The sequence below is a fragment of the Pandoraea sp. SD6-2 genome, assembly GCF_000389825.1.
GTDB lineage: Bacteria > Pseudomonadota > Gammaproteobacteria > Burkholderiales > Burkholderiaceae > Pandoraea > Pandoraea communis.
The window spans coordinates 1-230686 of the sequence record NZ_KB944435.1; the positions used below are offsets into that span (position 1 = coordinate 1).

Consider the following 230686-nt stretch of genomic DNA (forward strand, 5'->3'; position numbering starts at 1 on the left):
GCACCCCCGGCGGCGCGGCCTCAGGCAACGCCGAAACGATGATCGCTATCGACGGTGTCTCGAAGCGCTATGGCGACTTCCAGGCGCTCGAGCGCGTGGATATGAACATTGCACGCGGTGAGTTCGTGGTGTTGCTCGGCGCGTCCGGTTGCGGCAAGTCGACGCTGCTCAACCTCATCACGGGCTTCGACGCGCCGACGACGGGGCAGATTCGTGTGAACGGTCGTCAGGTGAAGGGCATCGATCCGCACTGCGGCATGGTTTTTCAGCAGTACGCGCTGTTTCCGTGGCTGAATGTGCTCGATAACGTGGCCTTCGGCCTGAAGATGAAGGGCATCGACAAGGCCACGCGCTACGCCACCGCACGGCGCTACATCGAGATGGTTGGCCTCAGGGGCTTCGAGGATCGCTTTCCGAAGGCGCTCTCGGGGGGCATGCGCCAACGCGTGTCGATCGCCCGCGTGCTCGCCAACGATCCGGACGTGATTCTGCTCGACGAACCGTTCGCCGCGCTCGACGCGATGACGCGTCAGGTGTTGCAGGAAGAGCTGCTCCAGATCTATCAGAAGAGCGGCAAGACGATCGTCTTCATCACGCACTCCATCGACGAAGCGCTGATGCTCTCCACGCGCATGGTGATCATGAGTGCACGCCCGGGCCGGGTGGCCTGCGATCTGCCGAACGATCTGCCCATGCCGCGCGACGCTCAGGTGCAGCTCTCGCCGCGCTACAACGAACTCAAGTCGCAAATCTGGAACACCGTACAGACCGAGGTCATGCGCAGTCTGGAAAGCCAGGCCGCGTAACTTCCGGCAAGCCCCCGCATTTCTATCGTCATGCCCTCCAATCAAGTCACTCCCTCCCGCCTCGCGCGGGACGCCTTTCCCGCCTATCAGGCGGGATCTGGCTGGAACGCGCTGCTGCCGGCGCGCATGCCTCACACGCGAGCGCCGGTGGCCCGCAGTTTCGACGTCATCGTCATCGGCGCAGGCTTCACTGGCCTGGCCGCCGCGCGGCGCGTGGCCGAACTTCGCCCCAACGCCACGGTGCTGGTGATCGATGCCACCACCATCGGCGACAGTTCGGCCGGGCGCAACTCGGGCTTTCTCATCAACCTGCCGCACAACACCGGGATGGGCGGACATGGCAGTCCGCTGGAAGTCGCACGCAAGCAGATCCAGCTCTACGACACCGGCCTCAAATGGCTGCATGAACTCGTCACGACGCACGGCATCGACTGTGGCTGGAACCCTGTCGGCAAGTACCACGCGGCCGCAACACCAGACGGCGAGCAACGCTTGCGCGACACGCTCGCGCAATACCGCGAGTGGGGGGTGACGTACCGCGAACTGTCGCGCGACGCGCTGCAAAGCGAGATCGGCACCGGCTATTACCGCTACGGTTATCACTCCGACAGTAATGTTTTCGTGCAACCCGCAGCGTTCGTTCGCGGCCTGGCCGACAGCCTGCCCGACAACGTCCGGCTGTGGGAGAACGAACCCGTCGTGTCGCTTGACGGTAACGGCCCCTTCACAGTGACGACCGCGACGACGCAACTGAGCGCCGCGCAGGTGATCGTCGCGAACAACGGCTTCGCGCGCAAGCTGGGGCTCGCGCGCGATCGTGTCTTCACGATCTACACGTATGCCGCCATGACGCCGGCACTGCCCGCCGACGAACTCGCCAAGCTGGGTTCAGCCCCCGAATGGGGCGTGATTCCGGCGAACCGGCTAGGCACGACGCTGCGCAAGACGCTCGGCGGCCGCTTCGTTGTGCGCAGCGCCTATTCGTACGAGAAGGAACGTCCGATGGCCGAGGTCGGCGCCATGCTCACAGACGCGTATCGCCGTCGCTATCCCCAGATGGCCTCGCACAAGTTCGCGTACGTCTGGGGGGGCGTCACGGCCCTCACCCGCAATGGCGCGCTATATTTCGGCGAAGTGCGCAAAGGGCTGTTCGCCTCGATCGGATGCAATGGGGCGGGCGTGCTCAAGGGCAGCATGTTCGGCAAGCTGCTCGGCGAGATGGCCTGCGGCCAACAATCGCCCGAGCTATCCGATGCGCTGGGCTTCGAGCGGCCGACCTGGCTGCCGCCCGAGCCGATCCGCCGTGTGGCGATTGTCTCCGCAATCCAGTATCAGAAGCACCGGGCCGGTCTGGAACGATAGCCGCGCCGTCGCCGCTCACGCCCCGTCAGAGCGACCTCAGAAGTCGCCATGGCGCGGCGTGCGGGTGGCGGCCTGATGCACATGCCGTAGGACGAATTGCTACACTGCACCCCTGCGGCGAAGGCCGCGTTTTCGATAGGGTCTCGCTGATGTACATCGTCGAACTGACTTACCTGCAACCTACCAGCGCCATTGACGCGCAGCTCGAAGCCCACCGCCAGTTTCTCGCCACGCAGTACGAACGCGGTCTGTTCATTGCATCGGGGCCGAAACAGCCGCGCAATGGCGGCGTCATCATCGTGTCGGGCAAGGTCTCGCGCGACGAACTCGATGCGATCCTCGCACAAGACCCCTTCCACGTTCATGCGCTGGCCGACTATCGCATCGTCGCGTTCGACCCGGTCAAGTCTCATCCGCAAATCACCGATCTGCTCTGATCGCCCGGCACCTGCAGGTGCCGGAACCCGCCATTTTCATGACCGCTCGAGACTTATCGTGGCGCGCATAGCGCCGCGTCCCATGCCCTGAGCGAAAGACGCGCCTCCAGGCCACCGCCCTCACGATTGCGCAGCGTCAGTGTGGCGTCCATGGCCTGCGCAAGCTGACGAGCGATGGCGAGCCCCAGGCCGGTGCCACCGGTATGGCGATTGCGCGACGTTTCCAGACGCACGAACGGCGCGAAGACCGCATCGAGCATGTCGTCCGGAATGCCCGGTCCTCGATCGCACACCACCACGTCGATACCGTTCACGCTTCGTGTCACGGCCAACTGCGCTTCATTGCCGTACTTGAGCGCGTTGTCGAGGAGATTGCCGACAATGCGCCGCAATGCCTGAGGACGCGTCACGATCGGATGACCGACCAGCCCCTCGAGCGTGACGGGCGAGCCCGCGTCGGCGTAGTCGCACACCAGGCTGTCGAGCAACGCATCGAGATCGACCTTGCAAGGCGCTTCAGACGCGCCGTGCAGCGTGCGTGCATACGTCACCCCTTCCTTGACGAGGGACTCCATCTCGCGCAGATCCTGCTGCAGGCGCACCGCCGATGTCTCGTCGTCCATCGTATCGACCCGCAAGCGCATCCGCGTGATCGGCGTTTGCAGGTCGTGCGAAATCGCGGCAAGAATCTGCATGCGCTCGGTCATGTAACTGCCGATGCGGTCCTGCATGGCGTTGAACGCCCGCGCCGCGCGCGCAACTTCGGACGGGCCGTCTTCATTCAGACGCTCGGCGCGCAGATCCGGGCCAAGTGCGTCGGCCGCATTCGCCAGCGCGTTCAGCGGACGCGTCGCCACACGCACGGCCAGCCAGCAGCAACCGGCGATCATCACCAACTGCAATATCAGCACGGCCGGCAGCCAGCCGGAAAGCGGGAGTGTCGGTGTCGGAAACACGTCGATGGTGAGTGGCGAGCCGTCGGTAAGGCGCAGGTGCACCTGAAGCCGGTCAGGATCGTTGGGCACGCTGTTCACTGTCAACGGATACGACACGCCGATGGCGTCCCGAATCACACGGGCGACCTGTACGGCGAGTCCTGCGTCGGGTGTGCCGCCGCGCTCCCCGTCCCCCAGTTCGAAACGATAGCTGCGCCGCGCCAGACGCGGCAGCCATTGTGCCCGCTCGGCAGGGGGCAGATGGTCGAGCAACGCGACCGAGCTGGCGACCTCGCTCTCGATGTAGACGCTCATCATGTTCGACGTCACGCGGTTTCGCTCGGTCATCGTGAGCCAGAACGAAAGCGCCTGTACAAGCGCCAGACCAACAAACAGGATGAGGGCGAGCCGCGCGAAGAGCGAGCGCGGCCAGTGCAAGCGTGGCCGGCGAAGCGCCGGGGACGGCGTCGGAGACGGTGTCATTCGGGGGCGGCAACCACAGTGACCGCCGCGCAAAACACATAGCCTTCGTTGCGCAACGTCTTGATATAGCGGGGCTCACGCGCACCGTCGCGCAAACGCTGACGCAAGCGACTGATGAGCAGATCGATGGAGCGATCGAAAGCGTCGGCCTGCCGCCCCTGCGTGAGGTTGAGCAACTGGTCTCGCGTGAGCACCCGTTGCGGGTGATCGAGCAGCACACGCAGCAACCGATATTCCGCGCCGCTGAGCGCCACTTGTGTGCCTTCGGTATCGAGCAGATGTCGGGCCGTCGTATCGAGCTGCCATTCGCCAAAGCCCAGGATCTCGGCCGTCTCGGTAATCTGCATCCCCGGCGGAAGCATGCGGGTGCGGCGTAGCACGGACTTGATCCGGGCGAGCAATTCACGCACAGCAAACGGCTTGGCAAGGTAATCGTCTGCGCCCATCTCCAGCCCGACGATACGGTCGGTCTCTTCGCTGCGTGCGGTGAGCATCAGCACCGGCACCGCCTTGAACTTGCCCGCGCGCAGTTCGCGGCACAGCACGAGGCCGTCTTCGCCGGGCAGCATCAGGTCGAGCACGATCAGGTCCGGCGGGCCGTCGGCCAGCACCGCCCGCATCTCACGCCCGTTCGCGGCAACGCTCACGCGCATGCCGTTCTTTTCGAGATATTCGGCCAGCAGCTCCCGAATACCGCGATCGTCGTCGACGATCAATACATGATCGATCTTTTCCATGCGCGCGATTATAGCGATGACGGTTGAGTACGGCGGCCCTTGCCGCCGCCGGGCAAAGCCGGGCCGGTGCGACGCCGCAAACGCGCCGTTGCCGGCATCGTCCGGCGGCTGGCCGGCGCGAGATCGCATTGCAGCGGACGGATGACTTCGGTGCTGAAGCCGCCTGCCAGAAAGGCGATCAGACTGAGCAGGCGTCTCATGCGTGCGCCACCACGGAGAGCGTCCGGCCGTCGGCCACCGACGCGTCCAGCGCGTAGGGATCGACGCCTTCCAGACAGCCGATGTTCGCCCGCCACATGCCAGGTGCAGTGCGCGACGCGTGGAACGGGTAGATACCGCAATGCCTGCAAAAGTAATGACGGGCAACGCGGGTATTGAACTGGTAGCACGTCAGGTCTTCCGCCCCCGACAGGATATGCAGGTTGGCCTCGGGAAAGGCGGGTGTCATCAAAGCCCCCTTGCGCCGGCAGAGACTGCAATTGCAGCGGGCGGCCGGCTCGACCGGCGTCTGGACTTCGAATCGGACGGCCCCGCAGTGGCAGGACCCTTGCAACCATTCGGACGACATTTCGCGACTCTCCTGTGTGCCCGCGCCGGCGGCGCGATCGCTGAGTGCTTTATAGACCAATCGCCGCCGTCGTTTGTATCACTGTGTATCTGGCGGCGGTCCGGATACACGATATTGCCGAAATGGGCATCGGCGAACACATGGCAGATACGCCCCGGCAGTGAAATACGGTCACTGACTCATCCAAAACCGTTGCACCGCTCTCAGGAGAAACCGCCATGCTGACGCTGCTCAGAAGTGCCCTCGTCGCCCTCACCCTCACCGGCCTTGCCGCTTGTGCCCCGTCGCAGGCGCGCCCGATGACCGGAGGGGCGGCGCCGGAATTCACGGGCGTGGACAACTGGCTGAACAGCCAGCCGCTCACGCTCCAACAACTGCGCGGCAAGGTCGTGCTGGTCGATTTCTGGACGTACTCGTGCATCAACTGTATCCACACGCTGCCATATGTTCAGCAGTGGTACAAGAAGTACAAGGATCAGGGACTGGTGGTGGTCGGCGTGCACACGCCCGAGTATGCGTTCGAGCGCGATACGGGCAATGTCAGCGACGCCATCCGGCGCTTCGGCATCACCTACCCGGTCGCGCTGGACAACCGCTACGCCACGTGGAAAGCCTACGACAACCTGTACTGGCCCGCGTTCTATCTGGTCGATAAGTCAGGGAAGATTGTCTACACGCATTTCGGTGAAGGCGATTACGACAAGACCGAGGCCGCGATCAAGGCGCAGCTCTCGGCCGCGCAATGATCAGTGGCGCGACGATTCGTGCTGCCGGCAGAGCACATCGAAGTTCTGCGCAAGGTCGGCCAGCGAGATCGCGCCAAGCCGCGCGATGAGGATGGACTCCGCCTCGCGCAACGCACCATCGAGTGCCGCATTCACCGCGCGCTCGACGGCGCACTCCGGATTGTCGCTCTCTACCCCGATGGCGAAGATGTGCGGTCCGCCAACCGCGCGATGGATATCGAGCAGGGTTACGTCGTGCAAATCGCAGGCGATGGACCAGCCACCGCCGTGCCCTTTGTCGGAGCGCACATAGCCCGCCTCGCGCAGGCCCGCCATGGTGCGTCTGACCACTACGGGATTCGTGCGCAGCATCTGCGCCAGTTGCTCGGAGGTGAACGGCTCATCGTGCCGCGCCATGTGCAGCAGCACGTGCAACATGCGCGAAAGCCGGCTATCGCTCCTCATCGTCGCCTCAGCTATCGAGCGCCTGACGCGCAAACCAGGCGTGAATGAGGCCGCTCTGGAAAAACCGTACCGGCCCGTCGAAACCGCCCTCCCGGATGATGTCGCTCACCGCCTCGGGCGGTACCACCGCCACCTGAGAGCCGTAGATCGCCTTCGCACGCTCGCGTGCCTCGGGGCTCACCGACACCATCTCGAACCAGACGTCGAGCAACCGGCTTCCGGCTTCCGATGTCATCTCGCAAGCCAGATCGGCGCTCGCAAGATAGCCGCCCGGACGCAACCGCTGCGCTATGGCGCGGAAGAACCCCCGTCGTGCTACAGGATCGGTCACGAACTGGGAGACGAGAATCGCCGTCGCTGCGTCGAATGGCGCAGCCGCCGGCAGCGAATCCAGATACCCCTGATGAAAGACGCAACGCGACGCGATGCCCTCCGCCTCGGCCTTGCCGCGAAAGACGTCGAGCATCGGCCCGGACGGCTCCACTGCGGTAAAGCGCCAACCGGGATGGCGCTCGGCGAGCGACAGAATCTCCGCCCCGGTGCCCGCCCCGACGCACAAAACATTGGCCGCTTCCGGCAATGGCGCAAAGACGCTGCCGAGTACTAGTTGCAGCGCCTCGCGCAATGGCGCCAGCGCTTGCCACGTCTGATCGTACGTCGCCGCGTGCTGGTCGAACATCGCTATCGTGTCTTGCTGCATGGCTTGACTCCATTTTCACGTAACATTTGATGTTCCATCATGCCATGCGAAGGAGATGCCGCGCAAGCGCATCGGTTCCCTAAGGCCCACATGCGCAATGGCAGCGACTTCGCCTCGCGCGCGCGGCCGGCACCTCGATAACGGTGACGCAGCCTATGCCCGCGATGCACGCACGGGTTGTTTTTGGTTGTTGTGCTCCAATTCCCCGATTGGTGAACGTACGGCCGCAGCGCCAACATCAGTCGCGGTGCCGGTTTGCGCGCAGATGTCACTTATCTGGCACCTCCCTCGGGTGGTTGAACATCGGCGATCCCCTTTCTACGCTCCATCGGTGGAACGCGCTCCGGCGTTTCGCGCGCGGCTGACAAGCCGCTGCCTTCGAGGCCGTCGTCGCACGAGATCGACGGCATTCAACGCAGTCTTTCGTGGAGAAACACATGTCAGAAATTACCGATGTACTGGTGAGCATCGACACCAAAACGATTGTCGACCGGTACGGCAAGAACTCCAGCATGGCGAATCCACCGCTCATCGATTTCAAGCACGTCTTCATGATCGTGACGCAAAACAACGTGGTGAGCGGACAAGCGGGCGGCGAGCTGGATATTGCAGCCACTGTCGGGGACGTCATCCGGTGGCGCGAAAGCTCGCTCTCACTGGGCTTCGAGCAATCGTGCATCTTCTACAAGTTCGTCGGCAATCAAGGCAATGATCTGATCTCACCGCCCTCGCCGCGTGAGGCCGAAGTCACCTTGCCCGTGCCGAACCCGCCGGACCCGACCAAGCCGAAGAAGCAAAAGTGCTCGAACTACTTCTGGTCCTGCGAAACGCTCAAGACCGGGCGCGTGACCTATCACTTCCAGTTCATGATCCTCGACCGCAGCGGCAATCTGTGCGGCTGCTACCAGTGGGATCCGTTCATCACCATCCGCAACAACTGACCCAGGCCGGGCCGCGATCCGTTTCCTGCAGGTATACCGCAACGCAGGGTGCCGGATCGCGGCAACGCAACGACAGCTCACGGCAAGGAATTCCCATGTCCGATGCACGCACCTCCAGCGCCGGTAGTGAAACCCGCGCCTTCGCCGACGTTTTGCTTGTCATCGATGCGGTAATGCTGCTCGACCGGTACCCCGACGCGGCGCACAACCCCGTGGATATCGAAGGCGACGGTTGCTACGGACTCGCGCCCGACAGCGTTGCGCTTCATGGCATCTGCGCGGCTCCGTGGCCTATCGATGTCCGTGCCGGTGACTGCCTCCGGCTGCGCTGGACGTCACTTGCCATGCGTGGCGAACACGCCGTGCTGCTCCAGCTCTCCGTGGATGACGAGTCGACACTGGGTGGTCTGGAAATGCATGTCGATGAGCACGCTACGCGCTATGCGCCGCAGTCGGGCGCCCCGCAGGCGCCTGTCGCCCGCGAGGCACCGGATGCCTTCTGGCAGGCCGACGTCGTAGCAGGCGGCACGGCCGAACTGAACGTCGAGGCCATCGTCACGGACCGCGACGCCAACGTCCTCGCCCGGTTTCGCTGGCCGCTGCCGGTGGTCGTGCCATGACACACGCCAGTGCCCGCTCGTCGCGCCCCCAGGCGCAGGCGGGCCTGTATGTGCTGGAAGGAAAGGCCGTCTATCGTCTGAATCAGAACTGGGGGGAAGTGGAAGCCGGTGACTTCATGTGGTCGCGATGACAATCGCCGCGCTACCGTTCGGCGGTCATTACCTTGTCGACATTCTTGCCGGCATCGCACTGGCCGCCGCCGTGCTCTGGATGTCGCGGCGCGGTGGACTGCGCCGTGCCCGCTCACGTCAATCGCCGTAACCCCGGAAGCGTCCGCACAACTTGAATACGTCCTCCGTATAGGGCGTGTCCTTGACTTTGCAGTAGCGGCTCGCGAGCTTCATCAGTTCCTTGATGTCGCGTCCGCTCGCCTGTGGATAGCGACTGGCGAGCGCTTCGATCAACGCGTCGTCCAGATAAGCGCCCACCTGCTCGGCCTGCATTCGCCAGAGCCGCCGCGCATCCTCCCGGCACGGTAACTCGTAATGAATCGTCGCGATGCAGCGCGACAGGATGGCGTCGTCCACATCGCCGATCCGGTTGGTCGTCATGAACAACAATCCGTGGAAATACTCCAGCGAGCGCAGGAACTCGGCGACGATGGCGTTGTGCTCGAGATCGTTGTCGCGCCGGCGGATGTACACGTCGGCTTCATCGAGCAACAGAATCGCATTCCAGCACATCGCGCGACGCAGAATACTCATGAGTGAGGCGCCCACAGACGCCGCCGTCGTCCCCAATTGCCCCGAATGCACGCGGTACAGCGGCTTGCCGACAACCTCCGAGTAAATCTCCGCCGTGAGCGTTTTGCCCAGTCCGGGCGCCCCCTGACAGAGAATCGTCGCACCGCCCGATTTACCGGGGACGAAGTCCGGCATCATCACGTCCATGTTCGACGTCAGGATGTCGATCAGGTCGTGATGATGCACAGGCAACACCAGCTTGTCGCGCAAGCCGGGCTGGTACTCGTACTCTGTCATGTTCTGCACGTGCACCCAGAGATTGCGATGCCAGTCCAGATGGAATACGTGCACATAGCAATGCAGCGGAATTGTCTCGAAGGCGTGATCGATCTGTGCCTTGCGCCAGAATTCGGCGTCGCACGACATCTCGAAATTGCGTTCCAGACGTGCTTCGTCGTTCACACACTTCGCCGTCGTGCCCTCCACCACCCGAATCAACTCCGTCGCCCCCTTCGGATCGACCGAGAACGCCGCACGGCGAAGCACGAACTGTGTGCCGAACGCGCGCTGCACCCGTAGAAACCGCTGGGCATGCTGCTCGTACTCGTGTTTGAACTCGGCGCACTCTTTGTAGAAGCCGAACTCCGCAAGCAACTCCGGAATGGTGCGATTGGCGATGTCCTCGCGCGTGAAGACCAACGACGTGGTCATGCCCGAACGACGCAGACGATGCTCCGTCAGATTCGAATTGGCCGACTGCATGGTGTTCGCCAACATGTCCATGACGACGTAGGGCGAGCCCTGGTCGGGTTCCACGTAGCGCAGACGGCGCACCAGCCACGGCAGCAATGCGCCGTCGCGATGACGCTGGTACACCCAGCCGTCGATGACGTCGCGCGAAAGATATGCCACAAGCCCCGGCACCAGCTTGTCCAGATCCGGAATCACGCGCGCCTGCGGTGCGTTGTAGACATTGTCGAGCGCGAGCATCTGAAACATCAACGCACGTTCGTTCTGTGTCTTGCTCAGGACATAGAGCGTATTGAGCGACTTGGCATCGAACCATTGGCTCGACACCATCATGTTGCCGCGACACACGCCGTAGGCCGTCAACTGCTTGCCCAGCGGCGAATCGGCGCCGATCAGTTGCATTAGCGGATGAATCAGTGACTCCGGAATCTCGAAATCCATGAACGGCACTCCCCGTGTCGCGTTTGGTCCGTGCGCACATTGCCCTATGGCAGCGCGCCTCTCAGATGAGGAAGAAGTCGACGGCCTGCGCCACGACGCCCGGCTCGATAATGTGCAGTCCGTCGAACTCGACGTATTGCACGTCGTAGCCCGCTGCCTTGAGCTTGTTGGCGTTCTGCCGGCCGCTTGTCGCGATGGGCAATTGCTCGTCGCTCAGCCCGTGCGCGATGAATATCCGGGGTTGCCCCTCCTGCACGAAGACGGACATGAAGCCGCCCGAGAACGCGATGACATGGCTCGCGATGTCACCGTTCGTCACACCGATCGATAACGCGTAGCTCGCGCCATCCGAAAAGCCCGCGAACGCCACGCGGCCGGTGTCGATGCGATACCGGGCCGCCACGTGGCTCAACGCGAGTTGCAGGCGCTCCAGATCGGGGCCGTTGCCGCCGATCACGATGTCCCACGTCGGAAAGATCGAATGCGGCGCGAGCACGAGAAACTTGTGCTGCTCCGCATGAGGCTCGATGAACGGCAGCACCTTTTGCGGAAATCCCCCCGCGCCGTGGAACATCACGAACAGCGGGACGGGCTTGTCCGCCGGCAAGTCGGACGGCACATAGAGCACCGCGTCGCGGTGCTCGCTCAAACCCAGCGAATGACGGCCGGGAACCAGCAAGGATGGTGTGAGGGACGAGGCAGAAGCCAACGCGGACGCAATGACATCCGGCGGCATGCGGCCGAACAATGAAGGGTCGAACATGGCGCGGTGAGTGTCTCGTGATCGTTAAAATTATTGATATATTGTATATCAATAATTTTCATCGAAGCCACCCGCCATTTGTTTGCGTACAGGCTTATCCGGCCATGTAGGCGGACAATCCGGCCACTAGCGCGTCGAACACCGCCTTGCAACGTGCACTTTGACGCAGGTCTTCGTGCATCGTGACCCATGTCGGCAGCTTGAACCGGAAGGCATTCGGCAATACGCGCACGAGCCTGGCATCGCGCCTTGCCAGTGGTACCTGACACCCGCCGATGCCGTAGCCTGCCCGGATCATCGCCAGTTGCGCCAGATCGCTATCGGCACGAAACGCGAAGGCGTCGCGCGACCACAGGGGAACATTGCGTGTAGCTTCGCGAAGAAACGGTGTCATCTGGTCGAAACCGATCAGCGCGTGCCGGGCAAGCTCGGTCATCGACGACGGGGTGCCGTAGCGCGTCAGGTAGTCGTCGCGTGCGTGCAGGCCGATGTCGATGTTCCCCACGCGGCGCGCAATCAATGCATCCTGCTGCGGGGCCGCCATCCGCACGGCAATATCGACCTCGCGATGCAGCAGATCCTGGATGCGGTTCGTCGGAACCAGTTCAAGCGTCAGTTGCGGATGGGCGCGCCGTAACGCACTGAGGATCGGCGGCAACACTTCCACGCCGACAACCTCGCTCGCCGAGATGCGTACGACACCGTTCACCCCGTCGCCATCACTTGCCGCCGCTCGCTCGAAGGCCAGCGCCGTGTGCTGCATCGCCAGTGCGTGGGCACGCAGCGACTCTGCGGCGTCCGTTGGCAGCAAACCCGTTTGCGAACGCGTGAAGAGCGCCTGCCCCAGCGCCGCCTCCAGTGCCGCGATATGGCGGCCTACCGTGGGCTGCGTAATGCCCAGTGCCCGTGCGGCGCCCGACAGCGAGCCCTCGGTCAGCACGGAGAGAAACGTCCGGTATAGATCCCAGCTCAGATTTGTCGTCATACAAAAATGTATAGCCGATAGATGATTTCAGGCAATTTTATTTGAATTGCCTCGCGCGGAGAATGGCATCACCAACAACGATCAAGGAGCAACACCATGACCCACGAATCCCCCGGCAAGGTGTCTCGCGCGCTAGTCCTCGGCGCGACGGGCGGCATCGGCGGCGAAGTTGCGCTGCAACTGCTCGCGGCAGGATGGCGCGTGCACGCCCTGCGGCGCGGCGGCGCGCCGCGTACCGGCACCCCTCACGCCGGAATCGAGTGGGTCACCGGCGATGCGATGCACGCGGACGATGTGCTTGCCGCAGCGCGCGACTGCGATGTGATCGTGCATGCCGTCAATCCGCCCGGCTATCGCAATTGGGACACGCAAGTGCTGCCCATGCTCGACAACACGATCGCCGCCGCCACACGGCATGGCGCCACCGTCGTGCTGCCCGGCACGGTCTACAACTACGGCCCCGAGAGCTTTCCTGTCTTGCGGGAAGACGCGCCGCAACGGCCGCTCACACGCAAAGGGCGAATCCGCGCGACGATGGAAGACCGTCTGCGCGACGCAAGCCGCAATGGTGTACAGACGATCATCGTGCGGGCGGGCGACTTCTTCGGTCCGCGAACGCGCAATAGCTGGTTCGCCCAAGGACTCGTGAAGGCGGGCCGCACGACTCGCGCGGTCCAGGTACCGAATGCTCACGGCGTGGGGCACGAATGGTCGTATCTGCCCGACGTCGCCCAGACGATGGTCATGCTCATCGAGCGCCGTCACACGCTCGATGCCTTCTCCAACTTCCATATGGCAGGTCATTGGGATGCCGACGGTACGGAGATGGCTGCCGCGATCACGCGGGTGATGGCTCGCCACGGCATCGACGTCAAGACGCGCCGCTTCCCGTGGTGGCTCATGTGGGCGGCGTCGCCTTTTGTCACGACGCTGCGCGAACTGCGCGAGATGCGCTACCTGTGGCAACAGCCGATGCGCATGGACAATGCACGACTCGTCGACGCACTCGGTTCAGAGCCGCATACCCCGCTCGACGTCGCCGTGCACGCCACCCTCGAAGGTCTCGGATGCCTGCCTGGCAAACCCTCTGCCAAAGGCGTCGCGTACTCCTGACAGACTCCTGATCTGGATGTGAGTCTGCCCGCTTGTCGACGTGGCGTCAGGCGGCGCGGCCGCTGCCGAGCAGGCGGGAAATGCGCCGGGCGGCGTCGGTGAGTGCCGCGACCGTTTGCGGGTTCGGATGTGCCGGCAAGTAGTGAATCGAGCCGACGATGGCGAGCGTGCCGAACAGCGAACCGTCGTCCTGCACGATGGGTGCCGCGAGCGCGTTCACACCGAGGAACACTTCTTCGGGCGCATCGGCCCATCCCCGCTCGCGCACCAGCGCGAGTTCGTGCGACAGACGCATGGCATCGGTAATGGTGTGAGGGGTGCAGGCATCGAGTGGACCGGCGAGTACCGCCTCACGACGCTCGGGGGCACCAAACGCCAGCGCGATCTTGCCCTGCGCGACGCTGTGCAGCTTGAACTGCGTGCCCGGATGCAGCAGGATTTCCAGCGGACTGCGCCCGCGCATGACGTCGAGCACGACCACATCGGTCTCGGTAAACGAGCTGATGACGATGGTCTGGCCGACGGCGTCGCGCAGTTCCTCCATCACGGGGCGCGCGAGACTCACCACGTCGAACTGTTTGACCAGCTTCTGTCCAAGCAGGAAGAGTCGCCAGCCGATGCGATATCGGCTGGTGCGCGGGTTCTGCACAACGTAGCCTTCCTGACGCAGCGCCGTCAGATGCCGGTGCACACGCGCCTTGGGCACACCGAGCGCCTCTGCCAGATGCGTCACGCCGCACTCGGCATTGCGCTCGGCCAGCAATTCGAGAATGCGCAACGAAATGACCGAAGTCGACGACGTGTTGAGTTCATCGCCGCGTTGCGCGCCTGGCTCGCCAGCCGCGATGTGCGTGCTGCGGATGACGTCGTTCGGGGTGTCCTTCGATCGTTTCACTGAGCGTCCTTTGTCGCTGTCGCCGCGCCCTGACTATTGCACGTCGAGCGTGATGAAGCGCTCGCCGAACACGTGATAGCGCTGCGGCTTGTTCTTGTTCGCATCCTCGGGATGCACGTAACGAATCGAGCTGCGATTGCGACACGCCCGCGGCAGAATGAAACAGCGGATGAATGTCGTGTCGCGCGCCTCGGTCGTCGGTGCAAGCACCGGTGCGTAGCCGAGTTCGAGCCAGGCCTGTCCCGGCCCGTGAGTGTGCGACGCACCGAGCGTTTCGATCGTGATCTCGCCCTCGAGCGTGCATCGCACGCCGGGCCCTTGATGCACGTGCGTATGCGCCACGCCGCCGGGGGGGAATTGTACCTTGTCGCAACGCATGAGCCAGCGTTGGCGCGGGTCCAGCGAAATGGGCGCCGCGATCTTGAGCGTCGACGACGCCCCCGGTGCCGACGTAATCTCCCCCGCCGTCGGCGCATCGCCCGGCATCAACTCCCAACGCCACAGCGTTGCCCCTTCGCTGCCCGCGATCAACGCCACATCGTCCTCGCCCAGCCAGGCACTCTGCGCCGGGTGATGCTGTGCCCCCGTCTCGAACTCGATGGCCACGTCGCCGCGCACGACATAAATCGTCCGGCGTGCGGCAGGCAAATAGACAGGCGCATGGTTCGGCGCGATGACATCCTCGTACAAACGCAATTGGAACGGCTTCACTTCTCGATCTCCTATGACCAGTCGACTGCCCCGACCATCGAGACAATCTCGGCATCAAGTATCGATGATCGATACATAAAGCACCATTTATGGTTTACCACGACATATCACGCCGGAATGTGCTGTTACTATTCAAACGAAATCATTCCCATGTGTATCGATAGTCGATACATGAGGTATGACATTAGGACGAGTTCCATGAAGGAGACAAGAATGGACACTGGCACGACCGCCCTGAAGGCGGCGGGCACGGCACGTCGGCCGTGGTATCGCGGCGCGAGCCCTGCGCAATGGCGAGCATTTGGTTCGGCTTACATCGGCTGGATGCTCGACATCATGGATCTGATGCTGTTCGCAATGGTGATTCGCTACATCAGTGTCGATCTGCATTTCGACAAGGGCGTGGCGGGCATGATCGCCTCGCTCACGCTGCTGGCCACCGCCTTCGGGGGACTGTTCTTCGGCTTCCTCGCCGACCGTATCGGCCGCACCCGGTCGATGATCCTTTCGATCCTCTGCTACTCCATCGGCACAGCGCTTTGCGGCCTGGCCGATTCGGTAACGCAGCTTCTCGTCTTCCGCTTCCTGCTCGGGTTGGGCATTGGTGGCGAATGGTCCGCAGGCGCCGCACTCATCACCGAGACGTGGCCGGCCGAGCATCGCGCGAAAGTCATGGCCTGGGTGCAAAGCGCTTTTGCCGTCGGTTATGCGGTCGCGGCCATCGTGGCAGCCGTCATCCTGCCGTACTTCGGTTGGCGCTGGGTGTTCGCGTTCGGGCTTCTGCCGACGGTGCTCGCGTTCTGGGTACGCCGCCACGTCGAAGAACCGGCGATCTGGCGCGAGCAACGCGTGCGTCTCACGCTGGGCCAGACCCTGGGCATGCTCTTCGGCCCCTATGCACGCAGCACGACGATCGGGCTTGCCTTCACGGCGGCGGCGATGTGCGGCTATTGGGGACTGTTCACGTGGATTCCGGCGTATCTCGCAACGCCCGTCGACCAGGGCGGCCCAGGGTTCGATCTGCTGCGCTCCACGACGTGGATCGTCATCATGCAGATCGGCGCTGCCGCAGGCTTCGTTTGCTTCGGTTACATCGCCGACCGCATCGGCTGCCGCAAATCGTTCCTGCTCTTCTTCATCGTGTCGGCGGTGACGGTGCCGCTTTACGTGGCGATTCGCGAACCGATGCTGTTGCTGGTTTTCGGCCCAGTCGTGGCGTTCTTCGGTACGGGTTTCTATAGTGGCTTTGCGCCCACGTTCGCCGAGATGTTCCCCACGCAGGTGCGTGCCACCGCGCAGGGCTTCATCTACAACACGGGACGCGCCACGAGCGCGCTGGCACCGGCAGCCGTCGGCCTGCTGTCGCGTGGTGAGAATGTCAGCGCCGCGCTGGGGGCGACCGCCGGTTTCTTCCTGCTCGCCGCGATCATCGTCTACTTCTTCCTGCCGGAGAGCCACGGCGACGCGCTCGCCTGACCCTCATCTTCCGAACGGCTTCGCGCGCCAGCGGCTTTCAGGGCCACTGGCGCGCTGGCGCGTTGGCTTCTCTTAACCTCTCGATATCGGCGACCCCGCTTACGGCAACGGCAAGCGGATCACCGACGGGCAATCCGAGTAAAGCCGTGCGACGTCTTCGGCACGCAAGGTGAGCACGGCACGCTGATTGACGTAACCCTTGTCAGTGATCTCGCCCTGCTCGAGCGACGGCGGCGAGGCCAGAATGGCCGCGCGTCCCGCCCGTTGCGAGCTGCCTGCGTCCTGTGCAAGTTGCGCGAGCGCCTCGCCCACCAGCGCACGCACCTCCTCGTGCATTGCCATCGCTTTGCCCGCATGTGCGTCGTCGACTTGCCCCGCCTTGGCGCGCATGGCAGGGCCTGGAAAGATCAACAGCCCGATCTCGTCCCGGTCGTGCCCCGCGATCACGACATCCGACGCATATGGTGCAAGTGCGGTGACGGCACGCAGGCGCAGCGCACCGACCGACACCCACGTCCCGCTCGTGAGCTTGAAGTCTTCCGACACCCGGCCATCGAAGATCACGCCCGCACTTGGGTCGTCCGGATCGGACAAGCGCCCCGCATCGCCAGTGCGGTAGAAACCTTCTTCGTCGAACGCATTGGCGGTGGCCTCCGGATCGCCCGCATAGCGGTGAAACACCGACGGCCCTCGCACCCGCATCTCCAGCTTGTCGCCGTTGGGCACGAACTTGAGTTCGTTGCCCGGTGTCGGCACACCGATGTTGCCCGCACCCGGAATCGGGAAATGCACACTGGTGATGAGCGGCGACGTCTCCGTCGCGCCCCACGCGGAGGTAAAGAATGGCAGCGTGTCGCAGTGCCGGGACGCCAACCGCTCGAAGCGCTGCCACACCGCCGGCGGCAGGCTCGCCGCCGCGTAGAACAACACCTGCAACCGGCCGAAGAAGCGCGCGGCAAACGCGTCGTCGTCTTCCAGAAACGGTGCGAGCGCTTCGAATCCCTTGGGCACGTTGAAGTGCAACGTGGGCGAGACATCACGCAGATTCTCGATCGAACGGCCGATCAACTCGGGCACGGGACGGCCATCGTCCACATAGAACGCGCCGCCATTGCGCAACGCCATGTGGAAGTTGTGATTCGCCCCGAACGTATGACTCCACGGCAACCAATCCACGACGACGGGCGCCGCCTCGTCGATGAAGTGCCAGCATTGCGCGATCATCTGCTGGTTCGCCGCGAGCATCCGGTGCGTATTGACGACGATTTTCGGTTTCCCCGTCGAGCCGGATGTCAGCAGCAGCTTGGCTGTGTCTTCCGGGCGCACCTGCGCAAACGCCGCATCGAGTGCAGGCGATGCCGGCACGGCGGCGAGCGCGTCGAAGCGCAGCCAGTCCGGCCGGGCATTGCGGGTTGCGACAATCGGGCATCGGATCGGGGCACCGGTGAGCGCACGCGCATAGTCCTCGGCGTCTTCCACGTACACCAGCGCCGGATCGAGCCGCGAGAGAATGCCGTGCAGCTTGCCCATGTCCTTCGCCACACGCGAGTAAGCGGACGACACGATCGCCGTCTGACGCCCCGCCATCATCGCGCCAAGCACGAGCAACGCGTGGTTGACGCTGTTGTCCGAAAGGATCACCACGGGCCGGTCACGGGGCACGTCGAGGTCCAGTAACGCCTGACCGATGCTTCGCGCCATGCGCAGCGCATCGCGGTACGTCACGCGCCGCCAGAGGTCAGCGGCCGAAGCGCCCTCGCCCGGCCGCCACCGCTCGGCAACGAACACCGCGTCGGGCGTGCGCGTGGCCCATTGCACGAGCCAGTCGGCCGGACTGCGTGCGAATTCGCCCAGCGTGGCTCGCGAGCGAATCACGAAGCTGCCGTCGGCGCGAGTCTCGCGTTCGATGTCCGGTCTGGCCAGGCGGCGCGCGCCGGTCGCCATTGCGTTCAGTCGATCGTCCACTTGCCGCCCTTCACCGTGACGAGCACGCGACCGTCTTCGCCGTAAGCCGAATGGTCCTGTGCGTTGACATTGATCATGCCGTGCGTTGCCGCAAGGCCGCGTGTCTGTTCGATGGCGCTCACCAAGGCATCGCGGAACGCTTGCGTGCCCGGTTGTGCCTGCTTCGCCGCCACGGCGACGGCACGGTCGAGCACCAGATAGGCGTCGTACGCATACCCTGCGAACAGATTGCGCGACCCGGCCCCGTATTGCGCCTCGTAACGCTTCACAAAGTCGGTGGCGACCGCTTTGCCCGGATGATTCGCGCGCAGTTGCTCGGCCACGAGAATATTACCGACGGGCAGAATCGCCCCCTCGGCATTTTTGCCCGCCACACGCAGGAAGTCGTTGTTCGCCACACCGTGCGTCTGGTAGATGCGTCCCTTGTAGCCGCGCTCGCGCAACGTGCTCATCGGCAATGCCCCCGGCGTGCCGCTGGCCGCGATGATGACGGCGTCGACGTTGGCCGACATCATCTTGAGCGCCTGTGCCGTTACGGACTGGTCGTTGCGGGCATACCGCTCGACCGGCGCCACCTGAATCTGCCGGGCGGCCGCGCGCGCCTGAATGTCCTTGAGCCATGCCTCGCCGTACGAATCGGAGAACCCGATGAAGCCCAGCGTCTTCACCTTGTGGGCCTTCATGTCATCGAGTACGGCATCGGCCATGACGGCAACCGACTGCGGCAGCGAGAAGACGTAACGCATTTGCGCCGCACTCGGCACGAACGGGCACAGGCCCAGTTGCGGCGTGCGCGTATCGGCAGCAACCGCCGCGACCGCCAGGCACGCCGGCGTGGTCGACGACCCGATGATGGTGTCGACCTTGTCCTCCGTCGCCAGCCGGCGTGCGTTCTTGGTCGCCGTGGTCGGATCGGTGGCGTCGTCGAGCACGATGTAGCGGGCCGGCAATCCCCCGAGCGTGGGCGGGAGCATGCCGATGGCCTGTTTCTCCGGGATGCCGAGCGAGGCGCCGGGGCCGGTGGTCGAGAGTGTGACACCGACGGTAACGCCCGCCGGTTGCGCCCATGCCTGCGTGGCTGTGCACAACGCCGCCACGCATAGGGACAGCGCACGACGTGTCGCGCCAGAGAAAGCAAAACCGCGTGTGAACCTGTTTGCCGCCATGTGACATGTCTCCTTGTCTTTTCATTTTTTGGGGCCGGACAGCTTGCGACGCACTACCTCGGATCAACGCACGGCGAACTCCGGCAGCACTTCACGATTGCGAGGCAAACCCATGATTTCGCGAGCTTCGGCGGGCGTCGCCGGCTCATAGCCCATCTCGCGCACGAGGCGCACCACGCGCTCCGTCAGTTGCTGGTTCGTCGCCAGCACGCCTTGCTCGTAATACAGGTTGTCTTCGAGACCAACGCGCACGTGACCGCCCAGCAGCAGCGAGTTCATTGCCGACGGAAGCTGCGCCGGACCGATGCCGCTCACACAGAAGATGCTTCCCTTGGGCAGCAGATCGACCATCGATTGCAGAACGCGCGGTGTGTACGGCATGGCGTTCTGAAATCCGCGATGCACGCCGAGCACAAGGTTCACGAAGAACGGCTCGTCGTCGAAGCCGGCTGCGGTGAGCGTGGCGAGGTCCTGCACGATGTGTGTGGGACTGAAGACTTCCCACTCCGGCTTGATGCCTCGCTTCTTCATCTCGACGGCGAGATGCTTGGAGCGCTCCGGTGACGTGTGCATGAGGATTTCCTTGCCACCGAAGCTCGCGATGATCGTGGTGGCGTCCAGCGTGCACATCTCGGCGCCGGCATCCATCCCCTTCAGGCGCTCTTCCCAGAGGATTTCCCAATAGCCGTTGTCAGCCTGACCGATCATCTCGCCGTGTACGCCACCGCCCGTCGAGTTGTTGATAACGATGTCGCACTTGTCGCGAATGCGGCGGTTGATATCGCGATAGATCGCCGGATCGCACGTCGCGCCGTCGTCGCCAGGACGACGCGCATGGATGGCCACGACGCTCGCGCCCGCGTTGTAGCAGTCATAGACGTCGCGCGCGATCTCGTCGGGCTGGGTCGGCAGATGGGGGTTCTGCGACTTGAACGCCATGCCTCCCGTGGGCGCGATGGTCACGATGACTTTCGGTTTGCTCATGCCTGTCTCCTCCTTCGTTGAATTCGGGGCCCCACCGTCGATTCGACGGATTCGACGTGGCGGGGCATTGATGACAATGACGCCGGCTACGCCGGTTACCGCTTGCTCGCGAGAATGCCGAGGATGATGGCGTCTCGCTGCGCTTCGAGCCCCGCGTTGTCCCGTCCGGCAAGTTCGGCCTCGACGCCGGCCGTGATACGGGCTTTCAGGTCATCCGTCAGCACCGGCTCGCCGAGGTCTGCCCACCACGATTCGATGGGCGGGCCAAGATGCTCCAGCAGATGCGCAATGCCGCCGGCACCGCCCGACAGATGCAGATTGAGGAACGGCCCCAGCGCAGCCCAACGCAGACCCGGACCATACGCAATCGCGTCGTCGATATCGGTGACGGACGCCACACCGGTATCGACCAGATGGATCGCCTCGCGCCAAAGCGCGGCTTGCAACCGGTTCGCGATGTGGCCCTTGACCTCTTTCTTCACATGAATCGGACGCTTGCCGATGGCGCGGTAGAACTGCATCGCCGTGTCGATGGCTGCCTGCGACGACTGCTCGCCGCCAATGACCTCCACCAGCGGAATCAGATGCGGGGGATTGAACGGATGCCCGAGCACGACACGCTCGGGATGTGCGCAGACCGACTGCACGCGGCTCATCAGAAGGCCCGACGAACTCGAGGCAATCACCACGGACGATGGCAATGCCGCGTCCATCTTGCGGAAGAGATCCTGCTTCAGGTCTTCGCGCTCGGGACCGTTCTCCTGCACGAAATCGGCGCCGGCGAGCGCGCCGTCGAGCGTGTCGTGGAACGTCAATGCGTCGCGCGAGGCACCTGCCGACAGGCCAATGCGCGTCAGCGTGGGCCAGTCCGCGTCGACGGCTTCGCGCAAACGCTCGCGAGCGCCAGGCGCCGGATCCCACGCGCTCACGCGCAGACCGCGCGCCAGAAAATATGCCGCCCAACTCGCACCAATGACACCGGTGCCGATGACCGCCACCTGTTCAATGTTGTCGTATTTCACATTCGTCTCCGTGGGGGTGGGCCCGGCGGCTAACGTGCCGCGCGGCCCAGAAAGCGTTCCATGCGCTCGCGCGCCTCGGGTGAGGCCAACATCAATGCGCTCGTCACCGACTCGGTGAACAGGCCGTCGGCCATCGACATGTCGTGAATGCGCGACAGTGCGTGAATCGTCGCCCAATTCGACAAGGGACTATTCTGCGCCGTCTCGCGGGCTAGTTGTGTCGCCAGGGCGAGCCCCGCACCCGCGTCGGTCAAATAGTGGCCGAGGCCCAGGCGCTCACCGTCAACGGCGTCGTAGCGACGGCCGGTGAGCATCATCTCCGTCATGCGGTCCGGACCGAGAATGCGCGCCACGCGCACCGACGCGCCGCCGCCGACGAAGATGCCGCGCTTGCCTTCGGGCAACTGGAAGAATGCGCTGCGCTCGATGACACGCACATGCGCGGCCAGCGCCAGTTCGAGCCCGCCGCCGATCACTGCACCGTGCAACACGGCGACCACCGGACGGCCGCCGAACTGAATTTCGTGGAACACCTTGTGCCAGCGTTGCGAGACGCGCAGCACGTCGATGGGATCGCGGGTGCTGTTTTCGGACAAGTCCAGTCCGGCGCAGAAGTGCTCGCCGGCACCGTTCAGGACGACGGCGCGCACGCTGTCGTCGAAATCGCGAAACACCGCTTCGAGCGAATCGATGGCCGCGTCGCAAAGCGCGTTGCGCTTGTCTGCGCGCTCAAGGGTAACGAAGGCGATGGCGTCGTCGACGCGCACGCGCAAGTGGGGATAGGTCATTGTCTGCATTCGCTCCAAATCTTGGAAAGTATCTTATAAGATATTTTCCGTATTGCGCGATTTGTGCAATGCAGTTCAGGGTTAACAGGGATATTTAGCCAAACAAGGCAATTTAATGCATATTCAACAAAAATGACGGGTGAGATGGGGAATGCTCGGGTTGCACCACTGATATCTCATAGTATATTTATCGCAACATCTCTTCCCGCCTGTTGCCCCATGAGGAAACCGCTCGCCGACTCCGCGCCGCCTGATCTGGACGACGACACCGAAGCAGGCGTGTCGTCGCGGCTGGCCTCGTTGGCGCAACAGGTGCGCACACTACGAGCGCAACGCGGCATGACGCGCAAGCAGCTCGCTGCGCAGTCGGGTGTCTCGCTACCCTATCTCGCCCGCGTGGAGGCCGGCACCGGCAACGTCTCGCTGGCTGTCCTGCACAAACTCTCGGAAGCGTTGAACGTGGGCGTGGAAACGCTCGTGGCCGAGCGCACCGCGTATGACGGCGATTTGCTGATCCTCGTCGAATATCTGCGACAACAGCCGCCGGAAGTCCTCTCGCGGTTGCGCCGTCAGATCGTCGTGCCGGGGGTGACCGACGCACGCCGCACAGGACAGCGCATCGCCCTCATCGGTCTGCGCGGCGCGGGCAAGTCGACGCTCGGGCCACAGTTGGCGCAGGCCATCGGCGCGCCTTTCATCGAACTGGACAAGGAAGTCGAGCGTGAAGCCGGCATCGCCATCGGCGAAGTCATCACGCTGTATGGACAAGCGGCGATGCGCCGCATCGAGCGCCAATGCATCGAGCGGATCATTGCCGATCACGAGCATGTCGTGCTCGCGACAGGCGGCGGGATCGTCTCCGAAGCGCCGACCTACGAGCGCGTGCTCCGGGCATTTCGCACCGTCTGGCTGCGCGCCCGGCCCGAAGTCCACTTCCAGCGCGTGATGCAGCAAAACGACGCCCGCATCGCCACAGAAGCGCTACGCAACGAGGCGCTGGAACACATCCACCGCATGCTCGATGCCCGCGAGTCGCTTTACCGGCTGGCCGACATCACGCTCGATACCTCCGACCTCACGCCCCAAGCCGCACTCGCGGCACTCAAGAACGATCTGACCCCTGCACGAGCGGCTTGATTTCACGCCTATTGCGTGTCCCCTTACCCCTGTCGCACTCGCGAGCCGCATGAGGCGTTGAAACGGCGGGGTAAATGCGCCCGCACGACGCACGCGCTTGAGCTGTCACAGACGCCGTACTATAGTGGCCGACGCCATGCATCGCTTGCGGTGCCTTGGCGTGCTCACAAAATGTCATGGCGGCGTTGCACGCCAACTCGAGGATTTCGCCCACTATGGACACCACCGTCGTCGAAAGCTGGAAGGATTTCATGGAATTGTCCTCCCGCTTCGAAGGTTGGGCCTTTCGCGGGCAGCAGGATGCGCGCTGGCATCTGCAAAGCTCGCTCTCCCGGTATCTGCACGCCTATGTGTCGGACAAGGAGCAGTGGCGCAGTCGTGAGGCGCGCGCCATCCGCATCTTCCGGCGCAAGGCGCATAACCATGTGCCATGGCCCGAGCTGTTGCACGACGACCTGCGCTGCCTCGGGTTGATGCAGCACCATGGCGCGCCCACGCGTTTGCTGGACTTCACCAAATCGCCCTTTGTCGCGGCTTTCTTCGCGCTGGAGCGCGCGACGAGCGATTCGGCCATCTTCGCCCTCAACACCCCCGCCCTGTACGACGACCGCGCCCGCCCGCGTCATGCGCCATGGCTGACCCGCGATACGATCGATCCGCGCGTCAAGGGGAACATGGAAAAGTACTTTCTGGGCAACGACAACGACGTGGTCTGGTTCGGCGAGCCGGAAGAGATGGACGGCCGCCTGATCGCGCAATCGGGAACGTTGGTGGTGCCCGGCGTGATCGACCGGCCGCTGCATCGTATTCTCGACGGCTACGAGAGCGAAGAGCCGCTGCTGCGCAAAATCGTGATGCCCGCAGCGCTGCGTGCGGACGCAATGAAATGGCTTTACCGGATGAACGTGACGAACGCGTCGCTGTTTCCGGATCTCGACGGACTGGCGCGCTCGATTGCCGTCGAAATTGAGATGGTCTGGCCGACGCAGACACTCGGGTGAGCACGCGTCTGAGCGTGCTTCACGGTGTGCCTTACATCAGACGCGCCAGAAAGCTGGCCCCGCCCGACTTACGCTCGGACTTGTTCGCATACATGCGCTGATCGGCAACGCGAATCAGTTCGCTCATCGATTCGCCGTCGTCGGGGAAAACCGCGACACCGACACTCACGCGCACGGCCAGGCTCGCGTCGTTTACCGAGACGGCCTGCTCTATCTCCGAGCGCAGACGCGCCACCGCAAAGTCGATTCGCTCGACGATCTCGACGTCCTGAACAATGGCGACGAATTCGTCGCCGGAATGACGCGCCACAAAGCCGCCCTCCGTCACCCCCGCCTTCATGCGGCGCCCAATCTCCTTGAGCACCAGGTCGCCTGTTGCATGCCCGAGGCTGTCGTTCACCCCCTTGAATCCGTCGATGTCGGCGAAGAGCAGCGCCAGCTTCCCGTTGGTGCGTTGCGCGCGGCGCACGGCCTCACTGGCGAATTCACCGAATGTGCGGCGGTTCGGCAGGCCGGTCAGTTCGTCGAAACGTGCGGCTTTGTAGAGATCGTCGATGAGTTGCTTGCGCTCGATCGCCAACGCCGTCTGATCGCACACGAACGCGAGCAACCGTTGCGCCGCCTCCGCCTGCAACGCGCGAGGCGGACCGTAGATCATGAGCGTGCCCACCGCGCGCCGCGCCGTGTACATCGGCAACACCGCCAACGCATGTTTTCCGGGCGCCACGGCCTCGTCGGGCGAGAAAGGTTCGCCATACCACTGTGCAGGCGACGGGGTCTGCCCAACGCCGGGCGTGGCCTCGATCAATCGCCACTGCGCTTGCTGCGCATTCGTCGCCCGTGTAGAAAGCGCCGCAGTCTGCGACCAGTCAAGCACCGGTATGTCGGCATTCTCGCGGTACTGATACGCCTTCTCCCACGTCATCAGTTCGCCGTCGCACGTGGCAACGACGAGGGCGTGAATGGGAAACAGCGTGGAGAGCGTGTCGTGAACGGCCTTGCACAGCGAGCGGACATCCGCCGCGTCGTGGGCCGCTTCGGAAATCGAATAGGTCGCGCGTTGCAACGCTTCGGCGTGCTTCTTCGCCGACACGTCGCGCGCCACACCGATGCGCAGCCCATGCTCGCCGGACCAGCGGGCAGACCACATGATGTGGACGTAATGACCGTCCTTGTGAATATAGCGATTCTCGAAACCGATGCGCGGATGCCCCGACATCACAAGCTTCGACTCGTCAATCGTGCGCTCGCGGTCTTCCTTCGCCACGAAATCGATCATCGAGCGCCCCATCAATTCCTGCGGCGAGTAGCCGAGAATATGCTCACAGGCCGGGCTCACATACACCAGAGTGCCGGTCTGATTGACGAGAAACACTGCGTCCAGCAGCAACTCCATACAGCTTGCCAGGACGTCTTTTGTTACGAATTCCATTGATTTCGAACGTGCGTGAAGCGTCGGGCCAGCATAAGGGAATCTCAATATGTGAATATTTCATCACCGTGACTCGTACCGTCGGGCAAAGCACATCGAATTTCGTAGTAAATCACCCCGTCGCGCGAATACTTCACAACTTTGGCTGCCATCTTGTCCCAGTGCTTATCGGTTTTGCCCACCGCAGACTTCCCCGTTATTCTTTTTTGCGCTGCCCGGGGGATGACGCCGATTGTCACTTGACACATTCGAATTGGCAACCAAGGGAACACCCCCATGGCTCACGCGCTATCGGTCAACGTGCTTGACGTCACCCACGCATAGCGTTTAGAGTCGCCACATGACGAATTTCAGTGCCCGCCTCTCGCAAAGCTTGCGCGTTGTCCCGATGGGACAGCGGGGTGCGTTCGTCAAAAGCAAAAAACAGTCGCTCAACTGACCGGAGCGTGCTGTTCCGTCAGTTGAGCGACGGAACAGCCACGTGGACCCGGCAGTCCTGCCCCGTGCGTAGCGCCGCCTAGCATCACCCGGCCCGCCTGCCCCGAAGTTCCCACGCGCCTGACTCTGCGCATCGCCCTGCTGAACGGTTTCCGTACAGGTCACCACACGTTCGTTGCATTCGCACCGTCCAGGGAGACACTCATGCAAGTCGCGCAATCCCAAATCTCATCGATGGCCTCGTCCGGTTCGCCAGCATTTCGCGGCATCTGGCTACCGCTCGTCACACCGTTCCTGCGCAACGGCGCAGATACGCCCGTCGATCACGCCGCGTTACGCAGGCTCGTCGCGCATTACCGCCGCTCGGGCATTGCCGGCTTCGTGATTTGCGGCACGACAGGCGAGGCGGCGGCCCTCGATCACGCCGAACAGCTCGCCGTGTTCGACACCGTATTGACGCAGGCCGGTGATTTGCCCGTGATTGCAGGGCTCGCGGGTAATCATCTCGGCCACACGCTAGCGTGCATGGACGCCTTCAACACGCTGCCCCTCGCGGGCGTATTGACCCCCGCGCCGTATTACATCCGGCCATCCCAGGCAGGACTTATTGACTGGTTCCAGACGCTGGCCGACCGTTCGCGTGCGCCGCTCGTGCTGTACGACATTCCCTATCGCACCGGTGCAACGCTCACGCTCGAGACATTGCTCACGCTCGCGGGTCACGGCAACATTCGCGCGATCAAGGATTGCGGTGGCAACGCCTACACCACGCAGGCGCTCATCGCCGACGGCCGCTTGTCTGTCCTTGCGGGCGAGGATCATCAGTTGTTGTCCACGCTGGCGATGGGCGGACACGGTGCGATCATCGCGTCATCGCATTGCCGGCCAGCGCTTTTTTCGGCGTTGTATCGTGCGGTACAAGCGCAGCAGCTCGATGTAGCCCGCTCGCTCTTCCACGCGCTCATGCCGGTGGTGAAGTTGCTGTTCGCCGAAGCGAATCCGGGCCCGATCAAGGCGTGGCTCGCCCGCGAAGGTCTGCTGATGGACGTATTGCGAGCACCGATGACGAGCGCGCCGCCAGCGTTGGCGCAACAGTTGGTGGAGGCGATTGCCGCCATCGACACTGCGTTCGGCACCCAGGCGGCCAATGCCGCCTGAAGTGTGAGAGGCGGCGTTGGCCGCGAGACAAATCGCCAGACGTCAGGCCGCTGCGCGCTGCCCTCGCCGCTGTGCCGTCAGTGCATTGCCGGCATGCGACGGCGTACCGGCCGATGCCGCGAGCATCGGTGCTTGCTGCATCGCGTCGAGCGGCGGGCTGCCGTCGCCATCCACCCGGAACTTCGCGGTCTGCCCAACCAGATCGGCGGCCTGCTGACGCATGTGTTCCGCCGCAGCCGCCGCCTCTTCCACGAGCGCGGCGTTCTGCTGCGTCACCTGGTCCATCTGGGTGACAGCCTGATTGACCTGCTCGATGCCGCGCGCCTGTTCGTCGCTCGCCGCGGCGATCTCGGCGATCAACTCGTTCACGCGCCGCACCGACACCACGATCTGATCCATCGTGCGACCGGCGACCTCCACACGCGAGGTACCGTCCTCGACTTGCTGGATGGACGTCGCAATCAGTTCGCGAATGTCCTTGGCCGTGCCGGCGGAGCGTTGCGCGAGCGTGCGCACTTCACCGGCCACCACCGCGAACCCCCGGCCCTGCTCGCCCGCGCGCGCAGCTTCCACGGCCGCGTTGAGCGCCAGAATATTGGTCTGGAATGCAATACCCTCGATCGCCTTGATCATGTCGCTCATGCGGGCCGAGGCGCTGGCCATCGCTTGCATCGTCTCGACGACCGCACGCACGCTCTGCGCCCCGGCATCGGCGACGCCCGACGCTTCCTGCGACAAACGGCGCGCCTGCATCGCATGTTCCACGTTCTGACGCACGGTCGACGTGAGTTCTTCCATCGACGCGGCCGTCTCTTCCAGCGATGCGGCCTGCTCCTCCGTTCGCTGCGACAAATCGGTGTTGCCCTGCGCAATCTCGCGCGCGGCATGGTCAATGGCGCCCGACGCGCCCTGGATGTTGCGCACCAGATGCGCCAGTTGATCGACAGCCGTGTCGAGCGCGTTCGCCATCTGTCCGATCTCGTCGGCGTGCTCAGCGTTCACACGATGGGTCAGATCGCCATGGGCGAGCGCTGTCGCCCCTTGCGCCGCAGCACGCACCGGGCGCGTGACCGAGCGAACGATGGCCACACCCGACACCACGGAGATGATGACAGAGGCGACCAGTGCAACCAGCAGCCACAGCCGCGCAGAGGTGTAGGCGTCATTCGCATCGGCGGCCTCCTTGGCGCTCACGGCCTTGCCAACGCCCATGAGACCGTCTAGCGGCGAGAAGAAAGCCGACTGCGCCTTCTCCGCCGGCCCCAGCAGTTCGGTCTTCGCCTGTGCGTAGTTGCCACTGCGCACAAGACGCTTGATGTTGTCGACCTGTTTTCCGTATTCGGCGCTGGCTTCGGTCAGCGTGCGGTATAGCGCCTTGCCCTTCTCGGTGTAGAAGATCGTCGCCATGCCGGAGATGCTCTTGAGGTTGGCAGCGTTCAACTCGTCGATCCGGGCCAGACGTGCATCGAGCTGCGACGCGTCTTCCGACATCACGATATCGCGCAGAACCACCGCGATGCTCGCCGCCCGATCCTTCAGTCCGTGAAATTCGAGAATCTTGTTGTTCAGATCGGAAACGATGATTTGCGTGTTCGCGTCCATCGTCGCCATTTTCGTCACGGCAACCACGGCCACGATCGACAGCATGACCACATTGATGGTAAAGGCGGCGGCGAGCCGTTTGCTGATACTCAGGTTCTTGAACATGGCCTTGTGCGCATTGAGCGGGTCGTCTTGCAGATCGTAATTTTCGACCTGCTGCCGGCACGCGCAGCAGGCCACTGTCTCTCTCGGTACCTCTGACGAGACTTAACGAGTGCTTTTGACGAAACTTGAGCGTTCGCGCGACGAAATCGTCGATGCGCCCGCAAACGCCCGCCCAGCAAGGCCGTTCGCCGTCGAGCGCTTGCACCAAAACGACGCAAATTTCGTATATCAGGGCTCACAAACGGACACGAGGCGGCCGATCTGGAACACGGCAAGCCGTTGTTCTCCGTCGTGCCAGGCACGGCGACAGCAGCCCGATCAGAACATCGGGTTACCGCTGACGGTCTTGGCCGGCACCTGTTGCGACACATCCCAGTGCTCGACGATCTTGCCCTTGTCCAGACGGAAAATGTCGACGATGGCGATGGGCAGGTCCCCAGGACGGGGCACTTTGCGCACGTGCAGGATCACGTAATCGCCATCGGCGAAAGCCCGGACGACATCGCTACGCGAGTCCGGCTGATGCTTGCGCAGGAACTCAAGAAACTTGCCGAATCCCTCGACACCATCGGCCGCGTTCGGGTTGTGCTGAATGTACTGCGCGCCGAGATACTGTCGCGCCGCGTCGAAATCCTTCCGATTGAGGCCGGCGTCGTAGAACGCCAGCACGACCTGCTTGTTGGCCGCCATCTGCGACGCCGGCACGGCGGGCGCCGTGCCGGCCGAAGCACTCAATCCTTCTACGCCGGCGGCCGACAATGCGGCGCCGGGCACAGGCGGCATCCCATCGGCCGCGTGAGCAGAGAGGGGCATGATGGCCGAAACGGCGGTGACAGTGGCGGCGATGGCAAGCCACGAAGCGATGGGTGTTTTCATGGTGTTTGGGCGTGATGGCGTTAGCGTTGCGTTGGCGAACGATCAGCTTAGCAGTTCGTACGATCCACCGCCGTCAGTCGATCCTGCACATCCGCTCCGGCAGGAAATCCGCCCGCCAGTGTCGCCGCAATGCCGGATTTGAGGGTAATCTTGCCCATCGGCCTTACCGGGGTTCGCCCGCGGCCCCTCATCCAGCCTCGCTCATGGACAGAATCGACGCAATGAAGGTCTTCGTCGCCACCGTCGACGAAGGCAGCCTTGCCGGTGCCGCCCGGCGTCTCGGCCGTTCGGCCGCTGCCGTCAGCCGTGCCATCGCCTATCTCGAAGCCCACACCGGCACCGCCCTGCTCCACCGCACGACTCGTGCACTCAAGCTGAGTGCCGCTGGCGAGCGGTATGCCAGCGCGTGCCGCCGTATCCTGCTCGATCTGGACGAGGCCGACGTGATTGCGGCCGGCGAACGTTCGGCCCCGCGCGGCCTGCTCACCGTGTCGGTACCGCTCGCTGCAGGCGAGACGTTCATGCGCGAGATCGCCGACGCGTTCATCGAGCGTTACCCCGACGTCATCATCCGTCTGCAATTGAGCGACCTGCCCGTGAACCTGATCGACGAAGGTGTCGATGTCGCAGTACGGGTCGCGCACTTGCCCGACTCGTCGCTGATCGCCACGCCGGTGGGCGAAGTCCGGCGCGTCATCGCCGCTTCGCCGGACTATCTGGCCACCCACGCCCCTATCGAGACGCCCGCCGATCTCTCAAGACACCAGATCGTTACCATGACGTACTTCGGTATCGATTCGTGGCGCTTTCCGGCCACAGGACGTGGCTCGGTGCCGCAGGTCGTGCAATTCACGCCGCGCCTGATCGCCAACTCGATACGAACCGTGATTGCGTCGGCCGTCGCCGGACACGGTGTGGCACGCATGCTGACGTATCACATCGTCGAAGAACTGGAGCACGGCACGCTGCGCATCGTGCTGCAGAACTTCGAACATCCGCCCATGCCGGTGCACGTCATCACGCCGCAGGGACGGCTGGCCGTGCCCAAGGTACGAGCGTTTGTCGATTTCGCGGTGCCCCGCCTGCGCAAGCACTTTTCGCACGTGTACAAGCTGGCGAACGGGGGCTGAGCGACGCTTCGCGACGCGGGATTCCTGCATTGCGCAGCCGCCATTGTTACGCCGCACGGAAGAATGACTTCCAAAGCGTGTTCGTTCTCTGACGCACCGCACCCACCTACACTGACTCCATCGCTTTTTTGCACGCCGCACCGGACTGCGCCGGACGCGGCGCGGCATCCCCGGAGTCGTCATGTCCCATGCAGTCCTCGGCGGCAGCACGTCTGCCCCCTTCAACGCCTGGCGCGCCACCCTCTGCGCCGCATGCGCCAGCCTCATCGGCATCGGCTTTGCCCGCTTCGCGTACACGGCCCTGCTGCCGGCGATCATCGGCAACCACTGGTTCGCCCCGGCCACGGCCGCCTACCTCGGTGCCGCCAATCTCGGCGGCTATCTGGCCGGTGCGCTGGGCGCTCGCGTTCTCGTCCGTCATGCATCCAACGTCGCGATCCTGCGCACGATGATGCTGCTGACGGTCGTCGCCTTCTTCGCGTGCGCCTTCCCCATCTCATTCCTCTGGTTCTTCCTCTGGCGTTTCGCGTCGGGTTTCTCGGGCGGGGTGCTGATGGTCACCGCTGCGCCGTCGGTACTGGCACACGTTGCCCCGTCGCGGCGCGGTATCGTCAGTGGCGCGATCTTCGCGGGCCTCGGGCTGGGCATCGCCGCAACAGGCACGCTCGTGCCGCTGTTGCTGCGACAAGGCCTTGCCCAAACATGGATCGGCCTAGGCGTGCTTTCGCTCGCACTCACCGCTGTGGCATGGCGCGGGTGGCCTGACGGCGCCCCCGCCGCCGCGGCCGGTGCCACTGCGCAAGCGCGGCGCCGCCCGGCCAGCCCACTCGCATTGCGTTCGCTCTATATCGAATACGCACTGAATGCCGTTGCGCTGGTGCCGCACATGATTTTCCTCGTCGACTACGTTGCACGAGGTCTGGGCAAGGGGCTCGATGCCGGAGCCAACTATTGGGTGCTGTATGGATTGGGCGCGATCATCGGGCCGATCTTCGTCGGGCATCTTGCCGACCGCATTGGTTTTGCACGGGCGTTGCGCGTCGCTTATATCGCGCAGATCTGTGCCGTACTGCTGCCGGTACTCGGCCTCGGCATGCCTGCGCTGATCGTCTCCAGCATGGTGATGGGGGCGTTCACGCCGGGAATCGTGCCTCTGGTGCTCGGACGCGTGAATGAGCTGCTCGCTCATCATCCGGCTTCGCAGAAGGCAGCGTGGAGCACCGCGACGACCAGCTTCGCGACGCTTCAGGCGGGTGCTGCCTACGGATTGTCATTCCTGTTCGCTGCGACGTCGGGCAACTATTCGCTGCTGTTCATCGTTGGCGGCGTCGCCATGGTCATCGGGTTGGGGGTCAACCTGGTGGCCGCCCGGCGCGAGCGGGCATAACCCTCAACGCCATGCGGCGCTGAGCATCACGCCGCCGGAGACGACGAGCATCGTATCGAGCAAGCGCTGAAAGACGGCTGGGGTAAGGCCCAGCACGAAGCGCTTGCCGAGGACGGTGCCAAGCATCAACGTCATCCCGACGATCAGCCCATTGGCCCACGCCTCGGGCGGCAATGCGCCAAGGTCCGAGAACATCAGCACTTTGGCGACGTAGATAAGCACTGAACTGGCCGACTCCGAACCAAGGAAGGCCCCGCCGGACAAGCCATACGCGACGAAGGCCGGCACGCTGAGCGGCCCGGTGGAGAGCACGATCCCCGTGAGGAAACCGATGACGGCGCCAGCAGCCGCCAACTGCCAGAGAGCCAACCGCCGCTGGTTATGTTGCAGATAATGGCGTACCGGCACCATGGCGATGAAGAACAGACCCAGCGCAACGTCCACGACCGTTGCAGGCAGGCTCCACAAAGTGCGGGCGCCAAGCGCAGCGGCCGGTGCGCCGGGCAACGAGTACGCGAACACGGCGCGCCAGTCGATCTCGCGCCACCAGGCCAACACCTTCGAGATGTTCCCGACGATGGCGGCAACCGCCATGATCGGCACCGCCTGCTTCGGGCCGTACGTGTAGACCAGCACCGGCAGAAGCATCATCGACGATCCGGTGCCGACGACGCCGCTCACCACGCCCGCCGCCGTCCCGACGACGGCGATCAACATCATGCCCCACGCGTGTCCCGCGAATAAACCAGCCAACATGCCCGCCTCGTCGTTTGCCTTCTTCCTCACATGACGTCTGCGCCGCGTGAGCCACAGATACGACGATAAAGCATGACGACGGCTCACACCATCGACAAATTGATAAGACTTCTGTGATAAAAAGTCACAGTTCCCAAGTTATTTCGTCGATGAAGGGTCAGGATGACGCGCCGACAGCTACCACCGCTGCACGCTTTACGTGTCTTCGAGACTGCGGCTCGCGCAGAGAGTCTCAGCGCCGCCGCGCAAGAGTTGTCGATTACTCATGGGGCCGTGAGCCGTCAGATCGCGCTGCTGGAGGATTGGCTCGGGCAGACGTTATTCGTCCGGCAGGGACAACGCAACGTCGCGACGGACCACGCCCGGGCGTTCGCCGCCGAGGTCAGTGCGGCCTTCGACCGTATCGACGATGCCGCCGTGCGCTTTGGCAAGGCACCGCAAACACGGATTGTGCGCGTGAATGCCCAGACCACGCTCGCCATGCACTGGTTGATCGCGCGGCTGCCCGCGTTCCACGCGTCGCACCCCGACGTGCAGATCGTGGTGACCACATCGAGCAGTGCCGACCCCGCGTTTCGCGGCGGATTCGACGTCGCGATCCGGCGCGACCCACCGCCGCGTCCCGAGTGGCAGCCGTACGAAAAGGCCGTGCTGTTCACCGAGCAGTCAAGTGTTATCGCCGCGCCCGCGCTGCTGGATGCGAGGCCGCTGCGTCGCCTGAAGGATCTTGCGAAACACGCTTTCATCGCGACACAGACCCGTGTCGGCGCATGGGAGGACTGGCTGAGCGCCGCCGGAGTGCCCGCCTTGCGGCCGGTACGATTTCATCGCTTCGACCACTATCACGTGAGTTTGCAGGCGGTTATCGACGGACTGGGCCTGGGGATCGGCAGCAAGCCGATGCTCGATCGCGAGCTGGCCGCCGGCCGTCTGGTCATGCCCTTTCCAGCGATTCAGGTGACGGGGGCGACGTACGTCACACTGGTGCCCCGCGACGCCGACAAGTCGCGTCCGTTACGAGACTTCCTGACGTGGGTGCACGATGCGGCCAGCGCCATAACCGTTGACGTCATGCTCCCGGCCGCACACTCCACTTCCCGGGCGACACGCCGAACGCGCGCCGGAAGTAACGCGTGAAGTGCGAAAGGTCGTTAAACCCCTGCGCCACGGCGGCGTCGGTCGCCGACGCCCCTGCACGCAAGGCGGGCAACGCTCGCACCAGACGCAACTGATTGCGCCACGCATGCGGCGCGAGGCCCGTTTCGCGCGAGAACAATCGCGCCGCGTGAAACGGCGAGAGATCGACGGCTTCGGCCAGCGTCGTCAACGACAACGGCTCGGTGAGATCGGTCGAGAGTCGCGCCTTCATCGTCTCGACGCGTACGGCGTCGCGATGCACCGGCACCTCCGGCAAGCGTGCCTGCGCGTGGCGGATCAACATCATCGACACAGCCTCGATCAACACGCTCTCGGCCACCAACGCATCCGCACCGGCCTGCAGCAGACGGTGCGCCGTAATCAGCCGCTGCGCGGCCTGATCGTCGTCAATGACGCTCTCGCCAAACCACGGCAAGGCGTCGTCCGGTGACGCCAATCCCGGCAACGGGTGGGTCAACTGACGCTGCACCCCCTGCACGAAGCCGACCGGCAGATAGAACACCCGGTAGCGCCACCCGAAATCGGTTTCGCGCGCACCGGTATGCACTTCGCCGGGATGAATAATGGCGACCGACCCGGCCTCCGCCACATGCTCGCCACCCCGATAGGCGTAGCGCTCGGCACCCGCTACGATGCACGCGAACGCATACGCATCGTGCCAGTGCGGCGCGAAGGTGTGGTCGTTGTATTCGGCTGTCAACATGTCGCCGCCCGGCACGAGCGACGAGCGCCAGTACAGAGGGGCATTGCGAAACGGCTGAATGGGTGGGTACAGGGCATTCATGCCCGCTACTTTACACCGCCCCCTGCCTGCGCCTCTGACACGGCCCGCTGGCACGATTAGCGCGTGGCGACCACGAAGAGCCGCGGGAACGGCAACAACACCGTGCCGTCAGCCAGCGCAGGGTAGGCCTTCGCGATTTCGTCGGTGTAGCGCGTCAGGAAAGCCTCTCGCGACGCCGCGTCGAGCTTCGCGAGAAACGGCCGCAGCGCACTGCCCTTGAACCATTCCACGATAGCCGGCGCGCCCCCCGCCAGCGGGTGATAGTACGTGGTGCGCCAGATGTCGACGCGCGAGCACACCGCGCGCAGCAGCGGATAGTAGAATGTCGCGCCATGTCGCGCCGTGCGCTCCACGCCTTTGAGCGCAGCCGCCCAACGCGAATCGGTCGCGACTTCGCGCATCAGTCGATGCGCGGGCTCGTCGAGATTGTCGGGCGTCTGCACGGCGAGTGAGCCGCCGGGCGCCAGACAGCCGATCAGGCGCGGATACAGCGTTTCGTGATCGGGCAACCACTGCAACACCGCGTTGGCGAGAATCACGTCGAACGGGCCGTCCTTCCAGTTGGCGATGTCCGCCACGTCGAAGCGAAACTGCGGCAGGCGCAGGCGCGCCGCATCCACCATGTCCTGCGAGCTATCCAACCCAAGCACATCGGCCTGCGCGTAACGCGCGGCGAGCACTTCTGTGGAATTGCCCGGCCCGCAACCGATATCGACCACACGTGCGACATCACGATCCGCAAGGGTGGGAATGGCAGCGACGAGATCGCGCACGGGACGCGTGCGCTCGTCTTCGAACTTTACGTACTGCGCGGCTTGCCAGGCGGGATTCACCGGGGCATTCGGCGATAGGACTTGCGGCATGACGGCCTCCTGGGGGTATCGGGCGATAGCCGCAAGATATCAGGTCGCCGCCTGCACTGCCTCTACGAACACGCGCAGATGCGACGCTTCGGCGTCGGTGATCGCCCAGTACGTCATGCCGCCGCGCCGCCAGCGCGCTATCGCGTACCCATCGGCACCGGTGATCGTCGGCGCCGCCGCCCCCTTGTCGCGTGCCGGGAACACGTAGAGATCGATCGGATGCTTGTCCATGCGATAGACGAGAACGGCGACAGTGCGGCCTCCCACGTAGTCGAGTCGTCCCCCTTCGAGCGGGAAGCCCTTGGCTGACAGATCGATGACGGGCGGCGCGTAATCGATGCGCCCGTTGAACCACGGCTTGACGGTGTGCTGATCCGTCGAGATGACGTCGATAGGATGCTGGGACAGCAGCGCACGAACATGACTCGCCACGATCTCTTGCGGTTGCAGCCCGGTTGTCGCCTGCATCTCTTGCGCGTCTTGCGGCGGTGCGGGCGGGCGCGCCACCAGCAACGCCATCGCCACGGCCAAGCCGCCGAGAATCGCACCGCCCGCCCCGCCGAACAACCACGGCGCCAAGCTGAGCCCCCACGCCGCTTCCGGGGGTTTGGCGGGCGTGCCTGCCTTGGTTGACCTGACGTCGGGTTTCATTTCGGGCAGCGGCGATGCCGACGGCGACGCGATCGCGCCGGTGGCAGGACTCGCGTGACGTTCAGCATGCGCCAGTTCGTCACGCAAACGTTCGCGCAACGACTGAGGGGCATAGTGACGCAATGAGCCGTCGCGCAGCAGCTTGCCCAGTGTTGAGGCTTCGGCAGCCGTTGCGGCCAGCGCCGCGCTCACGCCCGGCGTCGTGTCACCGGTCTTGTCCTTCATGTCGCTCGCGGAGGTCGTATCGTTGGGTTCGTCGGGCTTATTCATCGCGTCCTCCCCGGGTGGTGCCGTCGAGCGGCTGGCGTGTGAGACGAGTGATTTGCGCCGACGGCGCGTTCGGCGTCGCGGCAGTGTTCTTGTGTGCGGCATCCTGCGCGGCGCGCACGGCGATCGCCAGCATCTGTCTGCCGCGTGCCAGACGCGACATGACCGTGCCCGCCGGCACGCCCAGAATCGTCTCGATTTCCCGGTAGCTCATGTCCTCCATCTCGCGTAACACCAGCACCTCACGGAAGACGACCGGCAACGCGGCCAGTGCGTCGCGCACCAACGCGCATTCGTCGCGGCGCACCGCCAGCATCTCCGGGTCACCGGGCGCCGTGTCGTCCCACCCCGGCAGCCACGCATCGCCGTGCAGGCCATGCGTGGCTTCATCGAACGGCGTCCCATCCGCCGCATCGGAGCGACGACGCCATTCCGTCAGCCACGTATTGCGCACGATCGCCAGCAGCCACGCACGCGCGCTCTCGCCGCGAAAGCCGTCGAAGAAGCGCAACGCGCGCAGGAAGGCTTCCTGCACGATGTCGTCGGCATCGCTCGCGCTGCCCGACAGCCATCGCGCAAGGTTGTACGCCGCATCGAGATGCGGCAGGGCCAGAGTTTCAAACCGTCCTGACGCTTGCGCGCCGGGTTTTTCAGCGTCGCTCACCGGGGTCTCCCGAGAACGGGCAACGCATTGCCCGAGTCAATCGGCCTGACGCCGCCGCTGCGACGTCACTGCGCTCATTGAATCACATCTACCCTGGCAGACGGCTATTTCACGACGATCACGCCGGTCATGTGCGGATGAATCGCGCAGTAGTAGGGATACGTCCCCGGTTTGTCGAAGGTGAAGGCAAAGGTGCCGTCGGTGTCCAGCGCCCCCGACGCAAACGCCCGCGGGTTGCCCGAGCTAGTCACGGTGTGGGGTTCGTCGTCGCGGTTAGTCCACGTTACACGCGTACCCGCGCGCACGGTGAGCGTCGCGGGAGAGAACGTGAAGTGCTCGATATGGACGGTATCCGCGTCGGCGGCGTTCGACAGCGCGGGCAAGGTCAGTGTGAGCATGCCTGCGGCCGCAATGGCGACGCGACTGAGCCATACGCGCCGCCGAGTGTTCAGGAGAATCGATTTCATGGGAGGGCTCCGGAAACGATGGGGGTCAGGACGCCAACGTGGTGTCGCCAAGCAACGGCGCGCCGTCGAGTGTCGTGAAGTCGACGCGACGAATGCCAAGGGTCTGCCGCAGTTGCGAGGGGTCGACTTTCAACGGTCCGGGGCCCGGACCGTCGCCGGGCGCGGGTTGTGGAAATGCGGTCGACATTGCCGTTTGCATGCGAACGTTGCCCTCCACTTTCTGCAGTACCTGATGGATATGCCCGTTGAGCACCGTGACCGATCCGAACGGCCGAAGCAAAGCCAGCGCGCGATCGCCGTCGTCGGTACCCCAGCCCCACGCTGGATAGACCGACCATAACGGCATGTGCGTGAACACGACGAGCGGGGTGCTATGGGAGCGCCCCTTGAGGTCGGCCGCGAGCCAGGCGAGTTGTGTGTCGCCGAGATAGCCCATCCCCCCGGCCTTCAGATTGAGTACGTTGACGAGCGCCACGAAGTGCACGCCCTGTTGATCGAAGCTGTACCAGCCAACCCCCTTGGTGTCGGGCGAGAAGCGCGCGAAGAATGTGCGGCCGTCGTCACCGATCACGTCGTGCTCGCCGGGCACGTAGCGAGTCTCAAGCCCCGCGCCGTTCACGATCTGCTGCGCGATGTCGAATTCCTCGGGGCGCGAGAGATGGCTGACGTCGCCCGTGTGGAGCATGAACGCAGGGCGTTCGGACGCACCCCGAATCCGCTCGATGGCGGATTGCAGCGTGGCTGCCGGATCGGGATTGGGCGCCTTATTGAATCCGATGTGGCTGTCGCTGATCTGCACGAAGGTCAACGCGTGGCGGGCTGGCATCTCCGCCGCGCCGGCAGATGCCGCAAGCGATATGCCGCGCGGCACCCCACCGTCGAGCGTCCACAAAATGCCTGCGCCGGCCCACGCGAGACAGGCCATCGCCCTGCGCCGTGACATCGCCGGCGATGACTCCCCCTGCGGGACCGGGTGGGCATCGTCAGACGTGACGTCCGGCTTGTCGTTCTCGTTGCGACTCATGACACACCTCCGCTCGATAGGTACGCTGCCCGGCCCGTCACCACGACGGGTTTCGGGAGCGCCGTTATACGTATTACCAGCGGGTATGTCGTTTTATTCCCGGAAGCCGGGCGTCGATGTTGGCGCTCAGAGCGGCGAATACTGCCAGCGGTCGGTTGCCCACGCCCGCCCCGGCGAATGGCACGCCACCAGATCGTCGAGCAGGTTATGGCAACCGTTATCGGTAACCGTATGCACCTCGCTCGCCCTTGCCGTACGGCGAAGCAGCGGACGCGGGTCAACCGGAACGCCCTGCCTGCGCTGTTCGAAATGCAGATGCGCCCCTGTCACCATGCCGGTCTTGCCGACCGCGCCGATCACGTCGCCCGCCCTGACCGTCTGACCGACACGCAATCCGCGCGCCGTGGCCGACAAGTGGGCGTAGATCGTCTCGTTGTCGTAGCGGTGATCGATCACGATATAACGGCCAAACCCGCGGCGCTCATAACCGATGGTCTTCACCACGCCCTGTGCAACCACACGCACCGGCGCGCCGTGAGGCGCGACAAGATCGATGCCCGTGTGCGAATGCTTGACACGTGTCACCGGGTGGTAACGCGTGCCGTAATCGGACGAGATACGAGAATAGGTTACCGGCATGACAAGGGACTTCGACGCTCGCGGCGCAGATGTCGGCGAGAAGGCATTCGGCCGCGCCATCAGCGCGACCGTGCGGCAGCGCACAGCACCGGGGGTTGCCGGCATCGGGTAAAGCGCCGTCACCTTGCCGCAGACCGAATAACGAGACGCCGCAGTCGGCGTGGGAACGGCGACGTGCGAGAACGCAAACGACGGCGTCGGGCGCGGGTGCAGACGCAATGCGTCACTCGTACTGCCCACGCCAGCCATCGCGGGGAGCGGCATGGCCATGCACAGCCAGACACACACGGCATGCCAGCGGGAGCGATGGCCTTCGCCCCGCCCCAGCAGGCTTGGTCCGCCGCCGTCCAACGCGGCGCACCTGCGCTTGGAGGAAGGAAAAGAGAAAGACATCGCTCGGAAAATAAATTCGGAAACGACGCAGTCTACGGGGCGAACGAGCGAAAATTTGCGGGGAAACGCCCAAAATTGGCATCAATGGCGACTAGAACGCCGCCATTTAGGAACGTGCCTAACGTAGCCGATACAACCGGGCGATTCAAACGCGCCGAATCAGCGGCGCTCGCTCGGACGAGTGCGCTTGATAGCGCGACAGACGCCGCGCCACCGGACCACTGACATAGCGATGCAGCACCCCGCCGAGAATCGTGCATACCACCAGCACCGGCAGGTAGACGAGGAATGTCCAGCGCATGTCGCCGCCGGCCATCGCGAGATAGGCCGGTGTCACGGCCAGCACGACAAACATGTGGCTCAGATAGATCTCGTAGCTCCATCGGCCCATTTGCGTGAGCCACCCTAACCCGCGCGGCACGGCACGTGTCGACCCATGTGCGGCAGCGAGCCAGAGCGCGGCGCTCACGCAAAGCAACAACATGATGAAATCGTGCAGCAGCCCTCCCAGCACGTCGCCGAAAAAAACCACGGCGATCAAACCCGCCACGCCTGCGGCGCCGGCAAACTTTGCCGCGCCGCGCGGAAGCGTCACCCGTTGCATGGCCAATGCCGTGAGCACACCCCATGCGATGGCCGCCATGCCGGGCAGGTACGCCTTCTCTTGCCAGATTTCGTTGCCCTGAAGTGCGGCACGCGTCCACGGTAGCGACATGGCCAACGCGACAAGCGCAAGCACGCGCCAGGGGCCTCGCAGCACCAGACAGAGCAGCGGAAAGGTCAGATAGAAGCACTCTTCGATGGACAGCGACCAGAGGACGTCCCACGCACCGGGCAGCCAGTTCGTGCGGCCCTCGTACCAGTTCAGCGTCATGGTCAGCGCGGCGCCCAGCGCACCGGCGAGCGATTGCCCGGGCTTGTTGATGACGAAGCCCGGTACAGCCATCCAGTGCATGACGGCAAGCACGGCCAGCAGCAACAGCAGGAGCGGAAAGATGCGCGCGGCACGCAAGGCGTAGAAGTGACGCCAGCGCAATGCGTCGAGCGAGCCGTAGCGTTCCAGCGAACGGCGCGTAATGACGAAGCCGGAGATCACAAAGAACACGAACACGGCCTCATAGCCGTTGAAGCTCAGGCCGTCGATTACGCGTTTGGGCAGTACATCGCCCAACAGACTCGGGCCGAGCGGCAAACGGAACCTGAGCGCGAGGTGATGCACGACCACGAAAAGAATGGACAAGCCGCGCAACAGATCGATACCGTCGTTGCGCGTGCGGGGCGGCGTCTCGTGCGCCGGGTGAAAAACCATGAAATCTCCTCAACCGATATGTCGGGGGGCCACATCCGCGGCCATCCTACTATGCCCTCGCCGCCGGGATCACCCGTCGAATCCAACGGGGGCTGACCTCAGGTCGCAATGCCCCGCGTGACGGGTCTCATCCGAACCGCCGGACCGCGCCGAACGATTCGCCGGAAAATGTGTCTGACCCTATCGGTCCGCGCCGTCCGGGGTCACGCTTTCTCCCAATTGCGGTGGCGCGCGTAAGATAGCGCTTTCGCCCGAGGCCCTCTGCCGTCGGGCCGTCTTTCGGAAGTCATGCTTAGCTCCTGGATCACCATTACCAATTTCGGCAGTGCCGCTGTGACGGTGCCCGCCGCTGCCGCCCTGACCCTCTGGTTGCTCTCAGCCCGTGCCTGGCGCATAGCCTTCACATGGGTGGCGCTGTTTGGGGCGGGAGCGCTCGTCGTCGCGGTCTCCAAGGTCATGTTCCTCGGCTGGGGACTCGGCGTACGCGAACTCGATTTCACCGGGGTCAGCGGCCATACGATGCTCGCCGCGACGGTCTACCCGGTTATCGCCTGGCTGCTTTTGCGCCGCTTCGCGTGGCCGTGGCGGGTGCTTGGCATGGCTGCCGCAATGGCGGGCAGCGTGGCTGTCGGCGTGTCGCGGGTGGCGCTCTCGGCGCACTCGATTTCCGAGTCGGCGGCGGGCTGTGCCGTCGGCTTCGCCGTCTGCGCGGCCTTTGCATGGTTCACACGCCGCGAGGAAGCGCCCGAACTCAAGACCCTGCCCATGGCGGCAAGTCTGTTCGTACTCGTGATGTGGCTGCATGGCGAGCAGGTGCCAACGCAGCGCTGGATTACCCACATCGCGCTGACGCTGTCCGGCCATGAACAGCCGTTCCGCCGGATCAGTTGGCTCGCCCGCAAGCCCTCCCCGCCGCCCACCGTCCCCACGCTCCCGCCTGTTAAGGGAATCCCCACGCCCTCGCGGTAACCCGTCTTCGCTGGCGAGGACGACGCCCGCACGCAACTTGTCGCAGATCACGATACTCTTGGGTGGCGTGCGTTATATTCTCCGGAACGCCCGAAATCGCATTGATGTCACGGCAAGGCGCGGACTGCCGCCCCTTGCCGCGCTTTCTCTTCCTGCTACGGCCGCACATGGCACGCGCTCTCATGCCGGCGGCAAGCCCGAACGGAGTCCGCCATGCCTGCTCCCAGTGCCAAGACGTCCCCGTCGAAGTCCGCCCAATCGCCGACCGCTTCGCGCGCACGGGGTGCGCCAAAGACAACCCGCCCGCCGACACGTCGTGCCAAACCGCACGGCCCGACGTCCGTCGCCGCGGCAAGTCCCGCAAAGCTAGAACCCCCGGCCCCGCCGGAAGCGGTATCTGCGCCCCCTCTGACATCGTTCACCGATCATCTGGACCGGGCGGCGATGGCCGCGACCGCTCGCTTCACGGGCAACGTGTCACCCGCCGCCGTGGCCCTCGCGTGGGCCGATTGGGCCATGCACGCTGCGACCGCCCCCGGCCATCGACTCAACGTCTTCAAGGCCTTTGCCGCCATCGACAAACCGGCTGCGAGTCAAGCGGCGAGCGCCGGCGGGCCACCCGACACGGACCGGCGTTTTCGCGATCCGCTGTGGGACAACCTGCCGTTCTCGTGGTGGCGGGAGCGTTTCCTGCGCACCCAGCATTTCGTCGACGAGATGACCGGAGAGATTCCCGGCGTCGATCCGCATCACCGGGATGTAGTGCGCTTCATGGCAAGACAGTGGCTCGACGTCTTCTCGCCGAGCAACCTCTGGTACCTGAATCCTGAAGTGCTCTCTGCCGTGCGTGAGACACACGGCCAGAACCTCGTCAAAGGAGCGCAGCGTTGGTGGTCCGATCTGCAAGACATAGCGGCAGGCCACGCACCGGGGGCGGGACCGCAGGCATGCCAGGCGTTCCGCGTCGGCCACGAGATCGCCGCGACACCCGGCAAAGTTGTCTATCGCAACGAGTATTTCGAATTGCTGCAATACGCGCCGGCGCAGCCGCAAACATCGCGCGAACCCGTGCTGATCGTGCCGTCATGGCTATTGAAGTACTACATCCTCGATCTGCAAGCCCAGCACTCCCTTGTGCGCTATCTGGTGGCGCAGGGTCATAGCGTCTTCATGGTCTCGTGGCATAACCCTGGACCGGAAGCCCGTAACCGGGGGCTGGAGGACTATCTCGATGACGGGCTACTCGCGGCGTTGCGAGAGGTGCGCCGCCTGACGGATAACGCGCCGGTACACGCCTGCGGCTATTGCCTTGGCGGCACGCTGCTCGCCATTGCGGCAGCAACGTTGGCGCGGGACAAGGGAAAGGGAGAAGGACACAACCCGCTGGCCAGCATCACATTGCTCGCCGCGCAGACCGACTTCAGCGAACCGGGCGAACTGGGACTATTCATCGACGCGAGTCAGGTCGCGTATCTCGAAGCGATGATGTGGCGGCAGGGATATATCGGCGGCGAGCAACTCGCAGGCACGTTCCAGTTGCTCAATTCGCGCGACCTGATCTGGTCGCGGCTCATGAGCGACTATCTGCTTGGAAAGCCCGCGCAGACGACCGACTTCACGGTGTGGAACGCCGATACCACGCGTATTCCCGCAAGGCTGCATAGCCAGTGTCTGCGCGAGTTGTATTTGAACAATGCACTGGCAACGGGAACGCTGAAGATCCGCGGGCAGCCGGTGGCGCTATCGGATATTCGTGCGCCGATGTTCGTCGTGGCGACCGAGCGCGACCACATCTCGCCATGGCGCTCCGTCTACAAGATGCATCTGCTGAACCACGGCGACCTCACCTTCGCCCTCGTCTCGGGCGGGCATAACGTCGGCGTGGTTTGCGAGCCGGGACATCCGCACAGTCATCATCGGGTGGCGACGCGGGCCGCAGGTGCAGCCTATCGAGCCCCGGAGGATTGGTTTGCGGCGACGCCCGCCATGCAAAGCTCATGGTGGCCTGCATGGCACGCCTGGCTTCTGGCACAGGGCAGCGGCAAATCCGTTGCCGCCCCCTGGCCACCCGCGCAAGCGCTAGGCGATGCGCCCGGTACTTACGTGCTCGAGCGATGAGCGTGGGCGCCGCCGCGCTTGGCCGGCGCACGACCGTTGAGCGGTGACTGCTGTGACGCCGCCGCCTCGGTCGCCTGCGCGGCTTCCGTGGACATGCGACGCCAGGCATCCATCGTCCCTTGCGTGGCGTCGTTGAACGCCTGGAACCACTTCTGCATCGGCGCTTCGGCCGCCTTCGCGGCTTCACCTGCGGACGTACCCGCACCGATCAGGTCGGGCAACGTCATTGCGCCAGCCATGCCGTGCTGGAGTTCTTCGCCGGTCTTGCGGCAATGCTCGGCCCACAGCAGTTGATTGTTCGCACACACGGCGAGCCACTCGCGCCAGAACTCGTTCTGTTGCGCGATCTGACCGTTAAGCAATTGCAGATGCGCGGTGAGTAGCGCATTGAAGTCTTTCGCGCCACCAAGCGACTTGGCCGCTTCCGAATGCGCCTTGAGCAATTCGGTGTCGCGCTCCGCCTGCAACTGATGCATACGTTGCGCCGCTTCCAGAAAAATCCCATATGCGCCCAGCGCGCTCGCGGTACCGAGTTTGACCAACGTCAGTGCCGGATTCGTTTCCTTTAACATCGTGACTCTCCTAAGTAAGAGGTTAGCTGCAGCTGCGCGTCACTCCATATGCATGCCACCGTTGATGGCAAGATTGCTGCCGGTGATGAAACCGGCGTCGTCCGACACAAGAAAAGCGATAAATGCGGCCACTTCTTCCGGGCGCCCTAACCGACCGATCGGAATCTGCGGAAGAATGCGCGATTCGAGCACGTCCTGGGGCACCACAGTGACCATCTTCGTTGCGAGGTATCCCGGCGAAATCGTGTTGACGGTGACGCCCGACTTGGCAACTTCCAGCGCCAACGCCTTGGTGAAGCCGTGTATGCCCGCTTTCGCAGCGGCATAGTTCGCCTGACCGAAGGCGCCACGGCTGCCATTGACCGATGAAATGTTGATGATGCGACCCCAGCCGCGCGCGACCATGCCGCCAAAGATCGGCCGGGTCATGTTGAACACGCTGTCCAGATCGGTGCGCAATACCGCTTGCCAATCCTCGGAAGTCATTTTGCGCATCGTGGCGTCGCGCGTGATTCCCGCATTGTTGATGAGAATATCCACCGGTCCAGTGTCGGATTCGATGGCTTTTGCACAAGCCTCGCAAGACGCGAAGTCGGCAACGTCGACGCGATATGCGGCAAAATCGCGGCCGGTGGCACGCATGCGCTCGACCCAGCCCTCGCAGTCGTGATTCCTGGGCGAACAGGTGACCGCGACGCGGTACCCGGCATCCGCAAGGCGCACGCTGATTGCCTCGCCCAAACCGCCCATACCTCCTGTAACCAATGCTATCCGTGTTGTCATGGCTTATCCGTCTCCGGTTAACGTCAATCGTTAAACTTCGGATACATCCAGCATAGCCGCGAACCTGCGACTTGCTGCTGCGTGAGCCCCCTTTGGCATGCCCATCACTTGACTTCGGTCAAGCTCTCGCGCCAATACCATACCGTCTGCACGAAATGCGCGCCGGCGGCGCCAGCTTACGATGCCGCTTGCGTCATGCAATGCCGGGGGTCTTCGCTGCGATGTCGCCAGTCGTTGCAACTGGCCCAAGTGCGACTCAATGCGCGCGACAACGTTCCTCGGATATAACGATTTGTCCCGGACAACAACACTCCCCGAACCCCCGGTGCCTCACCTTCGTCACATTGCCGATTGCCTGCAATGCCGAGAGGCCACGAGTGTACGTTCCATTGGGATCGTACTCCAAAATAATTCGACGGTTGGCCTTTCTCCGATCGCCAAAAACAATCTAATGACGCGCCCCTATCGATAGTCACAGGGGCATCGAAAAACCCCGCCATGCCCCGTTGCAGGGTGTCGGCAATCCATATATCATCGCCCGTAGATTTTTTCCGGATCGCGCCGTTTTGCCGGTCGTACAGCCCCGTGCCATTGCTCAGTGATGGCTCGTTTGTCTCCGCTTGCCCGGCGAACGTGTCGCGAACCCATTGTCCTGTCTCCCGGATGCCTCACTTTGAGAGCCACGAGCGCATGATGCCCCTTCTGCCCGACACTGCACTACGCCGCCGCCGGCTCGCGCTGGCCATCGCGACTACGGTCATCGCCGCTGCCTCCCTGGCTGCGTGCTCGCGCAAAGCCCCGCCGGAAGCCCCGCCGCGCCCGGTCGTGGCCGTCGCCGCCAAGCTCACGGCGCAGACACCCATTGCGTCGCTGCCCGCGCAGATCGAGGCACGCTATTCCACGCCGCTGTCGTTCCGCGTCGCGGGCAAAATCGTCGACCGGTCGGTGCGACTCGGCGATGCCGTCAAGGCCGGTCAGATCGTTGCACGCCTCGATCCGGCGGATCTCTCGAAGAACGCCGCGAGCGCCCGCGCACAACTCGACGCCGCACAGCATCAACTCGACTACGCGACGCAAACCGTCACGCGTGACCGCGCGCAGGCAAAGGAAAACCTGATCGCGCCGGCGCAGCTCGAGCAATCCGAGAACGCTTACGCGAGTGCGCTGGCACAGCGCAATCAGGCGAGTCAGCAAGCGGCATTGGCGGGCGATCAGTTGAGTTACGGCAATCTCAAGGCCGATCGCGATGGTGTCATCACCGCCGAGCAGGCCGATACCGGACAGAACGTGAGCGCCGGTCAAGCGGTGTATCAACTGGCGTGGACGGGCGACGTCGACGTGATTACCGATGTGCCCGAAGTCGCGCTTAGCGCGTTGCGCGTCGGCCAGACGGCAACCGTCTCGCTGTCCGCCGTGCCGGGCAAGACGTGGCAGGCACGCGTGCGTGAAGTCTCCCCTGCGGCCGATCCGATGAGCCGCACCTATCGCGCCAAGCTCTCGCTGCTTTCCCCCGGCCCCGATGTCAAACTCGGCATGACGGCCAACGTCGCCTTCGCGCAACCGTTGGCCTCGCCAGCGACGGCCACCACCGGCGCCCCTGCTGCGGCGTCCGGTGCGGCGGCCTCGACGACCGTCGCCGACGCTCAGCCCATCACGCTGCCGTCGACCGCACTCTTCCACGATGGCAATCAACCCGCCGTGTGGGTCGTCAAGCAAGACGACACGCTGGTCTTGCGCCGCGTGAAGGTCGCGCGTTACGGCGAGCGCACCGTAACCGTCGCAGGCGGCATTCAGCCCGGTGAGCGCATTGTCTGGCAAGGCGTTCACACGGTCACGGCCGGTGAAAAGGTCCGCGTGATCCCGCCACTGCACGCTGAGGACTTCGCGTCATGAGCACGCAGGACGGGAAGCCGCCCGTGCCCCAGAATTCCCCCGCCTCCCCCGACGCCGAACCGCAGAACTTCCGCCACGAAGAGGGCAGCTTCAACCTCTCGGCCTGGGCACTGCGCCATCGCTCGCTCGTGGTCTTCCTGATCGCGATGGCGACGATTTTCGGCATTCTCGCCTACTCGCGTCTCGCCCAATCGGAAGACCCGCCTTTCACGTTCCGCGTGATGGTGATCCGCACGTTCTGGCCGGGGGCGAGCGCCAAACAAGTGCAGGAACAGGTAACCGACCGGATCGCGCGCAAGCTCCAGGAGATGCCGGCTATCGACTTCCAGCGCAGCTATTCGCGCCCTGGCGAGTCGCTGCTGTTCTTCGCGATGAAGGATTCGGCACCGGCGAGCGAAGTGCCCGAGGAGTGGTACCAGGTACGCAAGAAAGTCGGCGATATCGCGTACACGTTGCCGCAAGGTGTACAAGGACCGTTTTTCAACGACGAGTTCGGCGACGTCTACACGCACATCTTCACGCTGCAAGGCGATGGCTTCGGCCCCGCCCAGTTGCGCGACTACGCCGACGCCCTGCGCACCGTGCTTCTGCGGGTGCCGGGCGTGGCGAAGGTCGACTACTTCGGCGATCAGGACCAGCGCATCTACGTCGAGATCAACAACACGCAGTTGACACGTCTCGGCATTTCGCCAAGCCAGATCGCACAGGCGGTGGACAGCCAGAACGCGGTCTCCCCGGCGGGCACCATCGACACGCCCAACGACCGTCTGGTCGTGCGACCTGGCGGCCAGTTCCGCAATGTCGACGAACTCGCCGACACGCTCATTCGCGTGAACAACCGCACCTTCCGCCTGGGCGACATTGCCACGATCAAACGTGGCTATGTCGACCCGCCCGTGTCTGAGATGCGTTTCGGCGGCAAGCCCGTCCTCGGCATCGGCATCACCATGCAGAAGGGGCATGACGTCGTTCACCTCGGGAAGGCACTGGCCGGCACGATGGGCGATCTGCGCGCCCAGTTGCCCGCCGGTCTCACGCTAACCGAAGTCGCGAGCATGTCGCAGTCCGTCTCGCATTCGGTCGACGACTTCCTGGAAGCCGTGGCCGAAGCGGTAGCCATCGTGCTGGTCGTGAGTCTCGTCTCGCTGGGATTTCGCACCGGCATGGTCGTGGCGATTTCGATTCCGGTCGTACTCGCCGTCACCTCGCTGTTCATGTTCATCTTCGACATCGGTTTGCACAAGGTGTCGCTCGGCACGCTGATCCTGGCGCTCGGCTTGCTGGTGGACGATGCGATCATCGCCGTCGAAATGATGGCGGTGAAGCTGGCGCAGGGCTGGAATCGCAAACGCGCTGCCGCCTTTGCCTATACCAGCACGGCGTTCCCGATGCTCACGGGCACCCTGGTGACCGTCTCGGGCTTCCTGCCCATCGCCCTCGCGAAGTCGAGCACGGGCGAATACACGCGCTCGATCTTCGAAGTGTCGGCCATTGCCCTGCTCGCGTCGTGGCTGGCCGCCGTCGTGCTCATTCCGTTGCTCGGCTACAAGCTGCTGCCCGAGCGCCCACGTGAGGCGCATCATGGCGACGACCACGAACACGAGGTCTACGACACGAAGTTCTACAACCGCCTGCGCGGCTGGCTGACATGGTGTATCGAGCGCAAGATCGTCGTCCTCGTCATTACCGTGGTGCTGTTCCTGATTTCCATGGCCGGCTTCTCGCTCGTGCCCCAACAGTTCTTCCCAAGCTCCGACCGGCCGGAACTGATGGTGGATCTTCGCTTGCAGGAAGGCGCCTCGTATCAGGCGACGCTTCGTGAGACGGAGCGTCTGGAAAAACTGCTTCAGGGCCGCAAGGAGATCGACCACACGGTGAGTTTCGTCGGCACAGGCGCCCCCCGCTTTTACCTGCCGCTCGACCAGCAATTGCCCACACCGAACTTCGCGCAACTGGTCATCACCGCCAAATCCGTGGAAGAACGCGAGGCGCTCGCGCAATGGCTCGAGCCGACGTTGCGCGACGCCATGCCCGGCGTGCGCACGCGTCTGTCGCGACTGGAAAATGGGCCGCCGGTCGGCTTTCCGGTGCAGTTCCGCGTGAGCGGCGACGACATCGGCACGGTGCGCAAGATTTCCGAGCAAGTCGCGGACGTCATGCGGGCGAACGGCGACACCGTGGACGTGCAATTCGACTGGGACGAGCCGTCGCAGCGCTCGGTACGCTTCGAAGTCGATCAGCAGAAGGCCCGCGCGCTGGGCGTGAGTTCGACGGACATCTCGAACTTCATCGCCATGACCCTCACGGGTTACGACATCAGCCAATACCGTGAGCGCGACAAGCTGATCTCGATCACGTTGCGCGCGCCGAAAGCCGAACGCGTCGACCCCGCGAAGCTCGCCACGCTTGCCATGCCCACGCCGAACGGTCCGGTACCGCTGGCCACACTTGGGTCTGTGGTCAACGATCTGGAATATGGCGTGATCTGGGAGCGCGACCGTCAACCGACCCTCACCGTGCGCTCGGACGTGCGTCCCGGCAAGCAAGGGATCGACGTGACCGAGGCCGTCTACAAGCAACTCGGTGACATTCGCCGCGCGCTGCCGGTAGGGTATCGCATCGAGATCGGCGGATCGGTCGAAGAGTCCGGCAAGGGGCAATCGTCGATCATGGCGCAAATGCCGATCATGATCATTGTGGTGCTCACGCTGCTGATGATCCAGCTCCAGAGCTTCGCGCGCACCATGCTCGTAGTGCTCACCGCGCCGCTCGGCATGATCGGCGTGGTGGCGACACTGCTGTTGTTCGGCAAGCCCTTCGGCTTCGTGGCAATGCTCGGCGTGATCGCCATGTTCGGGATCATCATGCGTAACTCGGTGATTCTGGTCGATCAGATCGAGCAGGACATCGCCGCCGGACACCCGCGCTTCGACGCGATCGTGAGCGCCACGGTGCGACGCTTCCGGCCGATCACGCTCACCGCTGCGGCGGCCGTGCTGGCCCTGATTCCCCTGCTGCGCAGCAACTTCTTCGGCCCGATGGCCACCGCGCTGATGGGAGGCATCACCAGCGCCACCATCCTGACCGTGTTTTTCCTGCCGGCGTTGTACGCTGCGGCGTTCCGCGTGCGCCACGACGAACGTGAGCCGCATGCCGCCAACGCGCCCTCCGGCAGCTTGCAAGGAGACCGCTCATGACCCCGCGCCGCGCCCTGCGCTGGTGCGCGCCGCTCGCGCCGATCCTGCCGCTCTGGCTCGGCGCCTGCGCGTTCACCCCCGGCGACAAACCGCCGGCCATGCCCTCGCCCGCCCACTATGGGGCAAGCGCCGTGCCGGCGCGCACGGTCACGGCACAAGGCGCATCGCAGCAGTTCGACGCCAGTGCCCAGCCCGTGCGCGCGTGGTGGCACGCCTACCGCTCGGACAAACTCGATGCGTTGGTCGATGAAGGGCTGCGCAACAGCCCCAGTCTATCGGCAGCCGACCACGCGTTGCAGGCTGCCCGCGAGCAGTTGAAGGCACAGATCGGCTCGTCGCTCTTCCCGTCGATCGATATCGGCGGCGAAGCCGCACGTGAGCGCAACCTGGGCATCCCGAATATCCGACCGCCCACCGCGCTGTACAACATGTTCGTGGGGCAAGTGCAGGCCCGCTACACGTTCGACTTCTTTGGCGCGTCGCGCTTTGCCAATGCGTCGCTGGCCGCTCAGGTCGATCAACAGGCGTTCCAGCTCGAATCGGCACGGCAGGCGCTCGCTGCGAACATCGTCTCCGGCGCCATTGGGGCTTCGGTGCTCGGGGCGCAGGTCAAGGCGACCGGGCGGCTCGTCGAACTCGCACAGGCCGATGCCACCGATATGGCGCGACGTGAAACGCTCGGCGCCGTCTCGCGTGCCGACGCGCTGGCCTCCGCGCAGAACGCCGAATCGCTCGCTGCATCGCTGCCGGGTCTGCGCGCCCAGCATCAATCCACCCGTCACGCGTTGGCCGTGTTGCTCGGCCGCACCCCAGATCAGGCGCCCGAGGATCTGCCGTTGGGGGAATTGAAGGTGCCGGATCGGGTGCCGGTCGTCGTGCCATCGACGCTGCTGCAATCGCGTCCTGATATTCAAGCGGCCGAGATGGCGCTCAAGGCGGCATCGGCCGAAGTGGGGGTGGCGACGGCACAGATGTTCCCGAGCCTGTCGCTCAGCGCGTCTCTCGGCAAAGGCGGCTTCAACTGGGCCACGGTGATGTCCAACGCCGGGTCGATATGGAGTGTGGCGGCATCGGTCACGCAACCGATCTTCCATGGCGGCGCATTGCTGGCGCAGCGTCGTGCGGCGCAGGCCACGTACGAGGCTGCCGTCGACCAGTACAAGCAGACGGTGCTCACTGCGTTCCGGAATGTCGCCGATACCCTGGCGTCGCTCGAAGCGGATAACACGTCGCTGCTGCATGCCGACAATTCGAGTGCGGCGGCCGAGCAAATCTATCGCGACACGGCGGCGCGCGTACGTCTGGGCGCCCTGCCCGTCTCGGCCGCGCGCGGGCGCGAGCAGCAGTACTGGAACGCCTATATGACGACAGTGCGTGCAACCGGTGCGCGTTTGTCGGATACTGCGCTCTTGTTTTACGCGATGGGGGTGCCGCCGGAACCGGCGGCGGATGCCGCCAAACCCGCGTCGCCGGCGCCGGCGACACTGGCGCAGGCGTCCGAAGCGGCTGCGCCGGCGGTACGCCCCGCGCAGGATGCAGCCCGAAGATGACAGCCACACCGATAACCCGGGGCCGACGCCCCAAACACCTGCCCGATGGCCGCGCCGCGTTGCTCAGCGCTGCCATCCACGCCTTCGCACAGTTCGGCTACGACGGCGCCAACCTGCGCGGCATCGCTCGCACAGCGAAGGTCGACGCCAGCCTCGTACGCGTGCATTTCGGCTCGAAAGAGCAGTTATGGCGGGCATGCGTCGACACCCTCGAAGCCGCACTTGTGGAACCCGGCGAACGCTTGCGTGCGCTCTCGCTCGACACGTCGCGACCCGTGACGGACCGCCTCAAGGAAGCGATTTCGATCGTCGCCGTGCATGCCATCGATCACCCGGAGCACAAGCAGTTCATCTCGCAACACGCGTCCGAGACCGGCGAGCGTGGGGCGGTCCTGCACCGGCATCTGGTCATGCCGGTGTACGAGTGCATGGAACCGCTGATCACTCAGGGCATGCAGGCAGGCGTTGTGCGCGCGGAGCATCCGGAGATGTATTTCTGTCTGCTCGTGCACGCGCTGCATCCGCCGCCCGGCTCGCCCGTACTGATGCAGTTGATCGCCCCGGAAGTGGGTGGTGAGGCGTTCGGCCCGGCGCTTCTCAAGCAGGTCGAGATGGTGTTTTTCGCGACGCCGGACGCGAAGCCCTGACGCGCCGGCGTGGGTACTCAGCGCGGCGTATTACCGCGCCGTCGTCAGGTACTGCGCGAGGCGACGCAGCATCGCATCGCAGCCCTCGAGTTGTTCGATGCTCACGAACTCATCGGGCTTGTGCCCCTGATCCATACTCCCAGGGCCGCAAACCACCGTCGGGATACCCACTTCGTTGAACAGGCCACCCTCGGTGCCGAAGGCGACCGTGCCGAACTCGTCCGATCCGCACAACATCGCCAGCAGACGTGCGGCGTCGCTATCGGGCGGCGTCGCCAGCCCCGGATAAGCCGAGAGCGGAAAGAGACGGATGCCGGTGTCCGGCTTCACCGCCTGCATCTTGGGCAGCAAGTCCTCATCGGCGTAGCGTTGCAAGGCCTCGGCAACGCGATTCGCATCGAAGCCCGGTAATGCGCGCACTTCGAAATCGAACTCGCATTCGGCGGGCACGATATTCAACGCCCGTCCGCCTTTGATAACGCCCGTTTGCACCGTGGAGTAAGGCGGATCGAAGCGCGTGTCGTGATACTCGGGATCGGCAAGTTCATCGCCAATGTCCTCGAGACAGTTGATGAGCCGCGCGGCGTACTGGATCGCGTTGACGCCATAAGGGGCATACGCGGAATGGCACGGCGCGCCCTTCACACAGCAGCGCATCGCCAGTTTGCCTTTGTGGCCCAGCACTGGCTTGAGCGCCGTGGGCTCCCCGATCAGACACAGCACCGGTTTGTGCGGGCGCTTCGCGATCTCGGCAAGCATGGGCCGCACACCGAGACACCCGATCTCCTCGTCGTATGAGAAAGCAAGATGCACGGGCATCTGCAATTCGCATTCGACAAAATTCGGTACCGCCGCGAGCACCGACGCCAGAAATCCTTTCATGTCCGCCGTGCCGCGGCCGTAAAGCCGTCCGTCTTTCTCGACGAGACGAAATGGGTCGACGCTCCACGCCTGACCGTCGACCGGCACAACGTCGGTGTGCCCCGAGAGCACAATCCCGCCGCGATCTCGCGGGCCGATGGTGGCGAACAGATTGGCCTTGGTACGCTCGTCGTTATAGAACAGCTCGCTTTGCACCCCGTGTTGCGCGAGGTAATCGCGAATGAACTCGATCAGCGCCAGATTGGAATCGCGGCTCACGGTCGCGAATCCGATCAACCGTTCGAGCAGCGCGCGGCTCGACAGGTCATTCATCGCCCGGCACTCCGTAACTAGGCGCGGCCGTGGGATTCAGGGCACGGGTGATGTAGTCCTGCATTTGTGGCCGATAGGCTTGCCAGAGGCCATCGAGCTTGCCGATAGGATCGTCGTCTGCCCAATCGACCCGCAGATCGACGATGGGCCACACCAGATCGCCCACGATCTTCAACGCTGCCGAGTGCACTGGCCCGGCCTCTCCACCGCTGGCGATAGCGGCATGCATCGCGGCCAGCAATCGATCGGCCAGCGCGCCGGGCGTATTCTCGAACGCCGGCACCATCGCTTCGATCACCTCGCTGCTCGTCAGCATGTTGCCCGCCGCGACGCATTGCGCCCCCGCTACGGCATGATAGGTGCCTAACGCCTGATCGCCGCTGAAAAACGCGGTGCGACCTTGCGCATCGATCACCGTGACCTGCCGATACTCGCTCCACTCGCTCTCGGCCAGGGTGCGGCTCAACGCCGTCGCCGGGTCGATATTGCCCTGTGCGAGGCAGTCGAGAATTTGCGGCCCCAGCGCGGGCAGCGTGACGTTTTGCGTGGCGACCGCACCGACGTTCGCACGCAGCCACGGACACCGCGCGCCCACGGCGATGCTCGACGAACTGATCGCGATGCCGAGCTGCCCGGTGCGCGCGCACCGTCCAACGATAGAGAAAGTCATATGCGCTCCTTATGCACCGGACGGCGCCCATCCCTCGGGAATCACCGCGATGACGTCGATTTCCATCAACCACTCGGGCTGTCCCAGCGCGACCACCGTGAGTCCGGTGGAGATCGGAAACACGCCCTTGAGCCACTTGCCCACTTCACGATAGACCGGCTCACGAAAGCGCACGTCGGTCAGGTAAGTCGTGGTCTTGACCACGTGCGACAGGTCGCTGCCCGCCTCTTCGAGCAACTGCTTGACGTTTTTCATTGCCTGCTCGGCCTGCGCGCGCGGATCGCCCAGCCCCACCAGATTGCCTTCGAAATCGGTACCGATCTGACCGCGCACGTAGACCGTGTTGCCTGCGCGCACGGCCTGACACAGGTCGTTATCGAGCGATTGATTCGGGTACGTATCCTTGGTGTTGAACATGCGGATACGGGTATGCGTAGGCTGGCTCATGGATGGGCTCCTTCGTTCGTTGGCGTGTCGTAGTAGGCGAGATACTTGCGTTGGGTGGCGATGTGGTCCGCAATATGTCTTGCGTCGTGCCACACCCCCCAGATGAAAGACGAGCCGCGGCGCGAAAGCCACGGCAACCCGAGGAAGTACACGCCCGGCTCTTTCGAGACACCGCGTTGATGTTTGGGCTTTCCGTTGTCGTCGAAGGCGTCGACCTGCAGCCAGCCGAAATCAACGGCGTAGCCGGTGGCCCAGATGATCGACGTCACGTTCGCCTTTTCCATATCGAGTTCGAGCAACGGGTGCGTGAGGCACGCCGGATCGGCGGGAATGACGCGTGCCTCCGGCTCTTCGGGCAGTTCGAGGCCGTTGCGCGCGACATAGGCGTCGGCCGCGTCGAGCAACGACAGATAGTTTTCGTCCCCACGGGCAATGTTGTCCGCGAGATCGGGCTGAAACCGGGCGACGCCGTTCTCAAACGATTGCGTCAGGCCCGTGAGCGTGACGCCCTCGTGCGCCAGACGCCGGAAATCCACCGTATGCCCCCCGCGCGCGCCGCTTACCGCGATGGTCACGTGTTCTTTGCCGGGGCGCATGACTTCGGCATCCCACTCGCCGAGCACCCCCAGCCACCAGCAGAAGTCGCGTCCGCGATAGCCGCGCGGCGGCCGGTCGTGCGGGCCGACCGACAGATAAACCTGCCGCCCGGCGCGGTTCAGTTCGTCGGCAATCTGCACGCCCGACGACCCGGCGCCCACCACGATCACGTGACCCGGCGGCAGTTGCTCCGGGTTGCGGTAGTCGGCCGAGTGGATCTGGGTGAGGCGCGCGTCCTTGGGCGCAATCGGCGGAATCACGGGACGCTGGAACGGCCCGGTCGCCACCACCACACGCTGCGCTTCGATCGTGCCATCCGAGGTCTCCACGGTGAATCCCGGCCGGCCCGTGTTGCGCACGACCTTGGTTACCTCGACACCCGTGCGGATAGGCGCCTCGATCTTTCGGGCGTAGTCGACGAAATAGTCCGCCACCTGCTCTTTCGGCGCGAAGCCATCGGGATCGACGCCCGTAAACGTCATGTTGGGGAACCGGTCGTGCCACGCCGGGCCATTGGCTACGAGCGAATCCCAACGTCCGGTGCGCCAGCGCTCCGCGATACGCGAGCGCTCCAGCACGAGATGGGGCACGGCGAGCTTGCTCAGATGCTCGCTCATCGCCACGCCGGCCTGCCCGGCGCCGACGACGAGCGTATCGATTGACGTTGTATGCACTGTCATGGCTTGCGTCCTTCCGAAGGCAGATTGATTCCAACGACCCGTAGGGGTGGGTCATTCGCGGCAATCTACGCGCCTCGACAGAATCCGAAAAATATATTTAAAAAATGCAGGGCATCGGATTTGACTATGCAGACTTTTTTTTCGGTTTCACAATGTCTTCGAACCATGCTGCCCAATGGAGCGATGCCGATGGACAATCAGCCCCTGCGCTACTCGCTGCGCCAACTGCGCTATTTCGTGGTCACAGCGGAAGTCCTGTCCTTCACTGCCGCAGCCCGGCGGCTGCATATTTCGCAGCCGTCCATTTCCACCGCGCTCGCGGATCTCGAGGTGTCGTTCGGCGTGCAGTTGTTCATCCGGCATCACGCGAGCGGCTTATCGCTCACGCAAGCGGGGCGCGATCTGCTGGGGCAGGCACGTAACCTGCTCAAGACCGCCGAAGAACTGCAAATGGCCGCCAAGGAGATGGACGGCGGCATGACCGGCTCCATTGCGCTGGGTTGTCTTGCCTCGCTCGCGCCGCCGCTGATGCCGGGTCTCATCAGCCGCTTTACGGAAGAGCACGCCGGCATCTCCTTTCGTACGGTGGAAGCACATCAAGACGGGCTGCTGCGCGGCCTGCACGACGGATCGCTCGATATCGTCCTCACGTACAGCCTCGATCTGAGCGAGGACATCGCCTTCACGCCGCTGCTCTCGCTGCCGCCCTACGCCATCCTGCCCCGCACGCACCGGCTCGCCCGCGCACGCAAGGTGTCGCTGGCCGACTTGTTGCCGGAGCCCTATGTCATGCTCGATCTGCCGCACAGCCGCGAGTATTTTGCCGCGCTCTTCGACGCTGTCGGCAACCGCCCCGTCCCCGCATTCCGATCCTCGCAACCGGAAGTGGTGCGCGGCATGGTGGCAAACGGACTGGGCTATAGCCTGCTGAATTTCCCGCTCAAATCGAATCGCACGGTGGACGGCGAGGAGTTCGTCATCAAGCGCTTCAAAGACAACGTCAACGCCACCATGCTGGGCATCGCGCAATCGCGCACGATGAAGCCGCGCCGGGTCGTGGAGCGCTTCGCGGCCTTTTGCGAGAACGACATCCGGCGCCTGCACCTGTCGTCGCAGTGACGCACAGGGCAACGGTGCAAAACAGACTGCATAGGGAAAACCTTTGCCCTGTATCCAAAAACAATATTTTGGCTGGCAATTTGGCTTGATAGATTGATGTTCATGTTGAATGCGGTGCGCCAGGGCTTGCGACGTTGCCTGAAGCGTTCCGGCGAATGAACGGAGGGCTTCATGGCTGACCAGACTGGGACGACCGCAGGGCAATCGCTCATCGACGCACTGCGTACCGGTGGCGAACGCCCATTCGACGACGCACGGGCCATGCCACCCGGTGTGTACACATCGCCCGAATTTCTCGCGAGGGAGCAGCGCGACATCTTTGCACACGAATGGCAATGCGTCGGCCGCGCAAGCGTCCTCGCCGCGCCCGGCGACTACCTGAGCGCGCAGATCGGCGATCAGCCCATCGTGGTGGTGCGCGACGAGCAGATGCAGCTAAGCGCCATGTCCAACGTCTGTCTGCACCGCATGTCAGTGCTGCTCGAAGGGCGCGGCAACGTCAGACGAATCGTGTGTCCTTATCACGCCTGGAATTATTCGCTCGACGGCAAGCTCAAGGGCGCGCCGATGATGGATCAGCAAGCCGGTTTCTGCAAAGAGCGCTATCAACTGCCCGCGATTCGCTGCGAGCAATGGCAAGGCTGGATCTACGTGACGCTCGATAACGATGCGCCACCCATCGGCACACAGCTCGCCGGGCTCACCGAGTTGATCGCGCCGTACGGCATGACCGACTACATCGAAACTTTCTATGAAGAACACGTCTGGGACACCAACTGGAAAATCCTTGCCGAAAACTTCATGGAGAGCTACCACCTGCCGATGCTGCACCGCGCCACGGTAGGCCCCCATTCGAAGCTCGAAGAAATGGAGTGCCCGCCGGGTCACCCGGCGTTCAACTACCACTGGATCACCAAGGAAGCGACGCTGCCCATCGGCAACGCGCATCCGGATAACACGCGGCTCGAAGGCCACTGGCGCAAGACGACGGCGCTGCTCGCCATCTACCCGACGCACCTCGTCACGCTCACCCCTGGGTACTTCTGGTATCTCGTGCTCCAGCCCCGAGGCGTTGACCGGGTGCATATCCGCTTCGGCGGCGGCCTCTCGCCCGAGTTCATTGCCGACGAAGCAGCCAACGCCCATATGGTCACGCTCAAAGCGCTGCTCGACGAAGTGAACGCCGAAGACCGGCGCGGTGTGGAGGCCGTGTTCCGAGGCGTGCATGCACCCCTCGCGAAGCCCGGCCATCTGAGCCGGCTGGAGCGCCCGAACTACGATTTCGCACGCTATCTGGCTGCCAAGCTGGCACAGCCCTAAGTTTCGAAGACAGGACGCAATCACGATGTCGAATCCATCCTTCATTTCGTTCTCGGGCGTGAGTAAGTCGTATGACGGCGTGCAATGCGTCGTCGACGACCTGAACCTCGATGTGCGCAAGGGAGAGTTCTTGTCGCTGCTCGGCCCTTCCGGTTCGGGCAAGACGACCACGCTCATGATGCTCGCGGGCTTCGAGTCGCCCACCCACGGCGAGATTCGCCTGGACGGCAAGCGTCTGGACGACAAGCCGCCGCATCGCCGCGATATCGGTATGGTGTTTCAGAACTACGCCCTGTTCCCGCATCTCACGATTGCGCAGAACGTCGCCTTTCCGCTCTCCGTCAGGCGCGTGAGCCGTGCCGAACAGGACGTCCGCGTCAAACGCGCCCTGGACATGATCGAGCTGTCGCACCTCGCCAACCGGCGCCCCGCGCAACTCTCCGGCGGGCAGCAACAGCGCGTGGCGCTCGCGCGTGCGCTGGTGTTCGAGCCGAGCGTCGTGCTGATGGACGAGCCGCTCGGCGCGCTCGACAAGCGCCTTCGCGAAACGATGCAATACGAAATCATGCGGCTGCATCGGGAACTGTCGCTCACCATCGTCTACGTGACCCACGATCAGGCCGAAGCGCTAACGATGTCGGATCGCGTGGCCGTGTTCTCCGACGGACGCATTCAGCAAGCGGCGCCGCCGAGCGAACTCTACGAGAACGCGCAGAACGCATTCGTCGCGAATTTCGTCGGCGAGAACAACGGATTGACCGGCCATGTCGTGAGCGTGCACGAAGGTTGGGCGACGCTTGCGCTGTCGGACGGCAGCATGATTCGCGGTCGCTGCGAGCAAGGGTTGAGCGCCGGTGACGATGCGATGCTCGCGCTGCGCCCCGAACGCGCCCACATCCCTGGGGCAGACGGCCTTCCGAACGGCGACCAACAGAACAACGTCGTGCGGGCACGTGTCGACGAGATCGTGTATTGCGGCGATCACCATCGCGTGCACCTCACACTCGGCTCGCACGACGCCATCGTCGTGAAAGTCCCCAACACGCAGCGTCATGCACTGCCCGGTGCCGGCGACACCATCGACGTCGCCTGGCGTCATGACGACTGCAAGATTCTCGCCGCCTGCGCGCCGCGCACGGCGCAAACGATCCACTCTCCCAACGCGCCTTCCCCGTCCCTCATCTTGACCGCACCTGCAGGAGCCAATTGACATGCGCACTCCCATCAAAACTCATTGCGCCGCCTTCGCCATACTCGCGTTCGCGGCCGTCACATCGCACGCTGCGGAAACGCTCAGTGTGGTGACTTTCGGCGGCGCCTTCGAAGCGGCAGCGAAGAAGGCCTGGTTCGAGCCGTTCACGCAAGCCACCGGCGTGACATTCGCGACGGAATCGTACGATGGCGGCCTGGCCAAGCTCTCGGCGATGGAGCAGGCGAAGAACACCACGTGGGATCTGATCGACCTCGAAACCAACGACGCGATCACGGCCTGCGACGAAGGGTTGCTCAAGAAATTCGACAAGAAGTCGCTCGGCAAGACCAGCGACTTCATCCCCGGCTCGATCAGCGAGTGTGCGGTCGCAAGTATGGTGTGGTCCACCATCTATGCGTACGACACAAGCAAGCTGAAAACCGCACCGAGCACCGTCAACGACTTCTTCGATTTGCAGAAATTCCCGGGCAAGCGCGGGCTGCGCAAGTCGCCCAAGGTCACGATGGAGTGGGCGTTGATCGCCGATGGTGTCGATCCGAAGGACGTGTACAAGGTACTTGCCACGCCCGCCGGTGTTGACCGCGCGTTCAAGAAGCTCGACACGATCAAGAAGAACATCGTGTGGTGGGAGTCCGGCGCGCAGGCGCCGCAATTGCTCGCCGACGGCGCGGTTGTGATGGTGCAGGCCTATAACGGCCGCATCGACGACGCCGCGAAGAAGGACAAGAAGCCCTTCAAGGCCGTGTGGGACGCGCAGGTCTACGACTTCGAATGGTGGGGCGTGCCGGCCGGCGCGAAACATGCCGACACCGCCGCGAAGTTCATCGTCTCGGCGTCACAACCGAAGGCGTCGGCGGATCTGTCGAAGTACATCGCCTATGCGCCGCCGCGCAAGGATGCCGTGGCGTTGGTCGACAAGCAGCGTCTGGCCGATATGCCGACCGCGCCGGAGAACTTCAAGCGCGCCGTGCAGATCAACGCCAACTTCTGGGCCGACAATGCCGACGCCATCAACAAGCGTTTCCAGGTCTGGCTGACGCAGTAACGGCTAACAGCACGAGATGACCGATATGCCCGCATCGATTCATGCCACGTCACACGCGCCGGCAAGCGCCGAAGGACTCGCCGCTTACCGGCGCGTGCAACGGCGCGCGTCGATGCGGGCGCTGATGCTCGCGTTGCCGTTGATCGTATTTCTGCTCTCGACGTTCATCGCGCCCATTGCGCTGCTGCTCGCCCGGAGTGTGCAGAATCAGGAAATCGCCGACGGGATGCCGCAGCTCGCCCGTGCGCTCGACGCGTGGGACGGCAGCGGCGTACCGGGCGAGGCGACGTTTGCCCAGCTCGCCGCAGGTCTGAAACAAGCGCACGAAAGCGGGCAGCTCGGCACCATTGCCCGACGCATGAACTTCGCGCAACCCGAGTTTCGCAGTCTGCTCATGCGCACCGCACGCGCCGTCGGCGGCGATGCGCCGCCGGCATGGAAGCCCGCGCTGATCGAGATCGACGAGCGCTGGGGCTCGCCCGAAACGTGGCGCTTGCTCAAGCGTGCCGCCGTCTCGCCCACGCCGGACTATCTGCTCGCCGGCATGGATGCGCAGGTCACACCGCAAGGGGTCATCGCCGCGTTGCCCGAGAACGCCTCGGTGTATCGCGCGGCGTTCGTGCGCACGATTTCCATCAGCGCTACCGTGACACTGCTGTGCCTCGTCTTCGGCTATCCGGTCGCGTGGCTGCTGGCGAATCTCCCCGAGAAGCAAAGCAATCGGCTGATGCTGTTCGTCATCGTTCCGTTCTGGACATCGCTGCTGGTTCGCACAACGGCGTGGTACGTCTTGCTGCAACCCGGCGGTGTCATCAACAGCCTGTTGTCGAGCCTGGGCATCACCACGCATCCCGTGCCGCTGATCTTCAACCGTACCGGCGTGCTGATCGGCATGACCCACGTGCTGCTGCCCTACATGATTCTCGCGATCTATTCGGTGATGAAGAGCGTGCCACCCGTTTATATGCGTGCGGCGAAATCGCTTGGTGCGCATCCGTTCACGGCGTTCGTGCGCGTGTACATTCCGCAGACCCTGCCGGGGGTAGGTGCCGGGTGCTTTCTCGTCTTCGTGCTTGCGCTGGGTTACTACATCACGCCCTCGCTGCTCGGTGGCGCGGGCGACGAGATGATCAGCCAGCTCATCGCCATGCAGACCAATACGCAACTGAACTGGGGACTCGCGGGCGCGCTCTCGGCGTATCTCGTGATCTTCACGGCGGTCTTCTACTTCATCTTCAACCGTATCGTCGGCATCGACCGGCTGCGCTTCGGTTGATTTGCTCGCGACATAGGAGACAAGCCATGCCGGACAAACGCAATACCGTACTGACGGAACGTGTGGCGGCGCGCTGGGTGCGCCTGCATACCGCGCTCACGCTGTTCTTCCTGATTGCGCCGATTCTCGCCATCGTGCCGCTCTCGTTCAACGCCGGTTCTTATTTCTCTTATCCGTTGACCGGCTTTTCGATGCGCTGGTACCAGCAGGCGCTGACCAGCCCCGACTGGCAGCGAGCCCTGCTCAACAGCCTCGGCATCGGCGCGGCGTCGACCTTGATTGCGACGTGTCTGGGCACGCTCGCGGCGCTTGGCCTGAGCCGTTCGCAGTTCCCGTTGCGCTCGGTCATCATGCCGATCATCATCTCGCCGATGATCGTGCCCATCGTGGTCGTGGCGGCGGGCTTCTATCTGATCTTCGCGCCGCTCGGACTCGTGAATTCGTACCCCGGCGTGATTCTTGCCCATGCGGCGTTGGGCACGCCATTCGTCGTCATCACCGTGACGGCCTCGCTGCTGTCGTTCGACCAGAGCCTTCTGCGCGCGGCCTCGGGCCTCGGCGCCACGCCATGGACCACGTTCCGGCGCGTGACGTTGCCGCTCATCACCCCCGCTGTCGCCACCGGCAGCGTGTTCGCATTCGCCACGTCGTTCGACGAGGTCATCGTGATCCTCTTCATCGGCGGGCCAGACCAGAAGACCGTGCCGCGCCAGATGTGGAGCGGTATCCGTGACGCCATCGATCCGTCGATCCTCGCCGTCGCCACCATGTTGATCGTGTTCGCGGTGCTGCTGTTCGCGAGCATCAACTGGCTGCGAGGACGGGCCACCGCAGCGAGTCATGCGATGAGCTGATGCGATGGCCTGGCCGATGTCAGCCACAGCGTGAGCGCCACACGTGCGCCGATGCATTACACTGACGGCCAAATTCTCTCGCTTTCATCCTCATGTCCGAAGCTACTTCCACCACTGTCATCCTTGGCGCAGGTCAGGCCGGCGGCGAAACCGCCCTCGCACTGCGTCAACTCGGTTACACCGGCCGCATCGTGCTCGCCGGCAGCGAAACGCATCTGCCCTATCGCCGCCCGCCGCTCTCGAAGGCGTTTCTGGCCGGTCAGGCCGATGAAGCCAGCCTGCTGATCCGTCCGGCCGATGCCTGGGAGAAGGCCGAAGTCGACGTGCGCCTCGGGGTGACGGCCACGGCCATCGATCGCGCGGCACGCACTGTCACGTTCGACGACGGCCAGACGCTGGGCTACGACCATCTGGTGCTGGCCCTCGGCGGCCGTGTGCGCCCGCTGCCCATCCCGGGCGGCGATGCACCGAACGTCTATTACCTGCGCAACATTGCCGACGCACAGCGCCTGCGCGAAGCCCTCACACCGGGGAAGCGTGTGGTCGTGGTCGGCGGCGGCTATATCGGTCTGGAAGTGGCGGCAAGCGCCGTCAAGGCGGGCACCAGCGTGACGGTGCTCGAAGCGGCGCCGCGCCTGCTGGCGCGCGTGGCGGAAGCCGATCTCGCCGGGTTCTTTGCGACGCTGCACCGCGAGAACGGTGTGGACGTGCAGGTCGGTGTCGGTGTGACAGCGCTGGAGCAGGACGCCACCGGTCAGGTTGTCGCCGTCGTGGCCGGTGACAAACGTCTGCCGGCAGACGTCGTGGTGGTCGGCATCGGTCTGATCCCGAACGCCGAACTTGCTCAGGCAGCCGGTCTGGCGGTCGAGAACGGCATCGTCGTGGACGAATTCGCACGCACGAGCGATCCGGCCATTCTGGCGGTGGGCGATTGCGCGCATCACGAACACCCCGCACTGGGCCGCCGTATCCGCCTGGAGTCGGTGCCGAGCGCCAGCGAAATGGCCAAGGTGGCCGCGAGCGTGGTGCATGGCGACACGCCGAAGGCGGTCGCGACCGCACCGTGGTTCTGGTCCGATCAGTTCAACGCGAAACTGCAGATGGTCGGCATGACCGAAGGCCACGACGCCGTGGTGGAGCGCCGGTTGCCCGACGCGCAAGGGGCGGCGGTTTTCATGCTGTTCTATCTGCGTGAAGGCGCCGTCGTGGCGGCTGCGAGCATCAACCGTGCGCAGGAGTTTCTTGCCGCGCGCGAACTCGTCGGCCGCCGCGCGGTGATCGATCCGGCCCGTCTGGCCGACGCCGCCACGCCACTCAAGACATTGCTCGCCGAACTCGGCCCGGCGGTCTGAGGGCACACACGCGCATCTGACATGGCGCACGGCGGGCGTGCTTGCCCAACGTGCGCCGCTGGCAGCCGCGCTCACTCCACCGGCGCATGCGCAGGCAGCAGCAATACCGGACGGCCTGCGTGACGCGCCGTATCTTCCGCCACGCTGCCCAGCGTGAAGCGGCGGAAGCCACGCCGCCCGTGTGTGCCGAGCACGATGACATCGACGTCGGCATCCTTACCGGCGGCGATGATCTGATCGGCAACGCCCTCGCCCACCGGTTGAATCTCCCGCATTTCGATCTCACCCGGCACCCCGGCCTCCTGCAATCGCTGCTTTGCCCAGCTTCGCACTTGTTCCCCCACAGCACGCACCGCATCGAGCAACGGCTTGGGGTCGAAGTCGGCGAGAAACGGCCCCGGCAGATCCAGGACATGCACAACGCGTAACGACGCCCCGTGCGTGCGGGCAAGCGACAGCGCATATTCGAACGCACGGTGCGACGTTTCACTATCGTCCAGCGCGACAAGTATCCGCTCGTAGTGCCCGCCCGAGCGCAAGGGCATATGCGGTCGCGCCTCACCTGCCACCAGCATCACCGGCACCTCTGCGCTGCGCAGAATCTGCTCGGCAATGCTGCCCAGCATGACGCGACGCACGCCGCTACGGCCATGCGTGCCAACGATGATGATGTCCGCCCCCCACTCGTTGGCCTCGCGCGTCATGGCCTCGGGAACCGTCTCCCCGGTGGTGCGCAAATCGAGCAGATGCGCCTGTGCGTCGAACCCCTCGTCACGCAGATACAGCACCGCCCTCGCGAGATCCTCCTCCCCCTCGCGCTGCATGTCGCGGCGCACTTGCTCCAGATCGATGAACTTGCCGAAGGCCGACGTCAACAGATTGACGGGATCTTCCACCGTATGAATAACGCGGATCGCGTCGCCGTTGCGTGCGAAGGCCGCGGTCTCTCGCAGCGCACGGCGCGAAGATTCGCTACCGTCGGTTGCCACCAGAATGCGTTTTGTCATGATCCGCCTCGTTTGATGAGTCGAAAGAACAACTGGGCGTGCGGCGCTTATCGGGCCGCGTCCCCCCAGCGATAGGCATGCGACGCTTCATCGAGCTTCGCCTTGAGGTCCGGATCGAGCGTGTAATCGATAGTCCCCAGCGTCTGCGTGAGTTGTTCGACGCGGCTCGCGCCGATGATGGCCGACGTCACGACGGGATTCGCGAGTACCCATGCGAGCGACAGGCGCGTCAACGACTCGCCGGCGTCCTTCGCAATGCCCTTGAGCGTCTCGATGGTCTCGAACTCGCGCTCGTGCCAATAGCGCTGTTGGTACATCGCCCCGGCTTTGCCGACCGTCGCGGTAGTGAAGCGTCCTTCGCTCGGTGCGGCGTCGTGCCGGTACTTGCCGGTCAGCAATCCGCCAGCGAGCGGGTTGTAGGGGATGACGGCCAGCCCTTCTTCGTTGGCGAGCGGCAACAGCTCGCGCTCGATCTGGCGGAACAGGAGGTTATAGCGCGGCTGCACCGACACGAAACGCGCCAGGCGCAGCACGTCGGCACGGCCCAGCGCCCGGGCGAGGCGGTACGCGAGGTAGTTCGACACACCGATATAGCGGGCCCTGCCCGACTTCACGATGGTATCGAGCGCTTCGAGTGTCTCGTCGATCGGCGTGTCGGTGTCGTCGGAATGCAGTTGATAGAGGTCGACGTAGTCAGTACCCAAGCGGCTCAGCGAGGCGTCGATAGCCGACAGCAGGTGTTTGCGCGACGCGCCCTTGTCCCACGGCGACGGCCCCATCTGGCCGCACGCTTTGGTGGCAACGATGAACTTGTCGCGACGCCCCTTGAGCCAGCGCCCAACGATCTCCTCGGTGCGCCCGGCGAGCGAGGTATCGGCACCGAGCGGATAGACGTCGGCAATATCGATGAAATTGACGCCCGCGTCCGACGTGCGGTCGAGAATCGCGTGGCTCGCGGCTTCTTCGGTCTGGAGACCGAATGTCATGGTACCCAGGCACAGGCGGGAAACGCTCAGGCCGGTGCGGCCGAATTTTGTGTATTGCACGGTAACTCCCGGAATGTTCGAATCAGGCAATATCAAACGGCGATACAAGACTGCGCTGCCCGCGTGCGCGGGCGAGACACACAGTATGCGCGATTCCGGAAAAAAACGTGAGCGTGCGTTACTCCATCGATCTGAGATCCAGCCAGACACCGTCCGCACCGCGAATGAGTACCTTGCCGTCGTACTTCATGACGGTTGTCTGCTCGTTCGCGGACACAAAGGCCGTTTGCGGCAGATCGTTTGCATACTGCGCCAGATCCGGTGTCCCCGCGAACGGGTTGTTCGCGACAAGATGCGAGACAAGCGTCATCAACGCCAGATAGCTCGTGGGCGTGGAAATCGTGACAGGCGTACTGCGAGCCGCCGTCGCATCGTTGCCGAAACCCACGAGCTTGACCGCGACCGGCACGTGCGTGATCCCGGGCAGTGGAATCTCACGCATACCGGAGACTTGCAGCTTGCTGCCACGCAGCGCGGCCCCATGTTCCGGTACGAACACCACGACGGCCTTGCGGCCCGACTTCGCAATGGTGTCGATGAACTGGTTGAAGTCGTCGAGCAACGCTTTGGCGCGTGTCGGATAGCTTTGCGCGCTGGTGAGCGTCGAGCCTTCGAGACGGTTGCCGTCGTGCAGCGAGATCGTGTTGTAGTAGAGCGCCACACGCTTGTCCGGCATGGTGGTGCGCTGCTTCCACCACGATTGCAGCACGTCGCCATCCGAGCGGACCGGGGTTTCGTCGAATGAGCGCATGACAACACGCGCTTGCGTATTGTCAAACGGCGTAATGCCCTGGACGTTGTAGTTTTGCTGCACTTCCCGCATGAAGTTGTCGAAATGCCCGTCGTGGTTCATTGCGAGCGCCGGCGTAAAGCCAAGCGTCTTCAGATTACTCATCACATAGCACTGCGAACCGGCGGGATCGTACAGCGCCTTGTGCGTTGGCTGACCACAGTCGGCGCGCAGCACGCGAATGGCTGCCGGGCCGCTGTAGCTCGCCGCCGAGTTGAAATTCTTGAAGACGAAGTCGAAGCGCGAGAGCAACGGCTGGTTGGCGAGATCGTCGACATCGAGGTCGTCCTGCGAGAGCGAGCAGATATGCAGGAAGATGATGTCGAAGTCAGGGCCAGCCCCGGCCTGTGCCGGTAGCGAGACGGAGCGCGTCAGTTCGCGCGCGTAGAAGCTGTTGAGTGCCGCATCCGGATTTGCGCCCAGCGGCACCTCTGCGTTACCCGCCACGAATTCGCCGGCACCCGCTGCCGCACTTCCCCCACCGGCGGCGCCCGATGCCGCACCCGCCGTGACGGCCGTCTTATCGCCCTGTGCAGCCACCACCGGCGAGACCGACACCCATGTCCCGACACGCAATACGCCCGGCACGATCAGGAGCGCGAGCAGCACGAAGGTCGTCACGCGCACCCAACGGTTCACGATCCAGTATGCGAGCACCATGATCGCCAGCAACAACCAGTCGCTCGCGGGGACAAAGCGTCCGAGCAGTTCGGTGATGTACGAGACGCGGAATTGCAGCAGCGCGGGCAACTGTTCAACGAAGCGGGCGAATGGCGGCAGGTTCGAATCGTAGTAAAGCAATGCCGCCCCCGCCGGGACGGCGATCACCTGCCGCGTGATGCGCGCCCAGCGTGGACGCAGCCGAATCGTGAGCAACAGCGCGAAAACGAAGTTCGGCAGCACGTGAAAGCCGATGATGCCTGCCCACAGCAGCAACAGCTTCAGAATGAAATAGAGGTTCCAGATACCCATCGTATGGTTCCTTGGCGCCGGTGTCGTCCGGCTCACGTTTCGTCCGTTTCCGAGTCACTACTTTCCTGCGTCGCCGCATGCCGTCCGGGCTGCCTTACGGCTGACGCACACCCCGCAAACGATTCTGCCAACGCGTCACGAGATTGTTCAGCAGGTAGTTCGCCAGCACCTGATAACCACGCACGCCCATCGCCAGCATTTCGAAGAGCGCCTTGATCGGCTCGTCCCGTGCGCGCTCGGCATCCCAGTCGCGCCACGCGTCGGCGCGGCCGAACGTGAATTGCACGAGATGTTTGTCCTGCTCTTCGGTGAGCGGCAGGAACGAGAGAAACAGGTCTTGTCCTCGCCCGCCGACCACGCTCACCGGAAAGCCGTATTCGTTCACGCCACGTGCCAGCGCCACCTGCGCTTCGGTGCCCACGGTCAGATCGATAGGCACGGGCATTCGCAGCGCCAGGCCGCCGCCCGAGAAGTCGCGCGTGTGGCACGCCATCGTGCGTCCGTCCGGCAGATATAGCGTGGCAGGCATGCGCATCAACACCCGGTGAGTGCGGCGCACCTGCTTCACCTCGGTCGCCACGGCCACGGCAGCTCCCAGAACCGCAAGGTTGAACGTCGTCCATCCCAAATTGAAGATCAACGCTCCCATCTCATGGACCGGGCCGTAGAAATAGCGCAATACGCCCGCCACGAACCCCAGAAAATTGACGCTGAGCAATACGAGATACGGCTTCGAAATGCTCCAGTCGAAGAAGCTCTGCTCGATCAGGCCGCCCTTGGTCGTCACATTGAACTTGCCGTAACGCGGGTTGATAAACGCCAGCGTCGTAGGTAGCGCCACATACCACGCGAGCACAGCCTCATACACATCCGACCAGAACGAATGCCGGTATTTCCCCTGGATGCGTGAGTTGGCGATGTTCGCGTGCGCGATATGCGGCAACACATAAGCGCAGATACTGAGTGCGGCCGCCTGCACGATGTGTAACCCGAAAAAGAGGTAGCACATCGGCGCGAGCAGGAAAATAATGCGCGGAATGCCGTAGAGAAAGTGAAGCATGGCACTGGCGTAGCAAATGCGCTGACCGAGGCTCAGACCTCGGCCAAAGATCGGGTTGTCGACACGGAATATCTGTGTCATACCGCGCGCCCAGCGAATGCGTTGCCCCACATGGCCGGAGAGCGACTCGGTGGCCAGACCGGCTGCCTGCACCACTTTCAGGTACACGCTGTTCCAACCCCGGCGGTGCATCTTCAGCGCGGTGTGCGCGTCTTCCGTCACCGTTTCGATTGCGACGCCACCGACTTCCTCGAGCGCCGTGCGACGCAGCACCGCACACGATCCGCAGAAAAATGCGGCGTTCCACAGGTCATTGCCGTCCTGCACGATTCCGTAGAACAGGCGCCCTTCATTAGGTACTGCCCCACGCGTGGCAAGGTTGCGCTCGAACGGATCGTCGGAAAAGAAGTGATGCGGCGTTTGCACGAGCGAGCAGCGCTCGTCCTTTAAGAATGCCCCCATCGTGGTTTGCAGAAACGAGCGCACGGGGATGTGGTCGCAGTCGAAAATGGCAATGAACTCGCCCTGCGTCTTGCCCAGCGCATGGTTGATGTTGCCCGCCTTGGCATGCCGGTTGTCGGGGCGGGTCATGTAGTGCACCCCCGCTAGCTCGGCAAATTCGCGCATGAAGTCGCGACGCCCGTCGTCGAGCAAGTAAATGTTGAGCTTGTCGGATGGCCAGTCGATTCCGCTAGCGGCGTAGACCGATGGCCGCACCACTTCGAGCGCCTCGTTGAATGTCGGAATATAGATATCGACGGTCGGCCATTGGCTCGTATCCGGCGGCAGCGGCGTGATGGGACGACGCAATGGCCAAACCGTCTGAACATACCCGAGCAGCAGAATCAGCCATGTGTAGACTTCGGCCGCGATAAGCGTATAACCGGCCGTCGCTTCGGCCATGGTGTCAAACCCCAGCGACTGAGTGAGACGCCACCACACATAACGGATCGTCGAAATCAGCGACAATCCGATCAGCACGAGCACGGAATATTGGCTGTCGAGGCGCCGGAACACCAGCGCCAGCGTGAGCGTGCAAATCGAGAACAGCAATTGCTCGAAGGGATCAAACGGTGTCGTCACGATCCAGAACACGCCGATCAGCCCGAGCAGCGCGACGATCGCCGATGTCACACGCCACTGCACCGCGCGCTCAAGGTGCATGTCGAATCGGTGGGCGAGCTGTACAGATGTGCCGGGCGGGATGCCAAAGAGTGTCAGCACCGTCCACGACCGCACACGGTCGTAGTACTTCCGAAACGCCAGCCATGCCGTGTAAGGCGGGAACGCGGGGCGACGGTCGGCCCGGCGCCACGCCAGCGCACTCACGATTTGCCCGAAACTCGCATCGGCCGGGGCGTCGATCCGATGCGTAGCGCGTTCGTTGATCCACGCCAGCGCACGTCCCGGATAGTCGGGCCGTCCCGGGCGTGCAGGTTGAAACACAAGGCGTAGCCACCAGTCGCGCCATTGGTCGAGTTGACGGACGTCGAGCCGCGCTGCCAAGAGCACTACAGCACGGTCGCCCATTCGCGAAATCCATAGTCGATGCTGCGGCGAACGCACCGTCGCGGCGAGCACCCACTGCAGCACGCCTGGGTAGCGCCCGCCCGGTCTAAGCGGCACTTCGAAACGCACGACCAGCATCTCGCGACCCAGCCGGTGAAGAGAGCGCAACGCGTCGCGGATCATTTTTCGCCCCTTCTTGACCGGTCCAACACCTCGTCCGGGGTGGTGGCGCGCACCAGCCACGCGGCCAAACGCGCAAAATCGAGCGCTGCCTGCGAGCCGAACCCGGCGTTTGCCAGTGTCTTCCCGTTCGCCGCCATCGTGCTGATCGCCTCATCGCGATGAATACGCAGCGGCACGACGGCCTCGCCCCCACGCGCCTGCATCAGATGCAGAAGATCATTGTTGAACGAGGAATTGGCAGCGGCCAGATTCGGCACCATCTGCACGCGGTCCGCACAAGCCGCCATCAGATCCGGTTGTGTGACATAGCCTGTGGTTGTCACAGGCACGATACCCAGTATCAGATCGGCAGCCGCCACCGCCGCTTGCGCCGCCATGTCGGGCAAGCGTTGCGTGTCGATGAGCACCCGTGTGCCCGGCGCCAACCCGAGCGCATCAAGCTGGCGACGCAAGCCTCCGGTGTCTTGCTGCAACCACTGGCCGAGCGCGGCGAGCGTTGTCGCGTCGGTGCGGCCTGCGGGCAGCAACGGCACACCGGCGGGCGTCTCGCACAACACGCTGTGCCAACCGTCCGGCGCAACGCTCGGTGACATCACACCTTTGCCACATGCCTCGCGCAGCCCGAGCACCGAGCCGATGCTGTTCTGGGCGTCGAGTTCGAGCACCACGACCGGATGCGAGGCGTGCGCAAGTTGCGCCGCCAGATGGGCCGTGACGGTGCTGCGGCCAGCACCACCGGCACTGGAGACAACGGCGATGAGCGTCAGCATGTGCCCTCCCAGGCAGCGTCCTGGGACACGCGTGAAACGGCGATGGTCAGAACGGAATCGAGGCGAGCGCTCATGGGTCAGTAGCTCCAGATCGGGCGTACCGGCGAAGGCGGCATCGGTACCTCACCGCGACGCGCGTCGAAGTGATAACGCATGTAGACGAGATAGCGATTCGGCGCGTAGTAGTCAGAGCGCTCGAACTGCACCTGCGCACCGATGACCCACTGGCGGTCGACCCAGTATTCCGCGCGTCCAACCACCGAGAAACCGACCCCGAAGCCGCCGCCCGAACCGTACGTCAGGTTTCCGCTGGCCGCTTGCAGCGCCCCGTCCGTCGGGAAGTACGGCATCGACTTCTCCTGACTCTGCGAGAACGACACGGAGCCGCGCAGATAGTACGACCAGCGTTGCAAGCGTCCGTACCATTCCAGTGGCAGCGTCAGCGAGACATAGGTCTGCGGGCTGTAGTACCCGCCGTGTCCGTACGTGTAAAAGCGCTCGTTCTGCGCAAAGCTGTCGAAGAACAGCGTGAGGCCCGTGTTCAGGCGCATGTCACGCTTGTAGATGAGCGGCAGATCGACACCGGCGCGCGCCGACACCTCGGAGTTGTTCAGGACATTCTCGCCCGTGAGCCGCGCCACACTGGCTTGTGCGAACACGCCCCACTTCGCAAAGTCGCGTGACGCGTGGAACGTAATGGCATCGCGCCGCACACCGCCCCATTTGCCGTCGCCGAATATCTCGGGTAACGGCAGATACGCCCCGGCGTAAGACACCATGCTGCCGATCATCGGCCGACGTGATGCGTCGACCCAGTAGTTGTAGCGTCCAAGGTTGCCGAACAGGCGCACGCCACCGGTCACGTAGGAGATGGGGAAGCCGATGGGCGTATGGCCGATATCCGCCCGAATCCAGTCGTTCTCATACCCGAGCATGAGCGCCTGTCCGTGCGCCTTCTGGCGCTTCGTGCCGTAGTCGCCCAATACACCGGGATTGGCCGTCCGGAACGCCGGCACATTGAGCAATGGCAGCGTGCCAAACTCCGACGTGCCGTTCAGCGGCAAGTCCCCGGAGTCGGCGTTGACATAATCCGTCTGCGCGAACACATGACCGTCGTAACCGATCGCGTATTGGCCGTATACGGGCACGGCGCGCGCGTTGAACATCGAGATGCCGCCGTCCCCCTTCTTCTGATCGATTTCGTATCCCGCCGCCACATAGCTGTTGCGACGCGACATCAAGGAGTCGATGGCCGACTCGGCCGACGTCATGCCGTCATAGCCCGGCAGTGCGCCTTGCACGATCTCTTCCTTGCGCGCCTGGTCGTACCATCCCTTCGCCTCGTTGTAGTGACGCTGGGACTGCGCAATGCGGCCGCGCTGCACCGTTACCGCCGGGGTATCGGGAAACTGGGCGCGCAGCTTGTCGTTCAGGGCGATGGCTTCGTCGAAGCGATCCATCGCGGTGAGCCGTCGCACGGCCGCAAGTTGCGTCCAGACGTCATCCGGCGCAGCCTCGGCCAACGCGCGATCGAGCTCGCGGTTGGCGGCCTCGTCGTCTTGCATCTCGTAGAGCACGCGCACGAGCGACAGGCGTGCATCCTGATCGTTCGGATCCTGACGGATTTGTGCTTCGGCGATCTTGCGCGCGTCGTCGTAACGGCGTTCGTCGAAATAAATATCGCCCAGCGTCGACAGCGCGCGCTTGTCAGGCGGTTGACGCGAGAGCAACGGATCAAGCTTGTCGCGTGCCGTCTTGAAGTCACCCAGCGCCCGCGCCCGGTCGGCTTGACGCAACGCCAGCCGATCTTGCAAATCCCGCCATTCGTCGCGCTGATCCGCGCCGAGCGTCGCCGGATCGATGCCCGCGAGGAACGTTCCGAGTTCGGCATCGCGCTCGGTCGTATTGAGCAGTTCCGCGTAGCGCAATTGCGCATCGGGCTGCGGCTTGTCTCGATGCGCGGCGAGCCAGTCGCGCATGAGCGCAAGCCCCTGCTCCGGCTGCCCCGCCGACACGCGCGCACGCGCCACCTCACCGATCAGTTCCGGATCGTCGCCCGCCATCGTCAACGCTTCACGATAGCGTTGTTCGCTCAGCGCGTCGTCACCCGCGGCATGCGCTTCACGCGCCAGACGGGCCGTGTCGCGAATCGCAAGCGTCGTTCGCATGCGCTGGATCGACGGTGTGACATTGGCCGCCGGAATCTGTGCGAGCGAAGCTCGCGCCCCGGCCTCATCGTCAATCACGTTCAGGTAAATGGCCTGGGCGTACAGCATCTGCGCGCGGTCGTCGGGCTCGAGTGGCTGGCGCAGGCCATCGGCCATCACGTCGCGGCCGATCTGCGGCAGTCGCAGCTTCCGGTAGAGACCCGCGAGCGAATAGCGTGTCCACGCATTACCCGGATCGAGCGCGACGGCACGCTCGAGCGCCGCGAGCGCCGGACCATTGTGGCCTTCGGCCATCTCGCGCTCGGCGTCGCCTGACAACGCGGCAGCCTCGGCCTTATCGAAGCGCGCCTTGTCTTGCGGGAAGCGCCGGCGCAGGTCGCCGAGCAAGCTCGCCAGCTCCGTGCGGCGCTGCTGGCGCGAGTACAGGGTCATCATGCCGCGCAGCGCCGTATCGTTATCCGGCTCGACCTTGAGCGCTTGCTGGAAGAGCCGCTCGGCGTCGCCGTCGCGCTTGTCGTCAAGCGCAATGGTGCCCAGCAGCGCCAGCCCGTCCGGATTGCGCGGATCGCTCGCCAGGGCGCTTCGCACGAGCCTGTCAGCCTCATCCAGACGGCCCGCGTCGCGGGCGGCGCGCGCCTCGGACATCGCGCCCCAGAACTGCGATGTCCGCAGCAGACTGCGCCACTTACCGGCGTTGCCCGGGTCTTTGCGCAAGGCCTGCGCGAACAGTTCCTGTGCGCCCTTGTGATCGCCTTGGCGCATCTTCACAAGTCCCAGCGAGCCCGCCAGTTCGCCGTCGTTAGGTCGCTTGGCGCGTGCTGCGTCGAGCGACTTCTCGGCATCGGTCAGCCGCCCCTTATCGAGCGCCCGAATACCGGCCTGTTTCGCCTGGTACGTGGGGTCGTCGAGCATGCGCGTATGGGCAGTTTGCTGTGCATTCAGCTTGTCATAGGCCGAGCGGATCTCGGCGTCGTTCGGCGCGAGCGCGAGGTAGCGTTGATACAGGGGTAACCACGCCAGATTGCCGTCCGCCTTGGACAGCCCCTTCTGCCACAGCGACAGCAACGCGTTCATGTCCGCATCAGGACGCGCCGCGAGTTCTGCCACCATGCGTGTGCCCGCAAGGCGGCTCGACGGCCGGTCGATCATCAGTTCGGCCAAGGATTGTGAAGCGCGAGTATTTTCCGGCGACGCCTTCGCCAGATTCGCCAGCCCTTGTTGCGCAGCCGGCCAGCCGTTGGTGGCATTCGCCTGCGCCCGGAAGTACTCGACGCCGAGATCGCCACTGGGCGGACCATCGGGAAACAGTGCCTTGTATTCGGCGAAGGCGGCATCGGCCTGCCCGCTGCGTTGAAGCAGACGAGCGCGCGCGATGCGGGACTTGTCGACGGTATTGATACGGATCACGTCGGCCAGCGCTCTCGTCGCCAGGGCGTTCGGATAGCGCGTGCGCAGCGTCTGCAATGCCTTGTTCGCCTGCTGCGGATGATTCTCCTCAATCTCGATCTGACCGAGCAGCGAGAGCGCGTCGGGCTGATCCGGCTGCACAAGCAACGCCTTTTCCAGCGCGGCGCGGGCGAGATCGTTGCGATAACGCGCATGCCAGAGGGTGGCGCTCGAGAGCAGATTGCGCACGTCTCGATTAGGCGCCACGGCGTCGGCCTTGTTGTCACCGGCGTTCGGCGCGGGGGCCGCACGCACATGTTCACCGCCTGCGGCCATGAGCAGGCAAGTCACACAGGCGGAGCGAATCAGCGTGTGGCGCAAGCCGCCTCCCATGGCACTTGTAACGTGCCGTCAGCGGCAAAACGGAAGTGCCCGTCCTGCCAGCCCAGACCGAATAGCGAGAGTACCGAGTTGTAGTAGACCGGCGCCGATTGCGCGTCGAGAGAACGGGCACGCGCGACTTGCGCTTGCGTCAGCGTCGTATCCCCCACGGCCTGAAGCAGCGGGACCAGCGCCGCTGAAAATCCCGAACCGCCGTCCTGCCTGGCAGTGCCGTCACGCGTATTGACCCGCTCAGGCGGCGCGCCGTGGGTCGCCACGTACTTCAACATGCCGTCGAAAGTGTGTCTGAGCGCGCGAAAGTCCTCGCTGCCGGGGGCGAGCATGCCCGCCCAGAGGTACACACGAATCGCGTTGTAACTGCCCTCACCCTGCGTCTCGGGATCGATCTCGAACCCACGGCCTGCGCGGTACATTGCCCACTCGGGGGCGAACCCAAGCGGCGGCGCCGTCAGCGTGATCTGCTTGAGCGACGACGCGATGAGTTGTCCCCAGCCGCTCTCCGGGAAGAGGCCCGCCAGGCGCCGCACCACTTGCATCGGCACGTAACTGGGGTTGAGCCGCCACAGATCCTTGGCCGGATGAAAACCGACCGGGGCCGGGAGTAACGTGCGGCCAAGTCCCGGGACAAAATCTGTCTCCTCCGACGCGATGCGTCGTGCAACGAGCGCGCCAAGCGCGGTGTAGCGCCGCTCCGTCCATAACCGTCCCGCCTCACCCAGCGCGTAAGCGATCCACATATCGGCGTCGCTTGCCGGGTTGCCGTCGAGTACGCCCCACTGTGCGTCGTCCTTCTTGCCCCAGAGCCATGCCGGGAGATGGGCGGTCAGATCGCCCTGCGCCAGATTACTGATCGTCCAGTCGAGCACTTTGTCGAACGTGGCCCGATCGTTGGCAATCAGTGCAAAGGTCAACGCGTAGGCCTGGCCTTCGGACACCGTGCGCTGATCGTTCGTGCTGTGATCGACCACGCGTCCGTCGTCACTCAGGAAACCCGCCTTGAAACGCGTCCAGTCGGGCCAGTCGACAGGCGCGCACGTACGACCGCCTGCTGCGCGAAGGGGCGCAGGCTTCACCGGTGCGCCATGCACCCGTTGCGTCACACTGACGAGCATCGGCATCGTGCTGCACGCGGCGAGCGCGCGCAACATGGCACGACGGCGCCGGCCATAAGCATCGGCGCGTTCCATTCACTGCTCCAGACGACGCGACGCGCGACGCTGCAACCAGCCAAAGCACTTGAGCGCAATCGCGAAGGCCGCGAGCAACGCAACCAGCCCGACCAGAATCGGGTGGCTCGAGAGGTGATAACGAATGCGGGTCCACCAGCTCACGTCGCCGACAAAGTACGTCCGCCCCAGCCGGTACGATTCGACTCGCTCGCCATTGACCACCGCCAGATCGCCGTGAATCGCTTCGCGCCGGGTGCTGTCGTCAATGGCATCGACCACGCTGAGCAGGGTATCGTCGCTCGACGCGTTGATCGCGACCACCGAGCGCGAGGGGCTTACGGGCGATTCGAAGCCGACGAGTGCCGCGAGCGGACCTTGCGACAGTACGTCCATGCGCGCCGGACCGACGCGGCTTGCCGTGAACGCCGAGCCCATCGCGCCATCCCCCCGATAGCCTTGCGGCTGCGTCGTCAGCACGCGGCGGGTCTTGTCGATGATCAGCGGCAGATTCTTGCCCCACTTGACCAGAAGGTCGGCGGCATCCTTCCCGCCGATCACCAGCAGGTCGCGGTCCTTGAAGCGGTCCGTTTGCGTCGTGTCGAGCACGTCGAAGCGGTCGGCATACGTGCCGGTAGAGCGGCCGAACTGGCCGAGCGCCGAAAACACCGTTTCGAGTTCCGCCGTGTCGGGTGTCTTAGACATGACAATCGCAGTCTGCGCAAGATCGGCGTACTTCGTGAACGGGAAGCCGCTGCCGGCGAAGAAGCTCAGATTCGGCATCTCGGCGTAGTGCGGCAAATCGCTGAAGTCGATGGTCGAGTCTGCGTCGATGGCCGAGTGTGCGGCGTTCGTGATCGTCTGGCTGCACATCCCTTCCTTGTGCGGCTCCATCGCGAACTGGAACGACAGCGCATTGCGCGCCGCCACCTGGAAGGCGGGGATGCGCACCTCCCTGCGGTCGGCCGTTGTGCCGTCGGCGAGCAACTCCACAAGCATGTGACTCTTGTCGGCACTCGCCCCTGCCGGGCGCAGACGATACGCACGCACGAACTGATCGTTGATCGCCACGCTCATCGACGAATCGTCAGTTTTGACCGGCGGCGTGTAGCGGTACTTCAGATCCATCGGCACGCCGGTGTTCTGCCACGTAAGCAAGTCCGCCGGCAAATTGAGCTGAATGCGAATCGGCCACGGCATATAGCCGTTCACCTGGAGATCGCTCGGATTGTCGACCAGTTCGCCGAACGTGACGGGCCGATCGGTGCGCACCCAGCGCGGCGCGTCGTACGCCGGGCGCGGGGGCAACGGCTCAAGCGCATCGATGCGTGTCGTTTCCCCCGATAGCGCAGCGCGGCCCGAGACAAGCGCCAGGACCGCCGTCTCCAGATCCTTGGCGTCGCGCCCCTGAACGACCAGCAGCTTGAGCGACGAATCGTTCGGGTTCGACATCATGCGCAGCGTCGGCGCGTCGACCTTCGCGAGATTGAGCCCCTGCGGCAACGTGTCGTTCGTGGCGAACACAATGGCGTGTTTCGACGGCAGCGTGTTTACGCTGACCGGGAAACGCGTACGGCGATAGTCGCCGATAGCCCCCGCCCACGTCGCCACCACCCCGGCCGCGTGCACCACCGCAGGCGACGGCGGCGCGCCGAAGACAAAGGGCACCGACTGATCGCGGTTATCGTGCCGATCGAAGAACGGTGTAGGCAGCGTGGCCAGATCGTTGCGCAGTGAGAGCTGCTGAGTACTCGTGACGATCTCGCTCTGCGGACTGACATCCATCCACAGGCTGGAGTGCATCGGGTCCTCGCACTCCATGGTGTAATGGCCGATGAATACGAGACGAACCCGGTTGAAGCCCGAGAGCAGGCGCGGATCGAGCGGAATCTCTTGCACCAGATTCTTGCCGCCGTCCTGCTTGCTGAACGGCAACGCAGCGATCAGTTCCTCGTTCAGATACACCTTGAGTTGCGAGAGATTGGGTATCAGAGCGGGCGAATAGGTGTAGCGCAGCCGCAGCAACGCCGAGGCGACGGTCTGATCGAGTCGGATTCCGAAATTGACATCGCCCGCCCCTTCCGTGCCACGCAGACGCAGGCCGTTCGTCTGCCCTAGTTGAGCAAACGTGACCGTACGCTGACTGGTGCCGGGCGGTGGTGACGTGAGCGCAACGGTATTGCCGCCCGTCTCTGGCGAGGCGGTGGCACCGGACGTCTTGTCCGGCACGGCAGCGGCGGCCGATGGCCCCGAAGCCTTGCCCGTTCTGCCTCCCGCTGGTGCCGCTCCCGCAAGCCTGACACCAGGGGCCATCGTTGCAATCACCAGCAGGCCGATAGCTGTGACTTTCGTGTAACGCGACCAAGACGCTTGAAGCTGCATATGCGATGCCTCATCTGTTCTTGTGCTGCATTATCACCATCTCCACACGAGCCTTGCCTGATCGGCCCGACGTTTCACCACGTCGTTATCACGCAATCCTAAGATCGCCAGGGTCCGGCAGCACAACTCAGCCCATAAAATCTCGAAATGGCACGTTCTGCCATGCTAGCTTGCTTGAGTACAAGTAATCAAGCAAGCATTAGCACCCATGTGTCGCAAGACAGGTACAGTGGCCGTCCGGTCAGCATGGCAATTGAATTGCGGTGGGCAAGCCGCACCGTATAGAATGCCCGGCATGAGCCTGAACGAACCTTCGTCCCCCAACACCGTGGCGACCAGCACGTCCGCGCCGGAAGCGGCTGACGCGATGATCGAGCATCGGTATCCATCGGACATCGACCGTTTGCGTGAAACCGTCGGCACCGGTGTGCTGCCGTTCTATCGCGACGAACAGGCGATTGTTGCCGGTCGGCAGGCGAGTGAACGCTGGCCGCATCTCGTGGCCGTCGCCGACTCGCGCAGCGCAACGCCGGCATCATCGCCCATGCCGGACAAGCGCTGACGCTGCATGCAAGACGCGTCCATCATCGCCGCCTTCGACTTCGACGGGACCATTTCCACCACCGACAGCCTGCGTGTGTTTGTGCGTGACACCGTCGGTACACCGCGTTTCGTGGCAGGCGCCGTGCTCGCGTCGCCATGGCTGATCGGCGCTGCATTGCGTCTCGTTGACCGAGGTACCGCCAAGGCGGCGTTCCTGCGGGCGTCGCTCGGTACGCGTACCCGGGCACAGCTCGAAGACGATGCCCAACGGTTCATCACTCAGCGTCTGCCCGATCTGCTGCGCCCCGAGATGCTTGCGCGCCTGCGGCAGCACCGGGCGATGGGGCACCGCGTCGTGCTGGTCAGTGCCTCGCCGGGCTTGTACCTTCGCCCCTGGGCCGCCTCCGTCGGGTTCGATGCCGTGCTAAGCACCGAACTCGCGTTCGACGATCAGGCGCGCTTCTCCGGGCAATTCGCGCAGCCGAACTGCTGGGGCCCCGAAAAATTGCGACGCCTCGAAGCGTGGTGGACGACTTATCCGCCGCGCGTGCTTTTCGCTTACGGCGACAGCCGGGGCGACAAAGAGATGGCCGAGCGCGCCGATCACGCCTGGATTCGCGGCCAAGGCAAGCTCATGCCGCTGATGGATACCGACACGCCAGAGCGCGCGTCCTGACGACGGAGCGGCAGCCCTCCCCATGCCCACAACGCCTGAACCCGGCCACCGCGTCGCGTGGATGTCGCGTCTGGCGCGGCTCGAACCCGTGGCGTTCTCGCGCTGGGACGCCGTCCATGCCGCCCTCTCCGTCGCGGTGCCTACGGCCATCGGCGCCGCCATCGGTCATGGCGCCGATGCTTCGCTCATCGCCCTCGGCGCGCTGCCGGCCATCACGGGCGACCGGACCGGCCCCTATCGCGCACGGGCACGCTCCATCCTGCTGACCATTGCCACCGGCGTCGTGGGTTTTTATGCCGGTATGCTGATCCACGATATCGACGCCTTCAACCCGTGGCTCGCGCATGTGCTGCTGCAAGTGGCCATTCTGCTGTTCAGCTTCGTCGGAACGTTCGGCAACGTGGCCTCAGCCGCGACGTTGCAGGGTGTCATCTACCTCATCGTCGGCTGGGGCCTTGCGCTGCCGCCGCCCGAATGGCGTGCGCCACTGCTGCTGGCGGCGGGGGGCGTTTTCAGCGTAATGCTCATGGCCGTGCATTGGCTACGGCATCCGGGCGCGGCCGAGCGTGACGCTGTCGCCGCCATCTATCAGCAGTTGGCCAACGTGCTCGAAGCGAGCGGCACACCGCGCGTAAGGCTCGCACGCCGATCGCTCGAAAATGCGATTGCTGCGGCTTACGACACATTGCTGACGGCACGCGCAAGCACGGTTAGCGGCTGGGATGTCCTCGAGCGCCGCGCCGCGCAGATATTGGCTGCCGAGCCCATCACGTCTGCGGTCATCGGTCTTGTGCAAGGAGGCAGGCCCTTACCTGCGCCGCTTGGGCGCGCCTTGTACGGCGTTGCCCGCAGCATTGCGAGAGATCGCCCGGTCGACGTTGATGCCGTCGTCGCCGTTGCGAAAGCCAATTGGTCGCCGACATTGGCGTCGGCGTTGCATCGAGCCGAGCCGTTGCTCACGGGTACCGTGCATGCTGCCGAGGCGCCATTGATTGCTTTGGCACGGCATCAGGCGCGGGCTACGGTGCATCCACGCTGGATGCCGAAGTGGCCTTGGCCGGATGTATGGCGGTATCTGGTGCGCATTGGCCTGTGCGTGCTCGTCGCGCAGATCTTCATAGCGATCACAGCGTTGCCGCGTTCGTATTGGGTACCGTTGATCGTCGTGGTGATTTTCAAGCCGAACTACGGCTCCGTATTTGCCCGTGCGTTACAGAGTGGCGTGGGCAGCATCGTCGGTGTGGCAGTCTCAGCGGCGGTAGTTGCGGTCGACCGTAACGGTCTGGTCAGTCTGGCGACGCTAATTCCGCTTGCTGCGTGTTTGCCTTGGGCGCTGCGGCGCAACTACGGATTATTCAGTGCGTTGTTGTTACCGATCCTGATGTTGGTGATGGGTGCGTTGCAGCCGGGCAGTCAGAACATTGCCGTCGCGCGTTTCATCGACGCAGTGGCGGCGTGTGCCATCGTGTTGTTGGTGGGGTATTTGCCGTGGGCGAAGTGGGAGCGGCGTCAGCTTGACGAGCGTGTTGCCGGAGTGCTTGACGCGCTGGGCCGCTATGCGGCGCTTGCCCACGCGGGCGACATCGATGCGGCTTTCGCGGCACGGCGCGCGGCGTACAAGGCGCTGGACGACACCCGTATTGCATTGCAGCGAGCGTTATCGGAGCCGCCACTGGTGAGTCGTCGGGCGGCGCGTTGGTGGCCTGCGTTGGTGGGGTTGGAGCGGGTGGCGAATACGATCACGGACACGGTTCCGCGTGGAGACGCTCACGGGGCGGCGTTACATCCTGGGGCGGCGATTCTCACGCATATGGCGGCGGCGTTGAGGCATGGCGGACCGGCACCTGAGATGCAGCCGGCGCCGATCCCGGGCATCGACCCGGCGTTGGATGGCGCGATAAGGGAGGCAATCGGCGTATTGTTCTCTGCCCCGGAAGGCACAACTTAAACGAACGAAAGCGCGAACGAAAGCGGTGAAAAACGGGCCATTTCCGGCGGGAGGGGTATTAACGCAGGCATAATGCGGGCTTCCGGCGCATCCAGAAGGAAGCGAAGAAGACGGACCGGGGGCCCCTTTCTGCAGCAAGTTGGGTTTATGTTTGAGAGGCGGAAAGGGGCCCCCGGTCCGTCTGGGGAAGGCATCCCGTCAGAGCTTCACAGCGCCGCCACGCCATTAAAAGACATAGCATGAACAATACCCCGACGCTCGACTGGACCGAAGACGGTCGCCCCGTCACTGCCCGTTGGCGTTCAGAAGCGGGCGTTACCCCACCGCGCCGCGTCGAAGTTGTCGACGATACGATCACGGCTGACGATGCGTACCATCTGGCGTGTGGTGGAACGGCGTTGCTATATCGCGGCGACTATCAGAATGCACGGCAATTGATGCAGGCGATGGCGCGTCGGGCTGACCGTCCGCCGCATCGTCCACGTCGCAAAGCGGCGGCGAAGGATACGCAGACCGGCGTCAATCCGGCTGAAGCCTTTCACAAGCACCGCATGGCGCAGGCCCAGCGGGCGAGAATCTTGGGGATGGTGCTCATTCCGCTGGATGCTGACTACGGCATTCCGTTGCGTCGAGCGCCGGACGTTCGAGAGGCGTGCACGGAAGTCTGGGGGGTACCGGACGGTGCACCGTCGGTGGCATCGTTGCGAGAGATTCTGGGATTGGTCGGTGCGCACGAATGGCGCAAGAAGGGGGTGACGATTCCGGCGTTGGGTGCATCGATTCACCCGTGGTATGGCGTATTTTCGCCGGTTCGCGGCGAGTATTTGCAGTTGATCGAGCAGGCGCCGTTGCCGTCCACGTCGTTGGCGTTTGACGTTGGCACGGGAACGGGTGTCATCGCGGCGTTGCTGGCACGTCGTGGGGTGCAGCAGGTTGTCGGGACGGATCGCGATCCGCGAGCATTGGCGTGTGCGCGCGAGAATATCTCGCGACTAGGCTACGAGCGTTCGGTGAAGATCGTGGATGCCGATTTGTTCCCTGAGGGCAAGGCGCCGTTGATCGTCTGCAACCCGCCGTGGTTGCCGGCCAAGGCGAATGCGCCCATCGAGCATGCCATTTACGATCCGGAGAGCCAGATGCTCAAGGGTTTCCTGAACGGCTTGGTGGCCCATCTGAGTCCGGGCGGCGAAGGCTGGCTGATTCTGTCGGATCTCGCGGAACATCTGGGTTTGCGCACCCGAGAGACGTTGTTGTCGTGGATCCACGGGGCGGGTCTGGTCGTGCTCGCGCGTCACGACGTGCGGCCGCATCATCCGAAGGCGGGCGATGCCGACGACCCGCTGCATGCTGCAAGACGTGCCGAAGTCACCTCGCTGTGGCGTCTGGGCGTTCGCCCGGCCTGACCCCGCTGACGCCGACACCAGACCGAGAAGACAAGCGATACCCGGCGGCGGCACAGCCGTCGGGGCGCGCCGTCAGCGCAGGGCCCGAAGGTAGGCTGCCGCGCCATCTCCCGCCACGCAGGCGCTGGCGAAGCATGCGGTAAGCAGATACCCGCCGGTTGGCGCCTCCCAATCCAGCATCTCTCCTGCGCAGAACACCCCCGGCAGTGCCTTCGCCATCAAATGCGCGTCCAGTGCGTCGAGCGCGACGCCGCCGGCGGAGCTGATAACCTCGGCAATCGGCCGTGTGCGTAGCAGCGTCAACGGCAACCGCTTGATCCCGGCCGCAAGCGCCGCCGGATCGTTGAACGTCTCGCGCGGCAGGCACTCGCGCAGTAGCGCTGCCTTAACCCCCGCGATTCCCAGACGGCTTTGCAGATGGCTCGCCATCGAGCGTGATCCGCGCGGGCGCGCTACCTCCTCGGCCACGCGCTGCTCACGCCAATCCGGCAAAAGATCCAGATAGATTTGCGTGCTGCCATTGGCGCGGATCGCATCGCGAATCGGTGCACACAGCGCGTACACCAGACTGCCCTCGATGCCATGCGTCGAAATCACGAACTCGCCTTGCCGCGTCGTGCCGTCAGGCAGCGTCATCGTCACGGACTTCACCGGGTGCCCCGCGAAACGCTCGCGCAGATGCGGCGTCCAGTCCGTCTCGAAGCCCGCGTTGGCAGGCAGAAGCGGCGCGACGCCGACCCCGTGATCCTGCAACCAGGGTACCCAGGCGGCGTCCGACCCCAACTGCGGCCAACTGGCACCGCCCAACGTGAGTACCACCGCCTTTGCCCGTACCCTGCACTCACCACCCGGCGTTGCGAACCGCAGGTCGTCCGGACCGGCCGCCGCCTGTGCCTCCCAGCCCAGCCAGCGATGACGGACATGCAGCCTGACACCGGCCGCACGTAACCGCGTGAGCCAGGCACGCAACAGTGGCGCCGCTTTCATGTCGACGGGGAAAACACGTCCTGATGTGCCAACGAACGTATCGATGCCCAGCCGATGCGCCCACGAGCGCACGTCGTCCGCGCTGAAACGGCGCAGCCATCGGGCGACGACGTCCGCTCGTTTGCCGTAGCGGGCCACGAATGGCGCTGCGGGCTCGCTGTGCGTGAGATTCATACCGCCCTTGCCCGCCATCAGAAACTTGCGACCGACCGACGGCATGGCATCGTACACATCGACACGCCATCCTGCCGCCGACAACACTTCTGCCGCCATCAGACCGGCGGGACCCGCTCCGATCACGGCGACATCGATGGTCTCGGCCGCACCAAAGGTCGAGGCGTCGGACGGTGAGGGAGAAAGACTGGATGGGGGCATGCTTGGGAATGTTGTTGCGCAATAACGGCTGTCGCACAACGCCCGTCATCGAAGGCAGACGCGGCGGCGAAGGCCGTTATTGTCCCACATCGGTGTCGCACGGACACTCGGAGGAGGCTCGATTCCGCCCCGACATCCCTGTAAATCGCAACAGGAGGTATGCGGGGCATGGCAGATATTTGCCGCTTTGGCGTTACAATCGCTCCCCGCATTTTTATTTCACCCCGCCGCCCGGTCACCTTTGCGCATTCGCGTCATCGTGCGCCGTACGGGGCCGTCACCCTGGAGCCGCGCATGCCGTCATCCGATCCAGCGTCGATAGGACGCACCGCTTACGCAAGTTTCGCCGAACGCTACGCCGAGATTGCCGTCACCAAGCCGCACAACGCCCTGTACGAACGCCCCGCCACGCGCGCCCTGCTTGGCGACACCGCCGGCCTGCAAGTCCTAGACGCCGGCTGCGGCCCCGGCATCAACAGCGCCTGGCTCGCCGGACAAGGGGCGACGGTGCACGGCATCGATGTCACCCCCGAAATGATCGTGCTGGCCCGCAAACGCTGCGACGGGCTAGCTGCGACGTTCGACGTGCAAGACCTCGGTGAAACCTTCGCGACACTGACCGACAATCGCTTCGACGCCATCGTCAGCGCCCTCGCGCTCGACTACGTTGAAGACCTTGGGCCGACATTTCTCGAATTCGCGCGGGTCGCCAAACCCGGCGCGACGCTGGTCTGGTCGATGGGGCATCCGATGCGCGACTGGATGGACGAGCGTACGCGGCGCAACAGCACCTACTTCGAGACCACGCGTTTCGGCATGTACTGGAGCGGCTTCGGGGAGCCGAAGCCGTATGTGGAGTCCTACCGGCGCCCGCTGGCGGGTATTCTGAATGCCGCCGCCGAGGCAGGCTGGCAGATCGAACGCATGGTCGAACCGCTGCCGTTGCCGGAGATGAAGGCCGTCGACCGCCGGCTGTACGACGAATTGTCGCAAGCGCCTGCCTTCATGTGCGTGCGGGCACGCCTCGCCCCACCGGCACGCTGAAGCGGCCGGCCGATGCCCTCATCGACACGCTTATCGACGTGTCACGACTTCTCACGCTCGCCCCACGGAATCAGCATGGTAGCCGTGCATGTCGCACCGATCAGCACGGCTGCCACGCCGTAGCGGGAGACCTCCGGCAGGTTGAACAGCAGACCGTGGACCGTGGCGAAAATGCCTCCCAGCGTCACGAACGCGGCGATGGAGGCAATGAAGACGCGGATATCGGAGCACATACGTCACCTCACAACGAGGTCACGCACGTTGCGAAGCGATTCAGGCAGGGAAATCGACGGGGCCGGCGGCTTTTCCAGCCGGGGCCGCGTGACTCTCGGGTGACTTCGGCGGCGTCCCTCAATTCTCAGTGTAGGACGCCGCACACCAAACGGTTGGCGCGACTCAGGACTTTGACTTGGTCTCGCCCTCTTCGTCTCGCGGCCACGGCGTGAGCATCACGACGATGAAGAGAATGCCAAACAGCACAGTAGCCACTCCCCAGTGCATGACGTAGGTCTTGTCATAAAGCAAGCCGTGGATGGTGGCAAACGCCCCGGCCAACGTCATGAAGGCCGCGATCGAGGCGATGACAACGCGAAATTCCGAGCCCATGGCGACTCCTTCTAGTTTTCGGCAATGGTGCCGCTGTTGTGTAACTTCTTTTGCGGCAACGCTAGTCTACGCCGATCCCTACGGCTCGCCTATTGAGTCGTATGCCTAAACAGTCCGAAATTTGACGCCCATCAAGTCCAGCACGCGAAAGTATTACCCCGATGAGAATGAGCGGACTAACGACGCGACGCCTGACGCCGGGTCTCCCGCACCCAGCGGAAGTGCCCGCTGCGCAGCAGGACGGGGCCCGCGAGCCCCATTGCCAGGTATTCACGCGTGAGCGCATGGATATGACTGCGCCCATGTTCGAAGGCGTGCAACAGATCGTCTGCGCGGGCAGAGTGGGCGCCGAAGTGATCCTCCAGCGCTTCAGCCGACACTGCGCAATCGAACGGCCGGCCATTGACGACAACCGCGAATTCGATCGTCAGATCTTCGTAGTTGAACACGGGACGGTGATCCGGAAACTCAATTTGCATGGCGACACCCCCGGGGTTACGAAAGGACGCGATCGACGTGTCGGCCGACACGTTCCATCCAGCATAGTGCATCGCAGGACAATTCGTGAATCGCGTCGCTTATCGGTTCGTCATTCGCGATTGGCGAAGGTTCAGCATCGCAAATCATCAAATAAATTACATCAACAAACAATCGTAATTTACTGATTAAAAAAGAATATTATCGGACATCACTTTTTCTTTCATTCAAAAACGTCACGAACCCGGCGACAAACGCGGCCAGTTGCTGGCGCACGGCGTCGTCCTGAAGATTACCGTCGGTATCGATGGCCTTATTCGCGTGCGACACCATCAGACGGCCTTGCCACCAAGGGGTGGTCTGTAGCGTGCGCAGTACGGGCAACCAGGCGTTCTGACTGAGAATCGTGCCGAAACCACCGGGCGACGCGCCCATGATGGCGACCGGCTTATTCTGGAACACTCGCGCACTATCGGCAGGCGGCCGCGATAGCCAATCGAGCGCGTTCTTGAACACGCCGGGCATGCCGTTGTTGTACTCGGGCGTTGCCAGCAACAAACCATCCGCGTTTGCGATGGCGTCTTTCAGGGCGGCGACCGCGTCCGGAATGCCCTCACTCGCTTCGACGTCGCCGTCGTAAAGCGGAATGCCATGCAATGTGCGCACGTCGAGCGTCACGCCTGCAGGCGCCACCGCCTTCGCTGCAACCAGCAATGCCGTGTTGTACGAGCCCTTGCGCAGGCTGCCGGACAAACCAATGATCGTCGTCATCGAATCGACTCCTTTCGTTACGGATAGAAAATGACCGCCACACAGCGCCGTTGCCCGGCGCCCGCTGGCGGGTTGCGCTCAAACGTCGCGCTGGAACGGGTAAAGGCTACCCAGGTCAAGTAACTGTGTGAGTTCGTCGAGGGCGGTGCGGCATTCGTCGAGCAATGCCGGATCGGCCAGATCGCTCACCGACAGCCGGTCACGATAATGGCGCGTCACCCAGCCGGTGAGCGCCGCATAACGCGCATCGTCGATCCACAGCCCGGTATGCGTGGCCTTGCGCTCCGCTTCGGTCAGCACCACCCGCAGCCGCAGACACGCGGGGCCGCCGCCATTGCGCATGCTCTCGCGCAGATCGAACACCTGTAGCTCACAAATCGGTCCGCCGTCAGCCACCAGCGATTCGAGGTAACGCCATACCGCAGGACGTTCGCGACACTCCTGCGGGACCACCAGACGCATTCCACCGCCCGACTCCGCGGTTCGGGCAAGCAACTGGCTATTGAAAAGGTAGCTGCCGACGGTGTCCTCGATCGAGACGTCCGCAGCAGACACCTCGATCACCTCCAGTTGAGTGCCTCTGGCGGCCAGACGATCGCGCAGCGTTGCCAGCACGGCCGCCTGATCGACAAACGCCAGTGCGTGGCAAAACAGCACGTTGCCATTGCCCACGGCGATCACGTCGTTATGGAAAACGCCTGCATCGATCGCGTCGGGATGCTGCTGGGCAAACACCACGTCATCGTCGGCCAGTCCGTGCAGACGGGCAATCGCCTGACTCGCCTGCAACGTCTGACGGGCAGGAAACCGGCGCGGCGCCACGCTGCTCGCAAGGTCGTCCCGTCCGTAGACGAAGAACTCGACGCCCCGCTCACCGTATGCGCCGCAAAACCGCGTGTGATTTGCCGCGCCCTCGTCCCCCAAGGACGGCCAGCCCGGCAACGCGTTGTGATGCGCGAACTGCGCCTCGTCGGGGAATACGGCACGCAGCACGCGCGACGTGGTGTCGTGCTCGATAGCGCGGTGCAACTTGCTGCACAGATTCGCTGCCGTGAAATGCACCCGGCCGTCAGCGGTATCTGCCGACGGGCTGACAGTGGCGGCGTTGGCCGTCCACATGCTCGCCGCCGAACAGGCCGCACCGAGCACTGCCGGCGCGGTGCGGGCCGCCTCGCGGATGACCGCGTGGTCGTTGCCGGAAAACCCAAGCGTGCGCAGCAACGCGACCGACGGACGCTCTTGCGGGGGCAAAACGCCCTGTGCGTAGCCGAGATCGGCCAGCGCCTTCATCTTCGCAAGGCCCTGGAGCGCAGCCTCGCGAGGGTTTGATACGCGATTGGCGTTGTTCGCCGAGGCAACGTTGCCGAACGACAAACCCGCATAGTTGTGAGTGGGGCCGACCAATCCGTCAAAGTTGGCTTCCAAGGCAAAACGCGTCATGTCAGTTCCTGAGAAAGCAGAATACAAATCCGGTCGATACCACCGTCAGGGCGCGCCAAAGTCCAGTCCGGGGCTGAGGTGTTCGGGCATTGCCACACGCTCGCTTTCCATCGACGCGATCGGGTACGCACAGTAATCCGCCGCATACCACGCGCTAGGCCGGTGATTGCCGGACTCACCGATACCGCCGAACGGCGCTGCGCCCGCGGCCCCCGTCGTCGGCCGGTTCCAATTAACGACGCCCGCACGGATCTGGGCAAGAAACTGCTCGTAGCGCGCCGGATCGTCGCAGAGCAACCCGGCGGCCAGTCCGTAGCGCGTACGATTGGCGAGCGCGATGGCCTCGTCGAAAGTGTCGTAGCGCAGCACTTGCAGCAACGGGCCGAAATACTCGTCGTCAGGCAGTGCGTCGCGCGCGGCAATCGCCGTCACGTCGAGCAGCCCTGGCGTCAGCAACGCGGACCGGCCGTCCGGTTGAGTAAGCGGCAGGATGACGCGGGCACCGAGCGCCATGAGATCGGCTTGCGCGGCGGTCATGCGGCGCGCCGCCTGCAACGACACGACCGCGCCCATGAACGGCTGCGGCTCGGCGTCGTAACGTCCCACGCTGATGCGTTGCGTCACGAACGTCAACCGGTCGATGAAGGCATCGCCTTGCGGCCCGCGCGGCACTAGCAAGCGCCGCGCACAGGTGCATCGCTGCCCCGCCGAAAGAAAGGCGGACTGGATCGTCACATGCACGGCGGCATCGATGTCGGCGGGAGCATCGACAATCAGCGGATTGTTGCCGCCCATCTCCAGCGCGAGGATCTTGCCCGGCCGCCCGGCGAACTGCTGATGCAGCACACGGCCAGTGGCGGAGCTGCCGGTAAAGCACAACCCGTCGATATCGTCGTGCGCTGCGAGCACCGCCCCGGTGTCGCGCCCGCCCTGCACGAGATTCAGCACGCCCGGCGGCAGGCCCGCTTCGATCCAGCATTGAAGGGTGTGCTCGGCTACCCCGGGCGCAAGTTCGCTCGGTTTGAAAACAACGGTATTGCCTGCGAGCAAAGCGGGAACGATATGCCCATTGGGCAAATGACCAGGGAAGTTGTAGGGCCCGAAGACAGCCATCACGCCGTGCGCCCGGTGGCGAACGACGTTTTGCCCGTCCGCCATCGCGTTGCGCCGCTCGCCGGTGCGCTCCAGATACGCTTTGGCTGAATTCGCGACCTTGGCGGACATCGTCGCCACTTCGGTACGCGCTTCCCACAAGGGCTTGCCGGTCTCCCTGCCAATAGCGTCGGCGAGCGTTTCGGTTTTCTCGGTCACGATGGCCGCGAACCGCTGCAACACTGCCAGACGCTCATCGACACTTCGCCGCGCCCAATCCCGCTGCGCGCGACGGGCAGCCTGTACTGCGGCGTCGACATCGGTCGCGTCAGCCGCGCCGCCCTTCCACACAATCTCGCCCGACATGGGATCGAGCGAGCGGAATTCTGCACCTTTAGCGGTGCGCCAGACACCTTCGATGTACAGATCGGTCATGAACGGCAATCCCGGAGGCCACGCCCGATGGAATGGCGTGCGATGCGGATCATGATGACACGGATTCGGCAGACGGAACAATGCGCTTGCGTCCAACGCCGCGGCAGACTCGCGTAAACAGGGCGTTGGCGAAGCCATGTGACGGTCACACGAACGACACGCATAAAATACGAATCTGCGTTTTTGGAGATCTCTCATCATGACCGACGCCAATCGTTCGGCCCTGCGCCACTGGCTAAGCGATGTGCGCGAATCGCGCGACACTCACCACGACGAAGGCATCGATCCGTGCGGTGTCCGCTGGCAACGGCACGCTGAAGGCGTGCTCGAACTCACGCCGGCCGACGCGAACGACACCACCGACAAGGCTGGGACGTCACAAGGCGGCCGCTTCGACGCCGTCCTGTCCTGTGGCATTCACGGCGACGAAACCGCCCCCATCGAAATCGTCGACGGCATTCTGCGTGACATCGCCGACGCTCGCCTGACGTTGCGCGAGCGGGTGCTCGTGATTCTCGGCAACCCGGACGCCGTGCGTGCCGGCAAGCGATACCTCGAATACGACCTGAATCGTCTGTTCCAGGGCGCCCACGCGAAACGTGCCGAGTCCCCCGCAGTGCAGCGCGCCCGCGAACTCGAAGTGATCGTGGCGCAGTTCTTCGCGGGGGTGGACGGCGTGCGCCGCAAGCGCCGGCATGTCGATATGCACACCGCGATTCGCGCATCGCTCTTTTCGCGCTTTGCCGTCGTACCCGGCACCCCGCAGCACCCACCGAGCGACGACTGGATCGATACGCTCGCCGCCGCCGACATCGAGGCAGTGATGCGCACCGAACAGCCGTCCGTCACGTTTTCGTATTACACATGTGCGCGATTTGGCGCCGAGAGCTGCACGCTCGAACTCGGCAAGGTGGCGCCGTTCGGGCAGAACCGTCTGGCGGACTTCGCGGGCATCGACGCCGCGCTGCGACGCTGGCTCTGCGGCGGCGAGATGGGGCTGCGCGAGGATGGCAAGGTCCTGCATGCGCAACGCTTTCGCGTGGCTGCCGAAATCGTGCGCCGCACGGACGCTTTCGTTCTCGACGTTCCTGCCGATACGCCAAATTTCACACCCTACGCCGCAGGCACCGTGTTGGCACGTGACGGTGAGAACACTTACACGGTGTCGCACCCCGAAGAGCGCATCGTGTTTCCCAACCCCAACGTCGAGAACGGCTTGCGTGCCGGGGTGATGGTGGTGCCCGACGCCTGATCGGTGACACACGATGCGCAATGCCCAACGTGCAGGACGTTGGGTATCCGCTGAATCGGTGGCGGCAGGCGCGGCGCCACTACGCAGCATCGCGAATTAACGACTTCAAACGGCTGTCCAAGCGTGGTCGCAGCGAACGGATGCGCGTAGCATCGCCCGCTTCATTTCGCCTTTTCACGACCGCGGCCCGGCACCTCGCTGTCGGCCGAGTCCCGCTATCGACGCCATGCCCTACGGATGCTTCCCTTGCTTGCCCTCCCATAACCCCACCAGCGTTACCCCTTCAGCACACGAATCGGAGCGACATGAACCCGTGACGCCACTTGCCGAGGACTTCGCCCGCGCTCAGCAAGCGGCGGCTCAGGCCAGTGTGACGGCTAACGCGTTGCCATGGCTATCGGCACAGGCGCAGGCTCGCGGCGGCGGTGCGCTCCGGGAGCCAGCGGCACTTGCGCCGGTATTCGCCGGTCGCCGATCATCCGCCCCCGCCGCTCCGTCTTCGCGGACCTCGACGGTCGAACCCCCTGTCTTCGCCATCGATATGTTCACGGGCTACGGCGCCGATCGCGCGCGGCGCATTTTCGATGCGCTTTGGCAGGACGTCGCCGTACCGGCGCTGCGTGCCATGGGAACGGCACCCGCATCGGACCGATGGCAAGACGCCCTTGAACAGCTCAGACAGGGATGGACTGACGACACCCTGCAAGCCCCCGTCAATTCAGCGGCGCACTCGTGGCATGACACATTGCACACACACCTGCACAGACATGCCCGGATGCTGGCGCATCACGGATTCGACGTGGCGGACGTGACCGATCGCCTCGAGGCGCTGTTGCGCGAACAACGGCCCGGCTTCTCGTGGCGCTCGTTCCATATCGGCACGCTGCGCGATGCCATGCCCTTCGCCGTCGGCTCCACCCTCGTCTCGCTTCTCGCGGAATCGACGGACCCCACCCGCTCGCAGGCGTGGCTATGGCCGCCATTGGCCGCGCTGGGCGTCGTTCTGATCAACTTGCTGGGCATGGCCGGCTTCAACGCCACTCAAGTGCGGCACCAGAACCAGATCGTACGCACGACGCCGGCGCCGGGACTGGAAGGCTTGAGCGCGATCCTCGCCACGCCCTACCGCGCGGCTTTTGCGCAGGTGCTCGGTTTTGTCTTGTGCTACGGGGTTCTGCGCAATGGGGCCCGCTACGGCATCGAACGTGTCGTGTCCCGCTTCGCACCGGGCATTTTCACGCGGCGCTTCGGCGACACGCTGCACGCGGCCCTTGAGGTTCCGCTGGCACCGATTCCGGGCCTCCTGCTGCTCCCCGTCATCCATCAGTTGGGGATGACGCGGCACAGTGCGGGCCTGCAAGTCCTCACGCAAAACAACTTCGCGGAACTGATCGAAGCCGTGGGACGCGAGCCTGCTCCCGTCGGTCGGCGAGCGAGCGTCAGCGCGTTCTTTTGCGATTTCTCCGCCATGCTTCAATCCACCCCGCCCAGACTCATCTGGTTTGCGCTGACGCTTACGTTCTACTATCTCGCGTGGATGGGCGATTATGCGGCTCACGCCCACGGCAACGCCGACGACGCGCCGTTTGCCGACGACTACGACGCTCGCAATGTGACGCTACCCACATCCGCCCCTCACTCCCCGACGGCGGCAGAGGAAGCCCATGTTTTCGCGGTCCTTGACGTCCTGTACGGTGTCATCGGCCTCATATTCTCGATAAGCCAGACTGCCGCACAACGCGAAGACATTCGCACTGCGCACGAACGGCGCGCACCGCAACAGAAGATCAGTACCAGCACGGTCATCACCGTTGCCGACTCGGGCGTATCGTCGGGAAATTCGTCCCCATCGCACCTCGACAGTCCAGGCAGCCCGGGCACTGACGAGGTGAACAACAACACGACGATGGGAACGTCGTTCACCTTTCCCGAAACGCGTTCGGCAGGCGCCGCCGCGCTGGCGGCCTCCGGTCGCCGTGCCGACGATGCGCCGCGCTCCCCCTCCCGGCCGACCGGTGCCCGGCGGCACGGCACGACGACGGTACCCGATGCGCTTTGCCGGCCGAGGGACCTCCCATGGTGGCGTAGCCTCCCGCCGGATCGGGCCGACGACGACACAGAGCAATCGACGCCGCTGTAAGGTACCGGCGGCGCGACGCACTTGCCGTGCCCGCCACGGCATGGCATCGTGTTTCCCTCGCACACCCACCGTGTGCGGACATGTACTGCCGGACGCGTGGCGACACGCGTCTGCCCCCTCTGTCTGCCGGAGCACCCATGCTTTCCACGACCCCGAGCGAACTCGCCCGTAACCTGCTGATCATCCTCGTCCTCAGTGCGCTGATGATCGGTACGCTATGGGTGCTGCTCCCCTTTCTGCCGGCATTTATCTGGGCAGTCACGATCGTCGCCTCCACCTGGCCGTTGCTTGTCGGCCTGCAACGGCGTCTGTGGGGCAAACGATGGCTTGCCACCACGGTCATGATCCTCGGCATGCTGGTGATCGTTGTCGCCCCGTTGTCTGCCGCCATCGGCACGCTGATCGGACACGCATCCGACATTAGCAATCAGGTGCATTCGTTCGGGCAACGCGGCCTGCCGATGCCGCCCGACTGGCTCTCCCGCATCCCGGTGATCGGTCAACGCGCCAGCGACGAGTGGCAGGCACTGGCGGCCGCCGGTCCCGGCGGTCTCGTCGCCAAGATTCAGCCCTATGCCGTCAAGGCCGCTTCCTGGGGATTCTCGAAGCTGGGCTCCGTCGGTCTGCTCGTGGTTCACCTCGCGCTCACGCTGATCATCTCCGGCATTCTCTTCATGCAAGGCGAGCGCGCGGCGCGGGCGCTGATTCGCATAGCAAGACGCCTCGGCGGCGATCGCGGAGAGGAATCGGTACGGCTTGCGGGCATGTCGATTCGTGCGGTGGCGCTCGGCATTGTGGTCACGGCGGTGACGCAGTCGCTGCTCGGCGGCCTGGGACTCTGGCTGACGGGCGTGCCGTTATCGGGCTTCCTGACGGCCCTGATGCTGGTGCTGTGTATTGCGCAGATCGGCCCGTTCCCCGTGCTGCTCTCGAGCGTTGCATGGCTTTACTGGCAGGACAGCCCGACACTCGCCACGCTGCTGCTGGTGCTGTCGGTATTCATAGGCATGCTGGATAACGTGATGCGTCCGATACTCATCCGCCGTGGCGCTGATTTGCCGATGACGTTGATTCTCGCGGGTGTGCTCGGCGGGATGCTGACGTTCGGCATCGTCGGCCTGTTTGTCGGCCCTGTGATTCTTGCCGTGACCTACACGTTGCTGAGCGCATGGATCAACGAAGGGCTGAGTCGTCCCCCGATGGCACCCAACGGCGCCCCACCGGCAGCGCCCGCCGCGCCGGATGCGCCACCGCCCGTCGATTCCCCGGTGAAGGTATCGGCAACGCCTGAGGACAAACGGGCTTGATCCCCACGTTGCGTGACACGGCGCTGTCACGCAAACCGGACACATTTTTCGGACGGCTTCACCTGTCGCTCGCCGCCGCCGCATGGCTAAATATCTCCCGTAACCACGCGATTCCGGGAGATATCAAATGCCACACGCCGCATCCGCCCATCCGCCCCTGGCCCCCGCACGGCGCTCGCTGCGCGTGCCGCGCCGCGCCCGTCTTGGCGATCCGCCCCTGTTACGCCGGGTCGGCAATGAACTCGCCTACACCCCCACGCGCTGCCGCGTTACCGCCAGCCTGATGGTCAGCCGCACCGATCCCTGGTGGCAGCGCTTTCCGTCATCGTGCCCGAGCGACCATGGCAAGCACGAGACAATGCCAGACCCGCAAATGACAAACGCGCCGGCCGGGGAACCGACACGACGCGTTGTGCGCGCTTGAGACGGTACTTCCCAGCGTAAGCCGGGACACCGCGCCGACCGGCGCTTATCGCGCCTTCGCCGGCAGAATCTTGCCCGAGACTTCACCGAAACCGACACGGTAGCCGTCGCCCTGACACCAGCCCGCCATCGAGACGGTGTCGCCATCCTCGATGAACGTACGTTTCGCCCCGCTGGAGAGCGTGATCGGGTTCTTGCCGTTCCAGGTCAGCTCAAGCAGGCTGCCAAACGAGTCCGGCGTCGGGCCGCTGATCGTGCCGGAGCCCATCAGGTCGCCAACGCGCACATTGCAGCCCGAGACCGTATGGTGAGCGAGTTGCTGGGCCATGCTCCAGTACATGTGGCGGAAATTGGTACGGCAGATGGACGTCGGCTGCGCGTCGCCATCGGCTTGCAGAAAGACTTCCAGTTGGATGTCGAAGGCGTGCTTGCCTTGCTGTTGCAGGTACGACAGCGGTTGCGGGTCTTGCTCCGGACCGGCAACGCGGAACGGCTCGAGGGCTTCCATCGTCACGATCCACGGTGAGATGGACGTGCCGAACGTCTTCGCGTTGAACGGACCGAGCGGCACGTATTCCCACTGCTGCAGATCGCGTGCCGACCAGTCGTTGAGCACCACCATCCCGAAGATGGCCGCTTCGGCGGCATCCACGCTCAGGGACTCGCCCAGCGATGTGTCGCGACCGACGATGAAGCCGGTTTCGAGTTCGAAGTCGAGCTTGCGGCAGCCGTCGAAAATCGGACGCGGCTGGTCGGGCAACTTGATCTGTCCGTTAGGACGATGAATCGGCGTGCCGCTCACCACCACCGAGCTGGCGCGGCCGTTATAGCCGATGGGGATTTCCAGCCAGTTCGGCAGAAGCGCGTTGGCCGGATCACGAAACATCGAGCCCACGTTGGTCGCGTGTTCTTTCGACGAATAGAAATCGGTGTAACCCGGCACCTGCACGGGCAAGTGCAGCGTGGCATCCGCCAGCGGCACGAGCGCTTGAGCACGCAGCGAAGCGTTATCGCGCAGTGCGCCGTCGCCATCCGCCGCAAGAAGTGACGTCAGTCGAGCACGCGTGGCACGCCAGGCAGCACTCCCCAGCGACACGAACGCGTTGATGGAGGGCTGAGCAAAGACAGGCGTCTCGGCGGCCTTGAGCACACCGGCGGCTTCGAGCGCCGCCAGATCGAGCACCTGGTCGCCAATGGCGACACCAACGCGCGGTGCAGGTTTCGACGCGGTGCTGAACACGCCATATGGCAGGTTTTGCAACGGGAAGTCCGTCACACCGGTGTTGGCGGACGCGACCCAGCTTTGCGGGAGTGCAGACATGTGGAATTCCTTGTTCGAGGTAACGCGTCGGCCGGCCCTGCGCATCGGGTGCGCGGGGCCGGCCGTTTCGGAAATCAGTGAAATCGTGGCGCGATGGCCGCTTACTTCCGGTTCGGATTGAAGTGCTTCTTCAGACCTTGCCAGCAAGTGTAGTAGTTGTCCTGCAATTGCTTGGTCTCCAGCGCGAAGCGCGTCGGACGAATGACCGCAGGCGTCTCGAACATGAAGGCCATCGTCGCGTCGACCTTATGCGGCTTGCTCGTGTCGGCCGCAGAGGCTTTCTCGAACGTGTCCGCATCGGGACCATGCCCCGACATGCAGTTGTGCAGACTCGCGCCGCCCGGCACGAAACCCTCGGCCTTGGCGTCGTACACGCCGTGAATGAGGCCCATGAACTCACTGGCGATATTGCGGTGGAACCATGGCGGACGGAACGAATTTTCCATCGCCAGCCAACGCGGCGGGAAGATCACGAAGTCAATGTCGTCCACGCCCGGCGCATTGCTCTGCGATTGCAACACCAGGAAGATCGACGGATCCGGATGGTCGTAACTGATCGATCCGATCGTGTTGAAGCGGCGCAGATCGTACTTGTACGGCGCGTAGTTGCCGTGCCACGCCACGATGTCCAGAGGCGAGTGACCGATATCGGCGCGCCACAACGCACCAGCGAATTTCGCCACCAGTTCAAAATCGCCTTCGACATCCTCATAGGCCGCAACCGGTGTGAGGAAGTCGCGCGGATTCGCAAGGCCGTTCGAGCCAATAGGGCCCAGATCCGGCAGACGGAACAACGCGCCATAGTTCTCGCAGACGTAGCCACGCGCGCAACCATCGAGCAGCGTGACACGGAAGCGCACGCCACGCGGCAGCACGACGATTTCATAGGGCTCAACGTCAAGCACGCCGAATTCCGTCGCGATGCGCAAACGCCCTTCCTGAGGCACGATCAGCAGTTCGCCGTCGGCGTCGTAGAAAAAGCGGCCTTCCATCGACTTGTTGGCTGCGTACAGATGAATGCCGCAACCATGCGCGGCGTCCGGGCTGCCGTTGCCCGCCATCGTGACCATCCCGTCGACGAAATCCGTTGGCACATCCGGCATCGGCAGCGGGTCCCAACGCATCTGGTTCGGCGGCGTGGGCACGTCGTCGAAACGGCTCAGCCAACGCGACTGCTCGACGGCGGTAAACGGCTTGTGCATGGCGGCGGGACGAATGCGATACACCCACGAGCGGCGGTTATGCCCGCGCGGTGCCGTGAACGCCGTACCCGAGAGTTGTTCCGCATAGAGGCCGTACGGCGCACGTTGCGGCGAGTTCTGCCCGATAGGCAGCGCGCCGGGCAACGCCTCGGTCGCGAACTCGTTGGCAAAACCGGACAGATAGCCCAATTCCCCCTGAATTTGGTCTGCTTGGCGCATGAATGGCCTCGTCTCCTGATTTCGAATGGAATCATTGTCCGACAAGCGACCACATTTTGCGATATAAATAGACAAATCTACTATATTCACAATACAAATAATACCGCCGCCTCATGATTTCCTTACGCGACGTCGATTTGAACCTGCTGGTCGTCTTTCATGCTGTGCTCACGCATCGGAGCATTTCTCAAGCGGCGCGGGAGTTGGGCTTGTCCCAACCTGCTGTGAGTAACGGATTGGCCCGCCTGCGGCAAACGTTCGAAGACGAACTATTCACGCGCACCGGCACGGGGATGCAACCTACACCCTTTGCCGAGGCGCTTGCAGAGCCGGTGTCTGCTGCCCTTGCCGGCATTTCCCGGGCAATCAATCACCGCGAGGCGTTCGATCCTGCAAGCAGTCAGCGCGAATTTACGTTGGCCATGACGGATGTCGGGGAGGTGTACTTCATGCCCGTGCTCGTCGATCTTTGCACGCGGCTGGCCCCCGGTGTACGTCTCAACACGGTGCGCGCAACGCTACCCGACCTGAAGGAGGCGATGGCAGCGGGACGCATTGACCTTGCGGTGGGGGCTTTCGACGATCTCACTGGGCCATTCTTTCAGCGCCGGCTGTTCAATCAGCAATATGTGAGCATGTTCCGCATCGGACATGCGCTCGACATGCCCCATGCCGGACTGGCCGAGTTTCAGGCGGCACGCCACCTGTTTGTTGCCACCGGCGACAACCCATATGCGCGCGTCAATCAACTGCTCGCGCAGGCGGGCTTCGGCGCTGACGCGAACTTCTGGGTCCCCCACTTCATCGCTGTGCCGTATATCGTGAGCGCCAATGATCTGGTGGTCACCGTGCCGCAGAAGTTTGCCGAACGCGCGGCCGCACCGTTCGGGCTGCGGTTCGTCACCCCGCCGCTTCGCCTCCCCGCGCTGCAAACGAATGTGTTCTGGCACCGGCGCTATCACCAGGACGCCGGGAACCAATGGCTGCGCCAGTTGATATCGGAACATTTCGTCGAGTAGCGAGGGGAAGCGGCTGCCCCCGCGATCAGGCGTCGCTAACGATGGCCTGCCCTTGGGAGCGCAGCCAGTCATTCCACGCAGCGTCGAGCGCGTCGAACGCGGCTTCCATCTGTCCCGCAGATGCCTGGGGCGCCAGATGCTCCACCTGCGCCGCGAGCGATGCCAGCGGACTCAGGCCGAATGCCATGAACCCGCCGCGCAATCGATGCGCCGAGTGACGCAACGTCTCGCGCGACTGTTCGGCAAGCGCAGCCCGGCAATTCGCGATGTCCTGATCTGCAATCTTGACGAACGTATCGAACATCTCCGGAAGCGGTAAATGCCAGTCCTTCGTCGACGCCGTTTCGGGCAATGCCTTGGACGCGCCTTCAATCAGATGCGATGACGCAGGTAGCGGCGCGATTTCGATGCAAAGCGACGGATATCGGGTTCGGACCAGTTCAATGACACGCAACAGCGAACGCGCATCGACAGGCTTGTAGACGACGGCATCGAACGGGGAATTCGCCTCGCGGTCGTGACGCAACGTGACATCGGCCGTCGCCACTACCACCGGCACATGAGGGGCATGTGCCTTGATTTCCGTCGCCAGCGCATGCCCGGAGAGATGCGGCATGTTGGCGTCGGTGATTACCAGCATGTGCGATTCCGCGTCGAACGCCTCCAACGCCTCACGCGGATCGTGGTAACAATCGACCATCGCCCCGAGCCCTTCCAACTGGCGCGACAGCAACATACCGCTGATCGGATGATCGTCCGCCACGAGCACGTACCAACCCGCCAGCGGTTTGACACGCGTACGCGCACTCGCCGTTGCCGGAAGTTCGCTCTCACCATGCCCCGCCGACGGCACTGTACCAAGGGCGTCCCAAAGTTCCGCCTGCTGGAACAATGCAATGTCGCGGGGCCAGGCGGACGTGCTGCCGGCCAAGCGATCGACGGGGGTCGCACGCAGCAGATAGACCTCTGCCCCCGCCATGCCGCGTACCGGCCACTCATCGGCGAACATGAGCAAGCCAGCATCCTGCACGCGACCGCTACCGGAGGACCATGCCACGGCGTCGTCATACCTGACAGGCTCGTAGCCGGCCCGGCGGATCAGCGCGTCGAGGTACCAATGACGGCGAGCCAGCGCGCTGACATAGGCGAACGTCTCTCCCGTCGGGAAAGCCAACGTTGACTCGCTTTCCGGTGTCCAGGGCAGATGAAGCGAGAAGCGCATCGTGGTGCCCGCCCCCGCCTGACTCTCGACCTGCAATACCCCGCCGAGCATACCGACGAACTGGTGCGAAATCGCCAGTCCCAGCCCGGTGCCATGCTGCATGCCTGTCTCATTGGTGCTCTTGCCGAATGGCCGGAACAAGTCGGCCAGGTCGGCCGCCGCAATCCCCACACCGCTATCGCTCACCGTAAAGACCACGTCGCAGCCCTGCGTGTCAACGTGCGTGACCATCGCACTGAAGGCAACGTGGCCTTTCTCAGTGAACTTGATGGCGTTGCCGACGAGATTCGTCACGACTTGCCCCAGTCGCAGGGCGTCGGTATGCACTGCACGAGCGAGTTGCGGGTCGATCATCCAGTCGAGCGTGAGTCCCTGCAATCGCGCACGCCCCGTGAACGACAGGCCAACCGCTTCAAGTTCCTTGAGGAGTGAGCAATCGCGGGAATTCAACTCGAAACGCCCCACCTGAATCCGCGAATAGTCGAGCAGATCGTTGATGAGATCGAGCAGATTACGCGTCGAGCTTTCCATCACATCAACGTAATAGCGATGTTCGTCGCCCAGATTCTGGGCGCTCAACAGTTCGATCGACGCCAGAGTTCCATACAGCGGCGTACGCATTTCGTGGCTTACCGTCGTCAGGAAGACATCCTTGGCACGGTTGGCATTCTCGGCAGCAAGGCGCGCCTTGCGTTGCTCAAGCTCAAAGCGCCGTTGCTCGGTGACATCGGACAGCGTGCAGATCAGCACCGGCTGCTCGCGAAAGACCGTATCAACGAGGCTCACCGCATAGTGGCGCTCGCCGGCGTCATCGAGCGCACTCAGCAAGCGCCGCACCGGACGCACAACCACGCCGCTGTGCAATTGCCGGTACATACGTGCCAACTCGCCGTCGCCCAATTGCCGTAGCAGATCGACAGTGCCGGCGTACGCCGGATTGCTCATGACCACGGCCGGCTCGAACGGATCGATGATCGCCATGCCGACGGGCGCCGTCTCGATCAGCGTTTGCGTGAAGGCGTCCCGCTCGAGAATTGCCGTCGTACGCCGACTTGCAGGTTCGATAATGCGCTGACGCATGTAGCGCATTCCCGCGAAGATCCCGGCCGCATAGAGAAGCAGCAGCAACGTGGCGCCGATCAATAGCGAGGCACTTTGCTGCAGCAGGTCGATCGGCCGTACGGCATAGCGCACGTACCACGGGGACGAAGCGAGATGGCGCTCGAAGACCACGCGCTCGCCGTCGTAGCGCAAGACCATTTGCGCATCGCCAAACATCGGCAATGTCACGAGGGTACGCAGATGCCCCAATGGTGAGAGCGGCGCACCGGCACTCGCCACGACGAAACCGTCGGGCGACACCAGTTGGAGTGCTTCGCCCGTGTGCTCCAACGTTCGCAGGCGAGGGGGGATGATCCTGTCGGGCGCCATGCTGGTGCCGACATAGAGCATGAGATGTCCATCGAGATCGCGGATCGGCACGAAGCTCGAAACGACTGTCGAGTGCGTGATGAGATTTTCGTAGTTGTAGGTCCAGAACGGCCCCTCATTGCCGGCGTGCACGCGCGCCGCGTAACGCTCGACCTTGTTGATCTCGGAGAGCATCGTCTGCGCGTCTTGCGCGAGACCTTCAGCGCTGATGGACGGCATGTCGGTGGCCGTCCGATACGCGGCAAAAGCGCCGTCCGCAGAGAGGATGAAGGTTTCGTCCTGGCCGCCGAGTGCGCTCCAGAAATTGGCGTCGAGATTCATGAGCCGGAGCGAGAGTCGCGCCAATACCTCGGCACGCTCGGGTGGGATATTCGCCAATTTGACGATCTGGAATTCGTCGTCCCATCCTGCGCCGGAAACACGCTTTGCGGTGCCGACAGGCATCGCGAGGAGCGGCTTCAGAATTCGATCGGTGAGCGATTCCGTAACGCCACCGGGGCGAACCGAACTCGCCAGCGTGGCTTGCGCCATGGTGCTGGCCTGCTCGTTGAAAATCTCGACGTCGCGAACCTCATGGCCAACGGTCGAAAAAAAGGCCGACGTCTTCTGGGCACCTTGCCAGACCATGCCGAACAACCCATAGGAAACTGCCGCAGCCCAGACAGACAAGCCGAAAAGCAATGCCAACAGGCCGCCGCTACGGAGCAGGCGGCCGGCAATCGCGATGTCACGCGTCATCGTTCTGTCGGTCATAGGCTCCGGCGTCCGGTATCGAGATGAATTCAGGCAGCACTCGGCGCTTCGACTTCGCCGTCGCGCGAAAACTGTACGGGGCTCGATACGTGGAGTTTGAACAACTCCATGTCGGTGCGGCAACCGAGCTTGCTCATCGCCATCCGCTTCTGATTATTGATGGTCTTGGCGGAACGCTTGAGTGCGTCGGCAATCTGCGACACGTTCAGGCCGTCCAGATACATACGCAATACTTCCATTTCCTTCGGAGACAGCGGACGGCGCGCCGTCGGTTTGCGGCGCATCTGCTCTTCGAGAATCTGTTCGGCCCGCCCGCCGCGATAGCTCATGCCGCGTCGGCAACGCTCCACGCACACGGTGATTTCGCGCAGATCGTCGGACTTGGTCATCACCCCCAGCACGCCACAACTGTCGAGCGCGTGGATGATGGCCGGCTGTTCGATCGACGTGAACACGATGATCTTTACGTCCGGATATTTGCGGCGCACGCGGTTGATCATGACCAGACCGTCACCGAAGGTGCCGCCAGGCATGCAGTAGTCGGTAATCAGCACATCGACCGAATTGGTCTCCAGTGCCTTGAAGAGTTCCGTCGAGTTGGTAACGGGGGGCAGCACGTGAAAGCCGGGGTCCGGCGAGAGCATTTCACGCAGCGTGGAGGCGATGATCGGGTGATCATCCGCGATAAGAATTTTTACCATCATTTTGCAGAATCCTTTTAAAAGAAGTCAGCCGTGGGCGCGCGCGATCCTTCGCCGTGTCTACGCGTCATGGCTTCCCAAAAGAGGAATGTGCGTCGAGTCGACACACGCGTTGGTCAAGAAAGCGTGACCTCGTTTGTTACTGTGCGACCTTTGCGGGACCTGACGGTCCGACACATCGCCGTCTGCACCACGCGCTCCGGGTCGATCCACCGGCGCCGATCGTTACCCCGCGACCTCAGCCGCTCTTGGGTTGTCTACCGTCGTCCACGCAGAGCACGTCTTATGTCCCGTGAGTCGCGAGGTTCCCTCGCCGATGACCGGTTTGACGCAGTAACGAATACGCACACCGCGCAACCCTGCCGACGGCATCATTTCGCGGGCTCGTCCAACAACACGAATGCGTGTCGGCCCGGACGCCGCTTCCCAAAGATGCACCGTACCGGTCTCGGGCCAATCCGCCATCCATCGATACGTCCCACTGACTACGCGGCCGACTTGCGGCGTGCCGCTCATCGCGACCGCCGCCGCCACCGGCCGCATACGCACTTCGACTTCACGCGGCGGCGTCACCGTTTGTACAGCCTCGGCGAGCGACGCACCGGTATTTTCCGACGCGTTCGCCACACCCGATGCCGCCACCGTCGCCTTGTACTCGCTACACCCCGTGAGCAAGGCGATTGCAACAGCACCGCTCAGGTTTGCCAGAGTGGCGCCGGCACGCCGCCCCGTGACTTGCCCGACGCTCAGGCAACGGCATAAGAAAGACGGAAGAGAGTCAACGTGTGTCGTGATCATCAATGCAAAGTCACTCGCCTCGCTGCGTGACACATCCCCGTCACGCGTCGTTTTGCGACCAGCAGGAATATAGGATAAATCTACAAAATCCAGCCGTTTTGGATCTGCTTATAGGAAATATCCTAGATCAAATTAGGCGGATTACCTGGTGCATCTCACATGACACCCGCAAGATGCGGCGGTTTTATGCGGGAACAACCCGAATTACGTACTGCTCACGCATATGCCACGTTTAAATGGACAGACGAATGACCAAAAGATTCATTCAATACGCCGCGCGCGTGTCAACCGCCATCAATACACGAGAAGGCGCGTAAATTCACGGGATGCAGATCGTCACTCGGATGACGTGGAGATTCTTGAGAGCGCTGTAAGTGCCCCAGGGACGGTCCCGGTGCTATCGCAAGACTTCAGGCGCCAAAGGCTTTTGCAAACATGCCGAGCGCGACGGCAGCCATGAGCATTGAGAAAAGCTGCTGCAGTTTCGATGCAGCAAGACGCGGTGCGAGAGCACGTCCGAGCAGCATGCCGACGATGGCGCCTGCCACGAACATCCATCCCTGGGCACCTGGGTGCATGCCGTTCCACCACGCGTTGGCGACGGTTCCCGCAGAAATCAGTGCGATGACGAAAAGCGATGTCGCCACGACGCCGTGCACCGTGATATCGGTGAAGCGCCGCAACGCGGGGACGATCACGAATCCGCCGCCCACCCCCAACAGCCCGGACGCGAACCCCGACACCGCACCGATCGTGCCAAGCGTGCCTGCGACTCGCCGCGTCCAGTGCAACCTCCCCGTCGCGGGATTCAGGCGACACGGCGGCAACGGCGGACAGTTGCCCGATTCTCCGTTGCCGGCAGCCCTACCTGCCCCCCCACCGCGCGACGCACGATACATACGTGCGGCAACGATGAGCATGGCGACAGCGAAGAGCCCCACAAGCCAACGCTCGGGCAACCGGTGCGCCATCCATGTGCCGAGCGGTGCAACACATACGCCGACGCCGGCCATCAGCATCGCGGCACGGTAGCGCACGAGTCCGGCACGCAAGCCATGAGCACTGCCGACGGCAGCGCTTGCGCCTACAGCGAGCAAGGCGACCGGTCCAGCTTGCGGCACCCCCCATCCAAGGCCGAAGACGAGTGCGGGCACAGCGAAAATCCCGCCACCCGCGCCTGTCAATCCCAATACGAGACCGACCGCTGCGCCCAGCAAAGCGGCCATCGGCGAAGCACTCGAGAGTTCGGCAAACATGGGCAGGAATCCGGCAGAAAGTGACCTGTCATCCAAATCACTATTAGTCATATGCTTATGACGTTGAATTATATAGAAATTACAAATAACAGAGAAGCCCCGCCCGGCGGGGCCATCGGGCGCAAAGGCGAGCGTTGGGCAGCGCGACAAAGCAACGAGGCCGGCACCAGAGTGCCGGGCAACAGGGAGCGACGCCAGAACAATGCCGCCGCCAATGAAATTATCGGGGAACGGGGGGAATCAGCGACTTTTCGCCGGCTTCGCACCCGGAACGTCTGGTGCGCCGCCAGCATAGAGTTCGGCAAGAATATCGCCCGTATGCGCCCCCGGCGCTGGCGGGTCCACGTGCGTGACCGGACTTTGGCCATTGAGCCGGACGGGAGAGACAATCGTGTGTGTCGCCAGACCGCCAGGCAGCACCATTGGCCGCACCCAGCCCATATGGGCCACCTGCGGGTCGGCAAGCACACGGGAATAGGTGCTGATCGCCGTACACGGCACGCCGACGGCGACTAGCCGGGCAAGCCAGACCCCGCGATCTTCGAGCACGAACACCGCCTCAAGCACATCGCGCAGCGCAGCCTGATGCCGGGCTCGCTCGCGAGCGTTAGTAAATCTCGGATCGTCGAGCAAATCGACGCGATGCACCAGCGCACAGATGGCACGCCAATGGGCCTGCCCGTCCAGATCCATGCCGAAATAGCTGTCTCTGGCCCGGAACGTCGGCCACGGTGCTACGGATCCGCCGAAGCGCGCCCCATCGTCGCCTGACGCAAGTGGCGACACCATGCCATGCCCTGCGGCCTGCGCCGGACCGTGCCGGGAAAGTCCGTCCGTCAGCCTCGGCTCCGTATCTGGCTCCGTATCCATCGCCAAACCCGCCGCAGGCACCAAACCGGCCCGGTGCGCAGCCTGAGCGCCTTCGTCTCCCGCACGCAGTGCGGCAATGGCGAGTGTTGCGCCGAGCATCGGCACGTCGATATGCACCCCGCGGCCCTGCCGCTTGGCAGCGACCAGCGCTGCCGACACGGAAAACGCCGCGTAGAGCCCCGCAGCCAGATCGGCCACAGGCAAGTCGCGTGGCGGCTCGAGACCACTCGGCGCAACGCCCAGCATGCCCCGCAAGGCTTCAAGTGCCGGCACACCAGGCTGCGCCGAAGCGCGCGGCCCGTCCTGACCGAATGCAGAGATCGATACGTAGACCAGATGGGGCTGCACGTCCGCCAACGCGTCGTATCCCAGCCCCGCGCGCGCGAGCGTGTCCGATGGCAGACATTCGATGACGACGTCCGCCCCGCGCACCAGCGTATGGGCGAGGCTACGGCCTTCAAGGGTGAGTAAATCGAGTGCAACGGAGCGCTTGTTGCGCCGCAAGCCCAACTGCGCCGGCTCTCCCGGCGTGCTGGCGCTATCGTTGACGATGTCGTCGACAGGGTCGTCGACCAGAATGACGTCCGCGCCCATGTCAGCCAGCAACAAGCCGCAATAGGCACCTGCCGCGCCACGACAGAATTCAATGACGCGGATCCCCGAGAGTGGTGCGTTCAATATCTGACCCCTAATGTGCCTGGCATTTGTTGTAATTCTTCAAGCTTTGGCAACCGTCTGGCGCGGTATTGGGGCATTCTAGAGCAATCATTCGACGCCGGTCACTGCGAAAAATGGCAGTTCGGCCCGCCCCCCCGTTGCCACCGGACAACAGGCCTTCGGACGGCGCCCTCAGGACATGCACCCGATAGAGAAACTGGGCTTCAGCGCGATGAAACGTCTTCCCACAGACCTTACATCGCGCTGTACGTCATAACCAGCCGGCCTTGCGGAATTTCAGGAACAGCAGCGAATCGATGAGGATCATCACCGCAACGCACACCGGGTAGCCATATTGGAATTTCAGCTCGGGGATATCGGCAAAGTTCATGCCGTAGATCCCGGCGATCATCGTTGGCACGGCGAAGAGTGCGGCGAACGACCCGAGCCGCTTGGTCGTCTCGTTCTCCGAGAGCGAGATCATCCCCAGATTGACCGACAGCGCGGTCGTGACCATTTCGCGCAACAAATCGATGTTCTTCGTAATGCGCTGAAGGTGGTCGAACACATCGCGGAAGTACTCCTGCATGCCACCGCACAGCTTGGGGGCCATCGCACCGAACAGCTTGCTCACGGCCTCCATCAGCGGCACGCAAGCGTGCTGTAGTGTGATGAGCCGGCGCTTGAGCTGATAGAGATCCTCGATGATCGCCCGTCCCTTCGAGGGTTCATTCGGCTTGAAGATTTGCGCTTCGATCGATTCGAGTTGTGCTTCGAGGTCGTCGAGCACAGGGAAGTAGCTGTCGACGATGGCGTCCATGAGCGCATAGAGCACGAAGATCGGGCCCTGACGCAACAGCAGCGGCTCCCTTTCTGCACGCGCCCGCACGATGCCAAGCCCTTGCGTGGCGTTCGAGCGCACCGACAGCACGTAATTGTGCCCTGCGAAAATCGCCACTTCGCCGATCGAGAAATCGCCTTCGGCGTCCTTGTTCAGCACATGCAACACGGCGAAAAGCGAGTCGCCGTACTGCTCGATTTTCGGACGCTGGTGGCCGTGCTGCGCATCTTCGACGGCGAGATCGTGCAGGCCGAATTCATGCTGCATCTGCGCGAGTTCGCCTGGACCGGGGTCCTTGAGCGCCACCCAGACGAAGCAACGGGGGCGTTCGAGATAATCCGAGATTTCATCGGGGTTCAGGTCGGCAATCTTGCGGCCATCCTCATAGGCCACGCAATTCACTAGCATTCGTCTTCCTGTTCGAGGCGGCCGCCCTGCCCTCGGGCGCGAGCACGAGGGTCGGGACGTGCCGGCCAAGTACCGTCACCCCCTGCGCGCCTCCTGCGCCTGCGCCGTCTGTTGCAGCGGCAGCCGGATATGAAGAACGCCCGCCTCCATTTCCTTGTCTTCGACAAATCCGAGATGACGAGCGAGTGTCAGCATACGCGCATTTGCCGTGAGCACATAGCCGATGAGTTCCCCGGTTCCGCGCTTGCGGCTGTAGTCGATGATGTGTTCCATGAGCGCCCGTCCGAGACCGCGCCCCTGCGCTGCCGGGCTGACCGTCACCGAAAATTCGGCCAGCGTATTGTCGGGATCTGCCAGCGCCTGCACCACGCCGAGCAGGCGCGTATTGCCCGCTTCGTCCTTTTCCGTGGCGACGAACGTCATCGCGCGGTCATAGTCGATCTGCGTGACGCGCGCCATCTGCGAATGTGACAGGTCCTTGATCAGACCGAAATAGCGGAACTGCACGTCCTGCGGCGTGAGGGTGTGGAAGAACACGTTGTACGCAGGTTCGTCCTCCGGCCGGATCGGACGCACGCGTACCGGCTTGCCCCCGGCATCGACCGTACTTTCGAGTTCCTGCGGATACGGGCGGATCGCCAGACGCCCATGCCCCGGCAATGCGGGTGCCCGCGCCACGATGCGGGCGTCGAGCGCGAGTACCCCTTGGGCGTCGGCGAACAATGGATTGATGTCCAGTTCGGCGATCTCGGGCACGTCGCACACGAGTTGCGAGAGTTTGACGAGCGTGAGGTAGATCGCCTCATGATCGGCAGCCGGCCGGTTGCGATAGCCCGCGAGCAACTTCGACACGCGCGCACGCGCCACCATATCGCGCGCAAGGTTCAGGTTTAGCGGCGGCAGACCGATGGTGCGATCGGCGATGACTTCGACGGCCGTCCCGCCCTGACCGAACAACAGTATCGGGCCGAACACGCTATCGGTCGCCACACCCACGATCAACTCGAACGCCTCGGCCCCATTGGCCATGCGCTGCACCGAATAACCGGTCACGCGCGCATCCGGTCTCGCTGCCAGTGCGCGTTTGTGAATCTGGCACGCCGCCTCGCGCGCCTGCTCGGCCGTTTCAATATTGAGCACCACGCCGCCGACGTCCGACTTATGCGTGATGTCCGGTGAAATCAGTTTGACGGCGACCGGGAAGCCTATGCCTTGCGCCAACTCCCCCGCCTGCTCCGGCGTTTGCGCGACGAGCGTCTCGACCACCGGAATGCCATACGCCGCCAGCACGCCCTTTGCCTCGGGCTCGGAGAGCAACGCCCTCCCCTCGCGCATCGCACTCTCGATGATGGCGCGCACACGCGCCACGTCAGGCGCAAAACCCGGCGGAATCGACGGCGGCGTTTCCATCAGCAGCGACTGGTTGCGACGATAGTTGACGGCCTCGAGAAACGCCCGCGCGGCATTCTCCGGCGTGTCGTACGTCGGTAGCCCAGCCTCCCGGCAGATGCGGCGTGCACGCTCGGCCGTCTCGCCGCCCAGCCAGCAGGTGAATACGTTCTTCGACGGCTTGGGCAGCGCGGCAAGGGCGTTCGCCACGTCCAGGCTCGGCATGACCGCCGTGGGAGCCTGAATGAACAACACGGCCGCCGTCTCAGGGTCTTCGCACAACGCCGCCAGCGTGGCCGTGTAACGTTCGAGATCCGCATCGCCACCGATGTCCACCGGGTTGACGCGGCCGAGCGTCTTGGGCAACACGGCATCGAGGGCGTCTCGCGTGTGCTCGCTCAGATGGGCGAGCTTGCCGCCATCGAGCACGAGCGCGTCGGTCGCCATCACCCCGGCACCGCCGCCGTTGGTCATGATCGACAGCTTGTCGCCGAAGAAAGGGCGTAGCCGTGCGAGCGTCTCGACTGCGGCAAACAACTCATCCGTCGTATCCACGCGCAACATGCCAGCACGACGAATTGCGGCGTCATAGACGTCATCCGAACCGGCCAGCGCCCCCGTGTGCGAGGCCGCCGCCTGCGCCCCCTCAGGCACACGCCCGGACTTGATGACGACCACGGGCTTGTTGCGCGCCGCCGAGCGTGCGGCGGACATGAATTTACGCGCGTCGCGAATCGATTCCATGTACATCAGGATGGCGTCCGTGCCGGGATCGCTCGCCAGATAGTCGAGCATGTCGCCGAAGTCCACGTCCGCACTGTCGCCCAGAGAAACGAAATGCGAGAAGCCGATCTCACGGGCGTCGGCCCAGTCGAGCACGGCCGTGGTGAGTGCGCCCGATTGTGATACGAACGCGAGCTTGCCCGCGCGCGCGCCCATGTGCGCGAAGCTGGCATTCAATCCGATACAGGGACTCAGCAGTCCGATACAATTCGGGCCGAGAATCCGAAGCACGTAAGGCTTGGCATTCTTGAGCATGCGCTCCTGCAACGTCACGCCCTGACGATCGCGCTCACGCGCGAGCCCGGAGGTCAGCACCACCACGGCGCGCGTGCCACGCTTGCCGAGTTCGCTGATGAGATCGGGCACCGTCGCCGGTGGCGTGCAGATCACGGCAAGATCGGGGGCTTGCGGTAGCGAGGCGATGTCGCGATAGCAGCGGAGATTCGCGAGCGTCGAGTATTTCGGATTGACCGGATAAATATCGCCCTTGAAGCCCCCGTCGATGACGTTTTGCAGCACAGTCGTACCCACGCGTCGCTCTCGATTGGACGCGCCGATCACGGCGACCGATTTCGGCAGAAACATCTGGCTCAGATTACGGGTGGTCATGGCGACTCCGGCAGGGGCGAGAGGAAGGCGCGCAAACGCGCGCACCGGACATGGCAGGCGCGCGCGTTCATTGTCGCCAGGTGGATCGTACTAGCGGCAAGGCGAGCGGGCACCCGGACGGGCGCCCGCAGATATCTCGATCATTCGCCTCGCAGGTGGGCTTCGACCTTCCAAAGATACAGGTCGACGCCGCGCGAGATTTCCGTGAAGAGATCCGACGTGGTCGGGTCCTCGACCTTGGCCGATGCGTCGATCAGGCCACGAATGATTTCGCCGTACGCCGCGAGTGCCGAGGCGAGTGCGGCGACGTGGTCGAGACCGCGTTTGAACTCATTCTCATAGGGGGCCAGCTCGGTCTTCTTGGCCACGGTCTGCACGCGACCGTCGGCCACACCACCCAGCGCCACGAGACGTTCTGCACAAAGATCGGTCCACTCGATGGCGGCGTCGTAGACCTCGTCGAACAACAGGTGCAGCGCGATGAAGCTCGGGCCATGGACGTTCCAGTGCGCCTGCTTGGCCTGACGTTGAACGTCGATGCCGTTGACCAATCCGCGATTGAGCAGGTTGACCGATTCGATGCGGATCTTCTCACCGAGGGTGTTACGCGTATGGTTCAGAGCCATTTGATACTCCTGACGTCTGGCAACCCGCAGGCTGCCGGGGAAAAGCCGTCGGCACCGGGCGTGACACACGCCCGCGCGGACGAAGGGAAACGAGCAAGACTCGGCACCGCGGCCAGACTACGACCGCAGATGTCCCGAGGGTGCCTGCGATGCGCCGTGCGTGACGCCCCGCAACTTGAAACCTGCCACCACAAGTAAGACGCCCCAGATGATGGCCCACGACCCGATGGCCCAGATGAGCGCGAGCGCCCCCGCGCCCGGTTGCCACATGATGAAGATGGCAAACAGGATGCTGAACACACCGGAGAGAATGACCCACAGTTCGCCCTCAACCTCGCGACGCAACGCGATGCCGGCGGCCACCTGCAACACGCCGGTAACAAAACTCCAGGCCACGATATAGATAAGCAACGCAACGGCGGTCAACGCCGGGTTGAGATAAGTGAGGACACCGATGACGATGCCCGCAATGCCTTGCAACAGCGGGAGCCACCAGTCGGCATGCTCCTTGCGCGCACTCCATGCGCCACCGAGCGAGAAGATACCGTCGACGAATGAAAACGCACCGAAACACAGCACTAGCACCGCAATCGTCACGCCGGGCAGCGCAAACGCCGCGATGCCGAAAATCACGGCCAGCACGCCGCGCAACACCAGCAACCACCAGTATTTCGACAGAAGTCTGAGCATGACATCCCTCTCGTGAAATATCCGCAGGTAGCGAACACGCGCGACGACCGTCCTATCACACGAATGGCGTGACTGGCGCTCGGTGCGCTTCTGGAAGCCATTCTAGAGACTGCATTGTTGCGAGATCAAGTGAAATATGTGCGATTGCTTGTGCCATCGACACGCACTTTGATTGACATCACACCGCTTCGCGTTTCTCCTGCCGTTCTCATCGAAATCTGCGCCAGGTTGACCGTCCGGGACTACACCACTCGGTCGCATGCGACGTGCGATGTCCGGCATTACCGCCGCCAATTCACGTCATCGTGCGCACTGCGTGATCACAAAGCATGCGCTTTGCGCGTATGTCAGCGACACTCGACGGGCGGCACCCCGGCAAATCAATAGGAAGATTCCGAAAGCCATGCACCCTCAGGCATTTCGGCCAAACGCCTTCATAAACTACGTAAAAAGCGTCTTCAGATGGCGCGTGCATCGCCGTCGTTTACGTAGTTCTCGCATCGTACCACCCTAACCTCAAGTAGGACTCCAAAGGAGAACGACAATGAACCGTTCGCTGCGCCTTCTGGCCTTTTCCTGGATTGTCTACGGACTCAGTCAAACCGCACCGGCGCACGCCGCCGTCTATTCGAATGGGTCGGCAACGGCGCAAATGCGGGTGCAGTTGACGATCCTTCCCGGCTGCACCATTGCCACCACGCCCATGACCTTCAACGCGGTGCAAGGGTCGGCGACCGGCCCGGTGGCGAGCACGTCGTCGCTCACGGTGATTTGCACGGCGTCGACGGGCTACAACATCGGCCTGAACGCCGGCACGGTACCCAGTTCGACGGAGACGAACCGCCTGCTCGCCGGCACGCTCACCGGCAATACCACCACGATTCCGTTTGGCCTCTTTCAAGACTCCGGCTACGGCACGCCGTGGGGCAACACGCAGGGCGCGAATACCCTGAACGACTCGGGCACGGGGACGCTGAAGACGTATACCGTCTACGGACAGGCCACGCTGTCGGCCACCATGCCCGCGCCGGACGTCTATTCGTCGACGGTCACGGCGACCGTGTACTTCTAAGACGCGGGATCGAACATGAACCCTTCGAGACCTGTCGTACGCCGTCCCACGGCCTACGCCTGCGGCGGCGCATTCGTCGCCCTGCTCGCCTTCTGCGCGACCGACGGTAACGGTGCGACGCTGCAAGTCTCGCCGGTCATCGTCAATATCCTGCCCACGCAGTCGGCCACCACACTCACACTGGGCAACTCCGGCGATCTGCCGATTCACGGCCAGTTGCGCCTGTACGCGTGGACGCAACGCAATGGCGATAACGTCCTGACGCCCACCGAGGCGCTGATTGCCAGCCCGCCGATCGTGCGCATCGAGCCCGGTGAGCGGCAGATCGTCCGGCTCGTGCATGTGGCGCATAAACCCGAACATCACGAGCAGAGCTACCGGCTGCTGGTTGACGAACTGCCGTCAGCCGACGCTGCCGTTACCGATGGCGTCTCGATTCGTCTGCGGTATTCGCTGCCGGTCTTCGTGCAGGCCCGCGATGCGCAGGCACCCTCGTTGCATTTCGACGTGCGCATGGCACAGGGCGAGGTGGAGGTGCGCAACGACGGCGAGCGCCATGCGCAGCTCGGCGCGACGCGTGTGCTGGATACCTCCGGGCGTAGCGTCGAATTGGCCCGAGGCTTGCTTGGCTATGTCCTCGCCGGGCAAACGCGGCGCTTCCCCCTGCGCTGGCCCGCCGGCACCCGGCCCATCGCCCCCTTTACGGTGGAGTCGCGCGTCGACGCGGTACCGATGCGCTTTGCCGCTGGCCCGGCGTCGGATGACGAGCGCTAGCCGTGCCCGCGTACGCCGTGCTCCCGATGTCGCCCCCGCTCGCCGCGCCCGGCCCTCTGCGCTGCCGGGGCAGGCAAAGGCAGCGTCGATTACCGTGGCCACGGCGATCGCTACCATGATGACATGCGCCGTCGCTTCGCTGGGCAAGACAGGCGACGTGCACGCAGCGTCTCCCGCCGTGACCTCAGGCGACGGCCGCTCTCTGAGGCAAGACGTCGCAGGCACCGCACTGTTCGACGACGCCATGCGCTCGGCCGCCGCCACGCTCACGTCGCCCCGCCCCGGCGGCGTCTCCCGGCTCGACGGGCGCTATGTCCTTGAAGTGATTGTGAACGGCGAGTCGACGGACCAACTGGTGCCCGTCGAGCGCAGACAGGGTCGATGGTTCGTGCGCGCAGGCGATCTGCGTGCGCTCGGGTTGATACCCGGCCGCCTGCCGAAGACCGGCGGCACGGAAGTCGCCCTCGATGCGCTCGACGGCATCGACACAGCCTACGACGCCACGCATCAGACGCTCTCGCTGCAAGTGAGCGATGCGTGGCTCGCACCGTATCGACTCGGCAGTCCGCCTCCCGCCATCTTGAGCGCGACGTCCGGTACAGGTGTGCTCATCAACTACGACGGCTATGTGCAGCGCGACCGGTTCACGCGGGCGTCTGTCTGGAGCGAAGTCCGTGGCTTCTGGCCAGGGGGCACGGTGCGCCAGACAGGCCTCGTCGAGCATGCCCCGTGGCGGCGCGGATACCGTCGCTATGACACCTGGTGGCAACACGACGATCCGGCCCGTCTGACAAGCTGGACGGCGGGCGACCTGATCACCGGCTCCCTTTCCTGGACACGCTCCCTGCGCATCGCTGGTCTGCAATGGCGGCGTAATTTCAGCCTGCGTCCCGATCTCGTCACGTTTCCCGTTCCCGCGCTGCACGGCAGCGCCGTTGTCCCGTCGTCGGTCGATCTGTACCTCGACGGCGTGCGACGCATGGGTGGCCGCGTGCCACCGGGGCCGTTCGTGATTCAGGAGACGCCGGGGCTCACCGGCGACTTGCAGGCGAGCGTTGTGACACGCGATGCGCTCGGGCGCGAGCAGGTCACCACCGTTCCCCTCTACATCGACCCCCGGCTGCTCGCACGCGGACTGTCGAGTTTCTCCGTGGAAGCCGGCTTTCCGCGCGACGATTACGGCGTGCGCTCGTTCTCCTATCGCCGCGACCCCGTCGCGTCGATTGCCGCACGCTACGGCGCGACCGATACCTTGACAGTGGAAGCGCAGGCGCAGGCCGGACGGCGGCTCGCCCTGGGCGGTGCCGGCGTCCTGATGGCGCTCGGCCGCGCAGGTGTCGTCAGCGCGTCGGCGGCCGTGTCGGGTGGCCGAGGCACAGGCAGTCAGTGGAGTGCCGGCTATCAATACCTGTCACGACGCCTCGGTATCGACGCCCAAATCATCCGGACGGCAGGACGTTACCGGGATATCGCATCGCTCGACGGCGCCCCCACCCCTCATGCCAGCGATCGTGTAAGCGTTTCCGTACCGTTCGCGCGCAGCAGCACCGCCTCGCTCGCCTGGTTCGCCCAACGCACGCCTCGCCAGCCGGCGACCCGCGTATTGTCGGCGAGTCTGTCATTGCCTGCTGGCACACGCGGCATGCTCTCCATCGGCGGCTTTCGCGACTTCGCCCGCCGCCGCGCTCATGGCGTATTTGCCATGCTCAGCGTCTTGCTTGGCGGCGGCACGCTAGGGAACACATCGTTCAATCAGCAGGACGGACAGACCCAAGCGTGGGTGGGGGCCACCCGTACCCCGGACTACAGCGGCGGCTGGGGCTGGCAAGTTCTCGGGGGGCATGCCTTCTCGCAGCGCACCGTGCAAGGCGAATTACAGTATCTCGGGCGCCACGGTCAGATCTCGGCGCTCGCTCAACAAGTCGGACACCAGACAGGCGCCTCGCTCGGCATGACCGGCGCGGTCGTCGTCATGGACAACAGCGTGCATGCCGTGCGGCGCACTTACGACGCCTTCGCCCTGGTGAGTGCCGATGGCCAGGCCGACGTGCCGGTACTCCGCGAATCGGTGCCCATCGGCCTCACGGATTCGCGCGGCTACTTCCTTGTGCCGGATCTGAATGGCTTCGAAACGACGCGGATCGACATCGACCCCATGCATCTGCCGGCCGATCTGGAAGTCGCTACGACCGAGCGGCGCATCGCGCCCCAAGCCGGCAGCGGCGTACTCGTGCATTTCCCCGTGCGGCGCTACCAGGCGGCACTGGTCACGCTCGTGGATACCGCAGGCAGGCCGTTGCGTCCGGGCACTTCGGTGCAGCACATGCAAAGCGGTGTCGTGACTGTGGTTGGCTACGACGGGGAAGTCTTTATCGACGCCCTCGGACCGCGCAATACCCTCGAATCTCGTGACGCACACCAGCGGTGCCGGGTTTCGTTCGACTGGACCGCGCCACCCGAGGGCCGGATTGGCCGCGTGGGGCCGCTGGAGTGCGTAGCTTTCGGGACGCTCGCCGACGAGCGTCCCGCGCAGACCTCACCGGATGAGCCCGCTTCACCCACGCCTTCGGCACAGGAGGATCACTCATGACATGGGCGACGTGGATTTTACGGATCTCGCAGCGCTGCGCAGCGGCTACCGGCCTCGTGCTCCTGAGTGCGGGTGCGCAAGCGCAGACCTGTACGCTCGGCACGCCGACGCTCGCGTTCGCGGCGTTCAGTCCGATCTCCGGTGCCGCCGTTTCGGCAACCGGCACGGTCCCCGTCTCATGTACGTGGCCGGTGCTTGGCGGCGATCCCAACGTCAAACTCTGTCTCGCGCTCAATGCGAGTCAGCCGCTCACGCTCACCAACGCAGGCAATGCTATCAATTTCGGACTTTTCACCGATCCATCGTTCTCGAACACGTGGGGAAGCGCCACCGGCAACGCCATCTCCCTGACCATGGCTCGCCCGCTCCTCGGCGGCACGTTGACGCAGAACGTCAATGTCTACGGAAGGATTGCAGCGGCACAAACGACCGTGCCGACGTCCGGCAGCAGCAACACTGTCTATACGCACGCTTTCGCACCGGGGGACATGAGTCTGCAATATGCGTCGTACGCCGCCCTCTCGCCCGCCCCCGCTTGCGGCAGTGCCATGACTGCGGTGCCGGGCACGCCGTTCAACGCGAACGTGACGGTCATCAACAATTGCACCATCGCCGCCGCCAACATCACCTTCGCGACGCAATCGGCGCTGACCAGCCCCGTCACCGGCGCCGGCCAGCTCACGGTGCAATGCACGAACAACGACGCGTATCGCGTCAGCCTGTCCGGCGGGCTGCTGGGCACCGTCACGTCACGCAGCATGACCGGCCCGACGGGCGGCAGTGTCAGCTACCAGCTCTATCTGGACGGCGGCTACGCCACCATCTGGGGGGACGGCACCTCGGGCACATCACAACTGACCGGCGTGGGCAATGGGCTGGTGCAGTTCATCCCGATTTACGCGCGCGTGCCGTCGCAATCGACACCGGCTGCCGGCGTCTACACAGACACCGTGACGGCAACGCTTCAGTTCTGACGACGCGGCAAGCGTCGGAGGGGTGCCGGAGAGGCTCACACCGCTTCGGCACGCGGCGGCCTGAGCGGCAACACCTGGATGCGATCGCCCTGCTTGACGCCAAGCGCTTGCGCCGCGAGCGGGCTGAGGGTGAACGCGCGCCGCTCGGGACGCCCCGTGACCAGCGTGGCGCGGAACCCGTCCAGGGCGAGGCGGGCAACGAGATACGGCTCTGCGTTCAGTACCGCCGGCGCAGGACTGCTTTCTTCGCCGTGGTTCGGCGCGATGTTCACGCTGAGATACCGGCTGTCGCGTGCAGCGCGCAAGTCGGCGACACGCGCTTCGAGCACGGGGCCGCTATCGAAAATATCGACGTGGGCGCCGGAACGCATGCCCTCCTGTTCCAGCAAACGGCGCGCCGGGAGCGTATCGCGATGTGTCACGCCGATGGCGGCTTGCGCCTGCGCAGAAAGAAAATCGACGTAGATCGGATACTTCGGCATCAGTTCGGCGACGAACGACTTCTTGCCGATGGACGTGAGGTAGTCCGCCTGATCGAAATCGATCTTGAAGAAACGATGGCCCAGCGACTGCCAGAACGGGCTCTGCCCTTCGTCGTCGAAATAGCCGCGCAACTCGGCGCATACGTGCGGGCCGAAGCGCTCCGGGAACTGCGCCATGAAAAGGAAACGCGCTTTCGACAGCAGCGCGCCGTTGCCAGACCCGCGCCAGGACGGATCGAGCAACAGCGAGCACAGTTCGCTGTAGCCGGTGAGGTCGTTCGAGAGCGATAGCGTCAACATCCGCGACCAGACGTTCAGTTCGCGGCTCGCATGCACGATCGTATCCTTGCGATACGTATAAAACGGTTGCTCCAGCCCGACCGCGGCTTCCAGTCCGCACACCCCCGCAATCTCGCCGGTCTGCACATCTTCCATCACGAACAGATAGCCTTGCTCGCCCGTGGGCGCATGCCCTTGCACCGTAGCGGCAACGCGGGCCAGACGCGCTTCGAGCGCCGCCTGATCGGGTTTGAACGACGTCATGCCCGGCCCGGCCAGTGCGGCCAGCTTCAGCAAGGCGGGGAGATCGCCGGGCTGCGCCAGACGAACCACGCGCAACGACGTCGCCGTGCCGTCGTCCGGCAAGTCCGTCGGGGCCGGAGCGTGGGGGGCAGTCGCCATTTTCGATTGACGGGTCATGGGCACATCCGGCGAAGTAGGTAAAACAAGGGCCGGAGCGACGTCATCCGCCGGTCCGGCCCGAGGTTCTGCGCGCTATGGCTCAGTTTCGAGGTGAGTCAGGTGCCGTCAGGCCGCCTTCGCCGTCGCAGCGACCGTTGCCACCGCCTTTTCCAGCGACGCGAGGCCGGCGTCGACGTCGGCGAACGGGATGTTCAGCGACGGGGCGAAACGCACCACGTCCCCCCCGGCCACCAGCAGCATCAGACCGTTCTTCTCGGCTTCCACCACGATGTCCTTCGCGCGGCCCGCGTAGGTCGGCTTGAGCACCGCACCGATCAGCAGCCCCATGCCACGCACTTGTTCGAACACGCCATGACGCGCGTTGATGGCCTCGATGCCCTTGATGAAATAGTCGTGACGCGCCTTCACGCCGTTCAGGGTCTCGGCCGTGTTGATCAGTTCGAGCACGCGCCCGGCGATGGCCGTGGCAAGCGGGTTGCCGCCGTACGTGCAGCCATGCGTGCCCGGCGAGAAGCTCGCTGCGATCTTGCTCGTGGTGAGCATGCCGCCAATCGGATAGCCGTTGCCCAGCGCCTTGGCGGTGGTCAGAATGTCCGGCGTCACGCCATATTGTTCGTATGCGTACAGGGTGCCGGTACGGCCAACGCCCGTTTGCACCTCGTCGAAAATCAGCAGCGCGCCGTGCTCGTCGCACAGGGCACGCAGTCCCCTCAGGAATGCGGGATCGGCCGGCAGCACACCGCCCTCACCTTGCACCGGCTCGACGATGACGGCGGCCGTCGCGTCGGAAATCGTCGCCTCCACGGTCTCCAGATCGTTGTACGGCAAATGCATGATGCCGGCGGGAACCGGGCCGAAACCTTCGGTGTACTTTGCCTGACCGCCCACGCTGACCGTAAAGAGCGAACGGCCGTGGAACGAGTTGTAGAACGAGATGATCTCGCTCTTTTCCTTGCCGCCGCGCTCGGCGGCGTGATCGTAGGCATAGCGTCGCGCCAGCTTGAGCGCAGCTTCGTTGGCTTCGAGGCCCGAATTGCAGAAGAACGCCTTATCGGCAAACGTCGCTTCGGTGAGCGCCTTGGCCAGACGCAACACGGGTTCGTTGGTATAACCGTTGCCGATGTGCCAGACCTTGCGTGCCTGCGCTTCGATGACCTTCACCAGTTCCGGATTGGCATGGCCGAGCGCGTTGACCGCGATCCCGCCGGTGAAATCGACATACTCACGACCCTGCTGGTCCCACATGCGCGAGCCTTCGCCGCGCACGGGCACCATCTGGGCAGGAGCGTAATTGGGCACCATCACGTCGTCGAACGTCTGGCGGGTCACAGCGATTGGCTGGCTCATGACTACCTCGTGAAATCTTCGATTGCGGGGCAGGCCCGGACAAAGGTCACTGCCCTGTGAAAAAACCTGGCTGGGGGCTCAGGGTGCCTGCGGCGCGCCGCCTGCGAACAGGTTTCACAACAGCACTCGGCGCGCGTACCCCCGCATTGTAATCAGATGCGACGCGCGGATATACCTCTGCGCGCGTCGCAATCGTGAAAATTACAGGACTTTGCGCAAGAATTCGCGCGTACGCTCGTGCTTCGGGGCCGAGAAGATCTGTTCCGGCTTGCCTTCTTCCATGATCACGCCCTGATCGATGAAGAGAACACGGTCGGAGACTTCGCGCGCGAAACCCATCTCATGGGTCACCACCACCATCGTCATGCCTTCATCGGCAAGCGACTTCATGACTTCGAGCACTTCCCCCACGAGTTCCGGGTCGAGTGCCGACGTCGGCTCGTCGAAGAGCATGACCTTGGGCTGCATGGCGAGCGCACGCGCAATGGCCACACGCTGTTGCTGACCGCCGGAGAGCTGGTTCGGGAACGCGTCGATCTTGTCAATCAGGCCCACCTTGCGCAGCAGTTGCTCGGCAATGGTCACGGCCTCGGCGCGCTTGATGCCGTTCACCTGCATCGGCGCGAGAATCAGATTCTCGAGCACCGACATATGGGGGAACAGATTGAAGCGCTGAAACACCATGCCTACACTGGCGCGCATGGCATTCATGTTCGTCTTCGGATCTTCCACATGAAAGCCGTTGACGAGCACTTCGCCGCCGCTCACGTCTTCCAGACCGTTCAGGCAGCGCAGGAACGTGCTCTTGCCCGAACCCGACGGCCCGATCACACAAACGACTTCGCTTTCTTGGATGCGGCATGAAATGCCGCGCAGCACGTGCGCATCGCCGTACTGCTTCTGCAGGTTATTGACGACGATCACCTTTGCCGTACCTCACTTCCAGATGTTGAACAAATGCCGACAGCACCAGCGTGATCACCCAGTAGATGAGCGAAATCGTCAGATACGGCTCCCAGTAGCGGGCGTACGCACCGGACACGGTGCGTGCCGCGTAGGCCAGCTCTGCCAGACCGATGGCCGATGCCAGCGACGAGTCCTTCACGATCGCGATGGCGTTGTTGCCCAGCGGCGGCAGCATGCGGCGGAAGGCTTGCGGCAGCACGACGCGGCGCAGCGTCTGCATGTAGGTCATGCCCAGCGAGCGGGCAGCTTCGGCCTGCCCGCGATCGATCGACTGAATGCCCGCGCGGAAAATTTCGGAAACGTATGCCCCGGCATTCAGCGAAATGGCCAGCACCGCCGACATGAACGCGCCATATTGCGAACGGATTTCACGCGCCAGGTCGCCACTCACGAGCACACCGCCCGACGGATTGATCAGCAGCGGCATAAGTGCGAAGTGGATCAGCAGGATCTGCACGAACAGCGGCGTGCCCCGGAAGAAGCTGACGTAGAAGCGAACCGGATATTGCACCGCGTAGCGCAGGAAATACTTGTAGAAGCCGTGACGCGCTTCGGCCAGACGGCCAACGCCAAGCACGAGCCCAAGTAACGTGCCGGCGATCACACAGATCACCGTGCACTTGAGCGTCATCAGCGTGCCCTCGACGAACAGGGGCATGTATTCGCTGATGATGTTCCACTGGAACCCACCCATGAAGCACCTTTCTCACAAAATGAAACGAGCCGGCTACCCGGCAGAAAAACGCTCGCGGCCCGGGGGTTGACGTCGGGAGTCGACGATCAGCTCACGGGCCGCGAGTGGCCAGATGTCTGGCGCGCGTGGCGCGAATCTTACACGCGCTGCTTATTGTTGCGGCAGCGCCGGCACGTCGGCGTCGAACCACTGCTTGTAGATCTTGGCGTAGGTGCCATCAGCCACGATCTTCTTCAGACCGGTGTTGATCTTGTCGAGCGCCACCTTGTTGCCCTTCTTCACGGCAATGCCGAAGTACTGGCGCTTGAACTTGCTGTCGTAGACCAGCTTGAACGGCTTTTCCGGGTGACTCTTGATGTAGAACTTGATCACGCCGACGTCGCCCACTGCGGCGTCCACGCCGCCGCGATACAGCTCTTCGAGCATCAGCGGGGTGTTGTCGAAGCGGCGGATTGCCGTGCTGGCCTTGCCCAGCTCCTCCGAGACGGAGATATCGCCCGTGCTCGAATTGACCACGCCCACTTGCAGCTTCTTCAGATCGGCCAGACCGGCGACCTTGGCGTTCGGCGAGGTGATGATGACCTGATCGGCAGGGAAGTACGGGGCCGAGAAGTCAACCATTTCACGACGCTTGTCGGTAATGGTGATGCCGGAAACGATGATGTCGCGATCGCCCTGATCCAGCGTGGCGAAGATGCCTTCCCACGGCGTGCTGACCAGCTTCACGTTGAATCCGCCTGCCTTGCCGATCGCCTTGATGATGTCGATGTCGAAGCCGACCAGTTCCTTTTGCGGCGTTTCGAACTCGAACGGGCGATACGTGCCGCCGGCACCCACGGTGTACGTGGGATCGGCGGCCTGCGCTGCCGGCACCGCGGCGAATGTCGTCAGAAAACAGGCGGCAGCCAGCACGAGGCGCTTCGTCAACATGTTGATTTCCTTAGCGAGAATTCTTGAAAGAGCGCAATGATACTCCTCGACGCTCTCGAAGCGAAAAAAACCCGCCGAAGCGGGTGGTGTCGTTGCGATCTCGCGACGCGTCGCGCAATTCTCATGCGGCGAGAATGAAACCAGTCCGGAGCAACGCCGTATTTCTACCGTTGTCCGGCCCCGTTGACGGGGGTGTCAGAACGCCCCTGCCGCGATGGGTCCGGCGGCTTGTCCGGGACCGAAAACCACGTCGCGATAGGTTTTGCCTGCAGGAATCATCGGGTAGACGTCGTCTTCGCGAGCGACGAGGACATCCAGCAGGTAGGGCTCGCTCGGGTCTTCCAGCATACGCACGAGCGCGGCGCGCAATTCCTCCGCGCGGGTGACGCGCGCCCCCGCCACGCCGTAACCGGCGGCGATGGTGACGAAGTCCGGATACGGCCGTCCGTCGTTAGCCCCCTCAGGCGCGTTCGGGTCAACCAGCGACGACGCCACACGATTGCGCGCGTAGATCATGTCCTGCCATTGCCGGACCATGCCCAGCCACTGGTTATTGATGACCAGCACCTTGACGCCCAACCCGTACCGGCGGCATGTCGACAACTCGTTCACCGACATATTGAGGCTGCCGTCACCGTCAATGTCGACCACCGGCACGTCAGGCAACGCCACCTTCGCACCGATGGCTGCCGGCAGACCGAAGCCCATCGTGCCAAAGCCCGCGCTCGACAGGAAGGTGCGCGGCTGACGAAGCCGCAGGTGTTGCATTGCCCACATCTGATGCTGCCCAACCCCTGTGGTCACGACCGCCTCCGGCGGTAGCAGCGCCGCCAGCGCCGTGATGACGTCAACGCCAGTCAGGACACTCGCCTCGCCGGCCGCGGCCGGCTGGGCCGTGCGTAGCGGATGCGCCTCGCGGCGCTCGCGCAGGTAGGCGTGCCAGTCCGGCACGCCGAGACGCTTCGCATGGGCCAGCAGGCCGGTAAATGCGTCGCGCAGATCCGCATGCACGCCAAGCGTGACGGGCTTGTTCTTGCCGATTTCGGCGGCGTCGACATCGACATGGACGATCTTTGCGTGGCGGGCGAACGACGATGGATCGCCGATCACGCGATCGTCAAAGCGCACACCGAGCGCCAGCACGAGATCTGCTTCGTTCACCGCAACGTTGGCCGCGTAGGCCCCATGCATGCCCAGCGGACCGAGCAGCAGCGGGTGGTCGTCCGGCATGGCGCCGAGGCCCATCATGGTGAGGGCCACCGGGCAATCGAGCGCTTCGGCCAACGCGACAAGCCGCGCCCCGGTGCCCGAGGCGATCACACCGCCTCCGGCATAGATCACCGGGCGCTCGCTTTTCGCCAGCAAGGCGGCGATCCGTTGAGCGGTCTCTTCGCTCATTCCGGCCGGCACCGGCGCCGTGAAACGCTTATCGGTCGGCTGGTCGGGCCGCGCCTGTTGAATGTCTTTCGGGAAATCGAGCAGAACGGGGCCGGGACGGCCTGCCAGCGCGCACGCCGCCGCTTCACGTAGCGCGGCGGGGATGTCGCGCGGCTCGCGCACCTGCCGGGCGAGCTTGGTCACGGGCTTGGTGATGGCGACAATGTCCACTTCCTGAAACGCATTCTTGCCGAGCCAGTGCGTGGCGACATTCCCGGTGATGGCGAGGACCGGCACGGAATCGCTTGCGGCATCGGCAATCCCGGTCACCAGATTCGTGGCGCCGGGCCCCGAGGTCGCCAGACAAACACCCAGCTTGCCGGTGGCGCGCGCATAGCCTTGCGCACCGAAGACCGAGCCCTGTTCGTGCTCGGTGCGTACCAGGGCGATCGCCACGCGCGAAAGCGCGTCGAGCATCTCGAGGTTGGCTCCGCCCGGATAGCAGAACACCGTGTCGACGCCAATCTCGACCAGCGTGCGCGCAATGAGGTCTGCGCCTTTGGCAGACAACGGGGCAACGGGCTGGGCGACAGCACCGGTCGCAGTTTCGGCAGCGGGCAGCGTCAGATCGAGTTTCATGGGTACGTGATTTCCTGCGGATTCCGTCGAACGAGGGCGGATTGTTGCGGCAAATGTGCCTAATAAGCCTCAAGCATACGGCGATCAGCCGGTAAATGCTTCGCGTATCGTTGACAAAATCCCGTTGTTTTCACATGATTCATTCATATAAAAAACGATTTAGGAATCAATCATGCAACTTGACGAATTCGACGAGAAAATTCTCGCAATCCTTCAGGTGGACGCATCGCTCTCGGCCGCCCAAATCGGTGAGCGCATCGGCCTGTCTCAATCCCAGTGTTGGCGCCGCATCGATCGGCTTGATGCCGAGGGTGTCATCGAGCGGCGTGTCGCGCTGGTCGACCGCAAGAAGGTCGGGCTGAACGTGATGCTCTTCGCGCATGTGAAGCTCGCGGGCCACAACCGCAATGCGCTGCCGGAGTTCTCGAAGGCGATCCAGGAATTCCCCGAAGTTCTCGAATGCCATGTGCTGATGGGCAACGTCGACTTTCTGCTGCGTATCGTCACGCGCGATGTCGAGGCTTACGAGCGATTCTTCTTCGAGCGGCTTTCACAATTGCCGATGGTCCAGGAGGTCAACTCGATGATCGCGCTCTCACAGATCAAGTCGACGACCGTCCTGCCGATCGGTGACACCCCTGCGCATATTGGCGGGATTGCCGGCGCATCCTCCGGCACTCCATAACGTCAGACTGACAACGGCATGTCACGAAGCAGTCAGTAGACTGACGGCCGCTCGACGGACAGGGACGCCGCACTACCGGCATTGTGGGAAACGACGATGCACGTTGGACAGCGCCCTCGCAAGCCTCTATCCTTAAACATCCACTTCGGGAGCCTTGCATGAAACGTTGGTTCGGATTCACTGCCGCAGCCGCCATTATCGGTGTGACGGCCTGGTGCTTCATCCCCGCGCATGCCGCTCTGAAAAACGGCGCCCAAGCGCCGGATTTCTCCGCTCAGGCGTCGCTCGGCGGCAAGGTATTCACCTTCTCGCTGGCCGACACGCTCAAGAACGGCCCCGTCGTGCTGTACTTCTATCCTGCGGCGTTCACCCAAGGTTGCACGATCGAAGCCCACGACTTTGCCGAGGCGACCGACAAGTTCAAGGCGATGGGCGCGACGGTCATCGGCGTCTCGCACGACAACATCGACACACTCAACAAGTTCTCCGTGTCCGAGTGCCGCAGCAAATTTGCCGTGGCGGCCGATACCGACCAGCACATCATGCGCGCCTATGACGCAGTGCTTTCGCTCAAACCCGATTACGCCAATCGCGTCTCGTATGTCATTGCCCCCGACGGCAAGGTGATCTACAGCTACGTGAGCCTCGATCCGGACAAGCACGTCGCCAACACGATGGAAGCCGTCCGCAAGTGGCGTGCCGCGCACCCTGCATGATCGCAGTCGAATCACAGGATGACGCAGCATGAAAGCCCTGACACGAGCACAAACCCGAAGTGAAGAACTCGCCAATAGCGCCAGTCACGGCGTTGCGTGCCTGGCGGCTCTCGCAGCGATTCCTTTCCTCTTCACGGCAGTCCGCCCCCCCATGTCAAGCACGGTGCAGCAGATCGGCATTGGCGTGTTCGCAGTCACGATGGTGGTCGTCTATCTGGCCTCCGCGCTGTATCACGGGCTGCCCGACGGTCGCGCGAAGCAGTTGTTCATGCGGGTCGATCATTGCGCCATCTTTCTTTTCATTGCCGGGACGTACACCCCCTTCACGATCAAGATCCTCCACGACCCGTGGGGCTGGCCACTGCTGACCGGCGTATGGGTAATGGCCATTGCCGGACTGATCGCAAAGACGCTCGGCCTGCTCGATCGGCCGCTCGTCTCCACCTTGATCTACATCAGTCTTGGCTGGATGGCCGTGCTGGTCGCCGGCCCGGTGCTCGCCGCCATTCCTGGCCCCGGTGCGGGATGGCTCTACGCAGGCGGTGTTGCCTACACCGTCGGCGCCATCTTCTATTCACTCGACGGTCACATCAAGTTCGGGCACCTCGTCTGGCATCTGTTCGCCGTTGGCGGCACTGCCTGCCACTATCTCGCCGTCTGCCGCTATCTGTGATCGCCGGGCGCGATCCGGCAATCCGCCAGCTTCTCGGATAGCTGGTCGCATCGCGCCGTCAACGCCGGATCCCCGAACATCCGGCACGCCCCGCGCATGCGATGCAGCAACGCTTGTGCCGCATCGAGATCGGCGGGGCGACGCGTGGCGATCAACCGGCGAAAGCGCGCAAGATCCTTGGCCATTTCCTCGCGCATCATGCGTCGCGCGTAGGGGTCGTCCACCAACGACGGCCGTGTCGCTTTCGGGGGCTCAGCCGTACCGCCCGGCGCAGTCGCCTCCACGCCCTCCACGTCTTCCTTCCCGCCAATACCGGGGCATGGCCACCGCGCCGCCAGCGTCCGAGAGAGCCGCTGCCGCGACACCGGCTTCGTCAGAACATCGTCGATGCCGGCCTCTCGGGCGGCACGTGCCCCAACCACCGACCCGGTCACCGCAAATACTACGGGGGCCCGGCGGCGAAGCACCGGAGCCAGTGCCCGGAGCGTTTTCGCCAGTGTCAGACCGCACGCGCCGCCGAGTTGCACGTCGGTGAGCACCACGTCGATATCATGTGAAATCCATTGCAGCAGCGCCTCGGTGATATCTTCCGCGCGCTCGACGATGCACCCGAGCGACATCAATTGATCCGCGAGGATGGCGCGATTCATGACGTGATCGTCGACCACCAGCGCGCGCAGTCCAGCGCGCACGTCCACATGGGCGACAAGCACGTCTCGAATCGATGGCGGCGCAGATGGCGATGGCGCGACAGCATCGTCCGCGTCAACTACGGGCATCGAGCACGGCTTCGCCAATGGCACGGTCAGCCGAAACCGCGCCCCCGATGTCGACGGTTCAACGCACAACGAGCCCCCCATGCGCTGCGCCCATTGTTGTGCGATCCACAGCCCCAACCCCGTCCCCGGCACCGAGCGATCCGCGCGCGCAAACGCCGCGAAAACCGCATTTTCCTTGCCAGCAGGAATACCGGGCCCCGAGTCGTTGACGACAATCGTCAATTGCCCCGAACGCTCGCCTCCGCGCTGCCCGATCTCGGCAGAATCGCGCCGAATTGCCGCATGCGCCGGCGCGGCATCCCACGAGACGCTGACCGCAACCCCACCGCAAACGGTGTATTTCAGCGCATTGTCGAGCAGCGTTCGCAACATCTGGCGCAGACGAGCGGCATCGCCCCACATCATGACGGGCACGTCGTCGGCGATGTGGCACCCCAGCACGAGCCCTTTGGCATGCGCGGCGCCCGCAAACGCATCGACCTCCTCGTCGAGGCTCGCGCGCACTTCGAAAACGCGCTCATGCAGCGGCAGATGCGTGGCCTCGCCCTGCCCCAGTTGCAACACATCGTCCACGGCGCCCGCCACCACGCCGAGCATGCTGCGCATGGCGCCAAGCCGTTCGCTGGGGGCGATCGCCCCGGCTTTGGCCTCCATGCCGCCATCGACACCGCAAAGCGCGTCCAGATGCCCCTGCAACACTTGTAGCGGGGCCCGCAACTCATGCACCAGCGCCATTCGAAAAATGCTGACGTCCTGTCGGTCGTCTCTTACATAGCCGTGCACCCCATCGGGTTCATACCGTCCGGGATCGGCGCTACTGCATCGGGAATCGAATTTATCGAAATTCATCGCGTCGTTGACGCCTCGTCACGAATCACGCGCTTCGGCGTACTGAAGAACTGCAGGAGTCGTTAAGTCTGGCCTTTTGCAAGGCGCTTGCGACTGCGCAAATTCCGATCTTCTTTTGCGGACGCCACACATTCGGAATCGCCCGAGCCGAATAACTCAAGTTCCGACTCTCATCTGCCGATAATGCCTATGACCCGTCTTGCACTTTCCGACTGGCGGGGAGGCCGCACGCTCTCACATCGCGCCCAGGGCATTCAATCCATCAATCCATATGTATAAGAACATTACGATTCGGACCAGCCTGACACTGGTCCTAGGTTTGCTTGGTGCACTACTCGTCCTCGTCAGCGTTCTGGGCCTTCAGGCACTCAGTTCCAGCAACGAATCCCTGAGCAAGATGGCCACGGAAGATACCCCCGCCCTGGCCGAACTCAAGGGCACTGGCGAGCAAATTCTGCGGACCCGTCTGTCGATGGCGACCTACGCTTCGTATGTCAGCCTCGGAGCAAATCAGGAAGAGTCGGAAAAAGTGCTTAACCGGGGCACTCAGTACATCGCCGCTTCGCACGCGCTCTGGAACGATTATCTGAAACGTCCCAAAGAAGATGCGCACGAAGCGGAGTTGGCCAAGACGGCCGACGACAAGCGCCGAACCTTTTTCGATAAAGTCGTGACACCGGCGCTCAACGCGCTAAAGCAAGGTGACGTGGCCGGGTTCCACCAGATTCAGGCGCGCATTGCGCCGTCGGCGTACGCCGCCCTGGATTCGGCCCTGCGTGAGCTGCAAGACATTCAGGTCGCCCGCCAGAAGGCCCGATTCGACGCGGCTCAGCAGCGCTACAACGTCATGCGCATTGCGATGGGGGCCACGCTGGTCATTGCCCTGCTCCTCGCACTGTGGGGCCGGGCGATGCTCGCGCACGCCGTGCTGCGGCCGATCCGCGAAGTCATCTCCCATTTCGAGCGCATCGCCGCAGGCGATCTGAGTCAGCGAGTCGAACAGCACACGCGTAACGAGATGGGCCAACTCTTCGGCGCCCTCGGCCGGATGCGCGATGGGCTCGCGAGCACGGTCGGCACCGTGCGCGAAAGCACGGAAGCCATTCACACCAGCGCACGCGAGATTGCCGACGGTAACGCCAACCTCTCGCAACGTACCGAATCGCAGGCGTCGTCGCTGGAGCAAACGGCGGCGAGCATGGAAGAACTGACGGCCGTCGTCAAACAAAACGCCGAAAATGCCCGTGCCGCTAGCCAGTTGGCCGTCACGGCGTCGGATACTGCCGCACGCGGTGGTGACGTCGTACAGGAAGTCGTGACGACGATGCGCGATATCGCACAAGCCTCGCAGAAGGTCACCGATATCCTGACGGTCATCGACGGCATCGCTTTCCAGACGAACATTCTGGCGCTCAATGCCGCCGTCGAAGCCGCACGCGCTGGCGAACAGGGCCGCGGCTTCGCCGTGGTCGCGGGCGAAGTGCGCACGTTGGCACAGCGCAGCGCATCGGCCGCCAAGGAAATCAAGGGATTGATCGAGGCTTCGGGCAACCGCGTCGAGACCGGCACCCGTCTGGTCGAGCGCGCTGGCGCCACAATGGTGGAAGTCGTGCAGTCGGTCAAACGCGTCACCGACATCATGGGAGAGATCTCGGCTGCCAGCGTGGAGCAGTCGAGCGGCATCGAGCAGGTCAACCGGGCCGTGACGCAAATGGATGAGATGACGCAGCAGAATGCCGCGCTCGTGGAAGAAGCGTCTGCCGCAGCGGCAGCACTCGAGACGCAGGCTGCCCGCCTGCGCGAGTCGGTGGCCCTGTTCCGTCTGTCGGCTCACGAAGCCGCTCATTCCCACGCAGGCAGTACCGCAAACGCGACGCTCAACCCAGCACCGGGCACGTTGGCACTGGCCGCCTGATCGCGAAGCCGCCATCGCCGGCCGACCGGGGGGCGGGACTTCGCGGTTGCGGCCTCAGGCATCCTCCGACGCCGCCCCGTCGACACGACGGGCGTCCCGTGTGCCGGAAGCCCTCCCGGCATGCGGTGCAACGCCAGCACCGCCGCGTTGCTTCAAATGCTCGCGCGTTGCTCGAAGTCCTTGAGCGGCAACTCCGCCACCCACGCCTTATCAATGTCGCAGGACGACACCTGCGCCCCCGGCGGCCCCTGGCGCATCCACTCGCACAACGCCAGCAACTGAGCGGCTTCGCCATGTGCGATGGCCTCGACCGAGCCATCGCGACGGTTGCGCACCCACCCGCTGAGTCCGATCCTGCGCGCCTCGGCCACGCACGCCGCGCGATAGCCGATTCCCTGCACCCGCCCGTGCACTACGACCTGCCACGTTGCCGTCATTGCCCCCTCCCGCTGCGATCGATGGATGTGCGAGACCATGAAAGAGGGCTCGATCGACATCGAGCCCTGTCATTACGTTAGCACACCACCGAGTCACGTCTAGTAGATGTCGCGGCGATACCGCCCCTGCGCCGACAAGTCGAGCAGGACGTCTGCGCCAATCGCGTCGGCCAGCGCGGCATCCACCGCGGGGGCCATGCCGGCGAGGCTGCCGCACACGTAGATCGATGCGCCGTCTGCCACCCAGGCCGCGATGTCTTGCGCCGCCTCGCGAACCCGGTCCTGCACATAAATGCGCTGCGCCTGATCCCGCGAATACACCTGGTCGAGGCGTGCAATGCCGCCCTGCGCATGCCATTCGCGCAAGGTCGTCTCGTGGAAACCGTCATGTGCCGCCTGACGCTCACCGAAGATAAGCCAGTTGCGCACGTGCCCTTGGGCGATTCGCTCGGCAAGGTGCGCGCGCAGTCCCGCCAGCCCCGTGCCATTGCCGATCAGGATCATGCCGCGCGCGTCTGCCGGGCCATGAAAACCGGGGTTCGAGCGCACGCGCATCGTCACGCTTTCGCCCAACGCCACGCCATCGGTGAGCCAGCCGGAGCCCAGCCCCAGCGCCCCGTCGGAGTGACGCGTCTGGCGCACGAGCAACATCAGCCGGCCTTCGTCCGGTGTCGACGCAATCGAGTATTCACGCTCAGGCAGCGGCGCCAGACGATCCAGCCAGTCCTGCAGATCGATCCCCGCCGGCGGGACGGCATCGGGGATCACGCGCTCGCGCAGCGCTTCGCCCAGTGTTGCGTCGCGGCCGGCGGCACGGACCCGTACGTCGGACGTCCAGACGCTGCCAGCAAGAAAATGCTCGATGCGCGCGGCGGTATGACGCGGCAGTACCTCGACCAGATCGCCCGCCACCCATTTGGCATCCGGCGGCGGCGTGAAGGCCAGATGATAGGCCGGCAAACCGGCGCTGCCCGGATTGAGCAGTTCGCGCTCGGCCAGCGGCCACGACGCAAAGCGCGGCCCATCGCCGGTCATCGACGACACCAGCGGACGGCCCAGCCATTCGCCAAGCCGTTCCTGCCAGCGTGCCCATGCCCCCGGATCGCCCCGGTCGACTTCGATGGGCTCGAATGCCGCCACCCCGCCCTGTGCCCGCAACCAGCCATCGAGCTTGCGACCGAATCCGCAGAATCGGTCGTAATGGCTGTCACCCAGCGAGAGCATTGCGAAACGCAACGTCGGCAGCGTCATCGCCTGATTCATCAGTTGCTGCGCAAACCGGCGCGCGCTGTCGGGCGGCTCGCCGTCGCCAAACGTGCTGACGATGAACAACGCCCGCTTGGCCGTGCCCAGTTGTGCCTGACCGATACGGGCGAGCGGCTGAATCTGCGCCGGCACGCCTGCCCCCTGCAACATGCCTGCCGTCTGCCAGGCGAGGCCCTCGGCCACGCCGCTTTGGCTTGCGTAGCCGATCAGCACCCCCTCTTCGGCAAGCGACGCGCCCACCGTTGCCCGCGGGCCGTGTTTCACCTCGACCGGGCGCGACGCCGCCAATGCACGCTTCTTCTTGCGGCGGTCGAGATAGAGCATCCAGCCGGTGACAAAGAACACCGGCATCATCAGGCTCGAAAACATCATCACGATGATGCCGGCCTGCCCGAAGAAGCTGCCGCGATGCAACGCGTAGATGCTTGTCATCAACTGGCCGCCCGTCGTTTTGTCCTCGTAGCGGTCTTCGTTGCGAATCTCGCCGGACGCCGCGTCCACATCCATGCGGCTGAACGCCCGCTCATGCGGCACCGACTTGTCCAGCCACGTCACCTGAAACGATCCGCCGGGCTTTTGCGCCGGGCGCAGATAAACCTTCGTAAAGTCCGGCACGCGGGCGGTAAAACTGCGCCACACCGTGTCTATGCCGTCTGCCGACGTCGAAGCCAGATCAGGCAACGCCGCCTTCGTACCCTCGCCCTTCCTGGCCATCTTCGGCTGGGCAGCCGGCTTGTTGCGTACGGGCTGCGGCACGCCGGCTATCGAGAACAGCATGCCGCGCCACCAGTCGTACGACCAGTAGAGGCCGGTCGTGGCCGACAGCAGATACGGCACCAGCACCACCGTGCCGATCACCGCGTGCAGATTCCAGAGAAACGGCCGCCCGCGCTTCTTGAAGTCGATATGGAGCCAGGCGCGCCAGTTGCCGACCCGGCGCGGCCAGCGCAGATACAACCCGCTCAGGGCCAACAGGAACAGCAGCAGCGTGGCCGCTGCCGTGATCTGCTTGCCGATTCCGTCCACGGTCAGGAAGCGGTGAACATCCATGATGAAGCGGAAGACGATATCGGCCCGCGAGCGGCCAAGCATCTGCCCGGTATAAGGGTCGACGAAGTACGTCTCGCCGCGTGTCCCGTCGCCAATCGACAGCCGTACGCCAACAGCGTCTTCCGGCGCGCGCGTCACTGTCACGAGCAGAATGCGACGGTCGGGCGCCGCAGCGCGCACCCGCGAGATCAGCTCGGGAATGGGCAGCGGTGGCGTGTCGCGCACCGCCACGGTCATCACCCCCGGACTGAAAGCCCGGGTAAGCTCTTCATAATAAGAAAGCAGCGCGCCGGTGAAACCGACCACTGCGAGCACCAGTCCGGCGGTAATGCCGAAGCACCAGTGCAACTGAAACCACAGTCTTTTCGTCATTGTTGTCGTCCAACGCACGTCCGTGCGCCGGCGGTGGCGCGTGCGTGGCAGGTGTGCCGTGCCGCAATCCCCGATGGACCACTTTGCGGCAATTACGGAATGTTATTGCAAACGATTCTCATACTCAATACCTACTTATCCTTCTCTCCCTTGTAGGCCCCATCCGACAGGAATTTCATAGAAAGGACGACCCCCCGTCGCTTTTTGAACGATTAGGATGAATTTATCGGCGCGGATGTCCGCGCTCCCGCCCACCGAACCGCCGCAAGTCACATCTCGTCCACCTTCCCCCTGCGCCCGCCGCACGGCCCCGGATACGACTTCCCGACCTGCGGCACGACAGCGACGGAGTGCCATGCAACCCTTAGCGTCTTCGCTTTACGCCTCGCCGACGACGACACCGGCCGACACGTGCGATGCCGACGTTGCTGCGGTGGCATTCTTCTTCGATCTCGACGGCACGCTAGCGCCGCTAGCCCCCCGTCCCGACGCGGTCCGGCTGCCGCGCGACACCGCCAGCGTGCTGGCCCGCCTGCTCGAGCGTACGAACGGCGCCATCGCGGTCGTCTCGGGGCGTGCCATCGACGAGATCGACGGCCTGCTCGCCCCGCTGCGCGTGGCCGCTGCCGGTCTGCACGGTGCCGAAATCCGTCATGCCGACGGGGAACTGATCCGGGCCGAGGGTCACGCTATCGACACGGTCCTGATCGCGGCGATGGTCTCGCCGCTGCATGCGCTCGTCGCCCTGCATCCCGGCCTGCTGCTGGAAAACAAGGGCAGCGCGCTCGCGCTGCATTACCGCAGTGCGCCCGAGTTGGCGGGCTTGGCACACGACGCGATGCGCGCGCTGGCCAATCTGCATGCCGAGCGCTTCGTGCTGCAACCCGGCAAGTTTGTCTTCGAATTGCGGCCGCGCCACGTCAGCAAGGGCCGCGCTATCACCACGCTACTGAAGGAGGTTCCATTCGCCGGGCGAACGCCACTGTTCGCCGGCGACGATCTGACCGACGAGGCCGGATTTGCAGACGTGAATGCGCTGGGTGGCATCACGATCAAGATCGGTCAGGGAGAGACTTGCGCCCATCACCGGTTACCGTCGCCGGAAGCGCTTACGGCTTGGCTGCTGACATTGCGCCATACCTCCCCGCCCCAACCCTCACAGGAGAATGGAGTATGAGTCGCTTAGTCATCGTGTCGAACCGGGTTGCCCCGATCACCGAAGGCAAACCTACCGCCGGCGGTCTTGCCATCGGCGTGTTCGACGCACTCAAGGACACCGGAGGCATGTGGTTCGGCTGGAACGGAGAAATCAACGCCGAACCGGCGAGCGCGCCCGAGATCGCCCGTCGCAACAACGTCACCTTCGCTACCGTGCCGCTCACGCGCCGCGACTACAACACGTACTACCGCGGCTTTTCGAACGCTACCCTGTGGCCGACGTTTCACTATCGCGACGACCTCGCGCGCTATCAGCGTGACGACTACAACGGCTACCGCCATGTCAACGCACGTTTCGCCGGGTTGCTCGCACCACTGCTCAAGCATGACGATCTGATCTGGGTTCACGATTACCATTTGCTACCGTTCGCGCAAGTCTGCCGTCACATCGGGCTAAAGCAGCGGCTCGGCTTCTTCCTGCATATCCCGTTCCCGTCGCCGCAAGTGCTCATGACCGTGCCGCCGCACGACGCCCTGGTACGCGCGATGTGCGAATACGATCTCGTCGGCTTCCAGACCGAAACCGACCGCACGGCCTTTACCGACTACCTGGTTCGGCATGCCGGGGGCACGCTGCACGACGGTGGCACGGTCACCGTCTACGACCGGACCCTGCTCACGGGCGTCTATCCGATCGGCGTGTATCCCGACGAGATTCAACAGCAGGCGACCGCCCGCGCCACGGTCAAACACATCCTCGATCTGAAGCAAGGGTTGCAGGAACGCAAGCTCATCATGAGTGTGGATCGTCTGGACTACTCGAAGGGGATGCTGGAACGATTCCGTGCCTTCGAGCGCTTGCTGGAACTGTGGCCTAACCAGCAAGGGACGGTGAGCTTCGTACAGGTCGCGCCGCCGAGCCGCTCGGACGTGGCGGGATATGGCGAGATCCGGCGTCAGTTGGAAACCGAGGCGGGCCATATCAACGGCCGCTTCTCCGATCTGGCCTGGACACCGCTTCGCTACATCAACAAACGTTACGATCACGAGGTGTTGATGTCGTTTTTCCGCGCCTCGCAAGTGGGCTACGTCACGCCGCTGCGCGACGGCATGAATCTCGTGGCGAAGGAGTACGTTGCCTCGCAAGACCCTGCGGACCCCGGCGTGCTGGTGCTGTCGTGCTTCGCGGGCGCTGCACAGGAACTGGACGGTGCATTGATCGTGAATCCGTACGATATCGACGGAATGGCCGAAGCGCTGCGCACGGCGCTGAACATGTCGCTGTCTGAGCGGCAAGCGCGCCACGCCACCATGATGCTGACGTTGCGCGAGCATAATCTGTCGACGTGGCGCGACCGCTTCATCGCCGACCTTCGTGCGCCGAAAGGCACCGTCAAGCCAGCCCTGTTGCGCCGACCGCAACCGGCTGCGGCCTGACGAAGGGGGCAGCCCCCGCCGCAAGGAGCCATGCCATGAGCCAACACGCCCCCTCGCCGAGCCCCCCGTGCGTCGAAGTCGAGACCGAAGGGCCGGTGACTATCATCACGCTCGCGCGTGCGGCACGGCGCAATGCGGTTGACCGCCACATGGCCGCCGCGCTGCGTGACGCCTTGCTGACCTTCGAGCAGGACGACAGCGCCAGTGTCGCCGTGCTGTGCGGCAAGGGGGCGTCGTTCTGTTCGGGTGCCGACCTCTCGGCGTTCGACGACCCCGAACGCCGCAACGAGGTCACGCCCGATGGCAGCGGCGACGGCCCGATGGGACTCACACGCCGGCATCTGGACAAGCCCGTGGTTGCGGCCGTCAGCGGTCACGCCGTGGCTGGTGGATTGGAACTGGCACTGTGGTGCGACCTGCGGGTGGCAGACGACTCGGCAACGTTCGGCGTCTTCTGCCGGCGCTTCGGCGTGCCACTCATCGACGGCGGCACGGTGCGTCTGCCCAGACTGATCGGCATGAGCCGTGCGCTCGACATGATCCTCACGGGACGCGCTGTCGGCGCACAGGAAGCCTACGAGATCGGACTGGTGAACCGGCTGGTGCCGGAAGGCATGGCACGCCAGGGCGCGCTCGCGCTAGCGCAACAACTCGCCGCGCTGCCGCAAGGTGCGCTGCGCGCCGACCGCCGGGCGGCTTACGCGCAATGGGATATGTCGCTGGAAGCGGCGCTGCGCCAGGAAGGCGCTGCCGGACATGCGGTGGTGTTCTCTGAGGGCATCGCCGGTGCCAGCGAGTTTCTCGGCGGCGTTGGCCGCCACGGTGCGCCGCGCGACAAGCCGTAACCGGCTGTGCCGCTGCGGCAACGCCCGGTCGTCTTACTTACCTGCCGGACGCGACTGCTGCACCTGTTCAAGACGCTTGCGCAAACCGTCCGCGATTTCCTTCTGATTCGCCTGCGTGGCAAAGTCGATGGCCGACAGCCCGATCTGGTTCTTCAAGCGCACATCCGCGCCGCCATCGAGCAGCACCTTGCATGTCGTGATGTGCCCGCCGCGCGCTGCCATCATGAGCGGCGTGGTGCCATTGGGCGACTCGGCATCGACGTAAGCCGAGGCATCGAGCAGGATCTTCACGATGTCGTCATGCCCATTGGTCGCCGCGTAATGCAGCGGAGCCCAGCCCTTCTTGTTGACCTCCGCATCCTTGTCGATCAGCAACTTGACCATCGGCGCGAGGCCTTGCAGCGAGGCGATCATCATGGCGTTCTCGCCTGCCGCGTTGCTGGCGTCGAGATCCGTGCGTTTGTCTTCGATCAGCAGGCGAGCAACATCGACCGACTTCTCGCGCATCGCGATCACCAGCAGCGGATTGCCCTTCTCGTCCGTCGAGTTCGGATCGACGCCCGCCTTCAGTGCCTGCGCGACAGCCTTCGTATCGTTGAAGACAACCGCCTTGACCAATGCGGAGTTGGACGTGGCGGCCGTGGCACACGCGGTCAGCCAAAGCACACTGAGTAACATCCAGGCTCGGATCATCGAAAATTTGCGCATCGGGGGGCTCCTGTCGGTAGTCCGTTGAATAACGTTAGGGGAAATTCGGTCAATCGGATGATGCGGGTCAGTGCTTTGCGGCCGCGAACAGGCGGAAAAAGTTCTCCGTCGTCGCATCGGCAATCTTCTGCAGGGGCTCGCCGCGCAAGTCGGCGATGAACTCGGCCACATGGCGCACGTAGCCGGGTTGATTGAGCTTACCGCGATAAGGTACGGGGGCGAGATATGGCGAATCCGTCTCGATCAGCATGCGCTCAAGCGGCACGCGTCGCGCCACGTCCTGCAAATCGCGCGCGCTTTTGAACGTGACGATGCCCGAGAACGAGATATAGAAATTCTGATCGAGTGCGCCCTGTGCAACGTCCCAACTCTCGGTGAAGCAGTGCATCACCCCTGCGGGCTCGCCGGCCTGCTCTTCGCGCATGATGCGCAACGTGTCGTCAGCGGCCGAGCGTGTGTGAATGATGAGCGGTTTGCCCGTGACGCGCGCCGCGCGAATATGCGTGCGGAAGCGCTCGCGCTGCCACTCCATCTCCTCGATGCTCCTGCCTTCGAGCCGATAGTAGTCGAGCCCGGTCTCGCCGATAGCGACCACCTTCGGCGTGGCGGCGAGACGCACGAGATCGTCGACGCTCGGCTCCGGCGTGTCTTCGTAATCGGGATGAACCCCCACCGAGGCGTATACGTTCTCGTGCTGCGCCGCGATCTCGAGCACCTGCGGAAGTGTCGGCAGATCGACCGAGACGCACAGGGCGTGGCTCACCTTGTTCTCGCGCATACGCGCGAGCAGGTCCGGCATCTGCTCGGCCAGTTCCGGGAAATTGATATGACAGTGCGAATCGATGAACATGATGTGCGATCGGTGCCGGTGGCCTGCATCAGAGCGATGCCGGTCCGCCAAACAACTGTTTGTATTGCAGGAAGAGCGCCTCGAGCAGCACGCGCGTATTGAGCGGGTGGTTCTGCACCTGACGCTGCTGCGCGAGCTCACGCAGGAAACCCAGCAGGTGAACGTCGTCCGTCGTGTCGCCACAACGGCGCAAAGCCTGCGCGTGCCCCGGGAAAAAGCGGACGGTGCCGGCCATGCGTTCGGCCAGTACATCGAAGCACCAGCGCTGCAACGTCTCCAGAATGCCCGGCAGGCTGCCCTTGTGCAGTTGTTCGGCGCAGGCGAAGGCGTCGATCGCCGCGCCCTGCGCAAGCTGACCGAGCAGCCAGTCGCGCCAGCCGCGCTCCTCCGGCTCAGCCAGCGCCCGCGCCGCAAGCGGCGCTCCACCGGCTTCGGCAAGCACGGCGGCGGCCTTGGCCACGTCGAGGCCGGTTTCGGCCATGAGCCATTGCGAGGCCTGAGCGCCGTCCGGGCGCGTGAGCACCAGACGGCGGCAGCGCGACAGGATGGTCGGCAACAGACGGTCGGGCTGGGTTGTCACCAGCAGGAAGATGACCCCTTCCGGCGGCTCCTCGAGCGTCTTGAGCAACGCGTTGGCCGCGTGTACGTTGAGCGCCTCGGCCGGATACAGCAGCACGACGCGCAGCCCCTGACGGTGCGATCCGATGCTCGCGAAATCGATCACCTCGCGCACCTGCTCGATCTTGATTTCCTTGCTCGGTGTCTTCGTCTTCTTGTCGCCATCCGCTTCGGCGCGAGCCTCGGCCCCCGGCAGGGTATCCGCCAGCACCTCAGGGCAGACGGCGCGAAAGTCCGGGTGATTGCCGCTGGCGAGCCACTGGCACGCACCGCAGGTGCCGCACGGCAAATGATCGTCGCGCGGTGATTCGCACAGCAGTGCCTGCGCGAACGTGCGGGCAAGCTCGACCTCGCCAATGCCCGGCACCGCTTGCAACAGCAGCGCGTGCGGCATCTGGGCGCGCAGATCGTTAAGGCGTGTCCAGTCCTGTGACTGCCACGGATACAGCATGTAGGCTCCTTGGCCGGAAGCGGCGTCTCGGGCGGAACACCGCGCCTAAATCGTGGGTAGATCGTGATGCAGCGTTGCCCTTTGCGGGCTGACGATGTCACGATGCCCCACGGGTGTCCTGCTCGTCGATGGAATAAGCGGATTATCGCGCGTCGGCGCGATCAGTGCCCGGGTAACCCCAGACGGGCGAACACGCCCGCGAGCTGACCGGCAATCGCCTCGATGCTCTGCGCCGCGTCGATCACGACAAACCGGCCACCCGCTTCCCCGGCACGGCGCAGGTACTCTTCACGCACGCGCGTGAAGAACGCCGCCGATTCGCGTTCGAATTTGTCGGGTGCTCTGGCGCCAGCCAGCCGCGCGGCGGCAATCGCCGGATCGAGATCGAACAGGATCGTCAGATCCGGTTGGCGCGTGCCCTGCACCCACCGCTCGAGCGTCGTCAGCTTGTCGATCGACAGACCGCGCCCGCCACCCTGATACGCAAACGTCGCATCGGTGAAACGGTCGGAGACGACCCAGTCGCCGCGTGCGAGCGCCGGTTCGATCACCTTGACCAGATGTTCCCGGCGTCCGGCGAACATCAGCAGCGCCTCCGTCTCGATATCCATCGGCTCATCGAGCACGAGTTTGCGCAGTGCCTCGCCCAGCGGTGTGCCGCCGGGTTCACGCGTGGCGACGACGTTGCGTCCCACGCTGGCGAGGCCCTGACGCAGCGTGTCGACAAAGGCGTTGACGTGCGTGCTCTTGCCCGCACCGTCAATGCCCTCGAAAGTCACGAACTTGCCCGGCACCGCTGCCGGGGACACGGAGGATTGCGTCATTGTTCACCTCGCTGATATTTGTCCACGGCGCGGTTGTGCTCCTGGAGATTCGTCGAGAAATGGCTGGTGCCGTCGCCGCGCGCCACAAAGTACAGCGCATCGGTCGGCGCAGGGTTCAGCGACGCTGCCAGCGACGCCACGCCCGGCAGCGCGATAGGCGTCGGCGGCAGACCGGCGCGTGTGTATGTGTTGTAAGGGGTATCCGTTTGCAGGTCGCGCTTGCGCAGACGCCCGGTGTACAGATCGCCCATGCCGTAAATCACCGTCGGATCGGTTTGCAGCAGCATGCGCTTGCGCAGCCGATTGATGAATACCGCCGCGACCTGCGAGCGCTCGACGGCCTGGCCCGTCTCCTTCTCGACGAGCGATGCCATGATAAGCGCTTCGTAGGGTGTCGTGTACGGCAGCCCCGGTGCCCGGGCGGCCCACGCCTCGTCCAGACGCTTCTGCATCAGACGGTAGGCCCGCTTGTACACATCGACGTCGCTCGTGCCTTTCGGAAAAAGGTAGGTGTCCGGGAAGAACATGCCCTCGGCTTCGGCCCGTTCGGCGCCCACCAGTTGCATGACGTCGGCATCGGGCAATCCGGCGGTATCGTGACGCAATGCCGGGTTGGCATCGATCTCCGAGCGCATTTTCTTGAAAGTCCAGCCTTCGATGATCGTCACCACGTACTGGTTGACGTCACCGCGCGCGAGCTTCTCCACCACCTCGACGGGCGTGACACCGGTCGCGAACTCGTAGTTGCCCGACTTGAGCTTCGTTCCCACATCCATGACGCGGGCAAGCAAATTGAACAGCAGCGGGTGGACCGGCACACCGCCGCCGCGCAATTGCGCGGCCACGCTGCGCACCGAGCTGTACGGCTTGATTGTGACGTCGAGCGTCGGCTTGCCCAGTTGCAGGGGGGTCTGCGCCCAATAATAGAAAGCGCCGCCCGCCGCCAGCGCGGCGACAATCAACAGGATCAACAGGCGTTTGATGAAAGACATGAATTGCAGGGTAAGCCGTGTGACGACAGCAGCGGGTTCGGGGGACTCGGTCAGCCGGATGTGCGTGGCAACGACGGTGTCGACGGGCGCGTATCGCGTGTCGAACCGGGCTCGCACGTTCTGCCGGAAGACCCAATATAATACTTTGACTTGCCGAACCCTCACAGATTGACAGGCTCTCCCGTTTATGACTTCCCAATGGCGTGATCTTCTGCCCCAACCGGCAGCCGCTTCTTCCTCCGACGTGCCGGCCGACGCGAGCGCTCGCGCCGCACAGTTCGAGGCGCTGCAAACCGGCAGTTTCGTCTCGCTCGCCAGCGATACCGGCCTCATCGCCGTGAACGGCGCCGATGCGGCAACCTTCCTGCATGGCCAATTGACCAACGACGTCGAGCGTCTTGGCTCCGCGCAGGCGCGTCTGGCTGGCTATTGTTCGGCCAAAGGACGATTGCTTGCCACATTCCTGATGTGGCGCGACACGTCGGCCGACGCCACGATCTATCTGGCGTGCGACGTCGACGTGCAAACGGCCGTGCAGAAGCGCCTCTCGATGTTCGTCCTGCGCGCAAAGGCCAAGCTGACTGATGGCACCGCAACCCACGTACTTCTTCAGGTCGGCGGCCCTGTCGCCGAGGCCGTATTGGCGAACACCTTCCTGTCGTTGCCCGCCGTAGCGCTGGGGGCCGCACACGCAACGCTTGGCGATGCCTCGACCAGCCTGATTCGCCTGCCGGACGCCGGCACGGCGCGCTCGCTCTCGCGCTTCCTGTGGAGCGTGCCGGTGACGCGGGCTGCCGAGGTGTGGGCGGCGTTGACACAGGCCCCGGGCCTCACTGTCGTTGCCCCTGCCCTTGCGGCATGGCTCGACGTGCACAGTGGCGTGGCGCGTGTCACGACAGCGACGCAGGAACAGTTCGTCCCGCAGATGGTGAACTGGGAGGTCGTGGGTGGCGTGAACTTCCGCAAAGGCTGCTACCCAGGACAGGAAGTGGTCGCGCGCAGTCAGTATCGCGGCACCATCAAGCGGCGCCTGCATCTCGCGCACGTGGACGGCGCACAGCCAGCGCCGGGGCAGGAACTGGTTGAGACGAGCGATCCCGACCAGCCGTGCGGCATGGTGGTACAAGCCGCACCGGCCCCGGATGGCGGCTACGACGCGCTCGTCGAAGTAAAGCTGGCCGCGCGCGAGACCAACGACGTTCGGCTTGGCAGTGCCGATGGCCCTGCCCTCGTGTTCGCCGAATTGCCGTACGAGATCATCGATCCGACGGAAACGCCCGCGTCGTCTGCGACGGCCTCCTGATCCGGCTGCCCCGCGACAGCCCATGGACTGCTACGTCTACTACCGCGTCTCGTCTCACAACGCCGCCGCCGCGCGTCAGGCCGTTGCGCAACTCTTCGCGCTGACGGCAGCGCGCTTCGGTGTATCGGGACGCCTGCAATGGCGTGCCGACGCCTCCGCCAACGACACCACCGCAGGCACCACGACCTGGATGGAGCGTTACGACGACGTGAGCCCCGCCTTTGTCGCGTCGCTAGCACCACTGGCGGTCGAGTCGGGGCTGACGACGCTGATCGAGGGCGACCGTCATACCGAGTGTTTCGTCGACGCGCAACCCCCATGTGTCTGATCGTCTTCTCGTGGCAACCCGACAGCGACACGCCGCTGGTGCTGCTCGCCAATCGCGATGAATTCTTCGAGCGTCCTGCCGAACCGATGCACTGGTGGCACGACCGCCCGGACGTGCTCGCGGGCCGCGACTTACGCGGTGGGGGCACGTGGATGGGCGTCAATCGCACAGGACGTTTTGCGGCACTCACGAACTTCCGGGACGGTCACGCCCCGATGGCGCCGAAGGACGCCCCGTCACGCGGCCTGCTGGTCTCGGCGATGCTCGACGCCACATCGTTCGGCGACGATCTGTCGCGCATCGAACGACATGCTCACGAGTACGCAGGCTTCAATCTGCTCGCGGGAGATTTGCCGGCGGGCAATTTGTTCTGGTTGGGGAATCGGGCCGATCACGTCGGCGGCCATGTGTGCGTGCCGCACGCGGCCCCCATCGCTCACGCTATCGCGCCGGGCATCCACGGCCTGTCCAACGCCGTGCTGGATACGCCCTGGCCGAAACTGATCAGCCGCCGCGACGCGCTTGCCAGCGCGCTCTCGCAAAATGCCGACGACGCCACGCTGTTGCAGATCATGCGCGACACGGTGCAAGCACCGGATGACGCGTTGCCCGAGACGGGCGTCTCGCGAGAATGGGAACGCTCGCTGTCGGCGACGTTCATCGCGTCGCCAGCCTACGGAACCCGATGCACGACACTGCTTCGTTACCATCGCAACGGCCGCATCGACATGGTGGAAGTGACCGTGACACCGGGCCAGTTGCCCAATGTTTTGTCCGATCGCCGCGATTTCTCTTTCGTCGCCGCCCCCCCGCGCACTTAACCGCGCCCTGCCTCGTCTGCGCTTACCTTCGGCGCGTTTCTCAGTTTCGGCATTTAAATTGGGAATTTCCCCTTAGCGATCTCCTGCCATCCTATCTGTATTACGTAGTGGCAAGTCATAATCGACGGAACTGACACTAGGCTCATTCCGATTTCGTGCAAAAACGCCACATTCTTCGTCATACAAACATTTCACCGTCTTACATTTGGCTATAATTGCACGCCAAACTTTCGGGAATGCTATGGAAAGCACGACGCGAAACAGCGTCGGCCTTCTCGCCATATCCGGCCGTTTAAAGTGGCGGCCGAGAAAACGCCTAAGACGGGAATCGCGCGTGGCATAGCAAAGCGGTAATCGCTTTTTTTCCACTAATTCGCCATGCCATATAACATCGACGCGCAAAAGATGCGTCGCGCGCCGCAATGGGCTTCGGGGGAAGTCAGCATTGCGGCACCTACGCCAGTACAAGCGATATCCGCACAAGCGGCGGCGGCAGCATTGGTCAGCCCCGTTGCGCGCTGGAACCTGCCCGTGCGCCGGTGGGCATATCGTCAGTCGGACAGCGCTTCGGCCGGCAAGCCGGACGTCGGCGTGATCGACCCCATGCTGCGCCGCCGGCTGAGTCCGCTCGCGCGGCTCGCGCTGTCGGCCGCCGTGGCTTGCGGCCCGCTCCCGCAAGCGTGCCGTGTGGTGTACGCGTCCCAACACGGTGAAATTCAGCGAACGACGCAAATGCTGGAGGCTCTCGTGCGTCGCGAGCCTCCCTCACCGACCGCGTTCAGCCTGTCGGTGCTCAATGCAACGCCAGGAGTACTGAGCATTGCGCGTAACGACCATTCCGCCATCAATGCCGTCGCGGCATCCGACGATACGCTCGGCTATGCATTGCTCGACGCGTGGACACAACACCGGGAAATGCCGGACACGCCGTTGCTGGTCATTCATGCCTTCGACGCTCCGCCCGCCTGCTACGGCCCGACATCGCGTCAACCCGGCGACGGTGCGAACGCCCTCGCGCTTCTGATCGCGTCTGACGCCACGGCACGTCTGACCTGCACGATGCACTTGCCCACCAAGGGCAGCACCTACGCAGAGCATCACTCGCAAAGCAGCAGCCTGATCACGTCGCTCACGGGGGGTGGCAGCGACATCTGGCACGGTAAGCGCCATGACTGGCAATGGGAATGGCAGGAGGAAGCTCAGCATGCGCATCGCTGACACCCTGCGCCGATGCGAGCCGCTTCGCCGTCGGGCGGCATCCCTATTGCTATGGTCCTGCTTCGCCGTCGGCGGCCTTGTCTTCTCGCTGATCGTGTTTCCTGCGCTGTTATTGCTGCCGGTGTCGGTGCGCCGTCGCCGCCATTACGCCATGGCAATGGTTCATCGCTGTTTCGCATCGCTGGTCGCGGCATGCCGTGCGATGGGCGTGATGCGGTTCGACATCGAGAATGCCGACAGGCTGCGCCATCTCGGACGCGTCATCGTGATTGCCAACCACCCGTCGTATCTGGACGTTGCGGTGTTGCTCGCGCTCATGCCGCGTGCGTGCTGCATCGTCACGAGCCGGCACTGGCGCAACCCGTTCTTCGCGGGCATCGTGCGCGCGGCCGGCTACCTGCGCAACGACGGCGGTCCTTCGCTCGTGAGCGCCAGCGAAGCGACGCTGGCCGATAACGTGCCGCTCATCGTTTTTCCCGAAGGCACACGCAGTCCGTCGCGAGGACGGCTTGGCAAGTTCTCCCGGGGCTTCGCACACATCTCGCTGGCCCATGACTGTCCGATCGTGCCGGTCCTGATCGACTGCGACCCGCCCGCGTATACAAAACAGCACCGGTGGTACTCCATTCCGGTCGTCAAGCCGACGCTGCGCATCCGGGTGCTGGATGCTGCGCTGCGCCCCGGCGTCGCGCTACCGCCCGGCGACAGTCTCGGCGCGCCGGCCTTCCGCCCGGAATTCTGCCGGGAACCCGGTGCCCGCAGCGAGACGAATGCCGCGCAGATGCCTCTGGCCGCGAGACGTCTGACCACGCTCGCCGAACATTTTTTCATCGATCAGATTTCTCAACATGGTTTCTCTAGAACTTGAGATCAAGCAATTGATCGTCCAGGCACTTGAACTGGAAGACATTGGCGTGGACGACATTCTCGACGACGTCCCCCTGTTTGGGGATGGCCTCGGCCTGGACTCCATCGACGCCCTCGAACTGGGTATCGCCCTGCGCAAGCGCTTCGGCTTGCAAATCGAATCGAGCGATGAGACGGCACGCGCGCAGTTCCGCAGCGTTGCCACCCTGGCGCAGTTGTTGCGCGAACGCGGTTGCGCCCAGTAAGGAAACTTTGCGATGAGCACCTTGACGTTACCCCTGTCCGACGACGAAATTCTGTCCCGCTTGCGCGCCATTCTGCACGACACCTTCGAGATCGCTCCCGAGCGCATCACATTGCAGGCCCATCTGTTCGAGGAGTTAGATCTCGACAGCATCGACGCCGTGGACCTCGCCATTCAGCTTCAACGCATGACCGGCAAGCGCATCAAGCCCGAAGAATTCAAGAGCGTCCGCACCGTCGAAGACGTGGTATCTGCGGTACGAACCTTGCTCAACGACTGACCCTCACGCATGTCCCGACTCCATGCCGATGCCGCGGCGTCGCTGCCTCACGCCCCCCAGCCACGGGTGCGCTGGCAGTCCGTTGTCGCTGCGCTCGCCTACCCGGTGCTGATCCTCGCCGGGATCTCGCTGGTCGCGCCACGCTATCTCGCGCTGATGCTGCTCGTTGGGATATTCCTGCGTTACCGGCGCAATTTGCGGGCGCACCGCCTGCTCATGCCCGTCGAATGGGCTGTCGCCGGGGGGCTGGCAGCCCTCGCGTGCGCCACGGCGCTGAGCAATAGCGAATTGCTGCTGCGTTGCTATCCGGTCGCCGTCAATCTCGGCATGGGACTCACGTTCGCCATGTCGTTGCGCTCGCCCATGCCGATGGTCGAGCGTATCGCCCGGCTGCATCAACCGGATTTGCCGGCGGACGCCACGCCTTACCTGCGCAACGTCACGCGCGTATGGATTGCCTTTTTCGTCTTCAATGGCGCCGCTGCACTCGCCACGGCGCTTTGGGCGTCGCGGGAGATCTGGTCGCTCTATAACGGCGGCATCGCGTATGTGCTCATCGGTTTGCTGTTTGCGGCCGAATGGATGTGGCGTCGGCGCATGCTCGCGAGGAAGGCGTCCGCAAACGCCACCGGCACACCTCATCCGGAGGCATCGGCATGAGCGCCCTCGCCGCGATCACACGGCAAGCGCCCGGCTGTACGCCATTGGCCGAGATGCTGCGCATGCCACGCGCGCCTTCGCTTGTCGTGTGCGTCGACGGCCGTTCACCCGCCAATGTGTCCGCAGCCCTGACGACCGCCACGTGGCACAGCAGGGTCCGGTCGTTGCGCGCAGCCTTTGCGGTACGGCCTGCACAACGGCTCGCGATGTGTCTGGACGACCCGCTCGATATGAGCTGCGCGCTCTTCGCCGCGTGGGCGGCAGGTAGAACCCCGGTCGTGCTGCCGAATGCGCTGGCGCAAACGCAGCGCGACTTTGCCTTCGCCTTCGACGAAGCCATCGATGCCGACACATTGGCGCGTGCGCTCTGCTCCGAGGGTAGCGAAGACGCGAACGGCGCGGCCAGCCACGAAACAACCGTTGCGGGCGATGCCCTTCCCCCGTCGAGCCAGTTGATCATCTACACGTCGGGAAGCAGCGGCGAGCCGAAAGCGATCACGAAAACGCTGGCGCAACTTGACGACGAAGTGCAGGCGCTTCATAGACATTGGGGCACGCAGCTCCAGAATGCGCTGGTGGTCGCGAGCGTGCCATGCCATCACATTTATGGCCTGTGGTTTCGCGTGCTCTGGCCGCTGGCCGCAGGCGTTCCCTTCGCCCGTCACACTTTCGCGGAACCTTCGCAAGCCCAGACATGGCGTACGTGGCCGGCAGTGGTCTGGATCGCGGGCCCCGCGCAATTGACACGTTGGCCGGCATTACTCGCCGAGGGCACATGGTCCGACACCCCTCGTCTTACGTTTTCGTCCGGCGGTCCGCTGCCTGCGGACGCAGCGCAGCAGTTCTCCGATCTCGTGCGGGTCGCGGGTGCGCAAATATCGCAGGACAGCGCGTACGCGCCGGTAGAAGTCTTCGGCAGCACGGAGACGGGTGGCATCGCGTGGCGTCGACAGGATCGTGCATCCCATTGGACGCCGTTCGACGACACGACGGTGCGTGTCTCCGAGGATGGGGCACTGGAAATCTGCTCGCCGCGTGTCAACAACGGGCATTGGTGGCCCACCGACGATGGCGCTATTGTGAATCCCGACGGTTCGTTCGCCATGACGGGCCGTCTCGATCGTACCGTCAAGATTGAAGGTAAGCGGGTCTCGTTGCCTGCGGTGGAAGCGGCACTGTTGCGCCATGAATGGGTCGACGATGCCGCAACGGTCGTGATCGCAGGGCGCCTCGCCGCCGCTGTGGTCCTCAGCCGTGCCGGCAGGCGCGCGTGGCGCGAGCAATCGCTCAAGGCGGTGCGCAGCGCGATACGCGACACGTTGGCCGAGACATTCGACGCGACCGTGCTCCCGAGACGCTGGCGTTTCCTCGCGGCACTGCCGCTCAATGAAAGGGGCAAGCGCACGGCGGCCGATGTCATGGCGCGCTTCGCGCCGGCGTCGCCCTGGCTGCCTTCTGTGATGGGCGTTCGGTTGAACGACGGCGACAGCGCTCTGCCAGAGCACGCCGATGCCGTCGTGATGTCATTGCGTGTGCCGCCCGACCTGGCCCATTTCGACGGTCATTTCCCCGGACTTCCCCTGCTGCCCGGCGTAGTGCTGATTGACTGGGCGGCTCGATTCGCTGCGGAACACGCGTCGCGGGACTCCGCGCTTCGTGCGTGGGTCAGTGCACCGACCTCGTTACAGCAAGTCAAATTTTTGGCGCCGGTACTGCCGGGAACACGGTTCGAACTCACGCTGACGTTCGATGCTGCACGCCTTCGCGTGCACTACGCGTACGAAGGAGCCCGCGGCCCGGCCGCTACCGGCTATCTCGCGTATGCTGCGTTGCCGGACATTGCCGGAGACGTGCCACGATGACCGGACGTCTCGCTTGCGGACTGTCGCGCGACGGTTTCATGCCGTGCGTTCTGATCCCGGTGTACAACCACCCCGCACATATCGCTCGCATCGTCGACACGCTGCTCGCGCGGGGTCTGCCAGTGTTGCTGGTCGACGACGGCAGCGACGCGCCAACACGGGCCGTGCTTGAATCGATTCATGCCGGTCACCCCGAAGCGGTGACGCTCGAGCGGCTGCCACGCAATCTTGGCAAAGGCGGTGCCGTCGCTCACGGTTTGCAACGGGCTCACGCGCGCGGCTACACGCACGCGCTGCAAGTCGATGCGGATGGGCAGCACGATCTCGCGGACGTCCCGATGTTTCTCGACGAGGCCCGGCAGCGCCCCGATGCGGTGATCTGCGGTACACCGCGCTACGACGCGTCTGTGCCCAAGGGGCGTTTGTACGGCCGTTATATCACCCACTTCTGGGTGTGGGTAGAAACGTTATCGTTCGACATTGCCGATTCGATGTGCGGCTTCCGCGTGTATCCGCTTGCCGCGACCGCTGCGTTGCTGGCACGGCACCGGCCGCCAGCGCGCATGGCCTTCGACACGGACATTCTGGTGCGTCTGTACTGGCAAGGCGTGCCGGTGCAGAACCGGCGCACGCGTGTCGTCTACCCGGAGAACGGGGTATCGCATTTCCAGATGTTCCGCGACAACGTCGGCATTTCGTGGATGCATACGCGGCTCGTTTTCGGGATGCTTCCCCGCATACCGGCACTGTTTTGGCGAAAGCTGCGCCGCCAGACCACTGTGCCAGCGCCATCCTCGCCGCACGCCACCGAGGCGGACCTGCCATGGTGGAGGCGCCCCGAACGCGGCAGCCTGCTGGGCATGCGCCTGCTGGCGCTCGCATGCCGATGGTTTGGCCTGCGTGCGGCACGCGTCTGCCTGATCCCGGTGGTGGCCTATTTCGCATTGAAGGACACGCAGGCATGCGCCGCCTCGCGCGACTACCAGCAGCGACTCAGCGTGGTGGCCCCCGAGCTTGGGTTCGCGGCCCCGACGCGCTGGCGCACCTTTCAGCACCTGCTCGCGTTCGCCAACGCCGCGCTGGATAAATTCGCCGCCTGGCGCGGACTGCTCGGCGAGCGCCATGTCCGGATCGAAGATCACGCCACGCTCGACACGGCGGCAAACGATTCACGCGGGGCACTCGTCATCGGCTCGCATCTCGGCAATCTCGAGATGACCCGCACACTCGCCCGTTCGCGCGGCATCGATCGCATTCATGCGGTTGTCTACACCCGCCACGCCCAGCGCTTCCGTTCCATGCTGGCCGGTTCGAATCAGGACTTTGCGGAAAACCTGATCGAGGTCGACGACATCGGCCCGGCCACGGCCATCATGCTGCGCGAGCGTATCGATCGTGGCGACTGGCTCGTCATTGTGGGTGATCGCGTGCCGTCCGCCGACGGTGGGCGGGTGGTGCAAGTCCCCTTCCTCGGCGCATCCGCGCCGTTTGCGCAAGGCCCGTTCATTCTCGCGGCATTGCTCGAATGTCCGGTGTACCTCCTCTTCTGTCTGCGAGACGAGGCGACTTACCGGCTCTATTTCGAGCGGTTCGCCGACGCCGTCGAATTGCCTCGCGCCAGACGCGAAGCCGCATTGCACACCTATGCCGAGCGCTACGCGCATCGACTCGAGCACTACTGCCGGCAATACCCGATGCAGTGGTTCAATTTTTTCGATTTCTGGCAAGGCAAGGCGCCACAGTCATGATGGAACCCCCGATTTCACTCTCCGGCCCCAATGACGGCACCGGCCATCCTGCACGCCCCACCGCGCAGGATGGTCTGCCCGGCGGCAACGCGGGCCGAGCCGACGCCGCTGCGGTGGTGTTCGGCCCTGATCGTCTGACGATCGAAGACATTCTCGCGCTGGCGCACCGCACGCGCGTTGCCCGTTTGTCGGCCGCCCCTGCATGGCAAGACCGCATTCGTCGCGGCGTGAACGCGTTGCATGCCCACCTCGCGGCCGGACGCCCCGTCTACGGCGTGACTACCGGTTACGGCGATGCCTGTGTCGTCGACGTGCCCGCATCGCTCATCGACGCCTTGCCTGCCCAACTGACCCGATACCACGGCTGCGGCATGGGGGAATGGCTTGAGGACGACGCCGTGCGCGCCGTGCTCGCATGCCGTCTCGCGTCGCTCGCGCAGGGATACTCGGCGGTGCGCCCGGAACTCCTGGAGGCGCTCGTGCATCTTCTCGCCCACGACGTGTTGCCGCGAATTCCGGCGGAAGGCTCCGTCGGCGCAAGCGGCGACCTCACACCGTTGTCCTACGTCGCGGCAACGCTCATCGGCGAGCGTGACGTGATGTATCGCGGCCGCCTTTGCGCCGCATCCGACGCGCTGGCTGCCACGGGAGGCGCGCCGATCCGATTGGCGCCCAAGGAAGGGCTCGCGCTCATGAACGGCACGGCCGTCATGACGGCGCTGGCCAGCCTCGCCTTCGCGCGCAGCCGTACGCTGGCGCGCCTGGCGTCCCGGCTGACCGCGCTGACGACCGTGGCGCTCGACGGCCGCGCCGCGCACTTTCATCCGACGCTTTTCGACGCCAAGCCTCACGAGGGTCAACGCGAAGCGGCCCGTTGGATCCGGGACGATTTGGCCGGGCGCACAGCGCCCCCCGAAGCACGGCTCCAGGATCGCTACTCGCTTCGCTGCGCACCGCACGTTGTCGGCGTGCTTGTGGACGCGCTCAGTTGGGTGCGTCGCGATGTCGAAAACGAAATCAATAGCGCCAACGACAACCCGCTCATCGACCCGGACACGGGCGAGGTGCACCACGGCGGCAACTTCTATGGCGGCCACATCGCCTTCGCCATGGATAGCCTGAAGACCGCCGTCGCCAATATCGCCGACCTGATGGATCGCCAGTTGGCGCTGCTTGTGGACGACAAGTTCAACAACGGCCTGCCGCGCAATCTCAGCGGTGCGACGGGCCCGCGCGCACCGATCAATCATGGCTTCAAGGCCGTTCAGATCGGCGCGTCGGCGTGGGCGGCGGAGGCGCTCAAGCACACCATGCCGGCCAGTGTGTTCTCGCGTTCCACCGAGTCGCACAATCAGGACAAGGTCAGCATGGGCACGATTGCCGCGCGCGATTGCCTGCGCGTTCTGATGCTGACGGAACAGGTTGCAGCGGCGCACACCCTCGCCGTAGCGCAGGCGGTGAGACTGCGTGTGCGCCTCTCGCCCGGCGATGCCCCGTTGCCCGGCACCCTGCGTCAGTGGCTCGATGCCGTTGCCGCGCATTCGCCGTTCGTCGAAGAAGACCGGGCGCTTGAACATGAGTTGCGTGCCGTCCGTGCGTGGCTTGCCGATGGAGGCGATCTGCCCCATGACGACTGACACCCCCGGCCGCCGCCCGGAAAAGGCCCCCTGGCTCATCGCATCGGCTGACGTGGAGATTCCGTTCCACGACGTCGACGTGATGCAAGTTGCTTGGCACGGGCATTACGTCAAGTACTTCGAACTTGCCCGCTGCGCTTTACTGCGCCGCTTCGACTACGACTACCCGCAAATGCAGGCGTCCGGCTATCTCTGGCCGGTCGTCGAGTGCCATCTCAAGTACGTTCGCCCCGCGCGCTACGGACAGCGCGTGCGTGTGACCGCATCGCTGACCGAGTACGAGAATCGGCTACGCATTGCCTATGAGATTCACGATATCGTCACCGAAACGCGCATCACCAAGGGCTATACCGTGCAAGTCGCCGTCGACGCGCGCAATGGCGAGTTGCAGTTCGTGAGCCCGCCCGTGGTGCTGGAGAAGCTGGAGGCTGCATGGGCCGTCAGTTGATCCGGCGCGTGGCAGGCGCGCTGCTCCCCGTGATGCTGATGTGCGTCGCGTTGTCTCCCATGTCTGCGGTCACGGCCGCCGAGTCCTTGCCATCACAGGAATCCGCCGCCGATCTGGCATTGCTCAAGCGCATTCTGGGGCAGATCGGCGCCTATCCCGTGGTGCACGCCGATTTTGTCCAGACGCGAACGTCGGCATTGCTGACGACGCCGGCACTCACGCGTGGCGCGTTGGTGTTCGTGCGCGAGCGAGGTGTGGTCTGGCAGGTGCGTTCGCCCGAGCCGCACGGGTACGTCTACGGCCGGCAGCGCAGCGCACGCCTCGATGCCGATGGCAATCTGCTGTCGCTCGACACGCAACCGTCGGCCGTCACGCAGCAGATCAACGAATGGACGAATGCGTTCATGATCGGCGATACCAGTGGGCTCGCCTCGCAATTCGCGGTGTCCGTCACGGGCACGGTGAACCGCTGGCAGATCGTGCTGACGCCGTCTCAGCCGCAGATTGCCCAGGCGATGCGGCGCCTGACACTCAGCGGTGACACCGTCGTGCGTGCCGTGACGCTCGACACCCGGCGCGGCGAATCCGTTCGCTGGCAATTTGAGAAGGTGCGCACGGGCGAGACGCTCGACGCCCACGAGCAACGCTTGCTGCGAACGGTCGAATGACACCCCATACCCGGGCAATTCGCCGCGCGCTCACACTGGCTCTCGCAGCAGGCCTCGTGCTGCTGGGCATCTGGCTATTGGCGGTGCGCCACCTGCCCCTGCAGACTAACGTTCTGGCGCTATTGCCTGCGACGGAGCGCAATCCCGTCGCAGAGCAAGCTGTCGACCATCTTGCGGGCAGTGTGAGCGACCGTGTCGTGGTGCTGATCGGCGCCGAGGACGCGAGCGCTGCGCGCGCTGCGGCGGCACGTTTCGATGCCCTGGCGCGAGCCAATGACGCCTTCTCCAGCGTGCAGGGCAAAATCCCGCCGTTCGATCCCGCGTTCCTTTCGAATTTCTACCTGCCCCACCGCTTCCAACTGCTCTCGCAGGAAGACCGGGCGGTGCTGGAAGCGCAGCTTCGGCGCAATCCGTCCGAGCCCACGGCACTGCCACCGCTGTCGCTTGCCAATTCCCCGTTCGGACTGACCGATGCTGCCGACGACCCGTTTGGCTGGCTCGACCGCTGGCTCACGCGTCTGCCGTTCGGTCAGCTTCGGATGTTGCCCGAGAACGGTTGGCTGAGCGCCCGGCACGAGGGCAAGACGTGGGTGCTCGTCCTGCTGCAAACGCGTGGCCCCGCGTTTGACAGCGACGTCCAGCAACGTGTCATTCGATTCTTCGACACGGCGCAAGCGCAGATCGTTGACGGCTCGCCCGGTTTGGAAGTGCTTCGCAGCGGCGCCGTTTTCCACGCAGCGGGCGCGAGAGCGCAAGCCGAGAGGGAATTACACCGCATCGGCATCGTCGCCACGTTAGGGATTGCCCTGCTGACGCTCTGGGCGTTCCGCTCGGGCCGTCTGCTCGCCATGGGATTGGCGACCGTGGCCTTCGGCACGCTATGCGCGGCCGTCGCAACGCTGGTGATCTTCGGTGAGCTGCATCTGCTCACACTCGTCTTCGGTGCCGCGCTGATCGGCGAGACAGTCGACTACGCCATCCAGTACTTCGTCGGCGTTGGCGGTTTGACACGCGATGCCGCGCAACGAACGTTGCCCGTCATTCGTCCGGCATTGCGTATCGCGCTCGCGACCAGCGTACTCGGCTACGCGATTCTCGGCGCAGTGCCCTTCCCCGCACTGCGCCAGATTGCCGTATTTGCCCTCGCCGGGCTGCTCTCGTCATACGTGTTCGTCGTCTGGGCGCTGCCGGCCTTCCTTCCCCGAGAGGTGCCTCCCCTTCGTGCGCCGGTGATCCGGCTTGCGCAACGCTGGCTTCGCCTCTGGGGCGCGGCGCTCGCCGGCCGGCAAGGCACGGTCATTGGATGTCTGATCCTGCTGGCATGCCTGCCCGGCTGGTGGCGTCTGGGCGTCGACGACGACATCCGCCGTCTGATTTCGCGCGATCCGGCATGGGTCGCACAAGAGCAAGCGATCTCTCGCATCACCGGCATCGACGGCGCGACGCAGTTCTGGCTCGTGCAAGCCGACAGTGAAGAAGCCCTGCTGCGTCGCGAGGAACAGCTCGGCGCACGCCTTGATCAGGCGGTAGCGGGCAAGGACGCTCCCTTCAGCGGCTGGACGGGCATCTCTCAGTTCGTGCCCTCGGTTCAGCGGCAACTCGACAATCGCGCGCTGCTCGGCGCCACCCGTTTCGACGCCCCGGACACGCTGGCGACGGCCATGACTCGCGCCGGATTCCGTGCGCAATTCGCACACCAGTATGCCAACGCCTATGCCGCCGAGCACGAGACGCCGCCGCTTCGCATCGGCGATTGGCTCGCCTGGCCGGGCTCGACCCCCTATCGCATGCTCTGGATAGGGCCGGTCGGCAGTTCGTCAACGCCACAGGCAGACCCCGTGAAGTCCGGCGGTTTCGCGAGCCTTGTGCGCCCGCAAGGTCTGCGCGACAGCGACGCGGCCGCGCGCGTGGCAGCCGATTTGCCCGGCGTGACCTACGTCGATAAGGCGGCATCCATTTCGAGCCTGTTCGCACGCTATCGGCGCGCGAGCGGACTGTGGTTCGCGGCTGCACTCGTCGTCGTGGCGGGCCTGCTCGCCCGTCGATACGGATGGCGCGGCGCGCTTGCCACGATCATGCCCACGCTGCTCGCCACCGCCGCCGTTTTCGCGACGTTCGGCTACCTCGGTCTGCCGCTCACGTTGTTCGCGCAAATGGGCTTGATGCTCGTGCTTGGCGTCGGTGTGAACTATGCAATCTTTCTGCGCGAAGGCGAACTGCGCGCCGGTGAAGACGAGCGGATGGCCGCGATTGCCGTGGCCGGCACGCTGATGTCGGCGGCGACCACGTTGCTGTCGTTCGGTCTGCTCGCCTTTAGCGGCATGCCGAGCCTGCAAGCCTTCGGTCTGACCCTGACGATCGGCATCGCCCTTGCGCTATTGCTCGCGCCCTATAGCTTGCGCTTTCCGGAATTGCGTTCATGAAGTCCCCTGTCTATCTCCACGCGCTCGGCATGATCAATGCGCTGGGCCATGACTTGCCCGGCATCGCCGCACGCCTGTTTGCCGGCGACACGACGGGCATGCAGAGTTGCGAAAACTGGCACACAGCCGGTACGGCCCTCGCCCCTATGGTGGGTGCCGTGCGTCTTGCCGATCACGAACTTCCCCCGCTTCCCGCCCGGTTAAAGCGATACGACTGCCGCAACAACCGGTTTCTGGTCGCGGCAGCGGAGCCGCTACGCGCGGTGCTTGCGCAGCATATCCAATGCTACGGCGCCACGCGCATCGGTGTGGTGATCGGCACGAGCACCTCCGGTATTGCAGAAGGCGAAGCTGCGCTGCGCACGCTTGCGGCCAATGGCGCGTTGCCGGCGCACTACCACTACATCCAGCAGGCACTCGGCGCACCGGCACAATTCGTCGCCGAGCTTCTCGGGGTTCACGGCCCCGCCTACGCCATCTCGACAGCCTGCACCTCGAGTGCAAAGGCCTTCGGCGCGGCGCGCCGCCTCATCGATAGCGGCATATGCGATGCCGTGGTGACCGGTGGTGCCGACGCCCTGTGCGCGCTCACCCTCGGCGGCTTCGGCGCCCTCGAATCGCTCTCGCAAGGCCTGTCGCGCCCGATGAGCCGCAACCGTGACGGTATCAACATCGGCGAAGGCGCAATGCTCTGCCTGATGTCGCGTACGCCGGGCGACATCGTCTTTTCCGGCATCGGCGAGTCGAGCGATGCGCACCATATTTCAGCGCCCGCTCCCGACGGCAGCGGGGCCATCGAGGCCATGCGGGCTGCATTGCGCGACGCCGGTCTCGCGCCCTCGCAAATCGACTATGTGCATCTGCATGCGACCGGCACTCCGAAGAACGACGCCATGGAAAGTCTCGCCACGCATACCTGCTTCGGCGCCGCCCCATGGGTGAGCGGCACCAAACCCATGACAGGTCATCTGCTCGGGGCCGCAGGCGCCACGGGCATCGGCATTTGCTGGCTCACGCTCGAAGCGGATGGCCGATTGCCGCCGCACCTCTGGGACGGCGACGTCGACACGGCGCTCAGTCCCCTGCGGCTCGCCCCGCTTGACACCACGCTCGGCCGTGCACCTCGCCACGTGATGACGAACGCCTACGCATTTGGCGGCAACAACGCCAGCGTGGTTCTTTCGCGCGCGGAGGCCCTGTGATGTCAGCGTCTTCCGCCTGGCCGTCTATCGAATCGTTGCTGCCGCACCGGCCGCCCATGCTGCTCATCGACGCCGTATGCGAATACGATGCCGCGTCGATCGGCGTTCAGGCCACACCCGACGCACGCGCCTGGTACGCCGACGCGAACGGCAACATGCCCATTCACATCGTGATCGAACTCATGGCACAGGCGATTGCCGCCCATGAAGCGCTGACGCGTCGTAATAGCGGTCTGCCACCGGCACCCGGCGTGCTGCTCGGCACACGCCGCCTCGAAGCGCGCGTGGCGTCGCTGCGTGCGGGTGTCACCGTCCGGGTGCACGCCACCTGCGTGCTGCGCGACGACACCGGCAACGGCGCCTACGACTGCTGGGTCGATGTCGACGGCGAGTCTGTCGCCAGCGCGACGATCAAGGTGCATCAGCCGGCCGATTTTTCTGCATTTTTTTTGGAGCATCTATCATGACCCGACGCGTTCTCGTCACCGGCAGCAGCCGGGGCATCGGGCGGGCCATCGCCCTGCGTCTCGCTCAGGACGGCTTTGCCGTCACCGTCCATTGCCGCGAGCAGATTGCCCCCGGCGAAGCCACCGTTGCCGACATTCGCGCGGCCGGCGGCACCGCTCACCTCTTGTCGTTCGATGTACGCGACAGGCAGACCTGTCGCCAAATGCTCGACGCCGACGTTGCCGAACATGGTGCCTACTACGGCATCGTCTGCGGCGCGGGCATCACGCGCGATAACGCCTTCCCCGCCTTGTCCGACGACGATTGGGACAGTGTCGTGGACACGAGCCTCGACGGCTTCTTCAACGTCGTACACCCGCTCACGATGCCGTTGGTCCGTCTGCGTGCAGGCGGACGCATCGTCACGGTCGCGTCCGTTTCCGGGGTCATGGGCAATCGCGGTCAGGTGAACTACAGCGCGGCGAAAGCTGGCCTGATCGGCGCCACCAAGGCGCTTGCCGTCGAACTCGCGTCACGCCGCATTACCGTCAACTGTGTCGCGCCGGGACTGGTGGACACGGGCATGCTGGAGGGCGTGGCATTGGACGAAGCGCTGCGCATGGTACCGATGAACCGCGTAGGCACACCCGACGAGGTGGCGCACGTGGTGTCGTTCCTGATGTCGGACGGTGCGAGCTACGTGACCCGCCAGGTCATCGGCGTCAATGGAGGGATTGTCTGATGACACGCGTTGTGGTGACCGGTTTTGGCGGCGTGACTGCCCTCGGCAGCCGCTGGGAAGACATCGAGGTTGCATTGCGCGCCGGGCAGAACGCCGTGCGCCGCATGCCGGAGTGGGACTACTTCGAAATGCTCAACGGGCGCCTCGCCTGTCCGGTGGAAGACTTCGCGCCGCCGCCGCACTGGCCGCGCAAACAATTGCGCTCCATGGGACGGGTGGCCCAACTCGCGCTTCGGGCGACGGAGCACGCCGTCGCTCACGCAGCACTCGACGTAACCGCGGGCGATCTCGGCGATGTCGGCGTAGCGTACGGTTCGTCTTCCGGCAGCATCGCCCCGATTCAGGCGTTTGGCGTGATGGTCGAAACAGGCTCGATGGCGGGGGTGACGTCGACGAGCTACATCCAGATGATGCCGCACACCACTGCCGTCAATATCGGTGTGCACTTCGGGCTGCAAGGCCGCATCATTCCCACGTCGAGCGCGTGCACCTCGGGCAGTCAGGCAATCGGCTATGCCTACGAGGCCATTCGCTTCGGCCGGACGAAAGTGATGCTTGCGGGCGGTGCCGAGGAGTTGTCCGGCCCCGGCAGCGCCGTGTTCGATACGCTTTATGCGACGAGCACACGCAACGATGAGCCGAAGCTCACGCCCCGGCCGTTCGATGCCGCCCGCGACGGCCTCGTGGTGGGAGAAGGCGCGGCCACACTGGTGCTCGAATCGCTCGACCACGCTCAGGCGCGCGGCGCCAGAATTCTCGCGGAAATCGTCGGGTTCGGCTGCAACACCGACGGCAACCACGTTACGCAACCGACCGCCACCACCATGGCGCGTGCCATGCAACTTGCGCTCGACGACGCCGGCCTGGCCCCGCACGCCATCGACTACATCAGCGCCCACGGCACGGCGACAGACCGGGGTGACGTTGCCGAGAGCGAAGCCACCGCCAGCCTCTTTGGAAGCGGCGTGCCGATCAGCGCCATGAAGAGCTATCTCGGCCACACGCTCGGTGCGTGCGGCGCCATCGAGGCCTGGTGGGCAATCGAAATGATGCGTCGCGACTGGTTTGCCGGCACGCTCAATCTCGACACCCCCGACCCGGCCTGCGCGCCGCTCGACCACATCGCGGGCGCCCACGGCCGTCAACTGGAAACGCAGCGAATCATGAGCAATAACTTTGCGTTTGGTGGCATCAACACATCGCTGATCTTTCAACGATTTGTCGATTGACAGTAACGCGTATCGCAGCAAGTCGGTAACTCAACGACCGACCGTGGCGCTCGCCGTTTGCGACAGGCGACGCGCCACGCGAGGTCATACACAACGCTAATGGAGAAAACATGCAGACTCGTCGACGCCTGCTCGCCGCATCGCTCGCCGTCACCGTGACGGCAATGTTCGGCCCCGCCGCGCACGCCGCCCGCCCGCCGGTACCGATCGTACCGCACGACAACATCCCTATCCTCTCGGGAAGCGGCAAGACGCTCTCGCTCGATGAGATCCGTGGGGCCATTACGCGTGGCGCCGCCGTTCACGACTGGGTCGCCAGTCCGGGAAAGCCGGGCGAGCTCGTTGCCTCACTCAATGTGCGTAACAAGCACTACGCGTCGGTGACGATCAAGTACAGCGAAACGGCGTATTCGGTGACCTATCGCGACAGCACCAATCTCGAATATCAACTCTCGAGCGTGCCGAACGTCTCGCCGCGCCGCGAGGACTTCAACAACACCCCGCCTGCCAATACCCCGGTGATCCACCCCAACTACAACCGCTGGGTCGATACGCTCATCCGCGACATCAACGCGGAACTGCATCGCCTCTGATGTCCCGCTTTCATCGCTCCGACGGATTGGCCAGAGTCGTAGTCACTGGCCTCGGAATGGTATCTGCCGCAGGTCACTCGCGCGAGGTGGTCGTCGACGCCTTGCGCGACCAGAAGAGTGGCGTGCATGAAGCCCCCGACTATGTCGCGCATGGCTTGCGCAGCACGATCACCGGGCGGCCGCATGCCGGGTCGCTCGACGACACCGTTCTGCCTCGCAAGCTGCGACGCTTCATGGGCGACACGGCGTTGTATGCGAGCCATGCCGCCCTGCGCGCCGTGGCGGACGCCGGACTCGAGGCCGCGACGCTAAGCAGCGGACGATGTGGTGTCGTCGTCGGCTCCGGTACCGGGGCGATGAAAGACTTCGAAGAGGCGCTGGATGTCGCACGGGAGAGCGGCGCGACACGCGTACTGCCCTATGTCGTGCCGCGCGCCATGTCGAGCACGGCGCAAGCGGCGTTGTCCGCCCTTTTCGACCTGCGCGGCGTGGGATATGCCATTTCGTCGGCATGCTCGACATCGATTCATTGCGTAGGACACGCGGTCGATCTGCTGCGTCTCGGACGGCAAGATGTGATGCTGGCCGGCGGCAGTGAGGAAGCGCCCTGGGGCGCTGCGATGTGTTTCGACGCGATGGGGGTGCTCTCCCGAGCGCACAACACGACTCCGCAGCAGGCCTCCCGGCCATTTGACGCCGAACGCGACGGTTTTGTCCTCGGGGGCGGCGCCGCCATCCTCGTTCTCGAAACTCTCGCCCACGCCGAGGCACGCGGTGCGCGTCCGCTCGCCGAAATTACGGGAGTGGGGGCTGCGACCTGCGCATCGCACGCCTTCGGCGTCGACATCGCCACAATGAGCCACGTCGTGAAAGCCGCGTGTCAGGATCTTGACGCGCCGCCCAGTTTCATCAGCGCACACGCCAATGGTTCGATCGAGGGTGACACCGCCGAACTGGCGGCGCTGGCAGACGCCTTCGGCGGGATGGCCGAATTGCCCGCCATTACCTCGATCAAGGGACTCACGGGACACACGGTCGCGGCGGCAGGCGCAATGCAGATCGCATGTGCGATCTGGTCGATTCAGGAAGGTTTTGTCCCAGGCGCAGCCAACATCGACTGCGTGGCCCCGGAAGCCGCGCCTTACCCGATCTGGACAGCGACCCGTGCACACGCCGCCCGCAGCGCACTGATCAATACGTTCGGCTTCGGCGGCACCTACGGCGCGCTCACACTCGCACAGGTCTGAAGCAAGGGCTGCGGCAGATTCGCTGGCGGCGTCAGCGACGAGCCGTTAGCCCCGGAGGGTTACGCCAACGGCTTTCTCGCGACAACGTTGACCAACGTCTCTTCGCGTTCGCCAAACACACGGCGTCGCTGCAACTTCAGCCGTTCGAGCAACCCGAAGTCCTTGGCTCGACTCCACCACAGGTACGGGTAGGAAACGTTTTCGCGCTCGAACGTAAATCCTGCATCACGAATCATATCGAGGTAGCCTTCGGCGCTGCGCTGAACGTGCATCGGATGACGGAACAGCAATCTGATCACCCATGAACGAATGTACGCTTCCGTCGATTCGGCGAAACAAAGCAGGCCACCCGGCTTGAGCACACGATAGAACTCGGCCAACGCGGCTTCCTGATAGACGAGATGATGGAACGTCTGATGGCAGAAAACGATATCGCAACTGCCGTCGGGCAAGGGGAGGGCCGAACAGTCTCCCGATTGCAGCTCGACCGCGATACTGGCATCTCGCGCATGGGTTTGCGCCTCCACCAGCGCCGGGGCAAAGCAGTCAACCCCGATCAGACGCGACGGCGCGAAATAGCGATGCAATAGCGGCAGCGACTGTCCGTGACCGCATCCGGCATCAAGCACGACAGGTGACTGCGGCACGGTGCCGTGCGCTAGCCGCAGCAAATCCTCGATCGCCACGCGCAATACGTGATGACGCCAGGTGTAGGTCTTGAGAAACCAGTTCCCGAAGCGGGTCTCAGGAACGAATGCCTTTGCGGATGACACGGGAGTCGGATTGGCGGCTGTGGTCACAATAGCGGATGCCGTTCGGGCGGCTGTTCTGATGGAATCCCGCTATTGTGCCAACTGCCTTAGTCCATGGAAAGGACACGAAGCGCAATACTCCTGAAATTCAGGGATACTTGGTAAATTTTGGAAGAATCCCGTGCTATACCAGCCGCACGAGCTGCTTCCCGAAGTTCTCGCCCTTGAGCAAGCCAAGGAGCGCGGCGGGTGCGTTCTCGATGCCTTGCGCTATCGTCTCGCGATAACGCAACTCGCCGGTGGCGACCGCATCGGTCAACTCCTTGAGCGCCTGCGGCCAGACATCCATGTGCTCGCTCACGATGAAACCTTCGAGCCGCACCCGGTTCGTCAGCAGCAGCGCCGGATGCTTCATCGGAATGGGTTTGCCGTTGTAGCCGGAAATCATGCCGCACAGTGCGATGCGCGAATGCGGGTTGAGATTGCGCATGACGGCGTCCAATACGTCACCACCAACGTTCTCGAAGTAGCCGTCGATCCCATCCGGCGCCGCTGCGTGCAACGCATCGTCCAGATTTCCCGCCTTGTAATCGACGCATGCATCGAAGCCCAACGCCTCAACGACATAGGCGCACTTCTGCTCACCGCCTGCAATCCCGATCACACGGCACCCGGCACGTTTGGCGAGTTGACCGACCACGCCGCCCACCGCACCGGACGCTGCGCTCACCGCCACCGTCTCCCCCGCTTTCGGCGCGATGATGCGGTTCAGGCCATACCACGCCGTCACGCCCGGCATGCCAGCCGCCCCCAGATAGGCACTCATCGGCACGCGCGCGTCGTGGAGACGACGCAGGTTGCTGCCGTCCGAAATGCCGTACTCCTGCCAGCCGAACATGGCAGTGACGGCATCGCCCGGCTGCCAGTCGGGATGACGCGATTCGATCACCTCGCCGACGGTCGCACCGATCATGACCGTGTCAAGCGGCTGCGGCGGGGCATACGACTTGGTATCGCTCATCCGGCCGCGCATGTACGGGTCGAGTGAAAGGTAGAAGTTACGCACCAATACCTGCCCTTCGCCAATCGCCGGCAACTCCGGTGCGGCCAGGTGAAAGTTGTCCAGCGTGGGTTCGCCCTTGGGGCGCGAGACCAGCAGAATCTGGCGATTGATCGTCATGGCATTCCCTCCGCATTCGCGGCATTAGCTGCATTGGTTGCGGCAGCGGTATTCGCTACCCGTTATATTCGCGTTGCTCGGCGACGGCGTCGTCGACCGCGACACGCCCTCCTGACAGGTGTCAGTCGCCGCGCGGGTCGTCGGGACGTCGCTGCTCACGGACATCGCGTCCGACCGCAAGACGGCGCAAATACTTGAACGTGCCCATCGCCTTGGCCACGAGCTTGTCGTTCGCGTCACGCACCTCACCCTCACAGTAGGCCATCGTCGTAGAGCGATGCAGCAGACGGCCAAAGGCTCGCATCTCGCCGGTGCCCGGCTGCATGAAGCTCGTCTTCATCTCGATGGTCACCACACCGGAACCTTCCGGCGCCACGCTCCGGCAAGCGGTGCTCAGCGCGACATCCAGCATCGCCATCGTCACGCCCCCGTGCATCACCTCCCAGCTATTGAGATGTTGAGACGCCAGTGAGAGCCGCAACTCAGACTCGCCCCCTTCGGCACTCAGCAGTTCGATGCCGAGACGATCGATAAAACCCGAACGGATCGAGAGCGCACTCATCGTAGACTCCAGCCACATTGGCCATTACGGTAAAACTTGTCCATCGTCATTTCTTCACCTGGCGACGCAACGCGTCATGCGCTGCGTCTGGAATTCAAACAGCACCTGCCCTCTACTCACGCGACACGCTTGCGGCTGCCAGCGACGCCCACGCCCTGGCGAGCGAACCATCCAGATCGATGGCACGGCACGCGTGCTCGATCACGCAAACGTCGAAGCCCGCCGCCTTGGCATCGAGCGCGCTCCACGCTACGCAAAAATCCGTCGCCAGTCCAACGCAGTGCACGCGTCTCACGCCCTTGTCCCGCAAGTAACCCGCCAGCCCGGTCGGTGTCTTGCGATCCGCTTCGAGAAACGCCGAATAACTATCGACATTGGCCTGGTACCCCTTGCGCACTACGGCCTGCGCATGGGGAACGTGCAGATTCGCATGCAGCGCGGCACCGGGCGTGTCCTGCACGCAGTGCGCCGGCCACAGGACCTGCTCGCCATACGACAGTGCAATGCGCTCGAATGGTCGACGCCCCTCGTGATTTTCGGCAAATGACACATGTCCGGCCGGATGCCAATCCTGTGTCAACACCACATGAGCAAATTTCCCCGAGAGCGCATTGATCGCCGGAACCACCTCGTCGCCGTGGGGCACGGCCAACGCGCCACCGGGCATGAAATCGTTTTGCACATCGATCACGAGCAACACTTCGTCCATCGGTTTCATTTCACTGCCCTCAACTTTTCCAGCGGGTGCGTCAGCACACGTCGCTGTGGCGCCAGTGTCCCGGCAAGATCCCTATCGCATTCGGATCGCTCACCCGTTGAAACGCTTGCCGGCTTGCGCCAATTCGACAAGCCGCGCGGCCGGCTTCCAATCCTCACCGTGCTCGCCCTGCTCGAACGCACGCACGCGCGCGAGCACCTTGTCGAGCCCGACCGTGTCGGCATAGAGCATCGGCCCGCCGCGCCACAGCGGGAAGCCGTAGCCGTTCAGATACACCATGTCGATATCGGACGCGCGCGCTGCCGTCCCATCGGCCAATACCTTCGCCCCTTCGTTCACCAGCGCATAGACGAGGCGCTCGACGATCTCGTCGTCCGAGAACGCCCGCGGTGCAATGCCGTTCGCCTTGCGATAGTCGTCGAGCATTTGCGCGATTTTGGCCGACTCGCGTGGCGTGCGATCGCCCTCGGCATAGTCATACCAGCCAGCGCGCGATTTCTGGCCATAGCGCCCTGCTTCGCACACGACATCGGCAATCTTGGGATACACGATGCCGGGATGTTCTGCATGACGACGCTTGCGGATCGCCCAACTGACGTCGTTGCCGGCCAGATCGCTCGTGCGGAACGGCCCCATCGCGAAACCGAAGCGCTCGATGGCGGCATCGACCTGTGCGGGCGTCGCGCCCTGTTCGACCATCCATTGCGACTGCTTGAAATACGGCTCGAGCATGCGATTGCCAATGAAGCCATCGCACACACGCGCGACGACAGCGAGCTTGCCGATTCGCTTGGCCAGTTTCATGACCGTGGCGAGCACGTCCTTCCCCGTGTGCTCGCCGCGCACCACCTCAAGCAAACGCATGACGTTGGCCGGGCTGAAGAAATGCATGCCGATGACGTCCTGCGCCCGCGACGTGGTTACGGCCAGCGCGTCGAGATCGAGTGTCGACGTGTTCGACGCCAGAATGGCACCTTGCTTGGCCACTTTATCGAGTTCGCGGAACACCACTTGCTTGATGGCCATGTCTTCGAACACCGCTTCGACAATCAGATCGGCGTCCGCCACCGACGCGAAATCGGTACTGCCGTGAATGCGAGCCAGACGCTTCTCTGCCTCATCGGCAGTGAGCTTGCCCCGGTTGACGGCGCGCGCGTAATTGCCGTGCATCGACTCGACGCCGCGCGTCAATGCCGCCTCCGTCGTGTCGACCAGCGTGACGGGAATCCCGGCATTGGCAAAGGTCATTGCGATGCCGCCGCCCATCGTACCGGCACCGATGACAGCCACTCGCTCGATGTTGCGCACCGGCGTATCGTCGGGCACATCGGCAATTTTGGCCGCCGCGCGCTCGCCAAGAAACGCGTGACGCAACGCCTTCGACTCCGGCGAACTGACCAACGCCACAAAACACTCGCGCTCGAACTTCACCCCGTCGTCGAACGGACGTTGCAACGCCGCTTCGACTGCCGCCACACATTTGTGCGGCGCGGGGAAATGGGGTTGCTCGCGTTGCACCTTCTCTCGTGCGGCGTCGATGGCAGCCTGGCCCGCACCGTCGGCATCCTCAATGGCGATGTCGCGCAGACGCGGCAACTTGCCTCCTTGCGAGGCGATCTCGTTGGCGAACGCGATGGCTCCTGCCAAAAGATCGTCATGGTTGCCCTCGATCAACGTCGAGAAGAGCGTGCCGACGAGCGTTTCGGACTTCACGATACGGCCAGAAACCACCATATCGAGTGCCCGCGCCACACCGATGGCGCGCGGCAGACGTTGTGTACCGCCTGCACCGGGCAGCAGGCCCAGCTTCACCTCAGGCAATGCAATCTGCGCCCCCGTCAATGCCACACGATAGTGGCAAGCGAGCGCCAATTCGAGACCACCGCCCATCGCAACGGCGTGGACCGCCGCGACAACAGGCTTGACGCAGGCGTCGAGCGCGGCAATGACATCGACCAGCAACGGGCTTTGCGTCGCCTTCGGCGTATTGAACTCACGAATATCGGCACCACCGGAAAAGGCTTTGCCTCCCCCGATCAGCACCACAGCACGCACCTGAGTGTCGGCCTGGGCTTTCGCGATGCCCTCGGCGATGCCTGAGCGCGTGGCATGTCCCAGGCCATTCACCGGGGGATTTTCCAGTGTGATGACGGCCACGCCGTCACGAACCTCATAAGCCGTGCTCATCGTTGTCTCGTTCCTTGTATTGTGTGCGTCGTTGGGGGCGCCGCGAGCGCGCCGGCTGCGGCAAGACGATCGTGCGATTCTAGCGCAGCGCTACACCTCAAGCCATTCGCCGCGAATCGCTGGCGCGGCCGCCAGCGCGTCGGGCGGCCCCTCGAAGACGAGTGTGCCCTGCCCCATTACCGCGACGCGCTGCGCGCAACTGAGCGCGAGCGACAGCTTCTGCTCGATCAGCAGGATAGCCACGCCCGCCGCCCGCAAATCGGTCAGAATCCGGCCGATGCGGGCCACCACCCTGGGCGCCAGTCCCTCGGTCGGCTCATCGACGATCAGCAAGTCGGGCCCTGCCATCATCGCCCGGCACAGCGAAAGCAATTGCTGTTCGCCACCGGACAACGAAGCGGCGGGCGCGTCACGACGTGGCGCCAGTTCCTCAAATCGCTCGAACGCTTCGGCGAGCGTAAGCGTCCGGTCAATCCCGGCGGCACTCCGCTCCCCACGTTTTTTACGCTCACGCTGCCCCAGCAGCAGATTCTGCGCGACCGTCAACGGTCCGAAGACATCTCGCGTTTCCGGCACGTAGCCGACGCCCAGCCGGGCAATCTGATGCGGCGCAAGCGAGGCCAGCGATTGGCCCTGCCAGCGAATTTCTCCCTCGCGAGGCAACTGCCCCATGATCGCGCGAGCGAGCGTAGAGCGCCCGGCGCCGTTACGCCCGAGGACAGCCACGATCTCGCCGGGTGCGACGCGCATCGTTACACCATGCAGTACGCGGCTCCCGCCGTAACCGGCCCTGACATCGATCAGTTCAAGCATCGCGCGCCTCCTTGAGGTATGACCCCGCAAAAGCGTCTGCATAATCCCCGAGATACGCCGTACGCACATCAGGGTGCGCGCGAATTCGTGCAGGCGTATCGCACGCAATGATCGCGCCGCGCGCCAGCACCGCAATCCGGTCAGCCAATGAAAAAACAACTTGCATGTCGTGCTCGATCATCAGCAGCGAGCGTCCCCGACTGAGTTCTGCGATAAGCGCCACCATGTGAGCAGACTCCGACTGACTCATGCCCGCCGTGGGCTCGTCCAGCAACATAACGCTGCCCGCCGACGCCGCGCACAAGCCGACTTCGAGTACGCGTTGCTCCGCGTAGCTCAGTGCGCCCGCCGGAACATCGCGTCGCGCCTCCAGACCAAGGCGCTTGAGCCAAAGCTCGCTTCGCCGGGTAACGTCGTCCAATCCGCGCATTCGGCGCCAGAACGTATAGCGATGACCATCCGGCCAAAGCCCGGCACAGCGCAGATGGTCGATAACGCTCATCTGCAAGAACAACTGAGACGTCTGGAAACTGCGAGACAGGCCAAGCCGGCTGATGACATGCGGCGCGCGGCCCGTGACGTCTCGCGCGTGCAGCAGGACGCGCCCGTTGTCGGGCCGCGTTCTGCCTGTCATGACATCGAACAACGTGCTTTTGCCCGCGCCATTGGGTCCGATGATCGCAAGCCGCTCACCCGGCGCGAGCGTCAAATCGACACCGCACAGCACCTGCGTGCGACCGAACGATTTGTGCACGCCTCTCACGCTGAGCGCCTGACTGGACGGGCGGGCACACTTGTCGGCTTCACTCATCGCCGTTCCCCACGCGAACGCCCGCGCTCGCCGCCTTGCACCGCAAATGACGTCCCGCGAACGTCACGATGACGAGGCCACCGACGACAACCGCGGCCGCCGTACCCCATGCCACCGCGCCGGCATGTGCGCTCCCCCCTTGTGTCACGGCCCGCGCCGCGTCGCTCGCAAGACGCGCACCGTAGGTCATTTCCACGATGCCGATCAGCCCGCCGACGACTAGTGCCAAGCCAACGCAGACCGCCGCGTAGGGCTGCCACAATGCACGCGCCATGCCGGCGCGCCAGGCGTGCACATGAACCGAGATCAACCCCGCGACACCCCCCGGCGCGAATATCACGACCGCCAGAAACCCCAACCCAAGGTAAAGCTGCCAAGCCCGCGTCAGTGTTGCCAGCACGACCGTTGCGAACACGCCGACGACAGCCCCCAGCATCGGCCCCGCGAAATACGCCGTACCGCCAAGCACGGTGAAGACGAGCACAATGCCGGAGCGTTCCAGGCTGAAGGTGTTGGCACTGACCAGTTCGAAATTCAATGCGCCCAACGCGCCCGCCACCCCGGCGAAAGCCGCGGCGATGATCTGCATGCGATACCGCACTGCCGCTGGGGATTGCCCAAGGAAGGCAACACGCACAGGGTTATCGCGTACCGCGCGAGCCAGAAATCCCAACGGCGTGCGCGTGACGCCGTACATCAGCGCCGCACAAACGAACAACCACACCGCTACCAGCGCGTAGACCTCGCGCTGTGTCGCGAATGTCACCCCGAACCATGCGGCGCCGAGTGTCCGGTCGGTCGGAATGCCGCGTTCGCCGCCGAACCATTCGGGCATCATCGCGGCCATCACCCAGACAAGCTCCGCCACACCGAGCGTAATCATGGCGAATGTCATGCCTGCGCGCCGCGTGGTGACATACCCCAGCGTGGCACCGGCCATGCCCCCCGCGACCGCACCGGCAACCGGGACAAGGGCCATCGACACAGGCAGTCCCTGAACGCCGATACGATTCATGCACCACACGCCCGCGTAGGCCCCGATGCCCGCGTACGTCGCATGGCAAAAACTCAACAAGCCCGTCGAGCCGAGCAGAAGATTGAATGACAAAGCGAGAATGGCCGCAGTCCCCATCTGCGTCATCAAGGTGAGCGCCGTGTCAGAGGGAAAACACCAGGGGGCCAGACCAAGAATGGTCGCAAAGACCAACCACACGATTGCCCGGCGACGCCACGACGCCGGCACGGCCGCTGGCGAACTGGCGATAACGTTGTCCATTACCCCTCCCGAACGCCGAAGAGTCCACGCGGACGCCAAAGCAGCACCGCAACCATAAGCAAATATGGCACCGCAGGCGCGAGCTGCGCTACGGTCAGATGCGACATCGGCGCGACGGCGGCCCGGAACGCGTTCAATGCGCCCCGTGCGTTCTCCGCTCCCGCCGCACTTTGAGGCCACCATTGCGCCAGGCTGGCATCGCTCGTGACGGCCCATGTCTGTAACAGCCCGATAAGCAACGACGCGACGAATGCACCGCCCAGCGAACCGAGTCCCCCCACAACCACCACCACGAACACTACGCTGCCGACCGTCGCCGCCATGCCCGGCTCAGTCACCAGCACATTGCCCCCGGCCGCCCCGGCGAGCGCCGCCAGCGCCGCGCCGCACGCAAACACCCCCGTGTAAAGCGCGGGCACGTCATAACCAAGGGCCTGTGTCATTGCGGGTTGCGACAATGCCGCCTGTAAGATCAGTCCGGCCCGCGTGGCGCGAAACGCCACCCACACCAGCAGGGCGATCGCACACGCCAGCCCCATCAGAAACAACCGGTACGCAGGCACCGCGATGCCCGCCACGTGAACCAGCACGCCTTCAAAGGCCACAGGCACGCCGTAATCGACTGGCCCGCGTCCCCAGGCGAGTTGCGCCAGTTCCACCACGATGTAGGCGAGCCCGAACGTGGCGAGCAGTTCCGCCAGCGCACCGCGCGTGCGCAATCGCCGCAACACGCCCCGCTCGAAAGCCGCGCCGATCACGCCAACGATCAGCGGTGCCGCAACCAACGCCGGCCAGAAACCCACTGCCGCCGACAACGCATACGCAAAATACGCCCCCAGCATGTAGAAGCTGGCGTGCGCAAAATTCAGCACGCCCAGCATGCTGAAGATCAACGTGAGGCCGCTAGACAGCATGAACAGCAGCAAGCCGTAGCTCACGCCATTCACAAGCACGAGGCCCGCAGTGGCACTCAGCAGATGCACGCCGTCTCCTTCGAAAGCCAATGAAGACGCGGCAGAGACTGCCGCGCCGGAGGAAATTCAGGCTCACATTATAGAGGGGACGTGGGGCCGAAATGCCCCGGGAGCGCCCGAAAAGCGGCGTCACTGCTGGATTTCCGGCGACATCCGCACACTCGCTCAGACGTGTCCGAGCGGGTTCCCCGTGGATGCCGCAGCCCTGACGGGCGCCACGACCAGGAATCTACGACGCCGGCTGATAGCTACGGAACTTCTCGCGCAGTTTGAGCTTGAGCATCTTTCCGGTCGCCGTATGGGGAATCTCGTCGACGAACACCACGTCATCGGGGATCCACCATTTCACGACGCGCCCTTCATAGAACGCCAGCACGTCCTCGCGGGTCAGCGTCGAGCCCGGCTTGCGAACCACAACCAGCAATGGCCGCTCTTCCCACTTCGGGTGGCGAATGGCAATGCAGGCCGCCTCGTGAATCTCCGGATGTGCCATGGCGACGTTCTCCACATCAATGGAGCTGATCCACTCGCCGCCCGATTTGATGACATCCTTGCTGCGGTCGGTGATCTGCACATAACCTTCGGCATCGATCGTGGCCACGTCCCCGGTCGGAAACCAGCCGTCGACCAGCGGCGACTCATCCGAGCCGAAATAGCGCTCCAGCACCCACGGCCCGCGCGCGTGCAAATCGCCGAACGCCTTGCCGTCCCAAGGCAGCTCTTCACCCTCGGGGCCGACAATTTTCAGGTCGACGCCATAGATCGCCGCCCCTTGTTTCTCCAGAATGTGCTGCTGCGCGTCGGCCGGCAAATCGCGATGATGTTTGCGCAGATGGCATAGCGTGCCGAGTGGCGACATCTCGGTCATACCCCATGCGTGGATGACACGCACCCCATAATCTTTCTCGAAGGTCTGGAGCATGGCCGGCGGGCAGGCCGACCCGCCGATCACCGTGCGTTCCAACGTCGAGAAACGCGCACCAATGGATTTCACATAGGTCAGCAGCCCCAGCCAGACCGTAGGCACCCCGGCGGAGAACGTGACGCCCTCAGCCTCGAACAGTTCGTACAACGACTTGCCGTCGAGATCCTTGCCTGGGAACACGAGCTTCGCGCCGACGAGCGCGCTGGAATATGGCAGGCCCCACGCGTTCACATGGAACATCGGCACCACGGGCAGCACGGCGTCGCGTGCCGACATCGCCATCGCATCCGGCAGCGAGGCGCCGAAGGCATGCAGCACCGTGGAGCGATGGCTGTACAGCACCCCTTTCGGATTCCCCGTCGTACCCGACGTGTAGCAAAGGCCGGACGCCGTGGATTCGTCCATCGACGGCCATGCGAAACTGCCGTCCTCAGCGGTGACCAAATCCTCATAGCACAGCAACGGCACGCCGGAAGCGGGCAGATGCGCGCGATCTGTCATCGCGATCCAGCCCTGAACGCCTGGGCACATTGGCGCAATCGTCTCGATCAGCGGCAGGAAGTTGATGTCGAACGCCACGAAGCGATCTTCGGCGTGATTGACGATATAGGCGATCTGCTCGGGAAACAGCCGCGGGTTAACGGTGTGAACCACACTGCCCATGCCCGAGACAGCGTAGTACAGCTCAAGATGCCGGTAGCCGTTCCATGCCAGCGTGCCTACGCGCTCGCCATCGCGCACGCCCAGGCGGCGTAACGCCTGCGCGAGTTGGCGAGCGCGCTGCTCGGCGTCGCGCCAGGTGTAGCGGTGAATGTCGCCTTCGACGCGACGCGACACGATCTCGGTGTCACCGTGGTGACGCGCGGCATGCGTGAGCAACGAAGAAATCAGGAGCGGCGCGGCCATCATCTGGCCAAGGAGCGGTGTTGCCATGCGTCGAATCTCCAGAAAAATCGGGAAAACCGGAATTACGGGGATACGTCGAAAATAGCGTTCTGGCGTTTGGGTGGTCGAGATGTCGCGCGACGGGCGTTGGCACGTCTGATGCGTATGTTCATAGACGCCTCAGAGATTTATTCTTGACGCGCACGCTCGCCGGGTCAACGCCCATCGCTTGTGCAGCGCAGCAGACAGGCGGCCGCGCCAGCGTACGCAACCCGGCAGCGCGCGATGGACACCTCAAGTAGAATGTTTATTCACCATCAGGAACGTCCCCCAATGTCGGCAACCGACCGTCCCGCCCTCGCCTCAGTTTCCGCTTCGCTCAAGCCCTATGGACCGCTGCCTTTGGCGAACCGGTTTGCGTCGCTCGGCGACAGCTTCTATACGCGCCTCGCGCCTCAGCCGCTGCCCGCGCCCTATCTGGTCGGCTTTTCGGCCGACGCCGCCCGCCTGCTCGGGTGGTCGCCAGACGCGGCGCGCGATCCGGAGTTTCTCGCCACCTTTGCCGGCAATGCGCCGTTGCCTGGCGGCGACCCGCTCGCCAGTGTCTATTCGGGCCACCAGTTCGGCGTATGGGCCGGTCAACTGGGCGACGGCCGGGCGTTGCTGCTCGGCGAATCGGATGGACCCGGCGGACGCTGGGAAATACAGCTCAAGGGGGGTGGGCTTACGCCCTACTCGCGCATGGGCGACGGACGCGCCGTGCTGCGCTCGTCGATTCGGGAATTCCTCGGATCGGAAGCCATGTTCCATCTCGGCGTGCCGACGACGCGCGCGCTGTGCGTCATTGGCTCGGACGCCCCCGTACGCCGCGAAACCATCGAGACGGCAGCCGTCGTCACCCGCCTGTCGCCGAGCTTCATCCGTTTCGGTCATTTCGAGCACTTCTGGGCCAACGATCAGTACGAAGCGCTGCGTCAACTCGCAGACTTCACCATCGATCATCACTACCCGCACTGCCGCAACGAAGCCAATCCGTACCTCGCACTGCTCAGCGCCGTATGCGACGCCACGGCCGAAATGGTCGCGCATTGGCAGGCTGTGGGCTTCTGTCACGGGGTGATGAACACCGACAATATGTCGATTCTCGGGCTGACCATCGATTACGGCCCGTTCGGCTTTCTCGACGGCTTCAACGCGCATCACATCTGCAACCACTCCGACACACAGGGACGGTACACCTATCAGGCGCAGCCAAACGTCGCGTACTGGAACCTGTTCTGCCTCGCGCAAGCCTTACTGCCGTTGTTCGGCGAGGGCGAGGCGGCCATTGAACAGGCGCAGTCGGTATTGCCTGTGTTCAAGACGCGGTTCGCCGAGGAAATCGATCTGCGCATGCGCGCCAAGCTTGGGTTGCGCGAGTCGCACGCCGACGACGAAACGCTCATCAACCGTCTGTTCAAGCTGATGCACGAAGGGCGCGTCGACTTCACGCACCTGTTTCGCACGCTCGCAGGGCTCGAACTCGAGAACCCCACCGCAGACGCCCCGCTACGCGACATGTTCATCGACCGTGCGGGGTTCGATGCCTGGGCTGTGGATTACCGTGCCCGGCTGCGCCACGAGGCGAGCACCGACGTCAAGCGCGCGGTCGCCATGCGGCTCGTCAACCCGAAGTACATCCTGCGCAATCATCTGGCCGAAATTGCGATCCGGCGTGCCGGTGAGAAGGACTTCTCGGAAGTCGACACGCTACTGCGTGTGCTCTCGCGGCCTTACGACGAACAACCCGAATTCGAGCGTTACGCCGAGCTGCCGCCCGACTGGGCCGGCCAACTCGAAGTCAGTTGCTCGTCCTGATCGAGGGCGTGACATCGGTGAACGGCAGCGCGTTGCCGCGCATTGCAAAACGACGCGCCGCCCTCATCTGAACGAGGTCTGACGAATATTCGACGCGCAGCGGCAACTCCGGGGCCGCTGCCCCTCTGGAGACTCTCATGAGCAAAGTGGAAAAGAACGACGCCGACTGGCGTGCCCAACTCGACGACGTGGAATATGAAGTCACGCGCCATGCGGCCACCGAGCGCGCGTTCACTGGCCGTTACTGGGATCACTGGAAAGACGGCACCTACCGCTGTATCTGCTGCGGTGCGCCCCTGTTCGAATCGACCGAGAAGTTCGATGCGGGCTGCGGCTGGCCCAGCTACTCGGCGCCCCTCGACAAGGCCGGCGTTGACGAGGTCATGGACTACAGCCATGGCATGGTGCGCGTGGAAGTGCGTTGTCACAACTGCGACGCCCACCTGGGACATGTATTCGAAGACGGCCCGCAGCCGACCGGTCTGCGTTATTGCATCAATTCGGCCTCGCTCAACTTCGAGGACAAGGAAGGCAAGTCCGACAAACCCGTCGAAGGCTGAGACCCCCACCCCACCGGCGCGCCGCCGGTGGGTATGCCCCCTTGTTTTACCGTGTATTGCGAACATTTCGGGAAACTCCCTTCTGCTCATGTGTTCGGATACCGATCAGACGTCTGCTAAGCTGACCTCTCCTTAACAAGATTCAGGAAACGTCGCTCATGCTAGGCAAAATCCATCGCTTCAAACCGCATCTCAGCGTGGCAGCGGCATTTTTCGGCGTACTAAGCGCGGCACCTGCCATTGCGCAATACACGGGCCCGGCGGCCAGCGCGGCAACCACCGGAAGCGTGGTCGTGCCGTCGGTGACGTCCAATGTCTCGACCGTCGAACATGCCCTGGCCGCCCCCGACGACGCCGTGGCCGTGATCGAGGGCTACATCGTCAACCGGCTCAAGCACGAGCACTACACGTTCCGTGACGACACCGGCAAGACCATCGAAATCGAACTCGACGACAAGTACCTGCCGCCCGGCCGGCAAATCACCGACAAGACACGTGTGCGCATTACCGGCGAAGTCGACCGCCATCGCTTTCGTCCGAGCGATATCGACGTGAAGCGCATTGAGATCCTGCAGTAAGGCAACGTGCCCACTGGCACGGGCTTGGCGGCGTGGCACGGAAGCGCCGCGCCGCGTATTCGGATATTCGCTGCGGCCTTCGACGGGCCTTTGAAATATAATGAACGTTTGCTCGCCCGGTGCCCTATGCACACGGCGTATCACCCCCGAAGCCCCCAAGTCGAGACTTCATGAAATTCCTTTTCGACCTGTTACCGGTCATCCTGTTTTTTGTCGCCTTCAAGTTCGCGGGCATCTACGTCGCCACCGGTATCGCGATTGCGACGACGATCGTGCAAGTCATCTGGATGTGGCTGCGTCACCGCAAGGTCGAGCCCATGCAATGGGTGAGTCTGGCGATCATCGTGGTGTTCGGTGGCGCAACCATGCTTCTGCACGACGAAACCTTCATCAAATGGAAGCCCACGGCGCTGTACTGGCTCTTCGGGATCACGCTGTTCGTCGCCGAACTCGTCTTCGACAAGAACCTGATCCGCGCCATGATGGAAAAGCAGATGGCGCTGCCCGACACCCTGTGGCGTGCCGTGAATTTCAGTTGGGCCCTGTTCTTCCTCGCCATGGGCGGGCTCAATCTGGTCATTGCCTACCATTTCTCGACCGATACCTGGGTCGACTTCAAGCTCTTCGGCGGTATGGGCCTCATGGTCGTGTTCATCGTCGTACAGAGCCTGTGGCTCGCGAAGTACATCAAACAGGACGAATGACATCCGTCAGGAAGGCATTGCCATGACCATGGAACAGCAAATCGAAGCGCGGCTCACGGCGGCGCTCGCCCCCCTGGAATTCGCGCTCGAAAACGACAGCGCCCGCCACGCCGGTCACGCCGGCGCCGCGTCGGGCGGTCATTACAACCTCAGGATCGTATCTGCCGCGTTTACCGGCCGTAACCGCGTCGCGCGCCACCGCCTGGTGTATGATGCGCTAGCCGATTTGATGCAAAACGGCATTCACGCCCTCGCCATCGTTGCGCTCGCCCCTGGGGAAGCGTAATTTGCATGCGACGCGTCCCCCGTCGATTAACCTTGCCTTCGTCATTCGTTAGGAAAAACAGCATGGCATTGAAACTCGCCCGCACGGCTCTGGCGCTCGGCGCCGCCGTGTCGCTGACCGCGCTCTCCCTCCCCGCCCTCGCCCAGAATGTCGCCGTCGTCAACGGCACGCCGGTGCCTGTGGCACGTGCCAACGCCATGGTGCGCGAAATGGTCCGTCAGGGTCAGCCGAACTCGCCGCAACTACAACAACAAGTGCGCGAAGAGCTGGTCAAGCGCGAAATCCTCGCGCAGGCAGCCGTCAGCAAGGGAATCGCGACGCAGCCGGACGTCAAGGCGCAGCTCAAGCTGGCCGAACAAGGCGTGTTGATCCGCGCTCTCATCGCCGACTTCGAGAAGACCTCGCCCGTGACCGACGCGGAAGTTCAGGCGCGTTACGATCAACTGAAGAAGCAGTTCGGCGACAAGGAATATCACGCCCGTCACATTCTGGTGCCGAGCGAAGATACGGCCAAGGAAATCATCGCGAAGCTCAAGGGCGGCGCGAAGTTCGCCGACCTCGCCAAGCAGTACTCGAAGGACCCGGGTTCGGCACAGAACGGGGGGGACCTCGACTGGTCGCCGGCCAACGCCTACGTGCCCGAGTTTGCCGACGCCCTGCAAAAGCTCCAGAAGGGCCAGTACTCGCAGACGCCGGTCAAGACGCAGTTCGGCTATCACGTGATCGAGCTGGACGACTCGCGCGACGCGCAGATCCCGCCGTTGTCCGACGTCAAGCCGCAACTCGTGCAGCAAATGCGGGAAGAAAAGCTGCAAGGCTTCATCGAGGGCCTCGAGAAGAAAGCCAAGATTCAGTAAGCCTTGCCTGCATCGCACTGAAACAAAAATCCCGCCTTTCGGCGGGATTTTTTTATGCCCTTCGGCATACGCCGCACGGAACACCCGTGCGGAATATCACCGTTAAGCCATCAAGCCACCCAACGGCGAGCGTTACGGAACATGCGCATCCACGGGCTATCTTCGCCCCACTGCGCCGGCGCCCAGCTCATCTGCACCGTGCGGAACACTCGCTCCGGGTGCGGCATCATCACCGTGAAGCGGCCGTCGCCCGTTGTCACTGCGGTCAGGCCGCGCGGTGAACCATTTGGGTTGAACGGATACTGTTCGGTCGGTTGACCACGATGGTCGACGAAACGCATCGCGGCGATGGCCTGATCGATGTTGCCCTGCTGACCGAAGTTTGCGAAGCCTTCACCGTGCGCAATCACGATCGGCAGTTGCGAACCGCCCATGTCCTTGAAGAACAACGACGGCGAGTCGAGCACTTCCACTTGCGTGAGACGCGCCTCGTACTTCGACTGGTTGTACGTGAACTTCGGCCACGCGGCAGCGCCCGGAATCAGGTTCGACAGGTTGCTCATCATCTGGCAACCGTTGCACACGCCCAATGCGAACGTATCGGCACGGTTGAAGAAACCGGCGAACTGCTCGGCCAGCGCCGGGTTGAACAGAATCGTCTTCGCCCAGCCCTCACCCGCACCCAATGTGTCGCCATACGAGAAGCCGCCGCAGGCGATGAAGCCCTTGAATGCTTCCAGCGTATGACGGCCTGCGAGCAGGTCGCTCATGTGGACGTCGTAAGCCTCGAAGCCGGCCTTGTCCAATACGTAGGCCATCTCCAGATGCGAGTTCACGCCCTGCTCGCGCAGGACAGCGACCTTCGGACGCGCGCCCGTGGCGATGAACGGCGCAGCGATGTCCTCGCTCGCATCGAACGTCACCTTTGGCGAAAGGCCCGGATCGCTCGTGTCGTTCAGCATTTCGTATTCGGCATCGGCGGCGGCCGGGTTGTCGCGCAGACGCGCAATGCGCCAGCTCACTTCCGACCACACGCGTTGCAGTTCCGCACGCGGCGCGCCGAACACCTTCTTGGCATCGCGATAAATCTCGATGACGTCGTTCGTGTTCGGCTTGCCGATCACGTTCGTGCAGTTCGACAGACCGGCGTCGCGCAGCGCCTGCAGCACCGCATCGCGCTCGGAGGCACGCACCTGGATCACGCCACCGAGTTCTTCGGAGAAGAGCGCTCGCAGTGTCTTGTCCTCTCGACGGCCGACCGTTTGCTTGGCCCAATCCTTGGCGTCGCCGTAATCGGATTCGAAGCCTTCATCGAGCGTGAGCATGTCGACATTGAGCGACACGCCGACGTGGCCGGCGAAAGCCATTTCCGCAACCGTGGCGAACAGGCCACCGTCCGAACGGTCGTGATACGCGAGGAGCTTGCCGTCGCGATTGAGCTTCTGGATGGCATCGAAGAAGCGCTGGAGGTCGGCCGGATCGTCCACATCCGGTGTCACGTCGCCGATCTGCTGCGTGACCTGCGCGAGGATACTGCCACCCAAACGGTTCTTGTTATGACCCAGATCGATGGCAATGAGCACCGTCTCACCCACTTCCGCGACCGAGCGCAGTTGCGGCGTGAGATGGCCACGCACGTCTTCCACCGGCGCGAAGGCCGACACGATCAGCGAGACCGGTGCGACCACGTCCTTGCTGCGGCCCGCGTCTTCCCACTTGGTGCGCATCGACAGCGAATCCTTGCCGACGGGAATCGACAGTCCCAGCGCCGGGCACAGTTCCATGCCGACGGCCTTGACCGTATCGAACAACGCCGCGTCTTCGCCATCCGTGCCGCATGCGGCCATCCAGTTGGCCGACAGCTTGATCTGGTCGAGCGACGCGATCGGCGCCGCCGCAATGTTGGTGATAGCTTCACCGACCGCCATACGGCCCGATGCCGGGGCATCGATCACGGCCAGCGGCGTACGTTCGCCCATCGTCATGGCTTCGCCACGATAACCGGCGTAATCCATTAGCGAGATGGCGCAGTCGGCCACCGGCACCTGCCACGGACCGACCATCTGGTCGCGCGCCGTCAGGCCGCCCACGGTACGGTCGCCGATGGTGATAAGGAACGACTTGCTGGCAACCGTCGGGTGACGCAGCACGGCACGCGCCACGTCGTCCAGCGACAGGCCCGTCACGTCCACCGGCGGCAGATCCGCCTTCACGCGCGAGACGTCGCGGTGCATGCGCGGCGGCTTGCCGAGCAGCACGTCCATCGGCATGTCGACCGGGTCCGGCGACTCCGGATGCATCGGGTCGACCAGCTTCAGTTGACGCTCGGCCGTCGAGATACCGATCACAGCCACCGGGCAACGCTCACGCTGGCAGACTGCCTGGAAAGCCGGGAAACTGTCCGGCGCGATCGCGAGCACGTAGCGCTCCTGCGCTTCGTTACTCCAGATTTCGGCCGGCGACATGCCCGACTCTTCGAGCTGGACCTGACGCAGGTCGAAACGTGCGCCCTTGTCCGCGCCATCGACGAGCTCCGGGAAGGCGTTCGAGATACCGCCCGCGCCGACGTCGTGAATCGACAGGATCGGGTTGGCTTCGCCCTGACGCCAGCACCAGTTGATGACTTCCTGAGCACGGCGCTCGATTTCGGGGTTGCCGCGTTGCACCGAATCAAAGTCGAGTTCGGCCGTGTTCGTGCCGGTCGCCATCGAGCTGGCGGCGCCGCCGCCCATACCGATGCGCATGCCCGGGCCGCCGATCTGGATGAGCAATGTGCCGGCAGGCAAATCGTGCTTGTGCGTGTGCTGTGCAGCAATGTTGCCCAAGCCGCCCGCGATCATGATCGGCTTGTGATAGCCGCGCACGCGACCGCCCACATTCTGTTCGTAGGCACGGAAATAGCCGCCGAGGTTCGGACGGCCGAATTCGTTGTTGAACGCGGCACCGCCCAGCGGGCCGTCGATCATGATTTGCAACGGCGATGCGATACGGTCCGGACGGCCGTAGTCGGTGCCGGTGTCGTCGGGCTTGCGCAGCGACGGCGGCACGGCCACGTCGCGGTCGTTCTCCCACGACTCGCGGGCGTCCGGCAGCGCCAGATTCGACACGGTGAAGCCGGTCAGACCGGACTTCGGCGTGGAGCCACGGCCCGTCGCGCCTTCGTCGCGAATCTCGCCGCCCGCGCCCGTCGACGCCCCCGGAAACGGCGAAATCGCCGTCGGGTGATTGTGCGTCTCGACCTTCATCAGCGTGTGCGTGAGTTCGACGCTGCGGCCATACTTGCCATCGGCACCGCGCGGATACCACCGCTCCACTTCGGCGCCTTCCATCACAGAAGCATTGTCCGAATACGCCACCACCGTACCCTGCGGGTGCAGTTGGTGCGTGTTCTTGATCATCTGGAACAGCGACTTGTCCTGCGCCTGACCATCGATGGTCCACTCCGCATTGAAAATCTTGTGACGGCAATGTTCGCTGTTGGCCTGCGCGAACATCATCAGTTCCACGTCGGTCGGGTTGCGCTTCAGTCCCCTGAAGGCATCGACCAGATACTCGATTTCGTCGTCGGCGAGCGCCAGGCCGAGGTCGCGGTTGGCGGCTTCGAGCGCGCTGCGCCCGGCGCCGATCACGTCGACGGTCTGCAGGGGCTTGGCCGGCAGTTCGACAAAGAGTGCCTCGGCATCGCCGCGCGTGGCCACGACCGTCTCGGTCATTCGGTCGTGCAGCACAGCTGCGACCCGAGCGAGCACGTCGGCGGGCAACAATTTCTTGCCGCCAAGCAGGCCCGGCTTCACACCAATCGTATATTCGACGGCGCGCTCGATACGGCGCACGTGATCGATGCCGCAGTTATGGGCGATATCCGTCGCCTTGCTCGCCCACGGCGAAATCGTGCCCAGACGCGGGATCACCAGCAACTGGTCGCCGACCGGCTCTTCCCCTACCGGCGCACCGTAAGTGAGCAAACCGGCGACGCGAGCCACGTCTTCGCGCGAAAGAGGTTCGGCGCTGGCTACGAGATGAACGTAGCGGGCGTCGACACGCACGATCGAACTGTCGATGGCTTGCAGGGTCTTCAGAAGACGTTGCTGGCGGAATTCGGAAAGCGCCAAGGCGCCGGCGAAGCAGGCAATGTGAGTCATGAACGGACGGAAGGCGAGGCGTACAAAACGCGGGGGAACGGCAAACCGGGATTATACCCTGCTTACCCTGGCTTATACCCGAGCGCGCGACACACGTTATGGCAGCCTCCCGCCCTGGGAAGGCATCTCTCTGGTAACCTATGCGCCCCGTAACCAACACGGGCCGCGAAACCGGTTATCCGGTGACGGCACGGAAAAAAACGACACTAACAAGCGAACGAACGGGCGTTCGCCACACACCAGACGGTTGGGAATGAAGGTCATCGTTATCGGCGGCGGGGTCATCGGCACGTGTACTGCCTACTATCTGGCCGCTGCGGGGCACACGGTCACGCTCGTCGAGCGTAACAGCACGGTTGCGCAAGAGAGCAGTTTCGGCAATGCGGGCGTCATCGCGCCAGGGTACGTCACGCCCTGGGCGGCCCCCGGCATGCCGCGCAAGCTGCTGGGCTACATGTTCAGCTCGGCCAGTCCGCTCATCTTCCGGCCCGGCCTGTCGGCCGGAACGTGGCGCTGGGCGGCCCGCTGGCTGCGCGAATGCAAGCTCGACCGGTACCGCGCCAATCGCGAACGGATGCAACGCCTCGCCTTCTACAGCCAGCGCTGCCTGCACGAGTTGCGCGAGGCCCACGTCTTCGAATACGAGCACACGCAGGGCTACCTGCAACTGTTCCGTACCGAGCGCGAAATCAGGATGAACGAGCCGGCGCGTGCGATGCTCACCGAAAACGAGGTGCCGCATCGTTTGCTCACCGCCGATGAGTGCCGCAAGCTCGAACCTGCGCTGTCGACCGATGCCCCGTTGGCAGGCGGCCTGCACCTGCCGCGCGACGAGACCGGCAACTGCCCGCTCTTCACCAAGCGCCTCGCCCAGATCGCGCGGGAAATGGGCGTGACGCTCACTACCGAGACGACTGTATTGTCCGTGCGCCCGAACGTGGGCCGTACTGGCGTCACCGTCGAGACGGCCAGCACCGTGCAAACGGCCCAGCGCGCAACGCTCGAAGCCGATGCCGTGGTGATCGCGGCGGGCGTGACCAGTACCGCGTTGCTGCGCCCGCTGGGCATCGATCTGCCGCTCTGGCCGATCAAGGGGTACTCGATCACGGTGCCGGTCAAGACCGAACTGTTCAGCCCGCGCATTGCCGTGATGGACGAGTCGTACAAAACCGCCATCACGCCGCAAGGCAACCGTCTGCGCATTGCCGGAACGGCCGAACTGGGCGACGCCGAACTCGTGCTGCGCGAACGCGCCATCGCCACGCTGTACAAGGTGGCGACGGACTGGTTCCCTGGGGCGGGGAGATACCGCGAGGCGCGCGCCTGGGTGGGCGCACGTCCGATGCTTCCGGACGGCCCGCCGCTGCTCGGCGCCACGCACCTGCCCGGCATCTTCCTGAACGTTGGCCACGGCTCGACCGGCTGGGCGATGGCCTGCGGCTCCGGTCGCGTGCTGGCCGACGTCATCTCCGGTCAAGCGCCGGAAATCGATCTGAACGGGCTGACGCTCGCGCGTTATACGCACTAGTCGCCACAGCCTGTCCCATGACGAGGGCCGCCCTGGCCGGGCCCTCGCACCGACGCCCCGCCAACGGTGGCGGGTTGATCGGCGCATCACCACCGATATCGTGTCGGAGTAAACCGACACGATATCGGGATTCACACCGGCAGGCAGAACGGTACGATGACGGCATAATCTGCAGATATGCATGCAGCACACCTGTTTGCCGTGCTGCGCTCGCCGCATTTGCTACCGGGAGCTTCGCCCGCCATGTCCGATTCTCTGCACGTCAACGTTCCCGCCGCCGCTGCCATCCAGAGCCCGCTGGCGCACCCTCCGGGGCCACGCCCCGGCGCTGCCCTCGGGAAAGCTTGCGCGACGGTCGCGCTCGACTTGCATCTTCCCGGCACGTTGCGCGATGTCGAACGGGCCGCGGCCGCCAAACTGGCGGCGCATACGCTGATGGCCCGCGCAGGGGCTGCGCTCGCCGAGTGGCTTTTTGGACGCCTGCCTGCGCTTGCGAGCGCGGGGCGTCAGCCCGTATTGCTCCTCGCCGGCCCCGGCAACAATGGTGGCGACGCCTATGTCACAGCGCGCGAGTTGCACCGGCGCGGCGTGCTGGTCGATGTCTGGCAGTTGGCGCCGCCGACGGCCGATGACGCGCGCTGGGCGCTCGCCGACGCCCTTGCCTGCGGCGTACCGGTGCGTCCCGCACCTGAGACCTGGCCCGAGCCGTCGGCCTACGCTTGGATCGTCGACGGACTGTTCGGCATCGGTCTGGCGCGCCCGCTAGACGGCGCCGCCGCCGCGCTTGTCGGGAACGTCGCCCATGCGCATGCCCAAGGCACGCCCGTGCTTGCCATCGACATCCCCAGCGGGCTGGCCGCGGCCACCGGCGTCGCTGGCGGGCCGACCATTCGCGCCGACGTCACGATGGCAATGCTCGGCGCCTGCCCCGGACTGTTCACCGGTATTGGCCGAGACGTCGCCGGCGAGGTACTTGTTGCCTCCTTGGGTGCAGACGAGGTGCTGGCAACGACAAAAGCCGCACTTCCCGATGGCAGCCTTATCACGACGAGCGCACCCAGCGCGTTTGTCGCCCATCTACCGCAACGGCATCACGCGTCCCACAAAGGAAGTTACGGATCGCTGGCCGTGCTCGGCGGCCATGAAGGCATGGTCGGCGCGCCACTGCTGTCCGCACGTACCGGCCTGATGACGGGCGCCGGGCGTGTCTATGTCGGGTTTGTCGCGCACGACGCACCTGCCTGGGACCCAGTGCATCCGGAACTGATGCTGCGTCGCGCCGAAAACCTCGATCTTGCGACGATGCAAGCCGTCGCCGTCGGCCCTGGGCTTGGGACCTCCGCGGCGTCTGCCGCGTGCCTGTCGCGCGCGCTCGCACTCGAGCACACGCCGCTGGTCATCGATGCCGATGCCCTCAATCTGCTTGCCGCCGAGCCGTCGCTTGCCGAGCGCGTGCGTCGTCGCGCCGGGCCCACCGTTTTAACGCCGCATCCCCTCGAAGCCGCGCGTCTGGCAGGGTGCGACGTCGCCCGTATCCAGTCGGATCGGCTAGCTTCCGCCCGCGCGCTCGCTCAGCATTTCGGCGCAACTATCGTGCTCAAAGGTTCCGGCAGCGTGATCGACAACGGGACCGAGGCCTGGATCAACACGACGGGGAATGCGGGGTTGGCCACGGCTGGCACGGGCGACGTGCTCACCGGCGCCATCGGCGCGCTGCTGGCGCAGGGCATGCCCGCAACGCAGGCGGCACTGGCTGCCGTCTGGTTGCATGGCCGGGGCGCCGAGCGCTGCGTGCGCGCGGGTGCCGGGCCTGCGGGATTGACGGCGTCGGAACTCTTGCCTGCCATGCGTGCCGAATTGGCTGATCTGTTGAACGAAGCAACGCGTGCGACGCCCTTCGCCTGATCACGCCACGGGTCGTGCGCCAATTCCGCCTGAAATGCCTTGCCGCGTATCCGCGCGGTCGCGTCGAGATCGCCCATCGCCGCATTTCAGCGCGATTGCGCTGCGACTCCCGTTATACTTCGCATAATCGAAATGCCCATATCGCACATGCCGTACAAGCCATCCGCGCCTTCCGCTCGTCTGGATCAACTCCCCGCCTGGCGTACCCTGCTCACGCACCGCGACGAAATCGCCGTCCAGCATATGCGCGACTGGTTCTCCGGCGCAGGCGCCAACGCACGCATCGAACAGTTCTCTCTGCATGCGGCCGGCCTGTATCTCGATTATTCGAAGAACCGCATTACGGAAAAGACGCGCACGCTGCTCACCCATCTCGCACGTGAATGCAACCTGCCGGCCAAACGCGATGCCATGTGGGCCGGCGAACATGTGAACGTCACGGAGAACCGGGCAGCATTGCACATTGCCCTGCGCGCGCCGAAGGGCATGGTCTTTCGCGACGCCACGAGCGACGTCAGCAGCGGCGTGCACGAAACACTCGAGCGCATGCGTGCTTTCAGCGAAAGCGTGCGCGACGGAAGATGGGTCGGTGCGACCGGCAAGCGTATCAAGCATCTCATCAACGTAGGCATCGGCGGTTCGGATCTGGGGCCACGCATGGTGTGCGACGCGCTGGCCGTTTATGGCCGCCGGGATCTGAGCGCGCACTTCATCGCCAACATCGATCCGACGGAACTCGCGCGTACACTGCCGCTGCTTGATCCGCAGACCACGCTGGTCGTCGTTTGCTCGAAGACGTTCACGACGCTGGAGACGATGACCAACGCACGCACGATTCGCTCATGGTTCGTCGCAAACGGCATTCCAGAGAGCGAACTCGGCAGGCATTTCGTCGCGGTGTCGACGAACGTGGAAGAAGCCACGTCGTTCGGCATTCGCCGCGAGAACGTATTCGAGTTCGGCGAATGGGTCGGCGGTCGCTATTCGCTCTGGTCGTCGATCGGACTCATCATCATGCTGTATCTGGGCGCTCGGCATTTCGATGCACTGCTCGCCGGCGCCCATGCGATGGACGAACACTTCCGCAGCGCGCCGCTCGAAGCCAACATGCCCGTGCTGCTCGGCCTGATCGGCGTCTGGTACCGGAATTTCTTCGACGCTCAGACGCTTTCCATCGCGCCTTACACCGACGCACTTCAGAAGCTGCCACCGTATCTCCAGCAACTGGACATGGAAAGCAACGGCAAGTCGGTACAAATCGACGGTGCGCCTGTTGCATGGCAAACCGCGCCGATCATCTGGGGCGAACCGGGCACGAACGGCCAGCATGCTTACTTTCAGATGCTGCATCAGGGCACGACCCTCGTGCCGGTGGACTTTATCGCCGTACTCGAACCGCAGTACGACGCACGGGACTATCTCGATCATCACCGCAAACTGCTTGCCAATTGCTTTGCGCAAAGCGAAGCGTTGCTGCAGGGCGGCTCGATGGCAACTGCTGAACAGGCCGGCGGCCCGCTGGGTGCGCAACGCCGGTTCGATGGCAACCGGCCGAGCAACACGCTAGTGATCGACAAGTTGTCGCCCGAACGCCTGGGAGCGCTGATAGCGCTCTACGAACATAAGGTGTTTGTGCAGGCCGCCATCTGGAACATCAATCCGTTCGATCAATGGGGTGTTGAACTGGGCAAGACGCTCTGCCGTGCGATCGAACCCGAACTCGCCGATCTGGGTTCGCTCAAGCCGGACGCGCACGACGCCTCTACAACCTCGCTGATTCGCATGGCGGGCGAAGCCCTGAAAGCGAAGGGCTGAAGGCCTCGAAACCTCTCTCCACGCCGCTGCCGATTGCTGCGGCCGCGACGACGGCGGGTACGCTCGCCCCCTTCCGTCCGTTCGTCAAACCGAAGTGCCGTTGACCAGTCTCCCGCCGGCGAGCTGCACCGTCGCATCGCAACGTTGCGCAATCGCCAGATCGTGCGTCACGAGCACCAGCGTCGCACCGCTCGCCTCGTTGAGCGAGAACATGAGGTCAATGACGCGCTCGCCTGTGGCCGTGTCGAGACTGCCCGTGGGTTCGTCGGCAAATAGCACCGCAGGCTTCGTGACAAAGGCCCGCGCCAGCGCCACACGCTGCTGCTCGCCGCCCGAGAGTTGTTTGGGATAATGCGTCAGTCGCGCGCCCAATCCAACTTGCTCGAGCAACTTGACCGCACGATTGCGCACGTCATGTGTCTCACCCAACAGCTCGAGCGGCAGCATGACGTTCTCGAGTGCGGTCAGATGCGGCATGAGCTGGAACGACTGGAAGACGAATCCGACAGCGCCACGTCGCAGCGCAGCGCGGCCCTCTTCGTCGAGATCGCCCAACGACTTGCCCAGCAGCGTGATGGCGCCATCGGTCGCGGTGTCGAGTCCTGCCATCAAGCCAAGCAGCGTCGACTTCCCCGACCCCGATGCGCCGACGATTGCCACGCTCTGCCCCTTCGAGACGGAGAAATCGATATCCTGCAAAATGACTAGTTCACCGGTGGCGTCACGCAACCGTTTGCCCAGACCCCGCACTTCAATTACGTTTTCGGAAAACGACATGGCAAGAAGAGAGTTCTTGAAATTGGCCGCCTCAGCCCTCGTAGGCTGGTGCATGCTGTCAGGGACCGCGGCGAGCGCGGCAAGTTCGGGCGCACCGACGATTTTGGTCGTGGGCGACAGCCTTTCTGCGGAATATGGCATCGCGCGCGGCGCCGGCTGGGTCAATCTGATGCAGCAGACGATCACGCAAAGCGGCTTCGATTATAACGTCGTCAATGCGAGTATCAGTGGTGACACCACGAGCGGCGGACGTTCCCGTCTGACGCCATTGCTCGAACGCTATCGCCCCGCCGTCACGATCCTCGAACTAGGCGGCAACGATGCCCTGCGCGGCATTCCGCTGGATCTCACACGCAAGAACCTGCTTGAGATGATCGCCGCCGCACGCAAGACGGGCAGCCGGGTGATCGTCGTCGGCATGCGCGTTCCTCCCAACTACGGCCCGGACTACAGCGAACAGTTCTTCAATATGTTTTCCGTAGTCGCAAAGCAAGAGAAGACGGGCTACGTGCCCTTTCTGCTTGCCGGCGTGATCGAACACCCCGACTGGTTCCAGCAAGACCAGATTCACCCGCTGGCCAAGGCACATCCGCAAATTCTGCAGAACGTCTGGCCAACGGTGAAGCCGCTGCTCAAACCCGCCGGCAAACCTCCTGCCAAAGCGGCGGACTCCCGGACACCGAAGTCCGGCGCATAAAAAAACGCGGCCGATTGGCCGCGTTTTCCTTTGCATCCAGATATCGATCAATCGATCACGAACCTGCCTTCGTGACGTCATGGACGACCTTGACCTTCGAGCGAACGCGCAGGTCACCCAGCCACGCATTCCACTCGGCCTGAGCGGCCAGCTGGTTGAGCTGCTGTGCTTCGGCGGCAAGACGCTGTGCATCCTGTTCAGCCGGTTGCGTCACCTTGCTGATGCGATAAACCGCATAGCCCTGACCTTCGCCGAGCGCCACACCGACATACGCCGGCAGCTTGGCCGTATCGGCAGCGAAGATTGCGGTCAACGCGGTTGCCGGCAGCTTGCCCGGGTTGTCACGCGAAATGGTCTGCACAGCACCGAACGCCGCGTCGCCACCCTTCTTCAGCGCGTCGAGCTTGGCTTCGCCGGCCTTCTTGGCTTCCTGATCCGCCAGATCGGCAACCGCTTTCTCCTTGACCTGGGCCTCGATCTGCGCGAGCGGCGGCGTTGCGGCCGGATGGTAGTTCACCACGTGAGCCGACACCAGCACGCCCTGACCGACATCCACCGCTTCGGTGTTTCGCTTGTTCTTGAGGGATTCGTCGCCAAACACCGCCTTGAGCAACTTCTCGTTACCCAGCGGGCTTTGCGCTTGCGACGGGTCCGGCGTGCGCGTGACCTTCGCCGACAACACCTTCAGATTCAGCTGGTCGGCCACCGGCTGCAGGCTGTCGGGTTGCTCGTACACCGCATTGGTGAACTGATCGGCCAGCTTGGCGTACGCCTTCGCCGATTCTTGCTGGCGATACTGATCGGCCAACTGCCCCTTCACTTCATCGAACGACTTCGTTTGCGCCGGCTTGATGCCCGTCAGCTTGATGATGTGATAACCGAAGTCGCTCTTCACGACATCGCTCACGTCACCACTGGTTTTGAGCGCGAATGTAGCATCGGCAAACGGCTTGACCATCGCATCGCGCGCAAAGAAGCCGAGGTCACCCCCGTTGGCCTTCGAACCCGGATCTTCCGAATTCTCGCTGGCCAGCTTGGCGAAGTCGTTCGGGTTCTGCTTGATCTGCGCGAGCAGCGCTTCGGCCTTGGCCTTCGCCTTGGCGTGATCTGCCGGCGAGGCATCGGCCGGCGATGCGATCAGGATGTGCGACGCGCGACGCTCTTCCTGCGTCGTGTACTGCTTCAGGTTGTCGTTGTACATCTTGCGCAGCACGTCGTCGCTCGCAGGCGTCTGCGCCGATGCCGGCATGGCCTTCGGGTCGAGCACAACATACTGGATCTCGGCCGACTCCGGCGTCTGGAACGCGGCCTTATGCGCATCGTAGTACGCCTGCATCTGCTGTGGCGTCGGCACGACCTTACCCGCGAAGTCCGAGGCCGGGAAATTCAGCACCGCGACGTCACGTTGCTGGGCACGCAGTTGTGCGAAACGATCGAGCACCGCCTTCGGCAACATGGCACTTGCCTGCACGCTTGCCGGCAGTTGGTTCGATGCCAGTTCGAAACGGATTTGCGCTTCAAGTCGTTGCGGCGTGAGGTTCTGTGCTGACAGCAGTTGCTCGTACTTGGCCTGATCGATCGAGCCATCTGGACGGCGCAGTTGCGCAATCGCGGGGATGGCGAGCAGCGCCTCACGCACTTGCGCGTCGGGCACCGACAGATTCTTCTTGAGGGTTTCCTGCGTGAGCAGCTTCTGCTGGATCAGGTTATCGAGCACAGCACTGCGCATTTCGGGAGTGTTGATCTGGCTCGCATCGACAGCGCCACCGAACATTTGCTGCATGCGCTCGGTCTGCGCGCGAAGCACGCTGTCGTACTCCTGACGTGTCACGGTTTGATCGCCCACCTTGGCGATCGTGCTGGCATCCGCGGCGTAGTCTTGCAAGCCATGAACGCCGAACACCACGAACGACGGGACGATCAGCACCGTCAGGAAGATGAGGACCAAGCGTTGATGACGGCGGATGAAGTCGAACATACGAAATCGGAAAAGTCGTCTAGAGCGTCTTAGGACGTCATATGGCAAAAAAGGCGAACCGAAGTTCGCCTTTTCACAATTTGGCGGAGCGGACGGGGCTCGAACCCGCGACCCCCGGCGTGACAGGCCGGTATTCTAACCAACTGAACTACCGCTCCCCAAGATATCTGGAACTGGTGGGTGCTGAGGGGCTCGAACCCCCGACCTACGCCTTGTAAGGGCGCCGCTCTACCAACTGAGCTAAGCACCCGTTCCCGATTCAAGCGTTGTTCTTGTTACCGTTTCCCGCCGAAGCAGGAAAGCTCGTTAGTTTAACGTATCTTTCAAACCTTTGCCAGGGCGAAATTTCGGAACCTTCGCTGCCTTGATCTTGATCGCTGCACCAGTGCGCGGATTGCGCCCCGTGCGCGGCGCGCGCTTCGCGACGTGGAACGTACCAAAGCCGACCAGCGTCACCTGCTCGCCCTTCTTCAACGCTTTCTTTACTGCACCCACCAATGCATCAAGTGCTCGACCGGCAGCAGCTTTCGAGATATCTGCCTCACCCGCGATATGATCGATCAGTTCCGTCTTATTCACTGTAACCCCCTTGCAAGGATAGTAGGCGATTGAGCCGCGGAGGCGCTCTTTGCGCGCCTTGACATTGATCTGCGAGGTCCGCTGGCTTTGCCATTAGACAAGCCGCAAACCCTGATGTCAAGCCGTTTTGCGCCGTTTTACGCCCCTTTGGCGGCATAGGAAGCACTCCTGAATCTGCGCATTCCGGTCACCATTTTCGAGCACTTTGCGTGAATAAAAAAAGCCCGGGGAAAACCCCGAGCTTTTTGCCCATTTTCGATCTGGCGCGACGAAGAAAATGCCGTCGCGCCAAACGAAATGTGAGCGTCAATGCTTGATGACGTCCTGCTTGCCGCTGGTATCCGCATTCGGCGCGACAGGTGCAGCTTTCGCCTCCTCTTCCGGCAGCGGCACCGGCGCATGCTCCAACGCCAGTTCGAGCACCTTGTCGATCCAGCGCACCGGCACGATCTCCAGCGCATTCTTGACCGTATCGGGAATCTCCGCGAGATCCTTCACGTTCTCTTCCGGAATCAACACGAGCTTGATGCCACCACGGTGAGCCGCAAGCAACTTCTCCTTGAGACCGCCGATCGGCAGCACTTCGCCGCGCAGCGTGATCTCACCGGTCATTGCCACATCCGCACGCACCGGAATACCGGTGAGCACCGAGACGAGCGCCGTTGTCATTGCGATACCGGCGGACGGACCGTCCTTCGGCGTCGCACCTTCCGGCACGTGGATGTGGATGTCCTTCTTCTCAAACTGCTCGTCCGTCACACCAAGGCGACGGGCACGCGAACGCACCACCGAACGTGCCGCTTCGACCGACTCCTTCATCACGTCGCCGAGCGAACCCGTTCGGATGATGTTGCCCTTGCCTGGCATCAGCGCAGCTTCGATGGTCAGCAGATCGCCGCCCACTTCCGTCCACGCCAGACCCGTGACCTGGCCGATCTGGTTTTCCTTCATGGCCAGACCGAAGTCGAACTTGCGCACGCCCAGGAAGTTGTCGAGATTGCTGGCATCGACCTTGATCGATGAACCATCGACCTTCTTGAGCAACAGCATCTTCACGACCTTGCGGCAGATCTTCGAGATCTCGCGCTCGAGCGAACGCACACCGGCTTCGCGCGTGTAGTAGCGAATGATGTCGCGAATCGCGGATTCCGTCAGATCGATCTCGCCTTCCTTCAACCCGTTGTTCTTTTTCTGCTTCGGCAGCAGATAACGCTGGGCGATGTTGACCTTCTCGTCTTCCGTGTAGCCCGACAGGCGAATCACTTCCATACGATCGAGCAACGGCGCCGGAATGTTCAGCGAGTTCGAGGTGGCCACGAACATCACGTCCGACAGATCGAAGTCGACTTCGACGTAGTGATCCGAGAACGTGTGGTTCTGCTCGGGATCAAGCACTTCGAGCAGCGCGGAACTCGGGTCGCCCCGGAAGTCCATGCCCATCTTGTCAACTTCGTCGAGCAGGAACAGCGGGTTACGTACCCCCACCTTCGACAGGCTCTGCAGAATCTTGCCCGGCATCGACCCGATGTACGTGCGACGGTGGCCACGAATCTCAGCCTCGTCGCGCACGCCGCCCAACGCCATGCGCACGAACTTGCGGTTCGTCGCACGCGCGATCGACTGACCGAGCGACGTCTTACCTACGCCGGGGGGCCCGACCAGGCACAGGATCGGGGCCTTGACCTTGTCCACGCGCTGTTGCACGGCAAGATACTCAAGGATGCGTTCCTTGACCTTCTCGAGACCGAAGTGGTCCTCGTCGAGCACCTTTTCGGCGTTCGACAGATCGTTGTTCACCTTGCTCTTCTTGCGCCACGGCAAACCGACCAGCGTGTCGATATAGTTGCGCACGACGGTGGCTTCGGCCGACATCGGCGACATCAGCTTGAGCTTCTTGAGTTCGGCGTCAGCCTTCTTCTTGGCTTCCTTCGGCAGATGCGCGGCCTTGATGCGCTTCTCGAGTTCTTCGAGATCCGCACCTTCTTCGCCTTCGCCCAGTTCCTTCTGGATCGCCTTGACCTGTTCGTTCAGGTAGTACTCGCGCTGGCTCTTCTCCATCTGGCGCTTCACGCGGCCACGGATACGCTTTTCGACCTGAAGGATGTCGATCTCGCTCTCGAGCTGCGCGAGCAGATGCTCAAGGCGCTCGATGACCGGAAACATCTCGAGAATCTTCTGCTTTTGCTCAAGCTTGAGCGGCAGGTGAGCGGCGATAGTATCCGCCAGACGACCCGCCTCGTCGATGCCCGACAGCGACGTCAGGATCTCCGGCGGAATCTTCTTGTTGAGCTTCACGTACTGATCGAACTGCGCCACGATCGCACGACGCAGGGCCTCGGATTCCGGCGAGTTGCCGTCATCCGGTTCGAGCGGCATGACTTCCGACGTGAACTGGGTTTCTTCCTCATCCACGCTCAGGGTGCGAGCGCGCTGAATCCCCTCGACCAGCACCTTGACGGTGCCATCGGGCAGTTTGAGCATTTGCAGGATGTTCGCCACGCAACCGATCTCGTAGAGATCCTTGGACGTAGGCTCATCCTTGGCCGCGGCTTTCTGCGCGACCAGCATGATGTGCTTGCCGCCTTCCATGGCGGTTTCAAGCGCTTTAATCGATTTCGGACGCCCCACGAAAAGGGGAATCACCATGTGCGGAAACACGACCACGTCGCGCAAAGGCAACAGGGGCAGTTGAATCGCTTCGGGCGGGAGGATTTGGGTGCCTGACATCTCGTTCCCCATATTTAACGAACCGTTGTGTTCCAGCTAGTTGAGGCCGCCGGCGAGAATTACAAGAGGGACGGAAAGCCCATTCGCCGACAAGTTGCACCACTCGGGGTTTCATTGCCCGTGGCACTAGTATGAAGGAAAAAAAGCCGTCCATGTTTCCATGAACGGCTTCGGGTAGCACTGAGTTGACCGTTCAATTGGAGCCGGCAACCTTGGGTGACTCCTGGTAGATCAAAAGCGGCTTTCCGTCGCCGCTGATCGCGTTTTCGTCCAGAATCACCTTGGTAACGCCCTTGAGCGACGGCAGCTCGTACATAACTTCGAGTAGCGCCTGTTCGATGATCGAACGCAGGCCACGCGCACCGGTCTTGCGCTTGATGGCCTTGCGCGCCACCGCATGCAGCGCCGCCGGGCGGATTTCCAGCTCCACCCCTTCCATCATGAACAGACGCTGGTACTGCTTGACCAAAGCGTTCTTCGGTTCGATGAGGATGGTCACCAACACGTCCTCATCAAGCTTACCCAACGTGGCAACCACCGGCAGACGGCCGATCAACTCAGGAATCAAGCCGAATTTGATCAGATCTTCCGGTTCGACGTCACGCAGCAACTCGCCAGCGTCGCGCTCTTCGCCAGTCTTGACCGTCGCGCCGAAACCGATACCCGTCTTCTCGGTGCGGTTCATGATGATCTTCTCGAGGCCATCGAACGCACCGCCGCAGATGAACAGGATGTTCGTCGTGTCGACCTGGATGAAATCCTGGTTCGGATGCTTGCGGCCACCTTGCGGCGGCACCGACGCCATCGTCCCTTCCACGAGCTTGAGCAGCGCTTGCTGCACGCCTTCGCCGGACACGTCGCGCGTAATTGACGGGTTGTCCGACTTACGGCTGATCTTGTCGATTTCGTCGATGTAGACGATGCCCTTCTGCGCCTGCTCGATCTCGTAATTGCAGTTCTGCAGCAGCTTCTGGATGATGTTTTCGACGTCTTCCCCCACGTAACCGGCTTCGGTCAGCGTGGTGGCGTCGGCAATCACGAAGGGCACGTTGAGCAAACGCGCAAGCGTCTGCGCAAGCAGCGTCTTGCCCGAACCGGTCGGCCCGATCAGCAGGATGTTGCTCTTGGACAGCTCGACCTCGTCGCGCTTGTCGCCGAGGTGTTTCAGTCGCTTGTAATGGTTGTAGACCGCAACCGCCAGGATCTTCTTCGCGCGGTCCTGGCCGATCACATATTGATCGAGACTCTCGCGAATTTCCTGCGGTGACGGCAAATCGGACTTGCCACCACTGCCGCCCTCATCTTCGGCTGCTGCGGCCTCGTCGCGAATGATCTCGTTGCACAGATCAATGCACTCGTCGCAGATGAACACGGACGGACCTGCGATGAGCTTCTTGACCTCGTGCTGGCTCTTTCCGCAGAAGGAGCAGTAGAGCAGCTTTTCGCCGTTGGAAGTGCTTTTTTTATCCACCATATCTGTGTCAGCCTGCTAGCAATTTGCGCCCCGGTCGTCCCCCGTCGGGGGCGGCAAACGCGGCATACGTAATTGCATTGTAACGCCATGCCGCGCGAGCGTGTGGCCCACCCGCGACAACCCTAAATTCCCTTTTACGACAAAGACTTGGCGCGACCACCCGGTCTTTCGAGACGAAAACACCCGGTGTCGCGCCAGCCATGTTGCCCTCAGGCGCCCTGAATTCGAGACCGAATCAGGGACGGTTTTCCAGCACGCGATCGATCAACCCATACTCGACGGCATCGGTCGCCGACTTGAAGTTGTCGCGATCGGTGTCACGCGCAATGGCTTCAAGCGACTGACCGGTGTTGTAGGAGAGCAGTTGATTCAATCGGTCTTTGAGCAAAAGGATTTCCCGGGCGTGAATCTCGATGTCCGACGCCTGACCGCGGGCGCCGCCTAGCGGTTGGTGAATCATGATGCGCGCGTTCGGCAGCGCAAAACGCTTGCCCTTTTCGCCGGCAGCGAGCAGGAATGCGCCCATGCTCGCGGCCATGCCCAGGCACAGCGTCGAGACCGCCGGTTTGACGAATTTCATCGTGTCGTAAATCGCCAGACCCGCCGAGACGGAACCGCCCGGCGAGTTGATGTACATCGAGATTTCCTTGTCAGGATTTTCGCTCTCGAGGTACAGCAACTGGGCGACGACGAGGTTGGCGCTCTGGTCGTTGACCTCGCCCACCAGGAAAATGATGCGCTCCTTGAGGAGTCGCGAGTAAATGTCGTAAGCGCGCTCGCCACGACCACTTTGCTCGACGACCATCGGCACGAGGCCAAGGCCTTGTGTCTCGAGGGCGGAGTTGTGCGTCGGGGAGGCGAGTTGGGCGAGCAATTCGGAACGGGTAATCATATCGGTTCGACCCTTCTATCGAGATGGTTTTGCGCGCCGCAGGGAGGAGGCCCGGGGGCCATTTGGAAAAGAACCGCCACGGCCTTGCGGCCGCGGCGGCTCAGTTGGTCGTGTCGCGCTCGATCAGGACTGCGTGTTGCCAGCCAGCTCTTCGAAGCTGACTTGCTTGTCGGTCACCTTGGCCTTACCCATGACGAACTCGACTACGTTGTTCTCGACGACAAAACCTTCCATTTCCGCCATGCGCTGCTGATCGCCATAGTACCAGCGGACGACTTCTTGCGGGTCTTCGTAGCTCTTCGCGAACTCTTCGACTTCGGCCTTGATCTGCTCCGGCTTGGCTTGCAGGTCGTTCTGCTTGACCAGCTCAGCCAGGATGAGACCCAGCTTCACGCGACGCTCGGCTTGCTCCTTGAACATCTCCGCCGGGATCGGCACGTTGCCAGCGTTCGGCACGCCGCGTTGTGCGAGGTCCTGACGAGCCATCGCCACCAGACGCTCCTGATCCTGAGCGACCAGCGCGTTCGGCACTTCGAGCTCTGCCACGGAGATCAATGCGTTCATCACTTGATCCTTGAGCAGGGCCTGCGTACGGCGCTTCACTTCGCGCGACAGGTTTTCCTTGATGTCGGCGCGCATCTTTTCGATGCTGCCATCCGCGATACCGAGCGACTTGGCGAACTCGGCGTCGACTTCCGGCAGGTGCGCCCACTCGACCTTCTTCAGCGTGACGGTGAACGTGGCGGTCTTACCAGCCACTTCCTTGCCGTGGTACTCGTCCGGGAACTTGAGCTCGAATTCCTTCGACTCGCCGACCTTCAGGCCCAGCGTGGCCTTCTCGAATTCCGGCAGCATGCGGCCTTCGCCCAGCACGAAGACGAAGTCTTCGGCGCTACCGCCGGCGAACACTTCACCGTCGATCTTGCCGACGAAGTCGACCGTCACACGGTCGCCATCCTTGGCTTCCACCGCGCCGCCGTCGCCATGGGCGCCAGCTTCGCCGCGCACGTGATAGTGCACGCGCTGCTTGCGCAGGATGTCGATGGTGCGATCGATCTCGGCTTCCGAGACGTCGGTCGTGGTGCGGCTGACTTCCGCGGCGGCCAGATCACCGATCTTGACTTCCGGGTAGATCTCGAACGTGGCGTCGAATGCGTATTCGGTGTCGGCAGCATCGGCCTTCGGCGCGAAGCGCGGCTGGCCTGCCACACGCAGATCCTGTTCCTTGCTGATTTCGAAGAATTGCTGGCCAACCTTGTCGCTCACGACTTCGGCTTCGACCTGACCACCGTATTGCTGGGTGACCATCTTCAGGGGCACCTTGCCCGGACGGAAGCCCGGCATGCGAACCGTCTTCGACAGCTTTTGAATGCGAGCTGCGACTTCTTTTTCGACTTCCTGCTTGGGCAGGGCGATGGTAAAGCGGCGCTCGAGCTTGCCGAGGTTTTCAACAGCGATAGTCATGAGGATATTCGTCCATCCAGAGGGTCGTTCTGTGTTGCGGCGAGGGAATGCCGCAAGCGGACCCAGTCAGTTAATCAACCTTGGGCCGGAACCGGCGATGTAACGCCGGCTTCCCTCCGCCCCCGACAAATCGGGGTAGCCCCAAAACGGTTTTGCACACAAAGCGGGACATTTTAGCAAACTATTGTCCCGTCTCCAGACTTTCCGGCCGGAAATCAGGGAAATCGGACCATTTTGCCTTCGCGCACCTTCCCGGCGCCATCTGCCACGTCAGGCGCGTCCCTATTGGGCGGAACAACGCTTTAGAGGGCCACGTCCACAAAAAGATCTTGGGAGACGTCTATTGGCGTTCTAGGATTCAATCGAACGTTTGAATGAAACATCGGTTCATTGACTCGACGTGGCGTTGTGCCGCGTCCTACTGAACGGGGGATCGTCGTGAGCTTACGCCTCTCGGCCGGCCGACAAGCCGGCGATACCAAGCTGCGCATCCTCGATGCCGCAGAAGATCTTTATATCGAATTCGGCTACGAAGCCATGTCCCTGCGCCAGATCACGTCACGCGCCGAGGTCAATCTGGCTGCCGTCAACTATCACTTCGGAAGCAAGGAAACCTTGCTTCAGGCCATGCTCTCGCGACGGCTCGACCGGCTCAACGAAGAGCGTCTCGCATTGCTGACCCGGGCCGAAGCCACCTGGCCGTCACCGCAGCTAACGTGCGAGCACGTGCTCGGGGCGATGTTCATCCCTGCCCTGGCCATTTCCCATCATCGCGATATCGGCGGCCCGGCGTTCCTGCGTCTGCTCGGGCGTGTCTATGCCGATCCGTCCCCGTTCATCCGCGATTATCTGCAACGGCACTACGCCCCGGTGTTCGAGCGATTCTTCGAGGCCTTCGCGCGCGCCTTGCCCGAGCTGCCGCGCCAGGAACTGGGCTGGCGGCTGCACTTCGCCCTGCAGGCGCTGTCCGGCGTGCTGGCGAGCACCGACACATCGCGCTTGATCGACACCTTTGCGCAAGGCCAGCCGATGGGCGACTTGCAGGTCGTCGCAAGACTCACCGCGCTCATGGTGGCAGCGCTCAAGGCACCGATGCCGGGCGAGGAGCAACTGGCGAGCTTCGCCGCCGTCTTCGCGCTTGCGAAAGACGCCAATATCACCCCTCCGCGTGAGGCCGGGCACGGCACAGAGCACCTCGCCCCGGCGCCACGGGACGAAGGCCACGGGCCAGCCTCCGGAGACAACGACCTCGCATTCGCGAACGCCTGAGCGTAAGCCCCGCGCAAACGCCTGAAGGCGTTCCGGAAGGATCGCCGCGCCGTGCGCCAGGCGCGCTGCACCAACGACTTTCACGAGTTGCATTCGCATCTTCGACGCGTCACCTGAATTCTCGGCGCACCAACCGGTCGCCGAGCGATCCAACAATAACGCCGTCGCCGGTTTGGACCGGGCGCAATGCCAGCGATCACCGGCAGATGGCACAAAGACGACAGCCCCCACAGGTGCCGGACATGGCGTATCCGCCATCACCGGTATAACGCCCAGCGCTTGCGGGAAAGCTGAACCGAAAGGGAGGAGAAAATGATGGCCGCATGGATTCTCGCGTTTGTCGTGGGCGTGACCGCCCTGCTTTTCTATCGCGCGCATGCCTGGCAATGGCTCATCGCCACGGCGCTATGGGTTGGCGTAGGCGCAGCGGCGGCACTGACGGGAACGGTCGCGACTGTCGTCCTCGCCATCGTGTTCGTCTTGCCAGCGTTGATCCTGAGCATCGGCCCATGGCGCCGTGCATGGGTTACCGCGCCCATGCTCGCCAAATTCCGCACGATCATGCCGGAAATGTCGGAGACGGAAAAAGACGCCATTGAAGCCGGCACCGTCTGGTGGGATGCCGATCTGTTCTCCGGCCGCCCCGACTGGCAGAAGTTCATGGCGCTGCCCGCGCCCGCCCTATCTGCCGAAGAACAGGCCTTCATGGCACACGAGGTCGAACATCTGTGCGATCTGTCCAACGACTGGGAAAGCACACAAGTCTGGCAAGACTTGCCGCCGAAAGCCTGGCAATACGCGAAGGATGCCGGCTTTCTGGGCATGATCATCCCCAAGCGCTACGGAGGTCACGAATTCTCCGCCTATGCGCACTCGCAAGTGGTGATGAAGCTGGCGTCGCGCTGTTCCGCCGCCGCCGTGTCGGTCATGGTGCCGAACTCGCTCGGCCCGGCCGAACTGCTGCTGCACTACGGCACCGAGGCGCAAAAGAACTACTACCTGCCGCGCCTGGCAAAGGGCGAAGAGATCCCTTGCTTCGCGCTCACGAGCCCTTACGCGGGCTCTGACGCCGCCGCCATTCCCGACGTTGGCGTCGTCTGCCGCGGCGTACATGACGGCCGTGAAACGCTGGGCTTCCGTGTCACATGGAACAAGCGCTACATTACCCTCGGCCCGATCGCGACGGTGCTGGGCCTGGCGTTCCGCGCCCTCGACCCCGACCATCTGCTGGGTGACGACGACGCGCCGGGCATCACTTGCGCACTGATCCCGACCAACCATCCGGGCGTCGTGATCGGCCGCCGCCACTGGCCGCTGAACGCCGTTTTCCAGAACGGCCCGAATGCCGGCAAGGACGTCTTCATTCCCCTCGACTGGGTCATTGGCGGTCAGGCCCAAGTGGGCAAGGGCTGGCGGATGCTGATGGAGTGTCTCGCGGCTGGCCGTGCGATCTCGCTGCCGTCGTCGAACGTCGGCTATTCGAAGATCGCGGTGCGCGCCACGGGCGCCTACGCTGCGGTGCGCCGTCAGTTCCGCACGCCGATCGGCAAGTTCGAAGGCGTGCAGGAAGCGCTCGCCCGCATGGCCGGTAATTTGTATGCAATGGACGCGGCGCGCCGCATGGCAGCGCTCGCCGTCGATCTTGGCGAGAAGCCCTCGGTGATTTCCGCCATCGCGAAATATCACGTGACCGAGCGCGCGCGCAAAGTGGTGAACGACGGCATGGATGTCGTGGCGGGCAAAGGCATCTGCATGGGCCCGAACAACTTCCTCGCCCGCGCCTATCAGCAAATTCCGGTGTCGATCACGGTCGAGGGCGCCAACATCATGACGCGGTGCCTGATGATCTTCGGTCAGGGCGCCATCCGCTGCCATCCGTACGTGCTCAAAGAACTCGCTGCGGCGCAGACAGCGGATCACGCTACCGCCGTGCGCGCATTCGACGACGCCCTTTTCGGCCATCTGACCTTCGTGACGAGCAACATCGCGCGCGGCGCGTTGCATGGCATCACGCACGCCCGGTTCTCTGCCGTGCCGTCGAATGCCGCGCCCGAGCTGCATCCCTACTATCGTGCCGCGAATCGCATGTCGACACTGCTTGCGATTGCATCCGACGTCTCGATGGCGGTCCTCGGCGGCTCGCTCAAGCGTCGCGAGAGCATCACGGGCCGCCTGGGCGACATCCTCTCGCAACTGTTCCTGCTCACCGCAACGCTCAAGCGTTTCGAGGACGAAGGCCGTCCGAAAGCCGATCTGCCACTGGTGCATTGGGCCGCGCAAGACGCACTCTGGCAGGCACGCGAAGCCTTCGAAGGCGTGCTGGCGAACTACCCGTCGGGCGTTGTCGCCTGGTGGATGCACTGGAAACTCGCACCGCTCGGCCTGCCGTACGCCAAGCCGTCCGATGCGCTCGCGACACAAGTGGCCGAATTGATGCAAACGCCGGGCGACGCGCGCGAGCGCCTCATCGCAGGCAGCTACTCGCCACGCGTTGAAATCGACGGGCTTGCCTATGGCGAGATCGTCTTCCAGATGACGCCGCAGGTCACCGCCATCGAGCAGCGTCTGCGCATCGCGATCAAGGAAGGCCGTCTGCCGGCGATGCCGCAAAGCCTGCCCGAATTCACGGCGTGGGTGGACCAGGCCGCAACGTTGCAACTTGTGAGCGACGACGAGCGCCGGGTGCTCACCCAATACGCCGACTACGCCGCACGCGCGGTGGCCGTCGACGACTTCCCTGCCGACTTCGGACGCCTCGCCGACATGCAACACGCCCAACAACAGGAAGCGGCCGGCGAAGCACTCACCACCTGAGCCAGCCCCTGCCACGTCTGCCCATCACTCTGAGGATTTACGCGCCGTGACGACGTCCGACCGATACCTAGCCTTCGCCAACTCCGCCGTAGGCAGCCGTCTGGCCAATGCGCTGGGGCTGCCGCGCCCCGTGCCGCTCGAGCGCATGCCGCCCTTCGGCGACACCGTGACACGCGAGATTGCAGCGCCGCTCGCCGTCGTGGGCGGCGCGGCGGACGCGCCGCTATTGCCCGGCCTGGCCCGCGAACTGCATTGGCTTGGTGTTCCCAGCCTTGCCCACGTGGCGCGACTCGACTGGATTTCGTACGCCAACAAGGCGGGCACGATGAGCGGGCGCTTCAATCCGAACGAAGGGGTGCGTCCCAAAGCCCTGCTGTTCGACGCCAGCGCCATCGCCGACACCGGCGAGCTGAGCGCGCTCTACACGTTCTTCCACGACACCCTCGCGACACTCGACCGCTGTGCGCGGGTGCTCGTGCTGGGCTTGCCGCCATCGCTGGCGCCGACGCCACAAGCCAGCGTTGCACAGCGAGCGCTTGAGGGCTTCGTGCGCTCGCTTGCGAAGGAACTCAAACGCGGGGCTACGGCGCAGTTGCTTTACGTCGCGCCACGCGCGCGCGAAGCCTTGCACTCGACGTTGCGCTTCTTCCTGTCACCGCGCGCCGCTTATGTAAGCGGGCAGGCTGTCACCTTGCAGGACCCCGTGTTCGAAACGCCACCGATGCGCGATCAGCGCCCGCTCGCCGGGCAAGTCGCGGTTGTGACCGGCGCAGCACGCGGCATCGGCGAAGCCATTGCCACCGTGCTGGCGCGCGACGGCGCACATGTCGTGTGCGTCGACATCCCGGGCGCACAGGCGCCACTCGAAGCCGTAGCGGCGCGTCTCGAAGGTAGCGCCCTCGCATGCGACATCGCCGCGCCCGAGGCGGGCGTCACGCTGCTGGCACATCTGTCGGCGCACGCACCGCGCGGCCTCGACATCCTCGTCCATAACGCCGGCATCACACGCGACAAGACACTCGTGCGCATGAGCGAGGCGCAATGGCAGAGCGTGCTCGACATCAACGCCGGTGCGCCGCAACGGCTTAACGCCGCGCTGCTCGACGCAGGCGTGCTGCGTGCCAACAGCCGGATCGTCGGCGTGGCGTCGATCAGCGGCATTGCGGGCAATCGCGGGCAGACGAACTATGCCGCGTCGAAGGCGGCCGTGATTGGCATGGTGGAAGCCTGGTCGCCGGTGCTCGCCGAGCGCCACATCAGCATCAACGCCGTCGCCCCCGGATTCATTGAAACGCAGATGACCGCCGCCGTACCGTTCGCCATCCGTGAAGCCGGACGCCGCATGAACTCGCTCGGCCAGGGCGGCCAGCCGGTCGACGTCGCCGAGGCCATCGCGTGGCTCGCACATCCGGCCTCCGGGGCGCTGACCGGACAGGTCGTGCGTGTCTGCGGTCAGAGCCTGCTGGGGGCATGACCATGGCCAACGACCGCCCGCGCGATCCGCAGGACACCGTGCCGCCCGCCACGCCGACGGAGCAGACCGCCATCAATGTCACGCGTCCGCCCTCACCGCTTCATCTGTATCTGCGCGCACTGCTGTCGTCCCGCAAACCGGCGCTGGCGCAATCGCTGCCCCCGCTGGCGTTCGGGCGCCGCAATGTCGCGCTCGACGCGGCCGGCATCGCTCGTTATGCGCGCTTATGCGGCTTTACCGACGCCCACGGTGTCCCGCCCACGTGGCCGCACTTGCTCGCGTTCCCGCTGCATATGCTGTTGATGACTGACCGCGCGTTTCCATTCGCCATGCTCGGCATGGTGCATCTGGCAAATCGCGTCCGTACCCACGCGCCGCTCGCCGTGGGGGATCGGCTGGACCTCGACGTGCGGTGCGGCCCGCTGTACGCACATGACAAGGGGCAGGTCTTCACGGTGCTCACCACCGCCCGCCGCGCAGGCGAAGTCGTGTGGTCGGGCGAGAGCCTGTACCTGCGCACCGGCGTACGCGCCCCGCTTGGCGCCCCCTATCGCGCCGAGCTAAGCGCAGGCCCGTCGCTCGTGAAGACTGCCACGTGGCGGGTACCGGGCGACCTCGGCCGTCAGTACGCGCGCGTCTCCGGCGATTACAACCCGATCCACCTCTGGCCGATCACTGCCAAGTGGTTCGGCTTCCCGCGACCGATCATTCACGGCATGTGGAGCTTCGCCCGAACGCTCGCCGCAGTGCTGCCCGCCGACGAGCGGTGCCTCGACCTTCTCGTGGAATTCAAGACACCGCTGCTGCTGCCCGGAGAAGCCACGCTCTGGTGCGATCCGCACCGCAGTGTTGTCGAGCTGCGCGACGCGGCGGGCGCTGTCCCGCATCTGCGCGCACGGTGGCAGGCCGCGCCGGGCGCATCGCCCGCCATCAACACGTTCGCTACGGACCCTTCATGAGTGCCCTCAAACCCACCGCGCCGGCCCCTGCCTTGCGTCGCGTTGCCATTCTCGGTGGCAACCGCATCCCGTTCGCCCGGTCGAACACGGCCTATGCCACGGCATCGAATCAGGACATGTTGACGGCCTCGATCCAGGGCCTTGTCGACCGTTTCGCGCTGCATGGGCAACGTCTGGGCGAGGTCGCCGCCGGGGCAGTCCTCAAGCACGCCCGCGACTTCAATCTGACGCGCGAATCCGTCCTGTCGACCACGCTCGCCGCGCAGACCCCCGCCTACGACGTCCAGCAAGCGTGCGGCACGGGCCTCGAGACGGCGATCCTCACCGGCAACAAGATCGCGCTCGGTCAGATCGACGTGGCCATTGCCGGGGGGGTCGACACGGCGTCGGACGCCCCCATGGGCGTGAACGAAAAGCTCCGGCAGATTCTGCTCGAAGCGAACCGGCAGCGCAGCACCGGCGGCAAGCTCGGCGCACTCGCGAAGGTGCGCCCGGGTATGTTGTTCCGCCCCGCGTTGCCGCGCAATGGCGAGCCGCGCACGGGGCTGTCGATGGGTGAGCATTGCGAATTGATGGCCAAGCGCTGGCAGATCGAACGCGCCGCGCAGGACGAACTCACGCTCGCGAGCCACCAACATCTCGCCGCCGCGTATGAGCGCGGGTTCTTTCTCGATCTGATGACGCCCTTTCTCGGCCTGCAACGCGACAACAACCTGCGGCCCGACGTCACGCTCGAGAAACTCGCCAGCCTCAAGCCGGTGTTCGACCGCAGTGCCACGGGCACGCTCACAGCGGGCAACTCGACACCGCTCACCGATGGCGCGTCGTGCGTATTGCTCGCGAGCGAAGACTGGGCGCGGGCACACAACATCCCGGTACTCGCCTATCTGACGTATTCGCAAACGGCGGCCGTCGACTTCTTCAACCCCGACGAGACGCAGCGCGAAGGCCTGCTCATGGCGCCCGCGTACGCCGTGCCGCGCATGCTGGCTCAGGCCGGGCTCACGTTGCAGGACTTCGACTTCTACGAAATTCACGAGGCATTCGCCGCGCAGGTGCTTTGCACCCTGAAAGCGTGGGAGGACCCGCAATATTGCCGGGACAAACTCGGCCTGACCGCGCCGTTGGGCAGCATCGATCGGCAACGGCTGAACGTGAACGGCAGTTCGCTCGCCTGCGGCCACCCGTTCGCAGCGACCGGCGGCCGCATTCTCGCCACCCTTGCCAAGCTGCTGGCCGAACGTGGCGGCGGGCGCGGTCTCATCTCGATTTGTGCGGCCGGCGGACAAGGCGTGGTCGCGATGCTGGAACGATAAAAACAAAGGAGCAAGCAGTAAAGGGGCAGCCGAAAAGCACGGCCCTGCGCACGGATGCGCGTTGCCAGCAGAGCAACCCATCGGCCGCGGGCGTCTGTGCCTATGAATGGAGACAACGATGGATCAAGCGGTCCAGCAGGAACGAGTCTGGCTAAACGCGTACCCTCCCGGCGTGCCGGCCGACATCGACGTGACCCGTTACACGTCGCTCGTGCAGGCCTTCGACGAGTGGATCGACAAATACCGGGAACGCATCGCGTTCGTGAGTCTCGGCAGCGAGATGATCTATGCCGAGGTCGCCCGTCAGGCGTATGCGTTCGCCGCGTGGCTGCAAGCCCAGGGCGTAAAGAAGGGTGAGCGCGTCGCACTCATGATGCCCAACTGCTTCCAGTATCCGATCTGCCTTTTCGGCTCGCTCATCGCGGGCGCCGTGGTCGTCAACGTCAATCCGCTCTACACCGTTCGCGAATTGAAACACCAGTTGCTGGACAGCGGTGCGCACACCATCGTCGTCTTCGAGAACTTTGCCAGGACAGTACAGGAGGCGATTCCCGGCACCGACGTGCGCCACGTGCTCCTCACGCAGATCGGCGACTTGCTGGGCCCCGGTGCGAACGTCAAGGGGCACTTCGTCAACTTTCTCATGCGCAAGGTGGCCAGGCAGGTGCCGGCTTACGATCTGCCGCAGGCCATATCGCTGCGCCGGGCGCTTGCCGAGGGCGCGAAGCATACGCCATCCCCAGTGCCCCTCGCGCGCGACGACCTCGCTTTCCTTCAGTACACGGGCGGCACCACAGGGGTCGCCAAGGGGGCCATGCTCACGCACGGCAACGTGCTGGCCAACCTGCTCCAGACCGAGGCGTGGGCGGCCGATCAGCTCGATGGCGACATTGAGGTCAATCTGTCGCTGCTGCCGATGTATCACATCCTCTCGCTCACGGTGAACTGTCTGGTGTTCATGAGTCTTGGCGGACGCAACATCCTGATTGCGAATCCGCGCGACGTGAAGAAGGTTGTCTACATCATCCGCCACGAAACGTTCACCGGCGTCACAGGCGTGAATACGCTGTTCAACGGCCTGCTTGAAAATGCCGACTTTTGCGCCCGCGATTTCTCCAGATTGAAGTTGTCGCTGGCGGGCGGCATGGCGACGCAACGCGCGATTGCGGATCGGTGGAAGCAAGTGACCGGCAAGCCGATCATCGAGGGCTACGGCCTCACGGAATGCTCGCCCATCGTCACGATGAACCCGGTCGACATCGCGCACATGGACGCCTTCGATTTCACCGGCTCCATCGGTCTGCCCGCACCGTCGACCGACGTGCGCTTCAAACGTGACGACGGCACATGGGCCGATCTGGGTGAGCCGGGCGAATTGTGCGTGCGCGGCCCGCAGGTCATGCGCGGCTATTGGCAGCGGCCGCAAGACACCGCCAAAACGTTCGACGCCGACGGCTGGCTGATGACCGGCGACATCGGTGTGATGGACGAGCGTGGTTACGTTCGCCTCATCGACCGCAAGAAGGACATGATTCTGGTGTCGGGCTTCAATGTCTATCCGAACGAGATCGAGGATGTCGTGATGCTGCATCCTGGGGTGCGCGAAGCGGCGGTGGTCGGCGTGCCCGATCCGATCGCCGGCGAGCGCGTGAAGCTCGTGGTCGTGGCAAAAGATCCCGCCTTGAGCGCCGAAGCGATGCTGGCCCACTGCCGCCAGCACCTGACCGCTTACAAGGTGCCGCGCATCGTCGAATTCCGTGAAGGCGAACTGCCCAAGACAACCGTCGGCAAGATCCTGCGGCGCGAACTGCGCGAGCCGGTGGCATCGACGCAAGGAGACCAATGACATGGCCATGCACCCTGCTTTCCGTACCGCCAGCATCGTCTGCCGTCGCGTGCGCGGCCTTCGCCTTCACCTTCGCCTTGCGCTTCGCCTGCCCCTGCCAACGGCCACGATGCATCGTGTCGCACTGTCGCTCGCGCTGCTGCCTGCGGCGCTCGTTGCCGGCGCACTGAGCACGCGCGACGCCGTGGGCCAGACCAATACCGTCACAGGTGCCTCGGCACCCGCTGCGCCCGGCGCAAATGCGGCAGGCAACGCGGCATCGCCGGCCGACGTCGAAGTGTCAAGACTGGCCGCCTTGCCCGTTGCCGCGCAAGCGCAGTGGCTGTCGCACGCGATCAAGAGCGGCGAGTTGGCAAAGATGAGCGACGACGACATCGTCGCACGCATGCAGGCGCTTCAAGCCGACGCCCTCGTCCGGTTTCTGAAAGCCGAGTCGGCCGCGTTGCCCGAGTACCAATACGAGCTGACGCGCCACGAGCGCATCAATGACCAGTGGCAGACGACGCCCGACCGCATGCTCGTGAAGATTCGCGAAAAGCCATTGCAGATCTACGCAAAGTGGCTGCCCGACGGCGCCCACTCAGGGCAGGAAATCATCTACGACGAGACGAAGCGCCCAAAGGAGATGTACGGCCATCTCGGCGGCATTCTCGGCTTCGCCTCGATCTGGAGCAGTATCGACGGCACGCTCGCGCGCTCGCAATCGAATCACACGGTGCGCGATCTCGGCTTCGCGTTCATTGCGGAACAGATTGCCCATGACGGCCGCAGCTTCCGCGCCGCCGGACTGCCCGAGAAGCCCGCGGGAATTTCGGTTTCCGAATCGAACGGCGTGCGCATGCTGGCACTGGAGTGGGATGCACCGTCCGGCCCGCCTCAACACTACGCCAACAAATCGCGTGTCCTGATCGATCTGAAGACGGGACGCCCGCGCGGCATCGAAGCCTGGGACGCGACAGGGCAGAAGGTCGAAGAAATGCGCTTCGAGAAAGTGCGCAAGGCGCAATGGACCGACGCGACGTTCGATCCCAAGAGCCCCGACTACAAGTTCTGACGCGAGGTGCGCCGGTGACCGGCGCGCATAAGCTGCACAGGCACGACGAAAGCCCGCCACCCTGCATCGAGGGTGGCGGGCTTTCGCTTAGCCGAACATCATCTGCCGGCACCTGCGATGTCTCGCCGGTGCCGGCCTGCCCCGACCGTTCAGGTCTGCGGCAGTTCGATCTTCACTTCGAGCACTTCCAGGTTGTCCTGATGCTCGACGCTGACCTTGATGTCGTCTTGTGCGATTTTGACGTACTTGGAGATGACGGCGACCAGCTCGCGTTGCAGGGCCGGCAGATAGTCTGCAGGCGGCGACGAGCCCGCGCGTTCGTGCGCCAGAATGATCTGCAGGCGCTCTTTGGCAACGGCGGCGGTCTTTTTCTTCTCCCCCAGGAGGAAAGACAGGAAGGACATGGGCGCTCCTTACTTCGAGCCGAAGATGCGCTGTAACAACCCCGGCTTTTGATAGTCGGTAAAGCGCATGGGCTTGTCTTCGCCCTTGAATCGGCTCACCACGTCGCGATAGGCGTCGGCCACATCGGTGCCGTCGAGATGAATCGCCGGCGTGCCCTGGTTGGAGGCGTGCAACACCGACTCCGACTCCGGAATCACGCCGATGAGCTTGATTCGCAGAATTTCCTGGATGTCCTCAAGCGACAGCATCTGGCCGTCGTTGACACGTTTCGGGTTGTAACGGGTGATGAGCAAGTGCTCCTTGATCGGTTCGCTGCCTTCGATGGCGCGCTTCGTCTTCGACGAGAGAATACCCAGAATGCGATCCGAGTCGCGCACCGACGACACTTCGGGGTTCGTGACCACGAGCGCTTCGTCGGCGAAATGCATCGCGAGCAATGCGCCCGACTCGATACCGGCCGGCGAATCGCACACGATGTATTCGAAGCCCATGTCGGTCAGGTCCTTGATGACCTTCTCGACACCCGCTTGCGTGAGTGCTTCCTTGTCACGTGTCTGCGAGGCGGGCAGGATGAACAGGTTCTCGCAGGCCTTGTCCTTGATGAGCGCCTGGTTAAGGTTTGCTTCGCCCTGAATCACGTTGATCAGGTCGTACACGACGCGGCGCTCGCAACCCATGATGAGATCGAGATTGCGCAGGCCGACGTCAAAATCGATGACTGCCGTCTTGTGCCCCTGCAAGGCGAGGCCGGCGGAAAAGCTGGCGCTGGTCGTCGTCTTACCGACACCACCCTTGCCAGAGGTCACCACAATCACTTTTGCCATCTGTCGATGCCTTCCCAAACTTGAGGATGAATTTAGCTACGAATCATTTGAGCCCGAGGGGCTCGAAAATCAGTTTGTCGTCTACCAGCCGCACCTGCACCGAACGCCCCTGTACATCGGGCGGCAGCGCATACTCGCCAGTCCGGTAGATACCGGCGATGGAAATCAGCTCAGGCTCCAGACAGGTACAGAAGATGCGCGCATCGAGCTTGCCCTTCACCCCTGCCAGCGCCCGCCCCCGTAGCGGCGCGTAAATGTGAATATTACCTTCCGCGATCACCTCGGCACCGTAACTGACCAAATCGAGGATGATCAAATCGCCCTTTGCGTAGACCTGCTGGCCCGAACGCAACGGCTTGTCGATGATGGTCGAGGCAATCGCGCCAGTGTCAGGCGCCGCTTGCGCAGGTGCCGCTTCGGCGGGTTCCACGGCCGGCTCGGGGACTGCCTCGCTCTCGCGCGGCGCGCGCGAGATGCGGCGTTCGTGGCTGTCCAGCCGAGGCAGACCCTCTACCACGGCCCAATCGGTTTGCTCGCTGTTGGCCACCACACCGATCGGCTTCATACGGAATTCGGCCAGCATTTCGGCTAGCGCGGGCACGGCAACCCGCTCGTCGCCGGCCAGACGCCGAACGTCGATGGCGACCGTGTCGCCCGCAAAGAACTCCGGGGTCGCCTCGAAGCGTTGCGCCAATTCAGTGCGCAGCGTGTCCAGTTGCGGCGTCTTGACAACGAAATGCAGGGTATCTACAGCACCGCTGCGTAACTCGAAGTACGGCGTTTTCTTTTGCGGCATGTCAGGTTGTTGTGCGCGAATTGCTGGCAAATTGGGCATTCTACCGCCCCTTGCATGCGAGCAAACCGCAAATAAGCGGGATGAAGCGGTGATTTGCACAAATATCGCCATTGCTGCGACGCAGCAAATCGTGCATTTTGAATACGTTTCCGGCGTAGGAAAATGCTATCCGATTGACATCTGGGTGTCATCACGAAAGCCTATCCTGGCCGTGGAAAAGTCCAACCCGAAAAGTGCTGCATGGCAGCATCGAAAGTACGAATTTTGTCGCGCAAGTGCCATATTCGTGACCTATCCTTAAAGTCCCTGACGAGGGACCCCCCCCCTGTGGAACCGCAAACCGGGAGACGACGATGCTGAGTCATCATGAATTTGCCACCCTGATGCTGGTCAAGGACGCTCCTGAGCAAGTGGAGCATAATCGCCCGGACCTCGAATCGCTGCTTGAAAGCAAACTGATCGAGTGGGAAGAGTTGGCCTCGGGTGAGAAGTCCCCGCGCCTGACTGTCCAGGGCAAGTATGTCCTTCAGGCAGTTGCCTGAGCGCCCAGCCTGCTGTTGAGGTGTCTGTAGTAACAAAAAGCCCGCCGGAAGGCGGGCTTTTCATTTGCGGGGGGATGTTCCCCGATCGATCCAACAAGATTTAACCATGCCGGATGTCACGACGCTGACGGCGCCACGTGTGGCGCGCTGACGGGTGCTCCCGGCACCAGTTGCGATCCACCAGCCAGGCGACGGCAGCGCCGACGACCAGCACAATCACCAACATTGCAATCAAGCTCCCGGTCAGCATAGTGGCCTCCTAACTTCGACACGGCGGGATGGCACATCTCAATTCTAGGCAATCCCTATCGAAATAGGTACCCGAAAGTACTTCGGGTATACGGCGTTTGCGTTACATCAAGATGTCTGCACCGTTGATGACGGAGCGTTCCTGCAGCGCAACATTTTCAACCTGACACGGCGATGATGGCCACCTGACACTGGTCGGGCGGCCGGCCATCCGAGCATCGCTTCAGAGCGAGTCGACAACTCCGCCATCGACACGCAGCGCCGCCCCGGTCGTGGCCGACGCTTGCGGCGATGCAACATAAACCACCATGTTCGCCACTTCCGTCTTGGTGGCCGCCCGTCCAATAATCGAACTGGGGCGGTTTGCGCGCACGAACTCGGCGGCCGCCTGTGTCATGTCAGCATTCGCAGGAACGCCCGCTTGGTGAAGCATCTCGATCATGCCGTCCGAGAGCGTCGGGCCGGGCAGCACGGCGTTGACCGTCACCCCCGTGCCGCGCATGCGCTTGGCCAGACCGCGCGACACGGCCAGTTGCGCCGTCTTCGTCATACCGTAGTGAATCATGTCCTCGGGAATATTCAGTGCGGACTCCGACGAAATGAAGATCACACGCCCCCAGTTACGATCTGCCATGCCGGGCAAATAGGCGCGAGAGAGCCGCACGCCCGACAGGACATTGACGTCGTAAAAGTGTTGCCAGACCTCGTCCGGAACCTCGAAGAAGTCCTGCGGGCCAAAGATGCCCGCGTTGTTCACGAGAATGTCGACGTCGGGCACGGCGGACACAAGCACATCGCAACCCTCGGCCGTCGCCAGATCCGCAGCGATACCGCGCACCTGAGCATCGGGCAGGGCCTCGCGCAGCTTTGCAACGGCGGCGTCCACCCCTTTCTTCGAACGCCCGTTGATGAGAGTCGTGGCCCCTGCTGCCGCCAGGCCGTGGGCAATGGCAAAACCGATGCCTGCCGTCGATGCCGTGACCAGCGCTACCTTTTCCTTCAGATCGATATTCATAAGTCAGTCTCCAGAACGGTGAACGTCAGGCGATCGCGCCGCCTGCATCGATGAGCACAGTGCTGCCGGTCGCACTCGGTGTACCTGCCAGATAGAGAATCGTGTTGGCGACGTCTTCGGCAGCCACCACACGACGCGCCGGCAAGCGCTCGGCCGCGTTGCGATACATCGCTTCGCGATCGGCCTCTGCCAGCTTGTTCCACAACGGCGTCACCGTCAGGCCCGGCGAGACGGTGTTCACGCGCACCGGGGACAATTCGAGCGCCAGCCCGCGACCCAACGCTTCGACCGCCGCGTTGATTGCGCCCTGCACGACCGACGCCGTGCTCGGACGTACGCTCAGATAGCCCGACGTCAGCGTGAGCGAGCCGCCCGCTTCGATTCTTGCATATCGCGCAACGTGATACGTGCCCCAGAACTTGCTGTCGAAAGCAGCGTGCGCGTCTTCCAGCGGCAGCTTGCGGACTTGCCCGGTCGGCGTTTGCGCGGCGGAGACGACCACATGCTGCCACGGGGCGTGATCGGCGAAAAATTTCTCGACAGCGGCTACGTCTTCCGTGTCGAGCACAACGGCGCGAGCGGTCGTGCCGATGGTGGTGAGCGCTTCGTCGAGCTTGGCCTGATGTCTCGAAGCGATCGTCACCGCTGCGCCGGCCTTGGCGAATGCCTGTGCTGCGGCACGGCCGATGCCGGAACTACCGCCAATGACCAACACGCGCTGACCTTCGAAATTGAACATGATGAGGCTCCGGAAAATAATCGGGAAGATGAAGGAAAAACGACATCGGCACACGCCCGGCCGCTGGGAGCCAGCACCGGCTCGCGATGTCACGGTGCCATTGTGATCCTCGCCACAACGAACGATAATCCCCCAAAAAATTGAATGACTCTCTTCGAATTATTGAGAATAGACCCCGATGATCGACCAGACGCTGGACCTCACCCTCTTCGACCGGGTCGTTGCCACGGGCAGCATGTCGGCTGCCGCGCGTGAGCTGGGGCTCTCGCTTGCCGTCGTGAGCAAACGGCTTGGGCTGCTCGAGCAGCGCCTCGGCGTGCGCCTGCTCAATCGCACCACGCGCAAGCAGGCGTTAACGGAGGAAGGACAGGTATTTCACGCGTGCTGCCAGCGCATTCTGGCGGAGATCCGTGAGACCGAGCGGCTGATGACGCGTCAGGCGGGCACGGTCGGCGGCGTGCTTCGGATCAGCGCCCCGCGCGCGTTCGGACGCCGCCACCTCGCCCCGCTGCTGATCGCGTTTCGCGAACGGCATCCCGATCTGAAGGTACACCTCGAACTGAGCGATCTCTGGGTCGATTTGGTCGCGCACGGTATCGACGTTGCCATCCGCGTGGGCACCCTGCCCGACTCCAGCCTCGTCGCCCAGGAACTGGCGCCGAACTACCGTGTCCTGGTGGCGTCCCCGGATTATCTGGCACGGCGCGGTACGCCACAGGACGCGGGTGATCTGCTACAGCACGACTGCATTCTGTTCGGCCACGCCCCGCACGGCGACTGGCGATTCGTATGGCAGTCCGAAACGCTGCGAATTCAAGTCCGCGACACGTATGTCGTCGACGATGGCGACACCGCCCACGAACTGGCGCTGCACGGCGCAGGCATCACGCAGAAGTCCATCTGGGATGTCGGAGACGATATCGAAGCGGGCCGCCTTGTGCGCGTGTTGCCGTCGCTGCAGATCCCGGCGTCGCCGCTCCATGCCGTGTACCCGCATAGCCGCCACCTCGCGCCGCGCACGCGAGCGTTCGTGGATTTTCTGCGCGATGCGCTGCGCGCGACGTGGCGCTGGCCGCAGCGCTGACGACACAACCTCACCGCACGGCCGCACGCTCAGTCGCTGGCAGGGTTCCCATTGAGCGCCTGGCGCCCGGCGGCCAATAGCGCATCCGCCAGCGCGGGGTCCGCGCTCACGACCGCGCGCGAGAGCACGAGCGTGCCGACCATCTGCGCGAAGCGCGCCATCGCGGACTGCCTCGCTTGCGCCGGACTCAACCCCTGCTCGACACCCGCCGCCGTCATCCGGGCGATCACGTCCGACAATCCTTTCGCGTAGCATGCCTGCGCCTCGTCGCCGATGCGCGGGGCGTCTCCCGCAAATCCCGCCATCGGACAGCCGCACGCAACGTCATCCCGATGGGCTGTCGACAGATACCGCTCGGCGCGCTCTCCGAGTGAGAGTGCCGCCCCCGATGCCGCATCGCCGCCCTCCAGCGCCCCTTCGCTGGCCGCCACTGCGCGCGCCATCACAGCCGCGACAAGTGCGTCCTTAGACTTGAAATGGTTGTAGAAGCCACCTTGCGTGAAGCCGGCCGCCTTCATGAGCGCCGTCAGACCCACGGCGTCGACACCATGCTCGCGAAACAACCGCTCGGCCGCCGCAACAATCGCCTCGCGGTTTTCCGCAGCCTGCTCTCTGGAAATACCCATTTGCTACTCCCGATGTCCGCCTGCGCAATCGCGGCTATCACCGTCATCTAAAAAGACAATGTCAATCACCATTGACATAACGACATCCGACTTGCCACAATGCATCAAGGCATGACGATGGCGATCACAATTGTCATGCAGTATAGTCCAAACCGCACGCTGGCTCCATGAGTGCGCGGCCTTATCCCTTGCTGGAGTTCTGAAATGAAGATCAAAGATGCCGTCGTATTCGTCACGGGCGCCAACCGTGGCCTGGGACTGGAGTTTGCGAAACAGGCGCTCGACCGTGGCGCGAAGAAAGTGTATGCAGGGTCCCGCGACCCGTCCAAGGTGACGCTGCCGGGCGTCATCCCGGTCAAGCTGGACGTCAACAATCCGGAAGACGTGGCGGCCGCAGCCTTGCTGGCCGGCGACGTCACGCTGCTCATCAACAATGCCGGCATTGCCCGTGTCACGCAGGGTCTGACTCACACGGGCTCGGCCGAGACACTGCGCGAGACGCTGGAGACGAACCTGTTCGGCGTGCTGGCCATGTCGCAGGCGTTTGCCGGCACGCTGGGACGCAATGGTGGCGGCGCCCTGCTCAACGTGCTGTCGATTGTGAGCTGGATCAGTTCGAGCGTGCTTCCCGAATACGCGATCACCAAGTCAGCCGCGTGGTCGCTGACCAATGGTCTGCGTCAGGCGTTGCGCGAACAGCAAACGCAGGTGGTGGGCTTGCACGCGGGCTACATCGACACCGACCTCACGCGGGATTTCGATGCGCAGAAGAGCGCGCCATCCGATGTGGTGCGTCAGGCCTTTGAGGCCATCGAGGCCGGTGAAGAGGAAGTGTCTGTCGACGAAGGCACACGTCAGGTCAGGCAGGCGCTCTCGCAGGGCGTCTATCTGCTGGACCCGGCCGCAGCACGCGCGCAGTCGTGAGGTAACGTCGCACCAAACGCAAAAACGCCGCGACACCCTTGAGGTATCGCGGCGTTTGCGTTGTAGTGACTTACAACGGGTCGCGTCAGGCAGCCTTATCCATCTGACGCTCACCACCCACGGCTTCGATCAGATCGTCGAGCATGCGAGCGAGTTCGCCGGTCATCAATGCGACGTCGGCGTCGAACTTCTCGGCCTCGCCTTCGGCCGTCGGGTCGGCAGCGTCCTTGATGATGTCGAGCGGCGTCACGCGCTTGATCACGAACGCGTCGGTCAGCACGAACGAGATGCGGTCATTCCACGTCATCGCGAGCTTGGTGCAGCGCTTGCCCGCTTCGATGTGCTGACGCACATCCGCCCCGTCGAGCGGGTGGCGCACGTAACGCACGGCGGCCTTCTCGTCGGTGTTCGAGCGCAGTTCCACGTCCTGATCGACGGTAAAGCCGCCCGGCGCGTCGTTGCCGGCAAGCCACGACGTCATCACCGACACGGGGGCTTCGTTGAGTTCCACGTTCTCGAGCGTGATATCGAGCGTCTTGAGGAGCAGGCTGCGCACTTCATCGGCCTTGGCGGGCGATGCCGCATCGATCACCAGCCAGCGATTGGCCGGATCGATCCACACTCGTGTGTCGCGGCGAATGCCGAACGCCCGCGGCAGCAACTCGTCGGTCACTTGCTCCTTGAGTTCCTTCATCTGCTTGCGGCCCGGCTTGAAGCCTTGCTGCTCTTCGAGTTCGACCGCCTTGGCGCGCGTAACCTGATTGACGACGGTCGACGGCAGCAGCTTCTTCTCGGCACGATAGGCCAGCAGGAACTGACGATTGATGCTGTGCACGAGTTCGCCGCCCTCACGCGGCGGCGCCCAGCCCTGCACTTGCATTTCGAGGCTGCCGCCCTCGCGGAAGGCGTGCTTCTCGAGCGCCTCTTCCATTTGCGCGACGCTCATGGACCAACCGGCAGGAATTCTGTGCAACTGGAGATTCTTGAACCACATCGGGCATCACCGCAAAAAGCAAAAGAGCGATTTTACCAGTGCTGCGAGGTCCGGCGAAGTTCCGTCGCACGAATCGTGTCAGAGAAAGCGATCGAGGATCTTCCGGCTCGGCTTGTCGAGCTTGGCGGCGTCGCGAATCAGGAACTGGATACCGTGACTGTCGGAGATGAGCAACGTCTGACCACCGAGACGCCGGATGTCTTCTTCACCGCGCAAGACGAACGACGTCTCGCCCCGGTTCGTCTCGACGGTCCAGGTGCTTGGCGTGGCATACGTCGACACGCCCAGGATGCGCTGCACCTCGGGCATGAATTCGCGTGCGGCAAGTTCTTCGCGCAGCAGCGCGCCCATGGCCGCAGGCAGCATGTCGAGCGAATCGAGCCAGACCAGCTCGCGCCCTTCCATGCTCACGAGTGCGAGGCCATCGTCGGGCGCGGCAATCGGAAACGCCCGCACGGGCACCACGCCTTCGTGGGAGATGCCGTCGGCATCCGTGAGCACCAGACGGCCAAAGGCGTTGCGCGACAAAGTGAAATCGATCTGCATGAGTGTCTTCGCGAACGTTCAGTTGACGGATAGCGGCTGGGCCGGTGCGGCGCTCACCGCAGCGACCGTGGCGGCGGCTTCGGCCGACTCGGCAACCGCATCGACATCTGTATCGACATTGCGCTGTTGCGCCTGATAGAGCTTGTAGTACGCGCCTTCGCGAGCGATCAGTTCGTCGTGGTTCCCCACCTCGACGATCTTGCCGCGATCAAGCACCACGAGCCGGTCGGCCTTGCGCAGCGTCGACAACCGGTGCGCGATGGCAATCGTCGTGCGGCCCTTGACGAGGTTGTCGAGCGCCTTCTGAATTTCCTTCTCGGTGGCGGTGTCGACCGAGGACGTCGCCTCGTCGAGAATCAGGATGCGCGGGTCGATCAGCAACGCACGCGCAATGGAGATGCGTTGACGCTCACCGCCCGAGAGCGCCTGCCCGCGCTCGCCAACCAACGAATCGTAACCGTGCGGCAGCCGCAGAATGAACTCATGGGCGTGCGCCGCGCGGGCAGCCGCCACGATCTCGTCGCGCGTTGCCTCCGGCTTGCCGTACGCGATATTGTCGGCAATGGTGCCGAAGAACAGGAACGGCTCCTGCAGCACCAGACCCACGTTGCGACGGAAGTCGGAGACCGGCAGCGCACGAATATCCACGCCATCGATCTGGATCGAACCTTCGGCCACGTCGTAGAAGCGGCAGATCAAGTTGACGAGCGTGCTCTTGCCCGACCCGCTGTGACCGACCAGACCGATCATCTCGCCCGGTGCGATGCGCAGATCCATGCCGCGAATCACCGAACGGTTGCCATAACGGAAACCGATGTCGCGCAAGTCGATGGCGCCCTTCACTTCCTTCAGATGCACCGGGTTGACCGGCTCCGGCACGTTCGAGACGTGGTCGAGCACGTCAAAGATGCGCTTGGCGCCTGCGGCGGCCTTCTGCGTGACCGACACGATGCGACTCATCGAATCGAGACGCGTATAGAAGCGACTGATGTAGGTCAGGAATGCCGCGAGCACACCGACGGTGATCTCATGCTTGGAGATCTGCCAGATGCCGAATATCCAGACCACCAGCAGGCCAACTTCCGTCAGGAACGTTACGGTCGGCGAGAACAACGACCACACCTTGTTCACGCGGTCGTTGACCACGAGGTTATGCCGGTTGGCTTCCCTGAAGCGCGCGACCTCGCGGTTCTCCTGCGCAAACGCCTTCACCACGCGAATGCCCGGAATCGTGTCGGCGAGCACATTGGTGATTTCCGCCCAGATCCGGTCGACCTTCTCGAAGCCGTGACGCAGGCGATCGCGCACCAGGTGAATCAGCCAGGCGATGAACGGCAGCGGCACCAGCGTGACCACGGCCAGCCACGGGTTGATCGACACGAGAATGACCGCCGTCATGATGATCATCAGCACATCGGTGGCGAAGTCGAGCAAGTGCAGCGAGAGGAACACGCAGATGCGGTCGCTCTCCGAACCGATGCGCGCCATCAGGTCGCCCGTGCGCTTGCCGCCGAAGTACTCGAGCGAGAGCCGCAGCAGGTGCGAGTAAGTGGCCGTGCGCAGGTCGGCGCCGATACGCTCCGACACCTTCGCCAGCAGATACGTCCGCGCCCAGCCCAGCGTCCAGGCCACGAGCCCTGCCCCCAACAGACCCGACAGGTAAATTCCCACCAGGTGGTAATCGATGGGTTGACCGTTCTGGAACGGAATCAACACGTTGTCCATGAGCGGCATCGTCAGATACGGCGGGATCAACGTCGCGCCCGTGGCGCACAACGTGAGCAGGAAACCGGCGAGCAGTTCAAAACGATACGGACGGGCGAAACGCCACAGACGCAGCAATGCCCATGTTGACGATGGGGCCTCTACCTCCGGGTTGCATTGCGGGCACTCGTCGGTGCCGGGCGGCAGTTCGGCCTGACAGATCGGGCATGTGCCCGAAACGTCCTGCTCATGACTGACAGTGTGCCCCGCCACTAGCGCCTCGCGCTGGCGCGCGACGGTGTCCATCAGCGTGAGCGCCGCCGGGTTGTGGCCAAGGGTATAGCGCCAGCAGGCAAGCTTCTCGCGGGCGTCGCACAACTCGAGCGAGCCAACGCCCGCGTGATCGGCGTGCGTTAGCGACAGGTCGGCGCGATACGGCCACGACTGCCATTCGGTGTCACTGCCTTGCGCGTCACGACGCGCCTCGCGCGCCAGCAGCCGGCGCTCGGTGGCAACCACCACGCCGCGGGCGAAGTGCAGTTGCGCGTCGAGATCGACGGCCAGCCAGGCCAGTACGGTCTCGCCATCGGCCAGTTGCGCGGCAACCTCCGCGTACCAGGACTCGGCGGCGGCATTTCGAGCGGAAACGGATAACGCTGAAGCAGTACCGCCGGAAGGGCTGCTCTCGGACGATGTTGTTGAGGTGGCGGCAGAGGATGCCGCAGAAGCGGAGGTGTCGGTCATTGCTGCGGCAGACGTGTCCTCAAGGGGCGGACATCGAGGCAAACGAAGAAAAAACGAGGCGGACTTTCCCTGTCAATCCGCGAAATTGCCGCAAGTATAACCACAGCGACGCCTTTTGCGGCGCGGAGTTCCCCGATGACACGGTGCAGCATGGAAATATTGTTGCGACGGTCAACCGTTTACGGATTTTTACGTTAAGTAACCAGTTAACTGTAAGAGCGCGACCGGCTGAGCCGCCTGAAATCGGCCTCGCCGGCTTCTCCGAACCCAGCCCTGACGCGTGAATTAGCCTTAAGAATGAAAAAGAAAGACATTGAGATTTTCGATGTCCTGTCGCTGCGCGGCCCGAATATGTGGACATATCGGCCGGTGCTCGAGGCATGGGTCGATATCGGCGAACTCGAGGAGTTCCCGTCCAACAAGATCCCGGGGTTCCCTGAGCGGCTGTCCGAGTGGCTGCCCTCCCTCGTCGAGCACCGCTGCAGCATCGGCGAGCGCGGCGGTTTCCTCCAGCGCCTGCGTGAAGGTACGTGGCCCGGCCACATTCTCGAACACGTCACGCTGGAGCTGCAAAACCTAGCCGGTATGCCCGGCGGTTTCGGCAAGGCACGTGAAACCCCGATCACCGGCGTCTATAAGGTGATCGTGCGCGCCTGGCACGAAGACGTGACCCGCGCGGCCCTGTTTGCCGCCCGCGATCTGGTCATGGCAGCCATCGAAGACCGCCCCTACGACGTGGAAGCCGCCGTCGAAAACTTGCGTGGCCTGGTCGACAAACATTGTCTCGGCCCGAGCACGGCGTGCATCGTCGACGCCGCCGACGACCGCGACATCCCTCATATCCGCCTGTCCGACGGCAATCTGGTGCAGCTGGGTTACGGCGCAGCCGCCCGTCGCATCTGGACTGCCGAGACCGACCGCACCCCCGCCATCGCCGAGAGCATCTCGCGCGACAAGGACCTGACCAAGCAACTGCTCGAGTCGTGCGGCGTGCCCGTACCGGAAGGCCGTCTGGTCGAGAGCGCCGACGACGCATGGGACGCCGCGCAAGACATCGGCCTGCCTGTTGTCGTCAAGCCATACGACGGCAACCATGGTCGCGGCGTGTTCATCAATCTCGCCACACGAGACGAGGTCACCACGGCATTTGAAGTGGCCCTCGAAGAAGGCAACGGCGTGATCGTCGAGCGTTTCGTGTCGGGGCTCGAGCACCGCCTGCTGGTGGTGGGTGGGCGTGTCGTGGCCGCCGCCATGGGCGAAACGGCCTCGGTGGTTGGCGACGGCAAGCACACCGTCTCGGAACTCATCGAACTGCAGATCAACAGCGATCCGCGTCGCGGCAGCGCTGAAGATCAGCCGCTGAATCGCGTGCGCATCGATTCGTCCGCGCGCCTCGAACTCAAGCGTCAGGGTTTCGACGCCGATGCCGTGCCGCCCGAAGGCAAGAACGTTCTGATCCAGCGCAACGGCAACGTCGCCTTCGACGTGACCGACCGCGTGCACCCGAGCGTGGCCGCGCATGCGTCGCTGGCCGCGCGCATCGTGGGTCTGGACATCGCCGGTGTCGATCTGGTCGCCGAAGACATTTCCCGCCCGCTGGCGGAACAACGTGGCGCCATCGTCGAAGTCAACGCCGGTCCGGGCCTGCTCATGCACCTGAAACCGGCCGATGGCACACCGCGTCCGGTCGGGCGCGCCATCGTCGACCATCTGTTCCCCGATGGCGACACCGGGCGCATTCCGATTGTCGGCATCACCGGCACCAACGGCAAGACGGTTACGGCGCGTCTGCTCACGCATCTGTTGCAACTGGCGGGCGAACACACCGGCCTGGCTTGCAGCGACGGCCTGTTCCTCGACAAACGTCTGGTTCAGAGCGGCGACCGTGCCAATTGGGACGCCGCGCACCGCGTGCTGATGAACGCCAGCGTAACCGCAGCCGTCTTCGAGAACGACAACACCGCCATCCTCTCCGAAGGCCTTGCCTACGATCGCTGTCAGGTCGGCATCGTGACGAACATCGACCGCCCGGACCATCTGGGCCAGTATTTCGTCGAAGACGTCGACCGTATGTTCAGCGTGATGCGCACACAAATCGACGTTGTCCTGTCCGATGGCGTGGCCGTGCTCAATGCGCGCGACCCGCTCGTCGTGGAAATGGCCGAGCTGTGCGATGGCGACGTGATCTTCTTCGGTCTGGACGAACACCTGCCGGCCATCGTGGCGCATCGCGCCGCAGGCAAGCGCGTGGTCTTCGTGCGCAACGGCCAGGTCGTGCTGGCCACCGGCGCGGAAGAAACCGCCGTCGGCGCCACCGCCAACATGCCGCTGACCTACGCTGGCCGCGTCGATTTCCAGATCGAGAACGTGCTTGCCGCCGTGGCTGCCGCCTGGTCGATGGGGGTCGCCCTCGATGTGCTGCGTACCGGCGTGACCACCTTCGACGTCGGTCAGGTCGATGCACCGGGCCGCTTCACGATGTTCGAAAAGCAAGGCGCGACGGTCATCGTCGACGATGCCCACAACGCCCCCGCCCTGACGGCCCTCGCGGCAGCCTTGGCCAAGCTGCCTGCCGAGCGCCGCATCGCGGTGTACGGCCCGGGTGTCGATCGTATGGACGAAGACTTGCAGGCCGAAGGCAAGCTGCTGGCGCAAACGTTCGACCGTGTGGTGCTGTGCGACGACCTGAGCGTCGCGCGCAAGCGCCCGCTGGCCGAGTCGCGTGCACAACTGCGAGCGGGCATCGACGCGACCGGCCGCAAAGTGCTGGTCACGGATGCCACCGAGCGTCGTGCTGCTGCCGAAGCGGCACTGGCTCAACTCGTGAGCGGCGATCTGCTCGTGTTACAGGCCGATGAAGGCGGCGCCACCGCCATGCTCGACCTGGTACATCAGTGGATGGGCCAGCCAATGCGCGCGCTGGCTGCCTGAGTCGAGTCGGTCGCGGGCGGCGGCGTGCAGGGATCTCTGTCGCCGCCCGCCCTATATATAGATAGCGCCGAATACCCAAGCCACAGTCGTTTTTCTCGCCAACCATCCGCTATATAGGGACGCGAAGTGGACAGACAGGGATTGCAATTTATGGAAGTCTCCCGTATCCGCGCATTGCGCGGGCCGAACCTCTGGAGCCGTCACACCGCCATCGAGGCCATCGTGACGTGCACCGATCTGGAACATGCGATCGGCAATCTGGCCGGTTTCGAGGCTCGACTGCGCGCACGCTTTCCCGCGCTGCAGGCGTTCACGCCCGATGCCGAAGAGCGTCCGGCGTCGCTGGCCGACGCCCTCGCCACCACTGCGCTGCAACTGCAAGCAGCGGCCGGCTGCCCGGTGACGTTCAGCCAAACCACGCCGACCATCGAGCCGGGCACGTTCCAGGTCGTGGTGCAGTACAGCGAAGAGCCGGTCGGCCGCCTCGCCTTCGAACTGGCGCAACAACTGATCAACGCCGCCCTTGAAGACGGTCCGTTCGATCTTGCCGACGCCCTCTATCGTCTTCGCGATCTGGATGAAGACGTGCGTCTGGGCCCGTCGACCGGTTCGATCGTATATGCCGCCGTTGCACGCGGCATTCCGTACCGCCGTCTGACCGAAGGCTCGATGGTGCAATTCGGTTGGGGCAGCAAACAGCGCCGCATTCAGGCGGCCGAGACCGACCGCACGTCGGCCGTGGCCGAGTCGATTGCGCAGGACAAGGACCTGACCAAGACCCTACTGCACGCTGCCGGTGTGCCGGTGCCGCTGGGCGGCACGGTTCGCAATGTCGAAGATGCGTGGAAGCTGGTGCAGGAAATCGATGCACCGGTCGTGGTCAAGCCGCGCGACGGCAATCAGGGCAAGGGCGTGGCCGTGCGTCTGCGCACGCGCGAAGAAATCGAGAAAGCCTTCGAGGTCGCGCAGGACATCAGCCGCGACGTGATCATCGAGCGCTACATTCCGGGCCACGACTTCCGTCTGCTCGTGATCGGCAACAAGCTGGTGGCGGCAGCGCGTCGCGATCCGCCGCAAGTCACTGGCGACGGCGTGCACACCGTTCGGCAACTGGTCGAGACCGTGAACGCCGACCCGCGCCGTGGTGAGGGCCATGCCACGTCGCTCACCAAGATTCGTTTCGACGACATTGCACTCGCCACGCTCGCCAAGCAAGGATTGAACGCCGACTCCGTGCCGGAAGCCGGTGCGCGTGTCGTGTTGCGCAACAACGCCAACCTGTCGACCGGCGGCTCGGCCACCGATGTGACCGACGACGTTCATCCGGAAATTGCGGCGCGCGCCGTCGCGGCGGCCCAGCAAGTGGGGCTGGACATTGCCGGTGTCGACGCGGTGTGCGAGACCGTCATCAAGCCGTTCGAAGATCAGGCCGGCGGCATTGTGGAAGTCAACGCCGCGCCGGGACTGCGCATGCACCTTCAGCCGTCGTATGGCAAGGGCCGTGCGGTCGGCGAAGCCATCGTCTCGACGATGTTCGAAGACGGTGACGACGGCCGCATCCCGGTCGTGGCGGTCTCCGGCACGAACGGCAAGACGACCACGGTTCGTCTGATTGCCCACCTCATCGCCCAGCAGGGGCTGCGCGTGGGCATGACCGGCACCGACGGCATCTATATCAGCGGCGAGCGTATCGACACGGGCGATTGCAGCGGCCCGCGCAGCGCGCGCAACGTGCTGATGCACCCGGACGTGGACGCGGCCGTATTCGAAACCGCGCGTGGCGGCTTGCTGCGCGAGGGGCTGGCCTATGACCGCTGCGATGTTGCCGTGGTGACGAACATCGGCATGGGCGACCATCTGGGCCTGTCGTACATCAACACGGTGGAAGATCTTGCCGTGCTCAAGAGCGTGATCGTGCGCAATGTGGCGCCGCGCGGCATGGCCGTGCTCAACGCCGCCGATCCGATGGTCGCGCGCATGGCCGACGCCTGCCCGGGTGACGTCACGTTCTTCGCACTGGACGCCTCGCACCCGGTGCTCGCCACGCATCGCGCAACGGGCAAACGTGTGGTCTATGTCGACGGCGGCAACATCGTGACGGCGCGTGGCAGCGAAGAAGCGCGCTACGCACTGGCCGCGATTCCGCTCACACGCGGCGGCACCATCGGTTTTCAGGTCGAGAACGCAATGGCTGCCATCGGTGCAGCCTGGGCACTGAATATCGATCCGGTAACGATCCGCGCCGGACTGGCCACGTTCGTGAACGACGCGGGCACCGCGCCGGGCCGCTTCAACGTGTTCGACTACAAGGGCGCCACCGTGATTGCCGACTACGGTCACAATCCGGATGCCATTGCCGCGCTCACGCAGGCGGTGGAAACGATGCCTGCACGTCGCCGCTCCGTGGTGATTTCAGGGGCTGGCGACCGTCGTGACGACGATATTCGCCGTCAGACGCAGATCCTCGGCGACGCGTTCGACGACGTGCTGCTCTATCAAGACCAATGCCAGCGTGGCCGCGAAGATGGTGAGGTGGTGCGGTTGCTGCGCGAAGGTCTGGTCGATGCGCGTCGTGCCAACCATATCGATGAGATTCAAGGCGAGTTCGTGGCGATCGATACCGCACTCGCACGCCTGCAACCGGGTGACTTGTGCCTGATCCTCATCGATCAGGTGGACGAAGCCCTCGCGCACATCGCGCAACGTGTGGCAGAGGCCAGCGCTCGCTGAACGGCAGCAGGATCGCTCCGGCGTTCCTGCCACCCTGCCCTCTGATCGGGCACTGACCGCACAAGATTGCGCGCTCGGTGCCCGTCTTGCCTCCCGTTTTCTTTCCCGTTTTCCTCCCCTCTCGCATCCCGCTCATCAAGCCGTTCGCGTCTCTCGCGAGGATCACGCACGCGCTCTCGGCGCGGTAAGTGCGACAAAGCGTGGCGGGCCATCGAGCGCCGCCCGGTTTATCGTCGTTCACCCTACAAATAAGGTGAGTGACATGCCCGATCGTGAAGTGATTGTTCCCCCGTCGATGATATGTGCATGGACCACCATCGGGGTATCCGAGCTGGCTCATCCGGGGTTGCTGGTCGAAATCAAGTGTGTCGCGGTCCAACGTGAGAACACCTGAGCCTCTATACTTGCCGGCAACGTAAGCGCATTTTGGCAATTGACGGGGTACTGCCGGCCCAACACGGAAGCGTTCCTATGCAATCCAAAGATCACTGGAATCAGGTCTATTCAACGAAAGCTTCGACCAACGTGAGCTGGTTTCAGGAGCACGCGAGCCAGTCGGTGGCGCTCATCGCGCAGGCCGAGATCGAGAAAGGCGCCGAGATCATCGATGTCGGCGGCGGTGCGTCCACGCTGGTCGACGATCTGCTTGGCCACGGCTACCGTCACCTCACCGTCCTGGATCTGTCCGAAGCCGCGCTTGCCGTTGCGCGCGAACGCCTCGGCGCCGGCGGGGACTCGGTGTCATGGATCGCGGGCGATATTACCCGTGTCGAGTTGCCCGTCCAGAAATATGACGTGTGGCACGACCGCGCCGTCTTTCACTTCCTCACCAGCGAAGCAGACCGCCACGCCTATGTGCGCGCGGTGCTGCGCGCCGTCAAGCCGGGAGGGCTGGTAATCGTTGCCACATTTGCCGAGGACGGTCCCGAGCAATGCAGCGGACTGCCGGTCATGCGATACAGTCCGGATGCCCTTCACGCGGAATTCGGCGCGCCCTTCACCCTGTTACGAAAGGCGCGTGAGGAACACCAGACGCCGTGGGGCGCGACGCAGAAATTCATCTACTGCCTGTGCCGTAAAGAAGCTGACTGACGTCTCACATCAGCAAAAAAAGCTCACTCGCTTTCGCTGGGCCATTCCCTCTACCTTTCATTGATCCGACATGCCCCGTTCCGTCATCGCTCGTTCACTTGCCGTGTGTGCCGTCCTTAGTCTGCCGTTGCTGGCTCAAGCGGATTGCCGCGATCGTCTGGAAGGTTGGACGAATACCCTGCACCCGGGCCGCACACTCGATGCCGATCTCGCGAGTTGCAAAGTGTGGCCTGCGAATCCGGCGCTCACGCTGGTCGCGTTGCCCTTGCCGCAGAAAGGCCGCACCGACGACGACAAGGTGTATGACGTGGATGTGCTGGTGACTGACAGTCAGACGGGGAAAATCGTTGCCCATCGCTTCGAAACGTCTGCACTGGTGTCGGATGCCGTCAGACTGCGCAGCATTTCGCTCGACACGGCGCCTTGGCGCCTGACGCCGCAGGTGCTGGCCTTTGGCGTACGGACCGACTTTGAAGGGTCGTCGCGCGTGAATCCCTTCTCGCAAAGCGCGTTGAGCCTGTATGTGATGGATGGCGCGAAGCTGCGCAAGGTCGTCGACAAACTCGCGACACAAACAGGCGGCGGCGAATGGGATGGGAACTGTGCGGGCAGCTTCGCCGACACCTCGCGCAGCATCTCCGTCGGCCCGGCAGGCAAGGACGGCTATGCCAAGCTCGTCGTCAGCGAGAAAACGGTCACAACGACGAACAAGCCGACACGCAACGACTGCGCAAGCAAGGAAAGCACGTCCAAACGGCCCAACGTCACCCTTGAATATGACGGCAAGCGGTATCCGGTGCCCAAGACGCTCAGCGGAAGTTGAGTCGCCGGTCTGTTGGCACGCAAGGCAGATTTGATAAAGCGTGGGAGTGGGTGGCGAGTGCTTGAGGCCGGGGTACGGTAGTGGCCGTGTTCGGCCAGGAGCTGCCCCTTGCAAAACGGCTTGCGGGCTGATTGGAAAGGGGCGTGTAGGCCCCCCCCATCGAAGACGGCCGGCAAGCTGCTTTCTAGGGAGACTAATATACTTTCCCTAATTAATTGGATGCCACTATGAAAATGGGAACCCCGGGGCAACTACGTGCCACAACAGCTCTTCTCAAATTTTGCCGAGACCACGGACACACGGCACATTTCGTCGGGAAGCTTCAAGATTGCCTAGTGGCACTGGAAGAACAGGATAGCAATACCGTTCTTGAAATTCTCAACCTGTTCAAGATGGCTGGAATGGGGTCCTATTTGGATTGGTATCCGAAAGTCATATGTGAGCACGAAGACGAAGAGTATGTTGAGACAGTTTGGTGGTCCCTAGATGCGAACTGGAAGCAGTCGCTTTCCACAATCAGTTAGGCATCGACAATGGCGCTACAGCGGATGATGGTGGCGACGTGGCACTGACCACTTTGGGTCGGAAACAACCGTTTACGAATAGCTCTAGGTGGCCCGCAAGCGACGTTCGACAGAGACCGTTCGTCCACAATCCGAAGACACCGGTAGGCTATCAGGGGGAAAAGTGCTGTTACGTCCGGATGAAATCCACATTGAGTCAGAACGGCTTTCGATTCTGCCATTCTCGATTGATGATGCTGACGACTCATTTCGCTGCATTACCCCTTCGCTTACCCGCTTCATGTCATGGGAGCCACCGGCGAACAGAGAGACATTTGATCGCATCTGGCAAGGTTGGTTGTTAACGATCGCCGACGGGACGGACTTCACATTCGCAATCCGTCAAAAGGCTACCGGGAATTTCCTTGGGTTAGCCGGACTCCATGGTGTTACGAGTACCAGCGCGGAATTAGGAATCTGGATTCGAGAAGACTTCCACGCACAAGGCTTTGGCCGTGAAGCTGTTGCCCTTGTTGCGATGTGGGCAAGCTTGGCCCTTGGCAGCGAGAGCTTCACGTACCCGGTAGCTGAAGAAAACAACTCGAGCCGCCGTATCGCCGAATCTCTCGGTGGTGTCATCATAGAACGACGCGAGACACCGAAATTTATGTCCGTCATTTATCGAATACCTAAGCAATCGACACGCGGCGAGTAGCGAAATATGTTGTGCGACGGTGGCGAGCTTCACCCCAAAGCGTTCGTTCCCCTTCCCCACAGCTGGTACGGAGGCACACATCGGGACATTGGTTCGCGCAGATGGAAAATTCTAGAGACTCATATCCCGCATCGACGATCCCGGTGCTTGGCGACATGCCGATTCAACCGGAGTTTGCGCTTCTTGTCGCAGATGCATGCGAATCCATTGCGTCAGGGTTGGATGAACTGCTGGATGGTCTTTATCTCTACGGTAGCGTCGCACGTGGATGTGCTGTACCAGGCCGATCAGATCTTGATCTGACCCTCGTGCTAACGCGTCAGCCGTCGGCACAGGAAAGCCCGCGCATCGAGACACTGCGCCAAGGTCTGGAAGCGTGTCACTTTGAGGTAGCAAAAATTGACTTCGACATCGGGACACGTGCGGACGTACTGAATCCCGCCAATTTGTACAGCTGGGGTTATTGGCTGAAACATGAGTGTCGATGCGTTCACGGGAACGATCTTGCCCAAAGATTCGATACTTTTATCCCCTCACGAGCTATTGCAGAATCCGTGAACGGCGACTACTTCCAAGTGTTGAACGAACATGCTCATCGCATCGCCGGCGCCAGTCACCCTGACACAGAAAGTCGCCTCATGAAAGAAGCCGCAAGGAAGCTGATTCGCTCGACAAATATACTCAGGACCAGCTCGGATCCATTTTGGCCTCGCACGCTGGAAGAGCACGTCAGTCATTTCTCCGCGGGGTACCCGAAGATGGCCGACCAGCTGGAGTTTTTCCTGACGCAGGCAAGAGCACCGCAGACCTCAGCAACACTTTTCAACGTCAACCTGTCGCGCTTCATTGGCTGGATGCAGTGCGAACATCAGCGCCTATCGACGGCAACTTAGGGTCAAAAACGATCTATCGAACATCGCAGACTAGAAGGGGCTGCCTGACATTAGAATCAGGCGCTCGCTCAAGCGCCCAAACGCAATCTGTCGCTATCGCGTAGCGAATCTACAGGTGGAAATCGCCCGCGGCTTCCGGCTGGTAAAGCACTTTCTCGATCCGAATGCAGCGGGTCCGGTCCGGAATCCGCCAGTCGATGGCGTCGCCCTCCTTGTAGC

At 63.7% G+C, this 230686-nt stretch carries 198 protein-coding genes, 2 tRNA genes and 1 pseudogene (1 of these 201 cut by a window edge); 96 read left to right on the plus strand and 105 right to left on the minus strand.

Translation table 11 applies throughout. The annotated features are described in order from the left end of the window. The first annotated feature begins 38 nt into the window (after positions 1-38). The 3 genes from C266_RS09715 (at position 39) to C266_RS09725 (ending at position 2605) form a co-directional block, all read left to right on the plus strand. Positions 39-806: an ABC transporter ATP-binding protein gene (locus tag C266_RS09715; RefSeq protein WP_036662463.1), complete on the plus strand. Its 768-nt coding sequence runs from the start codon at positions 39-41 to the stop codon at positions 804-806. Positions 807-836: 30 nt separating this feature from the next. Next, positions 837-2168, plus strand: a complete 1332-nt coding sequence (locus C266_RS09720; protein WP_036662424.1) for an FAD-binding oxidoreductase — start codon at positions 837-839, stop codon at positions 2166-2168. Positions 2169-2317: 149 nt separating this feature from the next. After that, positions 2318-2605: a YciI family protein gene (locus C266_RS09725; protein ID WP_010807927.1), complete on the plus strand. Its 288-nt coding sequence runs from the start codon at positions 2318-2320 to the stop codon at positions 2603-2605. A 53-nt stretch (positions 2606-2658) separates the two neighbouring features. On the opposite strand, the gene C266_RS09730 is transcribed toward C266_RS09725, so the two are convergent. From C266_RS09730 to C266_RS09745, 4 genes are read right to left on the minus strand one after another with little or no spacing between them, the layout of a single operon-like run. Then, a complete protein-coding gene (locus tag C266_RS09730; protein ID WP_036662425.1) occupies positions 2659-4023 on the minus strand; it encodes a HAMP domain-containing sensor histidine kinase in 1365 nt (454 codons plus the stop codon). Continuing rightward, positions 4020-4760, minus strand: coding sequence for a response regulator (locus C266_RS09735; protein WP_010807929.1), 741 nt, complete (start codon positions 4758-4760; stop codon positions 4020-4022). The genes C266_RS09730 and C266_RS09735 overlap by 4 nt, the downstream gene beginning before the upstream one ends. An 8-nt stretch (positions 4761-4768) precedes the next feature. Beyond that, positions 4769-4960, minus strand: coding sequence for a hypothetical protein (locus C266_RS09740; protein WP_010807930.1), 192 nt, complete (start codon positions 4958-4960; stop codon positions 4769-4771). Continuing rightward, a complete protein-coding gene (locus C266_RS09745) occupies positions 4957-5328 on the minus strand; it encodes a GFA family protein (protein WP_010807931.1) in 372 nt (123 codons plus the stop codon). Before C266_RS09745 ends, C266_RS09740 begins: the two co-directional genes overlap by 4 nt. A 218-nt stretch (positions 5329-5546) precedes the next feature. On the opposite strand from C266_RS09745, the gene C266_RS09750 reads away from it, so the two are divergent. Then, a complete protein-coding gene (locus C266_RS09750; RefSeq protein ID WP_010807932.1) occupies positions 5547-6074 on the plus strand; it encodes a thioredoxin family protein in 528 nt (175 codons plus the stop codon). On the opposite strand, the gene C266_RS09755 is transcribed toward C266_RS09750, so the two are convergent. Continuing rightward, complete coding sequence (locus C266_RS09755; protein WP_036662427.1) at positions 6075-6518, minus strand: Rrf2 family transcriptional regulator; 444 nt, start codon at positions 6516-6518, stop codon at positions 6075-6077. Positions 6519-6525: 7 nt separating this feature from the next. After that, positions 6526-7218, minus strand: coding sequence for a class I SAM-dependent methyltransferase (locus C266_RS09760; RefSeq protein ID WP_010807934.1), 693 nt, complete (start codon positions 7216-7218; stop codon positions 6526-6528). A gap of 437 nt (positions 7219-7655) precedes the next feature. Here C266_RS09760 and C266_RS09765 point away from each other — a divergent pair, with 437 nt between their 5' ends. From C266_RS09765 to C266_RS28255, 4 genes and pseudogenes are all read left to right on the plus strand, one after another. After that, positions 7656-8159 (plus strand): inclusion body family protein, encoded by a 504-nt coding sequence (locus tag C266_RS09765; RefSeq protein WP_010807935.1) that lies wholly within the window; start codon positions 7656-7658, stop codon positions 8157-8159. A gap of 95 nt (positions 8160-8254) precedes the next feature. Beyond that, complete coding sequence (locus C266_RS09770) at positions 8255-8779, plus strand: AidA/PixA family protein (protein ID WP_010807936.1); 525 nt, start codon at positions 8255-8257, stop codon at positions 8777-8779. A gap of 41 nt (positions 8780-8820) precedes the next feature. Beyond that, positions 8821-8907, plus strand: a pseudogene (locus C266_RS27385) ((S)-ureidoglycine aminohydrolase); the annotation flags it as partial. Beyond that, positions 8907-9041, plus strand: a complete 135-nt coding sequence (locus C266_RS28255) for a hypothetical protein (protein ID WP_256380700.1) — start codon at positions 8907-8909, stop codon at positions 9039-9041. The pseudogene C266_RS27385 and the gene C266_RS28255, both read left to right, overlap by 1 nt. On the opposite strand, the gene C266_RS09775 is transcribed toward C266_RS28255, so the two are convergent. The 3 genes from C266_RS09775 to C266_RS09785 form a co-directional block, all read right to left on the minus strand. Then, a complete protein-coding gene (locus C266_RS09775; RefSeq protein WP_010807938.1) occupies positions 9029-10654 on the minus strand; it encodes an ATP-binding protein in 1626 nt (541 codons plus the stop codon). The genes C266_RS28255 and C266_RS09775 overlap by 13 nt on opposite strands. 61 nt (positions 10655-10715) lie before the next feature. Then, positions 10716-11417, minus strand: a complete 702-nt coding sequence (locus C266_RS09780) for an alpha/beta hydrolase (protein ID WP_010807939.1) — start codon at positions 11415-11417, stop codon at positions 10716-10718. A gap of 94 nt (positions 11418-11511) precedes the next feature. Continuing rightward, positions 11512-12402, minus strand: a complete 891-nt coding sequence (locus C266_RS09785) for a LysR family transcriptional regulator (RefSeq protein WP_010807940.1) — start codon at positions 12400-12402, stop codon at positions 11512-11514. A 96-nt stretch (positions 12403-12498) separates the two neighbouring features. On the opposite strand from C266_RS09785, the gene C266_RS09790 reads away from it, so the two are divergent. Beyond that, a complete protein-coding gene (locus C266_RS09790) occupies positions 12499-13515 on the plus strand; it encodes an NAD-dependent epimerase/dehydratase family protein (protein ID WP_010807941.1) in 1017 nt (338 codons plus the stop codon). A gap of 46 nt (positions 13516-13561) precedes the next feature. Here the strand turns inward: C266_RS09790 and C266_RS09795 are convergent, their stop codons facing one another. Further along, positions 13562-14410, minus strand: a complete 849-nt coding sequence (locus C266_RS09795; RefSeq protein ID WP_010807942.1) for an IclR family transcriptional regulator — start codon at positions 14408-14410, stop codon at positions 13562-13564. 33 nt (positions 14411-14443) lie between these two features. Beyond that, a complete protein-coding gene (locus C266_RS09800) occupies positions 14444-15121 on the minus strand; it encodes a hypothetical protein (protein WP_010807943.1) in 678 nt (225 codons plus the stop codon). 213 nt (positions 15122-15334) lie between these two features. On the opposite strand from C266_RS09800, the gene C266_RS09805 reads away from it, so the two are divergent. Further along, positions 15335-16597 carry an MFS transporter gene (locus tag C266_RS09805; protein WP_010807944.1) on the plus strand — a complete coding sequence of 421 codons (1263 nt, stop codon included), beginning with the start codon at positions 15335-15337 and terminating at the stop codon, positions 16595-16597. Between the two features lie 99 nt (positions 16598-16696). On the opposite strand, the gene C266_RS09810 is transcribed toward C266_RS09805, so the two are convergent. The 5 genes from C266_RS09810 to C266_RS09830 all read right to left on the minus strand — a co-directional run bounded on the left by C266_RS09810 (position 16697) and on the right by C266_RS09830 (position 22522). Further along, a complete protein-coding gene (locus C266_RS09810) occupies positions 16697-18562 on the minus strand; it encodes a feruloyl-CoA synthase (RefSeq protein ID WP_010807945.1) in 1866 nt (621 codons plus the stop codon). Then, positions 18547-19728: an ABC transporter substrate-binding protein gene (locus C266_RS09815; RefSeq protein WP_010807946.1), complete on the minus strand. Its 1182-nt coding sequence runs from the start codon at positions 19726-19728 to the stop codon at positions 18547-18549. The genes C266_RS09810 and C266_RS09815 overlap by 16 nt, the downstream gene beginning before the upstream one ends. 63 nt (positions 19729-19791) lie before the next feature. Next, positions 19792-20712 carry a 3-keto-5-aminohexanoate cleavage protein gene (locus C266_RS09820; protein ID WP_010807947.1) on the minus strand — a complete coding sequence of 307 codons (921 nt, stop codon included), beginning with the start codon at positions 20710-20712 and terminating at the stop codon, positions 19792-19794. A 95-nt stretch (positions 20713-20807) separates the two neighbouring features. After that, complete coding sequence (locus C266_RS09825; protein ID WP_010807948.1) at positions 20808-21734, minus strand: 3-hydroxyacyl-CoA dehydrogenase NAD-binding domain-containing protein; 927 nt, start codon at positions 21732-21734, stop codon at positions 20808-20810. Positions 21735-21763: 29 nt separating this feature from the next. Beyond that, positions 21764-22522: a crotonase/enoyl-CoA hydratase family protein gene (locus C266_RS09830; protein ID WP_036662470.1), complete on the minus strand. Its 759-nt coding sequence runs from the start codon at positions 22520-22522 to the stop codon at positions 21764-21766. Positions 22523-22741: 219 nt separating this feature from the next. Between C266_RS09830 and C266_RS09835 the strand changes: the two genes are divergently transcribed. Beyond that, on the plus strand, positions 22742-23659 hold the full coding sequence (locus tag C266_RS09835) for a helix-turn-helix transcriptional regulator (protein WP_010807950.1): 918 nt from the start codon (positions 22742-22744) through the stop codon (positions 23657-23659). 215 nt (positions 23660-23874) lie between these two features. Next, complete coding sequence (locus C266_RS09840) at positions 23875-24660, plus strand: FRG domain-containing protein (protein WP_010807951.1); 786 nt, start codon at positions 23875-23877, stop codon at positions 24658-24660. Positions 24661-24691: 31 nt separating this feature from the next. Here C266_RS09840 and C266_RS09845 read toward each other — a convergent pair whose 3' ends face one another. Continuing rightward, positions 24692-26092: a sensor domain-containing diguanylate cyclase gene (locus C266_RS09845; protein WP_081636236.1), complete on the minus strand. Its 1401-nt coding sequence runs from the start codon at positions 26090-26092 to the stop codon at positions 24692-24694. Between the two features lie 642 nt (positions 26093-26734). Here C266_RS09845 and dapA point away from each other — a divergent pair. Beyond that, the gene (dapA, locus tag C266_RS09850) at positions 26735-27688 is read left to right on the plus strand and encodes a 4-hydroxy-tetrahydrodipicolinate synthase (RefSeq protein ID WP_010807953.1); all 954 of its coding nucleotides are present in this window, start codon (positions 26735-26737) and stop codon (positions 27686-27688) included. Positions 27689-27730: 42 nt separating this feature from the next. Here dapA and C266_RS09855 read toward each other — a convergent pair whose 3' ends face one another. Both C266_RS09855 and C266_RS09860 read right to left on the minus strand, forming a co-directional pair. Then, a complete protein-coding gene (locus C266_RS09855) occupies positions 27731-29470 on the minus strand; it encodes a methyl-accepting chemotaxis protein (RefSeq protein WP_010807954.1) in 1740 nt (579 codons plus the stop codon). 243 nt (positions 29471-29713) lie between these two features. After that, positions 29714-30271, minus strand: coding sequence for a nuclear transport factor 2 family protein (locus tag C266_RS09860; protein WP_010807955.1), 558 nt, complete (start codon positions 30269-30271; stop codon positions 29714-29716). 203 nt (positions 30272-30474) lie between these two features. On the opposite strand from C266_RS09860, the gene C266_RS09865 reads away from it, so the two are divergent. Continuing rightward, entirely contained in the window at positions 30475-31401 is a 927-nt protein-coding gene (locus C266_RS09865; protein ID WP_036662431.1) for a LysR family transcriptional regulator, read from the plus strand. A gap of 181 nt (positions 31402-31582) precedes the next feature. Continuing rightward, positions 31583-32788 carry a YbfB/YjiJ family MFS transporter gene (locus C266_RS09870; RefSeq protein WP_010807957.1) on the plus strand — a complete coding sequence of 402 codons (1206 nt, stop codon included), beginning with the start codon at positions 31583-31585 and terminating at the stop codon, positions 32786-32788. 3 nt (positions 32789-32791) lie between these two features. Here C266_RS09870 and C266_RS09875 read toward each other — a convergent pair whose 3' ends face one another. Then, positions 32792-33544 (minus strand): sulfite exporter TauE/SafE family protein, encoded by a 753-nt coding sequence (locus C266_RS09875; protein ID WP_010807958.1) that lies wholly within the window; start codon positions 33542-33544, stop codon positions 32792-32794. A 162-nt stretch (positions 33545-33706) separates the two neighbouring features. On the opposite strand from C266_RS09875, the gene C266_RS09880 reads away from it, so the two are divergent. Continuing rightward, positions 33707-34681 (plus strand): LysR substrate-binding domain-containing protein, encoded by a 975-nt coding sequence (locus tag C266_RS09880; RefSeq protein ID WP_010807959.1) that lies wholly within the window; start codon positions 33707-33709, stop codon positions 34679-34681. Here the strand turns inward: C266_RS09880 and C266_RS09885 are convergent. The 8 genes from C266_RS09885 to C266_RS09920 all read right to left on the minus strand — a co-directional run bounded on the left by C266_RS09885 (position 34614) and on the right by C266_RS09920 (position 41763). Continuing rightward, on the minus strand, positions 34614-35486 hold the full coding sequence (locus C266_RS09885) for an AraC family transcriptional regulator (RefSeq protein WP_010807960.1): 873 nt from the start codon (positions 35484-35486) through the stop codon (positions 34614-34616). The genes C266_RS09880 and C266_RS09885 overlap by 68 nt on opposite strands. A 56-nt stretch (positions 35487-35542) precedes the next feature. Next, positions 35543-36349, minus strand: a complete 807-nt coding sequence (tam, locus tag C266_RS09890; protein WP_010807961.1) for a trans-aconitate 2-methyltransferase — start codon at positions 36347-36349, stop codon at positions 35543-35545. Positions 36350-36388: 39 nt separating this feature from the next. Continuing rightward, entirely contained in the window at positions 36389-37270 is an 882-nt protein-coding gene (locus C266_RS27890) for an anti-sigma factor (RefSeq protein ID WP_010807962.1), read from the minus strand. Continuing rightward, complete coding sequence (locus C266_RS09900; RefSeq protein ID WP_010807963.1) at positions 37263-37931, minus strand: RNA polymerase sigma factor; 669 nt, start codon at positions 37929-37931, stop codon at positions 37263-37265. Before C266_RS09900 ends, C266_RS27890 begins: the two co-directional genes overlap by 8 nt. A 104-nt stretch (positions 37932-38035) precedes the next feature. Then, positions 38036-38398 (minus strand): cupredoxin family copper-binding protein, encoded by a 363-nt coding sequence (locus C266_RS09905; protein WP_010807964.1) that lies wholly within the window; start codon positions 38396-38398, stop codon positions 38036-38038. A 25-nt stretch (positions 38399-38423) separates the two neighbouring features. Further along, on the minus strand, positions 38424-39341 hold the full coding sequence (locus C266_RS09910) for a metallophosphoesterase (protein ID WP_036662492.1): 918 nt from the start codon (positions 39339-39341) through the stop codon (positions 38424-38426). A gap of 207 nt (positions 39342-39548) precedes the next feature. Next, entirely contained in the window at positions 39549-40331 is a 783-nt protein-coding gene (locus C266_RS26130; protein WP_010807966.1) for a M23 family metallopeptidase, read from the minus strand. 268 nt (positions 40332-40599) lie between these two features. Then, entirely contained in the window at positions 40600-41763 is a 1164-nt protein-coding gene (locus C266_RS09920) for an acyltransferase (RefSeq protein WP_010807967.1), read from the minus strand. Positions 41764-42051: 288 nt separating this feature from the next. Here C266_RS09920 and C266_RS09925 point away from each other — a divergent pair, with 288 nt between their 5' ends. Together C266_RS09925 and C266_RS09930 are read left to right on the plus strand one after the other, a co-directional pair. Next, positions 42052-42732 carry a phosphatase PAP2 family protein gene (locus C266_RS09925; protein ID WP_010807968.1) on the plus strand — a complete coding sequence of 227 codons (681 nt, stop codon included), beginning with the start codon at positions 42052-42054 and terminating at the stop codon, positions 42730-42732. Positions 42733-42945: 213 nt separating this feature from the next. Further along, a complete protein-coding gene (locus C266_RS09930) occupies positions 42946-44850 on the plus strand; it encodes an alpha/beta hydrolase (RefSeq protein WP_081636238.1) in 1905 nt (634 codons plus the stop codon). Here the strand turns inward: C266_RS09930 and C266_RS09935 are convergent. Both C266_RS09935 and phbB read right to left on the minus strand, forming a co-directional pair. Next, positions 44832-45422: a phasin family protein gene (locus tag C266_RS09935; RefSeq protein ID WP_010807970.1), complete on the minus strand. Its 591-nt coding sequence runs from the start codon at positions 45420-45422 to the stop codon at positions 44832-44834. The genes C266_RS09930 and C266_RS09935 overlap by 19 nt on opposite strands. A 39-nt stretch (positions 45423-45461) precedes the next feature. Further along, the gene (gene phbB, locus C266_RS09940) at positions 45462-46205 is read right to left on the minus strand and encodes an acetoacetyl-CoA reductase (RefSeq protein WP_010807971.1); all 744 of its coding nucleotides are present in this window, start codon (positions 46203-46205) and stop codon (positions 45462-45464) included. 693 nt (positions 46206-46898) lie between these two features. Between phbB and C266_RS09945 the strand changes: the two genes are divergently transcribed. The 4 genes from C266_RS09945 to C266_RS09960 are packed head-to-tail and all read left to right on the plus strand — an operon-like array spanning position 46899 to position 53492. Next, the gene (locus C266_RS09945) at positions 46899-48098 is read left to right on the plus strand and encodes an efflux RND transporter periplasmic adaptor subunit (protein ID WP_051126227.1); all 1200 of its coding nucleotides are present in this window, start codon (positions 46899-46901) and stop codon (positions 48096-48098) included. After that, positions 48095-51295, plus strand: coding sequence for an efflux RND transporter permease subunit (locus C266_RS09950; protein WP_010807973.1), 3201 nt, complete (start codon positions 48095-48097; stop codon positions 51293-51295). Before C266_RS09945 ends, C266_RS09950 begins: the two co-directional genes overlap by 4 nt. After that, the gene (locus C266_RS09955; protein ID WP_010807974.1) at positions 51292-52845 is read left to right on the plus strand and encodes an efflux transporter outer membrane subunit; all 1554 of its coding nucleotides are present in this window, start codon (positions 51292-51294) and stop codon (positions 52843-52845) included. Before C266_RS09950 ends, C266_RS09955 begins: the two co-directional genes overlap by 4 nt. Beyond that, entirely contained in the window at positions 52842-53492 is a 651-nt protein-coding gene (locus C266_RS09960; RefSeq protein ID WP_010807975.1) for a TetR/AcrR family transcriptional regulator, read from the plus strand. The genes C266_RS09955 and C266_RS09960 overlap by 4 nt, the downstream gene beginning before the upstream one ends. Positions 53493-53522: 30 nt before the next feature. On the opposite strand, the gene argE is transcribed toward C266_RS09960, so the two are convergent. From argE to C266_RS09980, 4 genes are read right to left on the minus strand one after another with little or no spacing between them, the layout of a single operon-like run. Continuing rightward, positions 53523-54686, minus strand: coding sequence for an acetylornithine deacetylase (gene argE / locus C266_RS09965; RefSeq protein WP_010807976.1), 1164 nt, complete (start codon positions 54684-54686; stop codon positions 53523-53525). Next, positions 54679-55356, minus strand: coding sequence for a DUF1028 domain-containing protein (locus C266_RS09970; RefSeq protein ID WP_010807977.1), 678 nt, complete (start codon positions 55354-55356; stop codon positions 54679-54681). The genes argE and C266_RS09970 overlap by 8 nt, the downstream gene beginning before the upstream one ends. A 9-nt stretch (positions 55357-55365) precedes the next feature. Next, positions 55366-55803, minus strand: a complete 438-nt coding sequence (locus C266_RS09975) for a RidA family protein (protein ID WP_010807978.1) — start codon at positions 55801-55803, stop codon at positions 55366-55368. Beyond that, complete coding sequence (locus C266_RS09980; protein WP_010807979.1) at positions 55800-57080, minus strand: NAD(P)/FAD-dependent oxidoreductase; 1281 nt, start codon at positions 57078-57080, stop codon at positions 55800-55802. Before C266_RS09980 ends, C266_RS09975 begins: the two co-directional genes overlap by 4 nt. Positions 57081-57269: 189 nt before the next feature. Between C266_RS09980 and C266_RS09985 the strand changes: the two genes are divergently transcribed. The 7 genes from C266_RS09985 (at position 57270) to C266_RS10015 (ending at position 65259) form a co-directional block, all read left to right on the plus strand. Beyond that, on the plus strand, positions 57270-58199 hold the full coding sequence (locus C266_RS09985; protein ID WP_010807980.1) for a LysR family transcriptional regulator: 930 nt from the start codon (positions 57270-57272) through the stop codon (positions 58197-58199). 171 nt (positions 58200-58370) lie between these two features. After that, the gene (locus tag C266_RS09990) at positions 58371-59519 is read left to right on the plus strand and encodes an aromatic ring-hydroxylating dioxygenase subunit alpha (RefSeq protein ID WP_010807981.1); all 1149 of its coding nucleotides are present in this window, start codon (positions 58371-58373) and stop codon (positions 59517-59519) included. 25 nt (positions 59520-59544) lie between these two features. After that, complete coding sequence (locus C266_RS09995) at positions 59545-60729, plus strand: ABC transporter ATP-binding protein (protein WP_010807982.1); 1185 nt, start codon at positions 59545-59547, stop codon at positions 60727-60729. A gap of 1 nt (position 60730) precedes the next feature. Beyond that, a complete protein-coding gene (locus tag C266_RS10000) occupies positions 60731-61777 on the plus strand; it encodes an ABC transporter substrate-binding protein (protein ID WP_010807983.1) in 1047 nt (348 codons plus the stop codon). Positions 61778-61802: 25 nt separating this feature from the next. Beyond that, the gene (locus C266_RS10005; RefSeq protein WP_010807984.1) at positions 61803-63053 is read left to right on the plus strand and encodes an ABC transporter permease; all 1251 of its coding nucleotides are present in this window, start codon (positions 61803-61805) and stop codon (positions 63051-63053) included. A 26-nt stretch (positions 63054-63079) separates the two neighbouring features. Then, positions 63080-63907, plus strand: coding sequence for an ABC transporter permease (locus C266_RS10010; RefSeq protein ID WP_010807985.1), 828 nt, complete (start codon positions 63080-63082; stop codon positions 63905-63907). 92 nt (positions 63908-63999) lie between these two features. Next, positions 64000-65259, plus strand: coding sequence for an NAD(P)/FAD-dependent oxidoreductase (locus tag C266_RS10015; RefSeq protein ID WP_010807986.1), 1260 nt, complete (start codon positions 64000-64002; stop codon positions 65257-65259). 71 nt (positions 65260-65330) lie between these two features. Here the strand turns inward: C266_RS10015 and C266_RS10020 are convergent, their stop codons facing one another. From C266_RS10020 to bcsB, 8 genes are all read right to left on the minus strand, one after another. Next, on the minus strand, positions 65331-66266 hold the full coding sequence (locus C266_RS10020) for a universal stress protein (protein ID WP_010807987.1): 936 nt from the start codon (positions 66264-66266) through the stop codon (positions 65331-65333). A gap of 47 nt (positions 66267-66313) precedes the next feature. Further along, a complete protein-coding gene (locus tag C266_RS10025) occupies positions 66314-67312 on the minus strand; it encodes an aldo/keto reductase (protein ID WP_010807988.1) in 999 nt (332 codons plus the stop codon). Positions 67313-67430: 118 nt separating this feature from the next. Then, positions 67431-69074, minus strand: a complete 1644-nt coding sequence (gene bcsG / locus C266_RS10030; RefSeq protein WP_010807989.1) for a cellulose biosynthesis protein BcsG — start codon at positions 69072-69074, stop codon at positions 67431-67433. A gap of 94 nt (positions 69075-69168) precedes the next feature. Continuing rightward, complete coding sequence (gene bcsA, locus C266_RS10035) at positions 69169-71826, minus strand: UDP-forming cellulose synthase catalytic subunit (protein ID WP_010807990.1); 2658 nt, start codon at positions 71824-71826, stop codon at positions 69169-69171. Then, a complete protein-coding gene (locus tag C266_RS10040; RefSeq protein ID WP_010807991.1) occupies positions 71823-72596 on the minus strand; it encodes a cellulose synthase operon protein YhjQ/BcsQ in 774 nt (257 codons plus the stop codon). Before C266_RS10040 ends, bcsA begins: the two co-directional genes overlap by 4 nt. A gap of 77 nt (positions 72597-72673) precedes the next feature. Then, positions 72674-76531, minus strand: a complete 3858-nt coding sequence (locus tag C266_RS10045) for a cellulose synthase subunit BcsC-related outer membrane protein (RefSeq protein WP_168162891.1) — start codon at positions 76529-76531, stop codon at positions 72674-72676. Then, positions 76516-77739, minus strand: coding sequence for a cellulose synthase complex periplasmic endoglucanase BcsZ (gene bcsZ / locus C266_RS10050; protein ID WP_010807993.1), 1224 nt, complete (start codon positions 77737-77739; stop codon positions 76516-76518). Before bcsZ ends, C266_RS10045 begins: the two co-directional genes overlap by 16 nt. Further along, complete coding sequence (gene bcsB, locus C266_RS10055) at positions 77740-80100, minus strand: cellulose biosynthesis cyclic di-GMP-binding regulatory protein BcsB (RefSeq protein ID WP_010807994.1); 2361 nt, start codon at positions 80098-80100, stop codon at positions 77740-77742. Between the two features lie 295 nt (positions 80101-80395). Here bcsB and C266_RS10060 point away from each other — a divergent pair, with 295 nt between their 5' ends. The 4 genes from C266_RS10060 to C266_RS10075 all read left to right on the plus strand — a co-directional run bounded on the left by C266_RS10060 (position 80396) and on the right by C266_RS10075 (position 84670). After that, positions 80396-80662 (plus strand): hypothetical protein, encoded by a 267-nt coding sequence (locus tag C266_RS10060; RefSeq protein WP_010807995.1) that lies wholly within the window; start codon positions 80396-80398, stop codon positions 80660-80662. Positions 80663-80668: 6 nt separating this feature from the next. Next, a complete protein-coding gene (locus C266_RS10065) occupies positions 80669-81319 on the plus strand; it encodes an HAD-IB family hydrolase (protein ID WP_010807996.1) in 651 nt (216 codons plus the stop codon). Between the two features lie 22 nt (positions 81320-81341). Next, on the plus strand, positions 81342-83267 hold the full coding sequence (locus tag C266_RS10070) for an FUSC family protein (RefSeq protein ID WP_010807997.1): 1926 nt from the start codon (positions 81342-81344) through the stop codon (positions 83265-83267). Between the two features lie 239 nt (positions 83268-83506). After that, positions 83507-84670 (plus strand): class I SAM-dependent methyltransferase, encoded by a 1164-nt coding sequence (locus C266_RS10075; protein WP_010807998.1) that lies wholly within the window; start codon positions 83507-83509, stop codon positions 84668-84670. 72 nt (positions 84671-84742) lie between these two features. On the opposite strand, the gene C266_RS10080 is transcribed toward C266_RS10075, so the two are convergent. After that, positions 84743-86032, minus strand: a complete 1290-nt coding sequence (locus C266_RS10080) for a TIGR03862 family flavoprotein (protein WP_036662444.1) — start codon at positions 86030-86032, stop codon at positions 84743-84745. A gap of 294 nt (positions 86033-86326) precedes the next feature. Here C266_RS10080 and C266_RS10085 point away from each other — a divergent pair, with 294 nt between their 5' ends. Beyond that, positions 86327-87076 (plus strand): bifunctional 2-polyprenyl-6-hydroxyphenol methylase/3-demethylubiquinol 3-O-methyltransferase UbiG, encoded by a 750-nt coding sequence (locus C266_RS10085; RefSeq protein WP_010808000.1) that lies wholly within the window; start codon positions 86327-86329, stop codon positions 87074-87076. Positions 87077-87117: 41 nt separating this feature from the next. Here C266_RS10085 and C266_RS10090 read toward each other — a convergent pair whose 3' ends face one another. From C266_RS10090 to astD, 6 genes are all read right to left on the minus strand, one after another. Beyond that, positions 87118-87309: a DUF2964 family protein gene (locus C266_RS10090; RefSeq protein WP_010808001.1), complete on the minus strand. Its 192-nt coding sequence runs from the start codon at positions 87307-87309 to the stop codon at positions 87118-87120. A gap of 163 nt (positions 87310-87472) precedes the next feature. Continuing rightward, positions 87473-87682, minus strand: a complete 210-nt coding sequence (locus C266_RS10095) for a DUF2964 family protein (protein WP_010808002.1) — start codon at positions 87680-87682, stop codon at positions 87473-87475. A gap of 176 nt (positions 87683-87858) precedes the next feature. Next, positions 87859-88161, minus strand: coding sequence for a DUF1488 domain-containing protein (locus C266_RS10100; RefSeq protein ID WP_051126231.1), 303 nt, complete (start codon positions 88159-88161; stop codon positions 87859-87861). Between the two features lie 199 nt (positions 88162-88360). Continuing rightward, a complete protein-coding gene (locus C266_RS10105) occupies positions 88361-88930 on the minus strand; it encodes an NADPH-dependent FMN reductase (RefSeq protein ID WP_010808004.1) in 570 nt (189 codons plus the stop codon). Positions 88931-89008: 78 nt separating this feature from the next. Continuing rightward, positions 89009-90370 (minus strand): N-succinylarginine dihydrolase, encoded by a 1362-nt coding sequence (gene astB, locus C266_RS10110; protein ID WP_010808005.1) that lies wholly within the window; start codon positions 90368-90370, stop codon positions 89009-89011. A 45-nt stretch (positions 90371-90415) separates the two neighbouring features. Further along, positions 90416-91897 (minus strand): succinylglutamate-semialdehyde dehydrogenase, encoded by a 1482-nt coding sequence (gene astD / locus C266_RS10115; RefSeq protein ID WP_010808006.1) that lies wholly within the window; start codon positions 91895-91897, stop codon positions 90416-90418. Between the two features lie 199 nt (positions 91898-92096). Between astD and astE the strand changes: the two genes are divergently transcribed. The 4 genes from astE (at position 92097) to C266_RS27395 (ending at position 97020) form a co-directional block, all read left to right on the plus strand. Beyond that, entirely contained in the window at positions 92097-93149 is a 1053-nt protein-coding gene (gene astE / locus C266_RS10120; RefSeq protein WP_010808007.1) for a succinylglutamate desuccinylase, read from the plus strand. 313 nt (positions 93150-93462) lie between these two features. Continuing rightward, complete coding sequence (locus C266_RS10125; protein WP_144265776.1) at positions 93463-95289, plus strand: hypothetical protein; 1827 nt, start codon at positions 93463-93465, stop codon at positions 95287-95289. 137 nt (positions 95290-95426) lie between these two features. After that, complete coding sequence (gene ydiK / locus C266_RS10130) at positions 95427-96596, plus strand: AI-2E family transporter YdiK (RefSeq protein ID WP_010808009.1); 1170 nt, start codon at positions 95427-95429, stop codon at positions 96594-96596. 127 nt (positions 96597-96723) lie between these two features. Next, positions 96724-97020 (plus strand): hypothetical protein, encoded by a 297-nt coding sequence (locus tag C266_RS27395; protein ID WP_144265777.1) that lies wholly within the window; start codon positions 96724-96726, stop codon positions 97018-97020. A 45-nt stretch (positions 97021-97065) separates the two neighbouring features. Here the strand turns inward: C266_RS27395 and fahA are convergent, their stop codons facing one another. Together fahA and hmgA are read right to left on the minus strand one after the other, a co-directional pair. Then, a complete protein-coding gene (gene fahA, locus C266_RS10135; protein ID WP_010808010.1) occupies positions 97066-98340 on the minus strand; it encodes a fumarylacetoacetase in 1275 nt (424 codons plus the stop codon). A gap of 101 nt (positions 98341-98441) precedes the next feature. After that, entirely contained in the window at positions 98442-99761 is a 1320-nt protein-coding gene (gene hmgA, locus C266_RS10140; RefSeq protein ID WP_010808011.1) for a homogentisate 1,2-dioxygenase, read from the minus strand. Between the two features lie 113 nt (positions 99762-99874). On the opposite strand from hmgA, the gene C266_RS10145 reads away from it, so the two are divergent. Beyond that, entirely contained in the window at positions 99875-100780 is a 906-nt protein-coding gene (locus C266_RS10145) for a LysR family transcriptional regulator (RefSeq protein WP_010808012.1), read from the plus strand. Positions 100781-100805: 25 nt separating this feature from the next. Here C266_RS10145 and C266_RS10150 read toward each other — a convergent pair whose 3' ends face one another. From C266_RS10150 to C266_RS10195, 9 genes are all read right to left on the minus strand, one after another. Beyond that, the gene (locus C266_RS10150) at positions 100806-104171 is read right to left on the minus strand and encodes an ATP-binding protein (RefSeq protein ID WP_036662447.1); all 3366 of its coding nucleotides are present in this window, start codon (positions 104169-104171) and stop codon (positions 100806-100808) included. A gap of 44 nt (positions 104172-104215) precedes the next feature. Beyond that, the gene (locus tag C266_RS10155) at positions 104216-104890 is read right to left on the minus strand and encodes a response regulator transcription factor (protein WP_010808014.1); all 675 of its coding nucleotides are present in this window, start codon (positions 104888-104890) and stop codon (positions 104216-104218) included. A 222-nt stretch (positions 104891-105112) separates the two neighbouring features. Next, positions 105113-105562, minus strand: a complete 450-nt coding sequence (locus C266_RS10160; protein ID WP_036662449.1) for a hypothetical protein — start codon at positions 105560-105562, stop codon at positions 105113-105115. 533 nt (positions 105563-106095) lie between these two features. Next, complete coding sequence (locus C266_RS10165; protein ID WP_010808016.1) at positions 106096-106941, minus strand: sulfite exporter TauE/SafE family protein; 846 nt, start codon at positions 106939-106941, stop codon at positions 106096-106098. A gap of 240 nt (positions 106942-107181) precedes the next feature. Then, complete coding sequence (locus C266_RS26135) at positions 107182-108489, minus strand: CaiB/BaiF CoA-transferase family protein (protein ID WP_010808017.1); 1308 nt, start codon at positions 108487-108489, stop codon at positions 107182-107184. A gap of 250 nt (positions 108490-108739) precedes the next feature. Beyond that, positions 108740-109717, minus strand: coding sequence for a magnesium/cobalt transporter CorA (gene corA / locus C266_RS10180; RefSeq protein ID WP_010808018.1), 978 nt, complete (start codon positions 109715-109717; stop codon positions 108740-108742). 75 nt (positions 109718-109792) lie between these two features. Continuing rightward, positions 109793-112498 carry a bifunctional acetate--CoA ligase family protein/GNAT family N-acetyltransferase gene (locus C266_RS10185; protein ID WP_010808019.1) on the minus strand — a complete coding sequence of 902 codons (2706 nt, stop codon included), beginning with the start codon at positions 112496-112498 and terminating at the stop codon, positions 109793-109795. A gap of 140 nt (positions 112499-112638) precedes the next feature. Next, positions 112639-113124: a DNA starvation/stationary phase protection protein Dps gene (gene dps / locus C266_RS10190; RefSeq protein ID WP_010808020.1), complete on the minus strand. Its 486-nt coding sequence runs from the start codon at positions 113122-113124 to the stop codon at positions 112639-112641. A 117-nt stretch (positions 113125-113241) separates the two neighbouring features. Continuing rightward, the gene (locus C266_RS10195) at positions 113242-113814 is read right to left on the minus strand and encodes an HdeD family acid-resistance protein (RefSeq protein ID WP_010808021.1); all 573 of its coding nucleotides are present in this window, start codon (positions 113812-113814) and stop codon (positions 113242-113244) included. Between the two features lie 544 nt (positions 113815-114358). On the opposite strand from C266_RS10195, the gene C266_RS10200 reads away from it, so the two are divergent. The 4 genes from C266_RS10200 to C266_RS10215 are packed head-to-tail and all read left to right on the plus strand — an operon-like array spanning position 114359 to position 119224. Beyond that, entirely contained in the window at positions 114359-114886 is a 528-nt protein-coding gene (locus C266_RS10200) for a spore coat U domain-containing protein (protein ID WP_010808022.1), read from the plus strand. Between the two features lie 15 nt (positions 114887-114901). After that, positions 114902-115660: a molecular chaperone gene (locus C266_RS10205; protein WP_010808023.1), complete on the plus strand. Its 759-nt coding sequence runs from the start codon at positions 114902-114904 to the stop codon at positions 115658-115660. After that, on the plus strand, positions 115647-118250 hold the full coding sequence (locus C266_RS10210; RefSeq protein ID WP_168162892.1) for a fimbria/pilus outer membrane usher protein: 2604 nt from the start codon (positions 115647-115649) through the stop codon (positions 118248-118250). Before C266_RS10205 ends, C266_RS10210 begins: the two co-directional genes overlap by 14 nt. Then, positions 118247-119224, plus strand: a complete 978-nt coding sequence (locus C266_RS10215) for a spore coat U domain-containing protein (RefSeq protein ID WP_010808025.1) — start codon at positions 118247-118249, stop codon at positions 119222-119224. The genes C266_RS10210 and C266_RS10215 overlap by 4 nt, the downstream gene beginning before the upstream one ends. 35 nt (positions 119225-119259) lie before the next feature. Here C266_RS10215 and astA read toward each other — a convergent pair whose 3' ends face one another. The 6 genes from astA to ilvB form a co-directional block, all read right to left on the minus strand. Further along, positions 119260-120324 (minus strand): arginine N-succinyltransferase, encoded by a 1065-nt coding sequence (astA, locus tag C266_RS10220; RefSeq protein WP_036662530.1) that lies wholly within the window; start codon positions 120322-120324, stop codon positions 119260-119262. Positions 120325-120513: 189 nt separating this feature from the next. Continuing rightward, positions 120514-121755, minus strand: coding sequence for an aspartate aminotransferase family protein (locus tag C266_RS10225; protein WP_010808027.1), 1242 nt, complete (start codon positions 121753-121755; stop codon positions 120514-120516). A 201-nt stretch (positions 121756-121956) separates the two neighbouring features. Further along, positions 121957-122679 carry an amino acid ABC transporter ATP-binding protein gene (locus tag C266_RS10230; protein WP_010808028.1) on the minus strand — a complete coding sequence of 241 codons (723 nt, stop codon included), beginning with the start codon at positions 122677-122679 and terminating at the stop codon, positions 121957-121959. Next, positions 122663-123415: an amino acid ABC transporter permease gene (locus C266_RS10235; protein ID WP_010808029.1), complete on the minus strand. Its 753-nt coding sequence runs from the start codon at positions 123413-123415 to the stop codon at positions 122663-122665. Before C266_RS10235 ends, C266_RS10230 begins: the two co-directional genes overlap by 17 nt. 150 nt (positions 123416-123565) lie before the next feature. Then, positions 123566-124345, minus strand: a complete 780-nt coding sequence (locus C266_RS10240; protein ID WP_010808030.1) for a basic amino acid ABC transporter substrate-binding protein — start codon at positions 124343-124345, stop codon at positions 123566-123568. Between the two features lie 195 nt (positions 124346-124540). Then, the gene (ilvB, locus tag C266_RS10245) at positions 124541-126361 is read right to left on the minus strand and encodes a biosynthetic-type acetolactate synthase large subunit (RefSeq protein ID WP_010808031.1); all 1821 of its coding nucleotides are present in this window, start codon (positions 126359-126361) and stop codon (positions 124541-124543) included. A gap of 172 nt (positions 126362-126533) precedes the next feature. On the opposite strand from ilvB, the gene C266_RS10250 reads away from it, so the two are divergent. The 3 genes from C266_RS10250 to C266_RS10260 all read left to right on the plus strand — a co-directional run bounded on the left by C266_RS10250 (position 126534) and on the right by C266_RS10260 (position 128435). Next, positions 126534-127046 carry an Lrp/AsnC family transcriptional regulator gene (locus C266_RS10250; protein ID WP_010808032.1) on the plus strand — a complete coding sequence of 171 codons (513 nt, stop codon included), beginning with the start codon at positions 126534-126536 and terminating at the stop codon, positions 127044-127046. 158 nt (positions 127047-127204) lie between these two features. Continuing rightward, the gene (locus C266_RS10255; RefSeq protein WP_010808033.1) at positions 127205-127762 is read left to right on the plus strand and encodes a peroxiredoxin; all 558 of its coding nucleotides are present in this window, start codon (positions 127205-127207) and stop codon (positions 127760-127762) included. A gap of 28 nt (positions 127763-127790) precedes the next feature. Further along, complete coding sequence (locus C266_RS10260) at positions 127791-128435, plus strand: hemolysin III family protein (RefSeq protein ID WP_036662451.1); 645 nt, start codon at positions 127791-127793, stop codon at positions 128433-128435. On the opposite strand, the gene C266_RS10265 is transcribed toward C266_RS10260, so the two are convergent. Beyond that, positions 128426-129949, minus strand: a complete 1524-nt coding sequence (locus C266_RS10265) for an ATP-binding protein (RefSeq protein ID WP_010808035.1) — start codon at positions 129947-129949, stop codon at positions 128426-128428. The genes C266_RS10260 and C266_RS10265 overlap by 10 nt on opposite strands. A 385-nt stretch (positions 129950-130334) precedes the next feature. Between C266_RS10265 and C266_RS10270 the strand changes: the two genes are divergently transcribed. Then, complete coding sequence (locus tag C266_RS10270) at positions 130335-131978, plus strand: methyl-accepting chemotaxis protein (RefSeq protein ID WP_010808036.1); 1644 nt, start codon at positions 130335-130337, stop codon at positions 131976-131978. 152 nt (positions 131979-132130) lie between these two features. Here the strand turns inward: C266_RS10270 and C266_RS10275 are convergent, their stop codons facing one another. Together C266_RS10275 and C266_RS10280 are read right to left on the minus strand one after the other, a co-directional pair. Then, complete coding sequence (locus tag C266_RS10275) at positions 132131-132415, minus strand: acylphosphatase (RefSeq protein ID WP_010808037.1); 285 nt, start codon at positions 132413-132415, stop codon at positions 132131-132133. A gap of 99 nt (positions 132416-132514) precedes the next feature. Then, positions 132515-135103 (minus strand): PepSY domain-containing protein, encoded by a 2589-nt coding sequence (locus tag C266_RS10280; protein ID WP_010808038.1) that lies wholly within the window; start codon positions 135101-135103, stop codon positions 132515-132517. Between the two features lie 355 nt (positions 135104-135458). Here C266_RS10280 and otsB point away from each other — a divergent pair, with 355 nt between their 5' ends. Genes otsB through C266_RS10295 form a run of 3 tightly spaced genes read left to right on the plus strand, consistent with a single transcriptional unit; the run spans position 135459 to position 138543 of the window. Continuing rightward, complete coding sequence (gene otsB, locus C266_RS10285; RefSeq protein ID WP_010808039.1) at positions 135459-136280, plus strand: trehalose-phosphatase; 822 nt, start codon at positions 135459-135461, stop codon at positions 136278-136280. Beyond that, the gene (otsA, locus tag C266_RS10290) at positions 136277-137698 is read left to right on the plus strand and encodes an alpha,alpha-trehalose-phosphate synthase (UDP-forming) (protein ID WP_010808040.1); all 1422 of its coding nucleotides are present in this window, start codon (positions 136277-136279) and stop codon (positions 137696-137698) included. The genes otsB and otsA overlap by 4 nt, the downstream gene beginning before the upstream one ends. A 35-nt stretch (positions 137699-137733) precedes the next feature. Continuing rightward, positions 137734-138543, plus strand: a complete 810-nt coding sequence (locus tag C266_RS10295) for a crotonase/enoyl-CoA hydratase family protein (protein ID WP_010808041.1) — start codon at positions 137734-137736, stop codon at positions 138541-138543. A gap of 33 nt (positions 138544-138576) precedes the next feature. Here the strand turns inward: C266_RS10295 and C266_RS10300 are convergent, their stop codons facing one another. The 5 genes from C266_RS10300 to mltG form a co-directional block, all read right to left on the minus strand. Next, entirely contained in the window at positions 138577-139251 is a 675-nt protein-coding gene (locus tag C266_RS10300; RefSeq protein ID WP_010808042.1) for an ankyrin repeat domain-containing protein, read from the minus strand. Between the two features lie 67 nt (positions 139252-139318). Continuing rightward, entirely contained in the window at positions 139319-140101 is a 783-nt protein-coding gene (locus C266_RS10305) for a TatD family hydrolase (RefSeq protein ID WP_010808043.1), read from the minus strand. A 28-nt stretch (positions 140102-140129) separates the two neighbouring features. Then, a complete protein-coding gene (holB, locus tag C266_RS10310; RefSeq protein WP_010808044.1) occupies positions 140130-141170 on the minus strand; it encodes a DNA polymerase III subunit delta' in 1041 nt (346 codons plus the stop codon). A gap of 161 nt (positions 141171-141331) precedes the next feature. After that, the gene (tmk, locus tag C266_RS10315) at positions 141332-141994 is read right to left on the minus strand and encodes a dTMP kinase (RefSeq protein ID WP_010808045.1); all 663 of its coding nucleotides are present in this window, start codon (positions 141992-141994) and stop codon (positions 141332-141334) included. Next, positions 141991-142986 carry an endolytic transglycosylase MltG gene (mltG, locus tag C266_RS10320; RefSeq protein ID WP_036662540.1) on the minus strand — a complete coding sequence of 332 codons (996 nt, stop codon included), beginning with the start codon at positions 142984-142986 and terminating at the stop codon, positions 141991-141993. The genes tmk and mltG overlap by 4 nt, the downstream gene beginning before the upstream one ends. A gap of 187 nt (positions 142987-143173) precedes the next feature. On the opposite strand from mltG, the gene C266_RS10325 reads away from it, so the two are divergent. The 20 genes from C266_RS10325 to C266_RS10420 all read left to right on the plus strand — a co-directional run bounded on the left by C266_RS10325 (position 143174) and on the right by C266_RS10420 (position 162953). Next, a complete protein-coding gene (locus tag C266_RS10325) occupies positions 143174-144289 on the plus strand; it encodes a folate-binding protein YgfZ (RefSeq protein ID WP_010808047.1) in 1116 nt (371 codons plus the stop codon). 22 nt (positions 144290-144311) lie between these two features. Further along, entirely contained in the window at positions 144312-144617 is a 306-nt protein-coding gene (locus tag C266_RS10330) for a DUF4936 family protein (protein WP_010808048.1), read from the plus strand. Beyond that, the gene (locus C266_RS10335) at positions 144608-145438 is read left to right on the plus strand and encodes an NRDE family protein (protein WP_010808049.1); all 831 of its coding nucleotides are present in this window, start codon (positions 144608-144610) and stop codon (positions 145436-145438) included. The genes C266_RS10330 and C266_RS10335 overlap by 10 nt, the downstream gene beginning before the upstream one ends. 378 nt (positions 145439-145816) lie before the next feature. After that, positions 145817-146656: a beta-ketoacyl synthase chain length factor gene (locus C266_RS10340; protein ID WP_010808050.1), complete on the plus strand. Its 840-nt coding sequence runs from the start codon at positions 145817-145819 to the stop codon at positions 146654-146656. Beyond that, entirely contained in the window at positions 146643-147524 is an 882-nt protein-coding gene (locus tag C266_RS26775) for a 1-acyl-sn-glycerol-3-phosphate acyltransferase (protein ID WP_010808051.1), read from the plus strand. The genes C266_RS10340 and C266_RS26775 overlap by 14 nt, the downstream gene beginning before the upstream one ends. Then, entirely contained in the window at positions 147505-147768 is a 264-nt protein-coding gene (locus C266_RS10350) for a phosphopantetheine-binding protein (protein ID WP_010808052.1), read from the plus strand. The genes C266_RS26775 and C266_RS10350 overlap by 20 nt, the downstream gene beginning before the upstream one ends. 33 nt (positions 147769-147801) lie before the next feature. Further along, complete coding sequence (locus C266_RS10355) at positions 147802-148047, plus strand: acyl carrier protein (RefSeq protein ID WP_036662548.1); 246 nt, start codon at positions 147802-147804, stop codon at positions 148045-148047. Between the two features lie 9 nt (positions 148048-148056). Beyond that, the gene (locus C266_RS10360) at positions 148057-148707 is read left to right on the plus strand and encodes a hypothetical protein (protein WP_010808054.1); all 651 of its coding nucleotides are present in this window, start codon (positions 148057-148059) and stop codon (positions 148705-148707) included. Then, the gene (locus tag C266_RS10365; protein WP_010808055.1) at positions 148704-150569 is read left to right on the plus strand and encodes an AMP-binding protein; all 1866 of its coding nucleotides are present in this window, start codon (positions 148704-148706) and stop codon (positions 150567-150569) included. Before C266_RS10360 ends, C266_RS10365 begins: the two co-directional genes overlap by 4 nt. After that, complete coding sequence (locus C266_RS10370) at positions 150566-152317, plus strand: glycosyltransferase (protein WP_010808056.1); 1752 nt, start codon at positions 150566-150568, stop codon at positions 152315-152317. Before C266_RS10365 ends, C266_RS10370 begins: the two co-directional genes overlap by 4 nt. Continuing rightward, a complete protein-coding gene (gene hutH, locus C266_RS10375) occupies positions 152314-153954 on the plus strand; it encodes a histidine ammonia-lyase (protein ID WP_246831168.1) in 1641 nt (546 codons plus the stop codon). The genes C266_RS10370 and hutH overlap by 4 nt, the downstream gene beginning before the upstream one ends. Next, positions 153944-154402 (plus strand): thioesterase family protein, encoded by a 459-nt coding sequence (locus C266_RS10380; protein WP_010808058.1) that lies wholly within the window; start codon positions 153944-153946, stop codon positions 154400-154402. Before hutH ends, C266_RS10380 begins: the two co-directional genes overlap by 11 nt. Then, positions 154387-155070 carry an outer membrane lipoprotein carrier protein LolA gene (locus C266_RS10385; RefSeq protein ID WP_010808059.1) on the plus strand — a complete coding sequence of 228 codons (684 nt, stop codon included), beginning with the start codon at positions 154387-154389 and terminating at the stop codon, positions 155068-155070. The genes C266_RS10380 and C266_RS10385 overlap by 16 nt, the downstream gene beginning before the upstream one ends. Continuing rightward, positions 155067-157493, plus strand: a complete 2427-nt coding sequence (locus C266_RS10390) for an MMPL family transporter (RefSeq protein WP_010808060.1) — start codon at positions 155067-155069, stop codon at positions 157491-157493. The genes C266_RS10385 and C266_RS10390 overlap by 4 nt, the downstream gene beginning before the upstream one ends. Next, positions 157490-158695, plus strand: coding sequence for a beta-ketoacyl-[acyl-carrier-protein] synthase family protein (locus C266_RS10395; RefSeq protein WP_010808061.1), 1206 nt, complete (start codon positions 157490-157492; stop codon positions 158693-158695). The genes C266_RS10390 and C266_RS10395 overlap by 4 nt, the downstream gene beginning before the upstream one ends. Further along, a complete protein-coding gene (locus C266_RS10400; protein WP_010808062.1) occupies positions 158695-159162 on the plus strand; it encodes a hypothetical protein in 468 nt (155 codons plus the stop codon). The genes C266_RS10395 and C266_RS10400 overlap by 1 nt, the downstream gene beginning before the upstream one ends. Further along, a complete protein-coding gene (locus C266_RS10405; RefSeq protein ID WP_010808063.1) occupies positions 159159-159884 on the plus strand; it encodes a 3-ketoacyl-ACP reductase FabG2 in 726 nt (241 codons plus the stop codon). The genes C266_RS10400 and C266_RS10405 overlap by 4 nt, the downstream gene beginning before the upstream one ends. Then, positions 159884-161113 (plus strand): beta-ketoacyl-ACP synthase, encoded by a 1230-nt coding sequence (locus tag C266_RS10410; protein ID WP_010808064.1) that lies wholly within the window; start codon positions 159884-159886, stop codon positions 161111-161113. The genes C266_RS10405 and C266_RS10410 overlap by 1 nt, the downstream gene beginning before the upstream one ends. A gap of 110 nt (positions 161114-161223) precedes the next feature. Next, positions 161224-161706 carry a hypothetical protein gene (locus tag C266_RS10415; RefSeq protein WP_010808065.1) on the plus strand — a complete coding sequence of 161 codons (483 nt, stop codon included), beginning with the start codon at positions 161224-161226 and terminating at the stop codon, positions 161704-161706. Beyond that, positions 161706-162953: a beta-ketoacyl synthase gene (locus tag C266_RS10420; protein WP_081636244.1), complete on the plus strand. Its 1248-nt coding sequence runs from the start codon at positions 161706-161708 to the stop codon at positions 162951-162953. The genes C266_RS10415 and C266_RS10420 overlap by 1 nt, the downstream gene beginning before the upstream one ends. A 59-nt stretch (positions 162954-163012) precedes the next feature. Here C266_RS10420 and C266_RS10425 read toward each other — a convergent pair whose 3' ends face one another. The 10 genes from C266_RS10425 to C266_RS10470 form a co-directional block, all read right to left on the minus strand. Further along, positions 163013-163726: a class I SAM-dependent methyltransferase gene (locus C266_RS10425; protein ID WP_036662564.1), complete on the minus strand. Its 714-nt coding sequence runs from the start codon at positions 163724-163726 to the stop codon at positions 163013-163015. Positions 163727-163889: 163 nt separating this feature from the next. After that, positions 163890-164885 carry an NADP-dependent oxidoreductase gene (locus C266_RS10430; RefSeq protein WP_010808068.1) on the minus strand — a complete coding sequence of 332 codons (996 nt, stop codon included), beginning with the start codon at positions 164883-164885 and terminating at the stop codon, positions 163890-163892. A 121-nt stretch (positions 164886-165006) separates the two neighbouring features. Further along, the gene (locus C266_RS10435) at positions 165007-165447 is read right to left on the minus strand and encodes a PaaI family thioesterase (protein WP_010808069.1); all 441 of its coding nucleotides are present in this window, start codon (positions 165445-165447) and stop codon (positions 165007-165009) included. Positions 165448-165559: 112 nt separating this feature from the next. Continuing rightward, positions 165560-166165, minus strand: a complete 606-nt coding sequence (gene pncA, locus C266_RS10440; RefSeq protein ID WP_010808070.1) for a bifunctional nicotinamidase/pyrazinamidase — start codon at positions 166163-166165, stop codon at positions 165560-165562. Between the two features lie 90 nt (positions 166166-166255). Next, on the minus strand, positions 166256-168352 hold the full coding sequence (locus C266_RS10445; protein ID WP_010808071.1) for a 3-hydroxyacyl-CoA dehydrogenase NAD-binding domain-containing protein: 2097 nt from the start codon (positions 168350-168352) through the stop codon (positions 166256-166258). A 90-nt stretch (positions 168353-168442) separates the two neighbouring features. Continuing rightward, positions 168443-169165: an ABC transporter ATP-binding protein gene (locus tag C266_RS10450; RefSeq protein WP_010808072.1), complete on the minus strand. Its 723-nt coding sequence runs from the start codon at positions 169163-169165 to the stop codon at positions 168443-168445. Then, the gene (locus C266_RS10455) at positions 169158-169976 is read right to left on the minus strand and encodes an ABC transporter ATP-binding protein (protein ID WP_010808073.1); all 819 of its coding nucleotides are present in this window, start codon (positions 169974-169976) and stop codon (positions 169158-169160) included. The genes C266_RS10450 and C266_RS10455 overlap by 8 nt, the downstream gene beginning before the upstream one ends. Further along, on the minus strand, positions 169969-171252 hold the full coding sequence (locus tag C266_RS10460; RefSeq protein ID WP_010808074.1) for a branched-chain amino acid ABC transporter permease: 1284 nt from the start codon (positions 171250-171252) through the stop codon (positions 169969-169971). Before C266_RS10460 ends, C266_RS10455 begins: the two co-directional genes overlap by 8 nt. Beyond that, on the minus strand, positions 171252-172235 hold the full coding sequence (locus tag C266_RS10465) for a branched-chain amino acid ABC transporter permease (RefSeq protein WP_010808075.1): 984 nt from the start codon (positions 172233-172235) through the stop codon (positions 171252-171254). Before C266_RS10465 ends, C266_RS10460 begins: the two co-directional genes overlap by 1 nt. A gap of 220 nt (positions 172236-172455) precedes the next feature. Continuing rightward, complete coding sequence (locus C266_RS10470) at positions 172456-174084, minus strand: 3-(methylthio)propionyl-CoA ligase (RefSeq protein ID WP_010808076.1); 1629 nt, start codon at positions 174082-174084, stop codon at positions 172456-172458. Between the two features lie 285 nt (positions 174085-174369). On the opposite strand from C266_RS10470, the gene C266_RS10475 reads away from it, so the two are divergent. The 6 genes from C266_RS10475 to C266_RS10500 all read left to right on the plus strand — a co-directional run bounded on the left by C266_RS10475 (position 174370) and on the right by C266_RS10500 (position 178878). Then, entirely contained in the window at positions 174370-175893 is a 1524-nt protein-coding gene (locus C266_RS10475; protein WP_010808077.1) for a YdiU family protein, read from the plus strand. A gap of 137 nt (positions 175894-176030) precedes the next feature. Next, positions 176031-176453: a peptide-methionine (R)-S-oxide reductase MsrB gene (msrB, locus tag C266_RS10480; RefSeq protein ID WP_010808078.1), complete on the plus strand. Its 423-nt coding sequence runs from the start codon at positions 176031-176033 to the stop codon at positions 176451-176453. A gap of 158 nt (positions 176454-176611) precedes the next feature. Continuing rightward, on the plus strand, positions 176612-177031 hold the full coding sequence (locus C266_RS10485; protein WP_010808079.1) for a YgiW/YdeI family stress tolerance OB fold protein: 420 nt from the start codon (positions 176612-176614) through the stop codon (positions 177029-177031). 170 nt (positions 177032-177201) lie between these two features. Next, positions 177202-177735, plus strand: coding sequence for a septation protein A (locus tag C266_RS10490; protein WP_010808080.1), 534 nt, complete (start codon positions 177202-177204; stop codon positions 177733-177735). Positions 177736-177757: 22 nt separating this feature from the next. Further along, positions 177758-178021 (plus strand): BolA family transcriptional regulator, encoded by a 264-nt coding sequence (locus C266_RS10495; protein ID WP_010808081.1) that lies wholly within the window; start codon positions 177758-177760, stop codon positions 178019-178021. A gap of 62 nt (positions 178022-178083) precedes the next feature. Further along, entirely contained in the window at positions 178084-178878 is a 795-nt protein-coding gene (locus C266_RS10500) for a peptidylprolyl isomerase (RefSeq protein WP_010808082.1), read from the plus strand. Positions 178879-178988: 110 nt separating this feature from the next. Here C266_RS10500 and purL read toward each other — a convergent pair whose 3' ends face one another. After that, positions 178989-183020 (minus strand): phosphoribosylformylglycinamidine synthase, encoded by a 4032-nt coding sequence (gene purL, locus C266_RS10505; protein WP_010808083.1) that lies wholly within the window; start codon positions 183018-183020, stop codon positions 178989-178991. A 253-nt stretch (positions 183021-183273) separates the two neighbouring features. Here purL and C266_RS10510 point away from each other — a divergent pair, with 253 nt between their 5' ends. The 3 genes from C266_RS10510 (at position 183274) to pgi (ending at position 188268) form a co-directional block, all read left to right on the plus strand. Beyond that, positions 183274-184548, plus strand: a complete 1275-nt coding sequence (locus tag C266_RS10510; RefSeq protein ID WP_010808084.1) for a D-amino acid dehydrogenase — start codon at positions 183274-183276, stop codon at positions 184546-184548. A 243-nt stretch (positions 184549-184791) separates the two neighbouring features. Next, a complete protein-coding gene (locus tag C266_RS10515; protein ID WP_036662579.1) occupies positions 184792-186453 on the plus strand; it encodes a bifunctional ADP-dependent NAD(P)H-hydrate dehydratase/NAD(P)H-hydrate epimerase in 1662 nt (553 codons plus the stop codon). A gap of 132 nt (positions 186454-186585) precedes the next feature. Continuing rightward, the gene (pgi, locus tag C266_RS10520; protein WP_246189765.1) at positions 186586-188268 is read left to right on the plus strand and encodes a glucose-6-phosphate isomerase; all 1683 of its coding nucleotides are present in this window, start codon (positions 186586-186588) and stop codon (positions 188266-188268) included. 84 nt (positions 188269-188352) lie between these two features. Here pgi and C266_RS10525 read toward each other — a convergent pair whose 3' ends face one another. Continuing rightward, positions 188353-189045 carry an ABC transporter ATP-binding protein gene (locus C266_RS10525; RefSeq protein WP_010808087.1) on the minus strand — a complete coding sequence of 231 codons (693 nt, stop codon included), beginning with the start codon at positions 189043-189045 and terminating at the stop codon, positions 188353-188355. Positions 189046-189097: 52 nt separating this feature from the next. On the opposite strand from C266_RS10525, the gene C266_RS10530 reads away from it, so the two are divergent. Then, positions 189098-189742 carry an arylesterase gene (locus C266_RS10530; protein WP_010808088.1) on the plus strand — a complete coding sequence of 215 codons (645 nt, stop codon included), beginning with the start codon at positions 189098-189100 and terminating at the stop codon, positions 189740-189742. A gap of 55 nt (positions 189743-189797) precedes the next feature. Here C266_RS10530 and C266_RS10535 read toward each other — a convergent pair whose 3' ends face one another. From C266_RS10535 to tig, 8 genes are all read right to left on the minus strand, one after another. Beyond that, on the minus strand, positions 189798-191720 hold the full coding sequence (locus C266_RS10535) for a SurA N-terminal domain-containing protein (protein ID WP_010808089.1): 1923 nt from the start codon (positions 191718-191720) through the stop codon (positions 189798-189800). An 81-nt stretch (positions 191721-191801) separates the two neighbouring features. After that, positions 191802-191878 (minus strand) — tRNA-Asp (locus C266_RS10540). A 16-nt stretch (positions 191879-191894) separates the two neighbouring features. Continuing rightward, positions 191895-191970, minus strand: a tRNA-Val gene (locus C266_RS10545). Between the two features lie 56 nt (positions 191971-192026). Continuing rightward, positions 192027-192299 carry an HU family DNA-binding protein gene (locus C266_RS10550; RefSeq protein WP_010808090.1) on the minus strand — a complete coding sequence of 91 codons (273 nt, stop codon included), beginning with the start codon at positions 192297-192299 and terminating at the stop codon, positions 192027-192029. Positions 192300-192605: 306 nt separating this feature from the next. Next, positions 192606-195026, minus strand: a complete 2421-nt coding sequence (gene lon, locus C266_RS10555; RefSeq protein WP_010808091.1) for an endopeptidase La — start codon at positions 195024-195026, stop codon at positions 192606-192608. Positions 195027-195219: 193 nt separating this feature from the next. Next, positions 195220-196500, minus strand: a complete 1281-nt coding sequence (clpX, locus tag C266_RS10560) for an ATP-dependent Clp protease ATP-binding subunit ClpX (RefSeq protein ID WP_010808092.1) — start codon at positions 196498-196500, stop codon at positions 195220-195222. A gap of 235 nt (positions 196501-196735) precedes the next feature. After that, the gene (gene clpP / locus C266_RS10565; protein ID WP_036662582.1) at positions 196736-197389 is read right to left on the minus strand and encodes an ATP-dependent Clp endopeptidase proteolytic subunit ClpP; all 654 of its coding nucleotides are present in this window, start codon (positions 197387-197389) and stop codon (positions 196736-196738) included. 126 nt (positions 197390-197515) lie between these two features. Further along, the gene (gene tig, locus C266_RS10570; protein ID WP_010808094.1) at positions 197516-198856 is read right to left on the minus strand and encodes a trigger factor; all 1341 of its coding nucleotides are present in this window, start codon (positions 198854-198856) and stop codon (positions 197516-197518) included. A 438-nt stretch (positions 198857-199294) separates the two neighbouring features. On the opposite strand from tig, the gene C266_RS10575 reads away from it, so the two are divergent. The 7 genes from C266_RS10575 (at position 199295) to C266_RS10605 (ending at position 209588) form a co-directional block, all read left to right on the plus strand. Beyond that, the gene (locus tag C266_RS10575; RefSeq protein ID WP_010808095.1) at positions 199295-200125 is read left to right on the plus strand and encodes a TetR/AcrR family transcriptional regulator; all 831 of its coding nucleotides are present in this window, start codon (positions 199295-199297) and stop codon (positions 200123-200125) included. A gap of 315 nt (positions 200126-200440) precedes the next feature. Next, positions 200441-202939, plus strand: coding sequence for an acyl-CoA dehydrogenase (locus C266_RS10580; protein WP_010808096.1), 2499 nt, complete (start codon positions 200441-200443; stop codon positions 202937-202939). Between the two features lie 46 nt (positions 202940-202985). Continuing rightward, positions 202986-204413, plus strand: a complete 1428-nt coding sequence (locus tag C266_RS10585) for a 3-oxoacyl-ACP reductase (protein ID WP_010808097.1) — start codon at positions 202986-202988, stop codon at positions 204411-204413. 2 nt (positions 204414-204415) lie between these two features. Then, positions 204416-205372 carry a MaoC/PaaZ C-terminal domain-containing protein gene (locus C266_RS10590; protein WP_081636246.1) on the plus strand — a complete coding sequence of 319 codons (957 nt, stop codon included), beginning with the start codon at positions 204416-204418 and terminating at the stop codon, positions 205370-205372. Then, on the plus strand, positions 205369-206688 hold the full coding sequence (locus C266_RS10595) for an acetyl-CoA C-acetyltransferase (protein ID WP_010808099.1): 1320 nt from the start codon (positions 205369-205371) through the stop codon (positions 206686-206688). Before C266_RS10590 ends, C266_RS10595 begins: the two co-directional genes overlap by 4 nt. Positions 206689-206794: 106 nt before the next feature. Continuing rightward, the gene (locus C266_RS10600) at positions 206795-208534 is read left to right on the plus strand and encodes an AMP-binding protein (protein ID WP_036662455.1); all 1740 of its coding nucleotides are present in this window, start codon (positions 206795-206797) and stop codon (positions 208532-208534) included. A gap of 1 nt (position 208535) precedes the next feature. Continuing rightward, positions 208536-209588, plus strand: coding sequence for a DUF1571 domain-containing protein (locus C266_RS10605; protein WP_010808101.1), 1053 nt, complete (start codon positions 208536-208538; stop codon positions 209586-209588). A gap of 149 nt (positions 209589-209737) precedes the next feature. Here the strand turns inward: C266_RS10605 and minE are convergent, their stop codons facing one another. Genes minE through minC form a run of 3 tightly spaced genes read right to left on the minus strand, consistent with a single transcriptional unit; the run spans position 209738 to position 211613 of the window. Continuing rightward, positions 209738-209992, minus strand: coding sequence for a cell division topological specificity factor MinE (minE, locus tag C266_RS10610; protein WP_010808102.1), 255 nt, complete (start codon positions 209990-209992; stop codon positions 209738-209740). A gap of 9 nt (positions 209993-210001) precedes the next feature. Next, complete coding sequence (minD, locus tag C266_RS10615) at positions 210002-210817, minus strand: septum site-determining protein MinD (RefSeq protein ID WP_010808103.1); 816 nt, start codon at positions 210815-210817, stop codon at positions 210002-210004. A gap of 43 nt (positions 210818-210860) precedes the next feature. After that, positions 210861-211613, minus strand: coding sequence for a septum site-determining protein MinC (gene minC / locus C266_RS10620; RefSeq protein WP_010808104.1), 753 nt, complete (start codon positions 211611-211613; stop codon positions 210861-210863). A 353-nt stretch (positions 211614-211966) separates the two neighbouring features. Here minC and C266_RS10625 point away from each other — a divergent pair, with 353 nt between their 5' ends. Then, complete coding sequence (locus C266_RS10625; protein WP_010808105.1) at positions 211967-212155, plus strand: hypothetical protein; 189 nt, start codon at positions 211967-211969, stop codon at positions 212153-212155. A 100-nt stretch (positions 212156-212255) separates the two neighbouring features. On the opposite strand, the gene C266_RS27705 is transcribed toward C266_RS10625, so the two are convergent. The 3 genes from C266_RS27705 to C266_RS10635 form a co-directional block, all read right to left on the minus strand. Beyond that, entirely contained in the window at positions 212256-212405 is a 150-nt protein-coding gene (locus C266_RS27705) for a hypothetical protein (RefSeq protein WP_168162894.1), read from the minus strand. Between the two features lie 222 nt (positions 212406-212627). Beyond that, a complete protein-coding gene (locus tag C266_RS10630; protein ID WP_010808106.1) occupies positions 212628-213419 on the minus strand; it encodes an SDR family NAD(P)-dependent oxidoreductase in 792 nt (263 codons plus the stop codon). 25 nt (positions 213420-213444) lie between these two features. Then, positions 213445-214158: an SDR family oxidoreductase gene (locus C266_RS10635; RefSeq protein ID WP_010808107.1), complete on the minus strand. Its 714-nt coding sequence runs from the start codon at positions 214156-214158 to the stop codon at positions 213445-213447. Positions 214159-214336: 178 nt separating this feature from the next. On the opposite strand from C266_RS10635, the gene C266_RS10640 reads away from it, so the two are divergent. Then, the gene (locus tag C266_RS10640) at positions 214337-215242 is read left to right on the plus strand and encodes a LysR family transcriptional regulator (protein ID WP_010808108.1); all 906 of its coding nucleotides are present in this window, start codon (positions 214337-214339) and stop codon (positions 215240-215242) included. A gap of 29 nt (positions 215243-215271) precedes the next feature. Here C266_RS10640 and C266_RS10645 read toward each other — a convergent pair whose 3' ends face one another. Further along, positions 215272-215868 (minus strand): TetR/AcrR family transcriptional regulator, encoded by a 597-nt coding sequence (locus C266_RS10645; protein WP_010808109.1) that lies wholly within the window; start codon positions 215866-215868, stop codon positions 215272-215274. Between the two features lie 204 nt (positions 215869-216072). Between C266_RS10645 and C266_RS10650 the strand changes: the two genes are divergently transcribed. Continuing rightward, positions 216073-216792 carry an SDR family oxidoreductase gene (locus tag C266_RS10650; RefSeq protein ID WP_010808110.1) on the plus strand — a complete coding sequence of 240 codons (720 nt, stop codon included), beginning with the start codon at positions 216073-216075 and terminating at the stop codon, positions 216790-216792. An 85-nt stretch (positions 216793-216877) separates the two neighbouring features. On the opposite strand, the gene C266_RS10655 is transcribed toward C266_RS10650, so the two are convergent. The 3 genes from C266_RS10655 to C266_RS10665 form a co-directional block, all read right to left on the minus strand. After that, entirely contained in the window at positions 216878-217786 is a 909-nt protein-coding gene (locus C266_RS10655; protein ID WP_010808111.1) for a recombination-associated protein RdgC, read from the minus strand. A gap of 78 nt (positions 217787-217864) precedes the next feature. Next, positions 217865-218332: a DUF1854 domain-containing protein gene (locus C266_RS10660; protein WP_010808112.1), complete on the minus strand. Its 468-nt coding sequence runs from the start codon at positions 218330-218332 to the stop codon at positions 217865-217867. Positions 218333-218350: 18 nt separating this feature from the next. Further along, positions 218351-220780 (minus strand): ABC transporter ATP-binding protein, encoded by a 2430-nt coding sequence (locus C266_RS10665; protein WP_010808113.1) that lies wholly within the window; start codon positions 220778-220780, stop codon positions 218351-218353. A 297-nt stretch (positions 220781-221077) separates the two neighbouring features. On the opposite strand from C266_RS10665, the gene cphA (C266_RS10670) reads away from it, so the two are divergent. From cphA (C266_RS10670) to C266_RS10700, 6 genes are all read left to right on the plus strand, one after another. After that, entirely contained in the window at positions 221078-223711 is a 2634-nt protein-coding gene (gene cphA / locus C266_RS10670) for a cyanophycin synthetase (RefSeq protein WP_010808114.1), read from the plus strand. Between the two features lie 150 nt (positions 223712-223861). Then, the gene (gene cphA / locus C266_RS10675; protein ID WP_010808115.1) at positions 223862-226441 is read left to right on the plus strand and encodes a cyanophycin synthetase; all 2580 of its coding nucleotides are present in this window, start codon (positions 223862-223864) and stop codon (positions 226439-226441) included. Positions 226442-226912: 471 nt separating this feature from the next. Then, positions 226913-227533, plus strand: a complete 621-nt coding sequence (locus C266_RS10680) for a class I SAM-dependent methyltransferase (protein WP_010808116.1) — start codon at positions 226913-226915, stop codon at positions 227531-227533. A 70-nt stretch (positions 227534-227603) separates the two neighbouring features. Then, positions 227604-228356 carry a hypothetical protein gene (locus tag C266_RS10685; protein ID WP_010808117.1) on the plus strand — a complete coding sequence of 251 codons (753 nt, stop codon included), beginning with the start codon at positions 227604-227606 and terminating at the stop codon, positions 228354-228356. Positions 228357-229043: 687 nt separating this feature from the next. Next, positions 229044-229574, plus strand: coding sequence for a GNAT family N-acetyltransferase (locus tag C266_RS10695; protein WP_010808119.1), 531 nt, complete (start codon positions 229044-229046; stop codon positions 229572-229574). Between the two features lie 101 nt (positions 229575-229675). Next, the gene (locus tag C266_RS10700) at positions 229676-230467 is read left to right on the plus strand and encodes a nucleotidyltransferase domain-containing protein (RefSeq protein WP_036662457.1); all 792 of its coding nucleotides are present in this window, start codon (positions 229676-229678) and stop codon (positions 230465-230467) included. A 109-nt stretch (positions 230468-230576) separates the two neighbouring features. Here C266_RS10700 and C266_RS10705 read toward each other — a convergent pair whose 3' ends face one another. Then, positions 230577-230686: the end of a bifunctional GNAT family N-acetyltransferase/nucleoside diphosphate kinase regulator gene (locus C266_RS10705; protein ID WP_010808121.1), read on the minus strand. Its footprint extends 802 nt past the window's final position; only the last 110 of its 912 coding nucleotides appear in the window; its start codon lies beyond the right edge, outside the window; its stop codon occupies positions 230577-230579.

Bases quoted from the DNA above. Each gene is read 5' to 3' on its own strand.
- C266_RS10530 (WP_010808088.1), top strand. From the start codon at position 189,098: ATGCTGTCAGGGACCGCGGCGAGCGCGGCAAGTTCGGGCGCACCGACG.
- C266_RS09805 (WP_010807944.1), top strand. From the start codon at position 15,335: ATGGACACTGGCACGACCGCCCTGAAGGCGGCGGGCACGGCACGTCGG.
- dps (WP_010808020.1), bottom strand. From the start codon at position 113,124: ATGGCTCTGAACCATACGCGTAACACCCTCGGTGAGAAGATCCGCATC.
- C266_RS10185 (WP_010808019.1), bottom strand. From the start codon at position 112,498: ATGACCACCCGTAATCTGAGCCAGATGTTTCTGCCGAAATCGGTCGCC.
- C266_RS09885 (WP_010807960.1), bottom strand. From the start codon at position 35,486: ATGAATGCCCTGTACCCACCCATTCAGCCGTTTCGCAATGCCCCTCTG.
- minD (WP_010808103.1), bottom strand. From the start codon at position 210,817: ATGGCAAAAGTGATTGTGGTGACCTCTGGCAAGGGTGGTGTCGGTAAG.
- C266_RS10660 (WP_010808112.1), bottom strand. From the start codon at position 218,332: ATGCAGATCGATTTCACTTTGTCGCGCAACGCCTTTGGCCGTCTGGTG.
- C266_RS09975 (WP_010807978.1), bottom strand. From the start codon at position 55,803: ATGAGCCAGCCTACGCATACCCGTATCCGCATGTTCAACACCAAGGAT.
- C266_RS10500 (WP_010808082.1), top strand. From the start codon at position 178,084: ATGGCATTGAAACTCGCCCGCACGGCTCTGGCGCTCGGCGCCGCCGTG.
- C266_RS10235 (WP_010808029.1), bottom strand. From the start codon at position 123,415: ATGGGTGGGTTCCAGTGGAACATCATCAGCGAATACATGCCCCTGTTC.
- C266_RS26775 (WP_010808051.1), top strand. From the start codon at position 146,643: ATGCGCATCGCTGACACCCTGCGCCGATGCGAGCCGCTTCGCCGTCGG.
- C266_RS09955 (WP_010807974.1), top strand. From the start codon at position 51,292: ATGACCCCGCGCCGCGCCCTGCGCTGGTGCGCGCCGCTCGCGCCGATC.
- C266_RS28255 (WP_256380700.1), top strand. From the start codon at position 8,907: ATGACAATCGCCGCGCTACCGTTCGGCGGTCATTACCTTGTCGACATT.
- C266_RS09985 (WP_010807980.1), top strand. From the start codon at position 57,270: ATGGACAATCAGCCCCTGCGCTACTCGCTGCGCCAACTGCGCTATTTC.
- purL (WP_010808083.1), bottom strand. From the start codon at position 183,020: ATGACTCACATTGCCTGCTTCGCCGGCGCCTTGGCGCTTTCCGAATTC.
- C266_RS10650 (WP_010808110.1), top strand. From the start codon at position 216,073: ATGAAGATCAAAGATGCCGTCGTATTCGTCACGGGCGCCAACCGTGGC.
- C266_RS09960 (WP_010807975.1), top strand. From the start codon at position 52,842: ATGACAGCCACACCGATAACCCGGGGCCGACGCCCCAAACACCTGCCC.
- mltG (WP_036662540.1), bottom strand. From the start codon at position 142,986: ATGTCTTTCATCAAACGCCTGTTGATCCTGTTGATTGTCGCCGCGCTG.
- C266_RS10665 (WP_010808113.1), bottom strand. From the start codon at position 220,780: ATGACCGACACCTCCGCTTCTGCGGCATCCTCTGCCGCCACCTCAACA.
- C266_RS09935 (WP_010807970.1), bottom strand. From the start codon at position 45,422: ATGTTAAAGGAAACGAATCCGGCACTGACGTTGGTCAAACTCGGTACC.
- C266_RS10060 (WP_010807995.1), top strand. From the start codon at position 80,396: ATGAGCCTGAACGAACCTTCGTCCCCCAACACCGTGGCGACCAGCACG.
- C266_RS10460 (WP_010808074.1), bottom strand. From the start codon at position 171,252: ATGGACAACGTTATCGCCAGTTCGCCAGCGGCCGTGCCGGCGTCGTGG.
- C266_RS10295 (WP_010808041.1), top strand. From the start codon at position 137,734: ATGAGCCAACACGCCCCCTCGCCGAGCCCCCCGTGCGTCGAAGTCGAG.
- C266_RS10225 (WP_010808027.1), bottom strand. From the start codon at position 121,755: ATGAGCCAGCCAATCGCTGTGACCCGCCAGACGTTCGACGACGTGATG.
- dapA (WP_010807953.1), top strand. From the start codon at position 26,735: ATGCAAGTCGCGCAATCCCAAATCTCATCGATGGCCTCGTCCGGTTCG.
- C266_RS10270 (WP_010808036.1), top strand. From the start codon at position 130,335: ATGTATAAGAACATTACGATTCGGACCAGCCTGACACTGGTCCTAGGT.
- pncA (WP_010808070.1), bottom strand. From the start codon at position 166,165: ATGAAACCGATGGACGAAGTGTTGCTCGTGATCGATGTGCAAAACGAT.
- C266_RS10450 (WP_010808072.1), bottom strand. From the start codon at position 169,165: ATGCTTGAACTGATCGATGTCAGGGCCGGTTACGGCGGGAGCCGCGTA.
- C266_RS09860 (WP_010807955.1), bottom strand. From the start codon at position 30,271: ATGAAAACACCCATCGCTTCGTGGCTTGCCATCGCCGCCACTGTCACC.
- C266_RS10305 (WP_010808043.1), bottom strand. From the start codon at position 140,101: ATGTTCATCGATTCGCACTGTCATATCAATTTCCCGGAACTGGCCGAG.
- C266_RS10635 (WP_010808107.1), bottom strand. From the start codon at position 214,158: ATGTTCAATTTCGAAGGTCAGCGCGTGTTGGTCATTGGCGGTAGTTCC.
- C266_RS10205 (WP_010808023.1), top strand. From the start codon at position 114,902: ATGAACCCTTCGAGACCTGTCGTACGCCGTCCCACGGCCTACGCCTGC.
- cphA (WP_010808114.1), top strand. From the start codon at position 221,078: ATGAAAAAGAAAGACATTGAGATTTTCGATGTCCTGTCGCTGCGCGGC.
- C266_RS09945 (WP_051126227.1), top strand. From the start codon at position 46,899: ATGCCCCTTCTGCCCGACACTGCACTACGCCGCCGCCGGCTCGCGCTG.
- C266_RS09910 (WP_036662492.1), bottom strand. From the start codon at position 39,341: ATGTCACGGCGCAGGGCGATGGCCTGTCTCGCGTGGGCCGGCGCAGGC.
- C266_RS10215 (WP_010808025.1), top strand. From the start codon at position 118,247: ATGACATGGGCGACGTGGATTTTACGGATCTCGCAGCGCTGCGCAGCG.
- C266_RS10210 (WP_168162892.1), top strand. From the start codon at position 115,647: ATGACGAGCGCTAGCCGTGCCCGCGTACGCCGTGCTCCCGATGTCGCC.
- C266_RS10075 (WP_010807998.1), top strand. From the start codon at position 83,507: ATGAACAATACCCCGACGCTCGACTGGACCGAAGACGGTCGCCCCGTC.
- C266_RS10590 (WP_081636246.1), top strand. From the start codon at position 204,416: ATGGCCAACGACCGCCCGCGCGATCCGCAGGACACCGTGCCGCCCGCC.
- C266_RS10335 (WP_010808049.1), top strand. From the start codon at position 144,608: ATGTGTCTGATCGTCTTCTCGTGGCAACCCGACAGCGACACGCCGCTG.
- C266_RS10510 (WP_010808084.1), top strand. From the start codon at position 183,274: ATGAAGGTCATCGTTATCGGCGGCGGGGTCATCGGCACGTGTACTGCC.
- bcsZ (WP_010807993.1), bottom strand. From the start codon at position 77,739: ATGGAACGCGCCGATGCTTATGGCCGGCGCCGTCGTGCCATGTTGCGC.
- C266_RS09830 (WP_036662470.1), bottom strand. From the start codon at position 22,522: ATGACCTATCCCCACTTGCGCGTGCGCGTCGACGACGCCATCGCCTTC.
- C266_RS09775 (WP_010807938.1), bottom strand. From the start codon at position 10,654: ATGGATTTCGAGATTCCGGAGTCACTGATTCATCCGCTAATGCAACTG.
- C266_RS10015 (WP_010807986.1), top strand. From the start codon at position 64,000: ATGTCCGAAGCTACTTCCACCACTGTCATCCTTGGCGCAGGTCAGGCC.
- C266_RS09760 (WP_010807934.1), bottom strand. From the start codon at position 7,218: ATGCAGCAAGACACGATAGCGATGTTCGACCAGCACGCGGCGACGTAC.
- C266_RS09745 (WP_010807931.1), bottom strand. From the start codon at position 5,328: ATGTCGTCCGAATGGTTGCAAGGGTCCTGCCACTGCGGGGCCGTCCGA.
- C266_RS10300 (WP_010808042.1), bottom strand. From the start codon at position 139,251: ATGCGCAAATTTTCGATGATCCGAGCCTGGATGTTACTCAGTGTGCTT.
- lon (WP_010808091.1), bottom strand. From the start codon at position 195,026: ATGTCAGGCACCCAAATCCTCCCGCCCGAAGCGATTCAACTGCCCCTG.
- bcsG (WP_010807989.1), bottom strand. From the start codon at position 69,074: ATGGGTATCTGGAACCTCTATTTCATTCTGAAGCTGTTGCTGCTGTGG.
- C266_RS10430 (WP_010808068.1), bottom strand. From the start codon at position 164,885: ATGACGATCAATCGCCAGATTCTGCTGGTCTCGCGCCCCAAGGGCGAA.
- C266_RS10645 (WP_010808109.1), bottom strand. From the start codon at position 215,868: ATGGGTATTTCCAGAGAGCAGGCTGCGGAAAACCGCGAGGCGATTGTT.
- C266_RS10630 (WP_010808106.1), bottom strand. From the start codon at position 213,419: ATGAATATCGATCTGAAGGAAAAGGTAGCGCTGGTCACGGCATCGACG.
- bcsB (WP_010807994.1), bottom strand. From the start codon at position 80,100: ATGCAGCTTCAAGCGTCTTGGTCGCGTTACACGAAAGTCACAGCTATC.
- C266_RS10400 (WP_010808062.1), top strand. From the start codon at position 158,695: ATGTCAGCGTCTTCCGCCTGGCCGTCTATCGAATCGTTGCTGCCGCAC.
- C266_RS27705 (WP_168162894.1), bottom strand. From the start codon at position 212,405: ATGCTGACCGGGAGCTTGATTGCAATGTTGGTGATTGTGCTGGTCGTC.
- C266_RS09930 (WP_081636238.1), top strand. From the start codon at position 42,946: ATGCCTGCTCCCAGTGCCAAGACGTCCCCGTCGAAGTCCGCCCAATCG.
- ydiK (WP_010808009.1), top strand. From the start codon at position 95,427: ATGCTTTCCACGACCCCGAGCGAACTCGCCCGTAACCTGCTGATCATC.
- C266_RS10605 (WP_010808101.1), top strand. From the start codon at position 208,536: ATGGCCATGCACCCTGCTTTCCGTACCGCCAGCATCGTCTGCCGTCGC.
- minC (WP_010808104.1), bottom strand. From the start codon at position 211,613: ATGCCGCAAAAGAAAACGCCGTACTTCGAGTTACGCAGCGGTGCTGTA.
- C266_RS10020 (WP_010807987.1), bottom strand. From the start codon at position 66,266: ATGACAAAACGCATTCTGGTGGCAACCGACGGTAGCGAATCTTCGCGC.
- argE (WP_010807976.1), bottom strand. From the start codon at position 54,686: ATGAATGACCTGTCGAGCCGCGCGCTGCTCGAACGGTTGATCGGATTC.
- C266_RS09950 (WP_010807973.1), top strand. From the start codon at position 48,095: ATGAGCACGCAGGACGGGAAGCCGCCCGTGCCCCAGAATTCCCCCGCC.
- C266_RS09785 (WP_010807940.1), bottom strand. From the start codon at position 12,402: ATGACGACAAATCTGAGCTGGGATCTATACCGGACGTTTCTCTCCGTG.
- C266_RS10200 (WP_010808022.1), top strand. From the start codon at position 114,359: ATGAACCGTTCGCTGCGCCTTCTGGCCTTTTCCTGGATTGTCTACGGA.
- C266_RS10095 (WP_010808002.1), bottom strand. From the start codon at position 87,682: ATGGGCTCGGAATTTCGCGTTGTCATCGCCTCGATCGCGGCCTTCATG.
- C266_RS10195 (WP_010808021.1), bottom strand. From the start codon at position 113,814: ATGCTCAGACTTCTGTCGAAATACTGGTGGTTGCTGGTGTTGCGCGGC.
- C266_RS09770 (WP_010807936.1), top strand. From the start codon at position 8,255: ATGTCCGATGCACGCACCTCCAGCGCCGGTAGTGAAACCCGCGCCTTC.
- C266_RS10145 (WP_010808012.1), top strand. From the start codon at position 99,875: ATGATTTCCTTACGCGACGTCGATTTGAACCTGCTGGTCGTCTTTCAT.
- tmk (WP_010808045.1), bottom strand. From the start codon at position 141,994: ATGACGCAATCCTCCGTGTCCCCGGCAGCGGTGCCGGGCAAGTTCGTG.
- C266_RS09990 (WP_010807981.1), top strand. From the start codon at position 58,371: ATGGCTGACCAGACTGGGACGACCGCAGGGCAATCGCTCATCGACGCA.
- C266_RS10040 (WP_010807991.1), bottom strand. From the start codon at position 72,596: ATGCTGACGCTCATCGCCGTTGTCTCCAGTGCCGGTGGTGCTGGCCGC.
- C266_RS09715 (WP_036662463.1), top strand. From the start codon at position 39: ATGATCGCTATCGACGGTGTCTCGAAGCGCTATGGCGACTTCCAGGCG.
- C266_RS10100 (WP_051126231.1), bottom strand. From the start codon at position 88,161: ATGCAAATTGAGTTTCCGGATCACCGTCCCGTGTTCAACTACGAAGAT.
- corA (WP_010808018.1), bottom strand. From the start codon at position 109,717: ATGCTAGTGAATTGCGTGGCCTATGAGGATGGCCGCAAGATTGCCGAC.
- holB (WP_010808044.1), bottom strand. From the start codon at position 141,170: ATGCTGTATCCGTGGCAGTCACAGGACTGGACACGCCTTAACGATCTG.
- C266_RS10090 (WP_010808001.1), bottom strand. From the start codon at position 87,309: ATGTGCTCCGATATCCGCGTCTTCATTGCCTCCATCGCCGCGTTCGTG.
- C266_RS10655 (WP_010808111.1), bottom strand. From the start codon at position 217,786: ATGTGGTTCAAGAATCTCCAGTTGCACAGAATTCCTGCCGGTTGGTCC.
- C266_RS10685 (WP_010808117.1), top strand. From the start codon at position 227,604: ATGCCCCGTTCCGTCATCGCTCGTTCACTTGCCGTGTGTGCCGTCCTT.
- C266_RS10420 (WP_081636244.1), top strand. From the start codon at position 161,706: ATGTCCCGCTTTCATCGCTCCGACGGATTGGCCAGAGTCGTAGTCACT.
- C266_RS09875 (WP_010807958.1), bottom strand. From the start codon at position 33,544: ATGTTGGCTGGTTTATTCGCGGGACACGCGTGGGGCATGATGTTGATC.
- C266_RS10455 (WP_010808073.1), bottom strand. From the start codon at position 169,976: ATGAGTGAAGCCGACAAGTGTGCCCGCCCGTCCAGTCAGGCGCTCAGC.
- tam (WP_010807961.1), bottom strand. From the start codon at position 36,349: ATGCCGCAAGTCCTATCGCCGAATGCCCCGGTGAATCCCGCCTGGCAA.
- C266_RS10265 (WP_010808035.1), bottom strand. From the start codon at position 129,949: ATGGCGCTGGTGCATGAGTTGCGGGCCCCGCTACAAGTGTTGCAGGGG.
- C266_RS10150 (WP_036662447.1), bottom strand. From the start codon at position 104,171: ATGACGCGTGACATCGCGATTGCCGGCCGCCTGCTCCGTAGCGGCGGC.
- C266_RS10600 (WP_036662455.1), top strand. From the start codon at position 206,795: ATGGAGACAACGATGGATCAAGCGGTCCAGCAGGAACGAGTCTGGCTA.
- C266_RS09790 (WP_010807941.1), top strand. From the start codon at position 12,499: ATGACCCACGAATCCCCCGGCAAGGTGTCTCGCGCGCTAGTCCTCGGC.
- C266_RS10325 (WP_010808047.1), top strand. From the start codon at position 143,174: ATGACTTCCCAATGGCGTGATCTTCTGCCCCAACCGGCAGCCGCTTCT.
- C266_RS10360 (WP_010808054.1), top strand. From the start codon at position 148,057: ATGTCCCGACTCCATGCCGATGCCGCGGCGTCGCTGCCTCACGCCCCC.
- C266_RS09880 (WP_010807959.1), top strand. From the start codon at position 33,707: ATGACGCGCCGACAGCTACCACCGCTGCACGCTTTACGTGTCTTCGAG.
- astE (WP_010808007.1), top strand. From the start codon at position 92,097: ATGACCGACGCCAATCGTTCGGCCCTGCGCCACTGGCTAAGCGATGTG.
- cphA (WP_010808115.1), top strand. From the start codon at position 223,862: ATGGAAGTCTCCCGTATCCGCGCATTGCGCGGGCCGAACCTCTGGAGC.
- C266_RS09865 (WP_036662431.1), top strand. From the start codon at position 30,475: ATGGACAGAATCGACGCAATGAAGGTCTTCGTCGCCACCGTCGACGAA.
- C266_RS09720 (WP_036662424.1), top strand. From the start codon at position 837: ATGCCCTCCAATCAAGTCACTCCCTCCCGCCTCGCGCGGGACGCCTTT.
- C266_RS10370 (WP_010808056.1), top strand. From the start codon at position 150,566: ATGACCGGACGTCTCGCTTGCGGACTGTCGCGCGACGGTTTCATGCCG.
- C266_RS09835 (WP_010807950.1), top strand. From the start codon at position 22,742: ATGAGGAAACCGCTCGCCGACTCCGCGCCGCCTGATCTGGACGACGAC.
- C266_RS09765 (WP_010807935.1), top strand. From the start codon at position 7,656: ATGTCAGAAATTACCGATGTACTGGTGAGCATCGACACCAAAACGATT.
- C266_RS10485 (WP_010808079.1), top strand. From the start codon at position 176,612: ATGCTAGGCAAAATCCATCGCTTCAAACCGCATCTCAGCGTGGCAGCG.
- C266_RS10350 (WP_010808052.1), top strand. From the start codon at position 147,505: ATGGTTTCTCTAGAACTTGAGATCAAGCAATTGATCGTCCAGGCACTT.
- C266_RS10255 (WP_010808033.1), top strand. From the start codon at position 127,205: ATGAAACGTTGGTTCGGATTCACTGCCGCAGCCGCCATTATCGGTGTG.
- C266_RS10155 (WP_010808014.1), bottom strand. From the start codon at position 104,890: ATGATGGTAAAAATTCTTATCGCGGATGATCACCCGATCATCGCCTCC.
- C266_RS09820 (WP_010807947.1), bottom strand. From the start codon at position 20,712: ATGAGCAAACCGAAAGTCATCGTGACCATCGCGCCCACGGGAGGCATG.
- C266_RS10330 (WP_010808048.1), top strand. From the start codon at position 144,312: ATGGACTGCTACGTCTACTACCGCGTCTCGTCTCACAACGCCGCCGCC.
- C266_RS10260 (WP_036662451.1), top strand. From the start codon at position 127,791: ATGAAAGCCCTGACACGAGCACAAACCCGAAGTGAAGAACTCGCCAAT.
- C266_RS10390 (WP_010808060.1), top strand. From the start codon at position 155,067: ATGACACCCCATACCCGGGCAATTCGCCGCGCGCTCACACTGGCTCTC.
- C266_RS10445 (WP_010808071.1), bottom strand. From the start codon at position 168,352: ATGAGCACGGCTTATGAGGTTCGTGACGGCGTGGCCGTCATCACACTG.
- C266_RS09735 (WP_010807929.1), bottom strand. From the start codon at position 4,760: ATGGAAAAGATCGATCATGTATTGATCGTCGACGACGATCGCGGTATT.
- C266_RS10435 (WP_010808069.1), bottom strand. From the start codon at position 165,447: ATGAGTGCGCTCTCGATCCGTTCGGGTTTTATCGATCGTCTCGGCATC.
- C266_RS10005 (WP_010807984.1), top strand. From the start codon at position 61,803: ATGCCCGCATCGATTCATGCCACGTCACACGCGCCGGCAAGCGCCGAA.
- astB (WP_010808005.1), bottom strand. From the start codon at position 90,370: ATGACGCGTTTTGCCTTGGAAGCCAACTTTGACGGATTGGTCGGCCCC.
- bcsA (WP_010807990.1), bottom strand. From the start codon at position 71,826: ATGATCCGCGACGCGTTGCGCTCTCTTCACCGGCTGGGTCGCGAGATG.
- hutH (WP_246831168.1), top strand. From the start codon at position 152,314: ATGATGGAACCCCCGATTTCACTCTCCGGCCCCAATGACGGCACCGGC.
- C266_RS27395 (WP_144265777.1), top strand. From the start codon at position 96,724: ATGCCACACGCCGCATCCGCCCATCCGCCCCTGGCCCCCGCACGGCGC.
- C266_RS10275 (WP_010808037.1), bottom strand. From the start codon at position 132,415: ATGACGGCAACGTGGCAGGTCGTAGTGCACGGGCGGGTGCAGGGAATC.
- otsA (WP_010808040.1), top strand. From the start codon at position 136,277: ATGAGTCGCTTAGTCATCGTGTCGAACCGGGTTGCCCCGATCACCGAA.
- C266_RS10625 (WP_010808105.1), top strand. From the start codon at position 211,967: ATGCTGAGTCATCATGAATTTGCCACCCTGATGCTGGTCAAGGACGCT.
- C266_RS10580 (WP_010808096.1), top strand. From the start codon at position 200,441: ATGGCCGCATGGATTCTCGCGTTTGTCGTGGGCGTGACCGCCCTGCTT.
- C266_RS10340 (WP_010808050.1), top strand. From the start codon at position 145,817: ATGCCATATAACATCGACGCGCAAAAGATGCGTCGCGCGCCGCAATGG.
- C266_RS09995 (WP_010807982.1), top strand. From the start codon at position 59,545: ATGTCGAATCCATCCTTCATTTCGTTCTCGGGCGTGAGTAAGTCGTAT.
- C266_RS09750 (WP_010807932.1), top strand. From the start codon at position 5,547: ATGCTGACGCTGCTCAGAAGTGCCCTCGTCGCCCTCACCCTCACCGGC.
- tig (WP_010808094.1), bottom strand. From the start codon at position 198,856: ATGACTATCGCTGTTGAAAACCTCGGCAAGCTCGAGCGCCGCTTTACC.
- C266_RS09730 (WP_036662425.1), bottom strand. From the start codon at position 4,023: ATGACACCGTCTCCGACGCCGTCCCCGGCGCTTCGCCGGCCACGCTTG.
- C266_RS10475 (WP_010808077.1), top strand. From the start codon at position 174,370: ATGTCGGCAACCGACCGTCCCGCCCTCGCCTCAGTTTCCGCTTCGCTC.
- C266_RS09725 (WP_010807927.1), top strand. From the start codon at position 2,318: ATGTACATCGTCGAACTGACTTACCTGCAACCTACCAGCGCCATTGAC.
- C266_RS09845 (WP_081636236.1), bottom strand. From the start codon at position 26,092: ATGGAATTCGTAACAAAAGACGTCCTGGCAAGCTGTATGGAGTTGCTG.
- C266_RS10240 (WP_010808030.1), bottom strand. From the start codon at position 124,345: ATGTTGACGAAGCGCCTCGTGCTGGCTGCCGCCTGTTTTCTGACGACA.
- C266_RS10415 (WP_010808065.1), top strand. From the start codon at position 161,224: ATGCAGACTCGTCGACGCCTGCTCGCCGCATCGCTCGCCGTCACCGTG.
- C266_RS10385 (WP_010808059.1), top strand. From the start codon at position 154,387: ATGGGCCGTCAGTTGATCCGGCGCGTGGCAGGCGCGCTGCTCCCCGTG.
- otsB (WP_010808039.1), top strand. From the start codon at position 135,459: ATGCAACCCTTAGCGTCTTCGCTTTACGCCTCGCCGACGACGACACCG.
- C266_RS09780 (WP_010807939.1), bottom strand. From the start codon at position 11,417: ATGTTCGACCCTTCATTGTTCGGCCGCATGCCGCCGGATGTCATTGCG.
- C266_RS09920 (WP_010807967.1), bottom strand. From the start codon at position 41,763: ATGGTTTTTCACCCGGCGCACGAGACGCCGCCCCGCACGCGCAACGAC.
- C266_RS09870 (WP_010807957.1), top strand. From the start codon at position 31,583: ATGTCCCATGCAGTCCTCGGCGGCAGCACGTCTGCCCCCTTCAACGCC.
- C266_RS09755 (WP_036662427.1), bottom strand. From the start codon at position 6,518: ATGAGGAGCGATAGCCGGCTTTCGCGCATGTTGCACGTGCTGCTGCAC.
- astD (WP_010808006.1), bottom strand. From the start codon at position 91,897: ATGACCGATCTGTACATCGAAGGTGTCTGGCGCACCGCTAAAGGTGCA.
- C266_RS10380 (WP_010808058.1), top strand. From the start codon at position 153,944: ATGACGACTGACACCCCCGGCCGCCGCCCGGAAAAGGCCCCCTGGCTC.
- C266_RS09740 (WP_010807930.1), bottom strand. From the start codon at position 4,960: ATGAGACGCCTGCTCAGTCTGATCGCCTTTCTGGCAGGCGGCTTCAGC.
- C266_RS10365 (WP_010808055.1), top strand. From the start codon at position 148,704: ATGAGCGCCCTCGCCGCGATCACACGGCAAGCGCCCGGCTGTACGCCA.
- C266_RS10105 (WP_010808004.1), bottom strand. From the start codon at position 88,930: ATGACGACGATCATTGGTTTGTCCGGCAGCCTGCGCAAGGGCTCGTAC.
- phbB (WP_010807971.1), bottom strand. From the start codon at position 46,205: ATGACAACACGGATAGCATTGGTTACAGGAGGTATGGGCGGTTTGGGC.
- msrB (WP_010808078.1), top strand. From the start codon at position 176,031: ATGAGCAAAGTGGAAAAGAACGACGCCGACTGGCGTGCCCAACTCGAC.
- C266_RS26130 (WP_010807966.1), bottom strand. From the start codon at position 40,331: ATGGCCATGCCGCTCCCCGCGATGGCTGGCGTGGGCAGTACGAGTGAC.
- C266_RS09980 (WP_010807979.1), bottom strand. From the start codon at position 57,080: ATGACAGTGCATACAACGTCAATCGATACGCTCGTCGTCGGCGCCGGG.
- C266_RS10165 (WP_010808016.1), bottom strand. From the start codon at position 106,941: ATGTTTGCCGAACTCTCGAGTGCTTCGCCGATGGCCGCTTTGCTGGGC.
- C266_RS10515 (WP_036662579.1), top strand. From the start codon at position 184,792: ATGTCCGATTCTCTGCACGTCAACGTTCCCGCCGCCGCTGCCATCCAG.
- C266_RS10010 (WP_010807985.1), top strand. From the start codon at position 63,080: ATGCCGGACAAACGCAATACCGTACTGACGGAACGTGTGGCGGCGCGC.
- C266_RS10250 (WP_010808032.1), top strand. From the start codon at position 126,534: ATGCAACTTGACGAATTCGACGAGAAAATTCTCGCAATCCTTCAGGTG.
- C266_RS10405 (WP_010808063.1), top strand. From the start codon at position 159,159: ATGACCCGACGCGTTCTCGTCACCGGCAGCAGCCGGGGCATCGGGCGG.
- pgi (WP_246189765.1), top strand. From the start codon at position 186,586: ATGCCCATATCGCACATGCCGTACAAGCCATCCGCGCCTTCCGCTCGT.
- C266_RS10490 (WP_010808080.1), top strand. From the start codon at position 177,202: ATGAAATTCCTTTTCGACCTGTTACCGGTCATCCTGTTTTTTGTCGCC.
- clpX (WP_010808092.1), bottom strand. From the start codon at position 196,500: ATGGTGGATAAAAAAAGCACTTCCAACGGCGAAAAGCTGCTCTACTGC.
- C266_RS10595 (WP_010808099.1), top strand. From the start codon at position 205,369: ATGAGTGCCCTCAAACCCACCGCGCCGGCCCCTGCCTTGCGTCGCGTT.
- C266_RS10080 (WP_036662444.1), bottom strand. From the start codon at position 86,032: ATGCCCCCATCCAGTCTTTCTCCCTCACCGTCCGACGCCTCGACCTTT.
- minE (WP_010808102.1), bottom strand. From the start codon at position 209,992: ATGTCCTTCCTGTCTTTCCTCCTGGGGGAGAAGAAAAAGACCGCCGCC.
- C266_RS10395 (WP_010808061.1), top strand. From the start codon at position 157,490: ATGAAGTCCCCTGTCTATCTCCACGCGCTCGGCATGATCAATGCGCTG.
- C266_RS10070 (WP_010807997.1), top strand. From the start codon at position 81,342: ATGCCCACAACGCCTGAACCCGGCCACCGCGTCGCGTGGATGTCGCGT.
- C266_RS10000 (WP_010807983.1), top strand. From the start codon at position 60,731: ATGCGCACTCCCATCAAAACTCATTGCGCCGCCTTCGCCATACTCGCG.
- fahA (WP_010808010.1), bottom strand. From the start codon at position 98,340: ATGTCTGCACTCCCGCAAAGCTGGGTCGCGTCCGCCAACACCGGTGTG.
- C266_RS09905 (WP_010807964.1), bottom strand. From the start codon at position 38,398: ATGAAATCGATTCTCCTGAACACTCGGCGGCGCGTATGGCTCAGTCGC.
- C266_RS09925 (WP_010807968.1), top strand. From the start codon at position 42,052: ATGCTTAGCTCCTGGATCACCATTACCAATTTCGGCAGTGCCGCTGTG.
- C266_RS10280 (WP_010808038.1), bottom strand. From the start codon at position 135,103: ATGACGAAAAGACTGTGGTTTCAGTTGCACTGGTGCTTCGGCATTACC.
- C266_RS10065 (WP_010807996.1), top strand. From the start codon at position 80,669: ATGCAAGACGCGTCCATCATCGCCGCCTTCGACTTCGACGGGACCATT.
- C266_RS09840 (WP_010807951.1), top strand. From the start codon at position 23,875: ATGGACACCACCGTCGTCGAAAGCTGGAAGGATTTCATGGAATTGTCC.
- C266_RS10470 (WP_010808076.1), bottom strand. From the start codon at position 174,084: ATGGCAACACCGCTCCTTGGCCAGATGATGGCCGCGCCGCTCCTGATT.
- C266_RS10640 (WP_010808108.1), top strand. From the start codon at position 214,337: ATGATCGACCAGACGCTGGACCTCACCCTCTTCGACCGGGTCGTTGCC.
- C266_RS10085 (WP_010808000.1), top strand. From the start codon at position 86,327: ATGCCGTCATCCGATCCAGCGTCGATAGGACGCACCGCTTACGCAAGT.
- C266_RS10495 (WP_010808081.1), top strand. From the start codon at position 177,758: ATGACCATGGAACAGCAAATCGAAGCGCGGCTCACGGCGGCGCTCGCC.
- C266_RS10700 (WP_036662457.1), top strand. From the start codon at position 229,676: ATGGAAAATTCTAGAGACTCATATCCCGCATCGACGATCCCGGTGCTT.
- C266_RS10680 (WP_010808116.1), top strand. From the start codon at position 226,913: ATGCAATCCAAAGATCACTGGAATCAGGTCTATTCAACGAAAGCTTCG.
- C266_RS10525 (WP_010808087.1), bottom strand. From the start codon at position 189,045: ATGTCGTTTTCCGAAAACGTAATTGAAGTGCGGGGTCTGGGCAAACGG.
- C266_RS09970 (WP_010807977.1), bottom strand. From the start codon at position 55,356: ATGACTTTCTCTATCGTTGGACGGTGCGCGCGCACCGGGCAGCTCGGC.
- C266_RS09815 (WP_010807946.1), bottom strand. From the start codon at position 19,728: ATGGCGGCAAACAGGTTCACACGCGGTTTTGCTTTCTCTGGCGCGACA.
- C266_RS10410 (WP_010808064.1), top strand. From the start codon at position 159,884: ATGACACGCGTTGTGGTGACCGGTTTTGGCGGCGTGACTGCCCTCGGC.
- hmgA (WP_010808011.1), bottom strand. From the start codon at position 99,761: ATGCGCCAAGCAGACCAAATTCAGGGGGAATTGGGCTATCTGTCCGGT.
- C266_RS10535 (WP_010808089.1), bottom strand. From the start codon at position 191,720: ATGTTCGACTTCATCCGCCGTCATCAACGCTTGGTCCTCATCTTCCTG.
- ilvB (WP_010808031.1), bottom strand. From the start codon at position 126,361: ATGAAACTCGATCTGACGCTGCCCGCTGCCGAAACTGCGACCGGTGCT.
- C266_RS27890 (WP_010807962.1), bottom strand. From the start codon at position 37,270: ATGAATAAGCCCGACGAACCCAACGATACGACCTCCGCGAGCGACATG.